At 34.7% G+C, this 230,686-nt stretch carries 201 protein-coding genes, 15 tRNA genes, 3 rRNA genes and 14 pseudogenes (2 of these 233 cut by a window edge); 148 read left to right on the forward strand and 85 right to left on the reverse strand.

Annotated features, from left to right (window positions below; all coding sequences use genetic code 11):
- The 14 genes from AB4865_RS01990 to AB4865_RS02055 form a co-directional block, all read left to right on the forward strand.
- Positions 1-583, forward strand: partial view of a tyrosine-type recombinase/integrase gene (locus tag AB4865_RS01990; RefSeq protein ID WP_372474063.1) — the final stretch only. The gene continues 593 nt to the left of window position 1, outside the view; 583 of the gene's 1,176 nt are visible here — the last part of the coding sequence; its start codon lies beyond the left edge, outside the window; it ends in the stop codon at positions 581-583.
- A gap of 222 nt (positions 584-805) precedes the next feature.
- The gene (locus AB4865_RS01995; RefSeq protein WP_372474064.1) at positions 806-1,576 is read left to right on the forward strand and encodes a hypothetical protein; all 771 of its coding nucleotides are present in this window, start codon (positions 806-808) and stop codon (positions 1,574-1,576) included.
- A gap of 55 nt (positions 1,577-1,631) precedes the next feature.
- A complete protein-coding gene (locus tag AB4865_RS02000) occupies positions 1,632-1,847 on the forward strand; it encodes a hypothetical protein (RefSeq protein WP_372474066.1) in 216 nt (71 codons plus the stop codon).
- Positions 1,844-2,017: a hypothetical protein gene (locus tag AB4865_RS02005; RefSeq protein WP_372474067.1), complete on the forward strand. Its 174-nt coding sequence runs from the start codon at positions 1,844-1,846 to the stop codon at positions 2,015-2,017. Before AB4865_RS02000 ends, AB4865_RS02005 begins: the two co-directional genes overlap by 4 nt.
- 6 nt (positions 2,018-2,023) lie before the next feature.
- Entirely contained in the window at positions 2,024-2,212 is a 189-nt protein-coding gene (locus tag AB4865_RS02010) for a hypothetical protein (protein WP_372474068.1), read from the forward strand.
- Positions 2,213-2,239: 27 nt separating this feature from the next.
- The gene (locus AB4865_RS02015; protein ID WP_372474069.1) at positions 2,240-2,362 is read left to right on the forward strand and encodes a hypothetical protein; all 123 of its coding nucleotides are present in this window, start codon (positions 2,240-2,242) and stop codon (positions 2,360-2,362) included.
- A 111-nt stretch (positions 2,363-2,473) separates the two neighbouring features.
- Entirely contained in the window at positions 2,474-2,788 is a 315-nt protein-coding gene (locus AB4865_RS02020; protein WP_372474070.1) for a hypothetical protein, read from the forward strand.
- Positions 2,789-2,812: 24 nt separating this feature from the next.
- Positions 2,813-3,043 (forward strand): hypothetical protein, encoded by a 231-nt coding sequence (locus AB4865_RS02025; protein WP_372474071.1) that lies wholly within the window; start codon positions 2,813-2,815, stop codon positions 3,041-3,043.
- Positions 3,044-3,054: 11 nt separating this feature from the next.
- The gene (locus AB4865_RS02030) at positions 3,055-3,351 is read left to right on the forward strand and encodes a helix-turn-helix transcriptional regulator (RefSeq protein ID WP_372474072.1); all 297 of its coding nucleotides are present in this window, start codon (positions 3,055-3,057) and stop codon (positions 3,349-3,351) included.
- A gap of 46 nt (positions 3,352-3,397) precedes the next feature.
- Complete coding sequence (locus AB4865_RS02035) at positions 3,398-3,622, forward strand: hypothetical protein (RefSeq protein WP_372474073.1); 225 nt, start codon at positions 3,398-3,400, stop codon at positions 3,620-3,622.
- The gene (locus tag AB4865_RS02040; protein ID WP_372474074.1) at positions 3,619-3,912 is read left to right on the forward strand and encodes a hypothetical protein; all 294 of its coding nucleotides are present in this window, start codon (positions 3,619-3,621) and stop codon (positions 3,910-3,912) included. The genes AB4865_RS02035 and AB4865_RS02040 overlap by 4 nt, the downstream gene beginning before the upstream one ends.
- Before the next feature lie 111 nt (positions 3,913-4,023).
- Positions 4,024-4,968: a hypothetical protein gene (locus tag AB4865_RS02045; RefSeq protein ID WP_372474075.1), complete on the forward strand. Its 945-nt coding sequence runs from the start codon at positions 4,024-4,026 to the stop codon at positions 4,966-4,968.
- A gap of 1,620 nt (positions 4,969-6,588) precedes the next feature.
- Entirely contained in the window at positions 6,589-6,780 is a 192-nt protein-coding gene (locus tag AB4865_RS02050; RefSeq protein WP_372474076.1) for a hypothetical protein, read from the forward strand.
- Positions 6,781-6,797: 17 nt separating this feature from the next.
- On the forward strand, positions 6,798-6,935 hold the full coding sequence (locus tag AB4865_RS02055; RefSeq protein WP_372474077.1) for a hypothetical protein: 138 nt from the start codon (positions 6,798-6,800) through the stop codon (positions 6,933-6,935).
- A gap of 734 nt (positions 6,936-7,669) precedes the next feature.
- Here AB4865_RS02055 and AB4865_RS02060 read toward each other — a convergent pair.
- The 3 genes and pseudogenes from AB4865_RS02060 to dnaE all read right to left on the reverse strand — a co-directional run bounded on the left by AB4865_RS02060 (position 7,670) and on the right by dnaE (position 14,381).
- Positions 7,670-8,539, reverse strand: a complete 870-nt coding sequence (locus AB4865_RS02060; protein WP_372474078.1) for a hypothetical protein — start codon at positions 8,537-8,539, stop codon at positions 7,670-7,672.
- Positions 8,540-8,545: 6 nt separating this feature from the next.
- On the reverse strand, positions 8,546-9,763 hold the full coding sequence (gene hflX, locus AB4865_RS02065; protein WP_372474079.1) for a GTPase HflX: 1,218 nt from the start codon (positions 9,761-9,763) through the stop codon (positions 8,546-8,548).
- A 93-nt stretch (positions 9,764-9,856) separates the two neighbouring features.
- Positions 9,857-14,381 (reverse strand): annotated as a pseudogene (gene dnaE / locus AB4865_RS02070) (DNA polymerase III subunit alpha).
- 493 nt (positions 14,382-14,874) lie between these two features.
- On the opposite strand from dnaE, the gene AB4865_RS02075 reads away from it, so the two are divergent.
- The 5 genes from AB4865_RS02075 to AB4865_RS02095 all read left to right on the forward strand — a co-directional run bounded on the left by AB4865_RS02075 (position 14,875) and on the right by AB4865_RS02095 (position 16,601).
- On the forward strand, positions 14,875-15,066 hold the full coding sequence (locus tag AB4865_RS02075) for a hypothetical protein (protein ID WP_372474080.1): 192 nt from the start codon (positions 14,875-14,877) through the stop codon (positions 15,064-15,066).
- A 120-nt stretch (positions 15,067-15,186) separates the two neighbouring features.
- Positions 15,187-15,354 (forward strand): hypothetical protein, encoded by a 168-nt coding sequence (locus AB4865_RS02080; RefSeq protein WP_372474081.1) that lies wholly within the window; start codon positions 15,187-15,189, stop codon positions 15,352-15,354.
- 12 nt (positions 15,355-15,366) lie between these two features.
- Positions 15,367-15,810 carry a hypothetical protein gene (locus tag AB4865_RS02085; protein WP_372474082.1) on the forward strand — a complete coding sequence of 148 codons (444 nt, stop codon included), beginning with the start codon at positions 15,367-15,369 and terminating at the stop codon, positions 15,808-15,810.
- A 217-nt stretch (positions 15,811-16,027) separates the two neighbouring features.
- A complete protein-coding gene (locus AB4865_RS02090; protein WP_372474083.1) occupies positions 16,028-16,225 on the forward strand; it encodes a hypothetical protein in 198 nt (65 codons plus the stop codon).
- A 46-nt stretch (positions 16,226-16,271) separates the two neighbouring features.
- Positions 16,272-16,601 carry a histidine kinase gene (locus tag AB4865_RS02095; protein ID WP_372474084.1) on the forward strand — a complete coding sequence of 110 codons (330 nt, stop codon included), beginning with the start codon at positions 16,272-16,274 and terminating at the stop codon, positions 16,599-16,601.
- 113 nt (positions 16,602-16,714) lie between these two features.
- Here AB4865_RS02095 and AB4865_RS02100 read toward each other — a convergent pair whose 3' ends face one another.
- The 6 genes from AB4865_RS02100 to AB4865_RS02125 form a co-directional block, all read right to left on the reverse strand.
- Positions 16,715-17,410: an SCO family protein gene (locus tag AB4865_RS02100; RefSeq protein WP_372474085.1), complete on the reverse strand. Its 696-nt coding sequence runs from the start codon at positions 17,408-17,410 to the stop codon at positions 16,715-16,717.
- A gap of 59 nt (positions 17,411-17,469) precedes the next feature.
- Positions 17,470-18,003 (reverse strand): SRPBCC family protein, encoded by a 534-nt coding sequence (locus tag AB4865_RS02105; RefSeq protein WP_372474086.1) that lies wholly within the window; start codon positions 18,001-18,003, stop codon positions 17,470-17,472.
- 220 nt (positions 18,004-18,223) lie between these two features.
- Positions 18,224-18,835: an FAD-dependent oxidoreductase gene (locus tag AB4865_RS02110; RefSeq protein ID WP_372474087.1), complete on the reverse strand. Its 612-nt coding sequence runs from the start codon at positions 18,833-18,835 to the stop codon at positions 18,224-18,226.
- Between the two features lie 195 nt (positions 18,836-19,030).
- On the reverse strand, positions 19,031-19,195 hold the full coding sequence (locus AB4865_RS02115; RefSeq protein ID WP_372474088.1) for a hypothetical protein: 165 nt from the start codon (positions 19,193-19,195) through the stop codon (positions 19,031-19,033).
- A gap of 95 nt (positions 19,196-19,290) precedes the next feature.
- Positions 19,291-19,485 carry a hypothetical protein gene (locus tag AB4865_RS02120; RefSeq protein WP_372474089.1) on the reverse strand — a complete coding sequence of 65 codons (195 nt, stop codon included), beginning with the start codon at positions 19,483-19,485 and terminating at the stop codon, positions 19,291-19,293.
- A gap of 45 nt (positions 19,486-19,530) precedes the next feature.
- Complete coding sequence (locus AB4865_RS02125) at positions 19,531-20,106, reverse strand: MarC family protein (protein ID WP_372474090.1); 576 nt, start codon at positions 20,104-20,106, stop codon at positions 19,531-19,533.
- A gap of 199 nt (positions 20,107-20,305) precedes the next feature.
- Between AB4865_RS02125 and AB4865_RS02130 the strand changes: the two are divergent.
- A pseudogene (locus tag AB4865_RS02130) lies at positions 20,306-20,806 on the forward strand (hypothetical protein).
- Between the two features lie 86 nt (positions 20,807-20,892).
- On the opposite strand, the gene AB4865_RS02135 reads toward AB4865_RS02130, so the two are convergent.
- The 5 genes from AB4865_RS02135 to AB4865_RS02155 all read right to left on the reverse strand — a co-directional run bounded on the left by AB4865_RS02135 (position 20,893) and on the right by AB4865_RS02155 (position 29,219).
- Complete coding sequence (locus AB4865_RS02135; protein ID WP_372474091.1) at positions 20,893-21,168, reverse strand: hypothetical protein; 276 nt, start codon at positions 21,166-21,168, stop codon at positions 20,893-20,895.
- Entirely contained in the window at positions 21,165-21,935 is a 771-nt protein-coding gene (surE, locus tag AB4865_RS02140; protein ID WP_372474092.1) for a 5'/3'-nucleotidase SurE, read from the reverse strand. The genes AB4865_RS02135 and surE overlap by 4 nt, the downstream gene beginning before the upstream one ends.
- Before the next feature lie 255 nt (positions 21,936-22,190).
- Positions 22,191-24,143, reverse strand: coding sequence for a DUF3857 domain-containing protein (locus AB4865_RS02145; RefSeq protein ID WP_372474093.1), 1,953 nt, complete (start codon positions 24,141-24,143; stop codon positions 22,191-22,193).
- A 5-nt stretch (positions 24,144-24,148) separates the two neighbouring features.
- Positions 24,149-26,092, reverse strand: a complete 1,944-nt coding sequence (locus AB4865_RS02150) for a DUF3857 domain-containing protein (protein ID WP_372474095.1) — start codon at positions 26,090-26,092, stop codon at positions 24,149-24,151.
- A complete protein-coding gene (locus AB4865_RS02155; RefSeq protein WP_372474096.1) occupies positions 26,034-29,219 on the reverse strand; it encodes a hypothetical protein in 3,186 nt (1,061 codons plus the stop codon). Before AB4865_RS02155 ends, AB4865_RS02150 begins: the two co-directional genes overlap by 59 nt.
- A 440-nt stretch (positions 29,220-29,659) precedes the next feature.
- On the opposite strand from AB4865_RS02155, the gene AB4865_RS02160 reads away from it, so the two are divergent.
- The 5 genes from AB4865_RS02160 (at position 29,660) to AB4865_RS02180 (ending at position 32,295) form a co-directional block, all read left to right on the forward strand.
- Complete coding sequence (locus AB4865_RS02160) at positions 29,660-29,785, forward strand: DUF4172 domain-containing protein (RefSeq protein ID WP_372474871.1); 126 nt, start codon at positions 29,660-29,662, stop codon at positions 29,783-29,785.
- 50 nt (positions 29,786-29,835) lie between these two features.
- Positions 29,836-29,976, forward strand: a complete 141-nt coding sequence (locus AB4865_RS02165) for a hypothetical protein (protein WP_372474098.1) — start codon at positions 29,836-29,838, stop codon at positions 29,974-29,976.
- A 54-nt stretch (positions 29,977-30,030) separates the two neighbouring features.
- Positions 30,031-30,726 carry a Fic family protein gene (locus AB4865_RS02170; RefSeq protein ID WP_372474099.1) on the forward strand — a complete coding sequence of 232 codons (696 nt, stop codon included), beginning with the start codon at positions 30,031-30,033 and terminating at the stop codon, positions 30,724-30,726.
- A 52-nt stretch (positions 30,727-30,778) separates the two neighbouring features.
- On the forward strand, positions 30,779-31,153 hold the full coding sequence (locus AB4865_RS02175; protein ID WP_372474100.1) for a hypothetical protein: 375 nt from the start codon (positions 30,779-30,781) through the stop codon (positions 31,151-31,153).
- 131 nt (positions 31,154-31,284) lie between these two features.
- Positions 31,285-32,295: a TQO small subunit DoxD gene (locus AB4865_RS02180; RefSeq protein WP_372474101.1), complete on the forward strand. Its 1,011-nt coding sequence runs from the start codon at positions 31,285-31,287 to the stop codon at positions 32,293-32,295.
- A 76-nt stretch (positions 32,296-32,371) separates the two neighbouring features.
- On the opposite strand, the gene AB4865_RS02185 is transcribed toward AB4865_RS02180, so the two are convergent.
- The 14 genes from AB4865_RS02185 to AB4865_RS02250 form a co-directional block, all read right to left on the reverse strand.
- The gene (locus AB4865_RS02185; protein WP_372474102.1) at positions 32,372-33,661 is read right to left on the reverse strand and encodes an aldehyde dehydrogenase family protein; all 1,290 of its coding nucleotides are present in this window, start codon (positions 33,659-33,661) and stop codon (positions 32,372-32,374) included.
- Between the two features lie 67 nt (positions 33,662-33,728).
- The gene (gene infB, locus AB4865_RS02190) at positions 33,729-36,578 is read right to left on the reverse strand and encodes a translation initiation factor IF-2 (RefSeq protein WP_372474103.1); all 2,850 of its coding nucleotides are present in this window, start codon (positions 36,576-36,578) and stop codon (positions 33,729-33,731) included.
- 170 nt (positions 36,579-36,748) lie between these two features.
- Positions 36,749-37,993 (reverse strand): transcription termination factor NusA, encoded by a 1,245-nt coding sequence (gene nusA / locus AB4865_RS02195; RefSeq protein WP_372474104.1) that lies wholly within the window; start codon positions 37,991-37,993, stop codon positions 36,749-36,751.
- Positions 37,994-38,010: 17 nt separating this feature from the next.
- Complete coding sequence (gene rimP, locus AB4865_RS02200; RefSeq protein ID WP_372474105.1) at positions 38,011-38,475, reverse strand: ribosome assembly cofactor RimP; 465 nt, start codon at positions 38,473-38,475, stop codon at positions 38,011-38,013.
- 199 nt (positions 38,476-38,674) lie between these two features.
- Entirely contained in the window at positions 38,675-39,286 is a 612-nt protein-coding gene (locus tag AB4865_RS02205) for a hypothetical protein (protein ID WP_372474106.1), read from the reverse strand.
- A gap of 74 nt (positions 39,287-39,360) precedes the next feature.
- Positions 39,361-40,041, reverse strand: a complete 681-nt coding sequence (locus tag AB4865_RS02210) for a TIGR02117 family protein (RefSeq protein WP_372474107.1) — start codon at positions 40,039-40,041, stop codon at positions 39,361-39,363.
- Between the two features lie 71 nt (positions 40,042-40,112).
- Positions 40,113-40,736: an OmpH family outer membrane protein gene (locus AB4865_RS02215; RefSeq protein ID WP_372474108.1), complete on the reverse strand. Its 624-nt coding sequence runs from the start codon at positions 40,734-40,736 to the stop codon at positions 40,113-40,115.
- 192 nt (positions 40,737-40,928) lie between these two features.
- Positions 40,929-41,759, reverse strand: coding sequence for a class I SAM-dependent methyltransferase (locus AB4865_RS02220; RefSeq protein ID WP_372474109.1), 831 nt, complete (start codon positions 41,757-41,759; stop codon positions 40,929-40,931).
- Positions 41,760-41,795: 36 nt separating this feature from the next.
- Positions 41,796-43,673, reverse strand: coding sequence for a tRNA uridine-5-carboxymethylaminomethyl(34) synthesis enzyme MnmG (mnmG, locus tag AB4865_RS02225; protein ID WP_372474110.1), 1,878 nt, complete (start codon positions 43,671-43,673; stop codon positions 41,796-41,798).
- 247 nt (positions 43,674-43,920) lie between these two features.
- Entirely contained in the window at positions 43,921-44,340 is a 420-nt protein-coding gene (gene ybeY, locus AB4865_RS02230) for an rRNA maturation RNase YbeY (RefSeq protein WP_372474112.1), read from the reverse strand.
- Between the two features lie 141 nt (positions 44,341-44,481).
- On the reverse strand, positions 44,482-44,922 hold the full coding sequence (locus AB4865_RS02235) for a hypothetical protein (RefSeq protein WP_372474114.1): 441 nt from the start codon (positions 44,920-44,922) through the stop codon (positions 44,482-44,484).
- Positions 44,919-45,179 (reverse strand): hypothetical protein, encoded by a 261-nt coding sequence (locus AB4865_RS02240; protein ID WP_372474115.1) that lies wholly within the window; start codon positions 45,177-45,179, stop codon positions 44,919-44,921. Before AB4865_RS02240 ends, AB4865_RS02235 begins: the two co-directional genes overlap by 4 nt.
- A gap of 290 nt (positions 45,180-45,469) precedes the next feature.
- Positions 45,470-45,925 (reverse strand): hypothetical protein, encoded by a 456-nt coding sequence (locus AB4865_RS02245; protein ID WP_372474116.1) that lies wholly within the window; start codon positions 45,923-45,925, stop codon positions 45,470-45,472.
- A gap of 660 nt (positions 45,926-46,585) precedes the next feature.
- The gene (locus AB4865_RS02250; protein ID WP_372474117.1) at positions 46,586-46,924 is read right to left on the reverse strand and encodes a hypothetical protein; all 339 of its coding nucleotides are present in this window, start codon (positions 46,922-46,924) and stop codon (positions 46,586-46,588) included.
- 728 nt (positions 46,925-47,652) lie between these two features.
- Here AB4865_RS02250 and AB4865_RS02255 point away from each other — a divergent pair.
- Together AB4865_RS02255 and AB4865_RS02260 are read left to right on the forward strand one after the other, a co-directional pair.
- Positions 47,653-47,835, forward strand: a complete 183-nt coding sequence (locus AB4865_RS02255) for a hypothetical protein (RefSeq protein WP_372474118.1) — start codon at positions 47,653-47,655, stop codon at positions 47,833-47,835.
- Between the two features lie 450 nt (positions 47,836-48,285).
- A complete protein-coding gene (locus AB4865_RS02260; RefSeq protein ID WP_372474119.1) occupies positions 48,286-48,735 on the forward strand; it encodes a copper resistance protein CopD in 450 nt (149 codons plus the stop codon).
- A gap of 12 nt (positions 48,736-48,747) precedes the next feature.
- Here AB4865_RS02260 and AB4865_RS02265 read toward each other — a convergent pair.
- Both AB4865_RS02265 and AB4865_RS02270 read right to left on the reverse strand, forming a co-directional pair.
- Positions 48,748-50,876 (reverse strand): annotated as a pseudogene (locus AB4865_RS02265) (Tex family protein).
- Positions 50,877-51,105: 229 nt separating this feature from the next.
- Complete coding sequence (locus AB4865_RS02270; RefSeq protein ID WP_372474120.1) at positions 51,106-51,630, reverse strand: hypothetical protein; 525 nt, start codon at positions 51,628-51,630, stop codon at positions 51,106-51,108.
- Between the two features lie 343 nt (positions 51,631-51,973).
- Between AB4865_RS02270 and AB4865_RS02275 the strand changes: the two genes are divergently transcribed.
- From AB4865_RS02275 to AB4865_RS02295, 5 genes are all read left to right on the forward strand, one after another.
- Entirely contained in the window at positions 51,974-52,303 is a 330-nt protein-coding gene (locus AB4865_RS02275; RefSeq protein ID WP_372474121.1) for a HesB/IscA family protein, read from the forward strand.
- A gap of 91 nt (positions 52,304-52,394) precedes the next feature.
- Complete coding sequence (gene sufB, locus AB4865_RS02280; protein WP_372474123.1) at positions 52,395-53,843, forward strand: Fe-S cluster assembly protein SufB; 1,449 nt, start codon at positions 52,395-52,397, stop codon at positions 53,841-53,843.
- 102 nt (positions 53,844-53,945) lie between these two features.
- Positions 53,946-54,683, forward strand: coding sequence for a Fe-S cluster assembly ATPase SufC (gene sufC, locus AB4865_RS02285; protein ID WP_372474124.1), 738 nt, complete (start codon positions 53,946-53,948; stop codon positions 54,681-54,683).
- A gap of 15 nt (positions 54,684-54,698) precedes the next feature.
- Positions 54,699-56,015, forward strand: coding sequence for a Fe-S cluster assembly protein SufD (gene sufD / locus AB4865_RS02290; RefSeq protein WP_372474125.1), 1,317 nt, complete (start codon positions 54,699-54,701; stop codon positions 56,013-56,015).
- Positions 56,016-56,252: 237 nt separating this feature from the next.
- Positions 56,253-56,555 (forward strand): hypothetical protein, encoded by a 303-nt coding sequence (locus tag AB4865_RS02295; RefSeq protein WP_372474126.1) that lies wholly within the window; start codon positions 56,253-56,255, stop codon positions 56,553-56,555.
- Between the two features lie 356 nt (positions 56,556-56,911).
- Here AB4865_RS02295 and AB4865_RS02300 read toward each other — a convergent pair.
- The 6 genes and pseudogenes from AB4865_RS02300 to AB4865_RS02325 all read right to left on the reverse strand — a co-directional run.
- Positions 56,912-57,417: pseudogene (locus AB4865_RS02300) on the reverse strand (IS5 family transposase); the annotation flags it as partial.
- Between the two features lie 133 nt (positions 57,418-57,550).
- A complete protein-coding gene (locus tag AB4865_RS02305; protein ID WP_372474127.1) occupies positions 57,551-58,309 on the reverse strand; it encodes a cyclase family protein in 759 nt (252 codons plus the stop codon).
- A 276-nt stretch (positions 58,310-58,585) separates the two neighbouring features.
- Complete coding sequence (locus AB4865_RS02310; RefSeq protein WP_372474128.1) at positions 58,586-59,143, reverse strand: phosphatase PAP2 family protein; 558 nt, start codon at positions 59,141-59,143, stop codon at positions 58,586-58,588.
- Between the two features lie 3 nt (positions 59,144-59,146).
- On the reverse strand, positions 59,147-59,323 hold the full coding sequence (locus tag AB4865_RS02315; protein ID WP_372474129.1) for a hypothetical protein: 177 nt from the start codon (positions 59,321-59,323) through the stop codon (positions 59,147-59,149).
- A 77-nt stretch (positions 59,324-59,400) separates the two neighbouring features.
- The gene (locus AB4865_RS02320; protein WP_372474130.1) at positions 59,401-59,496 is read right to left on the reverse strand and encodes a twin-arginine translocase TatA/TatE family subunit; all 96 of its coding nucleotides are present in this window, start codon (positions 59,494-59,496) and stop codon (positions 59,401-59,403) included.
- A gap of 42 nt (positions 59,497-59,538) precedes the next feature.
- A complete protein-coding gene (locus AB4865_RS02325) occupies positions 59,539-60,276 on the reverse strand; it encodes a hypothetical protein (protein ID WP_372474131.1) in 738 nt (245 codons plus the stop codon).
- Positions 60,277-60,478: 202 nt separating this feature from the next.
- On the opposite strand from AB4865_RS02325, the gene AB4865_RS02330 reads away from it, so the two are divergent.
- Entirely contained in the window at positions 60,479-61,696 is a 1,218-nt protein-coding gene (locus AB4865_RS02330; protein WP_372474132.1) for a metallophosphoesterase, read from the forward strand.
- 67 nt (positions 61,697-61,763) lie between these two features.
- On the opposite strand, the gene hemW is transcribed toward AB4865_RS02330, so the two are convergent.
- Together hemW and ruvC are read right to left on the reverse strand one after the other, a co-directional pair.
- Complete coding sequence (gene hemW, locus AB4865_RS02335; protein ID WP_372474133.1) at positions 61,764-62,885, reverse strand: radical SAM family heme chaperone HemW; 1,122 nt, start codon at positions 62,883-62,885, stop codon at positions 61,764-61,766.
- Positions 62,885-63,439 (reverse strand): crossover junction endodeoxyribonuclease RuvC, encoded by a 555-nt coding sequence (gene ruvC / locus AB4865_RS02340; RefSeq protein WP_372474134.1) that lies wholly within the window; start codon positions 63,437-63,439, stop codon positions 62,885-62,887. The genes hemW and ruvC overlap by 1 nt, the downstream gene beginning before the upstream one ends.
- A gap of 124 nt (positions 63,440-63,563) precedes the next feature.
- Between ruvC and rseP the strand changes: the two genes are divergently transcribed.
- The 10 genes and pseudogenes from rseP to AB4865_RS02390 all read left to right on the forward strand — a co-directional run bounded on the left by rseP (position 63,564) and on the right by AB4865_RS02390 (position 71,471).
- Positions 63,564-64,907: an RIP metalloprotease RseP gene (gene rseP, locus AB4865_RS02345; RefSeq protein ID WP_372474135.1), complete on the forward strand. Its 1,344-nt coding sequence runs from the start codon at positions 63,564-63,566 to the stop codon at positions 64,905-64,907.
- Between the two features lie 202 nt (positions 64,908-65,109).
- Positions 65,110-65,183 (forward strand) — tRNA-Asn (locus AB4865_RS02350).
- Positions 65,184-65,223: 40 nt separating this feature from the next.
- Positions 65,224-65,297, forward strand: a tRNA-Asn gene (locus AB4865_RS02355).
- Positions 65,298-65,404: 107 nt separating this feature from the next.
- Complete coding sequence (locus tag AB4865_RS02360; RefSeq protein WP_372474136.1) at positions 65,405-66,274, forward strand: hypothetical protein; 870 nt, start codon at positions 65,405-65,407, stop codon at positions 66,272-66,274.
- Positions 66,275-66,464: 190 nt separating this feature from the next.
- On the forward strand, positions 66,465-66,746 hold the full coding sequence (locus tag AB4865_RS02365) for a helix-turn-helix domain-containing protein (RefSeq protein ID WP_372474137.1): 282 nt from the start codon (positions 66,465-66,467) through the stop codon (positions 66,744-66,746).
- A complete protein-coding gene (locus AB4865_RS02370; RefSeq protein WP_372474138.1) occupies positions 66,733-68,043 on the forward strand; it encodes a DUF3987 domain-containing protein in 1,311 nt (436 codons plus the stop codon). Before AB4865_RS02365 ends, AB4865_RS02370 begins: the two co-directional genes overlap by 14 nt.
- 95 nt (positions 68,044-68,138) lie before the next feature.
- Complete coding sequence (locus AB4865_RS02375) at positions 68,139-68,978, forward strand: site-specific integrase (protein ID WP_372474139.1); 840 nt, start codon at positions 68,139-68,141, stop codon at positions 68,976-68,978.
- Between the two features lie 6 nt (positions 68,979-68,984).
- On the forward strand, positions 68,985-69,356 hold the full coding sequence (locus AB4865_RS02380) for a tyrosine-type recombinase/integrase (RefSeq protein ID WP_372474872.1): 372 nt from the start codon (positions 68,985-68,987) through the stop codon (positions 69,354-69,356).
- 133 nt (positions 69,357-69,489) lie between these two features.
- Positions 69,490-70,353 (forward strand): AAA family ATPase, encoded by an 864-nt coding sequence (locus AB4865_RS02385; RefSeq protein WP_372474140.1) that lies wholly within the window; start codon positions 69,490-69,492, stop codon positions 70,351-70,353.
- Positions 70,337-71,471: pseudogene (locus AB4865_RS02390) on the forward strand (DUF3871 family protein). Before AB4865_RS02385 ends, AB4865_RS02390 begins: the two are co-directional and overlap by 17 nt.
- Positions 71,472-71,561: 90 nt before the next feature.
- Here AB4865_RS02390 and AB4865_RS02395 read toward each other — a convergent pair.
- Positions 71,562-72,548: a virulence RhuM family protein gene (locus AB4865_RS02395; RefSeq protein ID WP_212892929.1), complete on the reverse strand. Its 987-nt coding sequence runs from the start codon at positions 72,546-72,548 to the stop codon at positions 71,562-71,564.
- A gap of 392 nt (positions 72,549-72,940) precedes the next feature.
- Between AB4865_RS02395 and AB4865_RS02400 the strand changes: the two genes are divergently transcribed.
- The 7 genes from AB4865_RS02400 (at position 72,941) to AB4865_RS02430 (ending at position 81,500) form a co-directional block, all read left to right on the forward strand.
- Positions 72,941-73,312 carry a hypothetical protein gene (locus AB4865_RS02400; RefSeq protein ID WP_212892928.1) on the forward strand — a complete coding sequence of 124 codons (372 nt, stop codon included), beginning with the start codon at positions 72,941-72,943 and terminating at the stop codon, positions 73,310-73,312.
- A gap of 814 nt (positions 73,313-74,126) precedes the next feature.
- Positions 74,127-74,507, forward strand: a complete 381-nt coding sequence (locus AB4865_RS02405) for a hypothetical protein (protein ID WP_372474142.1) — start codon at positions 74,127-74,129, stop codon at positions 74,505-74,507.
- A 4-nt stretch (positions 74,508-74,511) separates the two neighbouring features.
- Positions 74,512-75,129 carry a hypothetical protein gene (locus AB4865_RS02410; protein WP_372474143.1) on the forward strand — a complete coding sequence of 206 codons (618 nt, stop codon included), beginning with the start codon at positions 74,512-74,514 and terminating at the stop codon, positions 75,127-75,129.
- 32 nt (positions 75,130-75,161) lie between these two features.
- Positions 75,162-76,238 carry a DUF4433 domain-containing protein gene (locus AB4865_RS02415; protein WP_372474144.1) on the forward strand — a complete coding sequence of 359 codons (1,077 nt, stop codon included), beginning with the start codon at positions 75,162-75,164 and terminating at the stop codon, positions 76,236-76,238.
- Positions 76,235-77,029, forward strand: a complete 795-nt coding sequence (locus tag AB4865_RS02420) for a macro domain-containing protein (RefSeq protein WP_372474145.1) — start codon at positions 76,235-76,237, stop codon at positions 77,027-77,029. Before AB4865_RS02415 ends, AB4865_RS02420 begins: the two co-directional genes overlap by 4 nt.
- 138 nt (positions 77,030-77,167) lie before the next feature.
- Positions 77,168-79,279: a tetratricopeptide repeat protein gene (locus tag AB4865_RS02425; RefSeq protein WP_372474146.1), complete on the forward strand. Its 2,112-nt coding sequence runs from the start codon at positions 77,168-77,170 to the stop codon at positions 79,277-79,279.
- Positions 79,280-79,289: 10 nt separating this feature from the next.
- Positions 79,290-81,500, forward strand: a complete 2,211-nt coding sequence (locus tag AB4865_RS02430; RefSeq protein ID WP_372474147.1) for a hypothetical protein — start codon at positions 79,290-79,292, stop codon at positions 81,498-81,500.
- A 565-nt stretch (positions 81,501-82,065) separates the two neighbouring features.
- Here AB4865_RS02430 and AB4865_RS02435 read toward each other — a convergent pair.
- The gene (locus tag AB4865_RS02435; protein ID WP_372474148.1) at positions 82,066-82,647 is read right to left on the reverse strand and encodes a tRNA-(ms[2]io[6]A)-hydroxylase; all 582 of its coding nucleotides are present in this window, start codon (positions 82,645-82,647) and stop codon (positions 82,066-82,068) included.
- A 211-nt stretch (positions 82,648-82,858) separates the two neighbouring features.
- On the opposite strand from AB4865_RS02435, the gene AB4865_RS02440 reads away from it, so the two are divergent.
- Positions 82,859-84,052 carry a glycosyltransferase gene (locus AB4865_RS02440; protein WP_372474150.1) on the forward strand — a complete coding sequence of 398 codons (1,194 nt, stop codon included), beginning with the start codon at positions 82,859-82,861 and terminating at the stop codon, positions 84,050-84,052.
- Positions 84,053-84,189: 137 nt separating this feature from the next.
- Here the strand turns inward: AB4865_RS02440 and AB4865_RS02445 are convergent, their stop codons facing one another.
- Positions 84,190-84,852, reverse strand: a complete 663-nt coding sequence (locus AB4865_RS02445) for an epoxyqueuosine reductase QueH (RefSeq protein WP_372474153.1) — start codon at positions 84,850-84,852, stop codon at positions 84,190-84,192.
- Between the two features lie 306 nt (positions 84,853-85,158).
- Between AB4865_RS02445 and trmB the strand changes: the two genes are divergently transcribed.
- The 3 genes from trmB to AB4865_RS02460 all read left to right on the forward strand — a co-directional run bounded on the left by trmB (position 85,159) and on the right by AB4865_RS02460 (position 88,239).
- Complete coding sequence (gene trmB / locus AB4865_RS02450) at positions 85,159-85,833, forward strand: tRNA (guanosine(46)-N7)-methyltransferase TrmB (protein ID WP_372474154.1); 675 nt, start codon at positions 85,159-85,161, stop codon at positions 85,831-85,833.
- 1 nt (position 85,834) lies between these two features.
- Positions 85,835-87,025, forward strand: coding sequence for a phosphoglycerate kinase (pgk, locus tag AB4865_RS02455; RefSeq protein WP_372474155.1), 1,191 nt, complete (start codon positions 85,835-85,837; stop codon positions 87,023-87,025).
- A 206-nt stretch (positions 87,026-87,231) separates the two neighbouring features.
- Entirely contained in the window at positions 87,232-88,239 is a 1,008-nt protein-coding gene (locus AB4865_RS02460; protein ID WP_372474156.1) for a DUF4837 family protein, read from the forward strand.
- A 40-nt stretch (positions 88,240-88,279) separates the two neighbouring features.
- Here AB4865_RS02460 and AB4865_RS02465 read toward each other — a convergent pair whose 3' ends face one another.
- Together AB4865_RS02465 and AB4865_RS02470 are read right to left on the reverse strand one after the other, a co-directional pair.
- The gene (locus tag AB4865_RS02465) at positions 88,280-89,431 is read right to left on the reverse strand and encodes a PAS domain-containing sensor histidine kinase (protein WP_372474158.1); all 1,152 of its coding nucleotides are present in this window, start codon (positions 89,429-89,431) and stop codon (positions 88,280-88,282) included.
- Positions 89,432-89,654: 223 nt separating this feature from the next.
- Positions 89,655-89,924 (reverse strand): hypothetical protein, encoded by a 270-nt coding sequence (locus AB4865_RS02470; RefSeq protein WP_372474160.1) that lies wholly within the window; start codon positions 89,922-89,924, stop codon positions 89,655-89,657.
- A gap of 71 nt (positions 89,925-89,995) precedes the next feature.
- Here AB4865_RS02470 and AB4865_RS02475 point away from each other — a divergent pair.
- The 13 genes from AB4865_RS02475 (at position 89,996) to AB4865_RS02535 (ending at position 98,747) form a co-directional block, all read left to right on the forward strand.
- Positions 89,996-90,070: transfer RNA gene (locus AB4865_RS02475), tRNA-Val, on the forward strand.
- A 287-nt stretch (positions 90,071-90,357) separates the two neighbouring features.
- A 16S ribosomal RNA gene (locus AB4865_RS02480) occupies positions 90,358-91,874 on the forward strand.
- A 67-nt stretch (positions 91,875-91,941) separates the two neighbouring features.
- A tRNA-Ile gene (locus AB4865_RS02485) sits at positions 91,942-92,015 on the forward strand.
- 78 nt (positions 92,016-92,093) lie between these two features.
- Positions 92,094-92,167, forward strand: a tRNA-Ala gene (locus AB4865_RS02490).
- A 111-nt stretch (positions 92,168-92,278) separates the two neighbouring features.
- A 23S ribosomal RNA gene (locus AB4865_RS02495) occupies positions 92,279-95,152 on the forward strand.
- Between the two features lie 94 nt (positions 95,153-95,246).
- A 5S ribosomal RNA gene (gene rrf, locus AB4865_RS02500) occupies positions 95,247-95,358 on the forward strand.
- The 16S, 23S and 5S rRNA genes sit together here with 3 tRNA genes alongside, the layout of an rRNA operon.
- A gap of 631 nt (positions 95,359-95,989) precedes the next feature.
- Positions 95,990-96,062: transfer RNA gene (locus tag AB4865_RS02505), tRNA-Gly, on the forward strand.
- Between the two features lie 44 nt (positions 96,063-96,106).
- A tRNA-Gly gene (locus AB4865_RS02510) sits at positions 96,107-96,179 on the forward strand.
- A 43-nt stretch (positions 96,180-96,222) separates the two neighbouring features.
- Positions 96,223-96,295 (forward strand) — tRNA-Gly (locus tag AB4865_RS02515).
- 46 nt (positions 96,296-96,341) lie between these two features.
- Positions 96,342-96,414: transfer RNA gene (locus AB4865_RS02520), tRNA-Gly, on the forward strand.
- Between the two features lie 45 nt (positions 96,415-96,459).
- Positions 96,460-96,532 (forward strand) — tRNA-Gly (locus AB4865_RS02525).
- 556 nt (positions 96,533-97,088) lie between these two features.
- A complete protein-coding gene (locus tag AB4865_RS02530) occupies positions 97,089-97,856 on the forward strand; it encodes an exodeoxyribonuclease III (protein WP_372474163.1) in 768 nt (255 codons plus the stop codon).
- A gap of 12 nt (positions 97,857-97,868) precedes the next feature.
- Positions 97,869-98,747, forward strand: a complete 879-nt coding sequence (locus AB4865_RS02535; RefSeq protein ID WP_372474164.1) for an OmpA family protein — start codon at positions 97,869-97,871, stop codon at positions 98,745-98,747.
- An 85-nt stretch (positions 98,748-98,832) separates the two neighbouring features.
- Here AB4865_RS02535 and AB4865_RS02540 read toward each other — a convergent pair whose 3' ends face one another.
- The gene (locus AB4865_RS02540) at positions 98,833-102,087 is read right to left on the reverse strand and encodes a protein O-mannosyl-transferase family (protein ID WP_372474165.1); all 3,255 of its coding nucleotides are present in this window, start codon (positions 102,085-102,087) and stop codon (positions 98,833-98,835) included.
- A gap of 248 nt (positions 102,088-102,335) precedes the next feature.
- Between AB4865_RS02540 and AB4865_RS02545 the strand changes: the two genes are divergently transcribed.
- A tRNA-Gln gene (locus AB4865_RS02545) sits at positions 102,336-102,406 on the forward strand.
- 69 nt (positions 102,407-102,475) lie between these two features.
- Positions 102,476-102,546 (forward strand) — tRNA-Gln (locus tag AB4865_RS02550).
- A gap of 35 nt (positions 102,547-102,581) precedes the next feature.
- Here AB4865_RS02550 and folB read toward each other — a convergent pair.
- From folB to AB4865_RS02570, 4 genes are all read right to left on the reverse strand, one after another.
- Positions 102,582-102,938 carry a dihydroneopterin aldolase gene (folB, locus tag AB4865_RS02555; RefSeq protein ID WP_372474166.1) on the reverse strand — a complete coding sequence of 119 codons (357 nt, stop codon included), beginning with the start codon at positions 102,936-102,938 and terminating at the stop codon, positions 102,582-102,584.
- Positions 102,939-103,019: 81 nt separating this feature from the next.
- Positions 103,020-103,424: a hypothetical protein gene (locus AB4865_RS02560; RefSeq protein ID WP_372474168.1), complete on the reverse strand. Its 405-nt coding sequence runs from the start codon at positions 103,422-103,424 to the stop codon at positions 103,020-103,022.
- A 253-nt stretch (positions 103,425-103,677) separates the two neighbouring features.
- The gene (locus AB4865_RS02565) at positions 103,678-104,082 is read right to left on the reverse strand and encodes a hypothetical protein (protein ID WP_372474169.1); all 405 of its coding nucleotides are present in this window, start codon (positions 104,080-104,082) and stop codon (positions 103,678-103,680) included.
- 167 nt (positions 104,083-104,249) lie between these two features.
- The gene (locus tag AB4865_RS02570) at positions 104,250-104,456 is read right to left on the reverse strand and encodes a hypothetical protein (RefSeq protein ID WP_372474170.1); all 207 of its coding nucleotides are present in this window, start codon (positions 104,454-104,456) and stop codon (positions 104,250-104,252) included.
- Between the two features lie 141 nt (positions 104,457-104,597).
- Between AB4865_RS02570 and AB4865_RS02575 the strand changes: the two genes are divergently transcribed.
- Both AB4865_RS02575 and AB4865_RS02580 read left to right on the forward strand, forming a co-directional pair.
- Positions 104,598-106,286, forward strand: a complete 1,689-nt coding sequence (locus AB4865_RS02575; protein WP_372474171.1) for a glutamine--tRNA ligase/YqeY domain fusion protein — start codon at positions 104,598-104,600, stop codon at positions 106,284-106,286.
- A 41-nt stretch (positions 106,287-106,327) separates the two neighbouring features.
- Positions 106,328-106,828, forward strand: a complete 501-nt coding sequence (locus AB4865_RS02580; protein ID WP_372474172.1) for a plastocyanin/azurin family copper-binding protein — start codon at positions 106,328-106,330, stop codon at positions 106,826-106,828.
- A gap of 170 nt (positions 106,829-106,998) precedes the next feature.
- Here the strand turns inward: AB4865_RS02580 and secDF are convergent, their stop codons facing one another.
- The 3 genes from secDF to AB4865_RS02595 all read right to left on the reverse strand — a co-directional run bounded on the left by secDF (position 106,999) and on the right by AB4865_RS02595 (position 112,035).
- Complete coding sequence (gene secDF / locus AB4865_RS02585) at positions 106,999-110,022, reverse strand: protein translocase subunit SecDF (protein ID WP_372474173.1); 3,024 nt, start codon at positions 110,020-110,022, stop codon at positions 106,999-107,001.
- 105 nt (positions 110,023-110,127) lie between these two features.
- A complete protein-coding gene (trpS, locus tag AB4865_RS02590; protein WP_372474174.1) occupies positions 110,128-111,096 on the reverse strand; it encodes a tryptophan--tRNA ligase in 969 nt (322 codons plus the stop codon).
- Positions 111,097-111,186: 90 nt separating this feature from the next.
- On the reverse strand, positions 111,187-112,035 hold the full coding sequence (locus AB4865_RS02595) for a glycoside hydrolase family 25 protein (RefSeq protein ID WP_372474175.1): 849 nt from the start codon (positions 112,033-112,035) through the stop codon (positions 111,187-111,189).
- A 602-nt stretch (positions 112,036-112,637) separates the two neighbouring features.
- Between AB4865_RS02595 and AB4865_RS02600 the strand changes: the two genes are divergently transcribed.
- From AB4865_RS02600 to AB4865_RS02630, 7 genes are all read left to right on the forward strand, one after another.
- Positions 112,638-114,791, forward strand: coding sequence for a S46 family peptidase (locus tag AB4865_RS02600; protein WP_372474176.1), 2,154 nt, complete (start codon positions 112,638-112,640; stop codon positions 114,789-114,791).
- 149 nt (positions 114,792-114,940) lie between these two features.
- On the forward strand, positions 114,941-115,264 hold the full coding sequence (locus AB4865_RS02605) for a DUF2946 domain-containing protein (RefSeq protein WP_372474177.1): 324 nt from the start codon (positions 114,941-114,943) through the stop codon (positions 115,262-115,264).
- 142 nt (positions 115,265-115,406) lie between these two features.
- Positions 115,407-117,542, forward strand: a complete 2,136-nt coding sequence (locus AB4865_RS02610; RefSeq protein WP_372474178.1) for a TonB-dependent receptor plug domain-containing protein — start codon at positions 115,407-115,409, stop codon at positions 117,540-117,542.
- A 13-nt stretch (positions 117,543-117,555) separates the two neighbouring features.
- A complete protein-coding gene (locus tag AB4865_RS02615) occupies positions 117,556-117,990 on the forward strand; it encodes a DUF4625 domain-containing protein (RefSeq protein WP_372474180.1) in 435 nt (144 codons plus the stop codon).
- A 195-nt stretch (positions 117,991-118,185) separates the two neighbouring features.
- Positions 118,186-118,866 carry a DedA family protein gene (locus AB4865_RS02620; protein WP_372474182.1) on the forward strand — a complete coding sequence of 227 codons (681 nt, stop codon included), beginning with the start codon at positions 118,186-118,188 and terminating at the stop codon, positions 118,864-118,866.
- Positions 118,867-118,922: 56 nt separating this feature from the next.
- The gene (gene mtgA / locus AB4865_RS02625) at positions 118,923-119,603 is read left to right on the forward strand and encodes a monofunctional biosynthetic peptidoglycan transglycosylase (protein ID WP_372474183.1); all 681 of its coding nucleotides are present in this window, start codon (positions 118,923-118,925) and stop codon (positions 119,601-119,603) included.
- A gap of 6 nt (positions 119,604-119,609) precedes the next feature.
- Positions 119,610-119,882: a DUF1294 domain-containing protein gene (locus tag AB4865_RS02630; protein WP_372474184.1), complete on the forward strand. Its 273-nt coding sequence runs from the start codon at positions 119,610-119,612 to the stop codon at positions 119,880-119,882.
- Between the two features lie 2 nt (positions 119,883-119,884).
- Here AB4865_RS02630 and AB4865_RS02635 read toward each other — a convergent pair whose 3' ends face one another.
- A complete protein-coding gene (locus tag AB4865_RS02635; protein WP_372474185.1) occupies positions 119,885-121,024 on the reverse strand; it encodes an ATP-binding protein in 1,140 nt (379 codons plus the stop codon).
- A 513-nt stretch (positions 121,025-121,537) separates the two neighbouring features.
- Here AB4865_RS02635 and AB4865_RS02640 point away from each other — a divergent pair.
- The 5 genes from AB4865_RS02640 to AB4865_RS02660 all read left to right on the forward strand — a co-directional run bounded on the left by AB4865_RS02640 (position 121,538) and on the right by AB4865_RS02660 (position 127,228).
- Entirely contained in the window at positions 121,538-122,665 is a 1,128-nt protein-coding gene (locus AB4865_RS02640; RefSeq protein ID WP_372474186.1) for a T9SS type A sorting domain-containing protein, read from the forward strand.
- A gap of 115 nt (positions 122,666-122,780) precedes the next feature.
- Positions 122,781-124,460, forward strand: coding sequence for a leucine-rich repeat domain-containing protein (locus AB4865_RS02645; protein ID WP_372474187.1), 1,680 nt, complete (start codon positions 122,781-122,783; stop codon positions 124,458-124,460).
- A 508-nt stretch (positions 124,461-124,968) separates the two neighbouring features.
- Positions 124,969-126,480, forward strand: coding sequence for a F0F1 ATP synthase subunit beta (atpD, locus tag AB4865_RS02650; protein WP_372474188.1), 1,512 nt, complete (start codon positions 124,969-124,971; stop codon positions 126,478-126,480).
- A 24-nt stretch (positions 126,481-126,504) separates the two neighbouring features.
- Positions 126,505-126,786, forward strand: a complete 282-nt coding sequence (locus AB4865_RS02655) for a F0F1 ATP synthase subunit epsilon (RefSeq protein ID WP_372474189.1) — start codon at positions 126,505-126,507, stop codon at positions 126,784-126,786.
- 118 nt (positions 126,787-126,904) lie between these two features.
- Positions 126,905-127,228, forward strand: a complete 324-nt coding sequence (locus AB4865_RS02660; protein ID WP_372474190.1) for an HIRAN domain-containing protein — start codon at positions 126,905-126,907, stop codon at positions 127,226-127,228.
- 37 nt (positions 127,229-127,265) lie between these two features.
- Here the strand turns inward: AB4865_RS02660 and AB4865_RS02665 are convergent, their stop codons facing one another.
- From AB4865_RS02665 to AB4865_RS02700, 8 genes are all read right to left on the reverse strand, one after another.
- Positions 127,266-128,345 carry a glycosyltransferase family 9 protein gene (locus tag AB4865_RS02665; RefSeq protein ID WP_372474192.1) on the reverse strand — a complete coding sequence of 360 codons (1,080 nt, stop codon included), beginning with the start codon at positions 128,343-128,345 and terminating at the stop codon, positions 127,266-127,268.
- Between the two features lie 8 nt (positions 128,346-128,353).
- Positions 128,354-128,641 (reverse strand): hypothetical protein, encoded by a 288-nt coding sequence (locus AB4865_RS02670; RefSeq protein WP_372474193.1) that lies wholly within the window; start codon positions 128,639-128,641, stop codon positions 128,354-128,356.
- Between the two features lie 82 nt (positions 128,642-128,723).
- Positions 128,724-129,326 (reverse strand): DUF4254 domain-containing protein, encoded by a 603-nt coding sequence (locus tag AB4865_RS02675; protein WP_372474194.1) that lies wholly within the window; start codon positions 129,324-129,326, stop codon positions 128,724-128,726.
- A gap of 98 nt (positions 129,327-129,424) precedes the next feature.
- Positions 129,425-130,192 (reverse strand): UDP-2,3-diacylglucosamine diphosphatase, encoded by a 768-nt coding sequence (locus AB4865_RS02680; protein WP_372474195.1) that lies wholly within the window; start codon positions 130,190-130,192, stop codon positions 129,425-129,427.
- Positions 130,193-130,298: 106 nt separating this feature from the next.
- Positions 130,299-130,751 carry a 6-pyruvoyl tetrahydropterin synthase family protein gene (locus AB4865_RS02685; protein ID WP_372474196.1) on the reverse strand — a complete coding sequence of 151 codons (453 nt, stop codon included), beginning with the start codon at positions 130,749-130,751 and terminating at the stop codon, positions 130,299-130,301.
- Between the two features lie 337 nt (positions 130,752-131,088).
- Positions 131,089-131,529, reverse strand: coding sequence for an energy transducer TonB (locus AB4865_RS02690; RefSeq protein WP_372474197.1), 441 nt, complete (start codon positions 131,527-131,529; stop codon positions 131,089-131,091).
- 79 nt (positions 131,530-131,608) lie between these two features.
- Positions 131,609-134,941, reverse strand: a complete 3,333-nt coding sequence (gene mfd / locus AB4865_RS02695) for a transcription-repair coupling factor (RefSeq protein ID WP_372474198.1) — start codon at positions 134,939-134,941, stop codon at positions 131,609-131,611.
- A gap of 111 nt (positions 134,942-135,052) precedes the next feature.
- Positions 135,053-135,361, reverse strand: coding sequence for an HlyD family secretion protein (locus tag AB4865_RS02700; RefSeq protein ID WP_372474199.1), 309 nt, complete (start codon positions 135,359-135,361; stop codon positions 135,053-135,055).
- Positions 135,362-135,792: 431 nt separating this feature from the next.
- Between AB4865_RS02700 and AB4865_RS02705 the strand changes: the two are divergent.
- A pseudogene (locus tag AB4865_RS02705) lies at positions 135,793-136,128 on the forward strand (transposase); the annotation flags it as partial.
- Between the two features lie 131 nt (positions 136,129-136,259).
- Here the strand turns inward: AB4865_RS02705 and AB4865_RS02710 are convergent.
- Entirely contained in the window at positions 136,260-136,829 is a 570-nt protein-coding gene (locus AB4865_RS02710; RefSeq protein ID WP_372474201.1) for a hypothetical protein, read from the reverse strand.
- Between the two features lie 103 nt (positions 136,830-136,932).
- On the opposite strand from AB4865_RS02710, the gene AB4865_RS02715 reads away from it, so the two are divergent.
- The 6 genes from AB4865_RS02715 to AB4865_RS02740 all read left to right on the forward strand — a co-directional run bounded on the left by AB4865_RS02715 (position 136,933) and on the right by AB4865_RS02740 (position 141,258).
- Complete coding sequence (locus tag AB4865_RS02715) at positions 136,933-137,337, forward strand: hypothetical protein (RefSeq protein WP_372474202.1); 405 nt, start codon at positions 136,933-136,935, stop codon at positions 137,335-137,337.
- An 88-nt stretch (positions 137,338-137,425) separates the two neighbouring features.
- Positions 137,426-139,462: a dihydrofolate reductase gene (locus AB4865_RS02720; RefSeq protein ID WP_372474203.1), complete on the forward strand. Its 2,037-nt coding sequence runs from the start codon at positions 137,426-137,428 to the stop codon at positions 139,460-139,462.
- Positions 139,463-139,830: 368 nt separating this feature from the next.
- A tRNA-Asp gene (locus AB4865_RS02725) sits at positions 139,831-139,904 on the forward strand.
- A gap of 55 nt (positions 139,905-139,959) precedes the next feature.
- A tRNA-Asp gene (locus AB4865_RS02730) sits at positions 139,960-140,033 on the forward strand.
- 78 nt (positions 140,034-140,111) lie between these two features.
- A tRNA-Asp gene (locus tag AB4865_RS02735) sits at positions 140,112-140,185 on the forward strand.
- Between the two features lie 119 nt (positions 140,186-140,304).
- Positions 140,305-141,258 (forward strand): hypothetical protein, encoded by a 954-nt coding sequence (locus AB4865_RS02740; RefSeq protein ID WP_372474204.1) that lies wholly within the window; start codon positions 140,305-140,307, stop codon positions 141,256-141,258.
- Here the strand turns inward: AB4865_RS02740 and AB4865_RS02745 are convergent.
- Both AB4865_RS02745 and AB4865_RS02750 read right to left on the reverse strand, forming a co-directional pair.
- Positions 141,242-141,712 (reverse strand): hypothetical protein, encoded by a 471-nt coding sequence (locus AB4865_RS02745; RefSeq protein WP_372474205.1) that lies wholly within the window; start codon positions 141,710-141,712, stop codon positions 141,242-141,244. The genes AB4865_RS02740 and AB4865_RS02745 overlap by 17 nt on opposite strands.
- Before the next feature lie 81 nt (positions 141,713-141,793).
- Positions 141,794-143,224 carry an amino acid permease gene (locus AB4865_RS02750; protein ID WP_372474206.1) on the reverse strand — a complete coding sequence of 477 codons (1,431 nt, stop codon included), beginning with the start codon at positions 143,222-143,224 and terminating at the stop codon, positions 141,794-141,796.
- Between the two features lie 106 nt (positions 143,225-143,330).
- Between AB4865_RS02750 and AB4865_RS02755 the strand changes: the two are divergent.
- From AB4865_RS02755 to AB4865_RS02780, 6 genes and pseudogenes are all read left to right on the forward strand, one after another.
- Positions 143,331-144,045 (forward strand): annotated as a pseudogene (locus AB4865_RS02755) (3'-5' exonuclease).
- A 9-nt stretch (positions 144,046-144,054) separates the two neighbouring features.
- Entirely contained in the window at positions 144,055-145,857 is a 1,803-nt protein-coding gene (locus tag AB4865_RS02760) for a DUF4153 domain-containing protein (RefSeq protein ID WP_372474207.1), read from the forward strand.
- A 91-nt stretch (positions 145,858-145,948) separates the two neighbouring features.
- Positions 145,949-146,200, forward strand: coding sequence for a hypothetical protein (locus AB4865_RS02765; protein WP_372474208.1), 252 nt, complete (start codon positions 145,949-145,951; stop codon positions 146,198-146,200).
- Entirely contained in the window at positions 146,172-146,681 is a 510-nt protein-coding gene (locus AB4865_RS02770) for a polymorphic toxin type 23 domain-containing protein (protein WP_372474209.1), read from the forward strand. Before AB4865_RS02765 ends, AB4865_RS02770 begins: the two co-directional genes overlap by 29 nt.
- Before the next feature lie 338 nt (positions 146,682-147,019).
- Positions 147,020-147,334, forward strand: a complete 315-nt coding sequence (locus tag AB4865_RS02775) for a DUF1493 family protein (RefSeq protein WP_372474210.1) — start codon at positions 147,020-147,022, stop codon at positions 147,332-147,334.
- A gap of 295 nt (positions 147,335-147,629) precedes the next feature.
- A complete protein-coding gene (locus AB4865_RS02780) occupies positions 147,630-147,953 on the forward strand; it encodes a hypothetical protein (protein WP_372474211.1) in 324 nt (107 codons plus the stop codon).
- A 742-nt stretch (positions 147,954-148,695) separates the two neighbouring features.
- On the opposite strand, the gene AB4865_RS02785 is transcribed toward AB4865_RS02780, so the two are convergent.
- The 6 genes from AB4865_RS02785 to AB4865_RS02810 all read right to left on the reverse strand — a co-directional run bounded on the left by AB4865_RS02785 (position 148,696) and on the right by AB4865_RS02810 (position 155,749).
- Complete coding sequence (locus AB4865_RS02785; protein WP_372474212.1) at positions 148,696-149,385, reverse strand: C40 family peptidase; 690 nt, start codon at positions 149,383-149,385, stop codon at positions 148,696-148,698.
- A 125-nt stretch (positions 149,386-149,510) separates the two neighbouring features.
- The gene (lpxB, locus tag AB4865_RS02790; RefSeq protein ID WP_372474213.1) at positions 149,511-150,626 is read right to left on the reverse strand and encodes a lipid-A-disaccharide synthase; all 1,116 of its coding nucleotides are present in this window, start codon (positions 150,624-150,626) and stop codon (positions 149,511-149,513) included.
- Positions 150,627-150,795: 169 nt separating this feature from the next.
- Complete coding sequence (gene aspA, locus AB4865_RS02795) at positions 150,796-152,202, reverse strand: aspartate ammonia-lyase (RefSeq protein WP_372474214.1); 1,407 nt, start codon at positions 152,200-152,202, stop codon at positions 150,796-150,798.
- 92 nt (positions 152,203-152,294) lie between these two features.
- Complete coding sequence (locus AB4865_RS02800; RefSeq protein ID WP_372474215.1) at positions 152,295-152,834, reverse strand: hypothetical protein; 540 nt, start codon at positions 152,832-152,834, stop codon at positions 152,295-152,297.
- A gap of 78 nt (positions 152,835-152,912) precedes the next feature.
- The gene (locus AB4865_RS02805; RefSeq protein ID WP_372474216.1) at positions 152,913-154,814 is read right to left on the reverse strand and encodes an amidophosphoribosyltransferase; all 1,902 of its coding nucleotides are present in this window, start codon (positions 154,812-154,814) and stop codon (positions 152,913-152,915) included.
- Between the two features lie 23 nt (positions 154,815-154,837).
- Positions 154,838-155,749, reverse strand: coding sequence for a PfkB family carbohydrate kinase (locus AB4865_RS02810; RefSeq protein WP_372474217.1), 912 nt, complete (start codon positions 155,747-155,749; stop codon positions 154,838-154,840).
- Positions 155,750-155,982: 233 nt separating this feature from the next.
- Here AB4865_RS02810 and AB4865_RS02815 point away from each other — a divergent pair, with 233 nt between their 5' ends.
- The 3 genes from AB4865_RS02815 to AB4865_RS02825 all read left to right on the forward strand — a co-directional run bounded on the left by AB4865_RS02815 (position 155,983) and on the right by AB4865_RS02825 (position 160,234).
- Entirely contained in the window at positions 155,983-156,879 is an 897-nt protein-coding gene (locus AB4865_RS02815; protein WP_372474218.1) for a hypothetical protein, read from the forward strand.
- A 26-nt stretch (positions 156,880-156,905) separates the two neighbouring features.
- Entirely contained in the window at positions 156,906-157,571 is a 666-nt protein-coding gene (locus AB4865_RS02820) for a hypothetical protein (RefSeq protein ID WP_372474219.1), read from the forward strand.
- 119 nt (positions 157,572-157,690) lie between these two features.
- Positions 157,691-160,234 (forward strand): tol-pal system YbgF family protein, encoded by a 2,544-nt coding sequence (locus AB4865_RS02825; RefSeq protein WP_372474220.1) that lies wholly within the window; start codon positions 157,691-157,693, stop codon positions 160,232-160,234.
- A 75-nt stretch (positions 160,235-160,309) separates the two neighbouring features.
- Here the strand turns inward: AB4865_RS02825 and AB4865_RS02830 are convergent.
- Together AB4865_RS02830 and AB4865_RS02835 are read right to left on the reverse strand one after the other, a co-directional pair.
- Positions 160,310-160,790: pseudogene (locus AB4865_RS02830) on the reverse strand (transposase); the annotation flags it as partial.
- A gap of 160 nt (positions 160,791-160,950) precedes the next feature.
- Entirely contained in the window at positions 160,951-161,466 is a 516-nt protein-coding gene (locus tag AB4865_RS02835) for a DUF805 domain-containing protein (protein WP_372474221.1), read from the reverse strand.
- A gap of 319 nt (positions 161,467-161,785) precedes the next feature.
- Here AB4865_RS02835 and AB4865_RS02840 point away from each other — a divergent pair, with 319 nt between their 5' ends.
- The 7 genes and pseudogenes from AB4865_RS02840 to atpG form a co-directional block, all read left to right on the forward strand.
- Positions 161,786-162,181 carry a hypothetical protein gene (locus tag AB4865_RS02840; protein WP_372474222.1) on the forward strand — a complete coding sequence of 132 codons (396 nt, stop codon included), beginning with the start codon at positions 161,786-161,788 and terminating at the stop codon, positions 162,179-162,181.
- Positions 162,182-162,270: 89 nt separating this feature from the next.
- On the forward strand, positions 162,271-163,368 hold the full coding sequence (gene atpB / locus AB4865_RS02845) for a F0F1 ATP synthase subunit A (protein WP_372474223.1): 1,098 nt from the start codon (positions 162,271-162,273) through the stop codon (positions 163,366-163,368).
- Positions 163,369-163,425: 57 nt separating this feature from the next.
- Positions 163,426-163,620 carry an ATP synthase F0 subunit C gene (gene atpE / locus AB4865_RS02850; RefSeq protein ID WP_372474224.1) on the forward strand — a complete coding sequence of 65 codons (195 nt, stop codon included), beginning with the start codon at positions 163,426-163,428 and terminating at the stop codon, positions 163,618-163,620.
- A 396-nt stretch (positions 163,621-164,016) separates the two neighbouring features.
- Positions 164,017-164,517 carry a F0F1 ATP synthase subunit B gene (locus tag AB4865_RS02855; protein WP_372474225.1) on the forward strand — a complete coding sequence of 167 codons (501 nt, stop codon included), beginning with the start codon at positions 164,017-164,019 and terminating at the stop codon, positions 164,515-164,517.
- A 10-nt stretch (positions 164,518-164,527) separates the two neighbouring features.
- Positions 164,528-165,061 carry an ATP synthase F1 subunit delta gene (gene atpH / locus AB4865_RS02860; protein WP_372474226.1) on the forward strand — a complete coding sequence of 178 codons (534 nt, stop codon included), beginning with the start codon at positions 164,528-164,530 and terminating at the stop codon, positions 165,059-165,061.
- 42 nt (positions 165,062-165,103) lie between these two features.
- Positions 165,104-166,678 carry a F0F1 ATP synthase subunit alpha gene (atpA, locus tag AB4865_RS02865; protein ID WP_372474227.1) on the forward strand — a complete coding sequence of 525 codons (1,575 nt, stop codon included), beginning with the start codon at positions 165,104-165,106 and terminating at the stop codon, positions 166,676-166,678.
- A 142-nt stretch (positions 166,679-166,820) separates the two neighbouring features.
- Positions 166,821-167,675: pseudogene (gene atpG / locus AB4865_RS02870) on the forward strand (ATP synthase F1 subunit gamma); the annotation flags it as partial.
- 56 nt (positions 167,676-167,731) lie between these two features.
- On the opposite strand, the gene AB4865_RS02875 reads toward atpG, so the two are convergent.
- Positions 167,732-169,051: an HTTM domain-containing protein gene (locus AB4865_RS02875; protein ID WP_372474229.1), complete on the reverse strand. Its 1,320-nt coding sequence runs from the start codon at positions 169,049-169,051 to the stop codon at positions 167,732-167,734.
- A 357-nt stretch (positions 169,052-169,408) separates the two neighbouring features.
- On the opposite strand from AB4865_RS02875, the gene AB4865_RS02880 reads away from it, so the two are divergent.
- On the forward strand, positions 169,409-169,672 hold the full coding sequence (locus tag AB4865_RS02880; protein ID WP_372474230.1) for a hypothetical protein: 264 nt from the start codon (positions 169,409-169,411) through the stop codon (positions 169,670-169,672).
- Between the two features lie 85 nt (positions 169,673-169,757).
- Positions 169,758-170,318, forward strand: a complete 561-nt coding sequence (locus tag AB4865_RS02885) for a hypothetical protein (RefSeq protein WP_372474231.1) — start codon at positions 169,758-169,760, stop codon at positions 170,316-170,318.
- Between the two features lie 348 nt (positions 170,319-170,666).
- Here the strand turns inward: AB4865_RS02885 and AB4865_RS02890 are convergent, their stop codons facing one another.
- Positions 170,667-171,605: a bifunctional riboflavin kinase/FAD synthetase gene (locus tag AB4865_RS02890; RefSeq protein WP_372474232.1), complete on the reverse strand. Its 939-nt coding sequence runs from the start codon at positions 171,603-171,605 to the stop codon at positions 170,667-170,669.
- Between the two features lie 100 nt (positions 171,606-171,705).
- On the opposite strand from AB4865_RS02890, the gene AB4865_RS02895 reads away from it, so the two are divergent.
- The gene (locus AB4865_RS02895) at positions 171,706-174,000 is read left to right on the forward strand and encodes a reprolysin-like metallopeptidase (protein WP_372474233.1); all 2,295 of its coding nucleotides are present in this window, start codon (positions 171,706-171,708) and stop codon (positions 173,998-174,000) included.
- 93 nt (positions 174,001-174,093) lie between these two features.
- On the opposite strand, the gene AB4865_RS02900 is transcribed toward AB4865_RS02895, so the two are convergent.
- On the reverse strand, positions 174,094-174,291 hold the full coding sequence (locus AB4865_RS02900) for a twin-arginine translocase TatA/TatE family subunit (RefSeq protein ID WP_372474234.1): 198 nt from the start codon (positions 174,289-174,291) through the stop codon (positions 174,094-174,096).
- Positions 174,292-174,468: 177 nt separating this feature from the next.
- Here AB4865_RS02900 and AB4865_RS02905 point away from each other — a divergent pair.
- The 25 genes and pseudogenes from AB4865_RS02905 (at position 174,469) to AB4865_RS03025 (ending at position 198,964) form a co-directional block, all read left to right on the forward strand.
- Positions 174,469-175,958, forward strand: a pseudogene (locus tag AB4865_RS02905) (GH3 auxin-responsive promoter family protein).
- A 72-nt stretch (positions 175,959-176,030) separates the two neighbouring features.
- Positions 176,031-177,347, forward strand: coding sequence for an ATP-binding protein (locus AB4865_RS02910; RefSeq protein WP_372474235.1), 1,317 nt, complete (start codon positions 176,031-176,033; stop codon positions 177,345-177,347).
- Positions 177,348-177,443: 96 nt separating this feature from the next.
- The gene (locus tag AB4865_RS02915) at positions 177,444-179,591 is read left to right on the forward strand and encodes a carboxy terminal-processing peptidase (protein ID WP_372474236.1); all 2,148 of its coding nucleotides are present in this window, start codon (positions 177,444-177,446) and stop codon (positions 179,589-179,591) included.
- A 264-nt stretch (positions 179,592-179,855) separates the two neighbouring features.
- Positions 179,856-180,197, forward strand: a complete 342-nt coding sequence (locus AB4865_RS02920; RefSeq protein WP_372474237.1) for a hypothetical protein — start codon at positions 179,856-179,858, stop codon at positions 180,195-180,197.
- A gap of 116 nt (positions 180,198-180,313) precedes the next feature.
- Positions 180,314-180,678, forward strand: a pseudogene (locus AB4865_RS02925) (NADH-quinone oxidoreductase subunit A).
- 6 nt (positions 180,679-180,684) lie between these two features.
- Positions 180,685-181,236: an NADH-quinone oxidoreductase subunit B gene (locus tag AB4865_RS02930; RefSeq protein WP_372474238.1), complete on the forward strand. Its 552-nt coding sequence runs from the start codon at positions 180,685-180,687 to the stop codon at positions 181,234-181,236.
- Between the two features lie 3 nt (positions 181,237-181,239).
- A complete protein-coding gene (locus tag AB4865_RS02935; protein WP_372474239.1) occupies positions 181,240-181,761 on the forward strand; it encodes an NADH-quinone oxidoreductase subunit C in 522 nt (173 codons plus the stop codon).
- Between the two features lie 11 nt (positions 181,762-181,772).
- Complete coding sequence (locus AB4865_RS02940; protein ID WP_372474240.1) at positions 181,773-183,008, forward strand: NADH-quinone oxidoreductase subunit D; 1,236 nt, start codon at positions 181,773-181,775, stop codon at positions 183,006-183,008.
- Between the two features lie 51 nt (positions 183,009-183,059).
- Entirely contained in the window at positions 183,060-183,593 is a 534-nt protein-coding gene (gene nuoE, locus AB4865_RS02945) for an NADH-quinone oxidoreductase subunit NuoE (protein ID WP_372474242.1), read from the forward strand.
- Between the two features lie 4 nt (positions 183,594-183,597).
- On the forward strand, positions 183,598-184,956 hold the full coding sequence (nuoF, locus tag AB4865_RS02950) for an NADH-quinone oxidoreductase subunit NuoF (protein ID WP_372474243.1): 1,359 nt from the start codon (positions 183,598-183,600) through the stop codon (positions 184,954-184,956).
- A gap of 350 nt (positions 184,957-185,306) precedes the next feature.
- A complete protein-coding gene (locus tag AB4865_RS02955) occupies positions 185,307-186,068 on the forward strand; it encodes a hypothetical protein (protein WP_372474245.1) in 762 nt (253 codons plus the stop codon).
- 71 nt (positions 186,069-186,139) lie between these two features.
- A complete protein-coding gene (locus AB4865_RS02960; protein ID WP_372474246.1) occupies positions 186,140-186,604 on the forward strand; it encodes a hypothetical protein in 465 nt (154 codons plus the stop codon).
- A 17-nt stretch (positions 186,605-186,621) separates the two neighbouring features.
- The gene (locus AB4865_RS02965; RefSeq protein ID WP_372474247.1) at positions 186,622-187,641 is read left to right on the forward strand and encodes a 2Fe-2S iron-sulfur cluster-binding protein; all 1,020 of its coding nucleotides are present in this window, start codon (positions 186,622-186,624) and stop codon (positions 187,639-187,641) included.
- 5 nt (positions 187,642-187,646) lie between these two features.
- Positions 187,647-188,677, forward strand: a pseudogene (gene nuoH, locus AB4865_RS02970) (NADH-quinone oxidoreductase subunit NuoH).
- Positions 188,678-188,685: 8 nt separating this feature from the next.
- Complete coding sequence (locus AB4865_RS02975; protein ID WP_372474248.1) at positions 188,686-189,225, forward strand: NADH-quinone oxidoreductase subunit I; 540 nt, start codon at positions 188,686-188,688, stop codon at positions 189,223-189,225.
- Positions 189,226-189,282: 57 nt separating this feature from the next.
- Positions 189,283-190,050 carry a glycosyltransferase family 2 protein gene (locus AB4865_RS02980; protein ID WP_372474250.1) on the forward strand — a complete coding sequence of 256 codons (768 nt, stop codon included), beginning with the start codon at positions 189,283-189,285 and terminating at the stop codon, positions 190,048-190,050.
- A gap of 261 nt (positions 190,051-190,311) precedes the next feature.
- Complete coding sequence (locus AB4865_RS02985; protein ID WP_372474251.1) at positions 190,312-190,818, forward strand: NADH-quinone oxidoreductase subunit J; 507 nt, start codon at positions 190,312-190,314, stop codon at positions 190,816-190,818.
- Positions 190,818-191,138, forward strand: coding sequence for an NADH-quinone oxidoreductase subunit NuoK (nuoK, locus tag AB4865_RS02990; RefSeq protein ID WP_372474253.1), 321 nt, complete (start codon positions 190,818-190,820; stop codon positions 191,136-191,138). The genes AB4865_RS02985 and nuoK overlap by 1 nt, the downstream gene beginning before the upstream one ends.
- Before the next feature lies 1 nt (position 191,139).
- On the forward strand, positions 191,140-193,029 hold the full coding sequence (nuoL, locus tag AB4865_RS02995) for an NADH-quinone oxidoreductase subunit L (RefSeq protein ID WP_372474254.1): 1,890 nt from the start codon (positions 191,140-191,142) through the stop codon (positions 193,027-193,029).
- A gap of 10 nt (positions 193,030-193,039) precedes the next feature.
- Positions 193,040-194,461 carry a NuoM family protein gene (locus AB4865_RS03000; protein ID WP_372474255.1) on the forward strand — a complete coding sequence of 474 codons (1,422 nt, stop codon included), beginning with the start codon at positions 193,040-193,042 and terminating at the stop codon, positions 194,459-194,461.
- Between the two features lie 170 nt (positions 194,462-194,631).
- Entirely contained in the window at positions 194,632-196,005 is a 1,374-nt protein-coding gene (locus tag AB4865_RS03005; RefSeq protein ID WP_372474256.1) for an NADH-quinone oxidoreductase subunit N, read from the forward strand.
- Between the two features lie 259 nt (positions 196,006-196,264).
- On the forward strand, positions 196,265-196,642 hold the full coding sequence (locus AB4865_RS03010) for a group III truncated hemoglobin (protein WP_372474257.1): 378 nt from the start codon (positions 196,265-196,267) through the stop codon (positions 196,640-196,642).
- Between the two features lie 2 nt (positions 196,643-196,644).
- Positions 196,645-196,983: an AraC family ligand binding domain-containing protein gene (locus AB4865_RS03015; RefSeq protein WP_372474258.1), complete on the forward strand. Its 339-nt coding sequence runs from the start codon at positions 196,645-196,647 to the stop codon at positions 196,981-196,983.
- 254 nt (positions 196,984-197,237) lie between these two features.
- A complete protein-coding gene (locus AB4865_RS03020; RefSeq protein ID WP_372474873.1) occupies positions 197,238-198,452 on the forward strand; it encodes a C10 family peptidase in 1,215 nt (404 codons plus the stop codon).
- A 2-nt stretch (positions 198,453-198,454) separates the two neighbouring features.
- On the forward strand, positions 198,455-198,964 hold the full coding sequence (locus AB4865_RS03025) for a hypothetical protein (RefSeq protein WP_372474259.1): 510 nt from the start codon (positions 198,455-198,457) through the stop codon (positions 198,962-198,964).
- A 49-nt stretch (positions 198,965-199,013) separates the two neighbouring features.
- Here AB4865_RS03025 and kbl read toward each other — a convergent pair whose 3' ends face one another.
- From kbl to AB4865_RS03055, 6 genes are all read right to left on the reverse strand, one after another.
- Positions 199,014-200,207 (reverse strand): glycine C-acetyltransferase, encoded by a 1,194-nt coding sequence (kbl, locus tag AB4865_RS03030; RefSeq protein ID WP_372474260.1) that lies wholly within the window; start codon positions 200,205-200,207, stop codon positions 199,014-199,016.
- 64 nt (positions 200,208-200,271) lie between these two features.
- Entirely contained in the window at positions 200,272-203,421 is a 3,150-nt protein-coding gene (locus AB4865_RS03035; protein ID WP_372474262.1) for a UvrD-helicase domain-containing protein, read from the reverse strand.
- Between the two features lie 881 nt (positions 203,422-204,302).
- Positions 204,303-204,905, reverse strand: coding sequence for a hypothetical protein (locus AB4865_RS03040; RefSeq protein ID WP_372474263.1), 603 nt, complete (start codon positions 204,903-204,905; stop codon positions 204,303-204,305).
- Between the two features lie 31 nt (positions 204,906-204,936).
- A complete protein-coding gene (locus AB4865_RS03045) occupies positions 204,937-205,305 on the reverse strand; it encodes a hypothetical protein (protein ID WP_372474924.1) in 369 nt (122 codons plus the stop codon).
- A 402-nt stretch (positions 205,306-205,707) separates the two neighbouring features.
- Positions 205,708-205,950 (reverse strand): hypothetical protein, encoded by a 243-nt coding sequence (locus tag AB4865_RS03050; RefSeq protein ID WP_372474264.1) that lies wholly within the window; start codon positions 205,948-205,950, stop codon positions 205,708-205,710.
- A 27-nt stretch (positions 205,951-205,977) separates the two neighbouring features.
- Positions 205,978-207,285: a C10 family peptidase gene (locus tag AB4865_RS03055; protein ID WP_372474874.1), complete on the reverse strand. Its 1,308-nt coding sequence runs from the start codon at positions 207,283-207,285 to the stop codon at positions 205,978-205,980.
- Between the two features lie 155 nt (positions 207,286-207,440).
- Here AB4865_RS03055 and AB4865_RS03060 point away from each other — a divergent pair, with 155 nt between their 5' ends.
- From AB4865_RS03060 to purD, 12 genes and pseudogenes are all read left to right on the forward strand, one after another.
- On the forward strand, positions 207,441-208,046 hold the full coding sequence (locus tag AB4865_RS03060; protein WP_372474265.1) for a superoxide dismutase: 606 nt from the start codon (positions 207,441-207,443) through the stop codon (positions 208,044-208,046).
- Between the two features lie 204 nt (positions 208,047-208,250).
- Complete coding sequence (locus AB4865_RS03065) at positions 208,251-208,871, forward strand: TetR/AcrR family transcriptional regulator (RefSeq protein WP_372474266.1); 621 nt, start codon at positions 208,251-208,253, stop codon at positions 208,869-208,871.
- A 6-nt stretch (positions 208,872-208,877) separates the two neighbouring features.
- A complete protein-coding gene (locus AB4865_RS03070; protein ID WP_372474267.1) occupies positions 208,878-210,197 on the forward strand; it encodes a TolC family protein in 1,320 nt (439 codons plus the stop codon).
- 48 nt (positions 210,198-210,245) lie between these two features.
- Positions 210,246-211,304, forward strand: a complete 1,059-nt coding sequence (locus tag AB4865_RS03075) for an efflux RND transporter periplasmic adaptor subunit (protein ID WP_372474268.1) — start codon at positions 210,246-210,248, stop codon at positions 211,302-211,304.
- A 128-nt stretch (positions 211,305-211,432) separates the two neighbouring features.
- A complete protein-coding gene (locus AB4865_RS03080; protein WP_372474269.1) occupies positions 211,433-214,588 on the forward strand; it encodes an efflux RND transporter permease subunit in 3,156 nt (1,051 codons plus the stop codon).
- Positions 214,589-214,995: 407 nt separating this feature from the next.
- A pseudogene (locus AB4865_RS03085) lies at positions 214,996-215,527 on the forward strand (IS982 family transposase); the annotation flags it as partial.
- A complete protein-coding gene (locus AB4865_RS03090; protein WP_372474925.1) occupies positions 215,527-215,928 on the forward strand; it encodes a hypothetical protein in 402 nt (133 codons plus the stop codon). The pseudogene AB4865_RS03085 and the gene AB4865_RS03090, both read left to right, overlap by 1 nt.
- Before the next feature lie 275 nt (positions 215,929-216,203).
- A complete protein-coding gene (locus AB4865_RS03095) occupies positions 216,204-219,269 on the forward strand; it encodes a SusC/RagA family TonB-linked outer membrane protein (RefSeq protein WP_372474270.1) in 3,066 nt (1,021 codons plus the stop codon).
- 22 nt (positions 219,270-219,291) lie between these two features.
- A complete protein-coding gene (locus AB4865_RS03100; protein ID WP_372474271.1) occupies positions 219,292-220,932 on the forward strand; it encodes a RagB/SusD family nutrient uptake outer membrane protein in 1,641 nt (546 codons plus the stop codon).
- A 102-nt stretch (positions 220,933-221,034) separates the two neighbouring features.
- Complete coding sequence (locus AB4865_RS03105) at positions 221,035-222,018, forward strand: UDP-glucuronic acid decarboxylase family protein (RefSeq protein ID WP_372474272.1); 984 nt, start codon at positions 221,035-221,037, stop codon at positions 222,016-222,018.
- A gap of 4 nt (positions 222,019-222,022) precedes the next feature.
- Positions 222,023-223,360 (forward strand): exopolysaccharide biosynthesis polyprenyl glycosylphosphotransferase, encoded by a 1,338-nt coding sequence (locus tag AB4865_RS03110; RefSeq protein WP_372474273.1) that lies wholly within the window; start codon positions 222,023-222,025, stop codon positions 223,358-223,360.
- Positions 223,361-223,390: 30 nt separating this feature from the next.
- Positions 223,391-224,665, forward strand: coding sequence for a phosphoribosylamine--glycine ligase (purD, locus tag AB4865_RS03115; protein ID WP_372474274.1), 1,275 nt, complete (start codon positions 223,391-223,393; stop codon positions 224,663-224,665).
- 39 nt (positions 224,666-224,704) lie between these two features.
- On the opposite strand, the gene pheS is transcribed toward purD, so the two are convergent.
- Together pheS and AB4865_RS03125 are read right to left on the reverse strand one after the other, a co-directional pair.
- Complete coding sequence (gene pheS / locus AB4865_RS03120; RefSeq protein ID WP_372474275.1) at positions 224,705-225,724, reverse strand: phenylalanine--tRNA ligase subunit alpha; 1,020 nt, start codon at positions 225,722-225,724, stop codon at positions 224,705-224,707.
- Positions 225,725-225,780: 56 nt separating this feature from the next.
- Positions 225,781-226,137 carry a hypothetical protein gene (locus tag AB4865_RS03125; RefSeq protein ID WP_372474276.1) on the reverse strand — a complete coding sequence of 119 codons (357 nt, stop codon included), beginning with the start codon at positions 226,135-226,137 and terminating at the stop codon, positions 225,781-225,783.
- Positions 226,138-226,348: 211 nt separating this feature from the next.
- Between AB4865_RS03125 and AB4865_RS03130 the strand changes: the two genes are divergently transcribed.
- Positions 226,349-227,320: a polyprenyl synthetase family protein gene (locus tag AB4865_RS03130; protein WP_372474278.1), complete on the forward strand. Its 972-nt coding sequence runs from the start codon at positions 226,349-226,351 to the stop codon at positions 227,318-227,320.
- Between the two features lie 22 nt (positions 227,321-227,342).
- Positions 227,343-227,903, forward strand: a complete 561-nt coding sequence (locus tag AB4865_RS03135) for a hypothetical protein (RefSeq protein ID WP_372474279.1) — start codon at positions 227,343-227,345, stop codon at positions 227,901-227,903.
- Between the two features lie 42 nt (positions 227,904-227,945).
- On the opposite strand, the gene AB4865_RS03140 is transcribed toward AB4865_RS03135, so the two are convergent.
- The 3 genes and pseudogenes from AB4865_RS03140 to AB4865_RS03150 form a co-directional block, all read right to left on the reverse strand.
- On the reverse strand, positions 227,946-228,476 hold the full coding sequence (locus AB4865_RS03140) for an alpha-ketoglutarate decarboxylase (RefSeq protein WP_372474281.1): 531 nt from the start codon (positions 228,474-228,476) through the stop codon (positions 227,946-227,948).
- A gap of 78 nt (positions 228,477-228,554) precedes the next feature.
- A pseudogene (locus tag AB4865_RS03145) lies at positions 228,555-230,158 on the reverse strand (fumarate hydratase).
- Between the two features lie 111 nt (positions 230,159-230,269).
- Positions 230,270-230,686 carry the end of an outer membrane beta-barrel protein gene (locus AB4865_RS03150; RefSeq protein WP_372474282.1) on the reverse strand. The gene runs 549 nt beyond the window's last position, so only the last 417 of its 966 coding nucleotides appear in the window; its start codon lies beyond the right edge, outside the window; the stop codon is at positions 230,270-230,272.

Raw genomic sequence — 230,686 nt, forward strand, 5'->3', positions numbered from 1 at the left:
AAAATACCCATTTAGAAAGTTTAAAGTACAGCAAGAAAACAAAGAACGCACCTATCTAACCCCCTCCGAAATAGAGTTATTTGCGTCCGTTGAGGTAAAGGACAAAGCCCAAGAAGTGGCAAAAGATTTGTATTTGTTTGCCATATATACAGGTTTGCGATACAGCGATATAATGAACTTGCAGACCTCCGAAATAATAAAAGAAAAAGGCGTTTTTTGGATAGTGAAACGCACCCAAAAAACCAACGAACCTATAAAAATACCATTAAGCGAATTATTTAACGGCAAAGCCTTTGAAATAGTAAAGAAATACAGAAAATTAGGGAATTTGTGCGTATTTCCAAAGGTAAGCAACGGCGAACTAAACGCCCAAATAAAAACCCTTTGCGAGGGTGCAGGAATACAGAAAAACATAACTTTTCACACGGCACGACACACCAACGCAACATTTTTATTGAGTAAGGGAATGAGTATATTTTCCGTGCAAAAAATGTTAGGACACCGAAAAATAAGCACCACGCAAATATATACGCACTTGATAGAGGAAACCCTACTAAACGAGCTAAAAGCAATTAATTTTTAAAGACGCCACGCCCTAAATACTCCCCAACTAATGAAAAGCCCTTGCAGGAACACACTGCAGGGGCTTTTTGTTTGTCCCTTATTTGGGTGCGTTTGCCCCTTATTTTTGAGTTTGTGCTGAAAAACAACGAGATACAAATAAAACCCCTTGACCCTTACCAAGTGGCAAAAAGCACCTAACAACCCAACCAACGCACCGCCTTATTTTACTTTTTGCCACAAATTGAAACATTTTGACGCTTATTTTTGTACCTTTGCCCCAAGCAAAAAATATAAAATAATGGGAAAGATAACAATAAAGCACTTTTTGAATACGAACTTGAAGCCGTATATCATTAACAAACAGAATTATTTCAGTATTTATATTTTCATTACAGCTAAAAGAAAAACCACAAAAGTAAAATCTATAATGTTTGACGAATATTATAGCGAAAGTGATTTTGATAGTATATTTAATTCTGATGATGAAAATGATTTACAAATGATTAAAGATGAAATTTCAACCTTGACGACCATAACAGAGCTAATTATGGAAGCCACAGGGGAATTTGACACTACATTTTTAGCGTCTTATTTTACATTTTCAAATACTATAAGCGTTTTTGGAGCAAATGCAGAAGTTTTTGAATATAAGGAAGACAAAATTAATACATATCGTCCGATTAATGAACAAAAGAAATGGAACTTGAATTTTGGTTTAGATGAGTTATTTTTAGAAGTAGGACACAACGAAAAAGAAACATTTTTATATGAGTTTTTTTCTGAAACCAAACAAACGGAAGCCTTAAATTTCATAAAAAAAGAGAACCCCAACAGAAACGCAACGGAAATTTTAAAGGATATTAATAAAATGCTTTTTTATTCCTCAATAGAATATTTTAAATGGTACATTGAGGGAAATAAAAAAAATGCACCTTTAAAGGAAAAGTATTTTTTATTATTTGACAATGATAAGTATTTGATAGCCAATGAAGTAATAAAAAAATATAGTTAAATCTATATTTTTTATTTAAAAATGTTTGACTAAAACAAGTAAAACAAAAACAGATATGCAAACCAATTTTAAGAACCTACCAAGAGGAGCAAAAAGCGAAATAGCTAAACGCACGGAGCTTTCCGTAATGACGATAATAGCGTATTTCAAAGGGAAAAAGATACACCCCAAGAACGAAAGCAAAATACTTGAAGCGTTGGAGCAAATTTTAACCGAGCAAAGAGAACGCACCAACCAAGCCAAAGAACGCATACAAGCCCTATTACAATGACCGCCCAAGCCTTGCAGGATATAAAGGGCATAGCCACCAAACGCACCCACGCCCACAAAGGCGACTGCCTCAAAGTAATAGCCACACACGGCAAAGTGTATATTTTGGAACACCCCAACGGCGACCGATTTAGCACCACCGCCGATAAAATACAACTAATTGAAAATTAAAGTGATATGTTAGTAAAAGCAAGAAAAAAAATAAAAGGAATAGTAAAAAGTACAAAGTACGCAAGAAAAGGCGATATTTTAAAGGTAATAAGCAACCCACAGCCCGACCAATGGGGGGAATATGTAGTGGAAAATTTAAGAAACGGCAAAAGATTTTCAGTAAAAGCATACAAAGTACAACTAATTGAAAATTAGAGTATAACAAGCAAAAAATATAAAAATATGAAAGTAATACAGACCAAAAAAGTCTATTATTTAGACCACGAGGGCAACACAACCCACACCACAAAAGAATTTTATGTATTGAATTACAGAATATTAACCTTTAAAAGCAAAGCAAAATGAAGCAAGAATACTACCAAAAAAGTATTACCAACGAAATAGACGAAATGCAACAGCACAAAAGCAATTTTATGTATTGAATTACAAAATATTAACCCTTAAAAGCAAAGCAAAATGAAGCAAACAGAAACCCCACAACCTTACACCCCACAAATACAAGATTTTCCAAGTGTAGAAGTCTTAAAATTTAGCGACACCAACATACATAAATACGCAAAAATGCAAACAAATGGTTATGTAGATTTATCGTATAAAATCAGAAATATTTTAGAGGTTTGCCGTGTGGCTTTGCTAAACGAAACGGACAAAATAGACGGCTTCCAAGTAGCCGAAGTATTGCAAGTAGCACGGGATATAATACCACACGAAGAATTTGAGTTGCTGGACAACCTACACGCCCAAGCAATCCAAAATTTAAAAGCAGTTTAAACCACATTTAAAAAATACAGAAAGATGAATACACACGCCGAAAATATCGCAACATTAGAAAAAATGATACATAAATTAACGGCACTTGTTCCGTTAAGTCAGAAGTTAGAACCCTACCAACAAAATGTAATAGCGTTGAAAATTTACGAGTTTGAGAACTATTTAAATTATTGTATCCAAATGGAGCAAATGGAACAAGAAGAAAACGAGCTAAACCAAGAGCAAATAATGATGAGTAAAACCGCCCAAGCCTAAAATACAGAATTATGAATACCGTAGCAAATGAAAATAATAGTATGGTAATTGTACCGATTGAAACGCTTAACCAAATGACCGCCCAAATGCAGAAAATGAGTAAGCAACTGGAACGAATGCAAAGCAAAGACAATGACAAGTTTATAACCATTAAGGAAGTGGAACGCCTTACAGGTCTTTGCCGAAATACGATATTAAAGTATGTAGAATTAGGGATATTTAAAGCACAAGTAAGCCAACCGAACCGATATAAAAAATACTTGTTCAATCGTGGCGAAATACTCAATTATGCAGACCGCAAAGGATAACCCAAACGCCCCAAATCGTGGGCGTTTTTGTCTAAAATTTAGCTATATGGAACAAAAGATATTAGAAGAATTACCAAGCGACTTTACAAGAGAAATTTCAGATATTACAGGACTAAACAAAAGCACAATAATCAAATATCTACAAGGTAAAGAAATCAAAGAGGAGTATTACGATAAGATTTTAGAAGCGTTGGAAATTTATTTGATAGAACACGAAGAAAGAAGCAAACGCATAACCCAAATAGTAAAACAACTAATTAAAGAAATATGAAACATTGGATTGAATTTTTGCCCAAAAAGAGCTATAAAACCAAACGATTAGGCAAAATCATACAAACGTATGAATACGAAATATTAGAAGCACAAGCCAAAGTAAAGATGTACCAAGAAGCCAAAAGCCAAGCCGAAAAGCAAATTTTTGAAACTATAAGAGAACACTATACAACCCACGAAGAAATGATATATAGCGTAACACAAGCCCAAGAACACGCCGAAAAGTGGAACTCCGAACCCATAAGCAACCACAAGCCCCACACCCTTAAAGAACAGCAAACCCAATAAAAAAAGAAACGCCCCAAGTCAGAGCGTAGGGCGTTTCGGTAGCAAAAATATAAAAATAATGATTTGTAATGACCTACAAAGCAATATTTTCAGTAGCAAAAATATAAAAATATGATTGATAAACTACACTTGTACAAAGCGAACATTTCAGAAGTGGAAAAATTGCAAATTATTGATAAAAATAATTTGACCGAATACACCGAAAAAGGCGTAAAATTTTACCGAAACTTTAAAGAAAGTAAATTTTTTGGCGGTTTAAATATTGAGATAACCACAAAAAACGAACTGAAAATATTTGTTTCAGTACATAAATATCACAACTATTTAACTACTGGAAAAAGTACAAATCATTTGCCCTTTTCAATGAAACAAGCAAGGGAAACGATTTTAAAAATCATTGACCAAGTAGGCACGGACACCGCAGGAATGTTTGTAAAAATGTACGAGGTGGGTTTAAATATTGTTGTTCCTATTGATGTAAAACAGCTTTTGGCACGAGTTACAAGCATACAAGCCCACGAACGGAAAAAAGCGTATATAAACCCCAAATATAAGGGCGAAAGAGCCGTATATACCGAGTTTCACAAGGAAATAAGAGTACATTTTAAACTATATGACAAAGTGCAGGAAATGAAAGACAAGAGGGCAACCGAAATACCCAAAGAAAATATTTTGCGTATTGAGACCTCCAAGAACCGCCAAGAAAGATTATATTTGCAAAAGTTTTTAGACCGATTGGAAAGGGAGCAGATAACGTTTTTTAAAGACTGGAACGGCTTACAATTTGAAAGAGAAATCAAAGCCCCAAAAGGCACAACCCACCAACGCAAAGAGTTAGTAAAAAATATTTTTTCCGTTGGCGTGGAGCAAGTGAAAAACGATATAGAAAACGACTACAAAAACGGCGTTTTGACCCCCAAGCAAAGACGAGTAAAACAGGACTTTTTAAAGTATTGGGACACCGAAAAAAAGCAATATACAGAGGTTGCCACAAAGGAAGAAAAGGTATTTTTTACCGCAATGAAAAAGGCAAAAAAGCAACTCACCAAATTATAAAATATCCTTAAAATATTATAACTTACTGAATACTAAATGATTAAGGTTGCCCAAAGGGTAAAAATATAAAACATTGAAAATCAACAAACTAATTTTTTTTAGTGATACAATTTGACAAATTTTGACAAAAATATTTTCGTGGTTGGTAGTACATATAGAGAAAAAACAACTTAAAAAAGGTCTGCAATATGCAAACCTTTTTTTTGTGTCTTGTGTGTTTGGTTGGTAACTGGTAGTACTACTTCCGTAAGGAAGCAAGAGGGAGCGTTTTTTTTAGTATAGAAATTTAGAATAACAGAAAAATATCATTTTCGTAAGTGTGGGAATTTGATAAAGAAATACAGAAAATAAAAACCCTCAAAAAAGATAAATACAAATATGCAGGAACTGAAAGCAATTCAGAAAATAGGAAACAGAAAAAAAATACCATTTTCGTAAGTATAGGAAAATGGTAAGGAAACCCAAAAATATTTACATAAGTTCAAGCAGGAGGGCAAAAAAACGATATAGGGGGTATGGTAATTATTGAAGTAATATAAAAGCAAAAAAAATGATATAAATATTTGTAATACAAAGAAATAACAAACAAAAAGCCTCCGACCTCAACACAAAAATAATTACTATTTATTACCTTTTAATTTCCATTTTTTAGATAAATAATTACTTGTAATTTTCTGAAAAAGTCTATTTTTCAAAGAATTAAGTAAAAAAAATGCCGTTTTTCAGAGAAAAAACAATGTAAGGGGGTGCAGTTGTCTTTTTGTTACAAATAGAATGTAATACATTGAAATATAAATGTTTATAAATAAAATTACATCTATAAAAATGTCGAAAAATGTACAATTCTATACAAAAAATGCCGTTTTTCTGTACAGAATGAAAATAAAGAGCCTCAAAAACACGCTCCAAACAAACAGAAAGGGGCAAAATACCGACTTTTGAACCAAAAACAACCAAATACACGACAAGCCAAAAAAAATGCCTCAAATCAAAGAAAAACCACAAAGCGTTGAACCTTGAACCAAACCCACCGCAGGGCAAAAAATCAGAGGGGGGCGGGTCTTTCGTATCGATATGAGTAAAAAGTACCTTTTTTGAGTGTAAAACATTGAAAAAAAACAAAATAAATACTTTTAGCACCTTAAAAAATGAGTATTGATATAGGTAAGTATCCGTAATTATCCGAATTTTTAACGTAATTCTTTGCGTTGGAAACAGCCCCCAAGCGAGGGCAAAGCGTAATTTTTTAAATGGAATTGCGATATTTTGAAAAAAACACGCTTTTTTAATTTTTGATACCGACTGCAAAAAATAGAGAATAGTTTATATAAGACTTTTTTAATGAGTTGTAAAATATTCTTTTACAATTGAATAAGATAAAAAATAGTATTTCGGTAGCAAAGAAGTAACAAAAACCCAAAAAAACGAGACAAAAACCGACAATTTGACACGCTCCAAAAAAATACAAAGTCAGTATTTAAGTAATATTTAAAAACTGAATTTTTGAACCGAAGTAAACAGACCGCACGAAGTAAGAACAGCACACCTCCTAAAGTTGTTTATAAGTGGGCGTTTTTTTTATTTTTGCCTAAAAAAATTGAATAAATTGATATAACAGATATGATTAAAAAACCTAAACGAGACAGAACCCAACAATTTTATGAGACGGTAAGGAATGAATACCGCCGTTTATCAGAAGTTACAGAGTATGGAAAGCGAAAATACAGCACAGAGCGTATTTTAGCAGAGTTATCTTGTCGTTTTTTTAAATCTGAAAAAACGATTGAAAATATTGTATTTAATAGGGTTTAAAGTATTCCAACCCACGAATGAGACCGCACCAAGTAGGAACGCACGACCTCCGAACCTTGAAGCACTGGATAACCTTGACCGCTGGAAGCTTCCGAAGCAAACAGACCCCACGAATGAGACCGCACAAAGTAGGAACGGCAAACGCTCCGAAGTAAACAGACCGCACCGAATGAGACCGCACCAAGTAGGAACGCACGACCTCCGAACCTTGAGGCACTGGATAACCTCAACCGCTGGAAGCTCCGAAGCAAACAGACCCAAGCAAACAGACCCTACCGAATGAACCCTACCAAGTAAGAACGCACGACCTCCGAACCTTGACCGCTGGAAGCTTCCGAAGTAAACAGACCCCCACGAATGAACCCCACCAAGTAGGAACGCACGACCTCCGAACCTTGAAGCACTGGATAACCTCAACCGCTGGAAGCTTCCGAAGTAAACAGACCCCACGAATGAACCCCACCAAGTAAGAACGGCACACGCTTCGAAGTAGATCCGAAGCAAACAGACCGCACCGAATGAACCCTACCAAGTAAGAACGGCACACGCTCCGAAGTAAAACCAAGCAAACAGACCCTACCGAATGAGACCGCACAAAGTAGGAACGCACGACCTCCGAACCTTGAAGCACTGGATAACCTTGACCGCTGGAAGCTCCGAAGCAAACAGACCCCACGAATAAGACCGCAAAATGAAATGTACCAAAATTCAAAATGAAATGTACAATTTTTGAGGATTATAGCTACTAAGTAGTAATATTTGACACAAAAAAATATACTTTTTTTTCAATTTGTTTGATACTTATTTGATACCGAATAAAATTAAAACCTACTTAATAAAAAGAAAATCAATTTATTAAGTAGGTTTGTTAATAGTTTAAACAAGTTTATTATTTATTCAATAATTTTACCAAAAACTGTTCAAAATATGATTCAGTTAAAATATTTTCCCACTTATATCTATTCATACTAGGTATCTGTTGATAATGTTTCAATGATAAAAAATCTAAATCATCAAACCAAATAGGTTCATAATTTATTGTTTTACAAAAATTTTCCATCCAACTATAACGATTAGATATGACCTGTAATCCAGAAGCTAAATATTCTAATACCTTTGTGCTTGTTTGCATATTAAAAGGTCTTAGATTGGGAATAAAATTCAATCCATATCGAGCTTCCCTATAAAGTTCAGGTAAAAATTTTCTTTCTACCCTTCCTGTCAAATATATATTTTCATGATTTAAAAACTGACGATGATAATTTGTTACTTGACCGATTACAAGTATTTTATAGAATTTAGCCAACTTTTGAATCACTTTTATCAATCCTTCCCTTCCTAAAATACTTCCTGAATAAACAATATCATAAAGAGGATTTTTACTGGGACTTTGAAACAAATTTTCATCTACGCCCATATCTCTTTTTATAAAAGGAATATTATCTTTGAATTGCATTTGATTATAAACAAAATTGTTCAAAAATATTCTTCCGTTTGGTTTTTTGTTAAAAATTTTCTTTACAGAATCTTTCAACAAACAATAAGGAGGCGTTGAAAGACTTTGATATTCATGTATTTCTAAAGCTTTTTTCTTTTTTTGATAAAAAGGTCTCAACCCCATAAAATATATATTTATATCGTTATTTGGATCTAATTTGTAATCCAATTGAACTATATGACCTTTTTTTTCTAAAAATAATTGATAAGCGAATGCTTCTGGAGTATAATCTTGCTTTATTAATGTAATTCCAATGTTCATTTATTATTATTCTTTATTTTCGTTGTATTCCGGATACAAAAAGTTGTTGTAAGGAAATCGCGTAATGTGAATGGTACGCACAGCTTCGTATACTTTTTGTCGGAACTCTTCGAAATTTTCTTTTTCGGTTGCCGAGATAAATATTGCGTTGTTTTCCCCTACTTTACCCATCCAAGTATTTTTCCATTCCTCGATAGAAAAATGTTTAGACGATCGTTCAATCATCAAATCTTCATTGTCAAAATATTCAGGAGTATAAGCATCAATTTTATTGAAAATCATTATTGTAGGTTTGTCATCACTTTTGATTTCTTTCAAAATTTGATTAACCGACTCAATATGACTCTCAAATTCGGGATGCGAAATATCTACCACATGCAACAACAAATCGGCTTCGCGTACCTCATCCAATGTAGATTTGAACGACTCTACCAATTGAGTAGGCAATTTTCGGATAAATCCTACAGTGTCTGCCAACAAAAATGGCAAGTTTTTGATTACCACTTTTCTCACGGTAGTATCCAAGGTAGCAAACAATTTGTTTTCAACAAACACCTCGCTTTTCCCGATGGCGTTCATCAAAGTAGATTTTCCTACATTGGTATAACCAACCAAAGCTACACGCACCATGGCTCCACGATTGCTGCGTTGCACAGCCATTTGCTTGTCGATCACTTTTAGTTTGTCTTTGAGCAAAGCGATGCGGTCGCGTACGATACGGCGGTCGGTTTCGATTTCGGTTTCACCAGGTCCACGCATACCGATTCCTCCTCGTTGACGTTCCAAGTGCGTCCACATACCAGTCAATCGTGGCAAAAGGTATTGAAACTGTGCCAATTCTACCTGCGTACGAGCATAACTGGTCTGAGCTCGTTGAGCAAATATGTCTAAAATCAAATTGGTTCTGTCTATCACCTTTACTCTCAACATTTTCGAAAGGTTGTTTTGTTGAGCAGGTGTCAATTCGTCGTCAAATATTACGGTATCTATGAAATTTTCTTTTACATACAAGTCGATTTCTTCCAATTTTCCTGTCCCTACAAAGGTTTTAGGATTGGGCTTTTCCATCTTTTGCGTAAAACGTTTACACACCTCACCACCAGCTGTTTGTGTAAGAAATTCCAACTCATCGAGGTATTCTTGGAGTTTTTCTTCTGTTTGGTTTTGCGTAATAATACCAACTAAAACAGCTTTTTCATAATTGATTTTTTCAATTTCTAACATGTGTAATCTTATTGTTTTTGAATAAATTAAATTTACAAAGATAATATAAAAAAATTAACCCAAATTCCACTTTTGAAATTTGGGTTAAAGTTATTAGGATTTTATAGAAAAATCTACGTATAATCGTTCCAAATCATCGAGCAATTCATTACAGATTTTTACTTTGGTATTTCTACTGTGTAGTTCCACCATATTTTTCTTTATTTTTCTGACCATTTCTTCGAGTTTTATATCCATTTCTTGGTCTAATTTTTCCTCAAAATCTCCCTCTTCCGATTCTACATTCTCAACCATTGGTTTGTAAGATTCCAATCGTATTTCCTCAGACTCAAACACTTCAAATTCGATAGGAATATCCCCTGGATATTTGGCAAAAACAGTAGAAAGTTCGTGTATTTGTATAGCCGAAATGGTACGCAAATCCATGCTTATCAACAGTTTTTTGGTGTTTTTCTCTAAAATTTCATTGAGCAATTTTATCTCTAAAAACTGTATTTTCGGGTCGCTTTTTTGTCCTGTATTTTTAATGATAAAACCATCGAGTATTTTTACCCTGAAAAACAAAAATTGATTATCTACCAAATACATCCTTACTTTGAGATATTCTTCACCAAAAATAGACATTTTTTGTGCATCTTCATATCCTTCAAGGTTGAATGTTGCCCAATCTTTTCCTCTTGCAGAGGTTCTGTGTTGCACATTACTTACAATTCCTCCCATCGTCAATGTTTTTCCAACCAATGGGGCTAAATCATTGAGTATTGTAGGTTTTGCATTACAAAACGCCTTTAACTCGTGCTTGAAATCGTCGAGTGGATGCCCAGAAATATAGATTCCAACCACTTCTCTTTCCTTCTGTAAGCGTTCCATGGTATTCCACTCTTCACATTGCGGAATAACTGGTTCTGGAAATTGCACCTCCTCGCTGTCGCCAAACAAACTCACCTGTGCAGAATTGGCAGATTCTTGTGATTTTGCTCCGTATTTCATCGCTTTTTCAAAAAACATTAATCCGTCTGCTTCAGTGTGAAAATACTGAGCTCGATGTGTATTGGCAAAACAATCAAATCCTCCTGCCAATGCCAAGTTTTCAAAAGCTTTTTTGTTGGCAGCTCTCAAATCGATGCGTTTTGCCATGTCGAAAATCGAACTATATTTTCCTTCTTTTCTATTTTCGATAATGGTATTTACAGCTCCCTCTCCCACTCCTTTGATAGCTCCCATTCCAAAGCGAATTTCGTAATTGTCATTTACCGTAAATTTGTACAACGACTCGTTTACATCAGGTCCCAAAACTTTCAATCCCATGCGTTTGCACTCTTCCATAAAGAAAGTTACCTGCTTGATGTCGTTCATATTGTTGGAAAGTACCGCTGCCATAAATTCCGCTGGATAATGAGCTTTGAGAAATGCCGTCTGATACGCCACCCAAGCATAACAAGTAGAGTGCGATTTGTTGAAGGCATAAGATGCAAACGCCTCCCAGTCTTTCCATATTTTTTCCAAAATAGTAGCGTCATGACCTTTTTTCGAAGCCTGTTCTACAAACTTTGGCTTCATTTTGTCCAAGACATCTTTTTGTTTTTTACCCATTGCCTTACGCAATACATCGGCTTCACCTTTGGTAAAATCTGCCAATTTTTGCGACAAAAGCATTACCTGCTCTTGGTAAACGGTAATTCCGTAAGTTTCCTTTAAATATTCCTCACAAGCATCTAAATCGTAAGTAATAGGCTCTTCGCCGTTTTTTCTACGGATAAATGACGGAATATACTCCAAAGGTCCCGGACGATAAAGGGCGTTCATGGCAATCAAATCGGCAAAAACCGTTGGCTTCAATTCACGCATGTATTTTTGCATTCCGGGCGACTCGTATTGGAATACCCCTACGGTTTCGCCTCGTTGGAACAATTGATAAGTCTTTTCATCGTTGATAGGAATTTCCTCTGGGTCGATTTCAATCCCCGTACGTTGTTTGATAATTGCAATTGTGTCTTTGATTAGAGTCAAAGTTTTCAATCCCAAAAAGTCCATTTTTAGCAGACCAGCCGATTCTGCCACCGAGTTATCGAACTGGGTGACATACAAATCCGAATCTTTTGCCGTTTGTACAGGTACGAAATTGGTAATATCATCTGGAGTAATAATCACCCCACAAGCGTGAATACCAGTGTTTCGCATAGACCCTTCGATGATTTTTGCCTGTTGCAAAGTTTCCGCTGCCAAATCGTTTCCGTTGGCAACCTCAATCAACTGTTTTACAAGTTCAAATTCATCAGATTTCACGGCTTTTTTCACTTCCTCTTCTTTTTCAGAAAAGAATCGAGACAAATTCCATTTTCCTGGCATCATGGCAGGAACCAACTTGGTCAATCGGTCGGATTCTTGCAAAGGCAAATCCAACACACGAGCCGCATCTTTTATCGAAGATTTGGTAGCCATTTTACCATAAGTAATGATTTGGGCTACCTGATTGGCACCGTATTTATTGATTACATACTCCATTACACGACCACGCCCTTCGTCGTCAAAGTCGATGTCTATATCGGGCATGGATACACGATCAGGATTCAAGAAACGCTCAAAAAGCAAATCGTATTTTATTGGGTCGAGATTGGTAATTCCCAAGCAATACGCCACCGCCGAACCAGCCGCCGACCCCCTTCCTGGTCCAACAGATACGCCCATTTGTCGAGCTGCTGCAATAAAATCTTGTACAATGAGGAAATACCCTGGGTATCCAGAATTTTGAACGGTTTTCAACTCAAAATCCAATCGTTCGGTAATTTCTGGCGTGATTTCTCCATAGCGACGTTTTGCCCCTTCGTAAGTCAAATATCTCAAATAGGCATTTTCACCATGTTTTGGATGTTTTTCTCCTACTGGAACTTCCTCCAAATCTCGAGGGTCTTGAAATTCTTCTGGAATATCGAATTTTGGCAAGAGAATATCACGATACAGCGAATATTCCTCTACCTTGTCTATGACTTCTTGTATGTTGATAATCGCATCAGGCAAATCGGCAAACAATGCCTTCATTTCCTCCTGAGACTTGTAATAATATTCTTGATTGGGCAATCCGTAGCGATAGCCACGACCTCTACCTATTGGGGTCGTTTGCTTTTCGCCATCGCGTACACACAACAAAATGTCGTGAGCATTTGCCTCGTTTTTTTCTAAATAATACGAATTGTTGGTCGCAATGAGCTTTTACATTGTGTTTTCGAGCCAACTTTACCATTTCTTGATTCACACGGTTTTCGTCTTCCTGACCGTGACGCATCACCTCGATATAAAAATCCTCTCCAAAGTGTTCTTTCCACCACAACAACGCCTCTTCGGCTTGTTTTTCACCCATGTTGAGCAATTTATTAGGGATTTCCCCCATCATATTCCCCGACAACACGATGATATCTTCTTTGTATTGCAACAACACTTCTCTATCTATACGAGGTACATAATAAAATCCATCGATAAAGGCAATCGAGGACAATTTCGCCAAATTGTGATACCCCTTTTTATTTTTTGCCAAAAGCACGATTTGATAGCCGTTGTCTTTTTTACTTTTGTCTGTATGATTATCGCATACATGAAATTCGCACCCAACGATAGGTTTGATAACCGTTTCCGTAGGCGATTCGCCATTGTCTATCAGTTTTTGGTTGGTAGCCTTTGCCGCTTTGTTGTGGTCGAGTACCGCACTTACAAATTTAAAAGCCCCCATGAGGTTTCCGTGATCGGTCATGGCTACGGCAGGCATTTTGTCTTTGGCAGTTTTCTTTACCAAAGCTTTAATGTCAATAGTAGATTGCAGTACCGAAAACTGCGTATGATTGTGCAAATGAGCAAAAGAAACATCGGTCAAATCTACCACTTCTTGATGAGCAGTTTCTTTGGCTTGAAGTTTTTCGATTTGCTTTCTGATTTTTTCTGACGCCTCTTTTAGGTTGATATGTTTCAGACCAATTAGTTGAAAAGGAGCGGGATTTTTCACAACAAACTCTTGCAAATAATTGCTTTCTGCTTGTAATTCGTCTTTGGTAAACACTCCTTTACGCACCAATTCCAAAAAGCATCGCGTAGTAGCCTCCACATCGGCAGTCGCATTGTGAGCCTCGGCAAAGGCTTCTCCAAACAAATATTCGTGCAATTCGGTAAGTGTAGGTAGCTTAAAACGACCTCCACGCCCACCTGGTAGTTGCAACAAATTGGCAGTAACTTCTGTACAAGTATCAAGAATTGAAAAATTTACCAAAGGAGAATCCAACCCTGCACGGACATACTCCGCCCCCATGATATTGACATCAAAGCCCACATTTTGCCCTACAACAAACTTTGCCTTTTGCAAGGCCACAGAAAATTTCTCGAGCACCTCACTCATTTCAACACCGTCTTGCATAGCCAATTCGGTAGAAATACCGTGAATACGCTCGGCATCGAAAGGGATATTAAAACCATTAGGTTTAATCAGATAATCTTGATGCTCTATGAGTTGCCCCATGTCATCGTGCAGTTGCCATGCGATTTGTATGGCTCTTGGCCAGTTGTCTGTATCGGTAATCGGAGCGTTGTAATTCTTAGGAAGCCCCGTGGTTTCGGTATCGAAAATGATGTACATAATATCAATTGGTTTTATATGCCGTTGTGCGTTTAGAGAGGTCAAAGTTACGGAAAAAAGAAGGGATAAAAAACAACACTTAATCTAAGAAGTAATATAAATTTTTACTTTTTTACTAAACAAATTCAATCAACGAAAAAAATAAAAATGGTTTTTTACCAATGGTAGGTTTCAGTTTACGAATGGTAAGATTTTACCTACAAATGGTAATTTTAGAGTAATTTTTTGCTTGAAATAAAAATAATCAATTTTGAAACTTCATTTTTTTATATAATCTTGTATCGATTTTTACTTTTTATCGTCTTATATACAGAACATCATCAACTGTAGGAAAATCATTAACAAATGAACAAGCATTTTTTAGCATATATTTTGGATGTGTATAGAGTCTTTTTGCACAGATGCACATTACCAAAGTGTTTAATTATTTTGATGGAATGCCGTCAGAAGAGCTTTCGTTTGTTTTCAAATCTCCCGAAGGTACTGTAAAAATGTGCTCAAAAAGGGGATTTATCTCAATCAATTTCCAGATTTTTTGTCAAAGACTAACAATTTTGTTTTGGATATGGTGGAAATAAACAACGGTCATTACCAGTTGTGTACTACTCAAAATCAAATCATTGAATTTAAAAACGGAAAATGGTCATTGGTGCAAGAGTTTTCGTCAACTATCAAAGTAAAATGATTTACATTGGATAAACGTCTGTTACTCACTACCTCAACAGGAATATTTGAATAAAAAAACGAACAGTTTGAAAAGATAAATTTGCGAAATTTCAAATCCAGTCCATTGATTGTAAAATCTATGATTACACCTAACAATCAACTATGGATTTTGCATCAAGATAGCCCTATTGAACGATATGAATGGCCGAACTTGAAAAAGATTTCAACAAACTTTGACAATCCGTCTATTTTTTGGAAAGACAACAAATGGAACAACTTTAAAATAGACAAAAACGGTACGATTTAGTTGGTAGGATGGATGTTCAAAAGTTTTGGAATTACGCGTTACAATGGCTCTACCGACCGATTTGACGATATCGCTTTAGATGCTTTTGGCAATGACAAAGGTGTGTTTGTTGGTGATTATTTCAATCGTATATATATGGGCAACGACCAACTGCTATTTGCAGCTTATGGAGGATTTAACGGTAGTGATTTCAATGGAAAAATCAATCAACGTATTTGCATACCCGATTATTCTTCTCAAGATACCTATCTCACAGGCATTACGCAAAACAAAAATCAAAATACCTTCATCGCTACCAACGGCGGATTGCATATCTATCTGCCTAAAAAAGACAAAATTGTCGTTCTCAATACTACAAATGGTTTTCCCAGAAATGAAATACGCCTTTGTACCCTTGAGCAACAATCGTTTAGCAATAGGAACACTCAATGGTTTTTCTATTGTAGATTTGAATGAAATATTGTAATCTTCGCTGAAAAATGATTTAAAAATCACCAAAATTCTCATTAATAGAAGTGAAGTGAATATCGAAGACAATCAACTGAAATTACCCTACAAACAAAACAATATTTCACTGTATTTTTCTGCTTTTTCCTATTTAGAAAATAGTAAAATCAGTTATGAATATTCGATAAATAGTGATGAGTAGATTTCACTGGAACATCATCCCAAGTTGATTTTCAATCACCTTTCGCCTAGTGAATATCATATCAAAATCAGAGCAAAAGTCCATTTGGACAATCTACAAGAAAAGGAATTGGAATTTTATATAAAAATCACTCATCCATTTACACAATCAACTACTTTTTATGTATTTATTTCGTTGATTGTCATTGAAATTATCTATCTACGATACGCTATTCTGCAATAAAAAATTGAGAGAAAAACAATTTCAGATCAGAATAAAAGATGCCGAAATGCGTGTGTTACGCGCTCAGATGAACCCCCATTTTATCTTCAATAGTCTCAATTCTATAAACAGCTATATCATCCAACACAAAACGGATGATGCAAGCAAATATTTGGGAGTTTTCTTTCGACTGATACGAAATATTTTAGAAGGAAGTAAGCAAAAAATGATTCCTCTAACGCAAGAATTACAAACGATAAAAATGTATTTGCAATTGGAAGCTATGTGTTTGGAATATGCTTTTGACTTTGAATTAATTGTTGACGAAGCTATAGATACCGATGAGGTACAAATTCCACGATTGCTCATACAACCATTTGCTAAAAACTCTATCTGACACGTATTGAGATACTTGAAAGACAGAAAAGGGCATTTGTACGTACGATTTCCAAATTTATATACTAAAACAATACGGACTATCCGAATCACTCAGGACAACCCGTAATGTTATTAATTTTGCTCTCTCAACCATTGAATGTCTTCGAGCAATTGTTTTACATTTTTTACATCTTTTTGTTCTTCATTGAGCAAGGTACCGTCATAAAAACCGCGAACTCTCCCTTTTTTGTCCACCAAAACGAAGTTTTCCGTGTGTACCATGTCATACATTTCATCGGGACTTCCTGTTTTAACTGCCAAAAACGACTGACGAGCGAGGTAGTAAATATCTTTTTTATCACCCGTAAGTAAATTCCATTTTTTGGAATTTACGCCCTTTTCTTTAGCGTATTGTGCCAACACCTCCTGAGTGTCTATTTCGGGCGTTACAGAAAACGACAATAGCTTTACATCGGGATAATCTTTGATTTGCTCCTGCAACCAAACCATGTTGTCTGTCATAATCGGACAAATCGTAGGACAGGTTGTAAAAAAGAAATCGGCTACATAGATGAAATTTTCGTAATCTTTTTGAGTGATGGTTTCTCCATTTTGATTGGTCAGTGCAAAATCGGCTATTTTGTGCTTTTGTTTGTTGTCTTGATGTTGTACCAAAGTGTCAACCATTTCAGGATTTACCATAGCGGGTGTATAAATAGGCAATGTTTTTTCAGGTTTCAAAGCTCTGTAAAACAAACTCAAAAATACGATTGACAACACAATCATTACTCCAAAAAACAAACGATATTTCTTTAAAATTTCTTTCATTTTTTACACTATTTTTTTACAAATTTAGGCTGACCAAAAGGGACAGCCTATATAATTTTCTATTGTTCACACAAATTTTTCAATTTTTCCAATCCTTTTCCGTAAGAATCGTCCATACTTTTGTCCATTGAGGATTTCATCAAATTCAATGGGTAAGGCAATTCGGTATCCATGTCCCAAGTTAATTTGGTTCCTTCGGTAGTTTCTTCCAACTTGATAGACGAATACGAAGTATTTTCAAAGGGTTTTTTAAAATCCATTTGCGTTTTTACACCTTGATTGGGAAATAATTCTACGATTTTATGACATCCAGTTCCTACATTTTCGTCTTGGCTTTCCCAACAATAAGTATCTCCTATTTCTCCTTGAGTACCCAAATATTCCAATGTGAAATTGGAGTCTAATTCCAACCAAGGGTTCCATTGATTGAAGGCTTTGCTCGAACGGATGTTTTCATATACTTTTTCTATCGGAGCTTTGATAACGATTGATTTTTCGTAGTGATAATTTTTATCCACAGCAATTGCTGCAATTCCTAATCCTACTATGATTACCAAAATAGCGATTCCTAATCCTAAAAATATTTTTTTCATTTTTTATTTATGGTTATACTAAAATCTTTGTACAATAATTTTTTTCACGCAGATGAGAACAGATTTTTTGATTTTTTTTGTCCTAATTTGATTGTCGCGGATATTTTTTTGATAAATCAAAAAAATAATCAATGCAATCCATATATCTGCGTTATCTGCTAAAATCAAAGTAAGCGTAAAGAGGATAAAAACAAAAAAATCTACGTGATACTATTTATTTCTATTTATTTATACTATCGTGTACTTGAGTTTCGTTTCCGTCGTTCCATTTTACCAAAATATCCGTAGCTACAGCGGCTCCACTACCTACGGCGATAGCCAATTGCGAACGGTGTCCTGCCAATGTTCCTGCAACATACAAACCTTCCAATACTTTGTGGTCGTCGTTTCTGATTTGGATTCTGTTTTTTTCTGGGATAGATTTTCCGTGTGGTTCTACCAGCGACTCCAATACCCCCAAAATAGTAAATGGCGAACTGTGATTGGTGGCTACTACCACATTTTTAGCAAAATATTCACCTTGATTGGTAATGATTTTATAGCTTTCGCCTTCTTGATGGATTTCTGTAACTTTTTCGTCGGCTATTTGCTCTATATGAAGACAACTTTCTGATAGTTTTTGCAGTGAAGTTTGCAATAATTCTTCCCCTGTTGTTCCTAATTCGATACCGTAGTAGTTATTGAATTTCGCTTTTTGAAGCATACTGCCTTTTTGATGTGTAAACAAGGCTATTTTTTTATCCGTTACAAAAGGCTTTTTGTGTGCAGAACCCAACATCAATGCACAAGATGTTCCTGCAGCACCTGCTCCTATTATGATACAATCGTACATTTTTTTAGTTTTATTTGACTATGATTGTTTAAAAACTTTTCTTTTTTCTCTCACTTTCCCCTCTAAAAAGAGAGAGAGATTCCTGAATGGAAGGGTGTGTATAACACAGAGTTTTTTTAGAAATCAATATGCTACGCTTTAAGAGTAAATATAGGTTGTTGTGGGTGAAAAATATTATTTTCTGAAAAAAATACATTAATCCTCTAAAAAAGTTTTTCTTTCATTTTTATTCCTTGTAGTTGTTGGAGAATTTAATGCCTTATTTATCTTATTATTCAACTCTTCCTCAGTCATTTCGGCATCATCAATTTCGTCTTCTTCTTGAAAATTATCCACGACTTCGATACCAATAGATTTCAAAAGTTCAACTATTTTTTAAAATTGCTCTTTTGTAATATCTTCTTCTAAATAAATTTTGTACATAGTATTTTGTTTTTTTACAAAATTTAAAAAAACTATTTATTCTTTTCGTTGATAGATTTAGCTACATTGAAAATAAACAATATGCAAACTCCACATAAAATGGCAACGATACTAATCAACGCCATAATGCTATCTCCTTGAAACAAATTACTGAAATCCAAAAAGGTAGCGTTCCAAACGATTAATATCAATGCTATTACCAAAAGTACATAAGTGATGTATTTCATCTCGACTAATTTTTAGAAATTATCAGTAAAGGTAGGTTTTATTTATTAAACAAATAATCCTTTAACATTACTTGCGAATAATTTAACAGCAATCGCAAGTAGTACTACTCCAAACACTTTGCGGATGACTCCCAAACCTCCTTGTCCTAATACTTTTTCGATTTTGTCAGAGGATTTCAACACGATATATACAAACAAAATGTTGATTAAAATTCCAATTACAATGTTTATGGTATCGTATTCTGCTTTTAACGACAATATTGAAGTCATAATTCCAGGTCCCGCAATCAATGGAAATGCAAGAGGAACAATGGATGCTGTTTTGGGTTCTTCGTCTTTGTAAATGCTGATGCCCAGAATCATTTCCAACGCCAAAAACAACAATACAAAGGCACCCGCTACGGCAAACGAATTGACATCTATACCTATGAGCTGCAAAATAAACTCTCCGACAAATAGAAATGAAATCATAATCGCGGCAGCTACCAACGAAGCCTTTTCAGATTGTATATGCCCTACTTTTGAGCGTAAACCTACTATAATCGGCACTGAGCCTAAAATGTCTATCACGGCAAACAATATCATTGTTACCGTCATGATTTGTTCAAAATTTATGTTCATGGTTAAAGATTTATACTTTGTTTTTAGGGATTTAAAAATTGTATAATGTATTATTATAAATTGTATAATGTATATTATCAGACAGTTTCATATTCTTACATTTTTATTGAATAAATCCGTTGTGCATTATGAAATAAATAAAAAAAGCTGTTCATTTAACTGAAAATCAGTATATTTTGTTCGATAAAACAAATCAAAAATGAACAACTTAAGACAAATATACGAAAGAATTTTAGAAGTTTTAAAAAAGTTTTTCCCTCATCAGCTTTTACCTTATCAAAGGAGAAAGCCAAAAATGAGTGATTTAGAACTTGTGAGTTTGAATTTAACTGCTGAATATTTAAGTATTGATAATGAAATGCAACTGTTTAGAAAACTACCTAATTCTTTGAGAAACAAAATAGAAAGGAGTGTTTACAACAAAAGAAAATAGAATTTTTTTATCATATAAATCAGATTAGGGAAAAAATTTACTTATTCAAGAAAAAGAGGAAAAGAATCGAAACATAATTTTGACTTCGTCGAATCTTCGATTTCGCAGTTATGTGATCAATTTATGATTAAAAGGAATTATACAAAATCATTCAACGGTTTTAAAACACGAATTATCAGTAAAATAACTACTTTAACCTTAATTCAATACATTAACAAATTTGTATTAAAAAAGGAAATAAATAAAATTAAAGCAAGTATAATTTAAAATGCACAACGGGTTGAATAACTATTCAATTGTAAAGAAATAAACAATCTACAATTGCTACAATCTACATTATACAATCTACAATACTACACCACCTGCGAAATCACCACCAAAACAATCAATCCAGCAATAACTCCTCTGGCGATGTCCCATTTTTCTTTTTGGAGAAATAGATACACTAATGGAATGTTGAGCAAACTACCGATGGCTATGATTTTTCCGCCCAAATCACCTGTTAGAAGTTCGCTGAATCCCATTCCAAGGTGTCCGAGTACAAATTGTGTATATAAAAATGCTCCCAATGAGGTAGCGAAGAATGCACATAGCAATCCTATGGTTATCATTAGTATTCTGTTTGTCATAAATTCCAGTTGTTTACGATGTTGATGGCGTTGTATGCGGTGAGGTCAAATTGTGTTGGAACGATGGAAACATAGCCTTTTTCCAATGCCCAAAGGTCGGTATCGGTACCTGTGTCGTGATTGTGAAATGTACCTGTGAGCCAATAATAACGCTTGCCATGTGGATTGACGCGTTCGTCAAATTTTTCTACCCAAGTGGCATTTGCCTGACGGCAGATTTTTACTCCTTTGATGATACCATCTGCTGGTTTAGGAAAATTTACATTGAGTGCCACTCCTTTGGGAAATTCGTTGTGCAAACTCTTTTCGATGATGTCTTTTACAAAGGGTTCGATTACAGAAAAATTGGCATTCCAACTAAAATCGTCCAAGGAAAAACCAATGGCAGGTACGCCACTCATAGCGGCTTCGACTGCTGCGGACATCGTTCCTGAGTACAACACACTGGTTGCAGAATTGATACCGTGATTGATACCCGAAATACACAAATCAGGCACACGAGACAATACCTGATCCATTGCGATTTTTACACAATCTACTGGCGTACCCGAGCAAGAATATTCGTGTTTGAGTTCTTTGTCGATGGTTACTTTTTCCAAAAACAAAGTACTGTTTACTGTGATGGCGTGTCCCATACCACTTTGTGGACTATTGGGAGCAACCACCACCACATCGCCGATGGTTTTAGCGATATTGATGAGCGTACGGATACCAGGTGCGGTAATGCCGTCGTCGTTAGTTACTAAAATTAATGGTTTTTCAGGCATTTTTTTCTATTTTACCTACCCCCTTTATCTTCCCCTTCCTTTTAGGAAGGGGAAGATAAAGGGGGTATTTTTCTGTTATATAAAACATTTTTTCAATAAATAAAATCAACATTTTCTTCATTAAAGAAACTATCATTTTTTGAAAAATTGTATTCAGTTTTCAACTACCTCGCCTTTGTCACATACTCGTCTGTAAGTTTTCGGCGATTTCTCTTCTTAAAAAGAAGGGGAATATAAACACAAAGTTACACCCAATTATTTTTTCTCCAAAATGATAGAGATTTTATTGAAATCGGCTGCGGCATTGATGGTTTTTTGAAATTGCGGATACATTGATGCTGGTATTTCTACAAAATCATACCACTCTTTGTTTTCTACAATTAGCTGATTACCTTTTAGTTGATAGTCCGAAGTAAAACCTCCGATGAGTTTTCCATCTTGCTTGATTTCAAAATTCATTTTGAAGGCTTCAGGATTTTTTACTGTATATTCCTCTGGCAATTTTATTGTAATCGTACGGTCGTATGCATGCGGATTTTCAAGTTCTACTGGCAATACGCGTTCTTTGTCTTCGTACAATTCGGCTTGGCGACCGATGACTTCACCTACTTTAAATACATAATTATTACCTGCTTTACTTACCAAATCTCCAACATTTGCTGTGATATTCAATGCAAATTGTTTTTTACCTACTGCTTCCAATCCTTCGTTTTCTGCCTCAAAATGTTCAACAGTGCTGTTGTGCGTATAATTTTTAGCAATCATTTCCAACCACTCGTTATAATCCGATGGGTCTAATAAATCTTTGTATGGCTGAAAATTGATGGCTTCGTGTCCGTTAAATTTTATTTTAGAAACCATTTTTGGTTGTGTAATATCTTCTGTAAAATCTACATCGATCGTCATAGTTTGCAACTGTTGATTTTTAGGAAATTCGATGGTTTTTACTTTCGCAATAGATGCCTTAATTCCTCCAAATTCTTTTGAAGAAATAAACAAACCGTGATTTCCTGCAAATTGATCATCAAACAACGGTGCTCTGTAAATAAAAGCTGCTGGTTCTATATAAAAATCTTCGCTTGGGAAATAAAACAACAAATCTTGAAAATTCATTTCCGATTCAAAACTTGGGTCGAAAACTTTTTTAAATCGTTCGGTAGTCAATACAATTTCGTGGTTGATATTGAAATGATTGAATATTTGTACATACAATTTTGCCAAGTGAAATAAATTGGCCTGTTTATTTTTCAATGCATCTTTTAGGTTTTCGTTGGCTCCAAAATATTTGTTGTATTGAATATTTTTTTTGATATAATTTTCAATAGCAAAAATGAGTTCTCTTTGATTGGTAGGCTGTTGCATTCCTTTCAAAAAGCGTTCTAATTCTTTTTTCTCATCTTTTGTCAAGGCTTTGTTATAACTATCAAATAGATTTTTACTAAAATCTTGATGATTGAAAAGATTTCTCACACCTGTTACTTTGTTTTCATTAAGCTTGTAGGCAAATCGTTGAATATGCTTTACAGGATTGCTGTATTTTTCATTGGTTGGAAAAGCTGGAATATGCCTACCTTCTACATACAGCGAATTTTTCTCAGGGTAACTATTTTCTTTGAATTCTGCCTCAGGAAATCCGTTGTACGAAGCCGAAGAAAATACCAAAATCGAAGGGAAAATTACCTCAACAGATGTTTTTAGTATAGGGAAATAAGATTGCATAGTGTAATCATTTCCCGTAACATCTGGAAAGCGTTTTATTTGATAAATTCGCTCAATAATTGCCCCTTTTTCCAAACCATTTACAGCAAAATAATGATATTTTTGTTTGGTTTGTTCGTCTATTTCTTCTTTAATATCACTTTCTTTCAATTCGATAATTTTTCCGTTTTTTAGCAAAACTCTCATTTTGTTTACCAACAAATCATCGTCTAATTGAAAGGGTAGATAAACTTTATTGTTTCGTTCGATAGCAACATCAGAGTTGATTAATTTTTTTTCGTGTACCAATAAGATTTCATAAAAATTGTTGGGTTCTGCCACAAATTCGTTTTTAATGTGTTTTTCCAACATAATTTCTTCTTCATTGGCATATTTTTTATCTATTGCAACTACTTCATTTGAATAACTGTACGAAGCAAATTCCGTTTTTTGTGCTTGAACAAAAAGGGAAGAAATGAGTAAAAATAAACTGATTATTTGTTTTTTCATGAGGATTATTTTTTTGTAAATATAATGTTTTCCATATAACTTTCTTTTAATTGTTTGATAGATTCGTTCCACAATTTGAATTGATGCGGATAAATCATCAATTGGCGTGTTTCTACGGTATATTGTAATTGCACTTTGTTGTCTATCACTTTGTAATCAAAGAAAAAGCGTATCAACTCGTTTTCTACCTGTTTTCTCTCTGGCAAATAACTCACTTTGTAACCTTTGGGTAGTTCTACATTTACTTCATACGAAAAGTTATGCAAATATTCGCTGTCGTATATTTGTTTACGTTTGGCTTCGATGAGGTCGTTTTGCAAAGGTTTGTCCAAAGTCATATTTAGGTAATATTCATCACCTGATGCTACGATATAATTGTCTATTTCAAATTTGAAATCAATACTAAAAGGCTTGGTTGTATCGTCAAAATTTGATTCTTGAGCCTCGAGCAATTTAAACTTGTTATTTCCCATTTCCAGCAAAGCAGATAGATAATCTCTTCGTCTTTTTTGTTTATCACTTAAGAGATTTCTCGTCAATGCTCCCATATATCCAAAATATGAAATTTTGCTCTGTCCTTCGATTTTTTCTTGTTTTAATTCAAGGTTTGTAGTGCTGATTTGTCTATTGAAATACGGTTCTACCACAGACACAGTACGCAACACAAAGTCTTTGCCCTGAGCAATCAAAGCCTCTTTTCCTTGAATAAATGACGAAGGCATACCAAAAGGTACGGTTTCGTCTGTGGCGTCTAAAAACACCAAGTGTTTTTCTCCCAAATAGGTAGCAATCATGTGATTGTCCACAGCTGGTATAGATAATTCTCTATACGAATAAGGCAATTCTCGTGTGCCTATCCAAGTGAAATTTACATTGGGGATTTGTGCATATTTTGCCATTTCTACGATAAGCGAAGACATATCTTTACAATCTCCGTATTTTCGCTCAAAGACCAAGCCTGCCTCGCGAGGTATAAAACCTTCATAACCGCTTTCAAAAGCTACATATTTGATATTTTTCTGTACCCAGTGAAAGATGGCTTCCAACTTTTCTAACTCAGTTTGTTTGCCCTCAATTAGCGAAAGCGTTAAATCTTTGAGTTTACTGTGTTCTTTTTTGTTGATTTGCTCGATAAAGTTGAGGTAATAATTGTACAATCTATCCACCGTACCCAATACCATCACATGTTCTTTTCCGTCTGTAAACTCCGAAATCCAAAAGTGAATGTGAGGCAAATCATACAGCCACCCCGGAGCATTGGCTTCTTTTTTCACAGGCATACTTTCCTTGGCTTGAAATGTGAGCGTGTGTATGCCTTTTTTGGTTTCTTTGGTAGTTTCTATTTGAAAATTGTCGGTATTAAACAGCTTATAATCAACTTTTATATCTTCTGGAAAGCTGATTTTTAGCGTACGACGATAATTGGCACTGTTGTTTGCAAACATAAATCGATGCAACAAAAATGGGTCTTGATATTCCAACGAATATTTCAAATACTTTACACTTCCAGCTTTGAGATTGGCATAGTTAAACACTTTCAACTTTACATCGTTGTCAAAAATGTTTTCCATACTTGCTTTTTTGTCCGTAATTTGTGCAATGGCTGTTTTTTCAACTTTTTTGCCGTTTTTGTTGAGCGTATAAGCCTCGTAGTTTTTAATATTTACCAAATCGGAATGCACGATGCTTTCTACCGCTGTAAATCCACTGCCCTTGTCAGACAAAATCATAGTTTGTTCAACATTATCGGAAGTAACTTTTAGGCGTTTGTCTTTGGTCAGGCTGATGTGATAGTGGTCTTCGTACTGAGTAATCACCTCGGACTGACCTGGAAATTTTTCTTTGAAATATTCCAAATCCTGAGCTTGAGCAGTGGAAATGATTGCCCAACTACTCAACCAAAAAGTTAGAATCGTAACGATGTTTTTTCTTGATTGTATTGTTTTCATAAATGATATAATCTCCATGTAGATAATTTTCTTTAGTATTGATTTCTAATATTTTATCACCATTTTCGGCTAAAAAAATTTCTTTACCTTCGGCATAGTTTTGCTTGTCGATTTCTCGCAATCTATATACCTTTCCATTAGGATAAAAATCCTCCGAAATACCAACCAATTTTCCTTTGTTGTATTGCTTTTTGATAGCGATTTTTGCATTTTCATAATAAACTTCATATCGTCCATCTCTCAATCGATCGTTGAAATCTATGGTCAAGGCCGTACTACCATTGGCATATTTAGAAACCATTGACAGTTTTCCATCGGTAAAAGGTATTTTTTCTGTGAGTTGCTCGTCTTTATTCAAAATTTGATAAGCCACAGGCACATCATTTACATATTCGATAGTTGCAATGACTTTTTCTTCTGGGTTGAAATACTGCTCAATCCCTGTTTTTTTCTCTTTGATTCTTTCTGTAACTCTTTGCAATTTACCATTGAAAAAATACAACTTTTCAGCACCTGTAAATTCGCCCCAAGTATAATTTTCGGTATAAAACAAATTGCCCATTTCGTCATAAATGCTATCTGTACCGTGCTTTTTGTCCAAATAATAATCTGTTGAACGGGTCAATTTTCCATTGATAGAATATTGATTGTGTGTGCCATGAGTTTTTCCATTGTTGTAGGATAAATCGTGTATCAATTGTCCTTTGTTCCACCCTTTGTATGTACCGTGATATACACCATTTTTCAATTCAAATTCGGTACGAATCAAAGGTGAATAATCAAAGGTGAAAGTTCCTGTTTTGTTTGCATAGACAAACGACGATGGTTTACTGTCTAAAAAATAAGTAGTTTCATGCAAATTGTTTTTTACATATACTTCTTTTTCGAGCAATTTTCCGTTGAAAGAATAAGTGTTGAAAATTCCATCTGTTTGTCCATTTTGATAAAAACTTTCCATTTGCACATTTCCATCTTCCGTATATTGAATTTTTGGACCATGTTGATTATTTTCAGTAAAATAAGTAATAAATTTTAATTTATTGTTGTAAAAATCTTCGTATTTTCCGTGATAATTACCGTCTTTTATTTCTACTACATAATCCTTATCACCATTATTTAAAAAACTTTCTTCTTTGATTTTGTTTCCCTCATTGTCAAAAGTAGATTGAGATTCTAATAAACCAAAATCATTGAAATATTGCCAAACGCCCACTGGATTTCCTTTGCGAGACTGACCTTTTACCACCACTTTTCCAAATTGATTATAACTTGTGAAAGTAGAGCTATCGGTATTTTTGGTTTTGTTGAAAATATATTCCGACTGATGATATTTTCCTTTTTTGAAATGATGCACCTGATACAATTCGCCTTTGTAATTGTAATATTCCGACTTCTCGAGTTCCTCTTTCGTGTTGAAATAATCTTTCTTAGTGAGCGTTCCGTTAAAATCAAAACTATCAATCGTGGTAATTTTTCCCTTTGAATAATAAGAGAATGTTTCCTTGTTTTTATTGGGATAATACGAAATGTGTTCAAGCATATTGCCTTTGTCATACAATCCCTTTTCCTTCAAAGTTCCATCGGGATAATAAGTCAAATAATCTCCATGAAGTTCTCCATCGAGATAATTTTTATCCTCAATCAATTGTTTCAATTCGTTATATTTCTTGTAGTTACCTGTATAATATCCCTTTGAATACTTACCCTTTACCTCTACAGTACCATCGTGATGGTAGCAGGTAAACTCTCCCTCGTACTCATTGTTTTGAAACATTCCCTCACATTCCAATCCGCCCAAGGGATAATATCTTTTGTAATTGCCCGAAATCACATTGTTGGAAAAAGTGTATTGTACAAATAGGTTGTTGTTGCTAAAATTTTCGGTAGCCTCGCCTTCCAAAATACCGTTTTTCAATGTAACTGTAGATAAAACATTTCCTGCATTGCCAAAAAATGTCTTTTTACCGTTGATAGCATCGTCTTTGTAGTTTTGTTCAAACTTTTTAATGCCATTGCTGTCAATGAAAAATCCTATTCCATTGGCATTGCCGTCCTTATCAACAGGCACATAATATTTGTCATTATCTTCTTTAAAAACTCTATACTTTTCATTGTTGATTGTTACTTCTCGATACGAAGGTATTAATTCTCCTACCAAATAATTTTCGATGTAATTATTGATAACTTTTGCATTTTTAGACAATTCTTTTTCAAAAGCATCTCCAACGGGAATCAGCGAGGCATACAAGAAGTTTTGGGTTTGATTTTCTTGAGCAATTTTTTTGAAAAGCGATACAAATTTGTTTTCAAAATAACCGTTTTTGATATCGTGATTTGATAAATATTCGATGACAAATTGTATATTCCTCACAGCGAGGTCATCTACATTTATTTTTAGTTTGTAGTCTTTGTGATATTGAATTTGAGAAAGCAACAACTGCTCTAATTCCGAAAAATCATCTCCAGAAGCAGAATAGTTTAGTTTGCTTTTTCCACTGTAATTTTGATGATATTTTTTGTTGAGCAACAACACTGCGTTTCTCGAAGCGTAATGAAAAGGAGCAATCATAATTTGCATCATCAATGCCAATGTACCCTCTACGATTTTTCCGTCGTTGAGTGCAATAACTCCCACATTGTGAAGAGCGGAAATATAAAAAGGGTCTGTATCCAACACCTTTTTATAATAGTCCAATGCTTTTTGTTTTTCTTCTTGTTTTGAATACACCACCGCCTTGTTGTAAAGCAATTCAGAGTTGTATGGATATTTTTTCAATCCTTCATCAAAGATTTTATGAGCCTCTGCCAGCTGGTCGTTGTAGCTCAACGAAATACCGTAAAGCCAATATACCGATGGTTCGGTGTCTTTGTATTTTTCAAAAAGTTGAGCTGCGAGTTGTACCCCTTCTTGGTATTTTTCGTTGTATAACAATGCATTGACCACCTGAGTCTGAGCTGAAAAATAGTGAGGGTCTAATGAATGTATTTTGTTGAAAACCGAGATAGATTCTTCGTATTTTTCATTGCTAATCAATTCTTTACCCTGTGATAACCATTGGTCTGAAGTATAATTTTGGGCAAATAATACCTGACTGAGTAGTAATAAAGAATAAGTGTATTTTTTCATATTGCTGAATGTTTTTGGCATTATTATTTTTTTATTTAGTTTCTCGCAGATTTTTATATAATCCTCTTTTACGCTTATTTTCATTTTAGCAGATGACGCAGATAATATTCGTTGCGTTGGTTATTTTTTTGATAAATCAAAAAAATATCTGCGATAATCAAATCATAACAAAGAAAATTAAAAAATCTATTTTCATCTGCGTAAAAAAAAAGAATGAATTGTTTCACAAATATAAACAGAATAGAAGCTAAGATAAAACGTTTTTTTTATTTTTTTTAACAACGATTTGTGAGGAGTATGAATCTTTCAAATAAACCAAATTACAAATGTTATTTTCGCGGTGAAAAAGTTGTATTCTACCGCAGAATTTGCGGTGTATGTAAATTCACAAACACTATAATTGGACAAATTTTGTTTGGAACAACGATAAAATTACTCCCATTTTAGCCAATGTACGCTTTTTGCAAGGGCGTTTACTTGGGAAATTGGAGCAGTTGGGATTTGACTTGATTGAAAAAGCCTCATTGGAATCACTGATTTTAGATGTGGTAGATACCTCAAGATAGAAGGGGAACTACTTAATACTGAATTGGTTCGCTCCTATATTGCCAATAAAATGGGAATTGAAAATGCCGATTTTATAAAAGTTCCACGAAATATCGAAGGAATAGTAGATGTGATTCTTGATGCTACACAGAATTTTAACCAACCACTCACAGAAACTCGCCTTTTTGGTTGGCATCATTCCCTTTTTTAAAGTAAATTTAGCGGTTATACCCCAATAAATGTTGCCCAATATCGTTTGGGAGGAATGAAAGTGGTTTCGGGAAATTTTGGTAGAGAAAAAGTGTATTTTGAAGCACCCAGAGCCGAAAGAGTTCCTGATGAAATGCAACATTTTTTGAATTGGCTCAATGAAAATCAACCTGTGGATTTGATAATCAAAGCGATGATTGCTCATCTTTGGTTCGTAACTATCCACCCTTTTAACGATGGCAATGGACGAATAGCTCGTGCGATTTTGGATATGATTTTGGCTCAAAGCGACCAAAGTAAAATCCGTTTTTACAGTCTTTCTAATCAGATTTTCAAAGAACATAAATATTACAACAACATTATTGAAAAAACGCAAAAAGGCAATTCAGAAATTACGGCTTATTTAGAATGGTTTTTGGGCTGTTTTGAAATAGCTTTAATTTCCAGTGAGCAATTTTTGAAAGGTTCACTGGACAAATCTTTGTTTTGGAATACGAATCATCAGTCGCTCAACAAAAGGCAGATTTTTGTAATCAATTATTTATACGATAATTACGACAAAGAAGTGGGCTATTTACGTACCTCTTCGTATGCCAAATTGGCAAAAACTTCCACCGATACCGCCTTGAGAGATTTACAAGATTTGGTAGCCAAAGGCATCGCTAAAGAGGAGGATTCTGGCAAGAAAACCAATTATTTGTTGATAAGTCCAAAGGGATTGAGAATTCCGAAAATAAATACTAACCAATAAATTAACTTTACCGTAATTTGTAAAAGCGTTAAATAATTTTATATTTGTAACCATGACTTGCAGTACAAAACATATCAGATGGGTAAAACACATTTTTTTGATGTGTTTTGTGTTGTTTGCATTGAGTCCGTGTGTGGTAAAAAGTGCTTTGTTTGGTGTGGTCAATGTAGAATATATAAAACCTACCAACAAAGCCAAAACCTCTACACAAACGAGTATTTGTCAATATTCTTCTGCTGAAAATATAGAAAGTTCAACAGAAAAAGCAACTAACTTCTTTTTATCGGTAAAACCTACTGATAGTACTAATAATCATCTTTTTGTAGTTAGAAAAATTGATATTTTCGACAATTTTTTTGCCTGTTTTTTAGGTAATAGTCCTTCTAAGTACATTTTATTTAAACGATTGAAATTGGATATTGTATAATTTGTTTTGAATAGTTTTTTCAACGTAAAATTATTCAATTTTTTATATTCACTTTGGTAGAAAAATTTTCAAAACCAAAGACATAAATGAGAGAGAATACAAATAAACTACAACAAAAAATCAATAAAATTATGAAATATACAATCGAACATTCAGCCCACAATGCAGCTGGACTTTTTACTTTATCTCTTCGCTGGGTTATAGGTTGGACTTATTTTTCTGCTTTTTGGCGAAGGTTGATTTTAGACAATAAATTAATTCCTGATGAAGCTGGATATATAGGTGAAAAATTTAACCATTTTCTGCCCAATGCTCTGGGAATAAAACCTATTATCGAATACTTGGTTTCCAATCCTGAAGTATTGCAGATTTCTATGGTGGCTTTTACAATTGTCGAAGCCATTGTAGGCTTGTTGATTATTTTAGGCTTGTTTACTCGACTGATGAGCATTGGAGTGTTTTCACTGGCAATGGGAATTTTGTTGGGGTCTGGATGGATAGGTACTACCTGCTTGGACGAATGGCAAATAGGTGTTTTGGGCGTTGCAGGTGGTTTTACGCTGTTTCTTTCAGGTAGTGGAGTTTATTCTTTAGACAATTATTTGATTGCTAAAAACTATGCATTTACCCACAAAAAATGGTTTGCATTTTTGGGGTCTGGCAATTTGTCTATTTATCGTCTAAAACCTATTGTTTTAGGAATTTCGGTACTTATTTTTGGATTGACTTTGTTTACCAATCAATATTTTCACGGAGGTGTATTTGGAAAATTGCACAACAAATCTGTAAAACCAAAAATAGAAATCTCTAATGTTGAATATACAGATACACAGTTGAAATTTCAGATGTTTAGAGTAGAAGGTGCTGATGTTTACGGTTCGTTTTTAATTTACATAGAAATTTTGAACGAAAAAAATGAAGTTGTAAAAACTATCAATCAAAATGAATTGGCACAATATCCTGTGGAAAAAATTCACAATCATTATGTAGCTAAAGTAAAATCGGGAGTTCATAGTTTGATTGTTCCTTTGGGAGCAAAAGCCGATTTTGTCATTGATTTGGATACCATCAAAATCAATAAAAATTACAAACTAAAACTCATTGATATAAGTGGAATTGAATGGGAGAAGAGTATAGAATAAAGCGTACGTAGCGACATGGCATTCCTATGTCGCTACGTATTTTTCAATTCAATATCTTATACAAAGATATTTATTTTTAACTCACAACCACTGTCTGAACTGTAGAAAATTCGTACAATGCCCAACGTGATAATTCACGACCATACCCCGAATTTTTTATACCAGCAAATGGTAAACTTGGATAACTTATTACCATTTCGTTGATAAACACTGTACCCTCTTCAAAGACAAACAAATGCTCTTGAATACTTGTGATATCTTTTGTAAATATGCTCACGCCCAATCCATATTCTGAAGCATTGCTCATTTCTATTGCATCTTCCAATGTATCAAAGATTTGCAAGGGTGCGACAGGTCCAAAGGTTTCTTCCTTCCAAAGCGGCATGGAAGTTTGTATGTTTTCTACAATAGTCGGTTCGAAATAGGCACCTTTTCTCAAACCGCCAAGCAAAATAGTCGCTCCTTGTTCTACACTCTTTGACAGTTGTGTTTCTAATTCTATAGCCAAATCTTCACGAGCCATTTCGGAAAATTGAGTTTTGGCGTCGTATTTATCCCCAATGTTTAGAGTTTTTGTTTCTTTGATAAAAGCTGCTAAAAAAGCATCATATTTTTCTCTCTGAATCAAAAAACGCTTTGCAGCTATACAACTCTGTCCTGAGTTGAGAAAACGTGCTTTAACGGCGATTTTTGCAGTTTTTTCTATATCCGCATCATTGAGTACAATAAAAGCATTACTTCCTCCTAATTCTAATACACATTTTTTTAAGTATTTCCCAGCTGTTGTAGCAACCATTCTTCCTGCTTTTTCACTTCCTGTAAACGAAACCGCTTTTACAATTGAATGAGCAATAACGGATTCCATTTCACTACCTGCCACAACAATAGGAAAATATATTGCTGTATCCGCCTGAGCAAATACTTCGTCGAGCAGTTGTACGCATGTAGGAACATTACTTGCATGTTTGAGTACGACTACATTACCTACAATCAGTGTTGGAATTGCAAAACGAAATACCTGCCAAAATGGAAAATTCCAAGGCATTATACCAAGGACTACCCCCATTGGACTAAAACGAGTATAACTCTTTTTCCATGGCGAATTGATGATTTCTTCTTGTAAAAAATCTACTGCATGCTTGAGATAATATTCACAAAGTAGAGCACATTTTTCTATTTCTGCTATTGATTCGGATATTGGTTTGTTCATATCCGTAGTAATTGCATGTGCTAATCGTTTTTTGTTCAAAAGCAAAAAATCTTTTATTGTTTCAATAGATTGCAATCGACGCTCAATCGTAAATCGGCTCCAGGTTTTATATTGCTCTTGAGCCTTTTGTAGTTGTATAGTAATGTCTATAGTCATAAGTGTTTTGTTTCTCACAAGCTCAAAGATACAAAAAAACCGCCTCGATTGAGGCGGTTTTTTACTATTATAAAGTTTTCTTTACTTCTACTTCTTGGAATGCTTCGATGATGTCGTATTCTTTGATGTCGTTGTAGTTTTTGATTTGGATACCACAATCGTAACCTTTTGATACTTCTTTTACATCGTCTTTGAAGCGTTTCAGTGCTTCTAATGTTCCGGTGTAAATTACTACTCCCTCGCGGATTAAGCGGATTTTTGAGTTGCGGAAGATTTTTCCATCCGTTACCATACATCCTGCAATAGTACCCACTTTTGAGATTTTGAATGTCTGACGGATTTCGGCTGTACCAGTGATTTCTTCTTTCAACTCTGGCGACAACATTCCTTCCATCGCATCTTTTACATCGTCGATTGCGTCATAGATAATTGAGTAAGTCTTGATGTCGATTTCCTCTTTGTCTGCAATGGCTTTTGCATTTGCCATTGGTCGTACATTAAATCCGATAATAATCGCATCTGATGCCGATGCCAACAATACATCCGATTCTGTAATGGCTCCTACTCCTTTGTGGATGATGTTTACTTGAATCTCTTCTGTAGATAGTTTTGAGAACGAGTCTGACAACGCCTCTACTGATCCGTCCACATCTCCTTTCAAGATGATGTTCAACTCTTTGAACTCTCCTAATGCGATACGACGACCGATTTCTGCAAGGGTAATGTGTCTTTGTGCTCTTACCGATTGCTCACGAATCAATTGTGTACGCTTTGCTGCTATTTGTTTTGCTTCTCTTTCGTCTTCAAATACATTGAATTTGTCTCCGGCTGTTGGTGCTCCGTCCAATCCAAGGATAGACACTGGGCGAGATGGTCCTGCTACTTTTACGGCTTTTCCACGCTCATCGTGCATCGCCTTGATTTTTCCGTGGTTTTTACCAGCCAATACATAGTCTCCTACTTTCAACGAACCGTTTTGTACCAAAATCGTCGATACATATCCGCGTCCTTTGTCCAAGAAGGCTTCTACTACGGTTCCTGATGCGATACGATTTGGATTGGCTTTCAATTCCAACATTTCTGCTTCGAGCAATACTTTTTCCAACAATTCTTGTACTCCTTGTCCAAATTTCGCCGAAATATCTTGCGATTGATAACTACCTCCCCACTCTTCTACCAAGAAGTTCATCGATGCCAATTTCTCCTTGATTTTGTCTGGGTTTGCCGTTGGTTTATCTACTTTATTGATTGCAAAAATGATAGGCACTCCTGCTGCTTGTGCGTGAGAGATTGCCTCTTTAGTCTGTGGCATAATATCGTCGTCGGCTGCTACTACGATAATGGCAATATCGGTAACTTGAGCACCTCTGGCACGCATCGCCGTAAATGCCTCGTGTCCTGGTGTATCAAGGAAAGTGATTTTTTGACCATTTTCCAAGGTTACTCCATAAGCTCCGATGTGCTGCGTGATTCCTCCTGATTCTCCTGCAATAACATTTGCTTTACGAATATAGTCCAAAAGCGATGTTTTTCCGTGATCCACATGTCCCATTACGGTAACGATAGGAGCACGAGTTTCTAAATCTTCTGGTCTATCGGCTTCTTCTACCAAATTATCTTCTAATTCGGCTGTAGTAAATTGTACTTCGTATCCAAACTCATCGGCAACGATAGTCAAAGTTTCTGCATCCAAACGCTGGTTCATAGTAACCATGATACCCAACGACATACATGTACCGATTACTTGAGTGATAGACACATTCATCATTGTAGCCACCTCTCCTACGGTTACGAATTCTGTAACTTTCAATACTTTGTTGTCTTCTTCTGCTCTTGCCTCCTCTTCTTTCTTACGGTGCAATTCGCGTTTATCTTTACGGTATTTAGCAGCTTTTGACTTGTTTTGTTTACCTTGCAATCTTTCGAGCGTTTCTTTGATTTGGTTTTTCACCTCTTCGTCTGTTGGCTCTACTTTTACAATTGGAGCTTTACCTCTTTGATTTTTGTTGTTTTTATTTTTTGCATTTTTATTGGCATCGTTTCCACCTTGTCTGTTGGCAGGATTTGCGTTGCCTTTAGCGTTTTGAGTAGTTGCAGCTCCTTCAGCTTTGTTGATGCGTTTGCGTTTGTTTTTTGCAGGTTTATCTCCATTTGCATTAGCTGCATTTCCTCCTTTATTTCCACCATTTTTGGCGTTTTTATCACCTGGTTTCTTTTTGGCTTTATCAAATTGAGTCAAATCGATTTTTTGGTTGGTAATCACCGGACCTGTCAATTTTTGATATTGCGTTTTGATCATGGTATCTTCAGTAGATTCAGTTTTTTCTACTGTTTTTTCCACTTTTTCAGTTTTTTCTACTTTTGGTTTTTCCTCTTTAGCTTTAGGCTTTTCAGGAGTAGAAACAGGTTTATTTTCAGAAGCAACCTCTTTTTTAGGTTTTTCTGATTTTTCTGCTACTTTTTCTTTTTTTGCAGGAGTATTTTCAGACGCACTAAGATCTTTCTGTACTGATGGAACATCTACAGTTTCTTTTTTCTTTTTCGGCTCTAAATCAATTTTGCCCACAGGCTTGATTGCCGTCACTTTTTCAGCTTTTGCTTTGATAATTTCTTGTTCGCGAGCTCTTTTCTCTTCTTCTTCTTTTTTGCGTTGAGCCTCAAGTTCTTTCTCTCTCTCGATACGCAATTGTTCTTTTTCTTTCTTCTTTTCCTCGCTTACTTCCTGCATAGCAGCTTTTCTACCTTTATCGGCAGAAAACTGTTTGTTGAGCGTTTGATACTCTTCGTCAGAGATTTTGGCATTTAAAGAGGCTTCTATTTCAAAACCTTTTGATTTTAAATACTCAATCGCTCTGTCTAAAGAGATGTTTAGCTCTCGTAATACTTTGTTTATTCTTATGGTTCTTTTTTCAGACATATTGGATCTTTATATTGTGTGTCTTTGTTGTCATTCAGAACGAAACGATTTTGGAGTGATGAATCTCGACAAATAGATTACTTCGTTAGTTTAGGTTACCCTCTTGTCTTCCTTTCGTTGGAATGACAAAGTTAATTATTAATTACAAAATTTTGTAATTGAAAATTTAATTACTCTTCGTCAAATTCTTCTTTCAAGATGTTGATTACATCTATTACGGTTTCTTCTTCTAGGTCGGTTCTGCGTACCAACTCTTCTACCGTGTGCTTTAAGATACTTTTTGCTGTATCCAAACCTATTTTTGCAAATTCATCGATTACCCATTGGTCGATTTCATCAACAAATTCAATCATTTCTACATCGTCATCGTCGTCATTTGCTTGATTTCTAATTACATCTATTTCGTATCCTGTAAGTTTACTTGCCAATTTGATGTTTTGACCGTTTCTTCCGATGGCTTTTGATACTTCGCTGATTTCTAAATAAACCGTTGCTTTTTTGTTTTCTTCGTCAATTTTTACTTCTGTTATTTCAGCTGGAGCCAATGCACGAGAAATCAACAATGATGGATTTTCTGTAAAGTGAATTACATCGATATTTTCATTTCCTAATTCTCTTACAATTCCGTGAATACGCGAACCTTTTACTCCCACACACGCACCTACTGCATCGATATTGTCGTTGTAGCTATCTACGGCTACTTTTGCTTTTTCTCCTGGAATGCGTACGATGCGTTTGATGTTGATGATTCCTTCTGCAATTTCTGGAATTTCTTGTTCAAACAATTTTTCCATAAAGGCTTCTGAAGTACGGCTCATGATGATTTGCGGTTTGCTTCCTTTCAACTCTACCGCTTCAATAATTCCGCGTACTGGTTCACCTTTTTTGAAATAATCCGATGGGATTTGTTTGTCTTTTGGCAATACGATTTCGTTGTTTTCGTCGTCAATCAAAATCACAGCTTTTGGACGAATATGGTGTACCTCTGCGGTATAAACCTCATTTATTAAATCTTTGAACTGCTTGTAAAGATTGGTGCTGTCGTGTTCGTGGATTTTTGTAATCAAGTTTTGACGCAAAGCCAAAATCGAACGGCGACCTAAATCAATCAAGTGATAAACTTGAGAAACTTCTTCACCTACTTCAAAATCTGACTCAATTTTACGAGCTTCGTCCAAAGCAATTTCCGTGTTTTCGTCTTCCACCTCACCGTTGTTTACTACTACACGGTTTCTCCAAATTTCCATATCCCCTTTGTCTGGGTTGATGATAATGTCAAAGTTATCGTCTGATCCAAATTTCTTTTTCAATGTATTGCGAAATACATCTTCCAAAATGGCCATTAGAGTAACTTTGTCTATATGTTTGAAGTCTTTAAACTCTAAAAACGAATCGATTAATGCACGATTATCCATAGTTTGTTTCTATTATTTTAAAATGATATTACAATTACTGCTTTTTTGATTTCTGAATAAGGAATTTCCGCATTTTTGATTACGGTTTCTTTTCCTTTTCCTATTTTTTTTGGTTCACGAGCTTTCCATTCCAGAGAAATTTTCTCATCATCTGCATTGAGCAATTGAGCTTCGATAGTTTCTGTGGCTGTGGTTACTTCGATTTTTCTACCAATGTTTTTCTTGTATTGTCTTGGCAATTTTAAAGGAGAAGTAGCACCTGCCGAAGCCACCTCCAACGAAAAATCTTGCTCTTCACGGTCGAGATTATGCTCAATGGCACGGCTCATGTCAATACAATCTTGCAACGAAACCCCTTGATCACCATCAATTGTTACATTGATTTTATAATCCGATGAAATGTTTAAGTCTATTAGAAACAAATGCGGATATTGCTCCAATCCACGGTCTAATAATTCTTGTACTTTTTCTTTAAAACTCATACTTTATATACGACATAAGGAGGCTATATGCCCCCTCATTCTGTCTTTGTTTTCATTATATGTTTGCAAATGTATGAATTATGTTTGGATTATACAAGTTTTATTTATGCTAAATTACTTAAAATATTCATTTTTGTATAATATTATTTAAATTCTTTTTTTTTCATTATAATTTAGGTAGTCAGGTTAAACATTTTTTTTACATTCCATTGTATTCTTTCGCTATCAAATGTAATTCATTTAGACCAAATTCTTTTCGCTTAATCAATGCTAAAAAATCTTCTTCATTTGAAAAGTATTTTTCCAAATTGATGCGAAATAAACGATGATCTGCCGTTGGAAATGGTTCATTTGTTTTAATAGCAATCAAAGTTGGTAATGTTTCATTTTTTCTCTTGAAAAAATAATGTGTAACACTGTTGGTATATTCTCTTCTGTGTTCGATATAAGTAGTTTCATAGATTGACAAATCGCCAGAAACTATTTTTCTCAACCACTCGGCTCTTTTTACTTTTTTTGAATCTTGTTTTCTTTTGTTATAAAATTCTGTCGAAGTAAATAGCAATGTTGCTTTTGAATCAAATACTATTGAATCTATATTTGTACTCTGAACACGATGTTTTTTTCCATCGTATCTATAATTGATACGCTTTTGATTGGCTAAAAGTGGTACGATAATTTTTCCTTCTACTGTTTTTTTGTTTGAAAGATAAATAGTTCCTCTTTCTATGTTATTTGGTACTAAACTAATCGTATGTTGAGCTAAGAGTCCATACGAAATTAACGATAAAAAAATTGATAATATTCTCATAATTGTATAGATTTTTATAAAATAGTTGCAAAAAACATTCCAATTTTTTGAATATTATTCAAGATATATCTTAATTAGTTTTTATAATGCCTAAAAATTCCTTTATCCGTTGCTGTCCAAAGAGCTGCTTTTTGTTCGCCTATTTTCAAAACCTGATTTGCCCAAGTATTACAAGTTGTAAAAAAACTATAACTACCAATAGCATCATAAAACACATCATTGTCTCCATAGACAGCATCTGTTTCGATTTTCTGAAAAGCACCCAAATTTGTACGCACAAATTTTTGCTCTACAAACGCAACCATTGCTTTGTATTGTGAGGGAGTAACCGAAAGTTTTACACAATCTTCACCTTCTTTCATTGTAGAATAAAAAGTGCAATGCATAGCCGAAGTACTCAATCCAAAGGCAGCGTTGAAAGCTGTAGAAAATTTCAAATCTGCCCAAGTAGGTGTATCAAGATAAAAACCTTTGTCTCCCCAACCAACGGCAATGTATTTAAAATCTGTTCGCTGACTTTTGGTATGTGCATAAGAAATTGAGGCACTCCAATCTTTGTATTCGTTTTTTACAGGAAATACAATGTCTGTATGTACTCCGTTGGTGAGCAAATAGACATCAATTTCTTTTGATTCCGTAGTTTGTTTTTCCTTTACTGGAATCAAAGGTGAAAGAATTACTGCCAATAAATATAGTACGACAAATCCAATAATGAATAGTAATACTTTGAGTAGATAAATTAAAAAAATCTTCATAAAAAAACTGTTTGGTACTCAAATATACAATTTTTCCCAAACAGTTTCCGCCTATGAATAACTTTACTCTATTATTTTTTAGTTTCCTCAACTTTTATTTCAGTAGATTCTTCTTTTTTCTCTTCGGTTTTCGTTGAACCTTTTTCGTACTTTTCGTTCAACAATTTTACGATTTCATCTGTGATGTTGTATTGCTCTTTTGCATATAATACTGTTACAGCATCACCAGTACCGTAGATATAGTCATATCCTTTTTCTTTACCGTATTCTTTGATGAAATCTTTCATACGAGATACCATACTGTCTCTTTCAACCGAACCTTCCTCTTGGAATTTTTTCATGTAGTTCTGTTGTTTTTCAGCAAGAGTACGCTCTCTTTTTTCCAACTCTTTCTGACGAGCGACTGCCCACTCCATTCCTTTTGATTGAGCATTTTTTTGCAAGTCCATTACATCATTTTGGAATTTTTTCATATCGCGTTCCAATTCTTCTTGCATCTTTTTAGACATTGCTTCGTATTTTGCTTCAAAGTCTGCAGATTCTTTATATTCTTTCATCAATTTTTCTGTATCGATGTATGCTGTTTTAAATCCAGCTTCTGACGAAGTTGTAGCAACAGTAGTTCCTATTTGAGAATTGTTGTTACATGCAACTGCCAAAATTACAACAGCTGCCGATAAAATGATTTTTTTCATTGATTCAATTATTTTGGACAAAAATACTAATTATTATTATAAAAACAGATATATAAAAAATATTTATACTTTAAATACTTTGATATAAATAATCACTATAAAAAACATAGTCTTTATTTTCGATTTAAACGACTTTTATAAATTTTACATATCAAAATATATTTTAATCACTAAAAACAAAAATAAAGTCATTTATGAAAGTTTTTTATAAAAAAATGTGTTAGAGGAATACTCTTTTGAGAAAAAAGCCTTTATATTGGATAGTAAACCTATACTAAACGCTTTGATTGGATTTTTTGATTCTGTTTTATATTCTTCTGATAATAGTGAAATATAAAACGCATCGAAATACATAGGTTTTATTTGTATCAATTGAAATCCATGCTTAGATACTATCTGCTGAACAGCTTTTTTACTAAAATGCCAAATATGACGAGGTACATCCCATGCTGCCCAAAAATTTTGATAATATTTTGCATCATACGAATTGAAATTTGGAACTGCTATAATCAGCAATCCATCTGGATTTAATAATTGTTTCAACTGTACAATGTATTCATCATAATTAGGCACATGCTCCAACACATGCCACAAAGTAATCACATCATATTTTTGATTAGGCAATTCTGCAAAGGTAGATACTACATCAATAGATTTTTCTTTGGCTAATTGTTGTGCTTTAGTATTAGGTTCTACTCCCTTAGTTTGCAATCCTATTTGTTTTGCATACACCAAAAAATCTCCTGTACCACATCCAATATCCAACACTGAACGAACTTCTTTTTTACAAGAAAGTATTTGTTTCCATTTTTGTTGGATCGTATATTTTTTTACTTGAGCATATATTTTATCAAATATAGAATTTTTGGAATCGGTATGTGAAATATAATTTGAACTCTGGTAATACTCCTCTACTCTTTCCCAATCGTCAAATTGTGTATGATACAATTCTAAAGATTCATCATACATCAATTCAAACGATTTATGAGTGATACTATAATCTTTTATTGTTAGATTTTTCATAGTTTTTTTTATTTGTTCCACGAGGAACACTCCTATTTATCTTCCCATAAAGATTAATAAAATCGAAATATCTGACGGAGCTACACCACTAATTCTTGATGCTTGAGAAATGGTTCTTGGGCGAATTTTTTTCATTTTTTCTCTTCCTTCAAACGACATAGATTTTACTTTATCGTAATCGAAATTTTCAGGAATAATAATATCTTCTAAACGATTTATCTTATCCGCATTATTTTTTTCTTTCTCAATGTATCCAGAATATTTAACTTGAATAATGGCTTGATCGATGATTTCTTTATCCAAATTATTTGTATTAATATATTCTTGTACCTTTTTAAATTTCAAAATATCTTCATCAGCCAATTGTGGACGAGAAAATACTTTAAACATTTTATCGGGTTGCTTCATCAAATCGCTTCCTTTCGATTCTAAAATAGGATTTGCTTCTTCTGTTTTTACCGAAGTTTCTCTAAAGAATTGAACAAAATTTTCTGAAGCAGTTTTTTTATACTCCATTCGTTTCATTCGTTCGGTTGAAGCTAAACCAATGTTGAATGATTTTTCAGTTAATCGGAAATCAGCGTTATCTTGACGCAACAATGTGCGATATTCTGCACGAGAAGTAAACATTCTATACGGTTCTTCTGTTCCTTTTGTAATCAAATCGTCAATCAAAACTCCAATATATGCCTCGTCTCTTTTCAAAATAAACGGTTCTTTTCCTTGTACCTCCAACGCTGCATTGATACCTGCCATCAAACCTTGAGCTGCTGCTTCTTCATATCCAGTTGTTCCGTTGATTTGTCCTGCAAAATACAAACCTTTTATCAACTTGGTTTCGAGTGTATGTTTCAATTGCGTTGGTGGAAAATAATCGTATTCAATAGCATATCCAGGACGGAAAAACTTCACATTTTCAAAACCTGCAACCGAACGCAAAGCTCTAAATTGTACATCTTCTGGCAACGAAGTCGAGAAACCATTTACATATACTTCTACCGTATTCCAACCTTCGGGTTCTACAAATATTTGATGTCTTTCCTTATCTGCAAAACGATTAATTTTATCTTCAATCGACGGACAATATCTTGGACCTATACTTTTAATACGACCGTTAAACATTGGAGAACGATCAAAACCTTCTCTCAACAAATCGTGTACTTCGTTTGAAGTATAAGTCATATAACACGAGCGTTGATCTACGAGTGGTTTGGTAACATTTAAATACGAGAATTTCTGTGGATTTTTATCACCAGGTTGTTCTTCCATTTTAGAATAATCGAGCGAACGACCATCAACTCTTGGTGGGGTTCCTGTTTTCATTCTTCCCGATTCAAACCCAATTTTCACCAAATCTTCTGTAATTCCATACGAAGCACTCTCCCCTGCTCTACCTCCTCCAAATTGTTTTTCTCCAATATGAATCAAACCATTTAAAAAAGTTCCGTTTGTAAGAATTACGGTTTTTGAATAGATTTCGATTCCGAGATTTGTACGCACTCCTCTGATTTCGTCTCCTTCAAAAATCAATCCAGAAACCATCTCTTGATAGAAATCTAAATTAGGAGTATTTTCCAACATCATACGCCAAAATTCTGCAAAACGCATACGATCACTTTGACATCTTGGCGACCACATTGCAGGACCTTTTGACATATTCAACATCTTGAATTGAATTGCAGAATTATCAGAAACGATTGCAGAATATCCACCCAACGCATCAATTTCTCTTACGATTTGTCCTTTTGCAATTCCACCCATTGCAGGATTACAACTCATCTGTGCGATATTCTGAAGACTCATTGTAATCAACAAAGTTTTCATTCCCATATTTGCAGCAGAGGCAGAAGCTTCGCATCCAGCGTGTCCTCCTCCTACTACAATTACATCATATTTATCTTGAAATAAACTCATTGTTCCACATGAAACATTTAATTAAACTTTTCTTTCTTTATATATTGTTCCTCGTGGAACTTTTTTTCAAAAATTTCATTTTTTTTAATAAACTCAATACTAAATAAAATATATCAATAAATAATATAAATTTTATAATATATACTTTTATATAAGTAATTAAAATATTTATAAATTTACATCTTTATAACTATCGAAATTTTTATAAAAAATAACAAAATGTTCCACATGAAACATTCTATATATTTTATTGTTCCTCGTGGAACATCTGCATTTTTTCTTGCTCTTTTGAACGCATTAAATTTGCTTCATCATCGGTCTTGTCTTTGTAACCACAATAGTGCAAAACTCCATGTGACATTACGCGAAGTAATTCTTCCTTGAAAGATACATTAAAATCTTTTGCATTATCCTTTACGCGTTCAACTGAAATAAAAATATCACCAGAAATCAACTCTCCTATCGTGTAATCAAAACTGATTATATCGGTAAGCGTATCGTGATCGAGATACTTTACATTGATGTCGTGCAAATACTCATCATCACAAAATATATAATTGATTTCTCCTGGTTCCTTACCTTCTGATTCGATAATCGCATCTATCCAGTCGGCATACAGTTCTTCGTTTTCTAATTGAAACTCAGTTTCATAATTGAATAGTACCATAATTTACTGATATATAACTTGCAAAAATACAAAGCTTATCTATACTATGAAAGCTATTTTTTAGTAAATATTGTAAAGTGTTGATTTTTAATAAAAAAAATCATTCCTTTTCAAGAACGACTTAGTATGTATTAATTTTTTTTAATAAACCTCAATTTTAAAAACAAAAGCAACATTATTAAATACAAAACCAGATGGAGGTTTGCTATATACAGTATGAAAATAATTACCATCAACCATTACTTCTTCCCATGTTTTCCATTTATCTTCATTGAGATACGACAATTTATAGTAATTCGTTCTTTTAGAATTGTTTTCAAAACCTGGTTTAAATTCACAAACTATTTCATTTTCATCAGTTTTTCCTATAAATTCTATCCCAATATACAAACCTTCTGCAGGAAATTTTATATCCTTTGAAATAATAAATTCAAATTTATCTTGTGGTAAAGTAATGTACTCTGCACATAATTGCTGTTGATTACTATCATAAATTGTCAATTTGAAATGCGATTCTCCAGAAATTGTTCTTGATTCCATAATGTCTGTTGGAAAAGACACTTTATACAATTGTTTATTCATTTCTTTTTTCTTGGTTGTATGTGTGTTATATATTCTATACCTTTGATAAACAACATTGTACCATAATCACTACCAATAGTTCTTTTTCTTGTTTTCTTAGGCTGATGAATAACAATTTCTTCTAATTCTTCCATGTCATTTGGCAAAAGAAAAACTGTCTGTTCTGAAGAAATTTTTTGACTAAAACCTTCTTTTTTAAATAAATAATTACCTTTTGGTAAAAATGCGTTTCCGTCAGAATTAGTTACATTTATCAAAGAATCGTTTAGAAAAATGGAAACTTGAGAAATTGGTTCGTTTGTCCATTTGTTTAAAACTTGATAAGTTTAATTTTGTGCAGAAGATAAAAAAGAAACTAAAAATAATAAGTATTTTTTCATAATAGTTAATAAATTTGAAATATGAAACAAGAGTGTTTTCTATAGTTATATACTACTTCACTGAAAATTGAATATTTAATACCCTTGCTGTAAATATGCACTAAAAAAATATTAAAAAAGTGGCTGTCCTTTAGTTTTTGGACAGCCATCTTTATTTACAGTTATTTTTAACATGGTTCACATCTAACATAACCATATTCTAAACCTAAAATTACTATTCTTTCTGTAACATTTCTATAACAAGAACCTGGTTCTAAAAAAAAATCTGGACCATATGTTTTATATCTTCCAAAAAATTTTTTAAAATTGAATCCTAGAAACTTCCAAGTAGCTACTTTATCATCATCATCTGCAATATTATCATTAAAGTCAAATTCTACTGCATCATTTGTAAATGATAAATCATAATAAGTCAATTTTTTAGTTGTTTCGTTTTTATCTACAAAAACAACTTTCTTTTCTGAAGTAAACTCTACAATGTAACCTCTTTCAATATTATCACTTGATATTTTGGTGATGACATATTTTTCATCATCAGTGTGATAAACTTCATCTCCTACAATTTTATAATTTCCATTATAAAAAGAGGAAACAAATTGTAAGGTTTCAGATTTAAATTTCACATCACTATTTCTTTTTAAAACTTGTGATATGGTTTAATTTTTTTCTAAAAACTTTATTCATTTGATTAAAAATTTATAATTAGTGGAGCAAAATTAAATTATTATTTTTATTTATAATAATTAATATTTAGTTAAACTTAATAATTATTATAAATAATAAACTAATTACAAAAAAAGCCATTCTCTTTCAAGAATGACTTACTATTTTATTTGGTAAAATTATTTTCTCGTTAACTTCCTAAAAACTTTTACCAAAAAATAAACAAAGGCAACAAACAAGATGACTTGCAACATTTGCCAAAACATCAATGTAATATCCATAATAAAAATTTTTAATTAATAATAAGGCAATTTAAACATTATTGCTAAATTACACAAACTTAGAAATAACATAAACATAAAATTCTTTTTTTCAGTTGACGACCAACTTTGTATCAATCGCACCAAAAAATAAATCGGAAATACGCAAGACAACAAGGCAAATGGTAGTGTCAATAATTCGTAAAAAACTCCGAATAAAACAATTTCATGTAAAGATTTTATCCTTGCTATAATCCAATAAAATCCGACGATAAAAAATAAAATTTTAAAACTTAAATCTATTTTTTCATAAAATAAAATTATTTAAAACAAATTTAAACAGAAAATCAATCCCCTACCCTATTTTTTCAACAAAATAAACATAGTTATATTATTTTGTTGAAAAAAAGTTGAACCATCGATTTTGTATTCATCTGTAAATTTGCGATTAAAAGATGATTTGTATTCTGGCAAATAATTGAGACTATCAATGATAAATCTTGCAGAATCCAGATGCAAAAACAAGCGACGCTCTTTTACTTTCCAAGTGCCATAAAAATACTGAGCACAAGACGACAGAAAATAAGTAGAATCAGTGCGAAGTTCCAATTGCATATCCAAAGTAAAACTACCGTATCGCAAGCGATTGAAAAAATTGTTTTGGGGTGCAACATAGATACCAGTAAAATCTCTTGACACTTTTTCGGTACTACTACACTTAAAAAGTAAAAAAGAAACTAAAATAAAACGATACATCATGGATAAAAAATTTGTGTTTTCAACATTCTCTTCTTTAAATAATAAAAAAAATGATTTTTAAATTAATAAAATTTATTAGTATTATTGTTTGTTGAAATAGAGAATAATTTTTTCTAAAATAATTTTGAAATATGAGTTATCAAAACTTATCAACAAGGTTGAAAAAATGTATCTACTGAAAATCAATTTATTTGAAAAAAAATGTTGATTTTTCTTTTTAAATATACACAAAAAATGTTGATTTTATTTTTATCAAAATGTTGTTAATAACTGTGGATAAACTGTGAATTGTGTTGAAATAAATAATTACATTTTTCTCTTGGAAGTTTTGGTTATTTGTCTATCAGAAAAATTATCTCTCAAAATCAAATTTTTTTATTGATACTTTTCCACACTTATCAACAATAGTTATGAAAAGTTTTTTGATAGTTTTCAACAGTAGATTTTGATTGTTGAAAACTGTATAACAAATCATTTTTTTTACTTTTGGGATTGCTTTTGCTTGAAAATTCTTTAGTAATGATTATTATTTTGTAAACGATTGTATTTATGGGATATTTTAGGGTGTTTTTTAAAAATTATTATATTTGCTAAGACTAATCGTTTGATAATGAAATTAAATGGATGTTTTTTTAAAAAATAAATGTTGAACTTAAACTTTTTTATTTATGAAAAAAATCCTTTTTCTTTTGGTTGCATGTATCGGAATGGTGGCGTGTAACAATGATGATACTAATCACGAAACGAAAGTAGATTATGAAACATTAGCCAAAGATAACTATAGGCAAGGTTCGGAGTTGATTTCAAGTAAAAAAATTTCAACAAACGAAGAATTTGATGCTTTGAAATAATTATTGACAGAAACCCATATACAACCGCATTGAATGAGTATTCAAACGATTTTGACCAATATTATTTGTTGTTTATCACATTACAAGAGTCCTCTCATTTGGGATTCACACTGGATATTCATTCGATTGTTGAAACCAATGAAGTTTTGACAGTTAAATTCAAAATTGGATTGTACAGGCGGAGGTTTTACAGCTGATACTTGGTATTTCAAACTTGTCAGAATAAAAAAGACTAAAAAAAATATAATTTTCAATCATTTGAATTTATAATTGGTTTAAAACAAAAATCCGAAAAGAGTAAATTTTCTTTTCGGATTTTTTTATTTAGTAGTTCTACATTCTGCATAACACATATTTTATATATTATAAGTCTATTTTAAAAATAAATAGTCTGAATAAAATTTTATTTATCAAGTTAATTATACTAACTTTGTTTATTAATTATAGAGTATGAATCATCATCTTTTATTAGTTTTACACCTATTAGGGGCTGCTATTTGGGTAGGTGGACATATCGTTTTGGCGGTTGGCATATTACCAAATGTATTAAAGAAAAAAGATCCACAAATATTATTGGATTTTGAAAGAAAATACGAAAAAATAGGCATGCCTGCTTTACTAATTTTGGTTACAACAGGTATTGCAATGGCGTATAGATACAATATGGGTTTTAGTACATGGTTTTCGTTTTCCAACGCGATAGAAACAGTTATTTCATTAAAACTTATTTTATTGATTATTACCGTTTTGTTTGCTTTGAGTGCCAATTTTTTTGTTTTACCCAATTTATCTTCTAAAAAACTTCCTATGATGGCATTTCACATCGTTTCTGTAACACTTATTGGAATTGTAATGCTTGTTTTAGGTAGTTTTGTAAGATTTGGAGGAATCAACTTATAACTGTCAAATACATTATAAAATCATACTCAATTGTATTTTCTTTTGTACTTTGTCTATAGCTACCACTTTTACTTGAACATGCTGATGCAGTTGGACATGATCGGCAACTTGACTGATATAACCTTCTTTGATTTGTGAAATATGCACCAAGCCATTTTCTTTGATACCAATATCTACAAAACATCCAAAATTGGTGATATTATTTACAATACCGTTGTAAACTCGACCGATAACCACATCATCTATCGTTTTTAGAGTTGGGTCAAATTCCAAAACTTTGGCTACTTTTCGAGGGTCTATACCTGGTTTTTTCAATTCGTTGAGTACATCGGTAATGTATAATTTCCCTATATTTTCATCTGTGTATTTTTCTATCGAAATTTGATTAATCAAAGTTTCATTACCTATCAAAGAATTGATAGGCACTTGTAAATCTTTTGCAATTTTACTTACCACAGAAAATACTTCTGGATGTATGGCCGAATTATCCAACGGATTGTCGCTGTCCAATATCCTCAAAAACGCCACCGATTGTTGATAAGCTTTTTCGCCCAATCTTGGAACTTTTTTCAACGCATCACGCGAAGTAAAAGCTCCGTTTTCTGTGCGGTATTTTACGATGTTTTCAGCCATTTTTTCGCCAATACCCGATACATATTTTAGTAATTCTTTGCTCGCTGTATTAAGGTTTACCCCTACTCTATTTACGCATTTTTCTACGACTAATTCCAATTCTTTTTTTAGCAGATTTTGGTCAACATCGTGTTGATACTGTCCCACTCCAATTGATTTTGGGTCTATTTTTACTAACTCGGCCAATGGGTCTTGCAAGCGACGACCGATAGACACAGCACCACGTACCGTAATATCGTAGTTTGGAAACTCTTCTCTGGCGATTTTTGATGCCGAATAAATAGAAGCTTCCGGCTTCGTTTACTACAAATACCTGTACTTTTCGGTCAAAAGCCGTGTTTTTGATAAACTGTTCGGTTTCTCTCGATGCCGTACCGTTTCCGATAGCAATGGCGTCTATTTTATGAGCATTTACTAGTGAACGCATTTTTTTACTTGCCAATCCAATTTCTTTTTGAGGCGGATGTGGAAAAATGGTTTCATTGTGGAGCAAATTTCCGTTTTCGTCTATACACACTACTTTACACCCTGTCTTAAAACCTGGGTCGATAGCCAAAATTCGTTTTTCTCCCAACGGAGCTTCCCAACAACAATTGCGAAAGATTTTTTGAAAAAACTTCAATAGAATTAACATCGGCTTTGGTTTTGTATTCCAGCAAAACTTCATTGGAAATCGACGGTTCTATCAATCGTTTGTAACTATCTGCAATGGCTTTTTCGATGTGAATAACTGCTTCGTTATCAGGGTTTTTTATCACAGATTTTTCGATGATTTGCAAAGCATCTTTTTTGTCTATGGTAGCCGAAAATTTTATAAAACCTTCGTTTTCTGCACGCAACACCGCCAACAATCTATGTGAAGGCATTTTGTAGAGCGGTTCGCTCCAGTCGAAATATTGATTGTATTTTTGAGCGTTTTCGTCTTCGTTTTTGCCTTTTACCACTTTGGTAGCAATCACAGCTTCGCGTTGAAATTTGCGACGAATAGCCTTTCTCACCCAAGTATTTTCATTGATCCATTCGGCGATAATATCTCTTGCACCTTGCAGAGCATCTTCGATAGAAGACACTTCGTTTGAAAGGTATTTTTTTGCAGTAAAATCCAAATTTTCCACTCTTTGACTCATGATTAATTTTGCCAAAGGTTCCAATCCCAAGGCACGAGCTGTATCGGCTTTAGTTTTTCTTTTCTTTTTGTATGGCAAATACAAGTCTTCTAATTCTACCAAATCAAATGATTGTAAAATCTTGTCTTTCAGTGGTTCGGTAAGAGCATTCTGTTCTTCGATTGATTGTAAAATAGATTCTTTACGCTTTTCGATGGTGATAAAAGATTCGTGAGCTTTGGCGATAGCCTCGATTTGTTCTTCGTTGAGATTGCCTGTGCGGTCTTTGCGATAACGAGCGATAAAAGGAATGGTACAATCCTCTGAAAGCAAAAGCAATACAGTGGAAATATTTTTTTCGGCAAGAGCCGTTTTTTGAGCGATAAACGCAGTATTTGTCATAGATGAGTATGTTTATTTTTAATGAAATGCAAAGATAGTTATATAATGTAGAATGTATAGTGAATAAAGTTTAATTCTTTAGAATTGAGCGTGTGATTTGTCAAACTACCTTTTGAAGATATTTTATTTGGCAGGAATATTCAATTGTAAATAAATGAGTATTGTAAAATACACAACAGGATTAACCAAAAAAAAACATCGCCCATAGAGCGATGTTTTTGATTTTTAATTACCATTTTGTATCAGGTTCTACTCTAAATAATGGTACTTTAAACTTACCATTTTTAAAGGTTTTTGATTTAAATTCTAAAGGTTCAAGTGTAAGTGTTCCTTCAAATTCACCATAAACATAATTGTCATTTTGATGGATATTTTTGAAAACTATTGGGTTTTCGGGGTCAGATTTTAGGAAAACATCTGATGCAGCAACCCCACTTTGTCTTACATAACGGTCTCTATAATTAACCTCAAAATCAATGATTGTTTTTTTATCATCTCCAAGGATACAAACAATTGAAATTTGTTCAAATTTATTTACGGGTTCTATTTCAATTCTAGATTGGTGAGACCAACCCGAAAAAACATCATCGATAAAGTAAGGGAATGTGTAATTTTTTGAACTAAAATGTTTGTATTCCCCATCAACTTCTACCTCTACAACCCCCCTGTCAAAAGTTGGTTTTACTTCTTGTTCTTCATTTGTACAACTCAACAAACTAAATATGGATAAAATAATCGTAAAATATTTTTTCATTGTTTGTAAATATTTATATTAAAAAATCGACGCGAAATTATTTTGGGTAAAAGAAATATCAAAACAAAAAAAGTTAATAATTAGTTAATTATAGTAATTAAAATATAATGTATTAACGCGTTGTGCATTATGAGATAAATAAAATAAAAGCAAGTATAATTTAAAATGCACATTTTTTTTTTTATTATGCAAAGGTCTCTAAACGAATAAAATCATCCTTTGAGGTGTTTTTTATGTTGAAAATAAGAGATGTATCATAAATTTCTATTAATATCCATTTCACAAATTTAGGTTCAAAAAAATATAGTATCTTTGCACACAAAAACTAAAATCAAAAGGACTTATGATAAAAGTATCAGAATCAGCTGCAAAAAGAGCAAAAATGCTTATGGAAGATGATGGTTTTGATCCTACAACCGACTTTATTCGCGTAGGAGTGAAGAGTGGTGGTTGTTCGGGATTGGAATACGAACTAAAATTTGATAAAAATACTACTGAAAATGATAAATTTTTTGAAGACAACGGCGTAAAAATCGTTGTAGACAAGAAGAGTTTTTTATACTTGGTAGGTACTACCCTGGACTATTCGGGAGGTCTCAATGGAAAAGGATTTGTGTTTAATAATCCCAACGCTGCTAGAACTTGCGGATGTGGAGAGAGTTTTTCGCTGTAAATAAATACCATCAGAACTTACGGCATTAAGAAATTTAGAAATTTTAAATGCGAAGCACTAATTTTAGCTTGCGAAGCATAAATAAATAACAATGAATAAATATACCGAAGACGATTTAAGGGAAGACCTTAAAAACAAAGAATACGAATATGGTTTTTATACGGATATAGAATCTGAAACTTTTCCTATAGGACTCAATGAGGAAATTATCCGTGCAATTTCTAAGAAAAAAGAAGAGCCTGAATGGATGACCGAATGGCGTTTGGAAGCATTCCGAATTTGGAAAAATATGATTGAACCAGAATGGTCAAATGTAACTTACGAAAAACCTGATTTTCAGTCGATTTCTTATTACTCGGCTCCAAAGAAGAAAGACAAATACCAATCGTTAGACGAGGTAGATCCAGAGTTGTTGGAAACTTTCAACAAATTGGGAATTTCTCTCGACGAACAAAAAAGATTGGCTGGAGTTGCCATAGACATTGTAATGGATTCTGTGTCTGTAGCCACAACTTTCAAAGAAACTTTAGCAGAAAAAGGAATCATCTTCTGTTCGATTTCAGAAGCAATCAAAGAACACCCAGAATTGGTAAAAAAATACATTGGAACCGTAGTACCGCGTACCGACAATTTTTATGCAGCATTGAATTCGGCTGTGTTTTCAGATGGGTCGTTTTGTTACATTCCAAAAGGAGTGAGATGTCCGATGGAACTTTCTACTTATTTCCGTATCAATCAAGCAGGTACAGGACAGTTTGAGCGTACATTGCTCATTGCAGACGAGGGAAGTTATGTATCATACCTTGAAGGATGTACTGCACCAATGCGTGACGAAAATCAATTACACGCAGCGGTGGTTGAATTGATTGCTCTTAGCGATGCCGAAATCAAATATTCTACAGTACAAAACTGGTTTCCAGGAGACAAAGAAGGAAAAGGAGGGGTGTTTAACTTTGTAACCAAACGAGGAATTTGTGAGAAAAACGCAAAAATCTCTTGGACACAAGTAGAAACAGGTTCTGCTGTAACTTGGAAATACCCTTCGTGCATATTGAAAGGCGACAATTCGATTGGAGAATTTTATTCAATCGCAGTAACCAATAATTTTCAACAAGCCGATACAGGTACAAAAATGATTCACTTGGGAAAAAATACCAAATCAACCATCATTTCAAAGGGAATTTCAGCTGGAAAATCTCAAAACTCTTACCGTGGATTGGTACAAATAGGAGCAAGAGCAGAAAACGCAAGAAATTTCTCTCAATGTGATTCATTGTTGATGGGTAACGAATGTGGAGCTCACACTTTTCCATACATCGAGTCGAAAAACGCATCAGCAAAATTGGAACACGAAGCAACCACTTCAAAAATCGGTGAAGACCAAATTTTTTATTGCAACCAAAGAGGAATTCCTACAGAAACAGCCATTGCCCTGATTGTAAATGGATTTAGTAGAGAAGTACTCGACAAATTGCCAATGGAGTTTGCCGTAGAAGCCAAAAAACTATTAGAAATCAGTTTAGAAGGTTCCGTGGGATAAATTTGTAGTTATCTTGAAATTATTATAAATGTTGATTTTTTAATTTCTAATGAATGATTCCAATAATTCAAAATTTAAAAATCAAAATAAACAAAAAGAAACATGTTAAAAATAAATAACTTACACGCTTCTGTAGAAGAAAAAGAAATATTAAAAGGTATCAACCTCGAAGTAAAAGCAGGTGAGGTACACGCAATTATGGGACCAAATGGGGCAGGAAAATCTACCTTGTCTTCCATTATCGCAGGAAACGAAAACTTTGAAGTAACCAAAGGAGAAATTATCCTTGACGGAGAAGAATTAAACGATTTAGCACCAGAAGAAAGAGCTCACAAAGGCGTATTCTTGTCGTTTCAATATCCAGTAGAAATCCCAGGAGTATCTGTAACCAATTTTATTAAAACGGCAATCAACGAAACTAGAAAAGCAAACGGTCAGGAAGATATGCCAGCAAATGAAATGTTGAAATTGATCAAAGAAAAATCTGAAATGCTCGAAATCGATAGAAAATTCCTTTCTCGTTCGCTAAACGAAGGTTTTTCTGGAGGAGAGAAAAAGAGAAACGAAATCTTCCAAATGGCAATGTTAAACCCTAAATTGGCTATTTTAGACGAAACAGACTCAGGATTGGACATCGACGCATTGCGTATCGTAGCCAATGGTGTAAATAAATTGAGAAGCGAAAACAACGCAATCATCGTTATTACACACTACCAAAGACTTTTAGACTACATCGTACCAGATTTTGTACATGTATTGCACGATGGTAAAATCATCAAAACAGGTCCAAAAGAATTGGCATTGGAATTAGAAGAAAAAGGATACGACTGGTTGAAATAAAACAAACAAAATCAAATGGAATTAAAAGAAAAATTAGTTTCCTCTTTTTTGGCATTCGAACAAAAAGTTGATATAAACACAGACCTACATACTGTGAGAAATCAAGCTTTGAAAACCTTTGAACAAAAAGGATTTCCTACCAAAAAAGAAGAAGCTTGGAAATATACTTCGCTCAATAGTATTTTGGTAACAGACTATTCAATTTTACCAAAAGATCAAAGCGAAATCGAGTGGAAAGATGTAAAAAAATATTTCCTAAACGATGTAGATACTTACAAAGTAGTATTCATTAATGGAGTATTTGCTTCGCATCTATCTTCTACAACTCACGACGGATTGGATGTATGCTTGATGTCATCGGCATTGACCAAACCTAAGTACAAAATGATAATCGATGCATATTTCAATAAAACAATCAATGAAAATGATAGTTTAACGAATTTGAACACAGCCTATAGTTTGGAAGGTGCATATATCAATATTCCTAAATCTGTAGTAGTGCAAAAACCTATCGAAATTATCTATCTTTCTACAGGTGATACAGCAAATTTTGTACAGCCACGCAACTTGATTATTGTAGGCGAAAATGCCCATGTACAAATCATTGAAAGACATCAATCTTTGTCGAAACAATCTATGTTTACAAACAGTGTAACCGAAATTTTTGCAGCCAAAAGAGCTATTGTAGATTACTACAAAATACAAAATGATCTCGATACCGCAAATTTGATAGATAATACTTATATCGAACAAAAACAAGAAAGTAGAGTATCTGTACATACTTTTTCTTTTGGAGGAAATCTTACAAGAAACAATTTGAATTTCTATCAAAAAGGAGAAAGAATTGATTCTACATTAAAAGGTGTTACTATTATCGGTGGAAAGCAGCATGTAGATCATTATACTTTGGTAAATCACGAACAACCCAATTGCGAATCGCACCAAAACTACAAAGGAATTTTTGATGACAGAGCCACAGGTGTATTCAATGGTAAAATATATGTAGATAAAATCGCTCAAAAAACAGATGCATTTCAGCAAAACAACAACATATTGCTCACAGACAAAGCTACATTAAATACCAAGCCTCAGCTTGAAATTTTTGCCGATGATGTAAAATGTTCGCATGGTTGTACCATAGGACAGTTAGACGAAACAGCTTTGTTTTATATGCAACAACGAGGTATTCCCAAAAAAGAAGCAAAAGCTTTGTTGATGTATGCCTTTACACACGAAGTATTAGAATCTGTAAAAATCCCAGATTTGCAAATGAAATTACAAGATATTATTTCTCAAAAACTTGGTGTAACTATCGGATTTGAAGAAGTTTAATAATCAAAAAGACGGTTTAATTTTTTAAACCGTCTTTTTTTTAGAATTAACTCCTGTGAGGATATAAAAAATACATTTTTTTATTTGCAAATATTTTTAATAATCTAAGTATTTAAAATCGCAAAGGTCTTTTTTTATAAGTACAATATATTTTGATGTTACTCTTTTTTATAAATAAAAGATTTTCTTATAATTGTATATTTTATTTAAAAAAAATAAATAAAACACTTGTTTATTTTGATTTTATATAATACTTCCGCAATCGGAAATTTCAATCATCGTTTTGATAGTGCAATAAGCCAGCATTGCAAAATATTTGATATAGTATTAACAAGGCAACAAACATTTAGGAGCTTGGTATTTGTAGCATTAGGAATTGCTACATTAGGAACAGGAATTTATTCATGTACTAATGATGAAAAAGAAATATCAGAAAAAGGTAACTATCAGCCTAAACAAAGAAAAATAGAAAAAGAAAATTTTAGTTATAAATTAATTTATGAGAACAGAGAATTATTAGATAATCCAAAAACATGGTAAACAAAGATAAAAACATAATCACCGCTCTATATATTATTCAATTGATTTGTTTTACATTTTGGATAATTGCTAAAATACCAACTTTACAAAGTCTTGCGTTTTTCAATATTGTATATCAACTGCTGGTTTTCATTATGATAGCTCTATCTATCGTTTTGTTTGTAGCATTTGCTTTTCTTTGGATAAAAAAACAATTTAAATGCTTTACTACTGAGTACTTTGCTCTACTTTTGAGTATTGCAACACTCATCATCATGAGATTTGTAGAAAAAATAGACTCATTATCTTTATTTCGATGAAGATATAATATAGGCTACTTTTGTCTAGTAGCTTGTATTTTTTATAAAGAACTCATCTCGACTTTTTCTTTTGTTTTCACAAATATTGGCTATGATACCTTCTGAGGCGGTTATTTTCCGAAGATTTTCACTGTCAAAACCTGCATAAAAATTCACAAATAAACCCTCTATGGAGATTTCAGCTTTTTTCAAAACGGATGTAGTTTATTGAAAATGAGTCTCTATATTATACAAGTCGTGATGTTCGCCAGATATAGGCTGAGACATTGCCAACATCAAACCTTGCCTATCGGACAGGTACAAACTGTTGGTTGTTTTTGCTTTTTTACGAGCTTGATATCTTACTTGTTCCCTCCTTTTTCGGTAAGGCTCAAACACGGTTTTATAGCTCAGAACTACCTCTGAAAATAATTGTTCCATCGGTAAAAGAGCCTATTGAATACCTGTTTTCAATTAATACAAATACAGTTAATTATCTCACTAATAGGCGATTTTGGCTTAAACCCTCTTTTTCTTTTAGGTAAATGTGGGATAATTTCTTCTACTATAGTATCTTTGTCCAGTACTACAAACGAGGTCTTAGGTTTTTATGTTTTACACCACAAAAATCATAATTCCTTGTTTGTTTTCAAAAAGTCAAGATAGGTTCATTGTTTAATTTAGGTATTATACAATATATACTAATACGATTTGTATTTATTCTCTAATTACTTCATAAAGTACTGGTTTACTAGGGCTTGCATCATTTTCAAAAGAGGCGATTTGCAAATTGAGTAAATAGTAACCATCTTTGATGTGATTTTCAACAAAAATCATCTCGGTAATGGTACAGTCCATTCGAGCATCTTCGTTCAATTGTTGTGTATCCTTTACATTCCAAAAGGCTTTGTGAGCTACCAATTTTCCTTCATCTACTTCTTTATCCACGCTTGGCAAGTCGATTAATAGATGTTTTACTCCTTTTTCTCTTAGGTAAATAGTTGTTTCTTCCAACAAATACGGCGGATTGGTATTTGAGTAGTTTTTGTGTTTTTTTTCCTCAGTATTTGGCAAAGTGCGAATCACAACCGCTTCAGTTGGTTGTGTTTCTAAAAATTCAAACCAATGTTTTTCGATGACAAAATCCTCATTTTGCTTTTTAGGTGTTACCGAAACCAATGTAGTCGTGAAAAAAAACTCTTTCAACAGTTGATTAATCGAATAAAATTCTTTGGTAATATGCCCCAAACACTCGGTATGTGTGCCGTGTGCATGCGGATTGAAAAATACATTATTGAAATTGGTCGATGAGGTACCCGAAGCCACGCTGCCTACAAAATTGCCCATAATTACAGGTTTGATTTCAGGTGCGTTTTGATACCACGCAATAGGATTGTTGGTATTTCCCTGCAATGGTAACGAAATATCTAATGGTTTTGATGTATCGATGCTGTGGTTTTTTATTGATAGTATCATAGGAATTTAGGAATTTGGATCCCGCAGTAGACGAGACAAGAATGTGATGATTTGAGAATTTTAAAATTGTATAATGTATCACGTATCACGTATCACGTATCACGTATTAAACGGGACAAGTATTTGCTCATTTTATTACAATTGAATATTTATTTTATAAAATTGAAAAATATTAAACTATAAATCAATAAGCATTTACAAATAATTACTATCTTAATACTTAATACTTAATACTTAATACTTAATACTTAATACTTAATACTTAATACTTAATACTTAATACTTAATACTTAATATTATCTTCTTATAAATCCAATAAAACAAATACCCTGAACACAATCCAAAGGCATAACCTACAAGGATATCGGTAGGAAAGTGCAATGCCAAATAAATACGCGTATAGGCAAAAATCAATGGAAATAAAAACAGCAATGCTGCGTATTTGTAATAGCGTTTTAATATTTGATAAATGATAAAAATAGACCCTAAACTATTGGAAGCATGTCCAGAAAAAAAGCTATAACTATGCGAACCACGCAATATACGCAATTGGTCTATCAAATTGGGATTGTTTACAGGGCGTAGTCGTTGTGTGTTATTTTTTACCAAATTGGTCATTTGATCGGTAAAGACAAAAAACAGAGTCAATACCAAGACCAATATACCAAATTGTTTCCAACCGATGTTTTTTATCAACAAATAAGCTATCAAAAGGAAGATAGGCAACCAATTGATTTGATGAGTGATAAACATAAAAATAGGGTCGAAAAAAGGCGTTCCTAAATTGTTTAGAAACACCAGTAATTGATGGTCAAGTTCTATCAATTGATTCATAGATTATCTCAAGCGTTTGATAGGACCTGTCATATTTTCCAAATCCTCTTGGGTTTGTTTGATTTCGTTTTGTACATTTGCAATGGGATTGAAAGTATCAGTATCCAACGACTTTTTCAAATCGTCATACCCCATTTGTTTTTTGATGTTTTCAGTACTTTCTTTGATTTCTTTAGTCAAAGCTTCGGTATCAACCGTTTTGTTGATTTCGTTTTTGATATCGTTGGTCGCATTTTTTACTTGTGCAATGATTTTGGCTACACTACGAGTAAATTCAGGGATTTTTTTGGCCCAAAAATCAATAGTACCGTTACAAGAATTAATAATATTTCGCTAAAATCGATTCCTAACATGTTTTGAATATTTTTTATCTTACAAAGGTAGAACTTCCAAAATTATTTTTTCAATGATTCTTGATATTCTTGCAATATCTGATTGAATTCTACCGCTTTTTTACTCATCAAAAAGTCTCTTTCTTCTATGAAATTGGTATTTCGTTTTGCAATAGAAACCAAATATGAATCATTGATGATATAATAGCCAAATGCCATAACATATTCAGGCTGAATTTTTAGATATTCTGTAAAATAGTTTTGATCAAATTGATTGATTAAATTTTCCACTTTTAGATATTCTCTTTCGATTTCCACCGCTTGATTTAGCATTTTGCTTCTACCTGTAATGTAGTTTACCAAAGCATCTACAGGAATAATCCCTCCACCAGAAGTGGTTGCTCTCATCAACGCTCGTTGAGTTGCGGTATAGTCGTTGGGTTTTCCAAAGCCCAAAGATTCTGAATTGATAGTTCGGTCGATATAGATTTCGTCAAGGATATTTACACTGCGTTGCATAGTAATAAAAATCAAAGATTTTTTTAAATCCTCTTTTTTTACTACATATTGCACCCCTGTCATGTGTACTGCACTGAAATTGAGTACATCTCCTTCTTTTGCTTCGATGTTGAAATAGCCTCTTTTTTCACTTTCTGTATAGACTCCCGTAGTGGTGTTATGTATGATAATTCCTTCCAAATCACGAGATTTAGAAACGATTTTTCCAACGATTTTTTCCTGAGCTATGGCAGAAAATAAGGAAAAAAAGCAGAGGAAAAATAAAACAATTTTTTGATTCATTTGAAAAAAGTTTTGTCAGTGATTATTGAAAAGGTAAATGTAAGGATAAATTTCCTTATTTTTGGCTAAATTACTATCAACCTTCGTATAATCTTAGATTTTTTCCTGCTAATTGTACTTTGCAAAATTGTCTATCATTACTTTTAAAGAAACTTTTACACTTCATCACAAAAAAAAGTATAATTTTGGCAAAACATTTTTCATGATAAAACTCCTGTTTATTGGCATTTTGGTATTGACCTTTTTAGGTGAAATATACACAATACATTTATTGAAAAAAATCACCAAGAAAAATTGGGTGGTCGTTGCCTATATTTTTGTACTACTCATCATTTTTGGTGGAATATTTTACTATTTCAATCAGGTAAAAACCGAAAAAGGGCAAACTGCTCAAAGTATGCAAATATTGGCATTTTTATTGTTTTTTACCTTGCCAAAAATACTTTTTAGCCTTGTATTATTTCTCGAAGACATCTTCCGATTATCCAAATGGATTACGACTAAATATTTCCTCAAAAGAGATGTGTCCAACAAGCGAAATGTCTTTTTACTCCGCACGGTTTTGACACTTTCTGCTATTACTGCTGTTTGCATTTTGTACGGAATTTTTATTGGAAAATACAACTATCAGGTACGAAATCAATCGATAGAATTTGCAAATCTTCCTCAATCTTTTGATGGATTAAAAATACTACAACTGTCAGACTTTCACACAGGAAGCTGGGACAATGAAGAGGCAATACGCAAAGGTATAGAAAAAATCAATCAGCAAGATTTTGATTTATTGGTATTTACAGGAGATTTTGTAAACAATAAAGCCGAAGAAGCCCAACCTTGGATTCCATTTTTACAACAAATAAAAACTCCACGATATGGAAAATATGCCATTTTGGGCAATCACGATTATGGTGAATATGTAAATTGGTCTTCTGATTTTGAAAAGGAGAAAAACTTTAGAAAAATCAAGGAAAACATTCAAAAAAGTGGATTTCAATTATTGCTCAACGAAAATATTCCGATTGTCAATCAGCAAGATACCATTCATTTGTTAGGAGTTGAAAACTGGGGTAAAAACTTCAAGCAAGTAGGCGATTTGAAAAAAGCGACGGATAGTATTTCCAAAGACGCATTCAAAATTGTACTTACTCACGACCCATCTCATTGGTATGCAGAAATCGTAGGACATGTACAAGACTATCAACTTACGCTTTCAGGACACACCCACGGATTGCAATTTGGCATCAAACTCTTGGGTTGGGAGTGGTCGCCATCCCAGTGGTTTTATCCACAATGGGGCGGTTTGTATCAGCACAAACGACAATATTTGTATGTCAATCGTGGCTTTGGTTTTCACGCTTATTCAGGTCGTGTAGGTATCATGCCCGAAATAACCGTTTTAGAGTTGAAAAAAGGGAAGTAATTGTATTTAGATATAAAATCAAAGCCCAATCATTTGCGATTGAGGTTAGCTATTTCAGCAAACTACCCTACACCCAAAACAAATCTGCCGAAATCCCATCGGAGAAAAACTTTCCTTTCAGAGTGGTTTTTAGTTGATTGTTTTCTATAATCAATTGTTCTTTGTGTAAATATTTCTGACTGTTTTTTAGCAAATATTTATAAAAATCTTCTCCGTAATCACTGCGTATTTTTTGTAAATCCACACCCCAATGTGTACGCAATCCCGTCATAATGTATTCGTTGTAGCGGTCGGCAAGGGAAAGCTGTTCTTTTTCGGAAGGTAATTCATCGTTTTCCAATGCCTTGATGTAAAGCGTATTGTTGGCAATATTCCACGAACGATTTTTTCTGTCAAAACTGTGAGCCGAGGGGCCAATTCCTATATATTTTTTCCCCAACCAATAGGCAGAATTGTTGCGAGAATAATAACCCTCTTTGGCAAAATTGGACATTTCGTAATGAATGTAATTATTTTTGTTCAAAATTTCGACCAATGCCAAGAAATGTTCGTGAGCTTCTTCGTCGTTTAGCGGAGCAATTTTCCCTTTTTTGATGAGATTGTGCAAGGTTGTTTTTTTCTCTACCGTAAGGGCATAACTCGAGATATGAGGAATTCCCAAGTCGATGAGTGACTGCACATGTTGCAACCAGCGTTTGGTGCTGAGGTTGGGAATCCCATAAATCAAATCCACCGAAATATTGTCGAAATACTGTGTAGCGATTTTCAAACATTGATAGGCTTCCTCCGCATTGTGGGCTCGGTGCATCAATTGCAAATCCTTGTCATTAAACGATTGAATACCGATACTCAAACGATTGATTTTGGTTTTGGAAAGTTCGATGATTTTTTCCGTTGACAAATCGTCGGGATTTGCCTCGAGAGTAATTTCAGGATTAGCGATTACATTATAATGCGAATATACGACCTGCAACAATCGATCGATTTCTTCCGTAGAAAGTACACTTGGCGTACCACCGCCAAAGTAGATGGTTTCCACAACTTCACAGATTTCATTTTTTCTCAAAATCAATTCTTTAGCAAGAGCATCGAGCAGTTCGCCTTTCTTTTTTAGGGAAGTAGAAAAGTGAAAATCGCAGTAATTACAAGCCTGCTTGCAAAACGGAATGTGAATATAGATACCAGCCATTATTTAGAAATACGGTCTTTGTTTTGATTGACAAACGCTTCCCAGCCGCTATAAGATTTTCCTACCACAGTCTTACCCAAATTGAAAAAATGACACACAGCCACCGCCAAACCATCCGTACTGTCGAGGTTTTTGGGCAGAGATTTCAAGCCTAAGAGTTGTTGCAGCATTTTGGCTACCTGTTCTTTAGATGCGTTACCATTGCCAGTAATTGCCATTTTTATTTTCTTGGGTTCGTATTCGGTAATGGGAATCTGACGCGAAAGCCCCGCTGCCATTGCCACTCCCTGGGCTCTTCCCAATTTGAGCATCGACTGTACATTTTTTCCAAAAAACGGAGCTTCGATAGCGATTTCGTCTGGGTGATAAGTATCGATGAGTTCGATGGTGCGTTCAAAAATGCGTTGTAATTTTAGGTAATGGTCTTCCAATTTCGAAAGGTTTAGTTCGTTTAACTGCAAAAAAATCATGGAATTGCGTTCCACTTTTATCAATCCAAACCCCATAATGGTTGTACCAGGGTCTATACCTAAAATGATGCGTTCGTGTGCCAAAGTTTGTGTGTTTTTTTAAAAAGAGTTGCAAATTACAAATATTTGATTGAAGTTGAATTTTAAAAATTAAAAAATCGTCAAAGGAATAGAAAATAGTATATTTGCAGATTGAAAAAAAGTAAATATGGATATAGTAATCAAATTATCTCAGTTTTTATTGAGTTTGTCATTGTTAATCATTTTGCACGAATTGGGACATTTTATCCCAGCAAAATTGTTTAAAACACGCGTTGAAAAATTTTATTTGTTTTTTGATGTAAAATTTTCGTTGTTTAAAAAGAAAATAGGCGAAACTGTTTATGGAATCGGTTGGTTGCCATTGGGTGGTTATGTGAAAATTGCTGGTATGATTGATGAAAGTATGGATACCGAGCAAATGAAAAAAGAACCACAACCTTGGGAATTTCGTAGCAAACCTGCTTGGCAACGATTGATTATTATGTTGGGTGGGGTGATTGTCAATTTTGTATTGGCATTCATTATATATATAGGTATGGCATGGTATTATGGCGAAAAATATGTTTCAAACGAAAGTGTGAAAGACGGTGTATGGGTGGTTTCTGACGATTTGAAAAACGCAGGAATGCAAAATGGAGACAAAATTGTTTCTATTGATGGGCAAAAATTGGAAAAATTCAACGAAGCTCAAGCAAAAATATTGACAGCAGAAACTGTTGAAGTAAAAAGAAACAATGAAAACATTACCTTGAATCTACCAAAAGATTTCATTGGAAAGCAAATTGAAAACAAAGGTGGAATGATGATTTCTGTTCGTTCGCCATTTGTGGTAGGAATGGTTTCTGAAGAATCGGCAAATAAAGAAGTCTTGCAACCAAAAGATTTAATTTTGGAGGTAAATGGTCAATCTATAAAGTTTTTTGATGAAGCAGATTCCATATTAAAACCTTTTGCTGGACAAGAAGTAGATGCCAAAATCAAAAGAGACGATCAGGTTCAAGAAGTAAAGTTACGATTGAATGACGAAGGAAAAATAGGAGTAGGATTGGGCATGCTTTCTAATGAAGATTTAGAAAAGATGGGATTGTTTGAGTTGAAAAAAGAGCAATACAGTTTATTACAATCTTTCTCTGTTGGAATAAAGAAAGGAAAAGATCAATTATTTGGCTATGGAAAACAATTGAAAAAAATCGCGAATCCAGAAACAGGAGCCTACAAAGGAGTAGGAGGATTCAAGGCTATCTATGATATTTTTCCTCAAACTTGGAGTTGGGAAATGTTTTGGGGTATTACTGCTATTTTGTCAATCATGTTGGGAGTAATGAATTTATTGCCAATTCCAGCCTTAGATGGTGGACATGTAATGTTTTTGTTGTACGAAATCGTTACAGGTCGCAAACCGAGTGATAAGTTCATGGAGTACGCACAAACCGTTGGTTTCTTTATACTTATAGGTTTATTACTGTTTGCAAATGGTAATGATATTTTCAAAGCTATTTTTGGAAAGTAAAAAAATATGAAAAAAAATGCGAAATAGTTTTGTAAGATAAAAAAATGTAACTATCTTTGCATCGCAATAAAGGAAATAACATTTCACCTTAGCTTAGTTGGTTAGAGTTCCGTAGATATGGGATAAATCAGAGGAGTATTTGATAATTCATCAAAAAGGTGCAAAATTTTATAAAATATAAATCTTTAAAAAGATAGTAGTTTCCTCCTTAGCTCAGTTGGTTAGAGCATCTGACTGTTAATCAGAGGGTCCTTGGTTCGAGCCCAAGAGGGGGAGCAAAATTTTTCATAATATAGAGTTTTAAAGGTTAGTAGTTTCCTCCTTAGCTCAGTTGGTTAGAGCATCTGACTGTTAATCAGAGGGTCCTTGGTTCGAGCCCAAGAGGGGGAGCAAAGAAAATCAAGCACTTACAGAAATGTAGGTGCTTTTTTTATTTATAGACTGAAACATAGCTGAAACATTTTTTGTAACTTTGGAAACTCTAAACTACACACATTATGATTCAAAGCACCAGCCAAAAACCAATAGCCTTTTTTGAAGAAGTAGCAACCTACAACGAGAGCAACATATTATTATTTATATCAGAATATTTTCCAACAGCAAAAATCAATCCTCCTTTTGTAGAATTATCTGAAATGATTTTTGATGAAAATGCGAATCCTTTGGAAATTATAAATAAACAAAAAATAGTGTCCTTCTGGAGTAGTATTTTACAAGGAGAATTATATAAATCTAAAGAATTGATTTATCAAAATTATTTGAAAGGTACAGAATCCCAGAATAAAGTTTATTTAAATGTTATTTTCAATACAATTAAGGTAATTATAAAAAAAGGGGAAAAATTCACATTAAACCCATCTTGTTTGTTTTTTCTTAAAGAAATTATTGGTTTTATCAATGATAGACTGCTGCTACCTGATATGTCTCCTTTTTTATGGGAAAGCCTTATAAATAAAGAAGAACCTTATTTAGAAGGGACAAATAGTTCGCACAAAGACTTAATTCTTTCTATTTTTGATTATATGGAAGGAAAAAATGAGCTGGGAGAACAAATACTGAGTAAAGATGATTTTTTATTACTGCTTAAATATACAATTTTTCTTGTTGAAAATCAATCGGTACCTGAAATACAAAAACAACTTGAACCTAAATTGAAAAACGGCATTATTTCATTCTCATACTGGGTATTGCATAAAGAACTATATGACAGCAAAAAAATCAAAGATTGTTTCATTGATTTTTTGAAAAAAGTATTTGTTTGCTTTAAAGGAAACGAAATATCTTCCATCCGAAGTCAATTTGGTTCAAAAACACGCTTTTATCCGCCTGATTTTTTGTCTGAAATAATTAAAAAATATTCATCTTGAAAAGGGTAAAATTACATCTTCTGCATCTTATCTACAAAATCATTTAAAAAATACATTTTATCTACAAAAAAAGCTTTATTTCTACAAAAATGGAGCTTTTTCTGTATTTCTTCTGTTTTCATCTTTGCATCATAAAAATTGAAGGACTCAAATTTAACGAGCTCGGAGTTCTTTTAATAAGTTTTTTGACATGAAAAAAAAAGAATTTGAAAAAATGGATGCACAAACGTTTCTTATTACAACGAAACAAATTTTGAGTTTTAGAGAAGCTTTGGTTTACTTAGACATAAGTGAATCCAGTTTGTACAAATTAACATCTAATCGAGAAATTACCTTTACCAAACCGAATAATGGCAAAATTTATTTCAAGAGAACGGATTTAGATAATTGGATGCTTTCTAACGAACATAAAAGCAAAAGCGATAAAATGAATTTTTTAACTTTAAAAATGAATAATGATGGAACAAGATAAGATTAAAAAAGTAGATGAAATGAAAAATTTAAAACCTTTTCTTGCAGAGAAAATGTATGCAAATCTACCTGAAGTTCTAAGAAATGTAATTCAACCCTACAAAGGGAGAGAACGTGATATTGTATTATTATCAAGCATTGGCGTATTAAGTAATTGTTTGCCTAATATTTTCACTCATTACGATGGAAGATTAATATACAGCCATTTGTATATATTAATAATTGCTCCTCCAGCTTCAGGAAAAGGAGTGATGGCAAAGTCAAGACTGTTGATAGAAAAAATACATAACGAAAAGATAGATGAAAGTACCAAAAAACGGAGTAGGTATTTAGCTGATAAAGGAGAAAAACCTCTTCAATGCCCCATTATTGAACTTAAAATATTGCCTGCAAATAGCTCTACTGCTGCAATTTATAAAAATTTCAAATCTTCTAAGGAAGGATTGTTAATTTTTGAAACAGAAGCTGATACTATGGGAAATATGCTTAAAAATGACTGGAGTAACTACTCTGATGTAATGCGAAAAGCATTTCATAATGAGCCTATCTCCGAAAATAGGTTGGGCGATGGGGGCACATACAACGAGGTTAAAGAACCAAAATTGGCTATTGTGATGTCAGGAACTCCCAAACAATTGGCTCCAATTATTCAATCCAAAGAAAATGGACTGTATTCCAGATTTATTGTATATAATTTTGAAGAATTAGCCTCTTTCAAAAAAGATGTTTTCAGCAGAGAGAAAAAAAATATTGATGAAATCTTTAAGAAAGAGGGAGATAAGATTTATGAGTTATACAAAAAATTAGAAAAACTTGAAAAGCCTATAGAAATTGCCCTTACAAAACAGCAACAAGAAGAATTTATCAATTATTTTGATAGAATAACAGAATGGTGTAAGAATCAAGGTTATGAAGAGTTTAACTCCAATGTATTCAGAAATGCTATTATAATGCTTAAACTGATTATGATTTTCAGCGTTCTAAGGAATATAGACCATATTGCAGAAGAAACGATACTAGAATGTTCAGAAGTAGATTTTAAAAATGCATTATGTGTTGTAGATAATTCTTTGATGCATACACTTTATATTTTCAAAAGTATGGAAGATATACACTATTTGAATCAGCAAGACGAGGAAATTTTGGACAAATTACCCACTGATTTTATGAGGTTTCAAGTTATTGAAGCAGGAAAGAGCTTAGGTGTTGCTGAAAGAACTTTGGATGACAAACTCAAACAATGGTCAAGAAAAAAAATAGTGAAAAGAATATCTAAGGGTAGATATTTAAAAAACTGATTGCAGAACTGCAAAACTTGCAAAACTTACAAAAATATCGCTGCCTTGATTACCTAATTAAAGGCAGTTTTTTTATCAAATCAAAAGTATTAAAAATGAATACAAATGTAAATATAAAAATAGTAATTGGCAGTAAACCAGTATCTGATGGTAAATATGGTATTTATTTGAGAATTGTCAAAAACCGAAAAAAGAAGGAAATTAGTTTAGGAATCAGATGTAAATCTGAGCATTTTGAAAACGAACAACTTTCCAAAAAGCATAGAGATTATAAAGTTGATAATGAGCTTATTTTAAATTTTAAAAGCAAAGCCTTAGTTATTGTAAGAGAATTTCAGCTGTCAGATTATGACTTTTCTTTGGAGGAATTTGAAGCAAAATTCAGAGGAATAGAAAATAAACCCAAGAAAATCAATGCAATTTCATTTTTTGATGAAATTATAACTGAGTTGGAGCTTTCTGATAGGTTAGGCAATGCCAAAGTTTATAAAGAAGCCAAAAGTACACTTATCAAATTTGCGGGCAAAAATATTTTATTTGAGCAAATTACACCTGAGTTCCTTGAAAAATTTGAAGTTTTTATGCGTTCTAGAGGAAATAAAGATAGTGGTATAGCTTTTAGAATGAGGGAATTAAGAGCCTTATTTAATACAGCGATTCGCCGAAAACTAATCCCTCGTGAATTATATCCTTTTGAGGAATATAAAATTTCCAGATTGAAAACTAAAAAGAATAAACGGGCTTTAACGCTTGAAGATTTCAAGAAAATTAAAGAAGTTGATTTATCAAAACGCCCCGATTTGTGGGAAGCACACAATTATTTTATGTTTTCTGTTTACACCAGAGGAATGAACTTTGTGGATATGATGAAACTCAAATGGGAAAATATCAAAGACGGTAGGATTTATTATACGAGGTCAAAAACCAAAGGATAATTTAATATCGAAGTAACCGAAAAAGTACAAGAAATTTTGAATTACTACAAAGTACAAAATCGTCCTACAAGCTATGTGTTCCCTATTTTATTACAAGAAGATTTAACCGCTATTCAAATAGATAATAGAAGGCATAAGGTGTTAGCCAGATGCAACCGAAAGCTAAAAGAAATTGCCAAAATAGCAGGAATAGATAAAGTGCTAACCACTTATGTTGCAAGGCATTCTTTTGCTACTTTACTCAAGCAAATGGGAACAAGTACAGATAAGATTTCAGAATTAATGGGGCATTCCGATGTGCAAGTTACAATGACTTACTTAAAAGAGTTTGACACAGAAGCCCTAGATATTGAAAATCGCAAATTGTTGGATTTATAGCAGTTTTAATAAAAATCCCTACTATAATCAGTAGGGATTTTTTGTATGTATTCAAAAATAAAAATTTACTACAATAACAATAAAAATTTATCAAAAAAGTAATGAATTATTAACAATTTTAAATTTCAAGATTATGCAATTACGTCCCTCAGAAAGAAGACAAGCCAAGATTAAAATGGCTCTTCAAGGAAGTGCAGGTTCAGGTAAAACTTTTTCAAGTTTACTTATAGCCAAAGGATTGGCTCAAGGAGATTTCTCCAAAGTAGCCATTATTGATACTGAAAATGGCAGTGCAGACTTATATGCTCATCTGGGAAGCTATAATGTACTTTCCCTTACGCCACCTTTCACACCACAAAAATATGTGGAAGCCATTGAAGTTTGTGAAAAAGCTACTATGCAAGTAATCATCATTGATTCTATTTCCCATTGTTGGGATTATTTGTTGGATTATCACAGTTCATTAGCTGGAAATTCCTTTACTAATTGGGCAAAAATCAAACCTTTGGAAAAAATGTTCGTGGACAAAATCCTGCAATCCAAAGCTCATATTATTGCTACAATGCGAACCAAGCAAGATTACGTGCTTAACCAAAAGGACGGCAAATTTATTCCTGAAAAAGTAGGATTAAAAGCAGTTCAAAGAGATGGTTTGGACTATGAATTTACCCTAGTTTTTGATATAGATAGCAAACATTTTGCAGTAGCTTCCAAAGACAGAACAGGTTTATTTATAGGAACGACCGAATTTAAAATTGCTGAAGGCACAGGTAAGAAAATTCTGGATTGGTGTCATAGTGGAAATTCCCAAGAAGACTTACAGCACATCGTATATCAATCCATTCAAGATTGTAATTCATTGGCTGAATTATCTGCCTTGTACAAACAATACCCTCAATTTCAGCAAGATTTAAAACCAGATTTTGAAGCTAGAAAATCATTATTAATTCAATTCACTCACCCTCAAAATTTTACTCAAAATGGACAATTACATTAGACCTGCATCTTTGCAAGAAGCTTTTGGCTCAAACTTTGCAACCATAATAGAGAATAAATCAATGGAACTTAGGAAAGTTACGGATAATCAAAAAGATAAAAAAATTATTACATTCCCTAGTGAAATGAATCGTACCCTAGAAAATTCGGATAAAATTAATAACACAAAACTTTCTCTAGAGGAAAAAGAAGTAAGACACAAAGAAAAAATACCTTTTATTGTAGCAAACACGCAAGAAGTTACGTTATCACATCTTAAAAATGATTGTATTATTCCTGTTTTTTCAAAGGATAACGAGAAAACTATTGCTCATCAGGAATTTATAGAAGTGGTTCAAAATGCTGTGAGTAAAGTTTTTCCACATCACGCTATTTCAAATCCTGAAATTCGGGTTTCTCATCAGATTAAAGGCAGAACTCCAGAAGCTATTCATAAAAGTGTTAAAGAGCTACTAGACCACGAAAAGACCATTTATTATGAAAGAATGGCTTTTATCGTTAAAATTTCTGCAATTAAAGAGATGATAGGTGGTAATGAACTCACTTTGACGATAGGTGGGGTAAGAAGTTATAATTTGGAAAATCTTTACAGCAGGAAATCTTTAGAAAAGTTCAAATTTTTTATTGGTTTTCAGAATAAAGTGTGCTGTAACATGTGTGTTTCTACAGATGGATTTTTTGGAAGATTTACGGGTTTCTAACGCTCAGGATTTACAACAAAGGGTTATTGAAACCCTCTACAATTACAATGCAGTTCAGCATTTAGAAGCAATGCAAGAATTTGAAAATTATCATCTTACGGAACATCAGTTTGCTCAACTCATAGGAAGGACAAGATTATATCAACATTTGCCGAAGACTGAAAAGCAAGACATTCCATCATTAAACTTTAATGATAGTCACATCAATACTATAGCTAAAGATTATTATGAAGATGATAATTTTTGCAGAAATGAAGATGGCTCCATTAGTTTATGGAAGGTGTATAATCTTTTTACTCAGGCGAATAAAAGTAGTTATATCGACACTTTTTTAGACAGAACACTCAATGCTTTTGAATTTTCAAAAACGTTGCAATCGGCACTCAATGGTGATAAGTACCATTGGTTTTTGAGTTAGTTAAATTCCCCTGCCAAGTAAGGTAGGGGGATTTTTTATTTCATTTGTAAGAATGAATAGGCATTTATTGATTATTATTTGACAAAAAAGTCATTCTTTCAATTTTTTAATTTCTTTATCAAAATCAGAGATTATTTTTTGGGTTTTGTTAAACTCCTCATATTCTGCAATAGCTTTTCTGTCGGCTTGAACTTTGGAAATTTTACCCTTTCCTTCCAAAATTTTATATTCATTAAAGCTCAAAAACCTATTTACACTCTCGGCTAATTGCTCCATCGTAAATGTGTTTTTCCTTTCTATAAGTCCTTCAATATAATCAAAATAACCTGTAACAGTTCTTTCTAATTGCTGAATTTCTTTTTCTTGAAGATAATTTTTAGCAATAACTACATCTTGTTTTAAAATCCTACCATCAGGAGCATTTTTCCAAGTACTTAACCCCATATTCTCTTTGGTCTTATCTGCCTGAGAATATATAATCTCTGGGGCTGTTTTCCCTGTAATGGCGTAGTGAAATTTATTCTGAACCATTGCATAAAAATTCTTCGTGATTTCGGAATTGGAGTCGTAATCAATACTACATTCTGCAAAAATATCCGTAACTTGTTGATAAATCCTTCTTTCACTGGCTCTTATGGAACGAATTCTTTGTAAAAGCTCTCTAAAGTAATCTTTGCCGAAAACCTTTTGTCCTTGTTTTAATCTTTTATCATCTAAAACAAAGCCTTTAACAATATATTCTTTCAAAGTGTTGGTTGCCCATATCCTAAATTGTGTAGCTTTTGATGAATTAACCCTATAACCTACAGATATTATGGCATCTAGGTTATAAAATTTGGTATTGTACTTTTTTCTGTCATTTGCAGTATGTTCCAAAATGGAACTAACTGAATTTTCCTCTAGTTCTCCACTTTCGAAGATGTTATTCAAATGTTTGGTAATAGCGGGTCTTTGCACTCCAAAAAGTTCTGCAATAGCTTTTTGTGTAAGCCATAAAGTTTCATTCTGAAGCAAAACATCTAATCTCACATCTCCATTAGGGGTGGTATAAAGGATTATATTTTGGGTATTTTCCATATTGTGAACAAATTTCCTCTCTTAAGACACAAAATTATAAAAATTCCTATAAAATTTAATTTTTGCTCAATAAACGTAAGTCCATCCCAACTTTGTAAGCCCACCCCACTTGTTTTGGAAGACAAAAGCTCCCCCCTACTTTGTTCTGTGGTTATTTTTTCGTGGAGGAATTTTCAATCCTTTAAATGGTCGCAATCAATTGATTTTATGAGCTATGGTTGGTTGTTTAAAGAACATATTTATACCAGAACTGCACTAATTTTTGGTAAAGATAAAAAAATATAAGCATTGATTTTATAGTTTGGTGTTGTATTTCAAGGTGATAGCTGTAAATAAAACACTTTCATAACATCTTGTTTTCAAATATTTAATAACTCAAAAACGTTTAAAAAATGGTAAAAATTATCAACTACAAAAAAAGGCAAACCGAAGAAGGAAAGGAATTCTTCGTATTAGAAATTTCAGCAGGTGTTGAAATCATTCAATCTCAAACCTCTAACAACTTTTATGCTTCTTTAAAAAGAACTTTTATTCCTTGTTCTTTTGATGAGCCTACTTGTATGGCACTGATAGGCACTGAGATGGAAGGCTCTATTGAAAAGGTAGAATGTGAACCTTATCAATATGTAAACAAAGATACGGGAGAGGTAATGGTTTTACATCACAGATATTCTTACATAAAAGAGGCTCCAAAGCCTACTGAATCTCAGACTATGCCAATGCTGAATCCGTTTGTAATGAACGGACAAACCATTTTTGCATAGCAATTAAAAAACTTCTGATTTTGTTGCATCAAGATTGGAAGTTTTTTTAGAATTATTTACATTTTAAATCTTTCACTTACCAATATTTTTTTGTTTCGTTGTGGTAGTGATTTTTTAGTTTGTGAAAGTATAAAAGAGCTAAAAATAAAGCTTTTATTACTTGAAAACACAAAAACAGATTTTCGTAAGATAAAATAAGATATAGCGGAAATTTCAAGAAACAAAATCTAAATTTTTCTTTTATAAAAAATATTTTTAATTTAGCACCATAAAATTTGAAATAAAAAAGCATTAGCTTTTGTTCTGTTGTTAGGAATCTGGTCAATTCTCTAAAAACGAATACGGAATGAAAAGTTGATGCCTGCGTGATATTGCGTGGGCTAATATTTTTCTGTATTCGTGAGGCAAGACCAGAGCCAACTAACAGCAGATAAAATGTTTCCCACGCTTTTTATTTTCAATCGATTGTAAGAGCGTTAGCTTTATTCTGCTGTTAGAAATCTGGTCAATTTCAATACACGAAACAGAATAGGTTAGCCTACAAAAGGTAAAGGGAACATTTTTTATGTTTCCTTTGCCGTGTGCTAAATTTTCTTCACGAATAAAGCTGTTTGTTCCACGCTTGTGGTAGTAATGTTGCTTTTGGAACAGAGTAACACAGAGTTTTAATTATTCATAAACAACTTGTTACTAAACTATTACGGGGGATTATTGTAAAATCTTTTAGTAATTGTAAATTCTCATTACAAGATAACAATATAAAGGAGGAAACCGAAAAGCTAATAGAATAGGGATAATTTTAAATTTTTATATAATGAAAACACAAGTACCAGTATCGTTCGCTTCAAACAACCACAAAAGATTTGAAAACGGGGTTTGGACAGGTAAAAATAATTATGGAGCCAACCGAGGTTTTTTATTTGAGAAAGTAAATGATGAAGTTTACAAAGTTTCAATGCATCTTTTAGACGGAAGTATGTCCAACTTTTGGGATTACGTTCAGATGGCAGAAAAACCAATGAAGATGATATCTCAAACAGAAAATAAAATTATTTTACGAGGTTTCGGCTACGACCTTTTTGGAGTGCCTTTTTCCGACTATGGAGTAGAACTCAATTTTGTCAATGGTACGCTCAATAATGTAACATTGAATATGTATGACAGAAATGTAAGTATTAACTATTTTAATGAATAAATCTATGGAAATTTTAAAAGAAATGGTAAGCGTGTTGTTTGATAAAGAAACTATATTAAAAGTTAATCAACAGTATCAAACAAAAAGTAAAAGAGTTGCAATTGACGCTCAAAATATGAGTTTTAGACTATTTTTATCTGATGCAGGAACTATAAATTTAGAACTTTTGATGAGAGATAACTATGGCTTTTATTTTAAACCCATTGGATATTATGAATTTACTCCAAATGGCATAAAAAACATATACGTATTGAGAGAATTTGAAGAAGCATATACTAAAATAAAGCATAGCATTGAATATGATTTAGCTAATAAAGTAAACTTTTTAGATGTAGAAAGCAACAGTTTTATAGCAATGTGTTCGAGAGAGGCAAGTAATGTAACGAAAGAAATATTTAGAGGTAATTTGAAAGCTCCTCAACAATTGATTTCTAATGGAATTAAAATTATAATCTTTAATTCTATGATGAACTCATTGGAGGTAAAAAACATCGATGAAGATTACGAAACAGATAAGGATATTTTTGTTTTATATACTGAAAATGAAATTAAATGGGGAGAAGAGCCTTTATGTGATTTGCTGTATAGAAAAGGATTGTTCTCTGCTTTAAATATAGATTAATATATTAGTGTTTTGAAAACAAAAGTATTTATATGAAATTATCGTATATAATTTATTCGGTAGTAGCTATTGTGTTCCTTAACATCTTAATGAAATTTGCGGAAAAGAAAAAGAAAAAGGAAAAAAGACAACAAATAAAATGGCAACACCAAGAAGAACCAAAACAAAAAGAGGTGCAAAAAAAGTTTTTTGATGAAAAAGATAAACGAATAAGAGAGCAACAGTTACTTTTTCAATCAATGGTTCTACAAGAAAAGTTGAAACGTGGTCAAGAGCAACAAAATGCAAGTCTATCTACTAAAATCCCAAAAGCTGGTGAATCGTTTTTAGCTAATACTAAAATACAAGAAGAACATCACCAAGAAGAAGTGATGCAACATATCAATGATAGACTTGCAAGGCGTGATGCAGCTACTGCAAGGTTATGTAATATTGCTCTACAATTTGACAAAGAAAGAGAATTAACACAAGATACTGAGCAAGATATAAATTTTTTTGGTGAAAAACAACATCTCCTAAATTACGGAATAAAATATTTATACCATATGACCCATAAAAATAATTTGGAGAGTATTTTAAAAAACGGATTAAAATCACATAATAATATAAAGAAAGAAAGGGCGTATGTAGATATTTCTAATAATGAAGTTAATAATAGGCGTTCAAAGAAAGAACCTATTTTCAATAGATGTGTACACGATTATGTTCCTTTGTATTTTAATCCCAAAAATCCGATGCTTTATGCTAAAAAGAGTATCCAAGATGATATTATAATTCTTGCAATAAATACAAGGTTACTTTATAACAATAATACTTTATTTACAAATGGTAATGCAGCATCTAGTACAACATCATTTTATAAAGATACATATGATTTGAAAAATTTAAATTGGGATTGTATAAATGCCAAATATTGGAATTCTTTTGAAGATGGCAAAAGAATAAGATGTTCAGAAATATTAATCTATCCAAGCGTTGAAATAAGCCATATAATGAAAATATTTTGTAACAACTCATTCACAAGAGAATTTGTCAAACATAAAATTGATAATTTTGCAAACCAAGAAATTAACGTGGAAATAGAATCTGATTTATATTTTGATGTATGATAACAATAAAAAAAGGAAATATATTTACAACAAAATGTCAAACAATCGTCAATACGATTAATTGTGTAGGAGTAATGGGTGCTGGAATCGCATATGAATGCAGATTGAGATACCCTAAAATGTATGAAAGATACATAGAACTTTGTAACGATAAAAAAATAAACATAGGAACGTTATGGATTTATAAATCAGAAGATAAATGGGTCTTGAATTTCCCTACAAAAAATCATTGGAGGTATGAAAGCAAGGTAGAATATTTAGAAAAAGGATTACAAAAGTTTTTAGATACCTACAAAGAAAAAGGGATTACGTCTATTGCCTTTCCTTTATTAGGAGCAAGTAATGGCGGAATTCCTGAAAAAACATCCATAGAAGTAATGCAAAAATATCTTGAAAAATGTGATATAGACATTGAAATATATTACTTTGACCCATATGTCTATGATGATTTGTATTTGAAATTTAAAAAACTTTGGACTACCATACCAGAAAAAGAATTGAAAAAAGAATTAAAAAATCAGAAAGAAAAAGAGAATAAAAATCTTAAAGCAAAATTAGATTTTTTAAGACAAGAAAATAATTCTAATAATAACAAAGAGATTGAGAAAATACAAGAAAAGTTGAAAGAAAAAGTATTATCAGTTTCTACTATAACAAAAGCACTCCAAAATGATAGTATTAAGAGTTTAAGTGGTTTATTGAGATCGAAAGGAATAGGACAAAAAACATTAGAGAAAGCATTTCATTTTATAAACAATTATGAAGGAAATAATCAGAACGTATTATTTTAATTCAAATAAAAAAGCTGGTCGTACTACAAAAGGTTATAATTAAAATAAGTAAATTTTAATCCTATGTCCACCCCCTCCTACCCCCTCGTTTCATTGCAAACCCACCCCAACGAAAACAATCCAAAGGCTTTATTTTCGTTGGGAAAATACCATTATGAAAAGTATGTCCTTTCATATGGAGCAGAAGATTTCTATGCGGCAAAAAAGTATTTGGAAATTTTAGCTGAGCAGAACAATGCTGATGCTCAATTTCTGTTGGGAATGCTTTACAAAACCAAAGAGGGTTCTCATAGCAAAGAGGCGATACATTGGTTTTTACAAGCACAGCAAAACGGAGTTAAGGATGCTACTGACGAGCTAAATCAGTTTCACTATATCAAAGAAAAAGCCGAAAATGGTTGTGCCGAATCCTTGTTCCAATTGGGGGAATACTACGAGTTTCAAGGATTCTATGCCGATGCTGCCGAACTTTGGGAAAAAGCTGCTCATCAGGGATATGTATTAGCACAAAACAAAATTTATGATTTCCACAAAAGTAACCATAATTACGTAGAATCTGAATATTGGGAGAAAGAATTAGCTCAGAACGACAAAGGTAAGCAAATTGATTTGGGAATACGCTGTTTTCAATATAAAGAATATGATAAAGCAATATATTGGTTAAAAAAAGCTGTTAAACAGAAAGTTGTTCCTCTTGGCGATTATTATTACCATTCGACCTGCCAAGAAAATCTAAAAAATGAAATTATTTATTTGTTAAAAAAAATAGTAGAAGAAGAAAATAATCTAAAAGCATTGTCTGTTTTAGAGCAAGAAAACATCTCTTACATAGAAGAATACTATCAATATATCGATAGGTTTGAAAATTTAGCAGAAAAAGGCGATAGTGATGATTATCTGTTTATAGCGAAATGGACTTACCAAAAAGGAAGTTGGAAAAAAGCTCTATATTGGCTTGGAAAATTAGCTGAAACCTATGGCGATAAGCCAATTGATACGCAAGGAATGTGTAAATGGAAAAAAGGAATTAGAAATAATATACTGACCTCCGAATGGGAAGAAAAGTGGAATAAAAAGAAATATATAAGAGCCATTGACATCATAGAAGAAATATATCATTTTCGTTATAATTATTACTTACCACTATCAGGTATGCCGTATTGGGAGAAAAAATTGGCGGAGTTAGGCAATAAAGAAGCACAATATGAAATGGCAAGTAAATATTATCTATATGAAGGAGATTATGAAAAAGCTATCGAATGGTATGAAAAGTCCGCTAAACAAGGATATTACAAAGCTCAATCTAAACTTGGGTTGTTATTATATGAAGGAACAGAAGACCATAACGAAGCTATTTATTGGCTGAATCAAGCCGAACTACAAAAAAAAGATTATGATGAAGATGGTAATCTTCTTCTTCAAGCCAATCCAAAATCCTTTAAAAATTTAACCCAAGAATCATGGCAAATTGTACTCCGTTTGTATGAAATTGCTGCTAAAAAAGGAGATTATTTAGCTCAATTGCATTTAGGTATTTGTTATAACGAAGGTTTAGGTGCAAAGAAAGACCTTGATAAAGCTTTATATTGGCTCAAAAAATCACTTGAATACGAGTGCATAGAGACATTTCGATATCTTGAAGAGACAAAGATTCTTAAAATTGAGAATCCATATTACGAGCAAATCCGAAAAGTGGAAGATGCACAACCCTTAAAATCGGAATTTATACAAGAATGGCTTTCTGCCAATCAAGAATTATTTAACGCATTAGATAATCCTAATTTTGAAGAACAGTTTGAAGTATTTAGTTCTTCGGTTGTTGAAAAAAGTCAAGTCTCTTATATCTTTTTTCAGTTTTACCGAAGTTTCCAAAATTTATTAGGAGTTCCGTTAGAGGTGTTTCGTGATTCTTTAAATGAATACAGGTCGATAATACAAGGTAAGAGGTTGATAGCATATAATGATTGTTGTGAAAAAAATTATTTAATCCCTAAAAATTTAGAAGAGCTTTTTGAATGGGTAATTAAAAATCAAGACCACCCTGAATGTAGGATTTATCTCAGTTACAGAGACGTTCATCAAAAATATGGTTATGGAGAAACGAAACTTTATGAACCCGATTATCAAGAACTATTTGATTTTTACGAAATACGTAACAAGTATCTCTATACGGATGAGTTCGAAGCCTATTGTAAGAAAAGAGCAATAAATTTTCTAAAAACTCAAATAAAACTCCTTTTAAAAAAATAATTTTATTACAATGAAAAAAATACTACTACTTATTTTAATCACTTGTACCTTTGCGGGTTATAGCCAAAAGGTAAATGTAAAAAAATTAATCAAAGAAGCCAACAAAGGCAATGTACAAGCACAAACGGAATTATCCGACAGATATTTTAAAGGGAAAGGTGTAAGGCGTTCCTACGAACAAGCTATTTTTTGGCTCACTAAGGTGGCTGAAAGCGGAAATGTGGAAGCTCAGTTACAATTGGCTAACCATTATTTTGAAGGAAAGAAAATCCGAAAATCTAACGAAAAAGGTGTTTTCTGGCTTGAAAAAGTCGCTGAAAGTGGCGACAAAAATGCTCAATATAGCCTTGCAAAGTATTACAAAAAAGGGATTGGAGTGAAAGAATCTCCTGAAAAATACGTCTATTGGCTTAACAAAGTTTCTGATGATATTATAGAATCTCAGATAGATTTAGCCTATTGTTACAAAGACGGTTATGGAGTTGGAAAGGATATTGAAGAGGCTTATAAATGGCTAAAAAAAGCAATTGCTCAAAACAATGCAGAAGCCAAATACACATTGGGACTATGGATTATTTTGGAAAAAAAAGACTCGGAAAACATAGATAAAGAAGGATTTAGCTTTATACAGGAATCTGCTGAGCAAGGATATCCAGAAGCTCAATTTTTTATGGCTATATCCTACTTAAAAGGAAAAGGAGTTGAAAAGTCGGTAGAAGACGCTGTTGATTGGATTGAAAAGGCAGCCAAACAAGGGCATTCCAAAGCACAAGGTTACTTGGGATATTTTCTTCAAAAAGGGATAGGAGGGCTCCCCATTATGAAAAAGAAAGCTGTTTATTGGTACAACCAATCTGCTAAAAAAGGCGATGCAGACGCTCAAAACCTTATGGGATTGTGTTATGAATATGGTGATTACGTAAAACAATCTAACAAGGCTGCTGTATATTGGTACACACAGTCCGCCAGACAAGGAAATTTAGCAGCACAAAACAATTTGGGAGTTTGTTACAATGCCGGCAGAGGAATCAATAAATCCGTAGAAAAAGCTATTGAACTATATGAGAAAAGTATTAAAGATAAAGAAGGCAGAGAAGTACCTTTATACAATTTAGGAGTAACATATCTGAGGAAAAATAATCGAGAGTTAGGGCTTAAATATTTGTACGAATCTGCAGAAAAAGGTTTTTCAATAGCGTTAAAAACTATAGGGGATTTATATTACGAAGGTCATTACCATAGGCAATCATATGAGGAGGCGATAAAGTACTATCGTAAAGCTCTTGAAAATGTCCGAAAAGACAGTATTTTGGAAAGTGATGCCTCTAAGTTTCAGTTACATATTAAAATGTTAGACAATTACAGTAAATCTGAAATATATTACAATCTGTCCAAATGTTATGACAAAGGCAATGGAGTTGCCAAATCTGAAAAAGAAGCCTTAGAATATGCCATAAAATCAGCTCATCTTTCTAATGAAGATGCATTTAAATTGTTGTTAAAAAAGGCACAAGCAGGAAATATTGAAGCTCAACTTGAGGTGGGAACGTGTTATCAGTATGGTTTAGGAGTAGAGAGGTCAAGTGCTAAAGCTTTCAATTGGGTAAAAAAATCTGCTGAACAAGGTGATTCAGATGCTCAAAATCGTTTAGCTTCTTACTATTATGAAGGTATAGGAGTGCTAAAATCTATTGAAAACGTGTTGTATTGGGCTGAAAAATCGGTGAAGCAAAGAAACCCAATGGCTCAGTGGAATTTAGCTAGGTACTATTTGGATATTTCAAAGGACAGTGTACCCTTAATAAAAGATGAAATAAAAGGAATGAGTTATTTACACGCATCTGCAGGGCAAGGTCATAGTGAGGCTTTAAACTATTTAGGAACTATTTATGAAGAAAAACAAGAGTATGAGAAAGCCTTTGAAAGTTTTTTATTATCCGCAGAAAATAGAAATTTATACGGACAGTACAATTTGGGGAGGTGCTATGAAAAAGGGATAGGTGTTGAAAAATCCTATGAAAAAGCAATGAACTGGTATCTCAAATCTGCTAGACAAGGAAATCCTTCTGCTCAATTCCGTATTGGAAGACTTTATCATTTAGGAGAAGGCATAAAACAATCAGAATTTAGGGCATTAAACTGGTTTGAAAAAGCTTGTGAAAACAATCATAAACAGGCTTGTGAATGTTTGGAACAACTAAAGAATAGAGAAAAATCCTAAAATATCAACATAATCTCTCAACTTGCTAATTGTTACGAAACTAGTGATTTAATAGGCAATAAAGAACCAAAGGAACTCGAATTCCTACGAGCATTTGTAAATTTAAAAAGCAAAAAATGAGTCTTTTGGTGCACATATTACACCGAAGAGATAGGAGAAACTTTACAAAAGAGAAATCCCGTTTAGTTGATTTTGCAGAAATTGCAAGTTTTGCAGGTTTGCAACAAATGTTTTAGAATGTGTAACAAATAATTTTATAAATAAAACCGACTGAAACATAGCTGAAACATTTTGTCTAAAAAGTGCAAAAAAATGAAAGGGTTTAGGCTATTTTAATTTTATAAATCATTTAAAATTAAATGATTGAAACGAAATGAAAAGAATTGTGAAATTATGTTCTACGTCTGTTAATCAGAGGGTCCTTGGTTCGAGCCCAAGAGGGGGAGCAAAATAAAAAAGCAAGTTGGGAGACTTGCTTTTTTATTTTTTATTAACATCAGTAAGAGTTACCATATTCAAATAGCTTTACGATAACTATCATAAAGCTATTTGAATTAAAGATTATTTACCCATGTACGGTTTCTTTTTTTCCGTATTGCTGAATCAGTTCCCCTTCAAATTCCAACCATTCTTTCCAGCGTTTGTCCACATCTACTCGTTCGGTATATTTTTTTGCAAACTTTAAAAAAGTGGTGTAATGTCCTGCTTCTGAAACCATCAATTCTCGGTAAAATTTTGCCAATTCTTGGTCTTTGATATTTTCAGACAACACGCGAAAACGCTCACAACTTCTCGCCTCAATCATTGCGGCAAACAACAAGCGGTCAATAAAAGCATCGTTGCGTGAACCGTCTTTTTTCATAAACTTAAACAATTGATTTACATAATCATCTTTGCGTTCTCTACCCAATGTATAACCGCGTTCTTTGATGATATTGTGCACCATCTGAAAGTGTTGTATTTCCTCAATCGCAATTTCAGACATTGTAGTTACTAAATCCTCATATTCAGAATTTTGCGTAATGATAGTAATGGCATTGGTAGCAGCTTTTTGTTCGCACCAAGCATGGTCTGTTAAAATTTCTTCGATATTGCCCTCAGCGATATTTGCCCAACGTGGGTCTGTCAATAATTTTAAACCTAACATAATGTATTATATTTGTCCAAAATTACGACATTTTTCATAAAACACATAATTGCTATTTTATTAAACACATAGATAGGACAGGTTATATAGAAAAAATCGGCTTATATATAACACCAAAAAGTTTTTTTACCCAAAGAAACCTATGTGCACTATGATTTCTAATGTGTTTAATAAACAAAAAAAACTCTGTGTTTAAAAATTATTCTATTATATGACTATATTATTCATAGGACTAGTTTGGGCAGAACCTACTTCTTCGGCTGCGGGGTATCGCATCATGCAATTGGTAGAACTTTTTCTTCAACAAGGAATGGAAGTACATTTTGCATCAGCGGCAGCAAAATCGGAACGAACAGCGGTTTTCCCAAGTGAAGTCATACAACATCAAATCGTGTTGAATGATAGTAGTTTTGATGAATTTATTCAACAATTACAACCCGATATTGTACTCTTTGACAGATATTTAACCGAAGAGCAGTACGGTTGGCGTGTGTATCAGCATTGCCCTAATGCCCTTACGATACTCGATACCGAAGATTTGCACTTTGTGCGAAAAGCTCGTGAAGAAGCCTACAAAAAACAATCGACTCCTAATTATTATAGTGAAATTGCTAAAAGAGAAATCGCCAGTATTTTGAAATCAGACATTTCTCTGATGATTTCCCCTGAAGAAATCAAAATTTTAAAGGATTTTCAATCGGATAAAAATACGGTTTATTTACCATTTATTCAAGATAAAAGGAATGAGATTAAAGAAAAAATCGATTTTTCCGAAAGAAACGATTTTATGTTTATCGGAAATTTTCACCACGAGCCCAATTTCCAAACCGCAGTTCAACTCAAGAAAAATTATTGGAATCCCATAAAAAAAGCCCTTCCACAAGCGAAATTGTATATTTACGGAGCTTATCCTACCCAAAAAGTATGGGATTTGCACAATGAAAAAGAAGGTTTTATCGTAAAAGGTGCTGCCGATAGCGTAAGCGAAGTCATGCAAAAACACCGTGTATTGTTGGCACCTATTCCGTTTGGAGCTGGTATTAAAGGAAAGTTTTTTGACGCAGCAAACAATGATTTGCCGTGGCTAACTTCATCTATCGGAGCAGAGGGAATGAATATTTCAGAAAATTATATTGCAGATTCTGTAGAAGATTTCACTCAAAAAGCTATTAATTTATACACCAACGAACATTTATGGAACGAAGCCGTCAATTGGGCAAACGATTGGAAAAATCATCAATTTGAAAGTAAAGAATTTGTTCAAATGTTTTTAGAAAAAATACAAACTCTATTGAAAGATATTTCACAACATAGAAATCAAAATTTCATAGGACAAATATTGAAACATCAACAGTTTTCCGCTACCAAATATATGAGTTTGTGGATTGAGGAGAAAAGTAAGTAGTTTTTAATAAGTAAAAAACAGGCTTTTCAAAAATATGAAATGACCTGTTTTTTATTTTTAAAAAGTTCAGAATGAGAGCCTAATAAAAAAATCACTGTACAGCAATTTTATACTTGATACATGTACATAATCCTTAATCAATCCTCATCAGAATAAAACTTCGTCCCCAATTTGATAGGTTCTCTACCGTTGCTCATACGCCATTTGTTGGTATCACGCAGCGAATACACACAACCGCAGTATTCTTGCATATAGAATTTTTCTCGTTTGCTGATTTCAAGCATTCTCGACGAACCACCTTTTTTACGCCAATTGAATGTCCAATATTCCATATTGGGATATTTTTGGGCAGCACGCAACCCACAATCGTTGATTTGCTCCATATTTTTCCATCGCGAAATACCCAACGAACTCGTAATCACATCAAAACCATTAGCTGCAGCATATTCGGCTGTTTTTTCAAATCGCATATCAAAACACATAGTGCAACGAATACCTCTCTCGGGTTCGTCTTCCATACCTTTTGCCAATTCGTACCAACGATCTACATCATAATCGGCATCGATAAAAGGAATGTTGTGTTTTTCGGCAAAGCGTATGTTTTCTTCCTTGCGAATGTCGTATTCCTTGCGGGGGTGAATATTGGGATTGTAAAAATAAATGGTAAAATCAATATCAGAGGCAATTAATGCTTCCATTACTTCGCCCGAACAAGGTGCACAACAAGAGTGCAACAACAATTTTTTTCCTTCGCTTGGTAAGGTCAATTTTTCGCGTGTAAATTCTTTTGATTTGTCCATAGTTTTATCTTTTTCAGTGCAAACTTAGTGAAAAATTTAAACAATAAAAGACAAAATAAATGTTCAAAAAGTGATGACCTAATCAATTTAAAAGTGCATAAAGGGAAAAATTATAAACAAACGTTTGAAAAAAACACCCAAATGTCTCTAAACAATTGATTTAAGGACGTTTTTTTATTATAATCAATTTTTAAATTTCTTGTGCTATCTCTTTGTAACTAATACTTTAAAACCCTGTCCCAAGATATTAGGGATTCATACTTGATACTTCATTCAAAATCCCTATTTTTGTAAAAAAATTTTATCGTGGGAAGTAAAAACAAACTAAAACGCTTTAGAGAAAACGAAACATTTGCCAATGTATTGCAACCAAAAAGAGACGAATTAATTGACAATCTTTTTCAATGGAAAGGCAAATGGAATAGTGAATATTTCAAAAACGACCAACCTATCGTATTGGAATTGGGTTGCGGAAAAGGTGAATATACCGTAGCACTTGCAAAGAGAAATCCAGACAAAAACTATATAGGAATCGACATCAAAGGAGCTCGTTTTTGGCGTGGTGCCAAAACAGCTGTGGAAGAAAACTTGCAAAATGTAGCTTTTCTTCGCACACAAATCGAACTCATCGAACAGGCGTTTGCTCCTGGAGAGGTGTCTGAAATTTGGATTACTTTTCCAGATCCGCAAATCAAATACAAACGCACCAAACACAGATTGACCAACCAAGAGTTTTTGGCTCGATACAAAAACATTTTGAAAGCCGATGGTGTGGTAAACCTAAAAACCGATAGCGAATTTATGCACGGATACACTTTGGGATTGCTACACGGTGCTGGACACGAGGTGCTGTATGCCAACCATCATATTTATAAAAACGAAGGAGCTCCCGAAGAGGTTACAGCTATTCAAACTTTTTATGAAAGTCAATATTTAGAGCAAAACAAACCCATTACATATATAAAATTTAAAATAAAATAATATGAAAACCATCAACGATTTTAATTTTCAAGGAAAAAAAGCAATCATCCGTGTAGATTTTAATGTGCCTTTGAACGAACTGTTTCAAGTAACGGACGACAACCGTATTTTGGCAGCAAAACCTACGATTGACAAAATTACCAACGAAGGCGGAATTGCTGTATTGATGTCGCACTTAGGAAGACCAAAAAACGGAAAAGAAGACAAGTTTTCATTGCGTCATATCGTAAGCAAAGTAGAAGAAGTATTAGGAAAAAAAGTTTACTTTGTAGAGGACTGCATCGGTGAAGAAGTAGCAAAAGTTATCGGTCAAGCACAGCCAGGCGAAGTAGTATTGTTGGAAAACTTGCGTTTTTACAACGAAGAAGAGGCAGGAGATGTGGACTTTGCAAAACAATTGGCACAACATGGCGATATTTATGTAAACGATGCCTTTGGTACAGCTCACCGTGCACACGCTTCGACTACAATTGTTGCACAATTTTTCCCACAAGACAAATGTTTTGGTTCGTTGTTGGCAAAAGAAATCGAAAGCATCGACAAGGTTTTAAATTCGTCTGAAAAACCAGTAACAGCCGTATTGGGAGGTTCGAAAGTATCGTCAAAAATCACGATTATCGAAAATATTTTAGACAAAATAGACCACATGATTATCGGTGGAGGTATGATGTTTACATTCATCAAAGCCTTGGGAGGAAAAATCGGAAATTCGATTGTAGAAGACGATAAAATCCAATTAGCGTTGGATATTTTAGAAAAAGCAAAACAAAAAGGTGTGCAAATTCACATTCCGGTAGATGTAGTGGCAGCAGATGCTTTCTCAAACGATGCCAATACACAAATTGTAGATGCCAACGAAATTCCAGACGGATGGCAAGGATTGGATGTAGGGACTAAGACCTTAGAAAACTTTGCCAAAGTAGTAGCCGATTCAAAAATCATTTTATGGAATGGTCCGTTGGGAGTATTTGAATTAGAAAAATTTGCAAAAGGAACCATCGAATTAGGAAACTATATTTCAAAAGCAACTGCCAATGGAACATTCTCGCTTGTAGGAGGAGGAGACTCTGTAGCCGCAGTAAAACAATTTGGCTTGGAAAAACAAATGAGTTATGTATCAACAGGAGGAGGAGCCATGTTGGAAATGCTCGAAGGAAGAGTTTTACCAGGAATTGATGCGATATTGAAGTAAAAACAAATAAAAACAGGCTGCCTGAAACAATCGGACAGCCTGTTTTGTGTTGTACGAACGCCATTCTGCGGTGAAAAACACAGTTATTTACCGCAAATATTGCGGAGAATAATCAATGGTTTGAATCAATCTATTTTTTCAGTAAAGTACTTTTCAATCATTTTCACAAATAAAACCATTATATTTGTAAAAGATAAAAAAGAAACGTGAGAAACATACATTTACTGGTATGGATAGTCTTTGGGATGCTGTTTTTTATACAATGCAATCAAACCAAAACCATTACCAACGAACATACATCTATTGGAAAAAAGAACGAAATAAGTATTGTAGTCGAAACCGAATTATGGAATTCGTCCATAGGAGATTCGATTCGAAAACAAGTACTGAAGTCTTCGTTTGCCTTTTTAGAAACAGAACCCTGTTTTGATTTGGTTCATTATACCCCACGATTATTTAAAGAAGAAGCAAAAAAATCGAGAAATATATTATATATCAGTAGCGATACGTCGATAGACACCTTTGAATACAAGAAAAACAAATACGCTTCACCTCAAAATTATTTTCTCATTTCGGCAACTTCAACTGAAAAACTAAACGAACTCATTTCAAAAAATGCCGATAGTATAATAAAGGTGTATAAAGAAACAGAAATAGAACAAGAAAAACACTCTTTGAAAGACAGAGGTGTGCATTCACAAAAAAATTTCGAAACCCTTTTTGGGATAAATATGACATTGCCCTTAGACTATCATTTGGCAATGTATTCGGAAGAACCCTTTTTATGGTATCAAAAAACCTTGCCATCAGGAGATGTAAACATTATCATTTACGAAGTATCATTTCTCGATTTGAAAAACAATCAATCGATAGAAGAAATATTTCTCCAAGCTCATGATTCTATAGGGAAAAATTTTGTCAGAGGTGTCAAAGAAAATACCTATCTAAAAACAAGTGAACTCATCAAGATAAAAAAATCTACCTACGACGAAGATATTTTAGATGTATATCGCATCAGAGGTACATGGCAAATGGAAAACGACATTTTAAAAGGAATGTTTATAAGTTATGTATTTAGGGACGATTATTACAATCGATTTCTCATAGTAGAAGGAATAATCAATGCACCCAATAAGCCTCATAGAGATTTTGTCATAGAAATGGATGCTATATTTCAATCCGTAGATTTTTACAAAAGCAACATGCCTTTTTAGAACCATAGCCTGTTTACACAATGATAAACAGGCTTTTATATTAATTTCTCTTTTTATAAGTAATCAAAAAAGTAGTACCTTTATTTAGTTCTGAGTGTAGCACTTTGATTTTTCCTTTGTGATAAGTCTCTACAATGCGTTTAGTAAGCGACAATCCTAATCCCCAACCACGTTTTTTAGTAGAATAACCAGGTTCAAAAACCGTTTGAAATTTATTTTTCTCTATACCTTTCCCCGTATCGATGACAAAGATTTGAACATAAGGATCGTTGTATTTGATGCGAATCGTGATTTTTCCCTTACCTTTTATAGCATCAATAGCATTTTTTACCAAATTTTCGATTGTCCAGATATGCAAAGTCGAGTTGAGCCAAATCGGAACAATATCAGCGGTTGACTCAAATCTAAATTCGATTTGTTTCGAGCTACGAGCCTGCAAATACGAAAAAGATTCACGAGTCAAATCCACAATATTCAGTAATTCCAAATCCGTTTTCGAACCAATTTTAGAAAAACGATCAGCAATGATTTGCAATCGATGCACATCCTTTTCTATTTCATCCAGCATTTCTTTAGGTGTATTTTCCATACGCAAAAGTTCCGTCCATCCCAAGAGCGAAGTCAAAGGAGTACCAATCTGATGAGCCGTTTCCTTTGCCATTCCCGCCCACAATCTGCTTTCTGTTGAGGATTTCAAGGTTTTAAAATAGCTTACAACCAAAATCCCAAACAGCAACAAAATCAAAATCAACGCCAACGGATAAAATTTCAATTTTGTAATTATCGTCGAATTTCCATAGTAAATAAACTGATTTTCAATAGGATGATTGATTTCAATCGGCGGATTTGCTGACTTCAGTTCTTTGAGCAATTTCAATTGAGCATCATAAGATTTATATTTATTGACGTCAATATTCGCTAGATTCAAAATGCTATCCTTACCATTGGTGAGGATAATCGGAATCGAAGTATTTTTTATTACGATTTGAGACGGAAAATCGATGTCAGTATGCTCAGGATCAGCGTTGTTTATCGTTTCGTAAGCCTTTGCCCAAATCTCCATTTTTACACGCTCTTCCTCACGGAAAGAGATGAAAATCAAATAAGTGTTCCACAATATCAGCGAAACAATAACAAACGAAAACATTAATAAAATCCATCGAGTAGTAATATTGTTTTTAAACGAAAACATATTAATGATATTTTTCGCAAGATACAAAAACGCACCACCAAAACAAAAAAAGATTAATTTTTCAAAATGATTTGGGCGTGCCACTCCGCCCGTTCCTCCTCGTACCTCGTCGGCACGAGCTAGGTGTCGCGTCGTCCGCTATATCTTTTGTGTCGGCATTCGCGACCACAAAAGGATGCCGCTCCCACCGCTCACGCAAATAGTTGGAAAAAGGAATATTTTTTTACAGTATATATTGTAGAGTTAAATCCAACTTCGCCAAAGTTGAAACCACTGAGTTAATATTTTGACGAAGTTTTTTTAATCCGATAGATACATAGACTACATAGGTTATTTTATACGCAAAGGTCTCTGTTTCCTCCAAAAGCATAGCATCTCTGTTTTTTTGTTGTAAAAAGAAAAGAAACAGCGACAATCCGTGTAATTTACGAGAGAATTCACAAAGCGTATCGAAAGTATCCGTTGAAAACCAATTGTTTAAAAAATATTTCAAAATTTTTCTTCAAAACATTTGGAAGATAACAAAAACTTGTTCTATCTTTGCAATCCGTTCAAAGAGATAGGGGGCGATTAGCTCAGCTGGTTCAGAGCACCTCGTTTACACCGAGGGGGTCGGGGGTTCGAATCCCTCATCGCCCACGAAAGAAAAAAAACTAAAAAAGTTTTGTGTTTTAGAAAAAACTTTCTACTTTTGCAACCGCTTTAGAAACGAAGCGTTTTGTAAGTAGGGGGAGAAAAACTTTAACAAATTTTTTAACAAAATAAATTTTGGTAGTTTTAAAAATTCTTTCTACTTTTGCACTCGCTTTCTGAGAGGGGAGTGAAAGTAAAACAAGAGACGATCATAGAAAATATTTTATTGAATTAACAGCATACCTGAGAGAACAAGTAAAGTTGGGATAAAACATCATTAATATAAAAAATATACGATGAAGAGTTTGATCCTGGCTCAGGATGAACGCTAGCGGCAGGCCTAACACATGCAAGTCGAGGGGTAGAGCTACTTTAGTAGTTTGAGACCGGCGCACGGGTGCGTAACGCGTATGCAATCTACCTTATACAGAGGGATAGCCCAGAGAAATTTGGATTAATACCTCATAGTATATTTGAGTGGCATCATTTAGATATTAAAGATTTATCGGTATAAGATGAGCATGCGTCCCATTAGTTAGTTGGTGTGGTAACGGCATACCAAGACGATGATGGGTAGGGGTCCTGAGAGGGAGATCCCCCACACTGGTACTGAGACACGGACCAGACTCCTACGGGAGGCAGCAGTGAGGAATATTGGTCAATGGAGGCAACTCTGAACCAGCCATGCCGCGTGCAGGAAGAATGTCCTATGGATTGTAAACTGCTTTTGTACGGGAAGAAAACGTGCTATGTATAGCAAACTGACGGTACCGTAAGAATAAGGATCGGCTAACTCCGTGCCAGCAGCCGCGGTAATACGGAGGATCCGAGCGTTATCCGGAATCATTGGGTTTAAAGGGTCCGTAGGCGGGATTATAAGTCAGTGGTGAAAGTTTGCAGCTTAACTGTAAAATTGCCATTGATACTGTAGTTCTTGAATTTTTGTGAAGTAACTAGAATATGTAGTGTAGCGGTGAAATGCATAGATATTACATGGAATACCAATTGCGAAGGCAGGTTACTAACAAAGGATTGACGCTGATGGACGAAAGCGTGGGTAGCGAACAGGATTAGATACCCTGGTAGTCCACGCTGTAAACGATGGATACTAGCTGTTTGGTTTTCGGACTGAGTGGCTAAGCGAAAGTGATAAGTATCCCACCTGGGGAGTACGCACGCAAGTGTGAAACTCAAAGGAATTGACGGGGCCCGCACAAGCGGTGGAGCATGTGGTTTAATTCGATGATACGCGAGGAACCTTACCAGGGCTTAAATGTAGATTGACTTATTTGGAAACAGATATTTCTTCGGACAATTTACAAGGTGCTGCATGGTTGTCGTCAGCTCGTGCCGTGAGGTGTCAGGTTAAGTCCTATAACGAGCGCAACCCCTGTTGTTAGTTGCCAACGAGTGATGTCGGGAACTCTAGCAAGACTGCCGGTGTAAACCGTGAGGAAGGTGGGGATGACGTCAAATCATCACGGCCCTTACGTCCTGGGCCACACACGTGCTACAATGGCCGGTACAGAGAGCAGCCACTTGGTGACAAGGAGCGAATCTATAAAGCCGGTCACAGTTCGGATTGGAGTCTGCAACTCGACTCTATGAAGCTGGAATCGCTAGTAATCGGATATCAGCCATGATCCGGTGAATACGTTCCCGGGCCTTGTACACACCGCCCGTCAAGCCATGGAAGCTGGGGGTACCTGAAGTCGGTGACCGCAAGGAGCTGCCTAGGGTAAAACTGGTAACTGGGGCTAAGTCGTAACAAGGTAGCCGTACCGGAAGGTGCGGCTGGAACACCTCCTTTCTAGAGATGTCCGACTTTACCTCTCGCTGTTGGTTCAAATAAATGGATAAAATAGAAGGATATACAGAGTCTCGTAGCTCAGCTGGTTAGAGTACTACACTGATAATGTAGGGGTCGGCAGTTCGAGTCTGCCCGGGACTACTAGTATTAAATAGGAAATTCTAGAAGTTGAGCAGTTATGCGGTAGATAAGGCAAAACAAATAACTCGTAGAATGTATGGGGAATTAGCTCAGCTGGCTAGAGCGCCTGCCTTGCACGCAGGAGGTCAAGGGTTCGACTCCCTTATTCTCCACAAATCCGAGAGGAAGACAAGTTCATAGACATATTGGGAAAACACAAATAGATAGAAAAATAAAAAGCACGATTTTTTGTGATAGAGATATTACAAGAGATAAAAAGAGCACAATAAGCAAAATAAGGGCGTATGGGGGATGCCTAGGCTCTCAGAGGCGAAGAAGGACGTGATAAGCTGCGAAAAGCTACGGGTATTGGCACATACGATTAGATCCGTAGATATCCGAATGGGGCAACCCACTAGTTTGAAGAACTAGTATCCGATAGGAGGCGAACCCGCTGAACTGAAACATCTAAGTAGGCGGAGGAAAAGAAAACAAAAGTGATTCCGAGAGTAGTGGCGAGCGAAATCGGAAAAGCCCAAACCAAAGTTGTTTTGGCAATTTTGGGGTTGTAGGACCACGATATTTTAATCAAAGGGAACTAGAAGTATCTGGAAAGATACACCGTAGAGAGTGATAGTCTCGTATAGGTAAACGATGTATTAAATAGTGGTATCCTGAGTAGGGCGGGGCACGTGGAACCCTGTCTGAATCCACCGGGACCATCCGGTAAGGCTAAATACTCCTGAGAGACCGATAGTGAACCAGTACCGTGAGGGAAAGGTGAAAAGAACCGTGAATAACGGAGTGAAAAAGAACCTGAAACCATACGCTTACAAGCGGTCGGAGCCCATTAGTTGGGTGACGGCGTGCCTTTTGCATAATGAGCCTACGAGTTACCGTTGCTGGCGAGGTTAAGTGATTAAGTCACGCAGCCGAAGCGAAAGCGAGTCTGAATAGGGCGTTATAGTCAGTAATGGTAGACGCGAAACCGTGTGATCTACCCATGGGCAGGTTGAAGTTTGGGTAACACCAAATGAAGGGCCGAACCGGTTGACGTTGAAAAGTCTTCGGATGACCTGTGGGTAGGGGTGAAAGGCCAATCAAACTCGGAAATAGCTCGTACTCCCCGAAATGCATTTAGGTGCAGCGTTTATTATAGTTTATTAGAGGTAGAGCTACTGATTGGATGCGGGGGCTTCACCGCCTACCAATTCCTGACAAACTCCGAATGCTAATAAATGATTATAAACAGTGAGGGCATGGGTGCTAAGGTCCATGTCCGAGAGGGAAAGAACCCAGACCATCAGCTAAGGTCCCGAAATGTATGCTAAGTTGAACAAACGCGGTTTGACTGCCTAGACAGCTAGGATGTTGGCTTGGAAGCAGCCATTCATTTAAAGAGTGCGTAACAGCTCACTAGTCGAGCGGTCGAGCATGGATAATAAACGGGCATAAGTATACTACCGAAGCTATGGACAGATATACTGTGGTAGGGGAGCATTCTAAACTGGGTAGAAGAAGTACTGCGAGGTATTTTGGACTGTTTAGAAAAGAAAATGTAGGCATAAGTAACGATAATGCGGGCGAGAAACCCGCACACCGTAAGACCAAGGTTTCCTCAGCTATGCTAATCAGCTGAGGGTTAGTCGGGACCTAAGGCACACCCGAAGGGGGACGTCGATGGCCAACGGATTAATATTTCCGTACTTCTTATAGTTGTGATGGAGTGACGCAGTGGTGAAAGTACCGCGAACTGACGGAATAGTTCGTTAAAGGTCGTAGCTATAGACTTTATAGTAAAATGCGTAGAGTTTGGCGAAAACTGATAGTACTCGGAATCTACGGATGATGAGATAGTGTACCTAAAGGCTGCCAAGAAAAGCTTCTAAACATAGATTATAAGAACCCGTACCACAAACCGACACAGGTGGTCGAGGAGAGTATCCTCAGGTGCTCGAGAGATTCATGGCTAAGGAATTAGGCAAAATAGACCTGTAACTTCGGGAGAAAGGTCGCCAGCGCAAGCTGGCCGCAGTGAAAAGGTCCAGGCGACTGTTTATCAAAAACACAGGGCTCTGCAAAATCGAGAGATGAAGTATAGGGCCTGACACCTGCCCGGTGCTGGAAGGTTAAGAGGAGATGTTAGATTAATCGAAGCATTGAATTGAAGCCCCAGTAAACGGCGGCCGTAACTATAACGGTCCTAAGGTAGCGAAATTCCTTGTCGGGTAAGTTCCGACCTGCACGAATGGTGTAACGATCTGGACACTGTCTCAGCCATGAGCTCGGTGAAATTGTAGTATCGGTGAAGATGCCGATTACCCGCAGTGGGACGAAAAGACCCTGTGCACCTTTACTATAGCTTAGTATTGTTCTTGGATAAGTGATGTGTAGGATAGGTGGGAGACTATGAACTGGGTTCGCCAGGATTCAGGGAGTCATTGTTGAAATACCACCCTTTGCTTATCTGAGGACTAACTCTTTTTTTAGAGAGGACATTGCTTGGTGGGTAGTTTGACTGGGGTGGTCGCCTCCAAAAGAGTAACGGAGGCTTCTAAAGGTTCCCTCAGCACGCTTGGTAACCGTGCGTAGAGTGCAATGGCAAAAGGGAGCTTGACTGCGAGACTTACAAGTCGAACAGGTACGAAAGTAGAGCATAGTGATCCGGTGGTTCCGTATGGAAGGGCCATCGCTCAAAGGATAAAAGGTACGCCGGGGATAACAGGCTGATCTCCCCCAAGAGCTCACATCGACGGGGGGGTTTGGCACCTCGATGTCGGCTCGTCACATCCTGGGGCTGGAGAAGGTCCCAAGGGTTGGGCTGTTCGCCCATTAAAGTGGCACGCGAGCTGGGTTCAGAACGTCGTGAGACAGTTCGGTCTCTATCTACTGCGGGCGTTAGAAATTTGCGTGGATCTGATTCTAGTACGAGAGGACCGAATTGGACTAACCTCTGGTGTATCAGTTGTGCCGCCAGGTGCATTGCTGAGTAGCTACGTTGGGAAGGGATAAGTGCTGAAAGCATATAAGTACGAAACCCACCACAAGATGAGATTTCTTTAGAAGGGTCGTTGGAGATGACAACGTTGATAGGCTATAGATGTAAAGGCAGTAATGTCAAAGTCGAGTAGTACTAATCACCCGTAAGCTTATGTGCTCTAAGAGTTGCTTTTATAAAGTATCAATAGAAGTGTTTTACAATATGTACGATATTCCTGCTAAATTAGATAATATAAATTAGCAGAACCGATTTAAGGTGGTTATAGCGTTGGGGCTCACCTCTTCCCATTCCGAACAGAGAAGTTAAGTCCAATAGCGCAGATGGTACTGCGTCATAGCGTGGGAGAGTATGTCGCCGCCTTTTTTTATAAAAATCCGTTTCATAAGAAACGGATTTTTTTTATGCTAAGATGCGGAGCAGTTCGCGAGCTCGGGTCGCCGCCTTTTTTTGTTTAATCCACTTCGTGAGTTTCACGGACTATCTATGTTTATGGTCAAGTCTATTTATGCACTTCGTGCGGTTTGAGTTGTATATGCTTTCAGTGTTGAGTCAAGATATCGGCTTGTTTACTTTTAAAAATATTTGTTTAAGTAATTTTTAGTATGCAATCTATACGATTTAAATATGGTTGTTTAACTATATAGTGCATATAAAAAAAGACCAAACGTTTTCAAAATATTATTAAATAAATGAAGGAAACTATATTTGAAGTATAATTTTTATATAGTAGTCGTTTATTGTTTTTAAGACGTTTTTATTGTTTTTAAAGCATCATACTACAATTGTATAATATATGGCTTTAAACGCTTTGTTTTATTGTTTTTTAGTAATTGATTGTATTCAAGTAATGAATTTATTGTTTAATGGTTTTTGTTTTTCATAATTATAAATTGTAGATACTTTAAAAAAATATTTTTTTGTATAAAAAATTTGCATTGAAATAATAATTATTCTTATATTTGCACTCGCAAAACAATAATAAAGTTATGCAAATGCGGAAGTAGCTCAGTTGGTAGAGCGTCAGCCTTCCAAGCTGAATGTCGCGAGTTCGACCCTCGTCTTCCGCTCTTAGAACATAAAAAAACAGATTAGTGAAAGTCTAATCAAAAACGCGGAAGTAGCTCAGTTGGTAGAGCGTCAGCCTTCCAAGCTGAATGTCGCGAGTTCGACCCTCGTCTTCCGCTCTTGGAACATAAAAAACAGATTAGTGAAAGTCTAATCAAAAACGCGGAAGTAGCTCAGTTGGTAGAGCGTCAGCCTTCCAAGCTGAATGTCGCGAGTTCGACCCTCGTCTTCCGCTCTTGGAACATAAAAAAAGCAGATTAGTGAAAGCCTAATTAAAAAATGCGGAAGTAGCTCAGTTGGTAGAGCGTCAGCCTTCCAAGCTGAATGTCGCGAGTTCGACCCTCGTCTTCCGCTCTTGGAACATAAAAAAGCAGATTAGTGAAAGCCTAATTAAAAAATGCGGAAGTAGCTCAGTTGGTAGAGCGTCAGCCTTCCAAGCTGAATGTCGCGAGTTCGACCCTCGTCTTCCGCTCAAAAAAAAGAAAAAAAACTTGTACTATTGTACAAGTTTTTTCTTTTTTCATTAAAAGATATAAGTTTTTTACTTCAACTACTATTTAAAAAGCATAGATTGTTTTTCTTCTCTTGTAATGATATTGATACCAAGCTACTGATTCTTTCAGTAAATTTTCATATACTAGGACAAATAATTATATAGCTTATACGGCACATATTTTTATTTTTTATAATGATACTAAATATACGGGTGTAAAAGTGATTTTTATCATATTTATTGAAATTATTTTAATCAATTATCAAAAAACACTTTTGTAATATTGAAAATATGTTTTCATTTGCAACAGACAATATATTTTTAAAATATCATTACTAGAATTTTACACTTTAATTTTATATAACTAATATATTTTTTGTGTAATTATACATTCAATAATACTCTCCTTTTCCACCCAAGCCAAATTTTTTATACTACCCTTGTAAAACATAATAGAAAAACGATGGCTTGGGTTTTTTATTTTAACTTTAAAAAAGTATATTTGTTGTTTGGAACATATAAATAATACATTTTAATGAAAATCATTTCCTATAATGTAAATGGAATTAGAGCAGCAATCAATAAAGGATTTTTAGATTGGTTACAAGCAGCCTCGCCTGATGTCATTTGTTTGCAAGAAATAAAAGCTACGGAAGATCAAATTCCTACTATGGAAATCGAAATGGCGGGATATCCTTTTCAGTATTATTACCCAGCACAAAAAAAAGGGTATAGTGGTGTAGCTATTTTGTGTAAAAAAGAACCCAAAAACATTGTTTATGGTACAGGAATCGAGTATATGGATGCCGAAGGTAGAAATCTGAGAGTAGATTTTGACGATGTTTCTATTATGTCTATGTATTTACCTTCGGGTACCAATATCGAGCGTTTGTCTCACAAATTTCAATATATGGACGACTTTCGTACATATATCAATGAATTGAAAAAGACAGTTCCCAATTTAATTGTTGGTGGTGATTATAACATTTGCCATGAGGCAATTGATATTCATGACCCAGTGAGAAATGCAAAAGTTTCTGGTTTTTTGCCTAAAGAACGAGCTTGGTTAGACGCTTTGATAAATGATGGATGGACAGATAGTTTTAGGTTGTTTACTCAAGAGCCACATCACTATTCTTGGTGGAGTTATCGTGCAAATGCCAGAGCCAACAACAAAGGATGGAGAATTGATTATCTTTTGGCTGAGAAAAACTTGGAAGAAAGGATAAAAAGAGCGTATATTTTGCCCGAAGCCAAGCATTCTGACCACTGTCCAGTAGTTATAGAAATTGAAAGTAAATAAATAAGTAAAACTATGAAAAAAATTGTTTTATTAGCATCAGTAGTATTGTTGACTACTTCGTGTGTATCTCGAAGACTCTACAACGAATTGAACGAAAAAAATAAAGATTGTGCCAATAGGTTGGAACTATTGTCTGAAGAAAATGAGCAAAACAAAGCAGCAATGCTCAATCTTAGTGGTAAAAACAAGATGTTGGAAAACGATTTGACTAAAGCAATTCAGGAACGAAACAAATGGAATTCTGATTATAATGCGATGTCAAAAAACTTTGAAGATTTGGAGAAAAATTCGGATGCTGCAATCAAAGCAGAAATTGAACGTTTAAACAAATTGAAATTTGAATTGGATGCAAAATCTAAAAGAGTATCTGAGCTTGAAAGTCGATTGGATGAGCAAGATAAAAATTTAAAGAGGTTGAAAGATGCTTTGTCAAAAGCCTTGTTTGAATTTGAAGGAAAAGGTCTTACAGTACAGCAAAAAGATGGAAAGGTATATGTATCGATGGAAAACAAATTGTTGTTTTCGTCGGGTAGCTGGACGGTAAGTCCTGAGGGACGTAATGCTGTACAACAATTGGGTAGCGTTTTGGCTCAAAATCCAGACATTGCTATTTTGATCGAAGGGCATACCGACAACGACAAAGTAGTTGGTACCTTGGGAGGCGGAATTACAAACAACTGGGATTTGTCCACTAAAAGAGCTACGGCAATTGTAAATATCTTGGAAGCAAATCCGTTAATTGACAAAAGCAATCTTACGGCCGCTGGTAGAAGTGAGTTTGCTCCTATAGCATCCAATGCTACTACCGATGGGAAGGCAAAAAACCGTAGAATCGAAGTGATTTTAACTCCAAAATTGGATGTAATTTCTAAAATGATTAATGAAATTTAATCGAAAAGAATATCTAAAATTTTAAATCAAAAATATAAAAATAGGGTGTCCGTTGATTTTCGGACACCCTATTTTATTATTAGGTTTATAGAGAATCCTCTGATAATTCAGTGGCATCTATCATCTCTTGCTGTTGTCTAAGAGCATCTATGTATCGTTTAAAGATACTACTTTGTTTTAGCAACTCTTTTTCAAGCACTTTATACATAGCAGGACTTTTCTTTTCTGCTAAATCTGCCAAACGTTGTAATGCCTGTAAATTGTCTATAATTTCCATAGCATACTCATCTTGCTCTTGCGTAGGCATACTTGCATAATAAGCTAAATATTCTATGCGTTTTTTCTTTAATTGGCTTACAACGTCATCCGCTTTTTTGATTTCGTTTGTTCTGTAATACAATTCGGCAAATGGTTCTACCGATTCATAGATACCGTAATAGTCTATTGGGAGATTTTTTAGTGCGATATCAGCAATTTCGATAGCTTTTTCTCTCTTTTCTTCACGGTATAGAGTTTCTGCCAATCTCGACAAATTGATACGATATAAAAACGCATTTTTACGAGTTTCTGGGTCGTGATAGATTTTGTCGCTACCCATATTACCCCAATCCCATTTTTTTACCGTCTGATACATTTTTTCTGTATCAATATTTCCAATAAAGATAGGGTGTGGTTGTGTATCCATTGGTGTTTTGATAGGTACCAGTTTGTACACCAAACCTGTGAGTTGCATATAATCTTTCATCCACAAGAAATCTTCTTCAGATAGCGAACCTGATGTAAAATATACTGGTCGTTCCCAAAGATTGTTTGAGATGATGTCCAACATGATGATGCGTTGTCTATAAATCGCATTGTCATTGATGTCAAGCGATATTTCCGATACTATTTCTTCTGCGTATTTTTCGCTCACGGTGTTTGTAGCCAATACCTTCTCTTTGTCAACAGTAATTTTAAATTTCTTTGTGGGAATACGAATAATTTGTTCGCCATTGCTCATTTCTACTTTTGTACGAGGGTCATCGTTTGCAATGTACTCCATCAAATCATTGAGTTCTACTCGTTCATCCATCGAAGGGGCAATTGCTGCATAATACAGATTACTTCCTGCATATTGCTTATGATCAAATCTGATTTTCAGAGGTTTTGAATCATACGCCGCTACTTTCATTTGGTCTATATACCATTCTGCTTGCAACAATGCGGTACATACAACTCTCACATCGGTACGATAGCCTTCTACCTCTTGCAAATACCACAAAGGAAAGGTATCATTGTCGCCTATAGTAAACACTATACCGTTGGGTTCTATAGAGTCGAGGTAGGCTTTTGCTAATGCCAATGCCGTGTCTTTGCCCGAGCGGTCGTGATCGTCCCAGTTTTCCTTTGCCATCAATACAGGAGCAGCCAATAATGAAACAGCAAAAGTGATAGGAAGTGCAACTTTTGGAGAAATTTTCTTTGCCAATTGTTGGAAAATTGCAAAAACTCCCATTCCTATCCAAAGGGCAAATACCATAAACGATCCCACTACAGCATAATCTCTTTCTCTTGGCTCAAACGGACGCTCGTTTAGAAATACTTTCAAGGCAAAACTCGTCAAAACAAATAGAGCTGCCAACATGTAAAACGATTTCCAGTCATTCTTAGAATGCCAAAAAGCACCGATCAATCCCAAGATAAAAGGCAACATATAATAGTGATTTCTACCTTTGTTATTTGCCAAATCTGACGGTAAATTTTTCTGTGATCCCAAACGTATTTCGTCTAAAAACGAAATACCAGTTACCCAGTTTCCATTATCTCTTCCTCCTGCACCTTGAATATCGTTTTGTCTTCCAGAAAAATTCCACATCAAATACCTCCAATACATGTAGCCAAATTGATAGTCAAACATGAATTTCATGTTTTGGAAAAAGGTAGGGTTTTCTATTTTGAACTGATCTTCAAACTGAGCTAAATATTGAATATTTGCCTCGTAATCTCTAAGTGAAAGCGTGCCATCTTTTAGATCGTTTTCTAGTTTGTAAAGATCTCTGTCGTAATCGCTATTTCCCGAAATGTTTTTTATTTTCAACGGCCCACCATAACGCATATAGTTGAGTGGGTGCGAGCCGTCAGTACTCCACATTCTCGGCAAGAAACCTTTTAGAGAAGAGGAATAGTTGGGTTCTGAGTTTTTGTAATTATTTACTATTTCATATTTCCCTGTTTCATAATTTCGTTCATAGTTGGGCTTTCCATCGATATAAGGTTTGTTTTTGTCCAATTCACGACGATATTTTACTGTAAAGAATGTGTCGTAAAAAAGCGAACGTTCACCATATTGCTCACGATTGTAGTATGCTTTTAACTCGGCAGCATCCGAAGGTTTGTTTTCATTGATTGGAATTTGCGTATTGGCACGAATAGGTAGCATCAACCAAGACGAAAAACCGATAAAGATGAATAAAACAGTAAGAAGTAATGTATTGTATTGAGTCAATTGTTTTTTCTGGGTGAAAAACAATCCGCCTACAAATAGAGAAACAATCAATACAAAACCAAAGATAGTTCCCGAATTGAAAGGCATATTTAGGCTATTTACGAAGAAAATTTCCGTTTTTCCAAAAAATGCAAATGTCCAAGGCATCAAATACAAAAAGCTAAATAGTAAGATAGCAATGATGATAGCATTGGCACCGATAAAGTTTTGTAGAGTAATTTTGGGATATTTAGCAAAATAATACAAATATCCTATCGTAGGAATGGTCAGCAATGCCATAAAATGTACTCCAAATGACAGACCTATTACCAATCCAATAAGTAATAACCATTTATCAGCTCTAGGAGTATGAATATTTTCAGTCCATTTCAACCCCGCCCAAAGCAAAACCGAGATGAGGAGCATAGCTGTCGCATATACTTCGGCCTCGACTGCACTAAACCAAAACGAATCAGAAAAAGTAAAAGCCAATGCACCAACAAATGTACTACCCAAAATAGCATATTCTTGAACTTTGTTTACTTTTTCTTGAGTAGAGCGCAGTATTCTGTGCAAGATTTCTACTCCACTCCAATACATAAATAAGATGGTAAATGCACTCGAAACAGCAGCTACCATATTTACCCAATAGGCAATTTTTGTAACATCAGAGGCAAAAAGCGAAAACAAAGCTCCCAACATTTGATAAAGAGGAGCGCCAGGAGGGTGACCTACTTGTAATTTGGTAGAAGTAGCAATATACTCTCCAGCATCCCAAAAACTCAAGGTAGGCTCGAGCGTTAAAACATAGGTAATCAGGGCGATTGCAAAAACAATCCATCCTAAGATTTGTTTACTTGTTTTGAATGTTATCATTGATTTACTATAAATTTTGTATAAACCCACAAAGTAACGTTTTTTTTTGGTAGAAATGAAATTTAATAAAAAAAATAATTTTTCTCTAAAAAGATTTGCAACTATAAAAAATATCCATATCTTTGCACTCGAGTTTGAAAAGAAAGTAAGTATGTTTGCTATTTCAGGCTAAATTTTATTTTCATAAGATAATAAATTTTTAAATTGAACGTAAACCTTTCGTTCAATCGCAAAAGAAAGGTTTATATTGGTCTATGGTGTAATGGTAACACAGCTGATTTTGGTTCAGTCGTTCTAGGTTCGAGTCCTAGTAGACCAACAAAGACTAATCGTCTTTTTATTATATATTTATTTGAAGTAATACAAGTTTTCAATTTTGAAAATTTATTGGTCTATGGTGTAATGGTAACACAGCTGATTTTGGTTCAGTCGTTCTAGGTTCGAGTCCTAGTAGACCAACAAAAATACCGCTCCAAACGGAGTGGTATTTTATTTTATCTCGATTTTTCCATGACGATGGTTACTTGTTCTACATCTCCACCAATCGGCGGATTGATTTTTGATACTTCAATCAAGACATAAGTAACCATCTGTAATTCTCTAAAAATACGCTGAATAATCCTTTCAGCTACATGTTCCAAAAGTTTGGAACGAATTGCCATTTCTTCTTTTACAATGGCATTGAGGTGTACATAATCAACCGTGTCTGCCAACTCATCAGAAAGTGCAGAAGGCTGCAAATCTGCTTTTACCTCCAAATCTACTCGATAATCTGAGCCTATTTTTTCCTCTTCTACCAAACAACCGTGATTGGTAAAGACGCGAATGTTTTTTAATCGTATGATTCCCATATTAAGCATTTAAACATAAATTCATAAAGAAAGACTGTCCAATGGTTGGACAGCCTTTAAATTACTTTATCAAGCCAACAATTATTCATTAATTCTTAAATAAATATAGGGTTCATTTGAATAGAATATTTTTAATGTATCATTATTTATTTGATAAGGAAAATTGAATTTTTGACTACTTTCTTTAAAAGAACCAGGTAAATATCTATAAATTGTATTGTTTTTTGTGAAATAATACCCCTCAAAATCTCTTTGATGATAACCTGAATCAAAAATAAATTCGCCCCACCATTCTCCAATCGAATTAAGTTGTATCTCATATCTATGATCAGAAATATTTGATTTTATCAACAACCATTTTCCAATTATCTCTGGATCTCTATATCCATTTTTATATCGCTCTATTTCTGAATTTTCATTATCACAAGAAAAGAAAATCAAATTCGATAAAAATAAAAACAACGTTAACATCAATATCTTTCTCATTTTACTTCAGTTTTTATGTATGATCGTCCATATAAATATCTCTCGGTGTAACTAAAGGAGAGTACCAACTAGAAATATTTACATTATGTATTATTTTTTTATAATTAAGCGACAAATGTACAATATTTTTTTATAATCAAAAAATAGGAGAAAATTTTCATTATAAAATAAAGAAATTGATATCCTTGCAAAAAAACTGCCCGATGAAATTGGACAGTCTTTAAGTTTTATTTCAAATTTTATACACATATGATTATTCACTATCTCTTATATAAACTTCAGCTTCATTTGTGTAAAATAATTTTAATGTGTCATTATCTATTTTGAAAGGACAATTAATTTTTTGACCACTTTTTTTAAAACCACCTGGGGCATATTTATAAACTATGTTATCTTTAGTGTAGTAATAATAAAGTAGAAAAGAATTCTTTTCTCCTGTATGATATAATCTTTCGCTATAAATCTCTCCACTATTATTAAAAACTAAAAAGAAATTATATTCTATATCATCGTTCAAAAGATACTTCCATTTCCCAATTAATTCTGGTTTTCGGTATCCATTTTTATATCTTTCAATTTCTGAATTTTCATTATCACAAGAAAAGAAAATCACACTTGAAAATAATAAAAGTGAAATTATTTTATATACCTTTCTCATTTTACTTTAATATATGTTATTTCTTTTAATTATAAAACAAAAATTATAAAAATACAATCCTTATCTTTTATGTTAACACGTTGAAAACCTATTTATTTATCCGAAGGAATCCCTCGTTCTGCAATATATACTGTGTAAGAAGACGCTACAAAAAAACATGACTGTAATCACGATACCAATTCAATTCCATAAAGTACTGCTCCCGAAATTGAAAGCAATAATGCGATAAACGAAAATATAAACGAAGCAATGGTCGCTATTACAACGATTACTACTTGATAACCCAATGAGGATTTGTAAGTCTGAAAGGAATCATTAAGAAGCGAATTAAAATTCATCTTAGGACGATTTTGTGTGCTAAAATTTGTTTCCATTGTTTTTTTTAACATATTTTTTCATAGATAAAGAAAAAACGACGAATTGTTACACAAAGATTATTGTATCGCCTTTTTTTTGTAATTTTGTAGGATAAAAATCCTTTGATTTAAGGTAAACATTCAAACGAAAGAAAAATTATGTCAGCAAAAGAAAAGTCATTGAACTTTATAGAACAAATCATTGAAGAAGATTTGAAAAACGGATTGCCAAACGACAAATTGCGTTTTCGCTTTCCTCCAGAACCCAATGGATATTTACATATCGGACACGCTTCGTCTATTTGCCTAAACTTTGGTTTGGGTATCGACTACAATGCTCCTGTAAATTTGCGTTTTGACGATACCAACCCTGCAAAAGAAGAAAAAGAATTTGTAGACGCTATCAAGCGAGATGTAGAATGGTTGGGCTTTTCGTGGGATAAAGAGGTGTATGCCTCAGATTATTTTCAACAATTGTACGATTGGGCTGTATTGCTTATCAAAAAAGGAAAAGCCTATGTAGATAATCTTTCTGCGGAAGAAATAGCCGAACAAAAAGGTACGCCTACACAAGCGGGGGTAAATTCTCCCAACAGAGATCGCAGTGTGGAGGAAAACTTAAATTTGTTTGAACGCATGAAAAACGGTCAATTTGCCGAAGGTGAATACATTTTGAGAGCAAAAGTCGACATGGCATCTCCAAATATGTTGATGCGTGATCCTATTATGTATCGCATCATCAATGCGTCGCATCACCGCACAGGTACAGAATGGAAAATCTATCCAATGTACGATTGGGCTCATGGAGAGTCTGACTATATCGAACAGGTTTCTCACTCATTCTGTACTTTAGAATTTTTACCTCACAGAGAGCTCTACGATTGGTTTTTGGATCAAATCTACGACGAAAACAAAGTGCGTCCAAAACAACGAGAGTTTGCTCGTAGAAACTTATCACATACTGTTGTTTCAAAACGAAAATTGTTGCAATTGGTAAACGAAGGTCATGTAACAGGTTGGGACGATCCGCGTATGAGTACGATTTCGGGTATGCGTAGAAGAGGATATACACCTACTGCTATTCGCAATTTTGCCAATACCATCGGAATTGCCAAACGCACTAACTTAATCGATGTGTCGTTGTTGGAATTTTGCGTTCGTGAGGATTTGAATAAAATCACCAACCGTGTTATGGCGGTTTTAGACCCTGTAAAATTGGTGATTACCAACTATCCAGAAGGGCAAGAAGAGTGGTTGGATGCAGAAAACAACCCGGAAGCGGAGGAAGTAACTTATAGAAAAGTGCCTTTTTCAAAAGAATTGTACATCGAAAGAGAAGACTTTTTGGAAGAAGCTAACTCTAAATTTTTCCGTTTAACGCTTGGTAAAGAAGTTCGCTTGAAAAATGCGTACATCATCAAAGGAGAAAGTGTAGTAAAAGACGAAAACGGAAACATTACAGAAATTCACGCAACTTATGATCCAGATTCTCGTTCGGGAAGTGGTACAGAAGCATCAAAGAGAAAAGTAAAAGGTACCATTCACTGGGTGTCTATTTCGCATGCGGTTGAGGCAGAAGTTCGCATTTACGACCGTTTGTTTACACACGAAAATCCAGACGGAAACAAAGAAGTGGACTTTAAAGAATACATCAATTCAAATTCGTTGAATGTTATCACAGGATTTGTAGAGCCAAGTTTGCAATCGGCAAAAGAGGGAGATAAATTCCAGTTCCAAAGATTGGGTTATTTCACTGTTGATAAAGACAGTAAAGAAGGAAAATTAGTGTTCAACAAAACGGTAGGATTGAGAGATACTTGGGCGAAGATTGAGAGTAAGGAGGAATAGAGTACAAAGTATTAATTATTAAGAAAATAAATAAACAAAACATGAAAGCACTAAAATTTTTAGGTTTATCAGTTGCGGTAGCAACGATGACTGTAGCTTGTGGTAAAAAAGAATCTACAGTGGTATCTCCGTCTCAGACAATTACTGAAGAAGCGGTTGATGAAAATACTGTAGAGGTGAGATTGGAAAGCAACGATGCGATGCAATACGACAAAACAGAGTTAAGAGTACCTGTCGGAAAAACGATTAAATTGACATTGGTACACACAGGTAAAATGGCAAAAGAAATGATGGGGCACAACTTTGTTTTGCTAAACAAAGGAGTAGATGCTGCTGATTTTGCCTTAAGAGCTGCTGAAGCAAAAGTTACAGATTATGTACCTGTTGAGGCAAAAAACGATATGATTGCATATACCAAAATGATTGGAGGAGGTGAATCTGTTACGGTAGAATTTACCATCAACGAACCAGGTGAATATGTATATTTGTGTTCTTTCCCTGGGCATTTTGCCATCATGAATGGTAAATTGATTGCCGAGTAAAAACAAAACAAGCTGTCCTTTTTGGACAGCTTGTTTTGTTTTTGAATTTTTTTAAAGTTTAAAATATTTACATTGGAAACAATGCCTTTGATGTTGTAGATATATTGTATCAATATTATTTTTATACAAAAAAACAGAGATTGTCCCTTTTGGGCAATCTCTGTTTTTTATTATACTTGTATGTTTTCGGCTTCTGTACCTTCTTGCTCTTGTCTTAGTTTTTCTTCAAGGGCTTCTTGTCTTTCTCTTTCTGCTTGTTTTTTGATAGTATCTACCAAGATTGGCGTCGAGATAAAGAGTGATGAGTAGGTTCCGACTCCGATACCTAATAGCATCGCAAAGACAAATCCTCGGATTGACTCTCCTCCGAAGAAGAACATAATCAATAATACAAACAATACGGTTGCCGAGGTGTTGAATGTACGCGACATGGTCGTGTTTACGGCTTTGTTTACTACTTCTTCAAAAGTACCTTCGGTGTTTCCTTTGATGAATTCGCGAACACGGTCAAATACGATTACGGTATCGTTGAGCGAGTATCCGATTACGGTAAGCAATGCAGCTACTAACGATTGATCTACTTCCATATTGAATGGTGCAAATTTGTAGAAAAAAGAATAGATTCCTAATACAATCAATACGTCGTGGGCTACAGCTACTACGGCTCCTAATGAGTACTGCCATCTGCGGAACGATAGAGCTAAATAGATAAACACGATTGCCAACGATCCTCCTACTGCCCAGTAGGCATTGTTTTTCACATCTTTTGCTACTGCTGGGCCTACTTTTGACTGTTGTAGGATTCCAATGTTTTTGTCGTCGCTTGGATTTACAAATTCTTCGTATGTTAGGTTTTGGTCTTTGAAGAATGTTTTGATATTTGCATACAAGTCTTGTGTTACTTGCTGATCTACATTGGCTCCTTCTTCGTCCACCATATACTTGGTGGTGATTTTGATTTTGTCTGCCGACCCAAATGTCTTGGCTTCTACATTACTTCCAAAAGCTTTTGATAGCTGAGCTGCAATCGCCGATGGTTCTACTTTTTGGTCAAACTGTACTTGGTAGGTGCGTCCTCCTGTAAAGTCTGTTCCATAGTTGAGTCCGTTGGTGTTTAGTGTTAATACACACAAGACAATGGTAATAGCTGAGAATATGTAAGTGAATTTCTTTTTACCGATAAAGTCGAAATTCATCTTAGTAAACCAGTTTTTAGTAATATTGTTCGAGAAAGCTAAGTTGGCATCTCTGCTTGCTGCTCCGTCCACCAACATACGCGTGATGAATATTGCTGTAAACAACGATGTAGCAATACCTATCAATAAAGTAATCGCAAATCCTTTGATTGGACCTGTTCCAAAGATTACCAACACAACTCCAGTCAATGCAGTGGTAACATTGGCGTCGATGATTGCCGACATAGCTCCGTCCCAACTAAAAGCGTGCTTGATGGCATCTTTTACTGTATTTCCTTCACGCAAACTTTCTTTTGCTCGTTCGTATATCAAAATATTGGTATCTACTGCTGTTCCCATCGTGAGTACGATACCTGCGATACCTGGCAATGTCAATACAAATCCGAATGCCGAGAATACAGCAAATAGGAATACTAAGTTTACAATCAAGGCGATGTTTGAATACCATCCGGCTTTGCCGTAGTAGAATACCATCCACAAGGCGATAACCAATAATCCTATGTATGACGATGTCAATCCTGCGTCGATGGCTGCCTGTCCTAATGATGGTCCTACGATTTCTGAAGATACAATGTCTGCTGAGGCTGGCATTTTACCAGCTTTCAAAATGTTTGCAAGGTCTTTGGTATCTTGGATGGTAAAGGTTCCTGTGATTTCAGAAGTTCCTCCTGTGATAGGTCCGCTTGATACACCAGGTGCTGAATATACTATGTCATCCAACACGATAGCGATTGCTGTTTTTTGTGTATAGGCTCTTCCTGTGAGTTTTTCCCATTCTTTAGCACCTGCTACATTCATCGACATACTTACTGCCGGACGGTTCATCTGGTCGTAAGTGTCTCTTGCATCGGTGATAAATGATCCTGTAAGAGGGGCTTTGTTTTGAGCGTTTCCTCTCAATGCATATAGGGCTGTGATACCACCTTCGGCAGGTTTACCCCATACAAATTTTGCATAACGTTGGTCGCCTCTCAATAGATTTTTTACTTGAGGGTCTTTTAGGTATGCGTTTACTTTTGCTGTATCTTGTACTTGGAAAAAGGCAATCATAGGAGAGCCTTGTTGTCCTATCCCTTGTACTAAGTTAAAGATAGGTCCAAAATCTTCTTTGTCTGATTTTGTTTCGGTTTTTGTGTCTTCTTTCTGTACCGCCGACAATAATTTTTCTGCAGCAGAGGTTTCTTCTGCTGGTTGCTCTGTTTCTGCATCGGTAGTTTCGGCTACAGCTTCGGTAGTTTTAGCTTTCAATACTTCGTTTGCCGTTTGGATAAAACCAAACACTTCTTCCATATTGTAGGCCTCCCAAAATTCTAATTGAGCGGTAGATTTTAAGATTTTTTGAATACGGTCTATGTCTTTTGCACCTGGCAATTCGATAAGGATTCTACCTGTTTCTCCTACCTTTTGGATAGTTGGAGATGCCACCCCAAACTTGTCAATACGCTTGGTCAATACTTCGTACGCACTGTCAATAGCTTCTTGAACTTTTTGGTTCAAAACAGTTTTTACTTGTGCATCTGTAAGCGAAGGAGTGATTTCTGGCAAATTGCGGTGAGCGAAAATTTCGGCAGAGTTGAGTTTTACAGTACCTTTCGATGCTTTGTCGAATGCACGGTAAAACGCCTCTAAGAAAGTTTCGTTTCCACCTCTTTCGTTTTCAGCTTCTCTCAACGCCTGATTAAAGACAGAATTTTGAGAATTGTTTGCCAATCCTTTCAAAATGTCTTTGATAGAAATTTGCAGCATCACGTTGATACCTCCTTCTAAGTCCAGACCTTTTTGGATTTGTTTTGTGCGAACCTCCTCGAAGGTTTGTCCCAAATATACCTTTTGGTTGGAAATAGAATCTAAGTAGCGTGATTCTTTTGTAAGGTCTCCGCCAGAGACTTCTTTTGCCTGATTTTGATACTTCCTTGCTACGAAAGTAAACGACAGTTGATAAATACTTACCACTGCAAACAACAAGGCAATAAACTTGACTAATCCTTTGTTTTGCATTTTATATTTTTTAGTTAATGGATGTCTGTTTTTCTGTAACTTGTATAGTTTTTACAAAAAAACGGACAAATATAAGGAAATTTATTTGTCCGTCAAACTCTTTGATTAATAGCCCATTTTTTCTCGTACGCGTTGCAGAGTAGCGTCGGCTATTTTGTTTGCTTTCTCTGCTCCATTTTCCAATAATCGATCTACCTCTTCGAGGTGGTTGATGTAGTATTGGTATTTTTCGCGTGCATCTTTAAATTTCTCACAGATTACTTCAAAAAGTGCTTGTTTTGCGTGTCCGTAGCCGTAGTTTCCTACCAGATAGTTGGCTCTCATCTCTTCTACTTGCTCTGGTGTTGCTACCAACTTGTACAAGGCAAACACGTTGCAGGTATCTGGATTTTTGGGATCTTCGAGTGGCGTAGTGTCAGTAACGATACTCATGATTTGCTTACGCAACTTTTTGTCGTCTTGGAATATGTTGATATAGTTGTTACGAGACTTGCTCATTTTTTCTCCATCTATTCCAGGGATGATCATTACGTCTTCGGCGATTTTTGCAGTAGGTAGTACAAAGGTTTCTCCCATTTGATGGTTGAAACGCGAGGCTACGTCACGGGTTATCTCCAAGTGTTGCAATTGGTCTTTTCCTACGGGGACGATGTCTACATCGTATAGCAATATATCAGCAGCCATAAGCATAGGGTAGGTAAAAAGTCCAGTGTTTACGTCTGCTAATCGATCGGCTTTGTCCTTGAACGAATGAGCTAAGGTGAGACGTTGGAAGGGAAAGAAACAACTCAAATACCACGACAACTCACAGGTTTGAGGCACACTCGATTGTTTGTAAAACACTACTTTTTCGGTATCCAAACCACATGCAAGCCATGCGGCCGCAACGCTGTAGGTGTTTTCTCTAAGTAATGCACCATCTTTGATTTGCGTAGCCGAATGCAAGTCGGCAATAAACAAAAAAGTTTCGTTGTTGGGGTCATTTGCCATCTCAATAGCTGGGATGATTGCCCCTAACAAGTTTCCTAAGTGAGGGGTACCTGTACTTTGTACTCCTGTAAGAATTTTTGCCATAGTTGTTTCGTTTTTTTAAAATTTTGCCAAAAATACGGAATGTTTTGGGGTTACAAATACGATTTTGTGCATTTTTATTCACAATAGTCTTTACCTATCTATCAAAAAACCTTTCAAATCGTGGCGATTTCCGTTGAAAATATTCAAATCTACATCGCCGATGATTCCCTCTACACTGCCCTTGTCTGTAAACTGCCAAAAATGCCAATCGTCTTTTATTTTATCACTAAAGGCACTGTATTTGGCTATCCATATTTTGTATTCAGGAAAATGTGCTTTGAGGTTTTGATTGTAAAAATTTTCACCTGAGTAGATGATGGGCTTTACGCCGTAATGTTTCTCTACTATGTTCAACCAGTTTTTTACGCCTTTCTGCAAATCTTCTATCGACTGGTGTTTGGGATAGTCTTCAATGTCCAGTACGGGTACAAAGTCGCCCACCGTCAACGGGGTATTTCTGATAAAGTTTTGAGCCTGTAGGGTGCTGTTTTCATCAGGTCGGTAATAGTGATAGGCTCCACGAACCAGCAGACGGACTTTCGCGTACTTCCAGTTTTGCTTAAAGTTTTTGTCCACACCGTTTCCGCCCATCGTAGAACGAATAAATACAAAATCTAAGGGGAATTTCTGATACAAACTATCGATTCCACGCCAATTGATTTCGTTTTGATAATGAGAAACATCAAAGCCAAACAAATGTTGGTTGTGCTTGTCTAAAATTTCGATTGTTCTCACATCGTGCAGGGTAGATTTGACTTTCTCATTGTGAAAAATAGAATAGTACCAGTCCTTTGCCAAATACGAAATCCCATCTCGATAGTGAAAAATCACTGCCAATAAAATAATTGTTGCATAGCCTACAATATGATACTTGCTCAATCTAAACGAGCGTTTAGCTGTGGTCGATTTCTTTTTATATGTCTTTTTGCGTGGAGGCATATTTTTAAAAATGGTGAATTGTGGTTGGTGAATTGCAAATGTACAGTTATTTTGTGTTTATTCGTTACAAAAAAAGCTACTCAAAATTTTGGACAGCTTCCTTTTTGATTATAAATCTTTTACCAAAGTAATAATTTCAAAATTAAGATTACTATCGTTATAATCGAGTTTTAATTCTCCATTTTTATTTAAAATATGATAAATACTACCAACATTCATATCAAAAACGAACATTTTATCATCATTATTAAGATTATTACAACCTGTAAAAAATAGATTTATAAATAAAAAATAGTAAAATGTTTTCATCGTAAACTTCTTGGCTTGTTTATGTTGTACACTAAATCAACTTGATAGTTAAAATCGAAAGTTCTAGGATTAAAGTTTCCATTACCATTATATTTTCCTGCCCCCCCCCAATTCATATGGTATCGTAAAAGGTTAAATTCATTAAAATATTTATACTAAAACAACAAAAGCTATTATGAAATAATACTAAGACAGTTACACTTAATTATTTTTCAAAATTTATAATTCATCATTCAAAATAAATTTCTCTTCTCTATATTTGCAGAGTTTTATATCAAAAAAATAATTTTATAATGAAAAAAACGATTCTAATTATTGCGATGATTTTTGCTGCATTGCCTTTTAGGGCATCGGCAAATGAAGGAATGTGGTTTTTGATGTTTATCGAACGACTCAACTATCGCGACATGCAAAAAATGGGGTTGCAACTGACTCCAGAGGAAATTTATAGCATCAACAACAACTCGTTGAAAGACGCTATCGTACAGTTTGACGGCGGATGTACTGCCGAAATCATCTCTGACAAAGGGTTGGTTTTGACCAACCACCACTGCGGATACGAGGCAATTGCTGAGTTGGCTACTCCTCAAGACGATATTTTGACCAACGGTTTCTGGGCAAAAAACATGTCAGAAGAAAGAAAGCCAAAAGAACTTTCTGTAAGGTTTTTTGTTCGCATGGACGATGTTACGAAGAGAATCTTGGGCGTGGTAAACAACAAAATGTCTGAAAGAGAACGCGAACAAGCCATCAACCGAGAGATTGCTAAAATCGAAAAAGAAAACAACGAAGGCGGAAAATATACCGTTTCGGTTCGTTCGTTTTTTCAAGGAAATGAGTACTACTACTTTGTATATCAAGACTACCAAGATGTGAGATTGGTAGGTACACCGCCAAACGCTATTGGAAAATACGGTGGAGATACTGACAACTGGGAGTGGCCAAGACACACAGGAGATTTTGCATTGTTTAGAGTATATGCAGATGCCAACAACCAACCAGCAGACTATGCTCCTACAAACCAACCATTGAAGCCTAAACACTTCTTGCCTATCAACATCAAAGGAGTAGAAAAAGGAGATTTTACAATGATTTTGGGATATCCAGGACGTACCAACCGTTGGATGCCAGCAGAAGGGATTCAGCAAAATGTAGATTACGCATATCCAGCGTGGGTAGAAGGTTCTAAATTGGGTATGGATGTAATGAAAAAATACATGGATCAAAACGATGAGGTACGAATCAACTACGCAAGTAAATACGCTCAGGTAGCCAACTACTGGAAAAACCGCCAAGGAATGATCGAGGCGTTGAAGGCTCACAAAACAGCTGACAAAAAACGCAAAGACGAAAAGAAATTTGACAAATGGGCAAACAAAACCGCTCAGAAAAAAGTATATGGAAATGTAATCAAAAACATCAACGCATACTACAAAGCTACAAATACCAAAGCTCGTCATGACAACTATATTATGACTACTTTGCGTACATCAAACTTGGCTACACTACCATTTTCTATGGGAAGAGCCTTGGTACAATACGCCAATGCAAATGAAGCAGAGCGTGCAAATATGAAATCCTATTTAGAAGAAGCAATCAACGATTCTTACAATGGGTTTTATGCACCATTGGAAAAAGAAATGTTGGCTCGTCAGTTACATTTGTATGCAACAAAATCTACAGGGTACGAAATCGCACCCTATATCAAGACGTTGGCGACAAAAAACAACAATGATTTCTCAGGTGTAATCAACCAAGCGTTTGACCAATCGGTATTTGCAAGCAAGGAAAACCTAACTGCATACCTAAACAGCCCAAATGCAGAGCAAATTACCAACGACGAATTGTACAAAATCTCTGAGTCGCTATTAATAAAATACCGCGAAATGCCACAAAATTTGGTTTCGTTAAAAGAAAATTACGACAAATCATTCCGCTTGTTGGTGGACGGCTACAGAAAAGCAAATCCAAAGAAAAAATACTATCCAGATGCAAACTCTACATTGCGTCTTACCTACGGAAAAGTAGTAGGATTGCCATTGGGTAACAAGGTAAACGATGCAAAACAAAACTGGTACACCACTTTGAAAGGTACTATAGCAAAGCACAAAGCAGGAGATGAGGAGTTTGAAAATCCACAAAAATTGATTGATTTGTACAACGCTAAAGATTATGGAGTATATGCAAACATGCACGGAGAGCTGCCAGTAAACTTTTTGACAGACCACGACATTACGGGAGGAAACTCTGGTTCGCCGGTAATCAATGCAAAAGGCGAATTGGTAGGATTGGCATTTGATGGAAACATCGAGGCAATGGCAGGAGACGTAATCTTTGACAAAAAACTACAAAGAACTATCAATGTGGACGCTCGTTATATCCTGTTTATTATAGACAAATACGCAGGAGCAACCAATATCTTGGACGAATTAAAAATCGTAAAATAATTTTACGGTTGTCATCCAAACAAAAAAACTTCTATATCAGATAAAACCATTACAAGCTGCCCCAAAAAGGCAGCTTGTTGTGTAATAAGAAATATTTAACAGCTCCGCATGTTGCCTATGCACAACAAAAGCCGTAATTTTGTCTCCGTATGAAATCATACAAGCACATATACAGCCTTTTTATGGCACTATGGATAGTCGTAGTCTTCACGGTGCAGACCTTGCATCATGCAGGCGTGGTAGAGCATACACATACTACACACAGCTGTGAGGGAGACCACGAGCACACGCACGACCATGACGAAGAAACTTGCGGATTGTGCGACTTTTACTTTCAGGTATCGACCCTTACAGACATCACACAACTATCATTATGGCAATCGGTTTCGCATTACGAACCCCCCAAAGAGGCATACACTTCATACACCAGCCTCTCGCCACACTATATCTCATTACGAGCACCGCCGATGTAGTTTTTGCACCGCCTATATAGGAGGAAAACAAACTATGTACTATAAAATCCTTAATATAAAAAAGGATACTATGGGCGTGCCCCAACACTACCGACGACAACGGAGGAGGGAGCGGCACGCCCCAATAAAAAATTTATCTTATATGACCAAACATTTATTTTATATCCCCTTTCTTTTTACGGCTACAACGACGGCTCAGACCGATGAAGATTGGATAGAACCTGCCGAGGTACTCGAGGAAATCGTAGTGCATACGCATACTACTACCGAAAATGTGATGCGTGCCTCGGCTACCGATGTGATTGCCAATTTTGACGGTAGTCTGGCCTCGTCTCTCGAGTATTTGCCTGGAGTAGAGGCGCAGCGTATCGGAAGTATGAGTGCCAAATTTGTGATTCGTGGGCTGGGACTCAACCGTCTGCTGGTGGTAGAAAACGGTCTGCGTAGAGAGGGACAGCAATGGGGTGCCGACCATGGATTGGAACTCGACGCGATGGCGGTAGAACGCATCGAAATCATAAAGGGTGCAGGGGCTATTGCCTATGGTAGCGATGCTATGGCGGGCGTGGTGCGTATCAACAACGAAACTCTGCCTACGATGGGTGTGAGCGGTAGGGCGGTGCTGACTTTTTTGGGCAACAATCGCAGTCTGGGACAGGCGTGGCAGGGAGCGTTGCGTACCGATAAACACTTCTGGAAAGTAAAGTTGGGCTATATTGATTATGGAGATTTTCGCGTGCCAACGGATGAGGTGTATTATCTACAGACACGCATCCCTATCTACGACGGTGTGATGACCAATACGGCTGGGGACGAACGGTCTTTTATGACGCAATGGGGTACGACAGGCGAGCGATATACGGGGACGCTTTCGGTGAGTGGCTATTGGAGCAAGACAGGTTTTTTTTCCGGGGCTCACGGTGTGCCTTCTGTACGAAAGACTTTGCCCGACGGAGATACTCGCTCTGTAGATTTTCCTTTTCAGACGGCTCGCCACATCATGGCGTCCTATCATGCACAGTGGAAAGAGGTGGCTACGGTCTGGAATTTTACCACAGGTTTTCAGCACAATCTGCGTAGAGAGTACAGTGCGTTTCATTCGCATTTTCCCAATCAGCCTGTGCCTGTGAGAGATGCCGATAAGGAACTGGAGTTTTTGCAGAGTGCTTGGGAGCAGGCATTGTCTATGCAACGAAATCTGTCTGAACAACATCTACTGGAGGTGGGTGTGCAAAATCAGTGGGTGCTAAACCAAGTGGGGGGCTATAGTTTTTTACTGCCCAACTATCAGCGACATTCGCTGGGACTGTATGCCAAATGGGCGTGGGAGGTTTCGAATAGGCATTTACTGGAATTGGGTACTCGTTATGATAGGGCAAGGCTAAAGGTAGAGGGGCATTATGATACGATTTTGTACGACTACCTTACCCACAAGGGCTATTCTGATGCTCGTGCCTCGGACTATGCGTGGCGTAGTAGGGAGTTGGACAGGAGTTTTTCGCAGGGCAATGTTTCGCTGGGGATTACCTTTCATCCGTCGCACCACTGGCATAGTGCCTTGACGCTGGGGAGTAGCTTTCGCTTTCCTACGGCGATCGAATTGGGGGCAAATGGGATTCACCATGGGGCTTTTCGCCACGAGTTGGGCAATCCTGACCTCGATGTAGAACGTGGCTATTCACTCGACTGGAATCATCGTTATGAAGCGTATGGCTGGACAGTGGATGCGAGTATGTATGGATATTATTTTAGCAATTATATTTTCTTGAAGCCTTCGGGTAGGTTTTCGGCTTTGCCTCACGGTGGTCAAATCTATCAATACGACCAATCCAAAGCCCTTATGGTGGGTGCCGAACTACAAGTGGGCTATCAGTGGAGCAAGTGGCAACTCTCGAATGTGTCTGAATATGTATATAACTCACAATTGGGAACGGCTCGATATGCTTTGCCGTTTACTACGCCTGCTAATACGGTGTTTTCGGTGGGGTATCGTTTGCCCGAGTTTGGAGGAATAGCTCATCATTTGCTCGAGATTTCGTACAAGTTGGCTGCTGCTCAGCATCGCATCGCCCAAAATGAGCACCCCACAAGGGGATATAGTGTGTGTAATCTAAAGTATCAGACTCAACTACCATGGAAAGAGCGTGAGGCGTCGGTACAATTGCGTGTGCAAAACCTTTGGAATACTAAATATTATCAACACAATAGTTTTTATCGTGCGATAGAGATTCCTGCTTTGGGTAGGAGTATAGATGTAGTAATCAAATTAACATTTTAAATAGTTTATAATCATGAAAAAGTTTTCAGTTTTTGTTGCAATGGCATTGACCTTTGTAGCGTGTAAAGAGGATGAGGGTACAGTAGATATCGTAAAACCGATGATCGAATGGGTAACCCCTGTAGAAGACCAAGAAGTGGTGCCTGGTACGAACTTTGAAGTCAAGGCTGCTGTTGCGGATAATGTCGAATTGGCGTCCTACAAAATCGAGGTTCACAATGCCGATGATGGGCATCAGCACCGTAGAGCATTGGCTACCCCTGTATTTGAATATGAATATGAAGGAACATTGTCGGGCATTTTGCAAGAGATTACACACACCGTAGCTGTCCCTGCTGAGGTAAAAGAGGGACACTACCATGTGGGGCTTTTTGTTTTGGATAAAGCGGGTAATCAATCACAAAAGTTTGTGGAAATCTTTATTGGCGAAGAGGGTCACGAGCATTAGAATGCCAAAAGGTCTGCCCGGGGTTTCGGACAGACCTTTTTTATGTTGTTATGATTTTTTGAAGTGATTTGTGGAGAATAAAATCAATATCAGGAAGTCTTTTGATTTATTTCCCCAAAACTTTCACAAAACTTTCAAAGGATATATGGTAAAAAATGAGTAATTTCACAGCCGAAAAAAACGAAAAAGATAGATATGAATGATTTTCAATGGTCAAACTTGATCAACCCAGAGTTTTATATAAATTTAGAAATTGCAGGTCACCGTATAGGTTTGTATGTCGTGCTATTTATAGTCTTTGCAGAAACGGGATTGCTCGCAGGTTTTTTCTTGCCAGGAGATAGTTTGCTGTTTTTGTCGGGCATTTATTCGAGCGAATTGATCAAGGAATTTCACGATTTCAACAATGATTTTACCAATGTATTTGCCTTGTCTTCGTTGGTAGCTTTGGCCGGGATTATTGGAAATTTCTTTGGCTATTGGTTTGGAAAGAAAAGTGGTAGCTACTTGTTTCAAAAAGAGGATGGATGGTTGTTTAAAAAGAAATATATCCTAGAATCGCAAGCCTTTTTTGAAAAACACGGCGGAAAGGCTATCATTTTTGCTCGTTTCTTGCCTGTCATTCGTACGTTCGTGCCTATTATCGCTGGTGTAGCTCATATGAATATGAAGCGCTTTGCTCTATACAATATACTTAGCTCGATTATGTGGGCGTTTTCATTGATTTTTGCTGGGCATTATATGTACCGCATCTTGTTGGATAGCTACGGCATAGACCTTACTCACTATATCGAATACATCATCTTGATTATTATTGCACTTACTACCATACCATTTGTGGTAAAATTGATAAAAAGCCGCAAGGGGAGGAAGTAGGAAGTATTAAGATTCCTCTTCTAAGTAATTCGTTACTAATTTCCACACATTTCTCAGTGAAAACGATATTCAAATTTTTCAAGCGGTTGGTACTCATATTTTTGTTGTTGAGTTTTGGGATGGTGTTTTTGTACAAATTTGTCCCTGTGCCAGCTACACCTTTGATGGTTGCACGTTTGTTTGAACAAAAAGCAAATGGCAAAGAGCTCAAATGGAAACATGAATGGATTGCCATCGATGAGATGCCCATTTCTATCCAAAAAGCTGTCATTGCAAGTGAGGACGGAAAGTTTACTTCGCACAATGGTTTTGATTTTAAATCTATCCAAAAGGCTTATGAAAGCAATCAGAAAAGTAAAAAACTCAGAGGCGGAAGTACCATCAGTCAGCAAACGGCAAAGAATGTGTTTTTGTGGCAAGACAAGACCTATATACGCAAAGGAATAGAGGCATATTTTACGGTACTTATCGAGTGGATTTGGGGGAAAGAACGCATCATTGAGGTGTATCTCAATAGCATCGAAATGGGGGATGGCGTGTATGGAATCGAAGCGGCGTCTAAACATTGGTTTGGCAAGTCGGCAAAAAATCTCAGTAAAAGAGAGGCGGCTGCTATTGCTGCTATATTGCCTAATCCTCGTAAGTTTAAAGCTAAAAATGGCAGTGCATATATACAAAAACGCATCAATTTTATTTCTCGACAAATGGATTTGTATGCCCATCCAAAATACAACTAATTCATTATGCGAAAAATACTTTTTATGTACCTCGTAGCGGTAAATTTTATCGCTTATAGCTTGTTTCACATAGATAAAAATGCAGCTAAAAAGAAAAGTTTCCGTATATCTGAAAAGAATCTCTTGTTGTTGTGCTTGTTTGGTGGTACAATCGGAGCGTGGCTTGGGATGAATCACTTCCGTCATAAAACACAAAAAACTTCCTTTCGATGGAAGTTTTTTCTGATTGTTTTTATACAAATACTCGTTGTATATTTTCTATTCAAGAGATACAGATAGTGTTACAATCCTTTGTGTAAAAATCGAGTGAGCTTGATAGACAGATTGCTAAAAATGATTTTCGGATTTCCGTTTCTCTCTATGTGATAAATACTATCGTTGAGTTCTCTATAAAAATCATTGATATTTTTATCATTGACAAACTTTGCAAAATTGCTTAGCAAAAATCCTTCTTCTTTACTTTTGTAATACACCAAATTTTTCACATTATAATTGTATAAAAACGCCTGACGTATTACTTCTATACAATGTTTTAGAAACAATTTTTGATTTTCACGACCTATTAGCGAGAGTTCGTCGCCCCATTTGGTGAGATTGACCAATTGACTAGGGTCTTTTTTTGCTAAATAAGCGGCACGCATCCATTGTACAAACCATTTGTCAAATGGCAAATCGTCATCTTCTTCGTTTTCGGCAATTTTTATTGCTTTGTTATAATTTCCCTGAGCTGTTTTGGCTATTGTCATTGCTTCGTCTTCGGACAATTGATGTTTTTCCATCAAGGCAGTAGCGATGTCTTTGTCCGATAGCGGATTGAAATGTATCACCTGACAACGAGAGTAGATCGTAGGGAGAATTTCTTTTTCGTTTTCTGCAATCAGCAAAAACAAGGTCTTATGTGGTGGCTCTTCCAGTAATTTCAATAGCGTATTATTGGCTTCGGGGTTCATTTTATCCGCCATCCAAATAATCATCACTTTGTAGCCACCTTCGTATGCCTTTAGTGATAGTTTTTTGGCAATATTATCGGCTTCTCTTCTTGGAATAATCAACTGTTGATTTTTCACATCAACCAATTTCATCCAATCTTTCATACTACCATACGGATATTGTGTGATAAACTCATTCCACTGGTCTCTATAGGTATCAGATAAAATAGTCTCTTTATTGCCATAAAAGGGAAAGGAAAAGTGTAGATCGGGATGCTGTACTTTGGTAAATTTCAATGAATTTGCTTTTCGTTTTTCGTCGCTCTCTGTGTGTAGATTGATGACAAATTGCGCATACGCAATCGCCATTTCCAATGCACCGACACCTTCAGGAGCAATAAACAACTGAGCGTGAGGAATACGCCCTTGTTCTGCACTGTATTGCAAATGTTTTTTTATGTGATTTTGACCTATGATTTCTGAAAATTCCATATATAGCATGAATATTACCTTACAAAGGTATAAAAAAGAGTTTTTGTTTTTACAGCGTTTTGTTAAGGAATAGTGTAAATCGATGGATTTTATAAAAATAGCAGATAAAAAAGCAATTTACAAAGTTTGTTATTTTTAATATGAGAAAAAAACATAAAATTTTTGAGTTGTCTATAGTCAGAGGTATTATATGTTTTTCGCATTTGAACAAATCGCGAAAGAAATAGATGTAAGAACTAAAAAAAATGTCTTTATTGATTCCAAATTTGAAGGGAAATTAGGCAACTCCTTGTTTTTTGAAAGGTAATAAATTGAATTTAAGGATTATGTGTCAGTTTATTGGGGCGATACTATATTGCTTCTTACTTTTATGGGTGTCAATTATTTTATGAAAAAATTATGTAATATTTATGGTGTTTTTGTGATGGGGGGGGTATATTTGTTGCAAATATTGTTTAAGAGCGTTGGCTCTATCGTCTTTAGAATTATTAATAATTATATATATTATTCATTATGAAAAACAGATTATTTTTTGGAAAGGTATTTCTTTCCGCTACCATGTTGTTTACTGCAAGTTTGGCACAAGCACAAACCCCAGAAGTGGTTACGATACCAAATGCGAATTTCAAAACTGCCTTATTGAACAATACGGCAATTAATACCAATGGGGATGGCGAAATACAGGTGTCAGAAGCAACAGCCTACACGGGAGAAATAGATGTAGCGTCTAAAAATATTTCTTCCTTACAAGGGATTGAGGCGTTTACTAATATTACTAAATTGAGATGTCTCAATAATCATTTGACTACATTGGACTTGAGTCAGAATACACAATTGAAAGAAGTAAATTGTAATATTAATCAATTGACGTCTTTAAATTTGGGAAATAATACAGTATTAGAGACGTTGAGATGTGGTAAAAACCAATTAACGACATTGAATGTAAGTGCCAATACGGGGTTGAAAACATTGATTTGTTATGAAAACGAATTGTCAGCATTGAATCTAAGTGCGAATACAGCTTTGAAGGAATTAAATTGTAATACGAATAGTATCACGATGTTGGATCTAAGTCTTAATACGGCATTAGAGACATTGAGATGCGGTAAGAATCAATTAACAGCGTTGGATGTAAGTGCGAATACAGCATTGAAGAAAGTGATTTGTTATGAAAATCAGCTTACGCAATTAGATCTTAGTGACAATACCAATTTGTTAGACTTGAATTGTTCTAGAAATAATTTGCAAGTTTTGAATGTAAATAATACAAACAATGCAAGTTTGCAATCTTTCAAAGCCAATGGTAATCCATTACTTACTTGTATCAAAATAGATGCTGGATTTACACCACCAACGACTTGGCTGAAAGAACCTACAGCGACTTATAGCAGTGATTGTGCTACCTTGTCTGAAGAAGGTGTAGCGACGATTTCAGTAAAGGTGTATCCAAATCCTGTACAAGATTTGTTGTCTATTGTAGTTTTGGAATCGAATGAAGCAAAATTGTACAATATGCAAGGTCAATATTTAGAGACAGTAAGATTGAATACTGGAGAAAATACTTTGGATATGACAAAATATGCTACAGGAGTATATTTCTTGACAATAGGAAATAGTAGTACAAAGATAGTTAAACAATAATTTTGCAAGAGAAAGACAGCATGAAGCATTAGTTTTGTGCTGTTTTTTTATTGGGATATTTTATGAAATATAAAAAATATCTAAATTTGTAGCAAATGTCTAAATATTTTTACAAATGAAAACAAGATTATTTTTTTTAGGATTTTTGTTTACAGCATCTTTATCATATGCACAAGAGACACCTGTTGTAACTATTCCAGATGCTAATTTTAAAAGTTATTTATTAGCAAACACAGCAATCAATACCAATAATGACACAGAAATACAGGTGTCAGAGGCAACAGCCTATATGGGTACTATAGATGTTGTAGGTCTGAATATCTCTTCATTGGAAGGGATAGAAGCATTTACAAATGTTAGAATTATAAACTGTTTCAATAATCAATTGACACAATTGGATGTAAGTGCCAATACGCAATTGGAGAAATTGTATTGTTCTGATAATCAATTAACACAGTTGAATGTAAGTGCCAATACACAGTTGAAAGAATTGGACTGTTCTTATAATCCATTGACACAGTTGAATGTAGGTGCCAATACACAATTGGAAAGATTGTATTGTGCTAATAATCAATTGACACAGTTGAATCTAAGTGCCAATACACAGTTGAAAGAATTGGGGCTTGGTAATAATCCATTGACACAGTTGGATGTAAGTGCCAATACACAGTTGAAAGAATTGTATTGTAATAATAATCAATTGACACAATTGGATGTAAGTGCCAATACAGAATTAGAAAACATGAATTGTTCGTTTAATCAATTGTCACAGTTAGATGTAAGTGCCAATACACAATTGAATACATTGCATTGTACTAATAATCAATTGACACAATTGAACTTGAATGCTAATGCTCAGTTAAAAGAATTAGGATGTGGAGTTAATCAATTCGCACAGTTGGATGTAAGTGCCAATACACAATTGGAAAGACTGGATTGTAATGATAATCAATTGACACAGTTGGATGTAAGTGCTAATACACAATTGAATACATTGCATTGTCATGATAATCAATTGACACAGTTGGATGTAAGTGCCAATACACAATTGGAATTGTTGTCCTGTACTAATAATTCATTGACACAGTTAGACGTAAGTGCCAATACACAGTTGAAAGAATTGTATTGTGAAAATAATCAATTGACACAATTGGATGTAAGTGCCAATACACAATTGGAAAGATTGTATTGTGAAAATAATCAATTGACACAATTGGATGTAAGTGCCAATACAGAATTAGAAAACATGAATTGTTCGTTTAATCAATTGTCACAGTTGGATGTAAGCTCCAATACACAGTTGGAAGAATTGGGATGTAAATACAATCAGTTGATGCTTTTAGATTTAAGTTCTAATCAAAAGTTGAAAATTTTGGAATGTAGAGGTAATCAATTGACTTCTTTAAATATAAAGAACAATCATAATACAGATATTATATATTTTGCAGCTATAGAAAATCCGAATCTTAGCTGTATCCAAATAGATGCTGGATTTACACCATCGCCAACGACTTGGCTGAAAGATTCTACAGCAACTTATAGCAGTGATTGTGCTACCTTGTCTGAAGAAGGTGTAGCGACGATTTCAGTAAAGGTGTATCCAAATCCTGTACAAGATTTGTTGTCTATTGTAGTTTTGGAATCGAATGAAGCAAAATTGTACAATATGCAAGGTCAATATTTAGAAACAGTAAGATTGAATACTGGAGAAAATACTTTGGATATGACAAAATATGCTACAGGAGTATATTTCTTGACAATAGGAAATAGTAGTACAAAGATAGTTAAACAGTAATTTTGTAAGAGAAAGAAAAACTGCATGAGGTAAACCAAACTCATGCAGTTTTTATATATATGTCAGTTTTATTTTTTCAAAAGGTTGAAGACAAAAATAAAAAACGAGTAGATTTCAAGAATAAATTTTGTAGAAAAATAGAAAAATAAGATAGATGTAAAAGTATTGAGTGCTAATTCAGAGATATTTGAGTTGAATTTATAAAAAAAATAATCAATGTAATGAACAAAGAAACGGATAGAGTAGGATAGATAAATAAGTTTGGATTGAGAAGGATGTTTTTGAGATTCAATGGTACTCTGTTTTATGTTGAATTAAACTTTTTGAGAAGGTTTTTCAAGTATTCAGAAATAATACAATTATTCGAAACAAAGATAAAATAAAGAAAATGAATATTTTTTTTAAATTTTTCTTTTGTTTGATATTTTACATTGAAATAAAATAAGTATCTTTGCACCAATTAAAAAGTTTTAAACACATAACAAGCTGTTAAATAAATACATAAGCAATGTCTAAAGTTACAGGAAAAGTTGCACAGGTTATTGGGCAAGTAGTAGATGTAGTATTTGACAATACTTCAGCTACATTGCCTAAGATTTATGATTCATTAGAAATCACAAAAGCCGATGGATCAAAATTAGTATTAGAAGTACAGTCGCACATTGGTGAAAACACTGTGCGTACAATCTCGATGGATTCTACAGACGGATTGAGCAGAGGACACGAAGTAGTAGCTTTGGGTACTCCTATCCAGATGCCAATTGGAAAAGAGGTGTTCGGAAGATTGTTCAATGTAGTAGGAGATCCTATCGACGGATTGGATGTATTGCCTAAAGACGGAGAAAATGGATTGCCAATTCACCGTCCAGCACCAAAATTTGAAGACCTATCTACTTCAACAGAAGTATTGTTTACAGGTATCAAAGTTATCGATTTGATTGAGCCTTATGCAAAAGGAGGTAAAATTGGATTGTTTGGAGGTGCCGGAGTAGGTAAAACAGTATTGATCCAAGAGTTGATCAACAATATTGCAAAAGGACACGGTGGTCTTTCTGTATTCGCAGGAGTTGGAGAGCGTACTCGTGAAGGAAACGACCTTTTGAGAGAGATGTTGGAGTCTGGAATTATCAAATATGGTGAAGACTTTATGCACTCTATGGAAAACGGAGGTTGGGATCTGGCAAAAGTTGACAAAGCTGGAATGAAAGATTCTAAAGCAACTTTCGTATTTGGACAGATGAACGAACCACCAGGAGCTCGTGCTCGTGTAGCATTGTCTGGATTGACTATTGCAGAGTATTTCCGTGATGGAGCAGGAGACGGACAAGGAAAAGATGTGCTTTTCTTCGTTGACAACATTTTCCGTTTTACACAGGCAGGTTCTGAAGTATCTGCGTTGTTGGGGCGTATGCCATCAGCGGTAGGTTACCAACCAACATTGGCAACTGAGATGGGTGCAATGCAGGAGCGTATTACTTCTACAAAAACAGGATCAATTACTTCAGTACAAGCGGTATATGTACCAGCCGATGACTTAACTGACCCTGCACCAGCAACTACATTTGCTCACTTGGACGCAACAACAGTATTGTCTCGTAAAATTGCTGAGTTGGGTATTTATCCAGCGGTAGATCCATTGGATTCTACTTCTCGTATCCTTACTCCAGAAATCTTAGGAGAAGAGCATTACGCATGTGCTCAAAGAGTAAAAATGATTTTGCAAAAATATAAAGAACTTCAAGACATCATCGCTATTTTGGGTATGGAAGAGTTGTCTGAAGAAGATAAATTGGCAGTATCTCGTGCACGTCGTGTACAAAGATTCTTGTCTCAACCATTCCACGTGGCAGAGCAATTTACAGGTATCCCAGGAGTATTGGTAGACATCAAGGATACAATCAAAGGATTCAACATGATTATCGACGGAGAACTTGACCACCTGCCAGAAGCTGCTTTCAACCTGAAAGGAACTATCGATGATGTAATCAAAGCAGGTGAGAAAATGTTGGCTGAAGCCTAATCATAAACCATTAAAGTACACACTATGTTATTAGAAATAGTATCACCAGAAGCTACATTATTTAAAGGACAAGTTACTTCAGTGTCTGTTCCTGGTGTAAATGGTGAGTTTCAAATGTTGACAGACCACGCACCGATTGTTTCTTTATTGACTAAAGGAACTATCAAAATCGTGGGAGATCATTTAAAGTTTGACCCTCAATTTGAAAACAAATTTGAAAAAGTAGATAATAAAACCTATTATTTGCCTATCGAATTTGGCACACTCGAATTGAAAGACAATCGAATCAATATCCTTGCAAACTAATCAAGGATTACAAATACCTAAAAACTGCCTCCTAAAAGAGGCAGTTTTTTTATTACGCAAAATCACTGAGTAAGAGTGTTTTTACTCTATAGCAGAAATAATATAAAACAGAACAATTATGAAGGTAAGTAAACATTATACAAGTTTCCACATCGCCGGTTTCTCATATTGGGACGGTTTAGATGTAATCGATGAATTAAAGATAGGAACAAAGCTGAAATTAAAAGCAGAACCTACCAACGGATATGACCCAAAAGCTGTGAAAATTATGTACAAAGACACGATGTTGGGCTATATACCACGAACTGATAACCGTGATATTTCAAAGTTTTTGCAATTGGGACACAAAGATTTGTTCAAGGTACAAATCGCTCAAATAGACCTCGAAAATCACCCAGAAAAACAAATTTTGGTTTCGGTAAAGATAAAAGAGAAGAAGTAAGAAAAAAGCTGTCAGAAAAGATCCGACAGCTTTTACTTTATGAGTTTATTACTTCACCAATTTTTTGTATAATTTGTTCTGGTAAAATATCTCGCATACAATTTTCGTAATTGGGTGCTGATTTGTTTCCGTAAATTGAGGTAGGAAGATATGGATATTTTGTCAAATCAGGCGTGATGCTATTTGACAACGGTTGATTGAATGGTACAAATCCTGCAAAAGGATGCGTTTGCCCCCACAATGTTACTACAGGTACTCCATACATTGCTGCAATGTGTCCATTGCCTGAATCCATCGAGAGCATAACATCCAAATGTGATATCAATTGCAATTCTTCTTCAAAATTCAAGTTGCCAGTTATGATTTTTATTTTTGAATTGTTGTTTTTCAGCTTGTTTAGTTCTTCTATTTCGTTTTTTCCTCCAAATAAAAACACTTGATAATCTGGATTGTTTCCTAAATTTTGAACAACTTTTTGCATCAAATCTTGAGGATACATTTTGGTTTCGTATTGAGCAAAAGGAGCAATTCCAATCCATTGTTGTGTTTTATTGCCTGTGATTTTGATGAGGTTTTGGGATAAGGTTGTTTTTTTTGGAAAAGACACTTTAGATAAATCTACTGTAAGACCTAATTTTTTCAATGTATCAATATGTCTTTCATGCATAGATTTTACTGGTGTGATTGTTTTGTGTTCCCATTTTACCAAGGCTTTTTTTTCAGTTCTTCCCTTGTCGGTTGTTGCAGTTTTTACGCCTTTCAATTTCAAGAAAAAACCTAAAATTTTTGTACGCAATACATTGTGAAAATCGGCAAAAGTGTCAATATTCAGAGCTTTAAGTTCGTTTGATAATCGATACAATCCTGTGATGCCTTTATGCTTGTCGTTGACATCGATTGGAAAAAAATCCACATGAGGAATGCTATCAAAAAACGGTTTGAAAAACGGACGAGAAGCCACCGTAACGCGTACATCGGGATGTTGAGCAATCAATGCACGAATCACAGGCACGGTCATCGCAACATCTCCCATGGCAGAAAAACGAGTAATCAACAAATGTTTCATCATATAAAAATGTAAATCGAAGCTAATTTCTGATTTTTTTCCAACTTTCATCTATAATTTTATGAAAAATACGAAGATAAAATTGTAGAAAGTGCTTGACGTGCGATGAAAAAAGAAAGGAAAGGTAAAATAATCAATAGGTAACCTATGACAACGGAAGTGGTTTTGAAGTAATGTTTATTCATAGTATAAAATCCAAACAATACAGCGTAGTACATTGATAAAACAAATAAAAACATAGGGTAACTATCCCATATATCAAAGAAATAATTTGCTATTAAAGCAATAATCCAAGAGGAAAATACAATAAAAAGTATGGATTTTAGGATAGATAAAAATGTTTTCATGTATAGGATTTAACCACGAAATTAAGTAAAAAAACTTAGCCAAAATCATTAAATAAAACAATTTTGGCAAAGTAGAAGGGAATTATTTATTTTGGTACAACACTGGGTTTAGATCCTCGTCGTTGTACATTTTCATTTGTTTGTAAACTTTCATGAATTTGTCTCCATTTTCGATATCTTCGATCAACTGGCTGATAGAAACAAACATATCTTTTTTCTGTTCCAAAAGCACATTTAGTTTTTCCTGACATTTTGCACGGTGTTCGGCAGATGCATTTTCACGAGTTGCCTCTTCGTTCATGTGATAGATTTTCAAAGCCAAGATAGACAAACGGTCTATAGCCCAAGCTGGACTTTCGGTATTGATACGAGCGTTGTCTTTTACCTTTACATTTTTGTATTTGTCTAAGAAATAGCTGTCTATATATTCTACCATATCAGTACGCACTTGGTTTGAAGCGTCGATTTTTCTTTTCAAATCCAAAGCTGCAACAGGGTCGATTTGTGGGTCGCGGATGATATCTTCATAATGCCATTGTACAGTATCTACCCAGTTTTTTGCATAAAGCAGATGTTCGATAGAACCTTTTACATAAGGATTGTCAATTGGGTGATATACATCGTCAAATTTGTGATAATCGTTGATAGATTTTTCAAAAATTGGGAAGGCAAATTCGGCAAACATAATTTTTTAGTTTAAATAATCGTTTATCCTACAAAGATAAAAGGAATATGCAAAAGAATGTATAAATGAATGAAAAATGTTTGATTGAATTTATTTCTTTAGGATTGATAATACTCCAACGAAAGTTTTCCATCGGCGGTGAGTTCCAAATACGAAAAATACTTTATCCAATCGCCGATATTTGCATAAAATGTTTGGTCGATAGGCAAAATCATTGGCAAATGGCGGTGACCAAAGATAAAGTAATCTCTGTGTTGTTGGCTTTCTTTTCGCTTGGTATAAAGGATGAGCCATTCTTTGTCTTCGCCTAAAAAATTAGCGTCTTCTTCCCCCGAAATTAATTTGTTTTTTACGGAAAGATATTGAGCCAAACGCACACCTAAATCTGGATGTAACCAACGAAAAGCCCATTTACACAATGGATTGGTAAATACTTTTTTCATGCGTTTATATCCTTTGTCTCCAGGTCCTAAACCGTCGCCATGAGCGACAAACAATGTGGTGTTATTGATTTTTAGATCAACTCCTTTGTGGAAAACAGGGATGTTGAGTTCTTTTTCAAAATAATCACTCATCCACAAATCGTGATTTCCTACAAAAAAGTAAATAGGAATACCATTGTCCCTCATTGTTGCCAGTTTTCCCAATATTCTTACAAATCCCTTAGGAACTACTGTTTTGTATTCAAACCAAAAGTCAAATAAATCTCCAACTATAAACAAGGCTCCTGCTGTTGATTCGATTTCATTGAGCCATTGCAACCACTGATGTTCACGAGGTAAACTACTCTCATAGTTAGGTGCACCAAAGTGATGGTCAGAGGTGAAATATACTTTTTTATTTTCGGGAATGGTCAGTTGTAACATGGGTTTGTGTTTAGAGAATACAAAAATATTTGTGTTGTAATTATTTTTTTGCCACAAATTCCACAAATTATCATTAATTATTCACTTACAGTAATTATTAATTACACTAATCATTATCGCTCTGATACCATTCAGCATACGAGCTATCAGTTTCTTGCAATCTTAGTGAAAACAACGAAATATTTTCAGGCAATCGGTTTTTGATTTTATTTGCAAAATCAATGACCATATTTTCGGAAGTTGGCTGATAATCCACTAAAATGATATGATGCCCACGAGTTGCCAACTCTTTTGCCAATTCTACGTGTGGAGTATTTTTGTTGAACACAGTCGCATGGTCAAAAACAGAAACAATTTCTTCTTGTACGATTTTTTTCAAATCGCTAAAGTCGATAACCATTCCAAATTTTACATGATTTGGATCGGTGATAGGGCTACCAATAACAGTTACAGATAGTTTATAACTATGTCCGTGTACATTGCGGCATTTTCCGTCGTATCCATACAAGGCGTGCCCTGTCTCAAAAGTAAATTGTTTGGTAATTCTGATTTTGCTCATCTTAATTTATTTTCGGCAAAGATAGTGTTTATAATGTGGTTGTGCTAAAAACTTTGTGAAACATTTCTTTTCTCTCGTAGATAAAACAGATTTTTTCTTTCTTTTACGACGGAGATACTTGCTCAATTTGTTTTATTGTTCTCTTGCTGATATCACAGTTAAACGTAGAGATTACGTTGCTTATCTACTTTAATAATTTGACATAAAAGGCGTTGCTGAAACATAGTAATAGGTTTGTGATAATTTATTCCGATTGTTATCGGCAACTTTGTATTTTGGAGAAAACAAAGACTAAAACCATCTATTTTATGAGCCAATGAATTTGAAATTAAAAAAATCACTCCTCAAAATGCACCACAATAGGTATTACCATTTTTTGGCTAACATTTACTCCATTGCGTTTGGCGGATGTCCATTTTTTCAAAGAAATCACGCGAACTGCCTCTTTGAAAAGCTGATTGGTCGTAGATATTTCTTTTGAGTTAAAGTCAGTTGCAGTACCTGTTTCATCAATAGAAAATACTACATAAAAATAGTTTCTTCCTGTTTTGTGAAAGGCAACGATTTCTTCCTTGGGTACATTTGCCAAGTTGAATTGTTCGTAAATAGTTTTACGAAAAGCCTCTATGCCTCCTTCAAAACTTGCATCTTCGGTGATGCCTTCTACTTCTATTTTTTGTTCTACATCTACCATTGGGGTTCCTTTGTCAATGGTTTCTTTCTGTGCGAATATCTCCAACGGAAATAGTATCGCTAATAAATAAATGATCTTTTTCATAAGCTTCGTTTTTGTGGCTAAAAAGCTACACCGCAGGTGTAAAAAATCGCATAATTTGTGGTTAAAAACCTTTCAATTTCTAAATCTTTTCCAACACCTCCAAGGCTTTTTGCAGATTGGTAATATTTGAAAAACTAAACAACAATCGCAAACCGTTTTTAGTGTTTCGTTCTTTCAATTCTCCGGCTTTTGGATTTTTTTGTACAAATTGCAACACACGACCAAATACATCTGATTGATAAAAATCTGATTGCTGGTCGGCTACAAAATAACCAATCATTTTTTCTTGTTTCAAAATGATTTTTTCAAAGCCCAATGCTGTTGCTAACCATTTGATTCGCACAGATTGTAACAAATTTACAGCAGCTTTTGGCAATTTTCCAAATCGGTCGATGATTCGCTCTTGATATTGTAGCAATTCTTCTTCGGTTTTCAAAGCGTTGAGTTCGTTGTACAACGCCAATCGCTCGGTGATATTGTTAATGTAAAAATCTGGGAACATCATTTCAAAATCCGATTCGATGCTCAATTCTTTTACAAATACTTTTTTCTTGGTCGATTTCTCTTCGCTGTATAACTCTTTGAATTCGTTTTCTTTGAGTTCTTCGATGGCTTCGTTCATGATTTTTTGGTACGTTTCAAAACCAATTTCGTTGATAAAACCACTTTGTTCGCCACCCAACAAATCTCCTGCTCCTCTGATTTCCAAATCTTTCATCGCAATCTGAAAGCCACTACCCAAATCTGAAAATTGCTCTAATGCCGACATGCGTTTTCTCGCCTCTTCGGTCATCACGGTATAAGGCGGACAGATATAGTAGCAAAACGATTTTTTGTTGCTTCGCCCTACGCGTCCACGCATCTGATGCAGGTCTGATAAACCAAAATTTTGTGCATTGTTGATAAAAATGGTGTTGGCATTGGGTACATCGAGTCCACTTTCGATAATAGTAGTCGCTACCAATACATCAAACTCTCCGTTCATAAACGCCAATAGCAATTCTTCGAGTTTTTTTCCGTCCATTTGTCCATGGCCGATACCCACTTTGGCGTGAGGTACCAATCGCTGAATCATTCCTGCTACTTCCTTGATATTTTCGATACGGTTGTTTATGAAATATACCTGACCACCGCGTTCCAATTCGTACGAAATGGCATCTCGAATCAACTCTTCGTTAAAGCCTACCACTTGTGTATCAATAGGATAACGGTTAGGCGGTGGCGTGGTAATTACCGACAAATCTCGAGCCGCCATCAACGAAAATTGCAGAGTACGAGGAATAGGTGTTGCCGTCAATGTGAGCGTATCAATGTTTTCGCCCAGCGTTTTGAGTTTGTCTTTTACAGCAACTCCAAATTTTTGTTCTTCGTCTATGATAAGCAATCCCAACTCTTTGAATTGCACATTTTTATTGACCAACTGATGCGTACCTATGATAATGTCAATAGTACCGTCTGCCAATTCTTTGAGCGTTTCGGCTTTTTGTTTGGCAGTTTTAAAACGATTGAGGTAGGCAACTTTTACAGGCATATCTTTCAATCGTTCGCTAAAAGTCTGAAAATGCTGAAATGCCAAAATCGTAGTAGGCACTAAAACAGCTACTTGCTTACCGTTGTCCACCATTTTGAACGCCGCACGAATGGCAACCTCGGTTTTTCCAAAACCAACATCACCACAGACCAAACGATCCATAGGGCGGTCGTTTTCCATATCCATTTTCACTTCGATTGTCGCTTTGTTTTGGTCGGGAGTGTCTTCATAAATAAACGAACTTTCCAATTCGGCTTGAAGATAACTATCAGGTGCACAGGCATATCCTTTTTCCAAACGGCGTTTTGCGTACAATTGTATCAGGTTGAATGCAATGTGTTTTACACGAGCTTTGGTTTTTTGTTTGAGTTTTTTCCAAGCATCCGAACCCAATTTGTAGATTTTTGGCACAGTGCCGTCTTTACCATTGTATTTTGCGATTTTGTGCAACGAATGAATCGACACGTACACAATATCGTTTTCGGCGTAAACCAACTTAATGGCTTCTTGATATTTGCCATCGACTTCTATTTTTTGCAAACCACCAAAACGAGCAATACCGTGGTCGATATGCGTAACATAATCTCCAAGAGAAAGCATGGTCAATTCCTTGAGAGTAATCGCCTGTTTTTTGGATTGGGTATTTTTTATTTGAAACTTGTGATAGCGTTCAAAAATCTGATGGTCGGTATAGCAAACCAATTGATTTTCAATATCTACAAACCCTTGATACAACGGCATTACCACAGTTTCGTATTGAGAAACGGCTTCTTTTTCCGATTTGAAAATTTCCTTAAATCTTTTCGTTTGAGCCTCACTGGTACAAAAAATATAATTGGAAATTTGTTTGGAAGTATTTTCGTTTAAATGTGCTACCAACCATTCAAATTGTTTGTTGAAAGAAGGTTGAGGTTGAAATTTAAATTCGATTTCATGAGTACATTTCACATCTGAATGATTGGACAATTCTACCAAGCTAAACGAATGAATTTCTGTAAAAAACGAATGACTATTCAAGAATAATTCATTAGGATTTTTTCGTTTGATTTCCCCAGAAAGATTGTCGTAAATATCACACGCTTTTACAAACAGTTTTTTGATTTGATCGGTTGAAAAATCGGTATTTTGCGAAAAAATCAAAGTGTTTTTTGGAATGTATTCAAAAAAGCTCTGACGGTTTTCTTTCAATTGCTTGTTTTCCATATTGGGCATGATAGAAACCTTGTTGAGCGATTGTATAGACAACTGATTTTCAATGTCGAATGTACGAATACTTTCCAATTCATCGCCAAAAAATTCCAATCGATAAGGCGTATCATTGGAGAAAGAAAACACATCGATAATTCCCCCACGTACGGAAAATTCGCCTGGTTCGGCAACGAAATCCACGCGTTTAAAGTGCTGTTCAAATAACTGTTCATTGAGCCAATCGATACTCAAAATTTGTCCGACTTTCAGTTGGAGTGTATTTTCCTCAATCAGCGATTTGGTAACCACTTTTTCAAACAAGGCATCGGTATAAGACACCATAATAAACGGTTCTTTTTGCTGATTGATTTTGTTGAGTACCTCGGCACGAAGCAATACATTGGCATTATCGACCTCTTCTAACTGATACGGACGGCGGTGCGAACTCGGAAAAAACAACACACGGTCTTTTCCGATGAGATTTTCCAAATCGTTGAGGTAGTACGCCGCTTCTTCTTTGTCATTGAGAATGAGCAAAAACGGCATTTCGGCATCGGCAAACAACGCCTGAATTTGAAACGATAAAGCAGAGCCAACAAGACCTTTGGCTCTAACTTTTGATTGCGGTTTTGCTAAAAATTGTTTCAGTAAATGGGTTTTATCAGATTGTAAAAATAATTCGGAGATTTTCATTTTGTGATTATGGAATAAAGAAAGCAAAGGTCTAAAAAAATCGTCAATTATCGAACTTTCAATGAGGATATTTGAGGAAGAGGAGGGGATTGTACTCCGACCCCCCCCCCCCTACACCTGATACCCCAATAATTTTCTGAATTGATAAAAAACTCTTTCTAATAATCGTAAATCTTCTGTTACAATTTCTGCTGTTCCTTTCAGTTCTTTGTCAAATATAAGTGTTTTATTATAAGAAGTTTGTAAGCCGTTGGGTAATATCACATCTACGAAATAATTCCCTTGACTATCAGTCGTCAAAGATACATTATGCACTTTTCCTTCTATTATTCCGTACTCTTGGTATCTGTAATTATCTAATTTTATCAACACCTTTTGTCCAGCTCTTACTTTACCTGAGTTGATTGCACTGATTTGCATTCGTCCTATTATGGATTCTTTGTTTTAAGGTGATACAGACATTACTACATCTCCTGCTTTAACAAATTGATTTTCTCCCCAAAATTTTTGAAAGCTAACAGTTCCATTTATTGATGAAATAAGGAGATAATTTTGTTCCATTGTCTTAATGACTTGTTCAATTGCTCATAAAGTTGTTGAGTTTGAGACGAGAAATTAATCCTATCTTTTTCAGTGTTAATTGACACATTACTTTTCGTTTTTTTAAGCCTGAAATGGCTTCCTGAATTTGGGATAGCGTAATATTTATATTTTTCAAGTTTTGTTCAGCTTGAAGATGGGTCTATCTTGACTTTTAGAAAACAAACAAGGAATTATGATTTTTGTGGTGGAAAACATAAAAACCTAAGATCTTGTTTGTAGTACTGGACAAAGATGCGATAGTATAAGAAATTATCCCACATTTACCTAAAAGAAAAAGAGGGTTTAAGTCAAAATTGTCTATTAATGAGATAATTAACTGTATTTTGTGTAAATTGAAAATAGGTGTTCAATGGGCTCTTTTACCGATGGAACAATTATTTTCAGAGGTAGTTCCGAGCTATAAAACCGTGTTTGGGCATTACCGAAAATGGTGCAAAGAAGGTGCTTGGGAGGTTTGTTGGGTAGAAATTTTGAAGAAAAACAAATCGAAAATAGATTGTTCGAGTTGCGACTTTGACGGTAGCCAAACACCAGCAAAAAAAGGAGGCGAACAGGTAGGATATCAAGCTCGTAAAAAAGCAAAGCCAATATTTGTGAAAACAAAAGAAAAAGTCGAGATGAGTTCATTGTTAAATTTGGAAATCAGCAAGGAAAACTTCATTTATCCCAAAGGTTTTGACATCAACAAATATTATGAGCATTGTTTTTGTAATCATCACTCCCACGCATTTAGTGTAGCTTTTCTATCAGTATCGACAATGATTTTTGTAGGTTCGTTTTCCTCTTTTGGGATAGATTTTTTGGTGTGAACTTCCTCAAATTGCAATACAATCGACACTATGTCTTTTTGCATCAAGCCGATGAGGTTGGTGAGTTCTTTGTGAGGCAGATGTGTCAATTCCATGTACATATCCAATTGTGAGGAATGTGTTTTCAGCAAGTTGATTCTACTCAACACGGCTTTGTTGTTATATCCTTCGGGTATAGAATTTTCGAGTAATTCTACTTGTTTATATACCTCTTCTATTTTGGCTTTGTAGGCATGTACAGACTGGGCAGGCTTGCTTTCCAACAACAATAATAGCTGTCGCCATTCGTCCCAATTGGACATCACGGCGTGGTTTTTTGTAGAATATGACGGTGTACTAAACTTCCATTTAGCATCTATCAACAAAACCACCGAATCATTTGAAACCGTTGGCTTTGAAACAACAATCGTCTGATTTTGTTTTTCCTGACATGAGAAAAGCAAGCAAAATATAGCGAAAGAATATAAAATTTTCATGGGTGTAAAATATCTACAAAGATAGTAAAACAAAAAAATACAGAAATATAATCCTACTGTAAAAATAAAATAACTATCTTTATCAATTATTTCAACTCAGAAAATGAAAGCATATATATCACTAAACAATCAGTCGAGAAAAACATTGAGCAAAGAACTCATTGCTTTGGGAATGGCTCTCAATGGGAAAAAAGTAGAACAATACATTTTTGTTGACAAATTTTCATTGGAAGAAGGAGGTGAAAAGGAATATTTAATCGAAATGCAACGTCAGATAGATAGTAGCAATTTTTTAATCATAGATGGAGCTAATGTGCATACAACCAATTGTGTAGAAGTTGGGTATGCTCGAGCAAAAAAGAAACCTATCGTTTATTTGCGAAATGAAAATACCGCCGTAGATCCGATTTTGTTGGGAGCATCCAATTTTTATTTCACTTACGAAAATCCCAAAGATTTATTTGACCAAATGAACGAATTTTTAAAACAAATTCTTCCTCAAGAATAATCTTTTTTATTACAAATAAGAGCGTGTTTATCTTACTAAACAGGCTCTTTTCTTTCATAAAAACACTAATAAAGACAGCATATTTGATATGAAAAATTTATTTTTTTATATTTTTTTGGTTAGTAGCCTTTTGTTTTTTTCTTGCAACAAGCAAAAAGCAAACGATTTACAACAAAAACTAATTGATAGCCTCCAACAAAACACTTTTCACAACGAACGAATAGGGGATATTGAACTTTTGAAATACGAAGTGCCAGGTTGGAAAAAACTGTCTTTGAAAAAGAAAACTTTTATTTATTATTTGTCACAAGCAGGGTATTCGGGGAGAGATATATACTGGGATCAAAATTATAGGAATAACTTGAAAATCCGCACGGCTTTAGAGTCTATTTATACTAATTTTCAAGGGGATAAAACTTCTGAAAAATGGAAAGAATTTGATGCCTATATCAAGCGTATATGGTATTCAAACGGTATTCATCATCATTATTCCAATGATAAAATAAAACCAGCTTTTTCGCAAGAATATTTGTTGCAACTATTGAAAGAAACAGATACAAAACTCGATGAAAGTATTGTAGAGATTTTGTTTAACGAATCGGATGCAAAAAAGACCAATCTCGACGAAAGCAAGGGGGTGATTTTGGGTTCGGCTATCAATTTTTACGGAAAAAACATCAATCAAAAGGAAGTAGATAAATTTTATAACACCCATCAATCGGAAGGGGATTTTCAAAAAATGCCTTTGGGATTGAACAGTAAGTTGCTAAAAAACAAAAGAGGAGAGTTGGAAGAAAAAGTTTGGAAGCTCGATGGTATGTATAGCTCTTCGATTGAAAAAATCATTTATTGGTTGGAAAAAGCTATCGAAGTGGCTGAAAATGAACAACAAATCATTGCCATTCGTTCGTTGATCAGTTATTATCAAACGGGAGATTTGACACATTGGAACAATTACAACATTGCTTGGTTGCAATCCAATGATGGTGATGTGGACTTTACTAACGGATTTATAGAGGTTTACAACGATCCTTTGGGGAGAAAAGGTACGTATGAAAGCATCGTGTTTATTAAAGATTTTGATATGTCAAACAAAATGCAATTGCTTTCAAAACACGCACAATGGTTTGAAGACAATATGCCAATTGATGAGCAATATAAGAAAGAAGATATTGAGCTAATCAATTTCAATTCGGTGGTTGTAATAGCAGAAAGTGGTTCGTCGTCGCCTACAAGCCCTATTGGGGTAAATCTACCTAATACCGAATGGATACGCAAAAAATTTGGCTCAAAATCTATGTTTTTAGGAAATATCATTGACGCATATAATAAAATAGGAAGCGAAGAAAAATGGAAAGAATTTTATTCTGAACAAAGCGAATGGAAGCAAGCAGTGAGATATGAAGATCTCATCAGAAAGATACAAACCGTTTTGCATGAAGTAATTGGAAGAGCATCGGGCAAATCGACTAAGGGAAACTTTAACTATAAAGAGGCATTGAAAAACTATCATTCTGTAGTCGAAGAAGGAAAAGCAGATCTGATAGCCTTGTACTATAGTTTTCATCCAAAAATGCAACAAATAGGCTTTGTGGACGACTGGAAACAATTTGGTCAGGCGGCGTACAACGATTATATTCAGAGAGGATTGCTTACACAGCTAACAAGAGTAGAACTGGGCAAAGATCTCGAAGATACACATATGCGTAGCCGTCAGTGGATATCGAAATGGTTGTATGAAAAAGGCGAAGGAAAGGTCATCGAACGATTGGAAAAAGATGGAAAAACCTATTTCAAAATCAACGACTATGAGCGTATGCATCAATTGGTAGGCGAATTGCTCAACGAAACACAACGAATCAAATCAGAAGGAGATTTTATGGCAGCCAAAGAGTTGGTAGAAACCTACGGAGTAAAAATCGACCAAGAGTTGCATAGACAAGTGTTGGAAAGATATAGAAAACTCGACATTGCTCCATACGTAGGATTTATCAATCCAGTATTGACGCCGATTTATGACGATAACAACAATGTAATAGATGTGATTTTGAGTTATCCAAAGACTTTTTCAGATCAGATGTTGCATTATTCAAAGGAGTACAATTTTTTGCCTTTGGAAAATTAATTTGTAAATACAAGTACTTAGGCTCATAGATATTTTTCAACGGAGTTCCAGTTCCCGATAGTTATTGGGACGGAACAGAGACACTCGGCTTTTGGAGTTTACCCTTTTGCTTACGAAATTATTCAACAGGGGAAGTCTTAGATTGTAGATGAAATTATAGATTTAGAAAACTGGGCAAAGTTGAATGCGGGTGTGTTTATTTTCATTAAAAAAAAAAACATACATTTGAAAAAGAATGAAAATTGGAGAAAGTGAAAAAAAACAATTGAAAAAAATAGAAAATAATTTGTAAGATAAAAAAAGTGTAGTATATTTGCACTCGATTTGGTAAGGAAGTTTACTCATAGAGTAGATGAAATTAAACAAAAGGTTTGGTAGTTCAGTTGGTTAGAATACATGCCTGTCACGCATGGGGTCGCGGGTTCGAGTCCCGTCCAGACCGCAAACATTATAAATGTTTACGTTCATTTTTTTGATAATTTTAAGTTAGACTTATTGGTTTGGTAGTTCAGTTGGTTAGAATACATGCCTGTCACGCATGGGGTCGCGGGTTCGAGTCCCGTCCAGACCGCGAAATAGAAGTGTTTTATTTTTCATAAGTTTAGAATTTAAAAGGTTAGTAATGCCGAGTTTTCGGACTCGGCAATTTGGTTTGGTAGTTCAGTTGGTTAGAATACATGCCTGTCACGCATGGGGTCGCGGGTTCGAGTCCCGTCCAGACCGCTAAAAAAATGTGTTGTTTGAGTACGTAAGTACTTGTTTTGGTAGTAATACCTTTCTAAAAGCTTTCTGTAGTAACGGAAGAGCTTTTTTGTTTGTACTCATTTCATTTATTTCGTAGAATGTCTGCTTTTCCTTTATCTTTTAAAAAACTATTCTTTACCTTGCTAAAAATTGCCATTTCTTTTGGGGCTTTTTACTTTATTTTCAAGCAAGTACAAGATAAAAATTGGCAAGATATTTCTATAGATTGGTCAGATTCTTCTGTTTATTTTACCCTAATTATTTCTTTTGTTTTATTGGTGCTCAATCGATTTATAGAAATTCTGAAATGGCACAACCTTTCTCAAACCCTCCGAAATCATTCGCTTTGGCAAAGTACCAAAGAAGTGTTGGTAGGTATTACCTTTGGAATTGTTTCTCCCAATGGAATAGGAGAGTATGTAGGCAAAACACTTTTTTATGAAAAGAAAAACGCTTTGCAAGTGATATTGCTCAATGCATTGTGCAATGGTATCCAAGTGGTTTATGCCTTGGTATTTGGAATTGTAGGGGTGCTATTTATCAATAGCCATCATGCTTTTATACCTGCAAACTATATATGGTATGTGCTGATAGCAATTGTTGTTACTTTAGTGTTGCTTTTTAGCCTAAAAAACATAAAAATAAAGGGAAAGTCTATAGGAGATTTTATTGTTTTTTTACAATCAATTTCACGTAAAAAACACGTAAAAAACATTGTTTTAGCATTGGTACGTTATGTAGTTTTGATGCATCAATATTGTCTTTGGTACACATTTTTTGGAGTAGAAATTTCGTATGTTTCGCTTTTGGCAGTGATTGCAAGTATCTATTTACTCTCGTCTTCTTTGCCCAACTTTCAGATAGCCGATTTTGCCTTGAAAGGGACTGTGGGTATGATGTTGTTTTCTCTTTTTGCAGTAGATGAATTAATTGTAGCAATCGTTGCTACATTGATATGGCTTTCTAATATAGTTATCCCAATAAGTGTAGGGGCAATCGTTTTGCTATTTACAAAATTTGACAGAAATAATAAACTTATTGACGAAGACTGATGTCCATGTCAAAGACTACGTGTACAGGCAGGTCTCTTTTCGTGCCAGTATGAACGGTAGGAAGATGTTGGGTGCAGTTTTTCATGATACTGTCCAACATTTGTTGCGAGATTTGTTGTCTATTAAAGTCTATTGCCGTAAAAGTACACACAGCATTAGTATCTATGGATACACGTACCTTTACCGTGTCGAGTTTTACTAACGCCTTGATAAGTGGGTCTTTGGTAAGGCAATCTTTCAACTCAGATTGAATGTGATAGAAGAAACAATTGCGTTTTTCTTCTTCAGATGTCAGCGAATCGCAGATATCTAAAAACGGATATTGGTCTAATGTTTTCCAATCGATAGCATGCAATTCTTTTCTGAGCAATTCTTTTGCATCAGGCAGTTGCTTTTTTTCAAAACAAGAAAAAAGCAAAAGAGAAAAAAACAAAGCCATCCATTTATAGTTCATAAAAACGCTTACTTACAAAGGTCAAAATTACAAAAAAGTAGTCAATAATGCAATGACTACTTTTTTTGTGGTGTTTTTTTATTAGTTGATAATTTCATCAACTTTTGGTTTTATATTCAGTCGATAACTCACATATAAAACAATCAACCAAATAGGAATCAAAATTACAGAGATTTCCATTCCTGTCAGTAGCATAATTCCTAAAATCCCTGCTAAAAAAATGATACACATATAGTTAGATGTAGGATATAGAAAGGACGGAAACTTGGTTTTGGTTTGTTCTTTATCTTTTGCTTGGCGAAATTTTATATGCGTAAACGAAATCATAATCCAATTGATAATCAAACAAGAAACGACCAAAGACATCAAGATTTTAAACGCTTCTTCGGGAATAAATTTGTTGATGATGATGCATAATCCAGCAAAACAACTCGATACTACGATGGCACGAACGGGTACAGCGTTTTTGTTGAGTTTTTGCAGAAATTTGGGTGCATTTCCTTGTTCAGCCAATCCGTACAACATGCGACTATTGCTGTAAACCGACGAATTGTACACCGAAAGAGCAGCTGTCAAAACGATGAGGTTGAGTGCATTTGCAATAAGGTTTGTAGCCGAAAGTTCTTTTCCAAACAAGGTAAAATTCATCCCTTGTAAATTGTCAAAAACAGTTACAAACGGACTGGTTTTTTCGGTGATATTTTGCCATGGAATCAATGAAAATAAAATAATCAACGCTCCTACATAGAAAATCAATATACGATAAATCACCTGATTGGTCGCTTTTGGAATGTTTTTCTCGGGTTTTTCGGCTTCGGCAGCAGTAATACCTATCAATTCCAATCCGCCAAACGAAAACATGATTATCGCCATAACGGCAAGTAATCCTTGGTAGCCGTTTTCTGTAGATTCAAACCACCCTTTTGGGAAAAATCCGCCATTGTTTACCAAATTGCCTAATGTCGCTTGTTTGCCTCCGCTTCCAGATATCAAGAGATAGGTACCAAAAACAATCATGGCTACGATAGCAACTACTTTGATGATAGAAAACCAAAATTCGGCTTCACCAAAGATTTTTACAGAACCCAAATTGAGAGCGGTAATTGCCAAAAAGAAAAAGCAACTCGATGCCCACAGCGGTATTTCAGGCCACCAATATTGGATGTAAATACCAATAGCAGTGAGTTCGGACATAGATACCAAGATGTATAGTATCCAATAATTCCAACCTGAGGCAAAGCCAGCAAAATTGCCCCAATATTTATGAGCAAAAAACGAAAACGAGCCCGAAACAGGCTCTTCTACCACCATTTCCCCCAGTTGTCGCATAATAAAAAAGGCGATAATTCCCGCAAATCCGTACCCCAAAATTACCGAAGGTCCTGCCAAAACTGCCGCAGGACCTATGCCCAAAAACAACCCTGTTCCTATCGCTCCGCCCAAGGCAATCAATTGTATATGTCGGTTGGATAATCCTCTTTCCAACTGATTTTCCGATGATTTTTCTTTCATATTTTCATTGTAAAAAACAAAAATATAAATTCTTTGTTAAAACCCAATTTTTATCTTTCATATTTCTAAAAATATTTCTTAAATTTCACTTTTTAAATAAAATGAAATCATGCAATTGCCACCATTAGAGCAAATAGTATTTCTCGATATAGAAACCGTACCTGAAATCGAACATTTTTCGGAAGCTTGATCCGGAAATGCAAGAACTTTTTGCAAATAAAACAGCGTATCAACGCAGAGAGGATATTTCTCCTAAAGAATTTTATCAACGAGCAGGTATTTGGGCAGAGTTTGGAAAAATCATTTGTATATCAGTTGGTTATTTTGCCATATTTGGCTCGGAGCGTCAATTTCGTACGACGTCATTTTTTGGAGAAGAGAAAAAAATGTTGCAAGATTTTGCCAATTTGTTGACCACACGTTTTGCCAAAAGAGATTTGTATTTGTGTGGGCACAATTTGAAAGAGTTTGATTTGCCGTTTATTTGCCGTCGTATGATAATTAATGATATGAAAATTCCGACAATTTTGAATCTTTTAGGCAAAAAACCGTGGGAAGTCAAGCACCTCGATACAATGGAACTGTGGAAATTTGGCGATTACAAGCATTTTACTTCCCTAAAATTGTTGTGCAAAGTACTGGGGATTCCTACGCCAAAGGACGATATTGACGGAAGTAAAGTAGCCGAAGTCTATTACCAAGATCAAAACATTGACCGTATCATCATTTATTGTGAAAAAGACGTGGTAGCGGTAGCACAAATCGTTTTGAAAATGACTCAAAATCGATTGTTGGAACCTTTTGAAATAAAATCAGTATAAAATATTATTATGAACAAGATTTTATCCATTTTTTCGCAAGCCGGAACTACTTTTAGACAATATCCTATGGTATTGCTTTCGTCGTTTTTGGCAATAGTGTGTGCTATTTCAGCATCAAATACTAGTGCAGATTATATTGTTTTCAATAAAAGTGAAACAACATTAGTACCGTTTGATTTATGGGGATTGTCCATAACATTACTACTCGGTATTTGTATGTTTTTTACAGCCAAAACTCTTTCCGAAAGGATAGGTAAATATTATTTACTCAATGGGATGGTGTTGTTGCTATTAGCGGCATTTTATTGGTTTGTATTGCCGTCAGATATTAGATATATCAATCAAAAAGAGACAATCCTTATCATTATATGTTTTCTTTCTGCCCATTTGTTGGTGGCGGTAGCACCTTTTGTTTCATCCAATCAAAAAGAGGAAAATTTTTGGGAATACAACAAAAATCTGTTTGTCTATTTTGTATTAGCTGCGATGTTTTCATTAGTATTGACAGGCGGGATATTACTGGCATATTTAGCATTGGAAAACCTCTTTGGCTTTACGATCAAAGAAAAATGGTATTTATACACTTTTTGGTTTACGGCAGGATTTGGTAGCACTTTTATCTTTTTGAGTTTTTGTAAAAAATTATCACATTTAGAAACAATAAATGCTCAGTTTCCTACACCGTTAAAAGTCTTTACACAATTTATTCTTATTCCATTGTTGACTATTTATGGAGTAATATTGTATTTCTATGGATTAAAAATTCTATTTGCATGGAATCTGCCTCAAGGTTGGGTTTCGTATATGATTATGGCGTATAGCTTGGTAGGAATTTTGGCATATTTGCTTGTATATCCGTTGGGAAAATCAACAGAAAACAATTGGGTGAAGTTTTTTTTAAAGATATTTTTCTATTCCTTGTTGCCGTTGCTCGTATTGCTGTTTGTAGCCATTTTTACACGTGTATTGGAATATGGAGTGACAGAAAATAGATATTATGTCGTGATGATAGCGTTGTGGCTCAGTGTGATAAGTTTGTATTTTGTAATCAAAAATCAACCAAGCATTCGATGGATTCCTATTACCTTATTGGGATTTGCATTGTTTAGTATATGGATGCCGATTTTCAATGTGTTTCAATTTTCTATTTATAGTCAGAAAAGAGCTTTAGTAAGTATTTTAGAAAAAAATAAAATGATTTACAATGGGATAATCGATTTACAAGCAGCGGTAAGCTATAAAGACGCGATGGAAATCAGTGAAAAGATGGTGTATTTGGTAAAGAGAAACCAAGAAGAGTATTTGCAGCAGTTATTACCTTATACAAAATCGACTGAATTTGTCTTTAATTTACAAAACAAATATGTGTATTACGAAGATTTTTTTAGGTTGTTTGAAAATGTGAAAGAAAATTATAAAGAAGAATTTAATGATGTAGAAATAGTAACTTCTGAAATAGCTATAAAAGCCATGTATTTCATGGCAGATGTAGAAATACCAGTTGGTTTTACCAATGTAGTAGATGTTTCGCCATATAGCTCTAAAGTATATTTGTCAGCTGAAGAAACGTACGAATCGAAAGATTTGGAAGTAACCTACGTAAAAGGATCAAAGAAAGAGATCTATGATTTGACTCAAGATGTAGAAAAATTGTATGAAAAAATCAGCAAAACGGAAGGAGATGACCCCGCAACACCTATTTTCTTTGAATTGGGAGATTATCAATTTGCTTTATATCTTCGTTCGATAACCAAGTATGATGATGACTATACGATCACTAATAATTTGTTGTTTTACAAGAAAATGAAGTAGGGAATAGATTTAGAAAAAAATGAAAAACATGTCTAAAATCATTTTGTAAATAAAAGAATTATAATGGTTTATATCTATAGACACTTTTAAAATGAAAAATAAAATAACTTTTAGCTTATTGCTAATGGGATGTCTTTCCAACGCTCAATCTCTACAATTTTCTTATGATGCTAATGGAAATCAAATACAAAGAAAATTAGATGTGATAGAGATACAATCTTTTTTATATAATTCGTATCCTAAAGAAGAAATTGATTCATTTTCAGATAATAATGAGAATTTTGAAGAAATCGAAGTTTTTCCCAATCCTGTGATTGATTGGGTTACGGTACAATGGATTTGAAATCAGAAAATCAATATTAGCCTCTTGGGACGATGGGAAAATGGGCGTGAGCTTGGGTACTAATTTTTGGAGTGGAGATTTTGAGCAACGCACAGGAATGATTGGTTTCAGACATGGTGATTTTAGTGTGATGTATGAAAATGATGGTGCACCATTCAATAAATTAGGAAAAGCATTGGTTAATGATACAGATATGTATCGTACTGCAGCAATGAGAATTGGAATAGGTGAATTTAGTATACAAACAAATTTGTTTACGGGAAAAAGTGGTGGAGATGCAGGACAACCAAATAATATAGATAAAAATAGTGGACGATTAAGAAAAGGTGAAAAGTTAGGTATTTTGAATAATCCAGAAGCAGATATGTATAGATTAGGAGCATTAACTGTGGGCTATAAAGGATGGCGAGTAGGTACAAATAGCGAAAAGGTACGACATGCTATACAAAATAGATTTATTCATAATTTAATAGGAGATTAGAGGTTTTGAAAACCAGTCTTGGAATTGGAAACCATATTTACAATATAGAACATTTAATCAATTCACATTATGGTAAGGATATTTTTTATTTTTTTTTCTATTTCATATGGTTTGTAGCTGTTATGTCGCTGAAAAATATGGTTCTAAAATATTTCCACAAGAATTACCAAAAAGATTGGCTACACATATTAACACTAAAACTGGTAAAGTTGTTTATACTAAAGTATTAGGTAGATTTTTAGGAAGAGAGGATAGTCCGGTAGGTTGGGACTTACTTATGATGTTGGTATGGCTCTATATAATACACAAGTAATTTATAATAGAATAACAAAATAAAAATGAAAATAAATAATAAAATATTTTCATACATCAGTAATTATTGGAATTGTTCTATTGATGAATTACTTCCCCAAACAACCCTTGATGATATTGGGATGTATGGAGATGATAAATTGGATTTTATCAAAGGTTTTGTCAATGAATTTCAGTTGGATTTAACTCACTTCTCTTTTGAAAAATATATTGATGATGAAGGCGGTGGATTTCTAAGGAATTTACTTTTTGGAAATAAACTAAGAAAAATAGAACCTATTTCGATAGAAATGCTTATTAAATGGGTTGATTTGGGAATTTGGAAAGATAAGAATATATAGAAAAAAGCATATCTATGGAATTTTAGAATGAATCCAAATGAGATGTTTTTTAGTCAAAAATTAAGTGAACATAGCCATGCGATATCTAAATAAAAGTTTGATTTTGTTATTGTTTCTTTTTACTACTTGTAAAAAGGAAGAAAATTTACAAATTAAAGTTCAAAATAGTTCAGAGATTAATTTTAATGATTATGTAATTATAGATATAATAAACAAGGATACTGTTTTTCGAAAAATTGAGATAAATAATAAAGATACACTAAACATGTCGAGTGAATTTAATTTATACTATAAAATGTATAATTGTTTTTTCAAAGAAATTCATTATGACACAATAGATTTCACTGGTGATAATTATTTCCTTCCAGGAGAATATGATATTCATGAAAGATATACCAACGAATCGAAAAATAGTTTTATTTCATATAATTTGGAAAATAATGATACACTACGATTGAAACTGTATCTTTCTGATATATATTATGACACTCCATTGTCATTTTTGACTTATGAATTAGCTCCTAAAAGGAATTATTATATATCGTTTTTTTACCAAAGTATAAATAATAAGAAAGAAAAAGAAGTCTTTCAGTCTGATTATTATATTTTAAAGAAATAATCTATATGAAATCAACCATCGTCATTTTATCACTATTATTTTCATTGACTGTAAATTCTCAAACACTGAAAGCAAAATTAATTTCTGACACTGAAGTAGAATTGACTATAGAAAACCCGGAAGAGAAATGTTTTTTTTATACCAACATATCAAGAAAGTTTGCCTTATTATAATGGCTACAAACAAAGAAATAAAATAATATCTTTTTTTGGAGTATGGTTTAGGTTAGCAAACGAAAGCGAGGAAAAATGTGTTTATATATGTATCTCAAATTATAAAGTCTTAAGAAGTACGGATGTGTATAAAAACCGAGACTTTGGTTATTTTTCAAAAGAAAAATTATTATCAATAGATATAAATTTTGTAAACACGACCGTTATATAATAGATTGCAAAGAAAAAAGATGCTTTATATCTTACATTTACAATAGAGCTGTTAGATTTGTATCGAAATAAATCACTACGAAAACGCGAGGAGTTTTTTTCAGAGAGAAAAAAGCAGAGGATTTTTTCAATGGTAAATTGGAAAGTAATAGAGTGTATGTTGAGAGAGGAGAATATGAGGATTGTTATCCTAATATGGAAGATGAAAGTGAGTATGAATAAAAGAATACAGGCATACAGCAGTAATTTTTTAGAGAGTAAAAGAAATAAAATCCCATTTCACTATCGAAATGGGATTTTATAACTGGATATTTTACCGCTAAAAGCAACAAAATATTGTATAGAACAATAATTAACCTTTACAATACTTGAGCATCATACACTCTGTTGATTTGTGTAAATCCTTTGCTGTAGTACGCCTCGTTTGTCGAGTTGATCGAAACTCCTTTTGATGAAGCAGAGTGGATAAAGATTACTTCATCTCCTTTTACCTCGATTACAATCCCTACATGGTTGATAACTTTACTTTTTCCGTTTTTGAAAAAGATCAAATCTCCTGGTTTTGCATCTCTTTTCGTAACTCTTGTACCCAAAGAAGCCATCTCTCTTGAGGTTCTTGGTAAGTTGATGTTGAATTGGTCAAAAGCTGTTTTTACAAATCCTGAGCAATCCATGCCTTTGCGGCTCATACCTCCCCATGAGTATCTCGTTCCTTTGTAGTCGTTGGCTACATTGAGCAATTGCTCTGTAAGATAACATGTGATTTGATTGTTGTTGTTTTTTACAGGTACTGTGTTTTTGTTTGAAGTTTGTGTACCTTTTCTCAATTCGTCCAACTGTTCTGGCGATACAGCTACTACGCGACGCTCTTGAGTTTTTTTAGTGTCTTTTGCATTTTCTTCTTCCACGCCCATCATACGGTTAATTTTGTCGATGGTTTCCTGTGTGGTTTGGTGTGAAGCTACTGCTTTGTTTTTTGTCTGTGCAAGGGTTGCCTGTGATGACAATCCAAATGCCGCTACGCATAAAAATAATTTGATTGATTTCATTACTTGCACTTATTCTGTTTTTATAAGTTAATCTTGATTCTCTATGTGAGGTCTTTCCTCAAAAAAAGTTGTTTTTTCAAACAACAATCGCAAATATAATTAAAATAGTCAAGACAACTAAATAATTAGTTGTTTTTTAACGAGTGAATAATGTTGATAACTCGCTCAGACGCTCCTCTTCCTTCGAGTTTTTTCCATAGTTTATCGTAGTTTTCGAGGATTTCTTTTCTTTTTGGGTTGTTGATAACTTTTTCAAACTCTTTTTTCAATGTGGTTGGGTTGCATTCGGACTGTATCAATTCTTTAACAACCTCTTTGTCCATAATAAGATTGACCAAAGAAATGTATTTTAGCGTAATGATCCGCTTGGCTATTTGATACGAAATTTCGTTTCCTTTGTACACCACAATCTGTGGAATTCTAAATAGTGCGGTTTCTAAAGTTGCCGTCCCAGAGGTTACAATTGCTGCATAACTATTATTGAGCAAATTATAGGTGTCGTTGGATACAAAATGTACCGAATCATTAGTCAAAAAGGGTTCGTAAAAAGTTTTTGGCAAACTGGGTGCTCCTGCAATTACAAATTGATATTCAGGAAAATGCTGCGGTATGGTCAGCATAGTTTCCAATAGTTTTTTGATTTCTTGTTTTCTACTTCCGGGCAATAACGCCACAATCGGACGCTCATCCAATTGATGTTTTATACGAAAATCTTCGGTTTCTTTGGTACGGAAATTTTCGATGGCATCAATCAATGGATGTCCGACATAATGCACGGGATATTGGTGTTTGTTTTCGTAAAAATCTTTCTCAAACGGTAATATCACATACATTTGATTGATGTTTCTTTTGATGTCTTTGATGCGATTTTCTTTCCATGCCCATATCTGAGGCGAAATATAATAATGGGTGTCAAATCCTTGTTTTTTGGCCCATTTGGCGATTTGCATATTAAATCCTGGGTAATCGATAAAAATCAACACATCGGGTCGAAATTGTAAAATATCTTTTTTACAAAACGCAATGTTTTTCAATATTGTACGCAGATTGGCTACGACCTCGATAAAACCCATAAAGGCTAAATCTTTGTAGTGTTTGACTAATCTACCGCCTACTTTTTGCATCAAATCTCCACCCCAAAAGCGTACTTCGGCAGTGGGGGCTTTTTTGTAGAGGGCTTTCATTAGATTGGAACCGTGAAGGTCACCTGAGGCTTCGCCTGCTATGATGTAATATTTCATTTAGTTGTTTTTTGCCACGAATTACACGAATTTTCACAGATTATTTTAATTACTCTAATTAGCTACTTTGTTTTTATTTAGTCATGAATCGAGGACTTGCCCCATTTCGATAGTTATCGGAGCTCCGTAGAAAAACAAAAAATTATTGTGTTAAAATAAATCACTAATCTTATAAGTTTTCCTCAGTAGGGCCGAGCATATTTTTTGGGTTGAGAATTTCGTCCAATTGTTCTTTGCTCAACAATTTGTGGTCGAGTACCAATTGATACACACTTCCACCAGTTTCCAAGGCTTCTTTTGCGATTTTTGTCGAGTTTTTGTATCCAATATGCGGATTGAGAGCTGTAACGATACCGATGCTGTTTTCTACTTCGTTTTTTAGATGTTTTTTGTTGGCAGTGATACCGTCGATACATTCTACTCGTAGCGTATGCAAGCCGTTGGTCAATAAGTTGATAGATTCAAACAAAGAAAGAGCAATGACAGGCTCCATTACATTGAGTTGCAATTGTCCTGCTTCCGAAGCCATCATGATTGTTGTGTCGTTACCAATAACTTTAAAGCAAATCTGATTGACAACTTCTGGAATCACTGGGTTTACTTTTCCTGGCATAATTGACGAACCTGGTTGTTTGGCTGGTAAGTTTATTTCAAACAATCCTGCTCTTGGTCCTGACGAAAGCAAACGCAAATCGTTGCATATTTTAGACAATTTGATAGACAGCTGTTTCAATGCAGACGAATAGTGTACAAACGCACTCGTGTCTGAAGTTGCTTCTACAAGGTCTTCGGCGAGTCTTACAGGTTCGTTGAGGATAAAAGCGATGCGTTCGGTACACAGGTTGGCATAGCCTGGAGTGGCGTTGAGTCCCGTTCCGATGGCAGTTGCTCCCATATTGATTTCCAAAAAGTTTTGCGAGGCTTGTTGTAAATGTGCAATTTCTTTTCTCAAGGTTTTTGCAAACGCACGAAACTCTTGACCCAAAGTCATAGGTACGGCATCTTGTAGTTGCGTACGCCCCATTTTGATAACATCGATAAATTCGGATGCTTTTCTATCAAAGGCAAAAAACAATTTTTCCAATGCTTCTATCAAAGCTTTATTTTTTTGAAACAAAGCCAATTTCAATGCCGATGGATAGGCATCGTTGGTAGATTGCGAAAGATTTATATGGTCGTTTGGCGAACAGAAGTTGTAGGCACCTTTTTCGTGACCTAAATATTCCAACGCACGATTGGCGATGACTTCGTTTGTATTCATATTGGTCGAAGTACCCGCTCCGCCTTGAAACAAATCTACCGGAAAGTGAGCGTCTAAGGTACCCTCGATTACATCGAGACATGCTTTTTCGATAGCGGTAAAAATTTCTTTGTCCAAAATACCCAAAGCAAAATTTGCCTGAGCCGCTCCGAGTTTTACCACGCCGAGAGCTTTGATAAATTCGCGTTCGTCTGAAAGTTTATGTTTAGAAATTTTAAAATTTTCCAATGCTCTTAAGGTTTGCACACCGTAATATACCTCATTTGAAATAGATTTTTCACCAAGTAAATCGCTTTCCACTCGAAAAGTTTCCATAATTGTATTTTTTTATAGTTTTAAAAGCACTAAGGTAAAGTATTTTTTTTGAAAATAAAAAACCAGCAACGGAATAGTTGCTGGTTTGGACCTTATTCTTCAGTATGTTCCTTAAACACAATAGTAAAAATTCTATATTCGGTTTGGTTGGTGAGGTAGTTGAATACAGGTTTTAAAATGGTCAAAGAAAACTCTGTTGGAGATAGTTTTGTAAGTGATAAAAGTCGTGTTCCATCGCTAAATTCTTCTCTATAACTCAAATCTCCGTTGTGGTTTAAACGGTGAGAATATTCCCTTTTTTCTATCGTACCGTTGTGTGTTGGTTGGGATTCTGTGTAGCTTTTTGGCAAAGTTACATTTAATATAGGAGAAAATTCGCCTTGATAGATAGGTTGGATAATTTCGCAATCTGGTGTGCGAGGATTGGTAAAATAGTGCCCTGCTTCCAATTCTTCCATAATATTGGTGCTTCCGATTCCATCGTTGTTTAAATCCATGGGGTCGTTAAAGATTAAATCAAATGATTTGATAGTGTAAAATACTTTTTTGCTGTGATAGATGGTTGTTTCCGTTTCTTTTTCACAAGAAAAAAACATTGGGATTGCCAATAAGCTAAACAGTAATTTTTTCATGAGTATTTGTTTCTTTGTTATAAATGTTTTGTGCAAATATATAAAAAAGACAGTCACAAAAGACTGTCTTTTTTATGATTAATACGCTCTATCGTTTTTACCCTCTACAAAGTTCATAAAGGCACGGTTTACTACTCTGTTTCCTCCTGCGGTTGGATAATTTCCTGTAAAATACCAATCTCCTAAATTGTCTGGACAAGAAAGGTGAAGATTTTCTACCGTTTGGAAAATGATTTTCAAATCGGCTTTTACCGTATCTGGATGCAACATTTCACTGATTTTATCGGCAATTTGCTCGTCTGTAAATGGTGCGTAAATCTCTTTTACATAGTTTGTAACCTCTGCATCTGGAAGATTTTCTTCTGCTTTACATTTTTGATATACTTCGTCTATCAAATGATATAGATTGTTTTCTTTCAACAATTCCAAAGTTGCATTGAAGGCAATCAAAGTATCCATTTTTGCCATGTCAATTCCATAGCAATCTGGGTAGCGAATTTGCGGTGCAGACGATACCACTACAATTTTCTTTGGATTTAATCGGTCGAGCATTTTTACAATTGATTTTTTCAATGTAGTACCTCTTACAATACTGTCGTCGATTACTACCAATGTGTCCGTAGGCTTTACCACACCGTAAGTTACATCATATACATGCTCTACCATATCGTCGCGGTTGTCGTCGTCGGTGATGAAAGTACGCAATTTGGCATCTTTTATCGTAATTTTTTCCGAACGAATGGTTTTTGACAAGATAGACTGTAATTTTTCTGGAGTCAAACTGTCTTTTTCAGCCAAGATTTTCTCTTGTTTTTGTTGGTTTAAAATGTCTTGAGCACCTTCTACCATACCAAAATAAGAAACCTCTGCTGTATTTGGAATGTATGAGAAAACGGTATTTTCCAAATCGTGGTTGATTTCATCTAAAATCATAGGCATCATAGTTTTACCCAATTGCTTACGCTCTTGATAGATAGATGCGTCGTTTCCTCTGCTGAAATAAATTCTTTCAAACGAACAAGCCTTTCTTTCCAAAGGTTCGTTGATTTGTTCAAACGAAACATTTCCATTTTTTTTGATGATAATCGCTTTTCCAGGATCTAATTCTTTGATTTCGTCAAAAGGAACATTGAAAGCTGTTTGAATGACCGGTCTTTCTGAAGAAACCACTACGATTTCATCATTTTCAAAATAAAAAGCTGGACGAATACCTGCAGGGTCTCTCATTACGAAAGCATCTCCATGACCGAGCATTCCTGCCATTGCATATCCACCGTCCCAGTTTTTAGATGCTCTACGCAAAATACGAGCAATGTCCAATCGTTCGCAGATGATAGGCGTGGCGTCTTTTTTAGACACGCCCTCGTTATCTCTAAGGTGTAGGTACAAGTTTTCGATTTCGTCGTCTAAGAAGTGTCCGATTTTTTCCATTACCGTCACTGTATCTACCATTTCTTTTGGATGTTGCCCCAAGCGAATCAAATCTTGAAACAAATCTTTTACATTGGTCAGGTTAAAGTTTCCTGCAACGATAAGGTTTCTCGCCATCCAGTTGTTTTGACGCAAAAACGGATGTACACTTTCGATGCTATTTTTTCCGAAAGTACCGTAGCGAACATGCCCTAAAAATACTTCACCCAAATAAGGCATTTGTACTTTCAACGCTTCCATATCGTTGGCAAGTTCTGGATATTCTTTCAGTTCTTGATTGATACGCCCATTGATTTGAGAAAAGATGTCTTGAATAGGCGAAGGCTTATTGGAACGGGCACGACTGATGTATCGTTGTCCCGGTTGCATATCGAGTTTCACACTTGCCAATCCAGCACCGTCCTGACCACGGTTGTGTTGTTTTTCCATCAAGAGGTACATTTTCTGAATGGCATAAAATGCAGTTCCGTATTTTTCTTTATAGAAAGATAGCGGTTTTTTAAGTCGTAAAAGTGCTATACCGCACTCGTGTTTGATAGCATCGCTCATAATATCGTGTGTTGTTTGTTTTATTAGAAATGTGATAATTTTTTAAATTCTTGCAATCGTTGGTCGATTTGTTTTTTGGAAAGATTGACAAGATTGTCTGTGCCAAATTTTTCAACGCAAAACGAAGCCATATTCGAACCGTGAATCAAAGCTTTTTTCATGGTGTCAAAATTGTAAACATCTTGCTCTGTCAAATAGGCTGCAAAACCACCCGCAAACGAATCTCCCGCACCTGTTGGGTCAAAAACTTCTTCCAATGGTAAAGCCGGAGCAAAAAACACTTCTTCTTTGTGGAAAAGCAACGCACCGTGTTCACCTTTTTTGATGATGACAAATTTAGGTCCCATATCGGCAATCATTTTGGCAGTTTTTCTCAGCGAATATTCACCAGACAATTGTCGAGCCTCTTCGTCGTTGATAGTGATTACATCTACCAATTGCAAAGCCTCTTTCAACTCGGCAAGGCTGTTGTCCATCCAAAAATTCATCGTATCGAGGAGAATCAATTTTGGTCGGCGACTCATCTGATTGACTACGCTGATTTGAATCGATGGGTGAAGATTACCTAAAAGTAAAACATCCGCGTCTTTGAAATTTTCTGGAACCACAGGCGAAAAATCTGCTAATACATTGAGTTGAGTTTCCAAAGTATCGCGCGAGTTGAGGTTGTTGTGGTAGCGACCTTTCCAGAAAAAAGTTTTTCCGTCGGCGATGGTTTCCACTCCCGTCAAATCGATGTTTTTGTTTTGTAAAAGCGTGAAATATTCTTTAGGAAAGTCGTTTCCTACTACCGAAACTATACCGTTTAAGGTTTGAAAATACGAAGCAGACAGACCTATATACGAGGCAGAACCTCCCAATATTTTGTCTGTTTTGCCAAAAGGAGTTTCTATTGCATCAAAAGCAACAGTTCCTACTATTAAAAGCTTATTCATTTTGAATGTTTGAAATAGGGAGCAAATTTACAAAAAAATAGTGAATGCCAACTATTGAATGGAATTTAAAGGTGAAAAAAGTTGTAGAGTAAAAAATTATTGTTTAGCTTTGCATTGAATTCTTTGGAAAAGTTTATTGTTTTTTATAGATATTCAAAAGTATGTAATTTTTAACTATTAATTGTATACATTTTAATTTCAAAAAAGCAAGTGTTGCCTTTTCTTGGGATCCAATGAATGGTGCAGAATCAAATATTGGATATCTTTTTAATGAAAGCCAATATTTGGCAAATTCAATTGATAATTTAACTACTACTTATACTATTGTTGAGAAAGTTAATGATGACTATGCTTGTAGCAAACCAACTTTAATTATTAGACCTATTTCTAATGATGATAATCTTGTAGAAAGCTTTATTTTAACTGATACAAGTCATAATTTTACAATTCCTCCATTTTATCAATTTCAACCAGAATGGCAAAAACAAGGATGGTCTGGTTTTTTAACATTTAATATTGATTATAGAAAAGTACAAGATGAAGATATATTAAAAGTGACTATTCCAAGGATTAGACTTACTGATTATTACTCAACTATTTTTGCACCAACAACAATTTCAATAATTAAAGCAAGTCCAAATTTAATTATTGATGATAATAGTAATTTAATATTTCCTTTATCATCACATTCAAATTTGTTAGTTAGTGAATTAGATATAAAAAGGAAAAAGATTAGAAATAAAGAATGGATTGATGTTAATATACTTTGGGATGATGATTGGAATATGCATGAAGGAGAACAAGCGTTTATTTTAGTTTCTCACCATACTTTTGGAGGAAGCATAAGTGTAAATGGAAGTGTGAAGTTAGGTTGGAACTCTACAACTAAGAAACCAACAGCAGATCCGAATTTAAATGTAAGTTTTGATATGTCATTAGGTAAAAGAAGAGAGTTGAGATACAATAATAATGTGTCAAGGAGATCTCTTTTAACACATATAGTAAATGATTCAGGGGCTGGAGTGTTTGCTGAAGGGAAAGTCAAATATACTGTTAGAACAGCAGGTGCTTTAGAATATTATTTTAAACCTCATTTAACAAAAAATGTTACAGAAAGAATAATAAAATAATTAATAGAAAAGTAATAATAATAGCGTTGTTTTCGATTTTAAACTTATCGAAAACCTTTGCACAAGAGAATCATAAATTTTCTGTGAGTAATGTAACTACAAGACCTTCAACTGAAGATTTATTATTTAATGGATGGGAGTTTGAATACGATTATTCTATAACTGATAGACTTTCACTATCATTAAATATGCAATTTGATAGATTTAATAGTTTTCCAAAATATGCCAATAAAGCTGGAGCCATCAACGCTTTTCAAATTGATAGAGAAAATTTTATTAATGGTGTTGCAAAAGATTTGACATTAGGAAATCCATGGGTAAAAGGTAGCCAGAATATTTATACGGTAAATGCAAATTATTCAATCGTGAAAAATGAAAAAAGTAATTTGTATGTAACAGCAGGAGCTGGTGCCAATGTTCAAGATGTATTGGAATATGGTTTGTCGGAAATTGTCAAAGATGCTGACGGTTCTGTAAAAAGTTTTAAAGATTATACTTCGCATTATACAACTATTCTTTGGGTTGCACAAGCAGGTTTAGGGTATGAATATACTATCAAAAATAATTGGTTATTAGGAGCAAATCTTAGATATCAATTTCCTGTATCAAAAGATGAATATTTGTTTTCAATAGGAGGAATAAATTTCAATGAACTATTTAAAATAGGTGTAAAGATAGGTAAGAGATTTTAATCGAAACTATAGTAAAGCTGTTCACAACATGTATGAACAGCTTTTTTCATTAAATAAAAACATTTTCCAATTTAAACAAAAATTCCTACTTTTACATCTTTGAAATAAAACAGAGTATCTTGAAAAATCGTCATATTAAAAAACTTGCTTTCGGATTGGTAGCATTGATAGCCATCGCATGTTCTACCGAAAAAACGAGTCTTGCCAATCGCAAGTACCACGCAACTACTACCAAGTACAATATTTTGTACAATGGTGATGTGTCCTATAATCGCGGGATACAGATGATTCAGAAAAAATACAAAGACAACTTTCAAGAAATCCTTACCGTAGAGCAAATGCGTCAGGACGAAGACGCCGTAATCATTGCCGACAAGCAAGACAAAAATCCTCATTTTCAAAAAGCGGAAGAAAAAGCCATCAAAGCGACACAATTGCACTCGATGTATGTGGGTGGAAAGGAATACAATCCGCAAATCGATCAAGCCTATATGTTGTTAGGAAAATCTCGTTATCACGATTTGAGATTTTTACCAGCGATTGAGGCATTTAACTACATTATCATGAAATATCCCGACAGTGAGGTGTATTATGATGCGATTTTGTGGCGAGAAAAGACCAATCTAAAGATGAAATACAACGATTTGGCGGTGTCAAACATCAAAAAGTTGTTGAAAAACAAGGATGTAAGCAAAGAAGTAAAATCTGAGGCTTTGGCAACATTGGCTCAAGGATACATCAATTTGCAATATTTAGATTCGGCAAAAATCCCGTTGAAAGAGGCAATCGAATTGACCAACGACAACGAAAAACAAGCAAGATATACCTATATTTTAGGGCAGCTAAACGCCAAAACTGATGCAAAAGATGAGGCGTTTCAAAATTTTCAAGATGTAATCGACTTTAATCGTAAAGCACCACGAGCTTTGGTAATCAATGCACATGCAGCGAGATTTCAAAATCAAGACTTTCATACCATAGACACAGCGGCATTTACCAAAGAACATTTGTCCTTGCTCAACGATCGTGAAAATAGACCCTATGCCGATGTGATTTTTCATCAAATTGGTGCGATGAACGACAAGGCAGACAACCTAAAAGCGGCTGTAAAAAACTACAACCAATCGCTAAAAGTAGGAAAAGACAACAACTCGCTAAAATATCAGAATTATGCCAATATGGCAGCAATGTATTATCGCTATAAAAAGTTTGAAACAGCGGGAATCTACTACGATAGTACTATGTTGTATATAAATCCCAATTCAAAGGAATATCTCACGGTAAAACGCAAGAGAAACAACCTGGTTGATATTGTAAAATATGAAAAAATAGCTCGAGAAAACGACAGTTTACTGTTTTTGATAGGAATGGAAGATGCTGAAAGACGCACTTATTTGCAAGCTCAACTCGATGAAAAACGCCGTTTGGATGAAGAGAAAGAAGCAAAGGCAAAAGCGGCTTCGTCAAAAGGAAAATCCAAGGTAAATACAGCAGCTGTAGTAGTACAGAGTTCGTCTTTTTACTTTTATTCAGACAAGGCGTTGAACAAAGGAAAAGAAGACTTTAAGAAGAAATACGGAAACCGACCATTGGCAGACAATTGGCGTTGGGCAAGTCGTGTACAATCTACACAAATGGCAGAAACAACTACTACAGAACCAGCTAAAGGGACAAAAGTAGAAGATACTTACAATCCGCGAGATATGCGATACAATGCCGATTTCTTTTTGGCACAATTGCCTACGGATATCAAAGATATTCTCAAGCTAAAAGAAGAGCGAGATGATGCGTACTATCAATTGGGATTGTTGTATTCAGACAAGTTGGAAGAGTATGATGTTGCGATCAACAAATACGAAACTTTGCTTACTTTTATTCCAAAAGTAGATTTGGAACAGGCAACTTATTATCAATTGTATAAATTGTATAAAAATCGTCATCCAGAACAAGCACAACGCATTTTGGACAAAATGATGAATACTTATCCAAATTCGAAATACACCAAAATTATGGTCAATCCAAATGCGGATATTTCGGAAGATGGAAATCAAAACAACAGTTACGAATCTATCTATAAATTGTACGAAAAAGGTCATTTTGTGGAGGCGTTACAACAATTGGACGAAGCCATTCCTTTGGTATTCAACGATCAGTTGATAGGAAAATACGAATTGCTCCGAGCGATTGTAGCTGGAAAACTCTATGGATTGGAAGAGTATAAAAAATCGTTGCAACATGTAGCAACCAGTTATCCAAATACAAACGAAGGAAAAGAAGCACAACGCATATTGAGTAGCGAATTGCCAAAACTTCAGAAAATGGAGTTTAAAAACGATTTGACGCGTAACTTAAAAATGGTTTACGAAGTCCATTATCCATTGGATGCCGAGGGCAAAAAGCTAAAAGAATCTTTGGAAAGATATGCCAATGAGCGAGGACATACTGGCGTGTATTTTTCGGCAGATATTTACAGTCCAGAAAAAATGTTTTTGGTGTTGCATGGTATCCGTTCCGGTAACCTGGCAAAATCAGCACAAATCTATTTACAAGTAGAGAAGGAATACGGCATCAAACAACAGCCGCATTTGGTGAGTTCGCACGATTATGCCTTGATATTAATCAAGAAAAACTGGACGGAGTATCTCAAGAAGAGAGCGGAGTAGAGTTAAGGCTTTCTCGTATTTATTCGTGACACTATCCCCCAAAGTGTGTAAGTTAAAAAAGTTAGGCTTGAGTTTTTATAACTTGAGCCTTTCTGCAAATATAAGCATAAATTGATTAAGAATGATATCCCTATTTTGGATTGGCATACTCCATTTTTTGGTTGCCTCTCAAAGCCAAGAAAACCGATTTTTGGACGGCTTTATCCGTAGGGAATGACATCTTGTTTTTAGTGTATTTTCTAATCTTACCATTCAGATTCTCAATGAGATTAGTTGTGTATATAATTTTTCTTATTTCCAAAGGGAAATCAAAAAACACAGTCAATTCGTCCCATTTATTGTACCAAGATTTTATTGCATATCCGTATTTTGACTCCCATTTTTTAGCAAAATCCTCCAAGGCAGCTTTGGCAGCTTCCTTATTAGGAGCCGTATAAATATGCTTCATATCGGTTGTAAATTCTTTTTTATCTTTATAAACGACATATTTACAAGTATTTATAATCTGATGAACCACGCATATTTGAGTTTGTGATTGCGGAAAAACAGAGTGTAAAAACTTCACCTTCTTTAAACGACTTATAAAATTCTTTGTACTTGTTTGATGTATTGTAAACTATCTTTTTGAGCTTCTTTGTTATTGTTTGTTTTTTTTTTTTTGTAGATGTTTCCTGCTATGAGGAAAGATGTTTTCCAAGTGGATTTGTGTAAATATTCTATATCGAAGACTGTTTCATCAGTGAGTTCGTTGTTTTTTTTTGTATTGTTTTTTCTGTTTTTGTGGGAATTTCTGTGTAGGTAACTGCTGTTGCAAGTATATTTGCTGGAGGTAGACCGTATTTGTTTATATGTTCGTACCCTTTTTTGAATAGTAGATACAGCATAAATATTGAGGGAATTAATATTAAAAGTGAGACGCTTTCATTTTGTGTTGTAACTGCTAAAACAACTGTTGCTACTAATGGGGTTAACCAAATAAGTACATACACACGGTTTAAGTTTGAATCGTGTAGTCTTTTTATGATTTGTACGAGTATGAAATAAAATTGAAATATACCTACGAATCCATTGATTATAGTATATGTACTTTCTGAGATATTTGGAATATGAGATACTATGTCTATTATTGAAATAGCTATGTTTATTAAAATGCATAAAAAGAAGTCTAATCGACCGATTCTTTCATTGGCCAAAAGTAAGGGGTATTTTTTTGTTGCTACTGTTTCTGTCATAATTTATCTTTTATATGTAAAAAAACATTTTATTTATAAATTTTAATGGGGGGGGTAGAGTTAAGATTATGTTAAAAGAATGGTGAATTATGATTTTTAGTAAAACTTAAATTTATTATTTCTGCTTTTTTCTGCAGAAAGATGTAACCAATGTTTCAAAAATCAGCACTTATAATTCAAAATAAATTTCTCTTCCCTATCTTTGTAAAAAAATATGAATTAGCTTCACGCTGATTTTTTATTATATGCGTTACGCTTATTTTAGCGATTTCCGATAACTATCGGAACTAAGTGGTAAAAAAATATAAAAATAAAAACAATGAAAAACAAAACCCTATCGTTTAGCATACAAGCGATTGTTTATTTCGTGATACTTTTTGTGGTGCACTTTCTTATAGTACAGGTATTTGAACAAACTGCTTTGTGGCAGCAATCGTCGTACAGTTTGTTGCAAATCTATTTTTTCACGGCATTGACTACCTTGTTATTTACAATTTGTATCACCGTTGCCGAAAAATTTATCGCTCATCAACTCGGATTTGTCTTTCTTATATTGCTAACATTGAAATTGGTCGGACATTATTTCTTTATCAATCCTGTCTTGGAAATGGGAGACGAGCAGTTGTTTATCCGATACAATTATTTGATAATCTTTTTATTGTCAATAGGTTTTGATGCGTTTGTAGCGTACAAATTATTAAATGATAAAAAATAATAAAAAATAAAGCGATAAATGAATGAGTGTATTAAATAATTCTTTATTTTTGCACGAAATTTACGAACCGTAATATTTAGAAGGAAGATATGTTAACTCTAAAAAAATCATTTCAATTATTAGCAGCCATTCTTTTTGTTTTGACTACCTTTACAGTAAAAGCAGGTGGAGCAGAAGGAGAGGAGAGAAAAGATCCTGCATCTCAGGAGTTTGTTAGTGAGTTTATCGACCATCACTTGATGGACGATCACTACTATTCTTTTTATGGTGATGGATTTACAGGAAAACATTATGGATTTGGACTTCCAGTGATTTTGTTCGACGGAGGTTTGAAAGTGTTTATGTCTGACGAAGATTTCGTTTATAAAGGAAAAGTAAAAGAAATCGACGGGAATTACTATAAATACGACCACGGAAAAATCTACAAAACAGATGCTGAAGGTACTATTTCGTATGACGAACACCACCACCCAACAAACGAAAAACCATTTGATTTTTCAATCACTAAAAATGTATTTGGATTGCTGTTGGCTTCCGTATTGTTGTTTTTAGGTTTCACATCTTTAGCAAAAACATATAAAGGTTCGCCAAACAACTTGCCAAAAGGTTTTGCTCGTGCATTAGAACCATTGGTAATCTATGTGCGTGACGAAATGGCAAGACCAAACATCGGAGATAAAAAATACAAAAAATTCATGCCGTACTTATTGTCGGTGTTTTTCCTAATCTTCTTGTTGAACTTGTTGGGATTGACACCACTTGGGTTGAATGTTACAGGTAATATCTCTGTTACAGTAGCCTTGGCATTGTTTACATTTTTATATACCAACTTGAGTGCAAACGCAGATTACTGGAAACACATCTTTTGGATGCCAGGGGTGCCAGTACCTATGAAAATCGTTTTGGCTCCAATCGAGGTGTTGGGTATGTTTACAAAACCATTCTCATTGTTGATTCGTTTGTTTGCAAACATCACAGCAGGACACTCGGTAGTAATGGGATTGATTGCAGTAGCTTTTGTAATGAAACAATCATTGGGTACAGGAGGAGCAGCAGGAGTATCGTTCTTATTGACCACATTCTTGACATTCCTTGAAATCCTTGTAGCATTCTTACAAGCGTTTATCTTTACAATGTTGTCTTCATTGTTTATCGGTTCAGCGGTACAAGACCACGACCACCATTAAGATTTAGAAAAAAATAGAGAATAAAAATTTTGTTTAATTATATTTAATTTATTTATTATGACAATTCCAACTATCATTGGTGCTGGTATGATCGTAATCGGAGCAGGTTACGGTTTAGGTAAAATCGGATCTTCTGCAATGGACGCAATCGCTCGTCAACCAGAAGCAGCAGGTAAAATCCAAACTGCGATGATCATCATCGGAGCATTATTGGAAGGTTTGGCATTCGGTGCTTTAATCTTAGGAAAGTAATTTTTCAACAAAAAGCAATATCTGTAACGGTTGGTTACAGATATTGTTTGATTAAACAAAATCAGGCGTCAGTAAAATTTTGTGAATAGATTCACGCTGATTTTTTATAATCCTCTTTACGCTTACTTTTTATTTAAGTAGATAACGCAGATAATATTGATTGCGTTGATTATTTTTTTGATTTATCAAAAAAAAAACATCTGTGATATTCTGCTTTAGACGGTAGGTCCAATAATTTCTTAGTGCTGTTTTTACAATTGCATTTTAAGAAAAAAAACAATCTACGAAAATTTGCGTAATCTGCTTGAGAAAAAATCAACGAGTTATTTCACATTAATTTTTTGTATCGCCATCAAAATTAAAACGAGAACAAACAAATTAATTAGAATATAAAAAATGGAAAAGTTAATAAACGATTTTAGTGCAGGATTGTTTTTATGGCAAATCATTATCTTGTGCGTAATTATTTTCGTATTAGGAAAATTTGCATGGAAGCCAATCGTAAACGCTTTAGAAGAGCGTGAAGCTGGTATCGCAGACGCTTTGGCAGCTGCTGAAAATGCAAAAAGAGAAATGGCAAACTTGAAAGCAAGCAACGAGAAATTATTAATCGAAGCAAGAGCTGAAAGAGATGCTATGTTGAAAGAAGCGAAAGAAGTAAAAGAAAAAATGATTTCAGAAGCTAAAGAAGAGGCTCAAGCAGCCGGAGCTCAAATGATTGCACAAGCACAAGCAACTATCGAAAACGAGAAAAACTTGGCTATGGCAGAAATTAAAAACCAAGTTTCAACACTTTCGATAGAAATTGCAGAAAAATTGTTGAAAAATCAATTGACAGACCAATCAGCTCAAGAGCAATTGGTAGGAAAATTATTAGACGAAATCAAATTAAACTAATACTTGCGTTATGACAGGAACAAGAGCAGCCTTACGATATGCCAAAGCAATTCTTGATGTGTCCAACGCAAACAGCAAAGCAGAGGTAGTAAATGACGATATGAAACAAATCTTCTCTACTATCGCTGAAAGCAACGAATTGAAAACTTTCTTGGAAAATCCAACCATCAAAGGAGAAAACAAAGTTGCTGCATTAAAGGAAATCTTTACAACTGCTAGCGAAGACACGCAAAAATTGTTTGCCCTTTTACTACAAAACAACCGAATCGAATTGTTGTTGCCAATTGCATCACAATACACAGCATTGTACGACGAGTTGAAAGGAAAACAAATAGCCTATATCACTACTGCTACACCATTGACACCAGCATTGGAAAGCAAAGTAATGGCAAAAGTAAAAGAACTTTCAAATAAAGAAGTTACGATTGTAAACGAAATCGATCCGTCTATCATCGGAGGATTTATAATCAGAATCAACGATCAACAGTACAACGCTTCTTTGTTGAATCAATTGACAAAACTGAAAAGAGAATTTAATAACTAATACAACCACGCAATTCCAAAGCGTGATAAAATAAAATACAAGATGGCAGAAATTAAACCTGCTGAGATTTCAGCAATTCTAAAGAAACAGTTATCTAATTTTGGAGCAGATACTTCTATCGAAGAAGTAGGTACCGTTTTAGAAATCGGAGACGGTATTGCTCGTGTTCATGGATTGACTAACGCTCAATACGGTGAGTTGGTTCAATTCGAAAATGGATTGGAAGCAATGGTTCAAAACCTTGAAGAAGACAATGTAGGTATCGTATTGTTCGGACCTTCATCTCAAATTACAGAGGGAGCTATTGTAAAACGCACAGGAAGAATCGCTTCTTTGAAAGTAGGTGAGCAAATGCTTGGGCGTGTTGTAGATACTTTGGGTAACCCAATCGACGGTAAAGGTCCTATCGGTGGTGAATTGTACGAAATGCCAATCGAGCGTAAAGCACCAGGAGTTATCTTCCGTCAGCCAGTTACTGAACCATTACAAACAGGTATCAAAGCGGTAGATGCTATGATTCCAGTTGGTCGTGGACAAAGAGAGCTTGTAATCGGTGACCGTCAAACGGGTAAAACTACAGTTTGTATCGATACAATCTTGAACCAAAAAGAATTTTACGATGCTGGAAAACCAGTATTCTGTATCTATGTAGCAGTAGGACAAAAAGCATCTACTGTTGCTAATATTGCAAAAACATTAGAAGAAAAAGGAGCTTTGGCTTATACAATCATCGTTGCTGCAAATGCGTCTGACCCTGCTCCAATGCAAGTTTATGCCCCAATGGCTGGTGCAGCTATCGGAGAGTATTTCCGTGACACAGGGCGTCCTGCTTTGATTGTTTATGATGATTTGTCAAAACAAGCGGTTGCTTACCGTGAGATGTCATTGATTCTTCGTCGTCCACCAGGTCGTGAGGCGTATCCTGGGGATGTATTCTACTTGCACTCTCGTTTGTTAGAGCGTGCTGCAAAAGTAATCGGAGACGATGAAATCGCTAAAAACATGAACGACTTGCCAGAGTCTTTGAAACCAATCGTAAAAGGTGGTGGATCGTTGACTGCATTGCCAATCATCGAAACACAAGCGGGAGATGTATCTGCTTATATCCCAACGAATGTGATTTCAATTACAGACGGACAGATTTTCTTAGAGTCAGACTTGTTCAACTCAGGGGTTCGTCCAGCGATCAATGTGGGTATCTCTGTGTCTCGTGTAGGAGGTAACGCACAAATCAAATCAATGAAAAAAGTATCAGGTACTTTGAAGTTAGACCAAGCTCAATACCGCGAGTTGGAAGCGTTTGCTAAATTTGGTTCTGACCTTGATGCTGCTACTATGAATGTAATCGAAAAAGGTAAGAGAAATGTTGAGATTTTGAAACAATCTGTAAACGATCCTTACAAAGTAGAAGACCAAGTAGCAATCATCTACGCAGGTTCTAAAAACTTGTTGAGAAATGTACCTGTAAACAAAGTAAAAGAGTTTGAAAAAGACTTCTTGCAAGTGTTGAACTTGTCTCACAAAGATACTTTGAATGCATTGAAAGCAGGAAACTTGTCTGACGAGGCTACTGCAACATTGGAAAAAGTAGCTAAAGAAGTAGCTTCAAAATACTAATTAAGTAAAAGTATATAGAAACCTAATGTCATTCAGATTGAAACGATAGTGGAAGGAAGAATCTTTTATAGACATTGTAAGAGATTCTCCCTTTATTTGAAAGACAAAGTAAAGTTTCTAACCTATAAAAATACTTTCAAAAATGGCAAATCTTAAAGAAATTAGAAATAGAATCAATTCCGTATCATCTACTATGCAGATTACTTCTGCAATGAAGATGGTATCTGCGGCAAAGTTGAAAAAAGCACAAGATGCGATTACAGCGATGCGTCCGTATGCAGAAAAATTGACAGAATTGATTCAAAACATCAGTGCTACTTTGGAAGAAGGAGATGCTACAAGCGTATATTCAGATCAAAGAGAGGTAAACAAAGTATTGGTAGTAGTGGTAACATCAAACCGTGGACTTTGTGGTGCTTTCAATACCAATGTAATCAAAGCATCTACTCAATTGATCAATGAGAAGTATTCCGGAAAACAAGTAGATGTATTGACAATAGGTAAAAAAGGAAACGATATTTTATCGAAGTCTTGCAGTATTTTTGACAACAAAAGCGAATTGTTTGACGACCTTACATTCGACAATGTATCAAAAGTAGCTCAATCGATAATGGACACCTTTGTTGCTGGAAAATACGATAGAGTAGAGTTGGTGTACAACCAATTTAAAAACGCTGCAACACAAATCGTAATGAAAGAGCAATTCTTGCCATTACAACCTATTGAGAAAAAAGAAAACGCTGGTGCTGTAGATTATATCTACGAGCCAGGAAAAGAGGAAATCATCGTAAGTTTGATTCCAGCTTCATTAAAAACACAGTTGTTCAAAGCAGTTTTAGATTCAAACGCTGCAGAACACGGAGCTCGTATGACAGCAATGCATAAAGCGACGGACAATGCGAAAGATTTGAGAGATCAATTAAAATTGACTTACAACAAAGCCCGTCAAGCTGCAATTACCAACGAAATTTTGGAAATTGTAGGGGGAGCAGAAGCTTTTGAAAAACAACTAATCAAATATAAAAAACCAACCGCAAGGTTGGTTTTTTTGTTTTATTGTTTTACAATTTCAATCCAGTCTTCGTGTTTGTACCAATGCCATTTTGCCTCAGCCAAATCCACTTTAGGATTGATAGTTTGAGTATAAAAAGTATTATTTACCGCAACTCCACTGTTTACACAATAGATTTCTACTTGTTTACCTTCTTTAGTATAATAATCTTTGATTTTTTGAGCCATTTGCCAAATGACATCAGGTGAATTCAAGCGATTTCTTTGTTTTTGATTTAGCAATTTTCCATTGTCAAAAAACGAAGTGTTTCCACTTTCTTTATCAATGATTTTAAATTGAGCTTCTCCACTGCGACTTCTCAGCATCATACGCCAAGCCAAGCGATGCCCTTCTTCAGTTTCCAAAACATTTCCTTTGATTGCCCAATGACGCAAAGGCAATAAAAATTGAAGGATAATAAATGGTGTAAACACATAATAAAGCATTTTTTTATACACCTTATGATTGATTTGCTCGATAGAAATATCCTCGATTTTCAATTTTCTAAAAAAGAACGAACGTATTTGTTCAGGTGGAAAAAAGAAAATGCTCATTGCCAAACTGAAATAGGGAAACACGCCAATTTGCAGCGTTATGGAATTGAAAATATGAAAAATCAACGAAGCGATTATCGCCCATTTACGCGTGCGTTTGTACAACAAAGCAGGAATAATCAAGCCATCGAAACAAATGCCCATATAAGCAATAAAATAGGCAAAATATTCGTGTTTGAAAATAAAGTGTGAAAACTCTGGAAAATTTATCGATTGAAACATATTTTTTGTAACCGTTCCATCGAGCCAATCGGAATAAAATTTAGCAATTGTAGCATATCCATACACAAAACTCATCATTACGATAAAAATCGTCAACATCCATTGAGGGCAAGTAAAGGCTTTGATTTTTGGATTTAATTTTGCGTCTATAGAAGTATGTGCATTGGCAGGTAGAAAGCACATAATAAAGGTAAACAACCACATGAGATAGTAATGATTGTTGTATGAAGTTTTCTGTCCGAAATAAATCATTCCCCACAAAATGCATAGGGATATCATACTAATACGGTATTTATAACCCATAATTATGTTGAAAGAACATATTGCCATCAATCCAAAGACAATGTATGCATAATTGGAATCGGCAAGAAATTCTAACCATTCAAACCCCATAAAAGTAAAATTGGTCTGTACACTTGCAAAATTGTCGGTAATCCATCCCGTGATAAACGAACCCACACTTTCGCATAAAAACACCAATCCAAAAAAGATACGAAACAACACCAATGTAGCGTTGTCAACAGGTTTGTTTAATTTATCCCACATATACTTTTTTTGTAAAATCTCCAAAAAGTAAAAATAAGATTTTTAAATGTGTTTTGCAATTACTTTTTTAATATTTTGAAAAAAGTTATTTGTCTATGTCGAACCATTTCGTTAGGTTTCCGAAATTTATTAGCTTACATAGATTGAAATATTACCTATTTGTTACTAATTCATCCAATGCGGTTTTTTACAACTCATCCAATCATTTTTCCATATTTTTTTTACATTTGGGATCTTCTTCCAATAGTTGAAATATATTATGTGTTTTATATTCTTTACAAACAAAATATTTACATATATTTGCATACAATTTATTAATTTTATAACCAAATAAAACAAAAAATTATTTTTGCAGGAATGTTATTCTTGTCTTTAGTTACTATTTCTTGTGACAGTGAACAGCTTGACAATGTAGCTACAACAACTGAAAATTCAGTTATAGGTAAAAAACGAGAGTTTAATTATACAAATGATGAAATATTAAAAATTTCTTCAATATTATTGTCTGATGAAACTCTTGATGATTTTGCTAATAAAAAAAGCTTGATTATTAATGAATTAGGAGAGGTGAAAAAACAAAAAGAACGGTTGGTTTTTTACAAATGGAAGCGATTCTTATAAACCACAAGGTTATCCAACAGATTTTTCAATTTACAGAATGATAAGTATAGCACCTAATTAAGAATGTTAATTAAATAGTAATAGTATGAAAAAATTATTTTTATTCATAATTGCATCGTTATTACTTTTTTCTTGTAAAGACGATATGACAATTTCAAATAGTCCGTCAATTGTAACTTTAAAAGTTTTCAAAGATGGTGTTGATATAAGTTATCAAACTGATGATTATAAAGACAATGTTTTGGCTGGAACATTGAAAATTGAAATAGTTCCTGAAATAGGAGAACCTTTTTCAATTACTTCAGACTCTACTTCTTATAACATTTTTGCTGTAATGCAATTGCCTTTATTAGGAAATGTTGGATATGTTTGTAATGAACCTAACTGTAGAAAATATTTTAGCGATATAGAACCTGAAGTTTTCACAATGATTGTGAAAAATAATGAACAAGAGTTGTTCAACAAAAAACTAAAAATTCAGTACAAAGAAGGTAATCCTTTTCCAAATATTGTAGAAGTTTCTGTATGGAATTTTTCAACTGAAGAATGGGAAAAATATCGTTCAAGCAAATTGCCTATTTTAGATGATTACGGTAATTCTACAGGCTACGAATTACAGATTCCTTTGTGGGAAGATAATTATTAAAAACAAAAAGACTGTGTGTAAGCTGTTTACCACAGTCTTTTTTTTCGTTCTAAAAATAATATTGTGTTATTTTCTAATCGCCAATGTCATTTTTTATAATTTTGTTCCTATGGTACTATTTAACAAGGTGGGTTTTATGAAAATTACAAACGGCAAAGAATACATTCAAATATTGGAACAAATCAATGAAATAATGAAAAAAGGATAAAAAAATGTATCATTTTCTGAATTAGAAATAGTACTATCATTGACAAAAAAAAACAAGAATATGAGTCGCAATTCATTTTTTAATCATTTATTGTCAGATAACAAAACTACTACCTTGTTTTGTTGTAAAAATTAGATTGCTTAGAATGAGCGTTTTTTTACAATATTCTTTGTTTGTTCTCTATCCTTATTCAACTGAGCAATCAACTCATCCAAAGAATTGAATTTTTCTTCCTCTCTTAGAAAATCAATCAGTTCAACTGTGATTTTTTCTCCGTAAATATCTTCCGAAAAATCCAAAAGATGTACTTCGATGTTCAATATGTGGGCATCATTAACGGTAGGGTTGTTGCCAATATTCATCATTCCCCAAACTTCTTTATCAGAAATCAATGTTTTTACCACATAAGCTCCTTTTTTGGGGATGAGTTTGTAGTTTTCAGCCAAAGAAATATTAGCAGTTGGAAATCCAATCATTCTGCCCAATTGCTTTCCTTTTACCACCGGACCTGTCAGTGAATAATTACTTCCTAAATACTCATTCGCTACTTTTACATTTCCTTCCAACAACGCCTTTCTAATTTTTGTAGAACTAATAGATACTTCGTCTATTTCCTGAGCTGTAATTTGCTCTACATCAAAACGGTATTTATTTCCCAAGCGAATTAAATCAAAAATATCGGCACTGCGATTATTTCCAAATCTGTGGTCGTAACCAATGATGATTTTTCTGATATTGAAATGTTTTACCAAAACCTGTTCAACAAATTCCTCGGCTGTCAATTCCGAAAAATCTTTGGTAAATTCTTGAATGACCAAATGTTGTACGCCAATTTCTTCCAACAATTTTGATTTTTCTTCGATGGTATTGAGCAAAAAAATAGGTTCGTTTTGGTTCAAAACCATACGCGGATGCGGAAAAAAAGTGAGCACCACGCTTTCCAAGTGGTTGTTGGCAGTGTCTTGTGTGAGTCTTTTCAATATGGAGCGATGTCCCAAATGCACGCCGTCGAAGGAACCAAGCGTAACGACTGTACCTTTTTGAGCCGAAAGTTCTTTATATGAATTGTATTTTTTCAAGTGAATTAAATGTTTTTTGTGAAATTTTTTGTTAAAAAAAGCTGTAGCTGTAAAAGTATTATTTACTTTTGAAAATAGAAAATAAAAAAGTAAAAAATACATGAATTCGATTATTAAGATTGCACTATCATTATCCGCTTTCTTTTTTGGGTCAAAAGCAATAGCTCAAGATTACCAATTTAAGAAAATTGATTCTGTGAAAAATCAAGGGTTAATGGTGCGTACTAACACACCTACCGTTTATCAATTGTACAAAACAGAATTTCAATCGGTAAACGATTATTTACTTCAAGCACCAGACGAATTTCAAGTTGAAAACACTTCGTTTACCTTCAACTTACCCGATGCCGACGGAACCATCGTTCCCTATGTGCTTTATAAAACCTCTGTAATGGAAGAAGAATTGGCAGCCGAATTTCCAGGACTTTACAGTTACATCGGTTACAACCAAAAAGACCCAAGTAATGTCATCAGAATGTCGGTATCGTATATCCATGGTATCCATTTGATGGGGTATAATGGCAAAGGCGAAACTTATTATATGGACGCCTATACGGAAGACAAAAATGTACAAATTTTGTACAAGCGAAGTGATATTACCAACGAACATACACATTTTCAATGTCATTTGCATACTGAAAATGAATTGGAAGAAACACATGCTCACTCAGACGAACCTATAGCTTTGAATCACGATGGGATTTTTAGACAATACCGTTTAGCAATCGCTACAACGGGAGAATATTCACAATTTCATTTAACAAATGCACCTGTGGGAACGCCAATGGCTACTTTAGGACAGCAAAGAGCTGTAGTGATGTCTGCAATTATAGCAGCAGTTACTCGTCTCAACCAAGTATATGAACGCGATATGGCGTTAAGATATATTTTGGTAAATAATAATCAAAATTTGATTTATTTCAATGCTAATAATGACCCTTTTGAAAATGATGATGCTTATATATTATTGAACCAAAGCCATTCTGTAATTAATTCTAACATAGGAAGTTCTAATTATGATATTGGACATACTTTTAGTACAGGAGCAGGGGGACTTGCTCAAATTGTAGCATTGTGTAATCCTCAAGCAAAAGGTATGGGAGTTACAGGTTCTGATTCTCCAGTAAATGATCCATTCGTAATTGATTATGTAGCCCATGAAATAGGACATCAAATGGGGGCAAATCATACTTTTAGTGGTAATACAGGATCTTGTTCTATGAATGCAAACTCTTCTACTGCTGCTGAACCAGGCTCTGGTAGTACTATTATGGGGTATGCAGGTATCTGTGGGGCTAATCAAAATGTGCAAAACCAATCAGATGCTTACTTCCACTATTTGTCTATACAGGAAATGACAGATCGTGTACAAGCAACTACTTGTGCTACATATTTACAAACTAATAACGCAACACCTTCTGTAACAGCTGGTACAACAGTGTCTATTCCTGCAAGAACACCGTTTAAATTGACAGCAACGGCATCGGATAACAACAATCCAAATTCATTGACATATACTTGGGAACAATTGGATACAAAAGTTGGTATTTATGGAACGCCAACGGGAAATGATACAACAGAGCCTAATTTTCGTTCTTTAGTCCCTACAAGTAATCCTATGCGTTATTTTCCAGCATTGAGTACTGTAATTAATGGTACGACAAATGTAGATGTTGCACCTGGAACCACTTGGGAGCGTTTGTCAAATGTACCAAGAAGTATGCGTTTTGGAGTCACGGTTCGAGACAATAATGTAATAGGTGGCGGACAAACTCGCAGAGCTCAGCGTACTGTAAATGTTGTAGGAACTCAACCGTTTGTACTTACATATCCATCAACGATTGTCAATACTCCTGTAGAACAATGGTTGATTGGTACAAATAAAACAATTACTTGGAATGTAGCAAACACCAATGTTTCTCCAATCAACACAGCCAATGTAAAAATATCATACACTACTGATAATGGTCAAACATTGACAGAGTTGGTTGCAAGTACACCAAATAACGGTTCGGCTGTAGTGCAGGTGCCAGATATTCCTCACAATACAGAGATTCGAATTGTCATTGAACCGATAGGAAATGTCTATTATACAATTTCTCAGAAAGTAAGAGTCGTAAATGTATTGTCAAATAAGGACTTCCAATTTGAAAATTTCCAATTGTATCCAAATCCTTCAAATGATGTAATTACATTTTCATTAATTCCAGACAACGGAAATGAAATTGTTTATCAAATTTATGATATTACAGGAAGAGAAATACTTTCAAAAACTATTGACAATACAGGAAAAATCGAAGAAACATTTTCTGTAGCACATTTAGCAACAGGAACTTATTTGTTGAAAATAAGCAATGGAAATAAATCCCTTACAAAGAAAATTGTGAGAAATTAAAAAAAAGAAATAGGTCAACCCCTAGGTTGACCTATTATTTAATGTTGTAAAAGTAGGAAGGACATAAAAAAACGCCGACATTGGCGCTTTTTATTATTCTTTTTTATCAGAATCTGTTGTCTTTTTATCGTTTTCCTCTTTGGTTGCATCTTTAAATTCTTTGATTCCAGAGCCCAAACCTCTCATCAATTCTGGGATTTTTTTACCACCAAAAAGTAATAATAAGGCTACTACAATTAAAACGATTTGCCACGGCCCCATAAAACCTAAAAATACATATAGTGTATTCATGATTCAAAATATTTTATATTCAATTGGTACAAAGTTAGTATAAAATAAAAGAAAATCGTTGATTATTAGATTTTTTTTTGAAAGTTTGTGAAAACTTTTTCTCAATTAATCCGTTTTTTACTTTTTAATGTTTAAAAATAATCCGACTTTTGCTATTCATTTTGATAAATATACAATATGTCATTTAAATCTTTTGCATCAAAAATTGTTGCTCATTGGGTGGTATTACAAGCTCAAAAGTGGATTGTTCAACCCAAAAAAACTCAGGATAAATGGTTCAGACAATTGATAAATAAAGCAAAATATACGCAATTTGGTCGTGATCATCAGTTTGCTTTTGTCAAATCGTACGAAGATTTTGTGCAGAACGTGCCTATTCGTGATTACGAACAACTCAAACCGTATTTTGATGATGTAGTTGCTGGGAAAGAAAATATCCTTTCGCAGGAACCCCCTTGTATCTTGCCAAAACTTCGGGTACTACTTCGGGAGCAAAATATATTCCTATTACCAAAGAATCCATGCCGTATCATGTAGAAGGAGCGAGAAATGCCATTTTGTTTTTTATTCATCACACAGGAAAATCTCATATTGTAGATGGGAAAATGATTTTTTTGCAGGGAAGTCCAGAATTAGAAGAAAAAAACGGAATCAAGCAAGGTCGATTGTCTGGAATTGCGGCTCATTATGTGCCAAACTATTTGCAAACCAATCGTTTGCCTTCGTGGGAAACCAATTGTATAGAAGATTGGGAAACCAAAGTAGATGCTATTGTAGAAGAAACTCACAAGGAAAATATGTCGGTAATTTCGGGTATTCCGTCGTGGGTGCAGATGTATTTTGAAAAATTAATCGAAAAAACGGGAAAGAAAATAGGGGAGTTGTTTCCCAATTTTGATGTATTTATATATGGTGGAGTCAATTACGAACCTTATCGTCGCAAATTTGAGGAAATGATGGGACGAAAGATAGACAGCATAGAATTGTTTCCAGCTTCGGAAGGATTTTTTGCCTATCAAGACCACCCAGATGCCGATGGTATGTTGCTTTTGCTCGACGCAGGTATTTTTTACGAGTTTGTAAAAGTCGATGAAATATCGTTGCCTTATCCCAAACGATACACCATAGACCAAGTAGAATTGGGACTAAATTACGCTTTGATTATTTCTACCAACTCAGGTTTGTGGGCGTACAATATCGGTGATACTGTGATGTTTACTTCGCTAAAACCGTATCGTATCAAAGTTACGGGGCGAATTAAACATTATATTTCGGCATTTGGCGAACATGTGATTGCCAAGGAAGTAGAAGAGGCGATGCAGATAGCATGTACCAAGCATCAAGTGTCGATTTCAGAGTTTAGTGTGGCACCACAAGTAACCACAGTGGGAGAATTGCCTTATCACGAATGGTTGATTGAATTTGAAAAAGTTCCTGCTGATTTACATGCTTTTGCACAGACATTGGACAGCGAAATGCAAAGGCAAAATATTTATTACAAAGATTTGATTGAGGGGAAAGTATTACAACCGTTGAAAATCACTATCATAAAAACAGGAGGTTTTCAAGAATATATGAAATCTCAAGGGAAATTGGGCGGACAAAATAAATTGCCTCGCTTGAGTAATGATAGAAAAATTGCGGAGTTTTTTGAAGGAAGTAAATGAAATTTCATACATTTGTAGATTAGAAACGATTGTTTCCGAAACAGCTGTTTCGGAACTACAAAAAACAAAAATATGAAATTTTACAATAGAGAAAAAGAAATAGAACGCTTACTGCGAATAAAAAAGGCATCTGAAAAAACGGCTCAATTTGCCGTGATGACAGGACGTAGGCGTATAGGGAAAACACAATTGTTGTTAGAAGCGTATAAAAACACGGCTTTGTATTTTTTCGTGGCGAAAAAATCGGAAGCGTTGCTGTGCAAAGATTTTCAAACCGAATTGCTACAAAAACTCAATATTCCTATTTTGGGAACGGTTGAGTCGTTTGCAGAGTTGTTTGAATTCGTTTTGCAACTGTCTTACAACCAACAAATCACACTGATTATTGATGAGTTTCAAGAGTTTTTTACGGTCAATTCTGCCGTGTATAGCGATATGCAACGCTTATGGGATTTGCACAAAGACCGAGCAAAAATCAATTTGGTGGTTTCGGGTTCGGTGATTTCTTTGATGCACAAAATCTTTGAAAACAACAAAGAACCTTTATTCGGTAGAGCTAATCATTTTTTTAGGTTAAAGCCATTTGAAACCAGAGTTTTAAAAGAAATTTTAACGGATTTTAACCCCAATTACAAGGCCGATGATTTACTGGCGTTGTACGGTTTTACTGGTGGCGTAGCAAAATATGTTCAACTATTTATGGACAACGGCTGGACAACTAAAGACCAAATGATTAACGGAATGATAGACGAAAATTCCATTTTTATTTCGGAGGGGAAAAATCTTTTGGTGGAAGAATTTGGCAAGGATTATCATACGTATTTTAGCATTTTAGCTTTGATTTCTGAGGGAAAAACTTCTCGTTCTGAAATTGAAAATGTATTGGGAAAAGAAATTGGCGGATATTTAACCAAAATGGAAAACGATTTTCAACTGATAAAGAAAACTCAACCTATTTTCACCCAAAGCCGAACAAAAAATGTGAAATATCAATTGTTGGATAATTTTCTAACTTTTTGGTTTCGTTTTGTTTACAGATATATTCATATAGTGGAAATCGGAGCGTATGAGCAGTTGCAAATCATTATTCACCGAGATTTTGAAACGGTAAGTGGTTTTATGTTAGAAAAATATTTTCGCATAAAAGCTGTTGAAACTCAAAAATATACTCAAATTGGAAGTTTTTGGGATAGAAAAGGCGAAACAGAAATTGATTTCATCGCGGTAAACGAACTCAACAAAACCATCGATTTTGCCGAAATCAAGCGAAATAAGGAGAAAATAAATTTGGAAATTCTCCGCCAAAAGGCTTATGAATTTTTGAAAACCAATCCACAATTGAAGGATTTTGAAGCTCATTACCACGCTTGGAGTTTGGAGGAAATGTAAGTATGAAAAAAAACATTTTGTGAAAAAATTATCATCTAAAAAGAATTTTCTAATAAAAAAATATAGATATTCGTAATTGAAAAGATTAGTGAGTAAATGAAATCATTAGTAGAGTTTATGAAAAAGAATTATAAGATATTGATAGTAGTCGTTTTAGCGGCTGTGGGATTGTGGAGTTTTGTGGACAACAAGAAAAAATCAGACAATGACGACGCAGTTTTGATAGAAATGTTGTTGTTTGTATTGCAAAATGCACATTACAAACCTGCAGATTTAAACGACTCTTTTTCAGAGAAAGTTTATACAGAATATTTGAAAAACCTCGACCCAAATAAACGCTTTTTTCTCCAAAGCGAAATTGATCAATGGGCGGTTTACAAACACGATTTAGATAATCAATTAATCAAAAGAGAAACAACCTTTTTTGATGTTTCGCATACATTATTGCAAAAGAAATTAGACGAAACTCAAAAAATATATCGTGAGATTTTGGCAAAACCATTTGATTTTTCAAAAGACGAAACTTTGGAAACAGATTCAGATAAATTGTCGTTTGCAAAGACTCATGCTGAATTGAAAAATCGTTGGCAAAAACAATTGAAAGCCTCTGTTTTGGCAAGTATTGAGGACAAGCAAAAAATAGAAAAAGGCGAAAAAGAGGATAAAAAAGCTAAAAATAAAAACGAGAAATTAGTCGAAAAAAAGTCAGATCAACCTAAATCGTATGAAGAATTGGAAAAAGAAGCGAGAGAATCTACTTTGAAAAATTTGGACGATTATTTCGACATTGTAAAAGAGTTTTCTCGCAAAGAATGGTTTGCTGTATATCTGAATACAGTATTGGAGCAATTTGACCCTCATACCAATTATTTGGCACCCGACGATAAAAAGAAATTTGAAGAAAGCATGTCGGGATCGATGGAAGGAATCGGAGCTCAATTGCGTAAGAAAAACGACTACATCGAAATCACAGAAGTAATCGCTGGTGGACCGGCATGGCGACAAGGCGAATTGGAAAACGGCGACATCATTATTAAAGTAGCACAAGGCGACGAAGAGCCTGTGGATATTGCAGGAAAGCGATTGGACAATGTCATCAAACTCATCAAAGGGAAAAAAGGTACAGTGGTAAAATTGACTACCAAAAAAGTAGATGGTTCTATAAAAGTAATTACCATTGTTCGTGATAAGTTTGAAATTGAAGAAACTTATGCAAAATCTACGATAATCAAAACTGCCAATGGTAAATACGGAATGATTTATTTGCCAAAGTTTTATGTAGATTTTGAAACACGCAACAACAAAAACGCCTTTACCGATGTGAAAAAAGAGTTGGAAAAACTCAAAGCTCAAGGTATAGAAGGTGTAATTATCGATTTGAGAAACAACGGCGGAGGTTCATTGCAAACTGTGGTGGACATGGTCGGATTGTTTATAGAGCAAGGACCTATTGTGCAAGTTGCTAAACCCAACGGAGCTAAAGAAGTGTTGAGAGATCGCGATAGAAGTGTGCTTTGGGATGGACCGTTGGTGGTGATGATCAACAGTCATTCGGCATCGGCATCGGAGATTTTTGCGGCGGCGATTCAGGATTACAACCGCGGAATTGTTGTAGGTTCAAAGAGTTCGTTTGGAAAAGGAACAGTACAAAATCTATACAATCTCAATGATTTGGTACGATTCAACAACAAAGATTTTGGATCGATAAAATTTACTACACAAAAATTTTATCGCATCAACGGAGGTTCTACACAGTTGAAAGGTGTAGAAAGTGATATCGTATTCCCAGATCGCTTTTTGTACATAAAATCAGGAGAAAAAGATATGGATAATGCCTTGCCGTGGGACAAAATCGAAAAGACGAGCTATACGCCGTTTACCTACAATTTTGCACCGATTTTAGAAAGTAGTCGCAACCGTATCAAAGGCAATGTAAACTTCAAATTGATGGAGGAAAATGCTAAATGGCTCAACGAGAGAAAAGATGAAACCGTAATTTCTTTGAATTACGACAAATTCATGAAAAAATCGAAAGAATTAGAAGACAAAAATAAAGAATTCAACCAATTGAAAGATTATAAAAACTCGTTGAAATTTAGCTCATTACCAGATGAAGTAGAAAAATTTGCCAACGACACCGTGTTGAAATCAAAACGTGACAAATGGCACGAAAACCTTGTTTCGGATATTTATATGGAAGAAACAGTGCAAGTACTCGAAGATTTAAAACAATTGATGAAATAAAAAGATTCCTCCTATTGCCGAAAAGACGATAGGGGGAATTTTTGCATATAAGATTTATGAAAAACACTCTTTTGCATTTTTGCCTTGTTAATGGCCATCACAATAGGTAAAACAAATGCACAGGAAAAAGTTTTAGAAGATAGATATTATGAGTTTATTAATGATTATAAAGACAAAAACGGATTTATAGAATAGTTTCGATTTAAAAACAAATATTTTATATATAATTCTTGCGAGTATTCGGATGTACTAAAAATATTTATTTTGATAGACGAAGACAAACATATCAAATTTCTTTTTGAATTTATGGAACCTCAAGAATATCATATTACAGATTTTTCTTCCAAGCCAAACGAAGCTATTTTTATATTGGAAAATGAGTATAATTTGGTAAAATTGACGGCAAGGAGAAAAGACGGATTGTATATTTTCAGTTATCAATCCGATGGCATTGATTTCAAAAAGTTGATGATACCCTTTTCATCAATGGAAAACTATCGTTATATGGAAAATCTATGTTTCAATGAAAAAAGGGAAGAGTTTACTTTCGGCGCTATAGATTTTGAAAAAATGTGGAAAGAATTTTCCGTAGATGAAACATTTTAAAAATTATTTAAATCGACTACAAATTACTAAAAAAAGTGATTTTTGTGGAAAAAATGTGCTTTCTACTTATATAAAAAAGTAATTTTGTAGTTTGAAATAAAAAATATAAAAATCCGATGAATTCAAGTCAATTAGATTTAATTCCTATTGTCATGCAATTGGGCTTTACGGCTGTGTTTGTTGCTGTTACAATATTTATTTCCAGTTTATTGGGCCAAAGAGAAATTCTGTTAAAAAAGATGTGAACTTTGAGTGTGGTATTGAGTCGGTTGGAAACGCTCGTGTTCCGTTCAATATTCGCTATTTTTTGGTGGCAATTCTCTTTGTTTTGTTTGATGTTGAGGTAATATTCATGTATCCTTGGGCAGTAAACTTCCTTGAAATGGGTTGGGACGGTCTTTGGAAAATGGGAATTTTTATCTTTCTATTGATTGTAGGATTGTTATACGAGTTTAAGAAAAAAAGTTTGGAATTTGATTAATATACTATGAGCGAATCTACAAACATAAAACAAGTTGCAGCTCCAGAGGGGTATGCGGGTGAAGGTTTTTTTGCTACAAAATTGAGCGATTTGGTTGGTTTGGCAAGAGCAAATTCTCTTTGGCCATTGCCTTTTGCTACTTCGTGTTGTGGTATCGAATACATGGCTACGATGGCTGCTACTTACGACATTGCTCGTTTTGGTTCTGAGCGTATGAGTTTTTCGCCGCGTCAGGCCGATGTATTGATGGTAATGGGTACAATTTCAAAAAAAATGGCACCTATTTTACGCCAAGTATATGAGCAAATGGCAGAACCTCGTTGGGTAATCTCTGTAGGTGCCTGTGCATGTACAGGGGGGATTTTCGATACATATTCTGTATTACAAGGTATCGATAAAGTAATCCCAGTAGATGTGTATGTGCCAGGATGTCCGCCAAGACCAGAGCAAATCCTCGATGGTATTTTGCAATTGCAAGAAATTGTGAAAAACGAATCCGTGTATAGACGCAGCTCTGAAGAATATAAAAAATTGTTGGACTCATACAATATCAAATAAACCATGGGATTAGATAATCAACGAATTCAAGATATATTGAGTAGAAAATTTACTACACAAGTAGGCGAATTTCACGAATTGGAAGGCATGTTGGTGGTAGAAGTATCACCCAAATTTTCTTATGAAGTATTGTCGTTTTTGAAAAATGACGAAGAGTTGAAATTCAACTTTCTTACCGATGTATGCGGAGTACATTATCCAGATTATGAGGAAGAAAGACAGTTTTGTGTAGTATATCATTTGCACAGTTGGTACAACAACATTCGCTTGAGAGTAAAATGTTATGTATCGGCGGCAAATCCAGAGGTGGAAAGTGTGGTTTCGTTGTTTCCAGGAGCCAATTGGCAGGAAAGAGAAACCTATGATTTTTTTGGAATAAAATTCAAAAATCATCCACAGTTGAAGAGAATTTTGAATATGGATGAAATGGAATCTTTCCCATTAAGAAAAGAATTCCCTATGGAAGATCAAGGTAGAACAGATAAAGACGACCGTTTCTTTGGTCGTACAGGTCCAAATTGTTAATTCATCGCACTATGTCAGAATTATTATTAAAACCAGAAGATAGATTTCAGAAAGAAATCATAAGAAGTAAAGAAGAAGACGGAGTAGAATTGTCGGTTCTAAACTTAGGACCTACTCACCCAGCTACTCACGGAATCTTTCAAAATATACTTTTAATGGATGGTGAAAAGGTAATCGATGGTGAGGGTACTGTTGGGTACATTCACCGTGCGTTTGAAAAAATTGCAGAAAACAGACCTTTTTATCAAATCAATGTATTGACCGACCGCTTGAACTATTGTTCGTCGCCAATCAACAACACAGGTTGGTGGATGACGGTAGAAAAAGCCTTGGGCATAGAAATTCCAAAACGCGTACAATACTTGCGTGTGATTATTATGGAATTGGCTCGTATTGCAGACCACATTATTTGTAGTTCGGTGATGGGGGTAGATACAGGAGCTCTTACAGGATTCTTGTATGTAATGCAATACCGTGAAAAAATTTATGAAATATACGAAGAAATCTGTGGTGCACGTCTTACAACCAATATGGGGCGTATCGGAGGTTTTGAAAGAGAGTGGAGCGAAACAGCGTGGAAAAAAATCCATGAATTTTTAGACGAATTTCCAGCAGTTTGGAAAGAGTTTGAAGATATGCTTACACGAAACAGAATTTTTATGGATCGTACCATTGGTGCAGGAGCTATCGATGCCGAAAAAGCAATGGGTTACGGATTTACAGGTCCTAACCTTCGTGCAGCAGGGGTAGATTACGATGTGCGTGTGGCGAGTCCGTATTGTTCGTACGAGGATTTTGAATTTGACATTCCAGTAGGGCAAAACGGAGACTGTTACGACCGTTTCTGTGTGAGAAATGCCGAGGTATGGGAAAGTTTGAAAATCATCAGACAGGCAATCGACAAAATGCCAGAAGGTCCATACCACGCAGATGTACCAGAGTATTATTTACCACCAAAAGAAGAGGTGTACAACAATATGGAAGCCTTGATTTATCACTTCAAAATCGTAATGGGAGAAATTCCAGTGCCAAATACAGAAGTGTTTCATTCGGTAGAAGGAGGAAACGGAGAATTAGGTTTCTATTTGATTACCAACGGAAGTAGAGTGCCCTATCGTTTGCATTTCCGCAGACCGTGTTTCATTTATTACCAAGCCTTTACCGATATTATCAAAGGAAGAAGCCTTTCTGACGCCATTATCACTATGTCGAGTATGAATGTGATTGCAGGAGAATTGGATGCGTAATCAGCGAAAATTTTTTAAAAAGAAAAAACAATTAATTTGTAAGGAGTTTCTATGGAAACAACGAAAAAATATCATCAAACTATCAATATGACACCTGAATTGATGTCGCGTATTCAGGAATTGATTAGTCATTATCCAGAAGGAAAACAAAAATCTGCTTTGTTGCCCGTATTACACGAGGTACAAGATGCTCACGACAACTGGTTGAGCGTAGAATTGCAAAACAAAGTAGCCGAACTATTGAACATCAAACCGATAGAAGTTTACGAAGTGGTGACATTTTATACTATGTTCAACCAAAAACCTATGGGGAAATATATGTTTGAATTTTGTGTAACTTCTTGTTGTGCCATAAACAAAGCCGAGGATATGATGGAATATACTTGCGAAAAATTGGGCGTAAAAGAAGGACAAGTTACCGAAGACGGTCTATTTTCAGTAGTAGGTGTACAATGTTTGGGAGCTTGTGGATATGCACCGATGATGCAAGTGGGCGATTTTTATCACGAACACCTTACAAAGGAAAAAATTGACCAAATCATCGCAGATTGTAGAGAAGGAAAAGTAATTTTACACGATAAATAATACCATGGGAAGAAAGATATTATTAGAAAAAATAAATATTCCGGGTATCAAAACCTATGAAGTATATCGCCAAAACGGTGGATATGCTTCTGTTGAAAAAGCCTTGAAACAAATGACTCCAGACGAAATCACAGAAGAGGTGAAAACTTCTGGATTGCGTGGTCGTGGAGGTGCAGGTTTCCCTGTAGGATTGAAATGGAGTTTTATAGATAAAAAGTCTGGAAATCCACGCCATTTGGTGTGTAATGCCGATGAATCTGAACCGGGAACTTTCAAAGACCGCTTCCTTATGGAATACATTCCTCACTTGTTGATTGAGGGAATGATTGTGTCTTCGTATGCATTAGGGGCAAACTTGTCGTACATCTATATTCGTGGAGAATATATGTGGGTGTTCAAGACTTTGGAAAGAGCAATAAAAGAAGCCTACGCTGCAGGGTGGTTAGGAAAAAATATCTTAGGGTCTGGATTTGACTTCGATTTGTATGTTCACTGTGGTGGAGGTGCTTATATCTGTGGAGAAGAAACTGCCCTTATCGAATCATTGGAAGGAAAAAGAGGAAATCCTCGTATCAAACCACCGTTTCCAGCGGTAAAAGGTTTGTGGCAAAATCCTACTGTGGTAAATAATGTAGAATCTATTTCTTCAGTACCTTGGATTGTATTAAACTCTGGGGAAGAATACGCAAAAATAGGAGTAGGTCGTTCTACAGGAACAAAATTGATTTCGGCATCAGGACACATCAAAAATCCTGGAGTATATGAAATCGAATTGGGATTGAGCGTAGAAGAATTTATGAATTCTGATGAATATTTGGGAGGAATGATCGACGACCGACCATTGAAAGCCTTGATTCCTGGAGGATCGTCTGTGCCAATTTTACCACAGCCTTTGATTTACAAAACAGCCAATGGCGAAGACCGTTTGATGACTTATGAATCGCTTTCAGACGGAGGATTCCAAACGGGGTCAATGTTGGGGTCTGGAGGGTTTATCGTATATAACGACACTGCTTGTATCGTGCGAAATACTTGGAATTTCTCAAGATTTTACCACCACGAAAGTTGCGGACAATGTTCGCCATGTAGAGAAGGTACAGGTTGGTTGGAAAAAATCCTTTGGAGAATAGAAAACGGACAAGGTACAATAGACGATATCGATTTGTTGTGGGATATTCAAAGCAAAATCGAAGGAAATACCATTTGTCCGTTGGGAGATGCCGCATCGTGGCCAGTGGCAGCTGCAATCAGACACTTTAGAGAAGAGTTTGAATACCATGTGAAATTCCCAGAAAAAATCAAAAACAGAGACCATTTTACACACGAACCATTTGAAAAGGTGAAACATTTGGTGAAAGGGTAATTTTAATAATATTAAATTTATAGCATTGATAATCGTATTATTATTTGGATGTACAAATGAAAACGAATTAAAAGATGTTATGAATATGGATGAAAATACATATTCAAAATTATCGAATTTAGGGGATAAACCTGATGAACATTCAAAAATAGTATTAGGAAAAAAATGGATAATCCATATGAGGTAATAAATATGCCGCAGGCATTTGATTACTATAATTCTATTATTCCAGAATCACCTTTTACAAATAAAAAAGTCATCGCTACCCATTATTATATAAAATTACAGCCTAAAACAATTCAACATTTGCAAATATTGGTCAGGCAAACTTTTGGAGTACAACGATGAATATGATAACAGGAGTTTCAATAAATTTAGTTATTCCACATTTAAGACCAGACCTTATTTTTGGAGGGTTGAATGAAAAGAATATCTCAAGTAGTGATAAAACATCAAATACTGTCAGAATATATCAGTTGGTATTTCATGAATCAGCTCACTATTTATATGCATCTAAAGCAGGTTCCTATTTTTGGGCTCAATTGTTTGCAAGTGAAATTAGTAATAATATTCTTATAGGCGACTCGTATAGCGATGGTAGTAAACCAAGTTATACTGCAGCTAAAAGAATTGCTTTAGTTGAGGGATGGGCAACTTTCTGTGAAATAAAAATAACTTCCTCAATTTATAATAAAGCTTATTTGGCTTATATATTAGATGATGAAAATAACAGAAGGGGAAAAATGTATGAATCGAAAGATGAAATTATAGGGTTTATCGAAAATTTTAATGTTTATGATAGACCAATGTCTGCTGGTAATCTTGATAATAAACACTGGTTTATGCATGGTATTATGTGGGATTTATTAGATAACTATAATGATATTAGATTAGAAATATCAGGGAGATATAATGATGATGGCGCAACAATGATTAATTATATAGATGACCCATATAATTTAGGGTTAAGTAATATAAACGACGTTTCTCCAATATTTAATAGATTAGATCGAACTGTTGAAGCTCCGATAGAGTTAAAAAATGCTTTGATTAGTGAATATCCTTTAAAAGAACCTGAAATAACAACATTATTTGATAGTTATGGATATTAAATTTAATAAATTACTTTTTGGGTTGTTTGGAATTATTACATTTTTAAGTTGTAATCCAGAAAAAGAATGTTTTGGAGGAAGAGGACATGAATATATATGATTTAATTTCTATTACACCTTTTCCTGAGAACTATTTAGATGGAGATGTTGTAGATTACTCAGTAGGAGATACAATTACATATAAGATAGATGTTCCTGTTATAAATTCGTTTTTTGATGATAAAGAAATTGATTTGTATGAGAACACAAACGAAAATAAATTTGGAAAATTTAAAATATTCATAGGTGATTTGTTCTATAACAACGAAATAATATTTGTAAAAGGAAAACAAGGAAATAAAAAAAACTTATTCAAAATTCCATATAATGAAATTACAAAAACATATGAATTTGAACTAAAAATAGTATTGTTGAAACAGGGGACTTATAGAATTCATAATAGAGAACATTTGGTTTTCAATAGTGAGGATAATTGTAATTTTTATTTGATTGAAACTGGTTTTAAAGTAAAAAGTGTTCAAATTCGTGTAGAATAGTTGTAAAAATAAAAAAAATGAAAGTAACAATAGACGGAATAGAAATAGAAGTAGAACCAGGTACAACAGTATTACAAGCCGCAAGAATGATAGGCGGAGATGTAGTACCACCTGCTATGTGCTATTATTCAAAATTGCAAGGTACAGGAGGAAATTGCCGTGCGTGTTTGGTAGAAATATCAAAAGGTAGCGAGGCAGATCCTCGTCCAATGCCAAAAATGATGCCTTCGTGCAAAACGGGGGTGATGGACGGTATGGAAGTGAAGGTAAAAACTTCCGACAGAGCCATGGAAGCGAGAAAGGCAGTTACAGAATTTTTGTTGATCAACCATCCATTAGATTGTCCGGTGTGCGATCAAGCAGGAGAATGTGATTTGCAAAATCTTTCGTTTAAGCATGGTGTGGGAAAAACACGCTTTACAGAAGAAAAGCGAACTTTCGAACCAGAAAATATCGGCGATAAAATCCAATTGCACATGAACCGTTGTATCTTGTGTTATCGTTGTGTGCATACTGCCGAGCAAATTTGCGGAGAGAGAAACCACGGGGTGCTAAACCGTGGAGACCACGCCCAAATTTCTACTTATGTATCGGCGGCCATCGACCACGAAATGTCTGGAAATATGATTGATGTGTGTCCTGTAGGGGCATTGACAGACAAAACTTTCCGTTTCAAATCTCGTGTTTGGTTCAACAAGCCTTTCAATGCTCATAGAGAGTGTGATAAATGTTGCGGAAAAACTACTTTGTGGATGTTTGGAAACGAAGTTCAACGAGTAACCGCAAGAAAAGACGAATTTCACGAAGTAGAAGATTTTATCTGCAACGAATGTCGTTTCGACCATAAAGATGTAAACGATTGGGTAATCGAAGGACCTCGTAAATTTGAAAAATTCTCGGTAATCAACCAAAATAATTACACGAGAGATATGAAAAAAGTAGAAATCAATACGGAAAAACAAATACTATTAGGACGCGAACAAGATCGCAAAAAAATCAGTATGAAAGCCGTACCTTACAAAAACAATAAAGAATAAGCATTATGGAGCAGGCTATTATTATTGAAAAAGGAATTGTCATATTGGTAGTGTTTGCCATTACCATGCTTTTTGCTATGTACAGTACTTTGGCAGAAAGAAAAATCGCTGCGTGGATTCAAGACCGTAGAGGTCCCAACCGTGCAGGTCCGGGGGAATGCTTCAACCATTGGCAGACGGATTGAAACTATTTGCCAAAGAAGAATTTATCCCTAATACACCTAACACATTCTTGTTTGTCTTAGGACCTTTTATCTCAATGACGATGGCATTGATGACTTCTGCCGTAATTCCTTGGGGAAAATCGTTGGAAATTGCAGGTAGAACCGTAATGCTACAAGCTACAGACATCAATGTGGCAATGTTGTATGTATTTGCTGTATTGTCTGTGAGTGTTTACGGAATAATGATTGGAGGTTGGGCATCAAACAACAAATATTCATTGATTTCGGCATTGCGTGTAGCCTCTCAGATGATTTCGTACGAAATCGCAATGGGATTGTCTATCGTGGCTATTTTGATGATGCACAGTTCTATGAGTTTGAGTGCCATTGCCGAAGGACAACACGGTATGCAATGGAATATTTTCTATCAACCTTTAGGGTTTTTAATCTTTTTGATTTGTTCGTTTGCCGAAACCAATCGTACACCGTTCGATTTGGCAGAATGTGAGCAAGAGTTGATTGGAGGATATCACACAGAATATTCGTCTATGCGTATGGGATTCTTCCTATTTGCAGAATATGCTGCAATGTTTATCTCATCGGCTTTGTTGTCTATCTTGTATTTGGGAGCGTATAATTATCCAGGAATGGATTGGGCTGCCGAAAACTGGGGAGCCAATGTAGCCAACATCATCGGAATATTGGCATTGTTTGCAAAAATCTGTTTCTTCATATTTTTGTATATGTGGGTAAGATGGACAATACCGCGTTTCCGTTACGATCAGTTGATGAATTTAGGATGGAAAGTATTGATTCCATTGGCGTTGATCAATTTGGTAGTAACCGCAGTAGTATTATTGCTAACTAAATAATGAAAACTATGTCAGCACAAAATATATCATTTTCAGGAAGAAAAAAACAAGTGTCAAACAAGGAAATGACCTTGGCAGAAAAGCTGTATTTACCAGCCATTGCACAAGGAATGTCCACTACATTGAAACACTTGTTCAAAAAGAAAGTAACGATACATTATCCAGAAGAAACACGTCCATTTAGTTCCGTATATCGTGGTCGTCACATGTTGATGCGTGATGAAGAAGGAAGAGAGCGTTGTACAGCTTGTGGATTGTGTGCGGTATCATGTCCAGCAGAAGCCATCACGATGAAAGCCGCAGAACGCAAACCAGAAGAAAAACATTTGTATCGAGAAGAAAAATACGCCGAGATTTACGAAATCAATATGTTGCGTTGTATCTATTGCGGATTGTGCGAAGAGGCATGTCCAAAACAAGCCATTTATTTGACAAAATCAAAGAGAATCGTAAACGCAAATACATCAAGAGAAAGTTTTATTTTCGGGAAAGAACAATTGGTTATGCCATTGGAACAAGCGATAAAAAATACCCAGAATTTGGGGTAAGTTATATTTGAAAACCTTCAGTAATGGAGGTTTTTTTATACATTAAAATGATAAATTATGATATCCATCATTGTACCTTGCTTTAATCAAGCACAATATTTAGACGAATGTTTGCAATCTGTTTTAGAACAAACCTACCAAAATTGGGAATGTATCATTGTCAATGACGGAAGCCCAGACAACACCGAAGAAGTTGCAAAAAAATGGTGCGAAGAAGACGCTCGTTTTCAGTATGTTTTAAAAGAAAACGGCGGACTTTCCTCTGCTCGAAACACAGGGATTCAAGAAGCAAAAGGCGAATGGATTCTCCCATTGGATTGTGATGATAAAATAAGCAATCGCTATTTAGAACTGGCTGCAAAAGAATTTGATAAAGGCTATACGGTTATCTATTGTCAAGCTGCTTTTTTTGGTGCTAAAAACGAAAAATGGCATTTGCCTGAATATTCCTTTAAAGGACAACTTTATAATAATCATATTTTTTGTTCCGCTTTTTTCAAAAAACAAGATTGGGAAAAAGTAGGTGGATATGATACTGCAATGAAACACGGATATGAAGATTGGGAATTTTGGTTACATATTCTCACAAAAGATAGTAAGGTGTATAGAATACCCCAAGTGTGTTTTTATTACAGACAAAAAGAGCAGTCGATGATTACTGATTTAATGGCTCAACAAGAGGTGGTGCAATCAACAAGAGCTTATATTTTTGAAAAACATCAACAGAAATATTTTGAAATATACGGTCGATTTTTCAATAAATTACGATTTGTATATGATAAAAAACAACCAAAAATAGCTGTGATTTTAGGGAGGTTGATTTGAATTCCGCATTAGGCGGAACAGGAATGTGATAATTTGGAAATTTGATAATTTCTTACTACTCGTTTCTAAATTCTCAGAACTAATTTCTCACTTCGGAGGTTAGGGGGCTTTTAAAATCTTTCTGAATTACGATTAATTGTAGTATAACTAAATAATAATTGTATTTTTGCACTTTTTATGGAAAGGTGTGTTTTGTTGTGAAATTCATCTTAACATAAATTATTGGTTCAAAGAGTTTAAAAAAAACTAAACAATAACTATATGATAGAAACACTCTTTTACTTGCTTTCTACTATCACTTTGGGGAGTGCGTTGATGACGATACTTTCCAAAAACCCTATCCATAGTGCGATATGGTTGGTAGTTAGTTTTTTTAGTATTGCAGGGCATTACGCTTTGTTCAATTCACAATTTTTAGCAATGGTACACATTATTGTGTATTCGGGGGCAATCATGATTTTGATGCTCTTTACCATTATGTTGATGAATCTGAATATGAGCAAAGAATTGTCAAAACCATTGACCACAAAACTCATTGCTACGGCGTGTTTTGGGTTGGTAGGTCTTGCATTGGTGTCTATTTTGGCAAAATCAGTTCCTGCGGTAGAGACCGCTTCTGTGGTGGCAGAAGATTTTCAATCAATCAAAGTATTGGGGAAAGTATTGTTGAACGAGTTTGTAGTACCATTTGAAACCACAGCTGTATTGTTGTTGATGGCAATGATTGGTGCGGTACTCATTTCTAAAAAAAATAATACCGCTGCATAATGGAACAAATTTTACACATTTTGGGCATAGAGCGATACATCATTTTATCGGTATTGCTATTCTGCATTGGGATTTTTGGTATTTTGTATAGACGCAACGCTATTGTAATGTTTATGTCTATCGAGATTATGCTCAATGCAGCAAATTTACTTTTAGTAGCTTTTTCAAACTATCACCAAGACGCTACGGGGCAGGTATTCGTATTTTTTACCATGGCAGTAGCAGCAGCAGAAGTGGCAATTGGTTTGGCTATTTTGGTGGCAATCTACCGAAATATCGGCTCGATTGATATTGATAATCTAAAAAACTTGAAAGGATAACATGGATACGAATTTACTTACCATAGCCTTACTTTTGCCATTGGCAGGGTTTCTAATCAATACTTTTTTTGGAAAAAAATTCGGAAAATCGGTTGCAGGGCTTTTGGCTACTTTTACTATTGTAGGAGCTTTTGCCATTGTAGTGATGCAGTTTTTTGCCCTACAAAACGGTGCCGCAGCTACAAGTGATTTGTGGTTTCCGTGGATTAGAGTTTTTGACTATACAATCAATTTTGAATTTTATTACGACCAATTGTCTATCTTGTGGTTGTTGTTTGTGTTAGGTATCGGTGCATTGATTCACTGGTATTCGACTTCGTATATGCACGACGACGAAAATTTCCACAAATTTTTCTCTTACCTAAACCTTTTTGTATTCTTTATGATGGTTTTGGTTACCGGAAAAAACCTTTTGATGATGTTCATCGGATGGGAAGGTGTAGGTCTTTGTTCGTATTTATTGATTGGTTTTTGGTACAAAAATCAAAATTATAACGATGCAGCCAAAAAAGCCTTTATTATGAACCGTATCGGGGATTTAGGATTTTTGATTGCAATTTTTGCTTCGTATAGATTATTCAACACTATTGATTTTGTAGAAATCAGAGAATTACTTGAGTACGATGCTCCAGGAGTGGGAACTTACGCTTTGGCGTTTGTAACTATGGGATTGTTTATCGGAGCTACAGGTAAATCGGCACAGTTGCCATTGTTTACTTGGTTGCCGGACGCGATGGCAGGTCCTACGCCAGTATCGGCGTTGATTCACGCAGCTACGATGGTTACTGCGGGTATCTTTTTGATTACGCGTTTGAATTTTGTTTTCGACCTAACTCCAGTAGTGCAAAATGTAATTGCCATGGTCGGAGCTGCAACAGCTTTGGTAGCTGCAACAATTGCCTTGGTGCAAAACGATATTAAAAAGGTATTGGCATTTTCTACCGTATCTCAATTGGGATTGATGTTTTTGGCATTGGGATTGGGAGCGTACGAAGTGGCAGTATTCCATGTGATTACTCATGCATTCTTCAAAGCATGTTTGTTCTTGGGTTCAGGTTCTGTGATTCACGCAGTAGGCGGACAACAAGATATGAGATATATGGGAGGATTGAAAGGCCGCATGAAAATCACTTATATTACTTTCTTGATTTCTTCGTTGGCGATTGCAGGATTGCCACCATTTTCAGGATTTTTCTCAAAAGATGAAATTTTATTGACAGCTTTCCATCACAATAAAGTTTTGTGGGTAATTGCTTCGTTAGCCTCTATTTTGACAGCTTTCTATATGTTCCGATTGGTGTATTTGACATTCTTCAATTCTTTTAGAGGAACTAAGGAACAAGAAGCACATTTACACGAAAGTCCGTCGGCTATGACCATTCCATTGATTGTTTTGGCTATTTTGGCAACAGTAGGCGGAGCGATTAGTTTGCCTGGAAACAGCTGGTTAAACGACTATTTAGCACCAGTAATTGTAAACAATGCAGCCAGTCATTCTCACCATTTAGGCACTACCGAATATATGTTGATGGGATTGGCAGTAGTAGGAGCATTGATAGGAATTGGAGTAGCGTATGTAAAATACATCAAAAATAAAGAGTTACCAGCTACAGACAATGCACAACCAGCAATTAATAAATTATTGGAAAACAAATATTACTTAGACGAAATTTACACCGCTTTGGTAGTAATGCCTATCAAATTTTTAGGAACAGCTTTCAACAAGTTCATCGACCCATTGATTGCAGCCTTGGTGGTAGGATTGGGAACATTGACAGGTGAAGTTTCTACTCAAGCAAAAAAATCACAAAACGGAAACATAGGATTGTATCTGTTTGCCTTTGTGATTGGCGTGTGTGTGATTTTGTATTATTTATTCATTGCAAACTAATCTTTGAGTTATGAACATTAGTATTTTATTACTTATATATTTAGTAGGAGCGGTAGTAACTTATGCTGCTGGGAAAAAATTTGCGAGAAACATTGCCTTGTTTTTCGGTTTGATTGGTGCAGGTGTATGGGCATCGTATTATCCTATGATTACAGCAGGAGAAACATTTACAGAGGTTTATTCTTGGATAAAACAGTTGAATGCAAATTTCTCTTTGTATGTAGATGGGTTAGCTTATAGCATGTTGGGGTTGTCTTGTTTGCTTTTTCCAATCATTGTATTGAGTACAAAAGCCAATCAATTTTCAAAAGCAAATGCTATTTATTCGTTGGCTTTGTTGATGGTTTTTGCGATGAATGGAACTTTTATGGCAAATGACGGATTTTTGTACTATATTTTTTGGGAGTTGGCATTGATTCCGATTTTCTTCATCAGTTTGTTGTGGGGAACAGGTTCGTTTGCTTCTCGTAAAAAAGCTATGGTAAAATTCTTTGTTTACACTTTTGCAGGTTCGCTGTTTATGTTGGCAGCATTAATTTATCTGTACATCAAAACAGGAGCTTTCGATTGGAATACATTACAACAAGCATCATTGTCAACAAAAGAAGCTAATTGTATTTTCTTGGGATTCTTTTTAGCCTATGCTATAAAAATTCCTATTTTCCCATTCCATACTTGGCAGGCAAATACCTATGAAAAAGCCCCAACGATGGGAACGATTTTATTGTCGGGAATTATGCTAAAAATGGGATTGTATTCTATCATGAGATGGCAATTGCCTTTGACTAAAGGAGTAGAAGAATGTGTGTTGAACACAGTAATCGTTTTGTCTTTGATAGGTGTAATTTATGCTGCATTAATCGCTTTGAGACAGGATAATATCAAACGATTGTTGGCATATTCGTCTATGTCCCATGTTGGATTGATTGCAGCTGGAATTTATACCAATACCATGCAAGGAACACAAGGAGCAATCATTCAAATGTTGGCTCACGGATTGATAGTAGCAGGATTGTTTTATATAGCAGAAATGATTTACGAAAGATACGGAACCTATTCTATCAAAGAAATGGGAAGTATCAGACAACAAGCAACAAAATTTAGTTCGTTCTTTTTGATTTTGATGTTTGCATCGATTGGATTGCCAGGAACCTTCAGTTTTGTAGGAGAATTTTCATTGTTGTATGCCTTGTATGCCAAAGGAATTTGGTACGCAATTCTTGGAGGAACTACCATTATTTTAGGAGCGTACTACATGATGAGAATGTTCCAAAAAGCTATGTTGGGAGAAACAAACGAACAACGCACATTTGCCGATGTATCGGTGAGAGAAAGTGTGGTTTTGACCGTGCTTTCGGCTTTGATTATCGGATTGGGAGTGTATCCATTGCCGATTTACAATATCATTTCATCATTTGTAAATTTTAGTTAATGAGTTTCATAAAGGGAAAATCAATAATATTAAATTGATTTTTTAATTTGTCATTCCGACGAAAGGAGGAACCTCTAAAAATTAATTTGTTAAGGATTCTTCGCTTCGTTCGTGCCTTATTTCGTTCTGAATGACAAAAAAATCCCTAAGTGAAAAAAGTATTATAAAATATGAATACATTAATTGTTTTATCGAGTTTAGTAGTAGTAATTTTATTACTCGAAATTATCAATTTTAGAAAAGGCATTGTACCTTTCGCTATTTTGGGATTGGCTGTCGCTGCAGGAGCAGTCTATTGCCAAGAAGAATTGGTGCAATTTGAATCGTATGATGTAATCAGAGAGTCGTCATTTACAAAAGCGTTTTCTGTGTTACTAATCGTACTAACAGGTGGTTTGGTAGCAATGGGAAATCGTTTTTATAGAGATGTAAAACCCAAATTATCAGATTTTATTTCGTTGAAAATATTTACTCTAATCGGAGCGGTTTGTATGATTATGGCAAATCACTTTGTAATGTTTTTCATCGGATTGGAAATTTTGTCTATCTCATTGTACATTTTGGCATCGAGTCGACCAAAAGATATTTTGAGCAACGAATCGGGAATGAAATACTTTTTGATGGGTTCGTTTGCCTCTGGATTTGTATTGTTTGGAATTGCATTGATTTACGGAGCAACGGCAAGTTTTTATTTGAGCGAAATATCTTTGAAAACAGTTGTAGGTGCAGAGCAAATTTGGCTAACATTGGGTGGAGCGATGATTTTAATCGGAATGTTGTTTAAAGTAGCAGCCTTTCCATTCCACTTTTGGGCAGCCGATGTATACGAAGGAGCACCAACATTGACCACAGCGTCGATGAGTACTGTAGCTAAAGTAGCGTCGATGGCGGTGTTGTTTCAATTAGGGCAAGTCATTTTACCTCAAAGTGTAGAATTGTACCACAATTTGTTGATTGTATTGATTGTGTCAACTATGTTTGTAGGAAACATTTTGGCGTTGAAACAAGAAAACATCAAGCGAATGTTGGCATATTCTGGAGTTTCGCACGCAGGATTTATGTTGCTTACACTTTTATACACAGATGGAGCATCGCAAGAATTGTTTTACTATGCAGCAGCTTATACCACAGCAGGTATTGCAGGATTTGCGGTAGTATTGTACGCAACCACAGGCGGACTAAAAGATACGGTAGAATCATTCATCGGATTTGGAAAGAAAAACCCATTGATGGGAGCAGTATTAACCTTGGCATTGTTGTCAATGGGAGGAATTCCGATTTTGTCAGGATTTTTCGCAAAATTCTTCCTGTTGAAATCGGTATTCAACGAAGGATATTTGACTTTAGCCTTGTTGGCAGTAGTCAATTCGATAATTAGTATTTATTACTATTTCCGTTTGATTTTGGCAATGTACACACCAAAAGAAAACGCAGAAAAAGTAAGTTTACCATGCGTAAACATTTATTCAATCGCAGCGATACTATTTATCGTATTGAATATCTTGATAGGATTGTCACCCAGTTGTATGTTGGAGTTGATATAAGTTGATTTATTAATCACGGAATAAAATAACCGCCTTAGTAATGGGGCGGTTTTTTAGGTTTTATGGACATTATGTTGTTTCATATTGAAACGATTTGATGCAAATGTTTAAGATCTAATTAAACAATGCACATTTGAAAGTACAGATAAAATAAAAGTTGCACTTTTATATGTGTAGATAATATTTTCTTTTCTAAAAATATGACACCTATCATAAATCAGTAAAAAAATCTGAGTTAATTTTAACAAATTTAATTAAAATGAAAACAGACATTCAAACCATAGAAGATGTACAACTGATGGTAGATACATTTTATGACAAAGTCAATAAAGACGAAATGCTTTCGTATGTTTTCAATGATTTTGCTCAGATAGATTGGGACGAACACCTCCCAAAAATGTACCGATTTTGGCACACGCTGATTTTTGGCGAACCTTCCTACAAAGGCAATCCTTTTGCTCATCACATTCCGCTGCCGATAAACGAAGTTCATTTCACTCGTTGGTTAGAAATTTTTAATCAGAATATGGACGAGCATTTTGAAGGAATCAATGCAGATGAAGCCAAAACGAGAGCGTATTTTATTGCTCAAACTTTTCAAAAGAAATTGGAATTTATCAACAAATACGAACGATAATTATGAAAACAGTATCTATTTTTAAAGACCTTGAGTTCAACGAAACTCGACCAATGATTTCGGTGTTATTGGAAACCGATTTTACTAAAGAAATTCGCATCGCTATGCACAAAGGAACGAAAATGAAAGAACACAAAACAGCTTTTCCGATTGTAGTGCATATCGTACAAGGTTGTATTTCGTTTGGTGTACAAAATCAATTGTTGGAACTCAACCAAGGCGACATCATTGCTCTTGACCCCAATGTACCACACGATTTGAAAGCCATCGAAAACAGTGTGATTAGGCTCACACTTACCAAAAACGATACTGTAGATAGAGTACAAACCGTAGTGGAATAAAAAAACCGTCAGAAATCTCGATTTCTGACGGTTTTTGTTATATACTTAGTTTTCAAAAATAATACTCTTGTTTTTTTTGATTTATTTGAAGTTTTTTTTAACTTTGATACATATATCATTTAAACTAAATCATTATGAAACAGGTATTTTATTTATTAAGTATAATATTTATGATTGTTTCTTGTCAAGAAAACATAAATATTGAATAAGAATCTACACAACATGAAAGTAGTTTAAAATATAAATTTATTACGATTGATCAAGCAAAAGATGCAACAGTTAGTTTTCTAAATCAAAAGAAAGGTAAATCGAGAGGTTTACCGAATTTTTCAACAGATAATATAGAAAATATACAAACATTAGAAAATGAAAATGATCAACCTATAATTTATGTATTAAATTTGAAAAACAATAGTGGCTTTGTGATAATGTCTGCATCACTGTCTGAGCGTCCTATTTTAGCATATAGTAATAAAGGAACATTTGAATTAGATGGGATTGATAAATTAGATGGTGTTTTTGATTGGTTAGCATTGAGATATTTCAGGATTAATAGTATGATTGAGAATGGAACATTGCCTACTGCTGAAATAAATAACCAATGGGCTTTAATTGCTCCAAGTTTAAATTTATATTTTGTAGATAACGACGGAAATCCCATCCATTACACTCCTATAGCTATTGTGAATGAAATTACTACCTATGAAGTTTATGGACCATTCTTGACAACAAGATGGGATCAGCGTTTAAGTAACATTCCAAGTTATCCACATATAAGGTATAATAATTTTGTTAGACATAAAAATTGTTCTGATAGTTTAGTCACACCCGCCGGATGTGTTGCTGTAGCGATGGGACAAATAATGAAGTATTACAATCATCCCAATATTTATAACATCAATTCAATGCCAAATGTTGTAAATAATTTAAACTGGAATACAAATGAAGCAAAAAATATTGCTCGTTTAATGAAAGATATTGGAGAAAAAGTGAATATGAATTACAGTTGTAATTCTTCTGGTGCATCTTCTCAAACAGCTCGTAATGCTTTTGTGAATAATTATTCATACAATGCTTCAAATCTATCTCCAATAAACAAAAGTGTTCTAATACAGAATCTTAAAACATTAAAACCTGTTTATTTAAGAGGTTGTAGAGAAAAGAAAATTGTATGTACTCCTAAGAAAGTAATTGGTAAATGGACTATTGGAAAAACAAAATATGCTTATACGCAATGTCATGCATGGGTTGCGGACGGATGTGAAGAAATCAATATAACACGAGAGTTTGAAGATGGTAGTACTTACACCAGCACAATGACTAATTATATAAGTATGAATTGGGGATGGGGTGGTTCTGATAATGGCTTTTATCACTATTTAACTATTGATGATTCAGTTTGGGGCAATATTGCACATATTGATTTCATTTATGAACAGAAAATGATTGCTAACATAATACCTAATTAGTAATGAAAAAGATATTAATTATTTTATGTTTGATGTTGTTTATAGGATGTGAAAACAATTATAATAATAATTTAGAAAACTTCGATGGTTTTATTAAGACAGATGTCCTTTTTGCGTTTACAGATCAAGAAGAAATCGATCTATTTGAAAAAGGAGTTTATAAAAAAGAACATTTGAGTTTGATTGCAACTGACGAAAATTGGAACGATTTGTATGATAACAATGGCAATAAAATAGAAAACATCAGAGGTAAATCAGAAATTTTATTAATTGAAGAACCAACCGAAACACATCCAACCGCACTTTTATTACTTTTTGGTTATAAATACAAAGATTTAGGCGATAATGCTGAGTCTTTTTACAAACTAAAATATGATGTAGATAAATACGACTATATTCACGTTTTTTATAATAACAAAAAGAATAATTTTTATATTGAAAAAATCATTTATAACAATGAAGAGTTTGACATCAGAAAAAGTGCTTATTGTAGAATAATAAAGGATGAATAAAATGAAAAGAGGCTATCCGATATGTAACGGATAGTCTCTTATTTTATTATTAAATCACTCCCAATTCTTTCCCTACTTCGGTAAAAGCTTGAATGGCTTTGTCTAAATGTTCTTGTGTGTGAGCTGCTGACAATTGCACACGGATACGTGCTTTGTTTTTTGGTACTACTGGATAGAAAAATCCGACAACATAGATACCTTTTTCCAACAATTTATCTGCCATTACTTGCGACAATTTTGCGTCGTACAACATTACAGGTACAATTGCCGAATCTCCGTCGATGATGTCAAAACCAGCCGCTTTCATTCCCTTTTTGAAATAATTGGTGTTCCACTCCAATTGGTCTCTCAATGTAGTATCTTTGGTCAATAATTCAAAAACTTTCAATGAAGCTCCTACAATCATTGGTGCCAATGAGTTTGAAAACAAATACGGACGCGAACGCTGTCTCAATAGTTCGATAATCTCTTTTTTCCCTGTAGTGTATCCTCCCATGGCTCCTCCAAGTGCTTTACCCAAAGTACCGGTGATGATATCTATTCTGTCCATTACGTTTTTCTCTTCCAAAGTTCCTTTTCCTGTCGCTCCGATAAATCCGGCGGCATGGCATTCGTCCACCATTACCAAAGCGTCGTATTTCTCAGCCAAGTCACAAATCTTGTCCAATGGAGCTACCAATCCGTCCATAGAAAACACTCCGTCTGTTACAATCAATTTATAGCGACGATTGTCTGCTACGGCTTGTTGTAACTGCTTTTCGAGGTCTTCCATATTGTTGTTTTCATATCGGTAACGAGCGGCTTTACACAAGCGAACACCGTCGATAATCGAAGCGTGGTTCAAACTGTCTGAAATGATACAATCTTCTGCTCCTAACAATGGTTCGAATACCCCTCCATTGGCATCAAATGCTGCTGCATATAAAATGGTATCTTCCGTTCCGTAAAAGTTGGCAATCGTTTCTTCCAATTGTTTGTGAATATCCTGAGTACCACAGATAAAACGCACAGACGACATTCCAAATCCGTGTGTATCTAACGTATCTTTTGCTGCCTGAATTACTTCTGGATGTGAAGACAATCCCAAGTAGTTGTTGGCACAGAAATTCAATACTTTTTCTCCTGTATTGATGGTGATTTCAGCATCTTGAGGTGAAACAATGATGCGTTCTTTTTTATATAAACCATTGTCTTTGATGGTTTGCAATTCTTCTTGTAGGTAGTTTTTTATAGATCCGTACATGATAAATGTTTTTATTAACGACAAATGTAATTATTTTATCAGATATTTTAAAGATTCAATCGTTTTAAATCTCTACTATTTTGATTTCGTCTTGAATAAAGACTAATAAACTTTTTTGTACTTCATAACTCATTTCTTCCAATGCTTCTCGGTATTTTCCAATTTGCACTTTATAATTTTCGTGAAAACCTCCCGTTTTATAATCGAGTAAATAGGCTTTTTTTCCTTCCAAAGAAATACGGTCGGGTTTGAGTGTTGGTTCGCCTTTTTTGAGCAACGGCATTTCGGTAATATGTCTATTTTGTGGGTTGAAAAACTCTTTCAAATCATCATGTCCAACGATTTTTTCGAGCATAGGACGAATAATTTGCTCTTGATCTACCGTTATCATACCATCTACAATCGCCTTTTGCAATGCCGTATCGATATGTTCTTTCGTGTGAATATCGTTTAATATATGATGAATGATATTCCCTTTTACGATAGCTTCTGCTTGAATTTTCGCTTCTTCATTGCTCCACATCAAACCGTCTTTAGTGGCAATTTTTACCATATTTCTACCTAATGTAGTAGGATGACTTTCTATGATTTTGCCTAATTTTCCATCAAACGATTTTTTCTTGCTTGGTTTTACTTTTTCTCCAAAGGTAAATTCTTCCTGCTCCTCATTATACACATTTTGCTCCATAAGATAACTTTTGATAAAATAAGGTACACATGGTTTAGTCGGATTTTCTTTAGTAATAACACCTTTGTATCCAATTACATACAATTGTTCTGTAGCTCGGGTAAATGCCACATACACAATATTTACTATATCCAACAAATCTGCTTGTACATTTTTTTGATATACCTCATTGATGAGTTCTGAGTAAAAAGGCATATTGGATTTTTGTTCTACAAAAGCATTTTTTAGCACAATATCATCGTTTTCGATAGGTACCCAGATATTATCTTTATCTTCCAATTTATCTTCAGCATACGGAATGATAACCACTGGAAATTCCAATCCTTTTGATTTGTGAATAGACAGCATTTGCACTGCATTGTCCTGATCCATAGCTGGAATAGAAAGTTTTTCGTTGTTATTGTACCAATAGTGTAAAAAGTCTTGTAAATCATTGTAATACAATGTACTTCTTTCAAAAGCTAAATCCATAAAATACTGAATATAAGCATCGTTTTTATAGTCGAACAATAGCTGATTGACAATGTAAGTAACCATTTCAAAAAGTGAAAGCGTACGAGCATAATCAAAACTAAATGTCAGTTGATAATGTTTGGAAATATAGTCTTCAAATTCTTTTTCAGACAAATGTTTTCCAAAACCATTTATAATCAAATTATGAGTAATTGTTTCTTTTCCAGTAAATTGACTCAAATAATAGAGCAACCATACACGCTGAGTGATGTTTTGCTGATTTTTGATAAGTTCCAATGTCACCTCAATACATTGTACCAAGGTAGAATTTTTAATGATAAGAGACTCGGCAGAAATAATAGGGATATCTGCTTGGGTCAACTCCGTTGCAAGAAAATTTGCCTGTTTGTTTTTGCGAGTCAACACTGCAATATCAGAATATTCATACCCTTGTGAGATGCAATCCTTAATGATGTTGATTACTTTTTCGCTATAAATTTTGTGTTTAGTTTCGCTTTTCTCTAATTTTGGAATCAAAGTAAACGACACAAAACCACCTTTTTTGCTATTAGTTTTTTGAGCACTCTGATTGAGGTACAAATCGGCATAACCTTCGTTAGTAAAATGGTTGGAAATCAAACTGAAAAATCGATTGTTGCTTTCGATGATTTCAGAATAACTGCGAAAATTGGTATCCAAATTTTTGGTTGCTTTCCACGAATTTAAAAACGGATTGTATTCGCCACTCAGTTGAATAAACTGCTCTACTTTTCCACCTCTAAAACGATAAATCGATTGTTTTGGGTCACCCACAAGCATCAATGTTCCCGCTTTACCACTTTCGTTTTCACCAGCCAATGCGTTGTCTATCAATGGGACGAGATTTTCCCATTGCACCAGAGAGGTGTCCTGAAATTCGTCGATAAAAAAGTGGCGATAACGCTCGCCCATACGTTCATAAATATAAGGAACGGGCTGTTCTTTCAACTCGTTGTTGATGATTTTGTTAAATTCCGAAATAGCTACCAAATCCTTGTCTTCTTGGATGGCTTTCATTTCGTTGTAAATCAGTTTCAACAACGATAGTGGAATGATATTTTGCACAAACGATTCATAAAACCAAAGCGTTCCTTGACATTGATAGATTTCATCAGTTTGCTGAGCCAAATAATCAGCGATAGACGCAATGAGATCTGCTTGACCTTTAGATTTTGAACCTGTGATTTTACTCACTTCATTGTATTTTAAATCTTTTCCTTCGATTTTTTGATTATTGATAAATTTTGAGATGTGATTGGGATATGATTTTCTATTAAAACTTTCCAATTTCACACCATTATTTTCGATATAAGAAAAGATATCTTTAGCTTTTTGAGAAATATCTTCTTTGAGTTGAACGATTGTCTCAGAAAGGTATTTTTTTAGATCAAAAAACTCTTCAAGGGAAAGGTTTTCTAATGATTTCACCTCTTCAAAATGGATTTCATTGGTTAAAAGTTTACCTATATTGAGCAGTTCGTTGTTTACATCCCAAGATTTGTCATTTTTTACCTTGTCTAAAGAAAATTCAATAAAAATTTTAGTCAGAAGAGGGTCGTATCCAACTTTGGAAATAAGCGAATCGATGGCCTCTTGTAAAATTGCATCACTTTCGAGAGATACCTCAAAATTGATAGGCAATCCTAAATCGTGTGCAAATGAGCGAACGATTTTTTGGGTGAATTTGTCTATAGTAGAAACACTAAACGAAGTGTAATTGTGCATTATTTTTTTCAATATCCGCTTCGATTTTTCTTTAACAAATTGCTCGTCTTTGTTGATTTCGGTAGCTACAGCATGGAGTAGAGCCTTAGCGTTTTCAGGCGTTTCATCGAGCGAAAAAGCAAACAAGCTATCTACGATACGCTTTTTCATTTCGTGTACCGCCTTGTTGGTAAATGTGATGGATAAAATATAGCGAAACGCATCATCTTGAGGATAATTCATCAAGATCTTTAGGTATTCTTTTACCAAAGTAAAGGTTTTTCCAGCCCCCGCAGATGCATTGTAGATTACAAACGATTCTCTTTCCATTTTGAAATGAAGATTTTTTAGAATTCCAAAAGTACTTAAAAAAAAAGAATAAAAAAAGCCGACGATGAAGTCGGCTTTTTTATCTATGATTTGACTATTTCTATAAAATTAGTATTTGTAGTTTGCTCACTATTTACAAATATTTTGTCTATAAAATACACATTGTAATGTACAGAAGATTTTGCAGCAAACCTTATGACAAATGATTCATTATCAGGAAAAGTGATTTTGTATTCCACTCACAATCGTTCCTCAAACTCTTGTACATCTTCCTCACTAATCATTTTGAAATTAGGAGGGGTAATATATAAATATTGTTTCCCTTCGTATTTAGTCCATTGAGCATACAAATTATTATTATCTAGCCTATATTGTCTATACGATTCAAAATATTCTCCTTGTACAAACTCATCACCAATGAAATATTCAACTTTTACATTCTTTTTTTCTTCATCTGTGTTTGAATCTGTAAAAATCGGTTCACCAATATCATTATCGTATGGAGGATAAGGAGCTCTTGAAAAATCGTCTGCTTTGCATGATATTATTAAAAATATACTTGCAAGAAAAAAAATAAATTGCTTTCATAACTATTGTTTTTTTGTTTTATAAATTTAAGGAATAATGTTATATACCATAGAACGGTTATAATAGTATCCTAAATAACAGGATCCATCATTTATACCATCTCCATTCAAATCAAAAACTGTCTGAAAAGTCAGATGTCTCCTCTGAGGATTGAATTTTTAGAGATTCTTTCTGTACTAGGCTTAGAATAAAATTGGTAAAAATGACGCAAACTCTTAGTTTTCCGACAGTCTCATATTGTTAGATCCTTACTTTTGTACAGATGTTTTTACTTTTCTTGTATAGGAATTAAGTTAATTAATGTTTTTTTCAATTGTAATTGAAGGAATAGTGTTTGGATTGTTTTCTTCGGGAAAACTATACACCTCTACATTGTTGACATAAATTTTGTTTGGTTTTACATTCAAATGTTGTAAGTCTTTACCGGTTATTTTTATTTCAAATTCATCATTGTCTGGAAAAATTATTTTATACTTTACCCATAACCTTTCTTTAAAAGATTGAATAAAATTATTGCCCATTCTTTCGGTTACAACATTTGTCAACAATAAATGTGTTTCATTAAGGGAAATTGGATTTTTGTCCCAATTTGCAATTTCATTATCTAGAATGCTATAAGAATTACATTTTGTTCCCAAAATACTTGATTCATAATTTTCGCTCATAAAATATTCTATTTTTACATCTCTGAAATTCCAATTTGGAATCTCTTTGTCAAATACATTTTCACCGTTACTATCATTAAACAGTAAATTGATTTTGTAAAAAAGTACAGGCTCTGTAAAGGGAGGTTGAGGTACATTAGGTAAATGTGGTTGTTTTTCCTTATCTTCAACATTACAAGCCGTTAGCCCGATTCCGATAAATACAAATACTAAAAATAAAATTTTTTTCATCTTAAAATAATTTAGAAATTAAAAATAATAATTATGGAGTTATATCATATACCATCGACCTGTTATAATAGTATCCTTGGTGGTACGTACCTTCGGCAACGCCATCGCCATCTAAATCATATCCGAATAAATCGGGGTGCGAAATTAGGGTGTTTTCTACATTTCCATATTTCGGAAGAAATAAGTTGTCTCTATACCATCCATTTCCCGATGCATAACTATTACCCTTGTTATGCCAACCCCAATTCATATGATAAAAATTGCGTTGAAAAAAATCATCAAAATATGTTTCTCCCGTTGTATGGTTTATTACTTTGATTTTTAGATATTCTTTTACTAAAGTAAATGTTTTCCCAGCCCCTGCAGAAGCGTTGTATATAACGAAAGACTCTCTTTCCATAAATTTGTATGTAGATTTTGAAAACACCAAAAATAAGGATTTATAAAAGAAAATAAAAACCGACTATAGATGTCGGTTTTTATTTCTTAAGACTTTACGATGGTGATAGGATTTTTGAAAGGGACCGACACACCGTTGACATACACTTTTTCAACGAAATATACATTTGTGAATTGAGACGGAGCAGCGGTGAATCTAACAACAAAAACCTCGTTGTCTGGGAAAGTAATTCTGTATTGAACCCACAATCGTTCACTAAATTCTTGTATGTATTCTTCGCCAAATACTTTAAAGTAAGGAGGAACTAACGATAGAAAATGACCTTCTTCGTTTACTCCCCATGCTGCGTAATGATAATCGTCTCTTATTTCATATCGTAAATTTTCCTCATCAAAAGTACCCTCAAAATATTCGTCTCCAATTAAATAATCTACTTTTATGGCTTTTTTCTCCTCTGATGTGGTGTTGTCTGTAAAGAGAAGCTTCTCCCGAACTGTTTACAAAACGGAAAGAAGAATAAAACGCCATTTGCTTATAGTCATAAGGCGGATAAGGAGAGCCTTTAATGATTTCAGTGTTTGTTTCGTCTGATTTGCAAGATGTTGCCAAAAAGATACTTGCAAGTATAAGATAAATCGTTTTCATAATTTAAAAAAAATAAAAGATTGATAATCAAGGTTTTATGTTGTGTACCATTGAGCGATAATAATAATAACCAGAATAATAATAACCGTCATCTGTACCATCTCCATTTAAATCATATCCAACTATGTTAGGATATGTTATCAGATTATTACCGTTATTTCCATAATTAGGCGTAAATAAATCATCTCTATACCATCCATTTCCCGTTGAATAACTATTGCCCTTGTTATGCCAACCCCAATTCATATGATAAAAGTTGCGTTCAAAAAAATTGTCAAAAAATACTTCACCAGTTGTATGGTTTATTATTTTTACTAGCTGGTATTCTTCTTGATGTCCATCGCATACCCACGCATGTCCGCTACTAATTTTGTAATTTGTAGAATATGTAACATTATTTTTTGTATATTTTAAGGCAATGTTTTTGTTGAATTGGTTAGTGTCAACAGAATAACCAGCAAGGACAACAGGTCTGTTGTGATTTACAATATCATTCCATAAAATAATTTTATCCATATGGGGAATATAGGTAGCACTGCTATAAGCAAATACGAATCCGTTTTTAATTCCTTTTGCAGCATTATAGATATATGCTCCAGTTCCATTGCAATTTCGTTCTTTTTGTCCAGGTGTAATGTCGAATATTGCTTTTAATATTTTAGCGGTTCCATTGTTGTCTGGGGTTGGTTCCATTACACGATTAACCACAGGTGTGTTTTGTAAATTAAGAAAACCATAGTCATTATAGTATTTTAATATTTGCCCAAAAGCTACCATTACACATCCTGCATAATATTTATTGTTTGGTAGAGGGTAATTAGTGCATGGATTGTTACTTGGTGGAGAATCTTGAAAAGTATTATATCCAATTCCTTGTCCCCACATAATATTTCCCAAGAGAGGACCTTTTTTGGTAGTGAGGTCGATATATGGACATCCTATTTTTACATAGGATATATCATCTTCTTCTATAAGGATAGGATTTCCATTTGAATCTCCAATATAATAATCACCAACCTTCTCATTAATGCCTAAAGCACTCCAAGCGGCATACACGCTTGGGCTGTAATAGGTGTTTGTTTTATTTAATTGTGAGATTTTTCTTACCCCTAAATCAATCCAAATAGCTAAATCCCTAGGTATGTTATTCAATAGTAAGGCAGCTTCTGTTGAATAAGCCAAGATGGGTTCTTCTAATTTGGATGCCGATAATAATAAGAAACCTTTGGTACCTGCATTGAATAGATACATTACAGGTTGGTTATCTTGATTTAGGATAGTGATGACATCATCTGCTTGCTTTTTTGTATTCATATTTTTGGTAATTAAAAAGATTTTAGCTAAGGTAAAAAAAAACTTTAATCAAAATGTTTTTTTGTTATTTTTTTTGTAAAAAAAACTCAATTCTTTCTGAAAAAAAATGGAGAGTGAAAAAAAATGAAAAGAAATCTTTATCTTTGAGGTCAAAATAATAAATAAAAAAGAAGATTATGGCTTTTGAATTACCACAATTAGGATATGCTTACGAGGCATTGGAACCTTACATCGACGCTCGTACAATGGAAATCCACCACTCAAAACACCACAATGCATATGTAACCAACTTGAACAACGCAGTGGCTGGAACAGAGTTGGAAGGAAAATGCATTACAGAAATCTTAAAAAACTTGGATTTAAACAACAAAGCGGTAAGAAACAATGGAGGTGGTCACTGGAACCACAGATTGTTTTGGGAAGTAATTGCCCCAAACAAAGGTGGTGTTCCAACTGGTGTATTGGCTACAACTATTGATGCTGCTTTTGGTTCGTTTGAGTCTTTTAAAGAAAAATTTTCAGCTGCGGCTGCAACACAATTTGGTTCAGGATGGGCTTGGTTGTGTGTAAAAGATGGTAAATTGGAGGTGTGTGCTACAGCAAATCAAGACAATCCATTGATGCCAGGAATTGGATGCGAAGGTACACCGATCTTAGGTTTAGATGTTTGGGAACACGCGTATTACTTAAACTACCAAAACCGTCGTCCTGACTATATCAACGCATTTTTCAATGTAATCAATTGGGATGTAGTAGCTCAAAAATATGATGCAGCAAAATAAATCTTTTATCATATAATTTAAAATTATTACTATTTGTTTAAACTCCGCCTCAAAACAGGCGGAGTTTTTTATTTTTTCTTTTAACAAATATTTAACTATAAAAACCAGGGAAACTATTTTCGTTTTTAAAGTTTCTTTACTACATTTGCATCCGAAAATCAATGAGACTTGCTAAAACCTGCAAGATCAAAAATAGCTATCATTATGCAAAATACCATATTGGAAAAAGCTAAAGAATTGTTTTTGGAAAGAGGAGTGAAAACCGTAACCATGGACGATATTGCTCGTGAAATGGGGATTTCTAAAAAAACAATTTACGCTCATTATTCCTCAAAAGAAGATTTGCTCGAACAGTCGTTTAATCGCTTCTTCTATTTTGTAATTGAAAAATTAAACGAGGTAAAAGAAAAGGGGTTCAATCCCATAGAGGAGTTATTTAAAGAAAATGAAGTATTAAAAGAAATTGTGATTTTCGACGAAAGAAAAATTCAGGTATTACACGATTTAGAAAAATATTATCCCAAAATCGCCGATAACTTCCTCAGAGTGCGAATTGCCGAATTTGAAAAGAACTATAAATACAATTTAGAACGAGGCATCAAACAAGGATTGTACAGAGAGAATTTGCCGATAGATTTTATAGTAAAAAATCATTTTGCTTGTACTTCGACATATTTCAACAAGGCCTTCAACAAGTTGCAAATCACGAGAACGATAGATGAAGTAAGTTTCTTACAAACAGAATATTTCCTTCGATCGATTGTTACCCCAAAGGGATTGGAAATTTTGGAACAATTAATAACACATAAATCAAACATTCAATAAACTCGTATGAGAACTAAATTTTTGGCGGTAGCACTCTTATTGAGTAGCTACTTGGGAATTTCTCAGCAGAAACTCACCCTGTCCGAAGCGGTCAATTACGCTCTGGAAAACAAAGCCGAAGCGGTAAAAGCACAATTGGATATTGCTAATAGCGAGGTAAAAATCAAAGAAGTTCGTGCCAATGCCTTGCCTTCTATCAACGCTCAAGGTGGTCTGACTTACAATCCTATATTGCAAAAAATGGCGATGAATATAGGTGGGCAGACAATGGTCATCAGAATGGGACAACCGTGGCAATCACAAGCCACTGTGCAACTCAATCAACAGTTGTTCAACCAAGCCGTTTTTATTGGTTTGAAAGCAGCTCGTACAACGCGAGAGTTTTATCAAATCAACGCCCAACTTACCGAAGAGCAAATCATCGAAAAAGTAGCAACCAGCTACTATGAGGTGTATAAAACGCAGTCACAGCTCAAAACGTTGACGCAAACCATAGATAACACCAATCGAGTGAAAGCGGTTATTCAAAGTTTGTACGACAATGGATTGGCAAAGAAAATAGACCTCGATAGAATGATAGTAACGGTAAACAATCTCGAGAGTAATAAAGTACAATTGACAAACGCTATTGAATTGCAAGAAAACGCACTGAAATATTTGATAGGTATGGATATGAATATCGATATCGAATTGCCGGATACAACTTTCGAACCTACGCGTTTGTCGTTTATAGCAGATGATTCTACAGTAGAAAATCGCACTGAAATCAAAGTACTCGAAAAACAAAGAGAATTACTCCAACTAAACAAAAAAGCTACCGAAGCAGCAGGGTTGCCTACTTTGAGTTTGTCTGCAAATTATGGGTATCTTGGATTTGGAGAAAAAATGCCTTGGTGGCACGGTTCGCCAAATGCCAATTGGGCGAACTTCTCTGCTATCGGATTGAATTTGACAGTGCCAATTTTCAACGGAGGAGCGGTAAAAGCTAAAGTGAAACAAGCGGAAATCGATTTGCAAAAATTGGAAGTAGAAACAAATGATGTGCGCTTGGCTTTGGATTTGTCTTTGAAAAATGCCTTGACAAAACTAAACAATTCTATGCTGACCATCAATACGCAAAGAGCCAATGTAAACCTTGCGAAAGATGTTTTGACCAATGTAGAAAATAATTACAAATACGGTTTGGCAAATCTGACAGATTTAATCGAAGCAGAAAACGCTCATGCCGAAGCACAAAATAATTATACCAACGCTTTACTCGATTTTAAATTAGCAGAAATAGAATTGATTAAAGCTAAAGGTGAATTGAGAGAATTGACAAAATAGTAAATAGTAAATAGTGAGCTTCCAGCTTCCTGCCTAAAACATATTAACATGAAAAAAATAATCATAACTGGAGTAGTAGTCATAGCCTCATTAGTAGGTATTATGTATGTTTTAAACAAAAACAAAGCAAACACCGAAGCAAATATTGCTGAAGTAGCCAAAACCAATGCCGCTGTAGCAGTGCGTGTGGCTGAGGTAGATTTTCACGAAGTAAACAGTCAGTATGTAACCAACGGAACTTTTGCACCAAAACAAGAAGTGATGCTTTCTGCCGAAACAGGTGGTAGAGTGGCGAGTGTATTGGTAAGCGAAGGCAGTTTTGTACGACCAGGGCAAACTTTGGCTGTAATCAATGCCGACAAACAAAATGTAGGTATTGCCAATGCTCAAGCAGTGTACAATCAGGCACAAGCAGAGGTAGCTCGTTTTGAAGGAGCTTATGCCTCGGGTGGAGTTACCAAACAACAATTAGATCAAGTGAAATTGCAATTGGAAAACGCTCGAAACAATCTGAAAAGTGCTCAATTGCAAGCAGCTGATGTAAATGTGAGAGCCTCTTTTGCAGGAGTTGTAAACAAAAAAATGGTAGAGCCAGGTGCGTTTGTAGGACCAGGACAACAAATGTTTGAAGTGGTAAATGTGGCTTCGTTGAAAATGAATATTACCGTAGATGAAAAAAATATTGCTTCTGTTCGCGTAGGACAATCGGTAAAAGTAGTTTCAAACGCATTGCCAGATCAAGAATTTGAAGGAAAAGTTTCGTTTATTGCACCAAAGGCAAATGCAGGGTTGAATTTTCCAGTAGAATTGGAAATTCGTAACAATGCTACCAACGATTTGAAAGCAGGAATGTACGGAACTGCCTATTTTGGAGCAGACCAAGCAGTAAAGGCATTGGTTGTACCTCGTAGTGCCTTTGTAGGAAGTGTGAGTTCAAATCAGATGTTTGTGGTAAAAGACGGAAAAGCTGTTTTGACGGAAGTAGTAGCTGGTCGTACATTTGGCGATTATATAGAAGTGGTTTCTGGTGTAAATCAAGGAGAAAAAGTAGTTACTTCTGGTCAAATCAATTTATTGGACGGAACAGCTATTGAGGTTATTAAATAGTTTTTTCTCTGTCATTCAGAACGAATGAGGTACGAATGAGGTGAAGGTTTTTTAAATATTTTTGATTTTGAAAGATCTCCCCTGTCGTCGAAATGACAAAATTAAACATAAAATAAAATTATTTTCAAATGAAAATATCAGAAATATCTATCAAACGCCCAAGTGTGATTATTGTATTGTTTATCATACTTACTTTAGGAGGATTGTTTTCTTACACACAAATGGGCTACGAGTTGATTCCAAAGTTTGAAACCAATGTAATCAGTATTCAAACCGTTTATCCAGGAGCAGCTCCATCGGAAGTTGAAAATTCCGTAACTAAAAAAATCGAAGACGCCGTTTCTTCGCTCGAAAGTGTAAAGAAAATCGAATCAAAATCAATGGAGAGTGTTTCGGTGGTAATGATTACCCTAAACACCGGTGCCGATGTCAATTATTTGTTGACAGATGCTCAACGAAAAATCAACGCCATTGCCAATGATTTGCCCGACGATGCCAAAACACCTTCGTTGAATAAATTCTCTTTGGATGATTTGCCGATTATGAACCTTTCGGTTACTTCCAATTTAACAGAAAAAGATTTGTACAATCTCTTAGATGAAAAAATTCAACCGATTTTCTCACGATTAAACGGTGTAGCGAAAACCGATTTATTGGGAGGTGAACAAAGAGAAATTCAAGTAAGCATTTACCCAGAACGATTACAAGGATACGGATTGACGATTCCGCAAATTAAGCAAGTCATTCAAATGTCGAATATGGATTTTCCAACGGGAAATATTCAAACCAGAGAAAATCAAACCACCATTCGTTTGTCGGGAAAAATTAGTACCATAGACGAATTGAGAAATTTGCCTATCACCACACCATACGGAGGAATGATTCGTCTTTCGGATGTAGCTGATGTACAAGATGGTATCAAAGAAATTACGAAAATCGCTCGTATCGATCAGAAAAATACCATTTTGATGAATGTCTATAAGCAATCAGATGCCAATGCCGTTGAGGTTTCCAATTTGGTAAAAGAAAGCATAGCCAAAGTAGAACAAGAATATGCACAGCAAGGGGTGAAAGTGACCTTGGCAAACGATACCACAGATTACACTATCAAATCGGCAAACAATGTGATGTTCGACTTGTTTTTGGCTGTCGTATTGGTAGCGGTAATTATGCTGTTTTTCTTACACAGTTTGCGTGATGCAGCCATTGCAATTGTTGCGATTCCGTTGTCGTTGATTGCCACTTTCATCGGATTGAATCTGATGGGCTATACACTCAACTTGATGTCTTTACTCGGACTTTCGCTTGTAGTTGGTATTTTGGTGGACGATGCCATTGTGGTAATCGAAAACATTCACCGCCACTTGGAAATGGGTAAAAACAAAGTAAGAGCTGCTTACGACGGAGCCACAGAAATCGGATTTACCGTTACGGCGATTACCTTGGTTATCGTGGTAGTATTCTTACCGATTGCCGTTTCATCGGGCTTGGTGTCAAACATTTTGAGACAATTCTGTGTTACTGTAGTAGTTTCTACATTGTTGTCATTGTTGGTATCATTTACTGTAGTGCCGTGGTTGTATTCGCGATTTGGAAAATTGGCACATATCAATAAAAATTCATTCTTTGGAAGTATATTGTATTATTTTGAAGCAGGACTAACCAAATTAACCAACTGGATTTCAGGAATTTTGAAATGGAGTTTGGATAGTCGTAAAAACAAAGTAATTACCTTGTTGATTACTATTGTATTGTTTGTTGCTTCTCTTATGTTACCAGCCAAAGGATATATAGGTTCGGATTTTTTTCCAGGAAATGACAAAGGAGAATTTTTGGTACAATTAGAGTTAAACAAAGACGCTTCATTAGAAGAAACCAATTTTGTAACTCAACGATTGGAAAAAATATTGGTAAACAAACCAGAAGTAGTGCGTACGATTACAACCGTAGGACAATCGTCTGATGGTATGGGGGCAACTTCAGGAACGAAATATAAATCAGAGGTACATATTTTCTTGGAAGATGGGCATAGCAAAAAAATCCCTACCGATGTATATGCAGCCAAGTTGAAAAGAGAATTAGAACCACAATTATTGGGTGCAAAGATAAAAACGGTAGAAATGGGTATTATGGGAGCAGAACAAGCACCATTGAACCTTACTGTGATTGGTACTACACAAGAAGATGCGATGTTGTATGCCAATAAAGTAGCTGATATGTTGAGAAATATTCCAGGAGCTACAGAGGTGAAATTGACTTCTGAAGACGGAAATCCAGAAATCAATGTAAGAGTAGATAGAGATAAGATGACTTCTTTGGGATTGAATGTAGCTACAGTAGGAGGGGTGATGCAAAATGCCTTTTCTGGAAATACAGACGCCAAATTCCGAACAGGAAACTCTGAGTTTGACATCAATATCAAATACGATGAAAACAAAAGAGGAAGTGTCGAAGATGTACGAAATCTAAAATTTATCAATCCACAAGGGCAAAGTATTACATTGGAGCAATTTGCCGATGTATCGTTTAGCTCAGGGCCAACATTGTTGGAACGAAGAGACAAATCTCCATCGGTATCTGTACAAGCAAAAGTAGTAGGAAGACCAGCCGGAACTATTGCCGAGGAATGGAAAGAGCAATTTGATAAATTGGAATTAAAACCAGGTGTTGCCTTTATGTGGGGAGGAAATATGGAAAACCAACAAGAAGGATTTGGTACATTGGGAGTAGCCTTACTTGCATCCGTATTGTTGGTATATTTGGTAATGGTAACCTTGTATGACAGTTTCTCTACGCCATTTATCGTATTGATGTCGATACCATTGTCATTCATCGGAGCTTTGTTGTTGTTGGCGTTGACCAATCAGACCTTGAATATTTTTACTATATTGGGTATTATCATGTTGATTGGATTGGTAGCTAAGAATGCCATTATGTTGGTAGACTTTGCCAATGCCAAAAAAGCCGAAGGAGCCAGTACTTACGATGCCTTGGTAGCTGCAAACCAAGCCCGTTTCCGTCCGATTTTGATGACGACGATTGCGATGGTAATTGCGATGATACCTATTGCAATGGCACAAGGAGATGGAGCTGATATCAACCGAGGATTGGCGATTGTAATCATCGGTGGTTTGATATCATCCTTGTTTCTTACTTTGGTAATCGTACCTGTAGTATATTCGCTATTTGACAGTATGAGCCGTCGATTTGGTAAAAGCGAAAAAATAAATTACGCAGAGCTAATGGAAGCGGATTATGAGGAAGAGGAAGTAAGTTTAAATTAAAATAACAATGTTTTTAAACAGACTAAACAAAAAAAATAGTTATGTAACTGAAATACAAGAAAGTTAGTTTTTTGTGCTGAAATTATTGACAGTGAAAAATTTCCTTTGAAAATCAATTGTTTATAAGTTGATTGTAAAAAAGTAACTCAAATGAGTTACTTTTTTTGTTGTCTAAAATATAAGTGTTTATTTGCTTTTTGCTAGAAATTCAGGCAATTGTAGGGAGCAATTGTCTATATGAAAGCAAGGAGTAAATGGGCGTTGAGATTTATATTATATTAACCCATTGTGCATTATGAAATAAATAAAAAAAAGTTGTTCATTTAACTGAAAAACAGTATATTTAGTTCGCTAAAACAAATCAAAAATGAATAACTTAGGACAAATCTAAGATTCAACGAAGCTAAATATACGAAAGAGTTTTAGAAGTTTTAAAAAAGTTTTTCCCTCATCAGCTTTTCCCTTATCAAAGGAGAAAGCCAAAAATGAGTGATTTAGAACTTGTGAGTTTGAATTTAACTGCTGAATATTTAAGTATTGATAGTGAAATGCAACTGTTTAGAAAACTACCTAATTCTTTGAAAACCAAAAATAGAAAGGAGTGTTTACAACAAAAGAAAACGAAATCTTTTTTATCATATAAATCAGATTAGGGAAAAACTTGCAATGTGTTTTAATAAAAAGGAAAGCTATTTTGTAATTGATAGTATGCCTTTGAAAATATGTGAAAATGCTAGAGCAATGAGAAGTAAAATTTGTAGAGACGAAGATTTTTCATATCCTGATTATGGTTTTTGTGCCAGTCAGAAGTTACATTATTTTGGTTATAAATTACACATTATCTGTTCTATAGAAGGAGTCGTGCAAAGTTTAGATATGACTCCAGCATCTGTTCATGATGTTCACTATTTAAAAGATGTTAGTTCTCAAATTCAAAATTGGCTAATTCATATTATTTTAATGCTTTGTATGCCGAAGCAAATAAATACTATGGTCAGTTGTTTGCAAAGTACGGATCAGAAGCGATTTCAGAGGAGTATTACTACTGCTATGTACAAACCTTGGAACATGTAGGAGAGAATGCCTTGTCAAAGAAATACTACGATACCTCTGTACAAAAAGTAGGGAGTGAGAAACAAGTAGCCAAATTCAGAGCATTGGAAAAAGAATTGCGAGATCAAATCAAAGCCAACTCAATCCATTACCAAGATCAGAGTTCATCATCATTAGTATGTAATCATCATACAATATGCGATAAAGAAAAACCCCCTCATACGAGGGGGGTGATTGAGTGTGGGAGTGATATATTAAAAGTGGAAAGTTTTTGTAATTTAATATAATGATATACAATAAGATATTATAAGTTTTTGTTTTTGAGATAGTTGTGTGTTTTTTATTGAATAATATGTTTTTTAATCTATATCCTAAATAAATAGAAGATATAAATGTTAATTTTTTTATTGACTAATAATGTTTAAAGTGTTGTATTTCAGTGTGTATTGTGTTTTTTAAAGACCTTTTAAGTAATAAAGGAGTGTAAAGAAGTATCGATAATATTTGTTAATGAAAAATAAATATATAAATTTGCGTGATAACTAAATTCAATTTTATTAATATGAAATCAAAGTTTACATGGTTTTTTACTATGGTACTTGTGATGTTTGTGCAAATAGGTTTTGCTCAAACTAAGCAGGTATCTGGTATTGTGAAAGACACCGACGGATTTCCATTAGAAGGAGTGTCTGTTGAGATTGTCGGTACATCAGAAGGTATAAGTACTGATGAAGACGGTGCTTATAAATTAAATGTTAAGGTTGGAGACAAAATTTCTGTTTCGATGATGGGTTATAAAACTCAAATTATGACAGTAGGTTCTTCAGCTGTTTTAAATTTTACTCTTCCTTATGATGATGAAGGAGAAGAGCTACGAGGTATTGTAATTGACTCTTATCGAACAATTGCAAATGAAAAATCAAACACAGCCAATTCGGTTGTTTCTTCAAAAACGATTGAGGGAAGACCAAACGCATCGTTTGTACAAACTTTACAAGGGCAAGTGCCAGGTTTGAATATTGCTACAGGATCTGGGCAACCTGGTTCATCAAACTCATTAGTTCTTTTGCGTGGTATTGGTTCGATTAATGGTAATATTGAGCCGTTGTTTGTGGTTGATGGAGTGCAAATGAACGGAGCTAATTTTAGAAGTATAAATCCAAATGATATTGAAAATATTACAGTATTGAAAGATGCTGGAGCAACTTCAATCTACGGAAATCGTGGTGCTAATGGGGTAATTGTTGTTACTACAAAAAGAGCAAACTTTGAACAAGATTTGCAAGTGAAGTATGCTGGTTTAACATCTCTTTCTACTATTCAAAAACATAAATACGATTTATTGGATTCTCAAGCTTTGATGAAATTAGATAATGAATCAGGACGATTGAAAACTAGAAATTGGACAACAAAAGAAATAAATGAAGCGATTAATACAGATTGGATAGATCAATTCTTTAGACAAGGAATAGCTCAGTCTCATACTTTGTCTTTTGCTTCTGGATCTTCTAATTTAGGACAATTTACTTCAATTGGTTTTAACCAACAGGAGGGTATTTTGAGAAATACAGATTTGAAAAGATTTAACTTTAGAAACAATTTGAATGGTCGTTCTAAAGACAGAAGGTTGACATTTAGCACAGGGTTGACTTTTAATTATTCTCGTTCAAATCAAGCAGTAGGCTTAGGTCAAGGTTATGTTAATCAAAATCCGACAGTTGCGGCATTGAGAGGTGCACCGTATTTTAATATTAATCGTTATGATCCTAATGATTCTTATAAATCTATTGTAAAGATCTACAATACGGCTAATAATAGTAATTTTGTGAAATTAGCACCTTTTTTGATTGAAGATTTATTAACACATTTTGTGAATTACACAGATGAAATTAAATCTATTGCTAACGGACAGTTAAATTATGATTTAGGAAGAAACTTCTCTACTGGTGTTTCTTTTGGTTTAGATTATACGGCAACAAGAGGGGTTAGATATGAGTCTCCTCGTTCATTCAATGCTGAATTGTATAAAGAAGAAAATCAAGATTATGGTGGTTTTGAATCAGAGTCTAATCTTAGTCAAGCAATCTTTAATACGATTTCTAATTTGAAATGGGGGAAAGAGTTTGAAGGAGGACACGATTTAAGAGCAGGAGTATATTTAGAATATTTGAGAGCTTTTTCAAATTCATCATCTTTGACTCAAAATGGTTTACATCCATATTTTTCAGGTCCTGCTTATGGAACAGGTTGGATTCGTGATGGAAAAGATAATGATTTTTATGTGCCGTCTATTTCTAAAGGAGTGGCGACAGCAGGGTTGTTTTCATATTTAGGTTCTTTAGATTATGATTATAAATCTAAATACGGATTTAGTGCAACTATTAGACGTGATGCTTCTTTCCGTTTCTCAGAAGTAAATAGATGGGGAACTTTCTGGTCAGTGTCTGGACGTTGGAATTTAGATAGAGAAGAATTCTTGAAAAACTCTGAGACAGTAACTGCTTTGAAATTGAGAGCTTCTTATGGTACAGCTGGTAATCAAGATATTTTAGGAACAGGTGTTTTTGGAGCGAGTGGTTTATTTAGAGAATCTTATCAGTTAAGTGGTAGTTCATATTTTGATAAACCAGCGATTTTAATAACAAATATTCCTAATATTAATTTGCAGTGGGAAACTATTGAACAAGCCAATGTGGGTATTGATTTCGGATTTTGGAATAATCGTTTGAGAGGTACTGTTGATTTATACCAAAAAACAACCAAAGATTTGTATCAAGGAAGACCAGTGTCAGCTATTCACGGAACTACATCTATCAATGATAATATTGGTTCTATGAGAAATAGTGGGGTTGAGTTGGTTTTGGCAGGAGATGTAGTAAGAAAGAATGACTTGAGAGTAACTTTGAATGCGAATGGATCTTACAACAAAAATGAAATCTTGAAATTGGCATCTCCAGATGAGAACGGAGCGGTATGGAATGGAGGGCGTACTACATTACGCGAAGGTGATTCGTATGGACAGTTTTACTTGGTAAAATACGCAGGAGTGAATCCAGAAAATGGTAATTTGTTGTTCTACGACAAAGATGGTAATAAAGTAGAAACATTTAAAAATACCGATCGTGTATTTACAGGAAAATCTTTCATTCCTAAATATCAAGGTGCATTTGGATTGGATGCTGAGTATAAAGGTTGGTTTGTGAATGCAAACTTTACTTTTGTAAAAGATGTGTATAGATATGATTCTGATTATCAATCATTGATGGATCCGAGAAACTTAGGAAACTTTAATGTGTCTGCAGATATATTAGATTATTGGTCGTCTACAAATACAAATGGAACGATTCCATCTTTGAAAGCTACGAATTACGATTATCAAGCATATTCAGATAGATTCTTGAAAGATGCTTCTTATGTGCGTTTGAGATATTTGTCTTTAGGATATAATTTCAGACCTCAACAGCTAACACATTTAAAATTGTCAGGGTTGAGAGTTTTTGCACAAGCAGAAAACTTATATACATGGACAAAATGGAAAGGTTGGGATGCGGAATCTTTTAGATCTTCAGATTATTCACAGTATCCTACTCCAAAAACAGTTTCATTTGGTGTAGAGGTGTCTTTCTAATAATAATTTAAATTTAAAAAAGATGAAAAATAAATTAATAATAGCAATGTTAGCATTAGGTACTTTAGCTACTTCTTGTACTGATGCTTATGATATCGTTCAAAAAGGAGAGGTAAACGTTGATACCGATGCTTTCAGAACAGCAGCTGACATTGTTTCTGGGTTAAATACCGTGTATTCATCAATTCCTGTAGGGACAGAAATAGAATTTAACTCTGTATTTACTGATGAAATAGCGATTGGTTTGGAGAATGGAGGACAAGGTTTATTGAGAGGTGAGTATAATTTCTTTATGGAGCCAGGTTCTAGTTATGCTTCAAACTTGTGGGGGTCTTATTATTTAATGATCAATAGATTGAATAGATTAGAGGCTACTGCAATTAAACTTTTAGACGCAACTACTAATCAAAATGAAAAATTAGATTTTAAAAATGCGTTAGCTGAAATTTATGTTTTGAGAGCTTATGCACATTACAAGTTGTTCTCTTATTTTACTCCAGATTATAAGAATGATAAAGGAGAATCTATCATAATATTAGATCACGTTCCTCCTGCAGATTATTCTTATAGTTTGCCAAGAAACAATGTGAAAGATGTTGTTGATTTTATTATGGCAGATTTGAAGAAAGCAACAGACTCTCGTAGTTCTTGGGGGACTTCTTCATATTATGTGAATTTGAATATGATCAATGCAATTAGAGCTAAGTTGTATGCAATGGTTGCTAAAACACCTTCTGATTGGCAAAAAGTAGTTGACTATTCTAAAGATGCTTTGATAGGTAAGAGAGCAATTGGTCAGTCAGAGTACCAAGAGATGTTCAAAAGAGATGGTTCGATGGGAGAATTTGACGAGTCTATTTTTGTTATGAAATCTACATTAAATACAGGACCTCGTCCAGTAAGTACTTGGTATACCGTTAGAGCTTCAAGTGATGGGTCTCCTATCTATGAAATGGGGAGATCTTTGTACAACGAATTGGATAATTTAGATAAAGGTGCACCTGTTGGAGAGTATGATTTTTCTAAAGCAAGAAATGATGTTAGATATACAGTGAATTTATTACCTTCAGGTGTGTTTCCAGACAATAAAGGTACAAAAGTATTACTAAATTACGATACAGCACCTGTTTCACAGTATAAAGGAGAAGATGTATTGTTGATTGGTAAATTTAGAGGTTTGGTAGGAAATAATTTAGCCAACGACGTTCCTTTGATTAGAGCATCAGATATCTTGTTGACAATGGCTGAAGCCATGGTTGAGTTAAATCAACCACTAGGAACAGTTCCCGTAGCTATTGATCCTGATGATATAGTAGGTAATTATTCAAGTGTTTATAATGTTTTATATACAATAAGACATCAGCGTAGCATTGATTATTCTAAAATTAATTTAGTAGCTCCTGTTAGCAAACAAGATGCGTTCAATATGATTTTGAAAGAAAGAAGAGTTGAATTGGCATTTGAAGGGCATCGTTATTTAGATATGAAGCGTTTAGGAGCTAAAGCAGGTTCAGAAGGATTTGTAAGATACAGTAGAGATTGTGAAGGCTTGGTATCTTGTAGTTTACCTGTAACAAGTCATAAAATGACACTACCTATTCCACAGGTAGAGTTGAATGGTAATTCAAAAATAAATTCTGCTGATCAAAACCCTGGATATTAATATTTATTATTATAAAAAAACCGCCTCTTTTGAGGTGGTTTTTTTTGTTTTGCATTATTTTGTTTTATTTTTAATAGTATATTTGTGTTTTAATTTTAAATTATGAAACGTGTGTTGATTACTGGTGCTGCTGGGTTTATTGGTTCGCATCTTTGTGATAGATTTATTAAAGAGGGTATGTACGTTATTGGTATGGATAACCTTATCACTGGCGATTTGAAAAATATCCAACACTTGTTTTCGCATCCACATTTTGAATTTCATCAGCACGATGTAACCAAATTTGTACACATACCCAATCACCTCGATTATATACTGCATTTCGCTTCTCCTGCAAGCCCTATAGATTATCTAAAAATTCCGATTCAGACATTGAAGGTGAGTTCGCTTGGGACTCATAATCTTTTAGGTTTAGCAAGAGTGAAAAAAGCTCGTATTCTCATAGCGTCAACATCTGAAGTATATGGTGATCCACTGGTGCATCCACAGACGGAAGATTATTATGGAAATGTAAATGCTATCGGACCTCGTGGAGTATATGACGAAGCCAAACGCTTTCAAGAATCACTGACGATGGCATATCATACGTTTCACGGTTTGGAAACACGTATTGTAAGGATTTTCAACACCTATGGTCCTCGTATGCGTGTAAATGATGGTAGGGTTATTCCTGCTTTTATGGGGCAAATTTTACGCAACGAACCACTCACAGTGTTTGGTGATGGAAATCAAACGCGTTCGTTTTGCTATATAGACGATCAAATAGAAGGTATTTTTAGATTGTTGATGAGTGATTATCACTTGCCTGTAAATATTGGTAATCCAGAAGAAATCACTATAAACGAATTTGTGAAAGAAATTGCTCAATTGGCAGGAAAAGAGGTTGAAATAGTAAATAAACCGTTGCCTGTAAACGATCCATTACAACGAAAACCAGATATTTCTTTAGCTATACAATTGCTCAATTGGGAACCAAAAGTAGGTCGCTCTGAAGGATTGAAATTGACTTTTGACTATTTTAAAAGTTTGTCATCAGAAGAGCTAAATAAAGAAGCACATAAAGATTTTTCAAAATATATATATTAAATAAATGAGTACATTTTCCTTAGGTCGTTATTCAAAATACATTCGTACAATTACTATCTGTTACGACCTTCTGGTGTTGTTATTCGTTTTAAACTACCTATTAAACTATCATTTTTTTTACTTTTATTCAGCCACTGTTATAATTGTTTGGCTGGTGGTTTCAATGCTAACTTCGTATTATGAAGTTTATAGATTTACGAGTTTAAAAGAAATTTTTATCAAAAGTAGTAAACAGTTTTCTTTATTTGCTCTTTTGATATTTTGTTTTGATACACTGATTAATTTTTCCATAGAATTAAATTTTTTATTGAAATTTTTCAGTTGGGTGTTATTGTTTATCTTGGGGTTTAAATTAATTACTTTTTTTTCTCTTAGATATTTTAGAAAATATTTCAATGGAAATAATCGTGTGGTTTTGACTATTGGTAAAGATGAACGCACACAACAACTCAATAGATTTTTTACTACAAAAAAAATATATGGATATAATTTAAAACATGCATTAAACGAATTTTCAATCGAAACATTAGAAGAAATAGTAAAACATGAAAAAATTGACGAAATTTACGTTTCTTTGAGTGACTTTGATGTCAATCAATTGAAACAAATCATTTTGTTTACGGATAATTATTTTATCAATTTAAAATATATTCCAAGTGAAAAAGAAATAATTATTAAATCAAAAAATATTCAATTTTACGGAAATATTCCGATTATTTCAGAGTATAAAACACCTTTGCATAATTCGTTTAACCGATTTATAAAGCGATTATTTGATATACTATTTTCGATTTTAGTCATCGTATTTATCATGTCTTGGTTGTTTCCATTGATTGCTTTGTTGATAAAATTGGATTCAAAGGGACCAGTTATTTTCAAACAAAAGCGAAATGGATTGTATTACAAAGAGTTTGATTGCTACAAATTTCGTTCGATGTATGTAAATAAGGAAGCTCATACATTACAAGCCAATAAAAATGACTCTCGTGTAACAAAAGTGGGGAAATTATTAAGAAAAACCTCTCTCGATGAAATGCCTCAATTTTTCAATGTTTTTATTGGAAATATGTCTGTTTGTGGTTCACGACCTCACATGCTCAAACTCACAGAAAAATACGAAAAACAAGTTTATCGATACAAGTTGAGACATTTTGTAAAACCTGGAATCACTGGGATGGCACAGACACACGGATATAGAGGGGAAATTACCTCAAAAGAGACCATTATCAACCGTGTGAAATACGATATATTTTACATAGAAAAATGGTCGTTATGGATGGATATAAAAATCGTCTTTTTGACAATAAAAAATATGTTGTTGGGAGATGAAAATGCTTATTAATACTGTAAATTTGTACAAAATATACAAAATATGAAAAAAATATTATTGTTGGGTTCTGGAGGAAGAGAACACGCCTTGGCATGGAAAATATTGCAAAGCAATCGTTGTGAAAAATTGTTTGTAGCTCCTGGAAATGCAGGGACTTTGCAAATTGCTGAAAATGTATTATTAAATCCAAATGATTTTCAAAAGGTAAAAGAGTTTGTTTTAAACAATGGGGTAAATATGGTCGTAGTAGGTCCTGAAGAACCATTGGTAAACGGAATTTACGATTTTTTTGCTGAGGATAGCCAATTGAAATCTATTCCAGTAATTGGACCATCTAAAGTTGGAGCTCAATTGGAAGGAAGTAAAGATTTTGCGAAACAATTTTTACAAAAACACAATATTCCTACTGCAAGATACCAATCGTTTACTAAAGAAACGGTAGAACAAGGATGTGAATTCTTAACTACATTATCAGCTCCTTATGTGTTAAAAGCCGATGGTTTGGCAGCAGGAAAAGGGGTGTTGATTATCTATAATTTGGCAGAAGCTCAACAAGAATTGAGAAATATGTTGGTGGATGCAAAATTTGGTAATGCATCTTCAAAAGTAGTGGTTGAAGAATTTTTGGATGGAATAGAGTTGTCTTGTTTTGTGTTGACTGACGGAAAAAGCTACAAAGTATTGCCAACAGCCAAAGATTATAAGCGAATAGGAGAGGGCGATACAGGTTTGAACACAGGAGGAATGGGAGCAATTTCTCCAGTGCCATTTGTAGATGAGGCTTTGATGAAAAAAATAGAAGAAAAAATTATCAAGCCTACAATAGAAGGATTGCAAAAAGACAATATTACTTACAAAGGGTTTGTTTTTATCGGATTGATAAAAGTAGGGGATGAGCCTTATGTAATCGAATACAATGTGCGTATGGGAGACCCAGAAACAGAAGTAGTAATGCCTCGTATCAAATCGGATATTGTAGAGTTATTTGATGCATTGAGCAACCAAACCCTTGACCAAGCAACCTTGGAAATCGACGAAAGAGCAGCGACAACTGTTATGATTGTATCAGGTGGATATCCAGAAGATTATGAAAAAGGAAAAGTAATCACAGGAATCAAAAATGTGCAAAATTCTATCGTATTTCACGCAGGTACTACCGAAAAAGACGGTAAAGTGGTAACAAGCGGAGGTCGTGTATTGGCGATAACTTCGTATGGCGAAACATTTAGAGATGCACTAAAGCAATCGTATGAAAATGTAGATAAAATCGATTTTGAAGGAAAGTATTTCAGAACTGATTTAGGATTTGACTTATAAAAAACAAAAACACCGCTCAAAAGGCGGTGTTTTTTTATATTAAAAGTTAGATTTAAATTGCTCCAAAAAGCGTACGTCGTTTTCAAAATACATACGAATGTCTCCGATTTGATACAACAGCATCGCCATACGCTCCAATCCCATTCCAAAAGCAAATCCTGAATATTCCTCAGGGTTGATATTTGATGCTTTCAATACATTAGGGTCAACCATTCCACATCCCATGATTTCGAGCCATCCTGTACCTTTGGTAATGCGATAGTCTGTTTCGGTTTTTAATCCCCAATACACATCTACTTCAGCACTCGGCTCAGTAAATGGGAAATACGACGGACGCAAACGGATTTTTGATTTGCCAAACATCTCTTTTGTAAAGTACAACAAGGTCTGTTTCAAATCGGCAAACGATACATCTTTGTCGATATACAATCCCTCTACTTGGTGGAAAATGCAGTGCGAACGCGAAGAAATCGCTTCGTTTCTAAATACTCTCCCTGGCGAAATCGTACGAATCGGCGGTTGATTGTTTTCCATGTATCTCACTTGCACAGACGAAGTGTGCGTACGCAACAAATACTCTGGATTGGTCTGCACAAAGAAAGTATCTTGCATATCTCTTGCAGGATGGTGTGCAGGAAAGTTCAACGCCTCGAAATTGTGCCAATCATCCTCAATCTCTGGACCTTCCGAAACATTAAATCCGATAGAAGAAAAGATGTCAATTACTTGATTTTTTACCAATGAGATAGGGTGTCTTCCTCCAATGTTTTGTGCAAAACCTGGACGCGTAAGATCTCCGTAAATCGCATAGGCACTGTTTTGATTGTCCAATTGTTCTTGAGCGTCTTTTATCTTGTTTTCTACCAAATTTTTCAGCGTATTAATCGCCTGTCCAAACGATTTTTTTTGATCGTTGGGTACATTTTTAAATTCGGCAAATAAATCGGTCAAAATTCCTTTTTTTGATAAGTATTTCAAACGCAAAGACTCCATTGTCTCTTTGTTTGTAATTTGGAAATTTTCAACTTCTTTGAGTAATTGTTTTATTTTATCTATCATGAGATTACATTTTGTAAATCAGGGTGCAAAAATACGTTTTTTTTAGTTTGTTTTCGTTAAGAAATGTATTCTTTTTCCAAAAAATACTGAACCACAGCTTCTTTCATTAACACACTTTGTTCGCCCGCTTTTAGCATAGGCAATTGTTCTACCATATTGTAATGAGGCCAACCGTCTTGATCAAAATGACTAAAGCTGTAATAACCAAAGGGTTCGAGTAGTCTGCAAATCGCAATATGCATCAGATTTACTTTATCGTCTTTTTTAAATTTTCTCTTGTATTGTCCTAATTCTTGCACGCCGATAAGGTAGATGATTCCCTCCAAATCCAAGGTTTCTCCATCTCCAAATTGTTCAGAAATTTTTTGTTGTAATGTTTCCCAGCGTTGTTTCAATTGTTCGTCTCTTGCCATAATTTTTTTTGTTGTGGCAAAGATAGAGAATAATGTACAAAGTACTAAATTGAAAGAAAATCAAATTTTATTGACAAAATGAAAAATATTTTAGTATTATGTGTAGCACTTATTTTGAAATAAGGTCTGTTTTTTATGATAGGACAAGAAATAACATTAGGTAAAAAAGTAAAATATCAGTACATTTGCAACAAATCATTTTGCAAAATTCATGAAATACATCGATCGATACAGAGACGAAATCGCAAATTTTATTGAAAACATTCAATACAAAAAAAATCCAGATCATTTATATGAACCAATCGAATACATTCTGAACCTTGGTGGAAAACGTATTCGATCAGTTTTAACATTGTTTTCGGCTGAAATTTTCAATACGCCTTCTACAAAGGCATTGTATGCTGCGGTGGCAATCGAAATGTTTCACAATTTTTCGTTGATTCACGACGATATTATGGACGACGCTCCATTGCGTAGAGGAAACCAAACCGTACATGAAAAATGGAACCTAAATACAGGAATTCTTTCGGGTGACGCTATGTTGATTTTGGCATACCAATATTTTGAAAACTATCCACCGGCAATTTTTAGAGAATTGGCACAGTTGTTTAGCAAAACCGCCTTGGAAGTATGCGAAGGGCAACAATGGGATATCGATTTCGAAACCCGAAAAGATGTGTCGATAGAGGAATATATCCAAATGATTGATTACAAGACGGCTGTGTTGGTGGGAGCGGCCTTTCAAATGGGTGCTATTGTTGCCGAAACTACCAAAGAAAACAAACAAAAAATCTATGATTTTGGGCGTTATTTAGGTATTGCCTTCCAGTTACAAGATGATTATTTGGATGCGTTTGGAGACCCATTGACTTTTGGAAAACAAATTGGTGGAGATATTTTAGAAAACAAAAAAACCTATTTGTATCTAAAAGCCTTGGAAAATGCCAATGACAATCAAAAAGCTGAATTGATAAAATGGTTTAGTACTACCGAACTTTCAAAAGAAAAAGTAGATGCAGTAAAACAATTGTTTGTAGAAACTGGGGTAATTGCAGATTCTGAAAACCTCATCAAAGAATATACAGACAAAGCTTTGGATTTGCTAAATCAATTAGATATTGCAGAGGATTATAAAGAAGAGTTACGAGAGTTTTCTCTCAATTTGATGAATCGTACGGTATAAAATAAAATTAAAAAATAGAAATATGAAAAGAATTTTACTATCTCTTAGCTTATTGCTATCTTTTTATTGTGGATTTTGTCAAACTACTGAAAGCGGTGAAGGTATTATTCCTTATTCTGTAAAAATCGTCGATGATGTGATTAAAATCAATGAAGAAGTCGAACTGAGAAAAGGTGATAAACTTTTGGTATTTGTACCATATAGAAATCAAAGTGACTTTTTGACAATTGAAAAAAAAGAAGGTTTGTTGAGTGTAAAAAACTTGTCAAAAGTAACTGATATAGTTGGAACTGGTGCAGTAGCTGTTGGTTTAGGTTCAAATAACTTAAATACATCTTTAGGAGCGTTGGAAGTGTTAAGAAAAACAACAGCAGTTTCATATGGTTTGGATGTGTTAAATGATATCAACAGTTTGCCTATTTCTAAAAATGCAAAAAAAATTGCTGGAAAAGATTTTGAAATAACCAAAATCGAAAGTGATGGAATGGGTAACATTCAATTGGAAGGTGTCATTGAAAAGAAAAAATATACCATTTCACTTGTAGAAGCATTGATGATTGGTGAAGTGAAGTTGAAAAATTAAATAAAAAAGTGAAACGAATTTTCGTTTCACTTTTTTATTTCTTTAGAAAAACACTTGAAGAAACGGATTCCAAGCATTTACATAAATACTATTGCTGTTATGCAATACATTGTATTTGATACCCATCGTCACGCTTCCCATATTATACCCAGCTCCTATAAATAAGGCTGTGTTCCAGAAGTTGTTTTCGCTTTTTACATTGTAAATATTTGTGACGGTACTGTTTATACGCAATTGTTCCAATTCTGTCATAAGCTGGATCTGTGGTATTGGATTTCCTATGACAATTGCCGAACCTCCATATATCGATGCTTTTGAATGATTTCCAAAAGAATGGTAACCATAATGTACGCCCAAACCAGCTCTTACATACTGATTGATGGGTTTTACCGCTTTTGGTGCTACAATAATCGATGTACGATTGTTGCTTCCAAAACCAAAACCTATATCTCCTCCAAATTGCACATCGCTAAAAAACGACTTTACTGGTGAAACCTGCGGTGTTTCGTATTCTTGTGCTACTGCATAGGTGCTAAACATTATTCCCAATGCTAATGTGATTATTTTCTTCATAACATCATAAATTTATTAATAGGTCGCTCCTACGGAGCGTTACCTACTCCTTTGTCCCGCCAAATAAGGGATACTTAATTATAAATTCTGAAAGAAATCATTTCCTTTATCGTCAGTGATGATGAATGCTGGGAAATCTTTCACTGTGATTTTTCTTACTGCTTCCATACCCAATTCTGGGAAATCTACCACTTCTACATGCAAAATATTTTCTTTTGCCAAAATCGCTGCAGGGCCTCCAATCGAACCTAAGTAAAATCCACCGTGTTTTGCACAAGCGTCTGTAACTTGTTGCGAACGGTTTCCTTTTGCCAACATAATTTTCGAACCTCCGTGTGCTTGGAACAAATCCACATAGCTGTCCATACGACCTGCGGTGGTAGGACCAAACGATCCCGACGGCATTCCTTCTGGAGTTTTTGCTGGTCCGGCATAATACACAGGATGATTTTTGAAATACTCTGGCATTGGCTCTCCTTTGTCGAGTATTTCTTTGATTTTTGCGTGAGCAATATCTCTGGCTACGATTACTGTACCGTTGAGTTTCAAGCGTGTTTTGATTGGATATTTGGTCAATTCTGCCAAAATTTGTTCCATCGGTTGATTCAAATTGATTTCTACCGGTTGCTCTAAATGCGGTGCAGTTTCTGGCAACAATCTCGCTGGATTAGTTTCCAATTGCTCTACAAATATTCCTTCTCCGGTAATTTTTCCTTTGATATTTCTATCAGCCGAACAAGAAACTCCCAATCCTACTGGACAAGAAGCCGCATGTCGAGGCAAACGAATTACTCGTACATCATGTACCAAATATTTTCCTCCAAACTCACTCCTACACCCGATTCTTGACAGATTTGCTGTACGCGTTTTTCCCACTCCAAATCTCTAAAGGCTCTACCACCCATAGTTCCTGTGGTTGGCAAATTGTCATAATATCCTGCCGATGCTTTTTTCACCACTGCCAAGTTTGCTTCTGCCGATGTACCTCCAATCACCAATGCCAAGTGATACGGCGGACAAGCAGCTGTACCCAAATCCATAATTTTTGCCTTGACAAAATCTTCCAAAGATTTGTCGTTTAGCAAAGATTTTGTCTGTTGATATAGGAAAGTTTTATTGGCAGAACCTCCTCCTTTTGCCAAAAATAAAAATTCGTATGTATTGCCTTCGTTGGCATAAATATCTATTTGTGCGGGAAGGTTTGACCCTGAGTTTTTTTCTTCAAACATCGAGATAGGCACAATCTGCGAATATCTCAAGTTTTTGTTGATGTAGGTGTTGTAAATTCCTTTTGACAAGGCTTCGGCATCATTTACACCTGTAAATACATTTTCACCCTTTTTTCCCATCACAATCGCCGTACCTGTATCTTGACAAGAAGGCAATTGTCCGTTGGCAGCTACTACGGCATTTTGCAATAAGTTATAGGCTACAAAACGGTCGTTGTCAGTAGCTTCTGGGTCGTCGATAATCATGCGAAGTTTTTCCAAATGCGAGGTACGCAACAAAAAAGAAACATCGGTCATGGCTGTTTCTGCTAACAGTTCCAACCCTTTCGGATCTACAACCAAGATTTCTCTATCTCCCATTTTTTCTTTTTTTACATATTCTGAAGTGATTTTTCTATACTGAGTATCATCTTTTTGCAAAGAAAATGGCTCTTCGTACATAAAGTCTGACATATTCTATTTTTTATTGTTGTTATCAACTACAAATGTAAGGATTTTTTGCTATAAAAAACATCAACTTCTGAAATCATGAAGTTGATGTTTTTAAACTATCTTGTTTGAATATTACAATCCAAGACGCAATCCTATTGTCCAGAAGCTTGGTGATTGGTTTTTGAATGTTTCGTCTAAGTCGTATTTGAAAACCAATGAAGTAGATTTGTATCCTACAGAAGCTTGCAATCCATATTGGAAGGTGTTGGCTTGGTAATCACCTCTATATTTAGACTTTACCGAATATCCATTTTCCTCATATCTAAAGATCTGTTTTGAATTTATGTTTACTCCCGCATAACCACCTATTCCAACCTTAAATCCAGTATCTTTGTCTTTTCCAAAGTTGAAATTCATTTGTACAGGCAATGTCAAATAAGTATTTCTCAACTTTGCATTCGTGTTTGCTGTATTTGGAAGGATTTCGAGTTGTTTTGCATTATTTACATTAAATTGATGTCCTTTTTTCAAATGTGATACATTGTAGTT

Source organism: Capnocytophaga sp. ARDL2 (assembly GCF_041530365.1).
Lineage (GTDB): Bacteria > Bacteroidota > Bacteroidia > Flavobacteriales > Flavobacteriaceae > Flavobacterium.

Coding starts and splice junctions, on each gene's coding strand:
- AB4865_RS02000 (WP_372474066.1), top strand. CDS start 1,632: ATGCAAACCAATTTTAAGAACCTACCAAGAGGAGCAAAAAGCGAAATA.
- AB4865_RS02005 (WP_372474067.1), top strand. CDS start 1,844: ATGACCGCCCAAGCCTTGCAGGATATAAAGGGCATAGCCACCAAACGC.
- AB4865_RS02010 (WP_372474068.1), top strand. CDS start 2,024: ATGTTAGTAAAAGCAAGAAAAAAAATAAAAGGAATAGTAAAAAGTACA.
- AB4865_RS02015 (WP_372474069.1), top strand. CDS start 2,240: ATGAAAGTAATACAGACCAAAAAAGTCTATTATTTAGACCACGAGGGC.
- AB4865_RS02020 (WP_372474070.1), top strand. CDS start 2,474: ATGAAGCAAACAGAAACCCCACAACCTTACACCCCACAAATACAAGAT.
- AB4865_RS02025 (WP_372474071.1), top strand. CDS start 2,813: ATGAATACACACGCCGAAAATATCGCAACATTAGAAAAAATGATACAT.
- AB4865_RS02030 (WP_372474072.1), top strand. CDS start 3,055: ATGAATACCGTAGCAAATGAAAATAATAGTATGGTAATTGTACCGATT.
- AB4865_RS02035 (WP_372474073.1), top strand. CDS start 3,398: ATGGAACAAAAGATATTAGAAGAATTACCAAGCGACTTTACAAGAGAA.
- AB4865_RS02040 (WP_372474074.1), top strand. CDS start 3,619: ATGAAACATTGGATTGAATTTTTGCCCAAAAAGAGCTATAAAACCAAA.
- AB4865_RS02045 (WP_372474075.1), top strand. CDS start 4,024: ATGATTGATAAACTACACTTGTACAAAGCGAACATTTCAGAAGTGGAA.
- AB4865_RS02050 (WP_372474076.1), top strand. CDS start 6,589: ATGATTAAAAAACCTAAACGAGACAGAACCCAACAATTTTATGAGACG.
- AB4865_RS02055 (WP_372474077.1), top strand. CDS start 6,798: ATGAGACCGCACCAAGTAGGAACGCACGACCTCCGAACCTTGAAGCAC.
- AB4865_RS02060 (WP_372474078.1), bottom strand. CDS start 8,539: ATGAACATTGGAATTACATTAATAAAGCAAGATTATACTCCAGAAGCA.
- hflX (WP_372474079.1), bottom strand. CDS start 9,763: ATGTTAGAAATTGAAAAAATCAATTATGAAAAAGCTGTTTTAGTTGGT.
- AB4865_RS02080 (WP_372474081.1), top strand. CDS start 15,187: ATGATTACACCTAACAATCAACTATGGATTTTGCATCAAGATAGCCCT.
- AB4865_RS02085 (WP_372474082.1), top strand. CDS start 15,367: ATGTTCAAAAGTTTTGGAATTACGCGTTACAATGGCTCTACCGACCGA.
- AB4865_RS02095 (WP_372474084.1), top strand. CDS start 16,272: ATGCGTGTGTTACGCGCTCAGATGAACCCCCATTTTATCTTCAATAGT.
- AB4865_RS02100 (WP_372474085.1), bottom strand. CDS start 17,410: ATGAAAGAAATTTTAAAGAAATATCGTTTGTTTTTTGGAGTAATGATT.
- AB4865_RS02105 (WP_372474086.1), bottom strand. CDS start 18,003: ATGAAAAAAATATTTTTAGGATTAGGAATCGCTATTTTGGTAATCATA.
- AB4865_RS02110 (WP_372474087.1), bottom strand. CDS start 18,835: ATGTACGATTGTATCATAATAGGAGCAGGTGCTGCAGGAACATCTTGT.
- AB4865_RS02120 (WP_372474089.1), bottom strand. CDS start 19,485: ATGAAATACATCACTTATGTACTTTTGGTAATAGCATTGATATTAATC.
- AB4865_RS02125 (WP_372474090.1), bottom strand. CDS start 20,106: ATGAACATAAATTTTGAACAAATCATGACGGTAACAATGATATTGTTT.
- AB4865_RS02135 (WP_372474091.1), bottom strand. CDS start 21,168: ATGACAAACAGAATACTAATGATAACCATAGGATTGCTATGTGCATTC.
- surE (WP_372474092.1), bottom strand. CDS start 21,935: ATGCCTGAAAAACCATTAATTTTAGTAACTAACGACGACGGCATTACC.
- AB4865_RS02145 (WP_372474093.1), bottom strand. CDS start 24,143: ATGAAAAAACAAATAATCAGTTTATTTTTACTCATTTCTTCCCTTTTT.
- AB4865_RS02150 (WP_372474095.1), bottom strand. CDS start 26,092: ATGAAAACAATACAATCAAGAAAAAACATCGTTACGATTCTAACTTTT.
- AB4865_RS02155 (WP_372474096.1), bottom strand. CDS start 29,219: ATGAAAAAATACACTTATTCTTTATTACTACTCAGTCAGGTATTATTT.
- AB4865_RS02165 (WP_372474098.1), top strand. CDS start 29,836: ATGGGAATTGAAAATGCCGATTTTATAAAAGTTCCACGAAATATCGAA.
- AB4865_RS02170 (WP_372474099.1), top strand. CDS start 30,031: ATGAAAGTGGTTTCGGGAAATTTTGGTAGAGAAAAAGTGTATTTTGAA.
- AB4865_RS02175 (WP_372474100.1), top strand. CDS start 30,779: ATGACTTGCAGTACAAAACATATCAGATGGGTAAAACACATTTTTTTG.
- AB4865_RS02180 (WP_372474101.1), top strand. CDS start 31,285: ATGAAATATACAATCGAACATTCAGCCCACAATGCAGCTGGACTTTTT.
- AB4865_RS02185 (WP_372474102.1), bottom strand. CDS start 33,661: ATGACTATAGACATTACTATACAACTACAAAAGGCTCAAGAGCAATAT.
- infB (WP_372474103.1), bottom strand. CDS start 36,578: ATGTCTGAAAAAAGAACCATAAGAATAAACAAAGTATTACGAGAGCTA.
- nusA (WP_372474104.1), bottom strand. CDS start 37,993: ATGGATAATCGTGCATTAATCGATTCGTTTTTAGAGTTTAAAGACTTC.
- rimP (WP_372474105.1), bottom strand. CDS start 38,475: ATGAGTTTTAAAGAAAAAGTACAAGAATTATTAGACCGTGGATTGGAG.
- AB4865_RS02205 (WP_372474106.1), bottom strand. CDS start 39,286: ATGAGAATATTATCAATTTTTTTATCGTTAATTTCGTATGGACTCTTA.
- AB4865_RS02210 (WP_372474107.1), bottom strand. CDS start 40,041: ATGAAGATTTTTTTAATTTATCTACTCAAAGTATTACTATTCATTATT.
- AB4865_RS02215 (WP_372474108.1), bottom strand. CDS start 40,736: ATGAAAAAAATCATTTTATCGGCAGCTGTTGTAATTTTGGCAGTTGCA.
- AB4865_RS02220 (WP_372474109.1), bottom strand. CDS start 41,759: ATGAAAAATCTAACAATAAAAGATTATAGTATCACTCATAAATCGTTT.
- mnmG (WP_372474110.1), bottom strand. CDS start 43,673: ATGAGTTTATTTCAAGATAAATATGATGTAATTGTAGTAGGAGGAGGA.
- ybeY (WP_372474112.1), bottom strand. CDS start 44,340: ATGGTACTATTCAATTATGAAACTGAGTTTCAATTAGAAAACGAAGAA.
- AB4865_RS02235 (WP_372474114.1), bottom strand. CDS start 44,922: ATGAATAAACAATTGTATAAAGTGTCTTTTCCAACAGACATTATGGAA.
- AB4865_RS02255 (WP_372474118.1), top strand. CDS start 47,653: ATGAAAAAAATCCTTTTTCTTTTGGTTGCATGTATCGGAATGGTGGCG.
- AB4865_RS02260 (WP_372474119.1), top strand. CDS start 48,286: ATGAATCATCATCTTTTATTAGTTTTACACCTATTAGGGGCTGCTATT.
- AB4865_RS02270 (WP_372474120.1), bottom strand. CDS start 51,630: ATGAAAAAATATTTTACGATTATTTTATCCATATTTAGTTTGTTGAGT.
- AB4865_RS02275 (WP_372474121.1), top strand. CDS start 51,974: ATGATAAAAGTATCAGAATCAGCTGCAAAAAGAGCAAAAATGCTTATG.
- sufB (WP_372474123.1), top strand. CDS start 52,395: ATGAATAAATATACCGAAGACGATTTAAGGGAAGACCTTAAAAACAAA.
- sufC (WP_372474124.1), top strand. CDS start 53,946: ATGTTAAAAATAAATAACTTACACGCTTCTGTAGAAGAAAAAGAAATA.
- sufD (WP_372474125.1), top strand. CDS start 54,699: ATGGAATTAAAAGAAAAATTAGTTTCCTCTTTTTTGGCATTCGAACAA.
- AB4865_RS02305 (WP_372474127.1), bottom strand. CDS start 58,309: ATGATACTATCAATAAAAAACCACAGCATCGATACATCAAAACCATTA.
- AB4865_RS02310 (WP_372474128.1), bottom strand. CDS start 59,143: ATGAATCAATTGATAGAACTTGACCATCAATTACTGGTGTTTCTAAAC.
- AB4865_RS02320 (WP_372474130.1), bottom strand. CDS start 59,496: ATGTTAGGAATCGATTTTAGCGAAATATTATTAATTCTTGTAACGGTA.
- AB4865_RS02325 (WP_372474131.1), bottom strand. CDS start 60,276: ATGAATCAAAAAATTGTTTTATTTTTCCTCTGCTTTTTTTCCTTATTT.
- AB4865_RS02330 (WP_372474132.1), top strand. CDS start 60,479: ATGATAAAACTCCTGTTTATTGGCATTTTGGTATTGACCTTTTTAGGT.
- hemW (WP_372474133.1), bottom strand. CDS start 62,885: ATGGCTGGTATCTATATTCACATTCCGTTTTGCAAGCAGGCTTGTAAT.
- rseP (WP_372474135.1), top strand. CDS start 63,564: ATGGATATAGTAATCAAATTATCTCAGTTTTTATTGAGTTTGTCATTG.
- AB4865_RS02360 (WP_372474136.1), top strand. CDS start 65,405: ATGATTCAAAGCACCAGCCAAAAACCAATAGCCTTTTTTGAAGAAGTA.
- AB4865_RS02365 (WP_372474137.1), top strand. CDS start 66,465: ATGAAAAAAAAAGAATTTGAAAAAATGGATGCACAAACGTTTCTTATT.
- AB4865_RS02370 (WP_372474138.1), top strand. CDS start 66,733: ATGGAACAAGATAAGATTAAAAAAGTAGATGAAATGAAAAATTTAAAA.
- AB4865_RS02375 (WP_372474139.1), top strand. CDS start 68,139: ATGAATACAAATGTAAATATAAAAATAGTAATTGGCAGTAAACCAGTA.
- AB4865_RS02385 (WP_372474140.1), top strand. CDS start 69,490: ATGCAATTACGTCCCTCAGAAAGAAGACAAGCCAAGATTAAAATGGCT.
- AB4865_RS02395 (WP_212892929.1), bottom strand. CDS start 72,548: ATGGAAAATACCCAAAATATAATCCTTTATACCACCCCTAATGGAGAT.
- AB4865_RS02400 (WP_212892928.1), top strand. CDS start 72,941: ATGGTAAAAATTATCAACTACAAAAAAAGGCAAACCGAAGAAGGAAAG.
- AB4865_RS02405 (WP_372474142.1), top strand. CDS start 74,127: ATGAAAACACAAGTACCAGTATCGTTCGCTTCAAACAACCACAAAAGA.
- AB4865_RS02410 (WP_372474143.1), top strand. CDS start 74,512: ATGGAAATTTTAAAAGAAATGGTAAGCGTGTTGTTTGATAAAGAAACT.
- AB4865_RS02415 (WP_372474144.1), top strand. CDS start 75,162: ATGAAATTATCGTATATAATTTATTCGGTAGTAGCTATTGTGTTCCTT.
- AB4865_RS02420 (WP_372474145.1), top strand. CDS start 76,235: ATGATAACAATAAAAAAAGGAAATATATTTACAACAAAATGTCAAACA.
- AB4865_RS02430 (WP_372474147.1), top strand. CDS start 79,290: ATGAAAAAAATACTACTACTTATTTTAATCACTTGTACCTTTGCGGGT.
- AB4865_RS02435 (WP_372474148.1), bottom strand. CDS start 82,647: ATGTTAGGTTTAAAATTATTGACAGACCCACGTTGGGCAAATATCGCT.
- AB4865_RS02440 (WP_372474150.1), top strand. CDS start 82,859: ATGACTATATTATTCATAGGACTAGTTTGGGCAGAACCTACTTCTTCG.
- AB4865_RS02445 (WP_372474153.1), bottom strand. CDS start 84,852: ATGGACAAATCAAAAGAATTTACACGCGAAAAATTGACCTTACCAAGC.
- pgk (WP_372474155.1), top strand. CDS start 85,835: ATGAAAACCATCAACGATTTTAATTTTCAAGGAAAAAAAGCAATCATC.
- AB4865_RS02465 (WP_372474158.1), bottom strand. CDS start 89,431: ATGTTTTCGTTTAAAAACAATATTACTACTCGATGGATTTTATTAATG.
- AB4865_RS02530 (WP_372474163.1), top strand. CDS start 97,089: ATGAAAATCATTTCCTATAATGTAAATGGAATTAGAGCAGCAATCAAT.
- AB4865_RS02535 (WP_372474164.1), top strand. CDS start 97,869: ATGAAAAAAATTGTTTTATTAGCATCAGTAGTATTGTTGACTACTTCG.
- AB4865_RS02540 (WP_372474165.1), bottom strand. CDS start 102,087: ATGATAACATTCAAAACAAGTAAACAAATCTTAGGATGGATTGTTTTT.
- folB (WP_372474166.1), bottom strand. CDS start 102,938: ATGGGAATCATACGATTAAAAAACATTCGCGTCTTTACCAATCACGGT.
- AB4865_RS02560 (WP_372474168.1), bottom strand. CDS start 103,424: ATGAGAAAGATATTGATGTTAACGTTGTTTTTATTTTTATCGAATTTG.
- AB4865_RS02565 (WP_372474169.1), bottom strand. CDS start 104,082: ATGAGAAAGGTATATAAAATAATTTCACTTTTATTATTTTCAAGTGTG.
- AB4865_RS02570 (WP_372474170.1), bottom strand. CDS start 104,456: ATGGAAACAAATTTTAGCACACAAAATCGTCCTAAGATGAATTTTAAT.
- AB4865_RS02575 (WP_372474171.1), top strand. CDS start 104,598: ATGTCAGCAAAAGAAAAGTCATTGAACTTTATAGAACAAATCATTGAA.
- AB4865_RS02580 (WP_372474172.1), top strand. CDS start 106,328: ATGAAAGCACTAAAATTTTTAGGTTTATCAGTTGCGGTAGCAACGATG.
- secDF (WP_372474173.1), bottom strand. CDS start 110,022: ATGCAAAACAAAGGATTAGTCAAGTTTATTGCCTTGTTGTTTGCAGTG.
- trpS (WP_372474174.1), bottom strand. CDS start 111,096: ATGGCAAAAATTCTTACAGGAGTACAAAGTACAGGTACCCCTCACTTA.
- AB4865_RS02595 (WP_372474175.1), bottom strand. CDS start 112,035: ATGCCTCCACGCAAAAAGACATATAAAAAGAAATCGACCACAGCTAAA.
- AB4865_RS02600 (WP_372474176.1), top strand. CDS start 112,638: ATGAAAAAAACGATTCTAATTATTGCGATGATTTTTGCTGCATTGCCT.
- AB4865_RS02605 (WP_372474177.1), top strand. CDS start 114,941: ATGAAATCATACAAGCACATATACAGCCTTTTTATGGCACTATGGATA.
- AB4865_RS02610 (WP_372474178.1), top strand. CDS start 115,407: ATGACCAAACATTTATTTTATATCCCCTTTCTTTTTACGGCTACAACG.
- AB4865_RS02615 (WP_372474180.1), top strand. CDS start 117,556: ATGAAAAAGTTTTCAGTTTTTGTTGCAATGGCATTGACCTTTGTAGCG.
- AB4865_RS02620 (WP_372474182.1), top strand. CDS start 118,186: ATGAATGATTTTCAATGGTCAAACTTGATCAACCCAGAGTTTTATATA.
- AB4865_RS02630 (WP_372474184.1), top strand. CDS start 119,610: ATGCGAAAAATACTTTTTATGTACCTCGTAGCGGTAAATTTTATCGCT.
- AB4865_RS02635 (WP_372474185.1), bottom strand. CDS start 121,024: ATGGAATTTTCAGAAATCATAGGTCAAAATCACATAAAAAAACATTTG.
- AB4865_RS02640 (WP_372474186.1), top strand. CDS start 121,538: ATGAAAAACAGATTATTTTTTGGAAAGGTATTTCTTTCCGCTACCATG.
- AB4865_RS02645 (WP_372474187.1), top strand. CDS start 122,781: ATGAAAACAAGATTATTTTTTTTAGGATTTTTGTTTACAGCATCTTTA.
- atpD (WP_372474188.1), top strand. CDS start 124,969: ATGTCTAAAGTTACAGGAAAAGTTGCACAGGTTATTGGGCAAGTAGTA.
- AB4865_RS02655 (WP_372474189.1), top strand. CDS start 126,505: ATGTTATTAGAAATAGTATCACCAGAAGCTACATTATTTAAAGGACAA.
- AB4865_RS02660 (WP_372474190.1), top strand. CDS start 126,905: ATGAAGGTAAGTAAACATTATACAAGTTTCCACATCGCCGGTTTCTCA.
- AB4865_RS02665 (WP_372474192.1), bottom strand. CDS start 128,345: ATGAAAGTTGGAAAAAAATCAGAAATTAGCTTCGATTTACATTTTTAT.
- AB4865_RS02670 (WP_372474193.1), bottom strand. CDS start 128,641: ATGAAAACATTTTTATCTATCCTAAAATCCATACTTTTTATTGTATTT.
- AB4865_RS02675 (WP_372474194.1), bottom strand. CDS start 129,326: ATGTTTGCCGAATTTGCCTTCCCAATTTTTGAAAAATCTATCAACGAT.
- AB4865_RS02680 (WP_372474195.1), bottom strand. CDS start 130,192: ATGTTACAACTGACCATTCCCGAAAATAAAAAAGTATATTTCACCTCT.
- AB4865_RS02685 (WP_372474196.1), bottom strand. CDS start 130,751: ATGAGCAAAATCAGAATTACCAAACAATTTACTTTTGAGACAGGGCAC.
- AB4865_RS02690 (WP_372474197.1), bottom strand. CDS start 131,529: ATGAAAAAGATCATTTATTTATTAGCGATACTATTTCCGTTGGAGATA.
- mfd (WP_372474198.1), bottom strand. CDS start 134,941: ATGAAAATCTCCGAATTATTTTTACAATCTGATAAAACCCATTTACTG.
- AB4865_RS02700 (WP_372474199.1), bottom strand. CDS start 135,361: ATGCAAATCAGTGCAATCAACTCAGGTAAAGTAAGAGCTGGACAAAAG.
- AB4865_RS02710 (WP_372474201.1), bottom strand. CDS start 136,829: ATGAAAATTTTATATTCTTTCGCTATATTTTGCTTGCTTTTCTCATGT.
- AB4865_RS02715 (WP_372474202.1), top strand. CDS start 136,933: ATGAAAGCATATATATCACTAAACAATCAGTCGAGAAAAACATTGAGC.
- AB4865_RS02720 (WP_372474203.1), top strand. CDS start 137,426: ATGAAAAATTTATTTTTTTATATTTTTTTGGTTAGTAGCCTTTTGTTT.
- AB4865_RS02740 (WP_372474204.1), top strand. CDS start 140,305: ATGTCTGCTTTTCCTTTATCTTTTAAAAAACTATTCTTTACCTTGCTA.
- AB4865_RS02745 (WP_372474205.1), bottom strand. CDS start 141,712: ATGAACTATAAATGGATGGCTTTGTTTTTTTCTCTTTTGCTTTTTTCT.
- AB4865_RS02750 (WP_372474206.1), bottom strand. CDS start 143,224: ATGAAAGAAAAATCATCGGAAAATCAGTTGGAAAGAGGATTATCCAAC.
- AB4865_RS02760 (WP_372474207.1), top strand. CDS start 144,055: ATGAACAAGATTTTATCCATTTTTTCGCAAGCCGGAACTACTTTTAGA.
- AB4865_RS02765 (WP_372474208.1), top strand. CDS start 145,949: ATGAAAAATAAAATAACTTTTAGCTTATTGCTAATGGGATGTCTTTCC.
- AB4865_RS02775 (WP_372474210.1), top strand. CDS start 147,020: ATGAAAATAAATAATAAAATATTTTCATACATCAGTAATTATTGGAAT.
- AB4865_RS02780 (WP_372474211.1), top strand. CDS start 147,630: ATGTATAATTGTTTTTTCAAAGAAATTCATTATGACACAATAGATTTC.
- AB4865_RS02785 (WP_372474212.1), bottom strand. CDS start 149,385: ATGAAATCAATCAAATTATTTTTATGCGTAGCGGCATTTGGATTGTCA.
- lpxB (WP_372474213.1), bottom strand. CDS start 150,626: ATGAAATATTACATCATAGCAGGCGAAGCCTCAGGTGACCTTCACGGT.
- aspA (WP_372474214.1), bottom strand. CDS start 152,202: ATGGAAACTTTTCGAGTGGAAAGCGATTTACTTGGTGAAAAATCTATT.
- AB4865_RS02800 (WP_372474215.1), bottom strand. CDS start 152,834: ATGAAAAAATTACTGTTTAGCTTATTGGCAATCCCAATGTTTTTTTCT.
- AB4865_RS02805 (WP_372474216.1), bottom strand. CDS start 154,814: ATGAGCGATGCTATCAAACACGAGTGCGGTATAGCACTTTTACGACTT.
- AB4865_RS02810 (WP_372474217.1), bottom strand. CDS start 155,749: ATGAATAAGCTTTTAATAGTAGGAACTGTTGCTTTTGATGCAATAGAA.
- AB4865_RS02815 (WP_372474218.1), top strand. CDS start 155,983: ATGAATGGTGCAGAATCAAATATTGGATATCTTTTTAATGAAAGCCAA.
- AB4865_RS02835 (WP_372474221.1), bottom strand. CDS start 161,466: ATGACAGAAACAGTAGCAACAAAAAAATACCCCTTACTTTTGGCCAAT.
- AB4865_RS02840 (WP_372474222.1), top strand. CDS start 161,786: ATGAAAAACAAAACCCTATCGTTTAGCATACAAGCGATTGTTTATTTC.
- atpB (WP_372474223.1), top strand. CDS start 162,271: ATGTTAACTCTAAAAAAATCATTTCAATTATTAGCAGCCATTCTTTTT.
- atpE (WP_372474224.1), top strand. CDS start 163,426: ATGACAATTCCAACTATCATTGGTGCTGGTATGATCGTAATCGGAGCA.
- AB4865_RS02855 (WP_372474225.1), top strand. CDS start 164,017: ATGGAAAAGTTAATAAACGATTTTAGTGCAGGATTGTTTTTATGGCAA.
- atpH (WP_372474226.1), top strand. CDS start 164,528: ATGACAGGAACAAGAGCAGCCTTACGATATGCCAAAGCAATTCTTGAT.
- atpA (WP_372474227.1), top strand. CDS start 165,104: ATGGCAGAAATTAAACCTGCTGAGATTTCAGCAATTCTAAAGAAACAG.
- AB4865_RS02875 (WP_372474229.1), bottom strand. CDS start 169,051: ATGTGGGATAAATTAAACAAACCTGTTGACAACGCTACATTGGTGTTG.
- AB4865_RS02880 (WP_372474230.1), top strand. CDS start 169,409: ATGTTATTCTTGTCTTTAGTTACTATTTCTTGTGACAGTGAACAGCTT.
- AB4865_RS02885 (WP_372474231.1), top strand. CDS start 169,758: ATGAAAAAATTATTTTTATTCATAATTGCATCGTTATTACTTTTTTCT.
- AB4865_RS02895 (WP_372474233.1), top strand. CDS start 171,706: ATGAATTCGATTATTAAGATTGCACTATCATTATCCGCTTTCTTTTTT.
- AB4865_RS02900 (WP_372474234.1), bottom strand. CDS start 174,291: ATGAATACACTATATGTATTTTTAGGTTTTATGGGGCCGTGGCAAATC.
- AB4865_RS02910 (WP_372474235.1), top strand. CDS start 176,031: ATGAAATTTTACAATAGAGAAAAAGAAATAGAACGCTTACTGCGAATA.
- AB4865_RS02915 (WP_372474236.1), top strand. CDS start 177,444: ATGAAATCATTAGTAGAGTTTATGAAAAAGAATTATAAGATATTGATA.
- AB4865_RS02930 (WP_372474238.1), top strand. CDS start 180,685: ATGAGCGAATCTACAAACATAAAACAAGTTGCAGCTCCAGAGGGGTAT.
- AB4865_RS02935 (WP_372474239.1), top strand. CDS start 181,240: ATGGGATTAGATAATCAACGAATTCAAGATATATTGAGTAGAAAATTT.
- AB4865_RS02940 (WP_372474240.1), top strand. CDS start 181,773: ATGTCAGAATTATTATTAAAACCAGAAGATAGATTTCAGAAAGAAATC.
- nuoE (WP_372474242.1), top strand. CDS start 183,060: ATGGAAACAACGAAAAAATATCATCAAACTATCAATATGACACCTGAA.
- nuoF (WP_372474243.1), top strand. CDS start 183,598: ATGGGAAGAAAGATATTATTAGAAAAAATAAATATTCCGGGTATCAAA.
- AB4865_RS02955 (WP_372474245.1), top strand. CDS start 185,307: ATGATAACAGGAGTTTCAATAAATTTAGTTATTCCACATTTAAGACCA.
- AB4865_RS02965 (WP_372474247.1), top strand. CDS start 186,622: ATGAAAGTAACAATAGACGGAATAGAAATAGAAGTAGAACCAGGTACA.
- AB4865_RS02975 (WP_372474248.1), top strand. CDS start 188,686: ATGTCAGCACAAAATATATCATTTTCAGGAAGAAAAAAACAAGTGTCA.
- AB4865_RS02980 (WP_372474250.1), top strand. CDS start 189,283: ATGATATCCATCATTGTACCTTGCTTTAATCAAGCACAATATTTAGAC.
- AB4865_RS02985 (WP_372474251.1), top strand. CDS start 190,312: ATGATAGAAACACTCTTTTACTTGCTTTCTACTATCACTTTGGGGAGT.
- nuoK (WP_372474253.1), top strand. CDS start 190,818: ATGGAACAAATTTTACACATTTTGGGCATAGAGCGATACATCATTTTA.
- nuoL (WP_372474254.1), top strand. CDS start 191,140: ATGGATACGAATTTACTTACCATAGCCTTACTTTTGCCATTGGCAGGG.
- AB4865_RS03000 (WP_372474255.1), top strand. CDS start 193,040: ATGAACATTAGTATTTTATTACTTATATATTTAGTAGGAGCGGTAGTA.
- AB4865_RS03005 (WP_372474256.1), top strand. CDS start 194,632: ATGAATACATTAATTGTTTTATCGAGTTTAGTAGTAGTAATTTTATTA.
- AB4865_RS03010 (WP_372474257.1), top strand. CDS start 196,265: ATGAAAACAGACATTCAAACCATAGAAGATGTACAACTGATGGTAGAT.
- AB4865_RS03015 (WP_372474258.1), top strand. CDS start 196,645: ATGAAAACAGTATCTATTTTTAAAGACCTTGAGTTCAACGAAACTCGA.
- AB4865_RS03025 (WP_372474259.1), top strand. CDS start 198,455: ATGAAAAAGATATTAATTATTTTATGTTTGATGTTGTTTATAGGATGT.
- kbl (WP_372474260.1), bottom strand. CDS start 200,207: ATGTACGGATCTATAAAAAACTACCTACAAGAAGAATTGCAAACCATC.
- AB4865_RS03035 (WP_372474262.1), bottom strand. CDS start 203,421: ATGGAAAGAGAATCGTTTGTAATCTACAATGCATCTGCGGGGGCTGGA.
- AB4865_RS03040 (WP_372474263.1), bottom strand. CDS start 204,905: ATGAAAAAAATTTTATTTTTAGTATTTGTATTTATCGGAATCGGGCTA.
- AB4865_RS03045 (WP_372474924.1), bottom strand. CDS start 205,305: ATGGAAAGAGAGTCTTTCGTTATATACAACGCTTCTGCAGGGGCTGGG.
- AB4865_RS03050 (WP_372474264.1), bottom strand. CDS start 205,950: ATGAAAACGATTTATCTTATACTTGCAAGTATCTTTTTGGCAACATCT.
- AB4865_RS03060 (WP_372474265.1), top strand. CDS start 207,441: ATGGCTTTTGAATTACCACAATTAGGATATGCTTACGAGGCATTGGAA.
- AB4865_RS03065 (WP_372474266.1), top strand. CDS start 208,251: ATGCAAAATACCATATTGGAAAAAGCTAAAGAATTGTTTTTGGAAAGA.
- AB4865_RS03070 (WP_372474267.1), top strand. CDS start 208,878: ATGAGAACTAAATTTTTGGCGGTAGCACTCTTATTGAGTAGCTACTTG.
- AB4865_RS03075 (WP_372474268.1), top strand. CDS start 210,246: ATGAAAAAAATAATCATAACTGGAGTAGTAGTCATAGCCTCATTAGTA.
- AB4865_RS03080 (WP_372474269.1), top strand. CDS start 211,433: ATGAAAATATCAGAAATATCTATCAAACGCCCAAGTGTGATTATTGTA.
- AB4865_RS03095 (WP_372474270.1), top strand. CDS start 216,204: ATGAAATCAAAGTTTACATGGTTTTTTACTATGGTACTTGTGATGTTT.
- AB4865_RS03100 (WP_372474271.1), top strand. CDS start 219,292: ATGAAAAATAAATTAATAATAGCAATGTTAGCATTAGGTACTTTAGCT.
- AB4865_RS03105 (WP_372474272.1), top strand. CDS start 221,035: ATGAAACGTGTGTTGATTACTGGTGCTGCTGGGTTTATTGGTTCGCAT.
- AB4865_RS03110 (WP_372474273.1), top strand. CDS start 222,023: ATGAGTACATTTTCCTTAGGTCGTTATTCAAAATACATTCGTACAATT.
- purD (WP_372474274.1), top strand. CDS start 223,391: ATGAAAAAAATATTATTGTTGGGTTCTGGAGGAAGAGAACACGCCTTG.
- pheS (WP_372474275.1), bottom strand. CDS start 225,724: ATGATAGATAAAATAAAACAATTACTCAAAGAAGTTGAAAATTTCCAA.
- AB4865_RS03125 (WP_372474276.1), bottom strand. CDS start 226,137: ATGGCAAGAGACGAACAATTGAAACAACGCTGGGAAACATTACAACAA.
- AB4865_RS03130 (WP_372474278.1), top strand. CDS start 226,349: ATGAAATACATCGATCGATACAGAGACGAAATCGCAAATTTTATTGAA.
- AB4865_RS03135 (WP_372474279.1), top strand. CDS start 227,343: ATGAAAAGAATTTTACTATCTCTTAGCTTATTGCTATCTTTTTATTGT.
- AB4865_RS03140 (WP_372474281.1), bottom strand. CDS start 228,476: ATGAAGAAAATAATCACATTAGCATTGGGAATAATGTTTAGCACCTAT.